Source organism: Streptomyces sp. NPDC016309, assembly GCF_043077235.1.
GTDB lineage: Bacteria > Actinomycetota > Actinomycetes > Streptomycetales > Streptomycetaceae > Streptomyces.
Genome location: NZ_JBIBSG010000011.1, coordinates 1 through 227,967 on the forward strand (window position 1 = coordinate 1; position 227,967 = coordinate 227,967).

Annotated in this window: 202 protein-coding genes, 16 tRNA genes, 1 other RNA gene and 2 riboswitches (1 of these 221 only partly in view); of the genes, 98 read left to right on the forward strand and 121 right to left on the reverse strand. The window is 72.0% G+C overall.

Annotation, left to right across the window (positions count from 1 at the left end):
* From ACF068_RS25820 to ACF068_RS25880, 13 genes are all read right to left on the reverse strand, one after another.
* On the reverse strand, positions 1–1,313 hold a 1,313-nt coding region (locus tag ACF068_RS25820), incomplete at its 3' end, for a CTP synthase (RefSeq protein WP_392276690.1).
* A gap of 55 nt (positions 1,314–1,368) precedes the next feature.
* Positions 1,369–2,721: a cation:proton antiporter gene (locus ACF068_RS25825; protein ID WP_392276691.1), complete on the reverse strand. Its 1,353-nt coding sequence runs from the start codon at positions 2,719–2,721 to the stop codon at positions 1,369–1,371.
* Entirely contained in the window at positions 2,708–3,235 is a 528-nt protein-coding gene (locus ACF068_RS25830; protein WP_392276692.1) for a deoxycytidine triphosphate deaminase, read from the reverse strand. The genes ACF068_RS25825 and ACF068_RS25830 overlap by 14 nt, the downstream gene beginning before the upstream one ends.
* Positions 3,232–3,792 (reverse strand): hypothetical protein, encoded by a 561-nt coding sequence (locus ACF068_RS25835; protein WP_392276693.1) that lies wholly within the window; start codon positions 3,790–3,792, stop codon positions 3,232–3,234. The genes ACF068_RS25830 and ACF068_RS25835 overlap by 4 nt, the downstream gene beginning before the upstream one ends.
* Positions 3,789–4,892 carry a hypothetical protein gene (locus ACF068_RS25840; RefSeq protein WP_392276694.1) on the reverse strand — a complete coding sequence of 368 codons (1,104 nt, stop codon included), beginning with the start codon at positions 4,890–4,892 and terminating at the stop codon, positions 3,789–3,791. Before ACF068_RS25840 ends, ACF068_RS25835 begins: the two co-directional genes overlap by 4 nt.
* 17 nt (positions 4,893–4,909) lie before the next feature.
* On the reverse strand, positions 4,910–5,344 hold the full coding sequence (locus tag ACF068_RS25845; RefSeq protein WP_392276695.1) for a type II toxin-antitoxin system RatA family toxin: 435 nt from the start codon (positions 5,342–5,344) through the stop codon (positions 4,910–4,912).
* Between the two features lie 39 nt (positions 5,345–5,383).
* Entirely contained in the window at positions 5,384–6,067 is a 684-nt protein-coding gene (locus ACF068_RS25850; RefSeq protein ID WP_392276696.1) for a DUF6031 family protein, read from the reverse strand.
* The gene (locus ACF068_RS25855; protein ID WP_392276697.1) at positions 6,067–7,182 is read right to left on the reverse strand and encodes a DUF6001 family protein; all 1,116 of its coding nucleotides are present in this window, start codon (positions 7,180–7,182) and stop codon (positions 6,067–6,069) included. The genes ACF068_RS25850 and ACF068_RS25855 overlap by 1 nt, the downstream gene beginning before the upstream one ends.
* Before the next feature lie 4 nt (positions 7,183–7,186).
* On the reverse strand, positions 7,187–8,890 hold the full coding sequence (locus tag ACF068_RS25860; protein WP_392276698.1) for an alkaline phosphatase family protein: 1,704 nt from the start codon (positions 8,888–8,890) through the stop codon (positions 7,187–7,189).
* Positions 8,887–9,669, reverse strand: coding sequence for an HAD-IIA family hydrolase (locus ACF068_RS25865; RefSeq protein ID WP_392276699.1), 783 nt, complete (start codon positions 9,667–9,669; stop codon positions 8,887–8,889). The genes ACF068_RS25860 and ACF068_RS25865 overlap by 4 nt, the downstream gene beginning before the upstream one ends.
* Positions 9,669–10,913 (reverse strand): hypothetical protein, encoded by a 1,245-nt coding sequence (locus ACF068_RS25870; protein WP_392276700.1) that lies wholly within the window; start codon positions 10,911–10,913, stop codon positions 9,669–9,671. The genes ACF068_RS25865 and ACF068_RS25870 overlap by 1 nt, the downstream gene beginning before the upstream one ends.
* 2 nt (positions 10,914–10,915) lie before the next feature.
* The gene (locus ACF068_RS25875; protein WP_392276701.1) at positions 10,916–13,414 is read right to left on the reverse strand and encodes a PEP/pyruvate-binding domain-containing protein; all 2,499 of its coding nucleotides are present in this window, start codon (positions 13,412–13,414) and stop codon (positions 10,916–10,918) included.
* Between the two features lie 263 nt (positions 13,415–13,677).
* Entirely contained in the window at positions 13,678–13,833 is a 156-nt protein-coding gene (locus tag ACF068_RS25880) for a hypothetical protein (RefSeq protein ID WP_392276702.1), read from the reverse strand.
* A gap of 231 nt (positions 13,834–14,064) precedes the next feature.
* On the opposite strand from ACF068_RS25880, the gene ACF068_RS25885 reads away from it, so the two are divergent.
* Complete coding sequence (locus ACF068_RS25885; RefSeq protein WP_392276703.1) at positions 14,065–15,012, forward strand: LuxR family transcriptional regulator; 948 nt, start codon at positions 14,065–14,067, stop codon at positions 15,010–15,012.
* 83 nt (positions 15,013–15,095) lie between these two features.
* Here the strand turns inward: ACF068_RS25885 and ACF068_RS25890 are convergent.
* Positions 15,096–15,168, reverse strand: a tRNA-Ala gene (locus ACF068_RS25890).
* 151 nt (positions 15,169–15,319) lie between these two features.
* On the opposite strand from ACF068_RS25890, the gene ACF068_RS25895 reads away from it, so the two are divergent.
* Both ACF068_RS25895 and ACF068_RS25900 read left to right on the forward strand, forming a co-directional pair.
* On the forward strand, positions 15,320–15,868 hold the full coding sequence (locus ACF068_RS25895; RefSeq protein ID WP_392276704.1) for a helix-turn-helix domain-containing protein: 549 nt from the start codon (positions 15,320–15,322) through the stop codon (positions 15,866–15,868).
* Between the two features lie 37 nt (positions 15,869–15,905).
* Positions 15,906–17,285 (forward strand): serine/threonine-protein kinase, encoded by a 1,380-nt coding sequence (locus tag ACF068_RS25900; RefSeq protein ID WP_392276705.1) that lies wholly within the window; start codon positions 15,906–15,908, stop codon positions 17,283–17,285.
* Between the two features lie 106 nt (positions 17,286–17,391).
* On the opposite strand, the gene ACF068_RS25905 is transcribed toward ACF068_RS25900, so the two are convergent.
* From ACF068_RS25905 to dnaA, 11 genes are all read right to left on the reverse strand, one after another.
* Positions 17,392–18,723, reverse strand: a complete 1,332-nt coding sequence (locus ACF068_RS25905; protein ID WP_392276706.1) for a hypothetical protein — start codon at positions 18,721–18,723, stop codon at positions 17,392–17,394.
* Positions 18,724–19,201: 478 nt separating this feature from the next.
* Positions 19,202–19,336 (reverse strand): DLW-39 family protein, encoded by a 135-nt coding sequence (locus ACF068_RS25910; RefSeq protein ID WP_003958712.1) that lies wholly within the window; start codon positions 19,334–19,336, stop codon positions 19,202–19,204.
* 157 nt (positions 19,337–19,493) lie between these two features.
* A tRNA-Ile gene (locus ACF068_RS25915) sits at positions 19,494–19,567 on the reverse strand.
* A gap of 70 nt (positions 19,568–19,637) precedes the next feature.
* Positions 19,638–20,276, reverse strand: coding sequence for a DUF3566 domain-containing protein (locus ACF068_RS25920; RefSeq protein ID WP_392276707.1), 639 nt, complete (start codon positions 20,274–20,276; stop codon positions 19,638–19,640).
* 3 nt (positions 20,277–20,279) lie between these two features.
* The gene (gene gyrA, locus ACF068_RS25925; protein ID WP_392276708.1) at positions 20,280–22,973 is read right to left on the reverse strand and encodes a DNA gyrase subunit A; all 2,694 of its coding nucleotides are present in this window, start codon (positions 22,971–22,973) and stop codon (positions 20,280–20,282) included.
* 41 nt (positions 22,974–23,014) lie between these two features.
* Entirely contained in the window at positions 23,015–25,087 is a 2,073-nt protein-coding gene (gyrB, locus tag ACF068_RS25930) for a DNA topoisomerase (ATP-hydrolyzing) subunit B (RefSeq protein WP_392276876.1), read from the reverse strand.
* A gap of 542 nt (positions 25,088–25,629) precedes the next feature.
* Positions 25,630–26,175, reverse strand: a complete 546-nt coding sequence (locus ACF068_RS25935; protein WP_392276877.1) for a DUF721 domain-containing protein — start codon at positions 26,173–26,175, stop codon at positions 25,630–25,632.
* Positions 26,157–27,275 (reverse strand): DNA replication/repair protein RecF, encoded by a 1,119-nt coding sequence (gene recF, locus ACF068_RS25940; RefSeq protein ID WP_392276709.1) that lies wholly within the window; start codon positions 27,273–27,275, stop codon positions 26,157–26,159. Before recF ends, ACF068_RS25935 begins: the two co-directional genes overlap by 19 nt.
* Positions 27,276–27,333: 58 nt before the next feature.
* Positions 27,334–28,212 (reverse strand): phosphogluconate dehydrogenase (NAD(+)-dependent, decarboxylating), encoded by an 879-nt coding sequence (gene gnd, locus ACF068_RS25945; protein ID WP_392276710.1) that lies wholly within the window; start codon positions 28,210–28,212, stop codon positions 27,334–27,336.
* A 139-nt stretch (positions 28,213–28,351) separates the two neighbouring features.
* Positions 28,352–29,482 carry a DNA polymerase III subunit beta gene (gene dnaN, locus ACF068_RS25950; protein ID WP_126884177.1) on the reverse strand — a complete coding sequence of 377 codons (1,131 nt, stop codon included), beginning with the start codon at positions 29,480–29,482 and terminating at the stop codon, positions 28,352–28,354.
* Positions 29,483–30,649: 1,167 nt separating this feature from the next.
* A complete protein-coding gene (dnaA, locus tag ACF068_RS25955) occupies positions 30,650–32,431 on the reverse strand; it encodes a chromosomal replication initiator protein DnaA (RefSeq protein WP_392276711.1) in 1,782 nt (593 codons plus the stop codon).
* A 361-nt stretch (positions 32,432–32,792) separates the two neighbouring features.
* Between dnaA and rpmH the strand changes: the two genes are divergently transcribed.
* The 9 genes from rpmH to ACF068_RS26000 all read left to right on the forward strand — a co-directional run bounded on the left by rpmH (position 32,793) and on the right by ACF068_RS26000 (position 39,637).
* The gene (gene rpmH, locus ACF068_RS25960; RefSeq protein ID WP_018846094.1) at positions 32,793–32,930 is read left to right on the forward strand and encodes a 50S ribosomal protein L34; all 138 of its coding nucleotides are present in this window, start codon (positions 32,793–32,795) and stop codon (positions 32,928–32,930) included.
* A gap of 20 nt (positions 32,931–32,950) precedes the next feature.
* Positions 32,951–33,322: a ribonuclease P protein component gene (rnpA, locus tag ACF068_RS25965; protein ID WP_392276712.1), complete on the forward strand. Its 372-nt coding sequence runs from the start codon at positions 32,951–32,953 to the stop codon at positions 33,320–33,322.
* Positions 33,319–33,645 carry a membrane protein insertion efficiency factor YidD gene (gene yidD / locus ACF068_RS25970; RefSeq protein WP_392276713.1) on the forward strand — a complete coding sequence of 109 codons (327 nt, stop codon included), beginning with the start codon at positions 33,319–33,321 and terminating at the stop codon, positions 33,643–33,645. The genes rnpA and yidD overlap by 4 nt, the downstream gene beginning before the upstream one ends.
* Positions 33,646–33,648: 3 nt before the next feature.
* The gene (yidC, locus tag ACF068_RS25975) at positions 33,649–34,887 is read left to right on the forward strand and encodes a membrane protein insertase YidC (RefSeq protein ID WP_392276714.1); all 1,239 of its coding nucleotides are present in this window, start codon (positions 33,649–33,651) and stop codon (positions 34,885–34,887) included.
* Between the two features lie 14 nt (positions 34,888–34,901).
* A complete protein-coding gene (locus ACF068_RS25980) occupies positions 34,902–35,411 on the forward strand; it encodes a protein jag (RefSeq protein WP_392276715.1) in 510 nt (169 codons plus the stop codon).
* Positions 35,412–35,569: 158 nt separating this feature from the next.
* Entirely contained in the window at positions 35,570–36,280 is a 711-nt protein-coding gene (gene rsmG / locus ACF068_RS25985; RefSeq protein WP_392276716.1) for a 16S rRNA (guanine(527)-N(7))-methyltransferase RsmG, read from the forward strand.
* Positions 36,281–36,513: 233 nt separating this feature from the next.
* Positions 36,514–37,599, forward strand: coding sequence for a ParA family protein (locus tag ACF068_RS25990; protein ID WP_392276878.1), 1,086 nt, complete (start codon positions 36,514–36,516; stop codon positions 37,597–37,599).
* The gene (locus ACF068_RS25995; protein ID WP_392276717.1) at positions 37,596–38,699 is read left to right on the forward strand and encodes a ParB/RepB/Spo0J family partition protein; all 1,104 of its coding nucleotides are present in this window, start codon (positions 37,596–37,598) and stop codon (positions 38,697–38,699) included. Before ACF068_RS25990 ends, ACF068_RS25995 begins: the two co-directional genes overlap by 4 nt.
* Before the next feature lie 320 nt (positions 38,700–39,019).
* Entirely contained in the window at positions 39,020–39,637 is a 618-nt protein-coding gene (locus ACF068_RS26000; RefSeq protein ID WP_392276718.1) for a GNAT family N-acetyltransferase, read from the forward strand.
* Positions 39,638–39,718: 81 nt separating this feature from the next.
* On the opposite strand, the gene trxA is transcribed toward ACF068_RS26000, so the two are convergent.
* The 7 genes from trxA to ACF068_RS26035 form a co-directional block, all read right to left on the reverse strand.
* A complete protein-coding gene (gene trxA / locus ACF068_RS26005) occupies positions 39,719–40,066 on the reverse strand; it encodes a thioredoxin (protein WP_392276719.1) in 348 nt (115 codons plus the stop codon).
* 43 nt (positions 40,067–40,109) lie between these two features.
* Positions 40,110–41,084: a thioredoxin-disulfide reductase gene (gene trxB, locus ACF068_RS26010; protein WP_392276720.1), complete on the reverse strand. Its 975-nt coding sequence runs from the start codon at positions 41,082–41,084 to the stop codon at positions 40,110–40,112.
* A gap of 123 nt (positions 41,085–41,207) precedes the next feature.
* The gene (locus ACF068_RS26015; protein ID WP_392276721.1) at positions 41,208–42,101 is read right to left on the reverse strand and encodes a hypothetical protein; all 894 of its coding nucleotides are present in this window, start codon (positions 42,099–42,101) and stop codon (positions 41,208–41,210) included.
* Positions 42,098–42,802, reverse strand: a complete 705-nt coding sequence (gene sigM, locus ACF068_RS26020; RefSeq protein WP_392276722.1) for an RNA polymerase sigma factor SigM — start codon at positions 42,800–42,802, stop codon at positions 42,098–42,100. The genes ACF068_RS26015 and sigM overlap by 4 nt, the downstream gene beginning before the upstream one ends.
* 53 nt (positions 42,803–42,855) lie before the next feature.
* Positions 42,856–44,577 carry a protein kinase family protein gene (locus tag ACF068_RS26025; protein WP_392276723.1) on the reverse strand — a complete coding sequence of 574 codons (1,722 nt, stop codon included), beginning with the start codon at positions 44,575–44,577 and terminating at the stop codon, positions 42,856–42,858.
* Positions 44,578–44,694: 117 nt separating this feature from the next.
* Positions 44,695–46,884: a murein biosynthesis integral membrane protein MurJ gene (gene murJ, locus ACF068_RS26030; protein WP_392276724.1), complete on the reverse strand. Its 2,190-nt coding sequence runs from the start codon at positions 46,882–46,884 to the stop codon at positions 44,695–44,697.
* A 46-nt stretch (positions 46,885–46,930) separates the two neighbouring features.
* Positions 46,931–49,315, reverse strand: a complete 2,385-nt coding sequence (locus ACF068_RS26035) for a DUF6049 family protein (protein WP_392276725.1) — start codon at positions 49,313–49,315, stop codon at positions 46,931–46,933.
* Between the two features lie 207 nt (positions 49,316–49,522).
* On the opposite strand from ACF068_RS26035, the gene ACF068_RS26040 reads away from it, so the two are divergent.
* Positions 49,523–50,989: a CCA tRNA nucleotidyltransferase gene (locus ACF068_RS26040; RefSeq protein ID WP_392276726.1), complete on the forward strand. Its 1,467-nt coding sequence runs from the start codon at positions 49,523–49,525 to the stop codon at positions 50,987–50,989.
* Positions 50,990–51,089: 100 nt separating this feature from the next.
* On the opposite strand, the gene ACF068_RS26045 is transcribed toward ACF068_RS26040, so the two are convergent.
* From ACF068_RS26045 to ACF068_RS26055, 3 genes are all read right to left on the reverse strand, one after another.
* Complete coding sequence (locus ACF068_RS26045; RefSeq protein ID WP_392276727.1) at positions 51,090–52,358, reverse strand: MFS transporter; 1,269 nt, start codon at positions 52,356–52,358, stop codon at positions 51,090–51,092.
* Positions 52,359–52,435: 77 nt separating this feature from the next.
* On the reverse strand, positions 52,436–53,518 hold the full coding sequence (locus tag ACF068_RS26050; RefSeq protein ID WP_392276728.1) for an inositol-3-phosphate synthase: 1,083 nt from the start codon (positions 53,516–53,518) through the stop codon (positions 52,436–52,438).
* 49 nt (positions 53,519–53,567) lie between these two features.
* A complete protein-coding gene (locus ACF068_RS26055) occupies positions 53,568–54,284 on the reverse strand; it encodes a helix-turn-helix transcriptional regulator (RefSeq protein ID WP_392276729.1) in 717 nt (238 codons plus the stop codon).
* 373 nt (positions 54,285–54,657) lie between these two features.
* On the opposite strand from ACF068_RS26055, the gene ACF068_RS26060 reads away from it, so the two are divergent.
* Together ACF068_RS26060 and ACF068_RS26065 are read left to right on the forward strand one after the other, a co-directional pair.
* Positions 54,658–57,387, forward strand: coding sequence for a transglycosylase domain-containing protein (locus ACF068_RS26060; protein ID WP_392276730.1), 2,730 nt, complete (start codon positions 54,658–54,660; stop codon positions 57,385–57,387).
* 176 nt (positions 57,388–57,563) lie between these two features.
* Positions 57,564–59,051, forward strand: a complete 1,488-nt coding sequence (locus ACF068_RS26065; protein WP_392276731.1) for a glycosyltransferase family 87 protein — start codon at positions 57,564–57,566, stop codon at positions 59,049–59,051.
* Positions 59,052–59,197: 146 nt separating this feature from the next.
* On the opposite strand, the gene ACF068_RS26070 is transcribed toward ACF068_RS26065, so the two are convergent.
* The 3 genes from ACF068_RS26070 to ACF068_RS26080 all read right to left on the reverse strand — a co-directional run bounded on the left by ACF068_RS26070 (position 59,198) and on the right by ACF068_RS26080 (position 61,834).
* Positions 59,198–60,229 carry an alanine racemase gene (locus tag ACF068_RS26070; protein WP_392276732.1) on the reverse strand — a complete coding sequence of 344 codons (1,032 nt, stop codon included), beginning with the start codon at positions 60,227–60,229 and terminating at the stop codon, positions 59,198–59,200.
* 62 nt (positions 60,230–60,291) lie between these two features.
* The gene (locus ACF068_RS26075) at positions 60,292–61,410 is read right to left on the reverse strand and encodes a lipid II:glycine glycyltransferase FemX (protein ID WP_392276733.1); all 1,119 of its coding nucleotides are present in this window, start codon (positions 61,408–61,410) and stop codon (positions 60,292–60,294) included.
* A gap of 109 nt (positions 61,411–61,519) precedes the next feature.
* Complete coding sequence (locus ACF068_RS26080) at positions 61,520–61,834, reverse strand: hypothetical protein (RefSeq protein WP_392276734.1); 315 nt, start codon at positions 61,832–61,834, stop codon at positions 61,520–61,522.
* 271 nt (positions 61,835–62,105) lie between these two features.
* Between ACF068_RS26080 and rpsF the strand changes: the two genes are divergently transcribed.
* From rpsF to rplI, 4 genes are all read left to right on the forward strand, one after another.
* Positions 62,106–62,396 (forward strand): 30S ribosomal protein S6, encoded by a 291-nt coding sequence (gene rpsF / locus ACF068_RS26085; protein ID WP_004950685.1) that lies wholly within the window; start codon positions 62,106–62,108, stop codon positions 62,394–62,396.
* 76 nt (positions 62,397–62,472) lie between these two features.
* On the forward strand, positions 62,473–63,054 hold the full coding sequence (locus ACF068_RS26090) for a single-stranded DNA-binding protein (RefSeq protein ID WP_392276735.1): 582 nt from the start codon (positions 62,473–62,475) through the stop codon (positions 63,052–63,054).
* A gap of 61 nt (positions 63,055–63,115) precedes the next feature.
* Positions 63,116–63,352, forward strand: coding sequence for a 30S ribosomal protein S18 (gene rpsR / locus ACF068_RS26095; protein WP_005315025.1), 237 nt, complete (start codon positions 63,116–63,118; stop codon positions 63,350–63,352).
* A gap of 17 nt (positions 63,353–63,369) precedes the next feature.
* On the forward strand, positions 63,370–63,816 hold the full coding sequence (gene rplI / locus ACF068_RS26100) for a 50S ribosomal protein L9 (protein WP_392276736.1): 447 nt from the start codon (positions 63,370–63,372) through the stop codon (positions 63,814–63,816).
* A 139-nt stretch (positions 63,817–63,955) separates the two neighbouring features.
* Here rplI and ACF068_RS26105 read toward each other — a convergent pair whose 3' ends face one another.
* Positions 63,956–65,293, reverse strand: coding sequence for an MATE family efflux transporter (locus tag ACF068_RS26105; protein ID WP_392276737.1), 1,338 nt, complete (start codon positions 65,291–65,293; stop codon positions 63,956–63,958).
* Between the two features lie 424 nt (positions 65,294–65,717).
* On the opposite strand from ACF068_RS26105, the gene dnaB reads away from it, so the two are divergent.
* Together dnaB and ACF068_RS26115 are read left to right on the forward strand one after the other, a co-directional pair.
* Positions 65,718–67,208 carry a replicative DNA helicase gene (dnaB, locus tag ACF068_RS26110; RefSeq protein WP_392276738.1) on the forward strand — a complete coding sequence of 497 codons (1,491 nt, stop codon included), beginning with the start codon at positions 65,718–65,720 and terminating at the stop codon, positions 67,206–67,208.
* A 270-nt stretch (positions 67,209–67,478) separates the two neighbouring features.
* Positions 67,479–68,783, forward strand: a complete 1,305-nt coding sequence (locus ACF068_RS26115; RefSeq protein WP_392276739.1) for a TnsA-like heteromeric transposase endonuclease subunit — start codon at positions 67,479–67,481, stop codon at positions 68,781–68,783.
* Between the two features lie 12 nt (positions 68,784–68,795).
* On the opposite strand, the gene ACF068_RS26120 is transcribed toward ACF068_RS26115, so the two are convergent.
* From ACF068_RS26120 to ACF068_RS26130, 3 genes are all read right to left on the reverse strand, one after another.
* Positions 68,796–69,197, reverse strand: a complete 402-nt coding sequence (locus ACF068_RS26120) for a hypothetical protein (RefSeq protein WP_392276740.1) — start codon at positions 69,195–69,197, stop codon at positions 68,796–68,798.
* Entirely contained in the window at positions 69,194–69,592 is a 399-nt protein-coding gene (locus ACF068_RS26125; protein WP_392276741.1) for a hypothetical protein, read from the reverse strand. The genes ACF068_RS26120 and ACF068_RS26125 overlap by 4 nt, the downstream gene beginning before the upstream one ends.
* Positions 69,593–69,917: 325 nt before the next feature.
* On the reverse strand, positions 69,918–71,159 hold the full coding sequence (locus tag ACF068_RS26130; RefSeq protein ID WP_392276742.1) for a hypothetical protein: 1,242 nt from the start codon (positions 71,157–71,159) through the stop codon (positions 69,918–69,920).
* A 199-nt stretch (positions 71,160–71,358) separates the two neighbouring features.
* Between ACF068_RS26130 and ACF068_RS26135 the strand changes: the two genes are divergently transcribed.
* Together ACF068_RS26135 and ACF068_RS26140 are read left to right on the forward strand one after the other, a co-directional pair.
* Positions 71,359–71,694, forward strand: coding sequence for a hypothetical protein (locus ACF068_RS26135; protein ID WP_392276743.1), 336 nt, complete (start codon positions 71,359–71,361; stop codon positions 71,692–71,694).
* A 443-nt stretch (positions 71,695–72,137) separates the two neighbouring features.
* On the forward strand, positions 72,138–72,533 hold the full coding sequence (locus ACF068_RS26140; RefSeq protein ID WP_392276744.1) for a hypothetical protein: 396 nt from the start codon (positions 72,138–72,140) through the stop codon (positions 72,531–72,533).
* Positions 72,534–72,788: 255 nt separating this feature from the next.
* Here the strand turns inward: ACF068_RS26140 and ACF068_RS26145 are convergent, their stop codons facing one another.
* On the reverse strand, positions 72,789–73,262 hold the full coding sequence (locus tag ACF068_RS26145) for a MarR family winged helix-turn-helix transcriptional regulator (protein ID WP_392276745.1): 474 nt from the start codon (positions 73,260–73,262) through the stop codon (positions 72,789–72,791).
* An 82-nt stretch (positions 73,263–73,344) separates the two neighbouring features.
* Here ACF068_RS26145 and ACF068_RS26150 point away from each other — a divergent pair, with 82 nt between their 5' ends.
* Entirely contained in the window at positions 73,345–74,283 is a 939-nt protein-coding gene (locus ACF068_RS26150) for a zinc-binding alcohol dehydrogenase family protein (RefSeq protein WP_392276746.1), read from the forward strand.
* Between the two features lie 160 nt (positions 74,284–74,443).
* Here ACF068_RS26150 and ACF068_RS26155 read toward each other — a convergent pair whose 3' ends face one another.
* Entirely contained in the window at positions 74,444–75,007 is a 564-nt protein-coding gene (locus ACF068_RS26155) for a dihydrofolate reductase family protein (RefSeq protein ID WP_392276747.1), read from the reverse strand.
* Between the two features lie 148 nt (positions 75,008–75,155).
* Between ACF068_RS26155 and ACF068_RS26160 the strand changes: the two genes are divergently transcribed.
* Complete coding sequence (locus tag ACF068_RS26160) at positions 75,156–76,532, forward strand: serine hydrolase domain-containing protein (protein WP_392276748.1); 1,377 nt, start codon at positions 75,156–75,158, stop codon at positions 76,530–76,532.
* 68 nt (positions 76,533–76,600) lie between these two features.
* Here the strand turns inward: ACF068_RS26160 and ACF068_RS26165 are convergent, their stop codons facing one another.
* Complete coding sequence (locus tag ACF068_RS26165; protein ID WP_392276749.1) at positions 76,601–77,053, reverse strand: GNAT family N-acetyltransferase; 453 nt, start codon at positions 77,051–77,053, stop codon at positions 76,601–76,603.
* A 35-nt stretch (positions 77,054–77,088) separates the two neighbouring features.
* Positions 77,089–77,550, reverse strand: coding sequence for a MarR family winged helix-turn-helix transcriptional regulator (locus ACF068_RS26170; protein WP_392276750.1), 462 nt, complete (start codon positions 77,548–77,550; stop codon positions 77,089–77,091).
* Between the two features lie 140 nt (positions 77,551–77,690).
* Between ACF068_RS26170 and ACF068_RS26175 the strand changes: the two genes are divergently transcribed.
* The 3 genes from ACF068_RS26175 to ACF068_RS26185 all read left to right on the forward strand — a co-directional run bounded on the left by ACF068_RS26175 (position 77,691) and on the right by ACF068_RS26185 (position 81,575).
* A complete protein-coding gene (locus ACF068_RS26175) occupies positions 77,691–78,908 on the forward strand; it encodes an MFS transporter (RefSeq protein WP_392276751.1) in 1,218 nt (405 codons plus the stop codon).
* A 41-nt stretch (positions 78,909–78,949) separates the two neighbouring features.
* Positions 78,950–79,372 (forward strand): heme-binding protein, encoded by a 423-nt coding sequence (locus ACF068_RS26180; RefSeq protein WP_392276752.1) that lies wholly within the window; start codon positions 78,950–78,952, stop codon positions 79,370–79,372.
* Positions 79,373–80,141: 769 nt separating this feature from the next.
* Positions 80,142–81,575, forward strand: a complete 1,434-nt coding sequence (locus tag ACF068_RS26185; protein ID WP_392276753.1) for a globin domain-containing protein — start codon at positions 80,142–80,144, stop codon at positions 81,573–81,575.
* Between the two features lie 101 nt (positions 81,576–81,676).
* Here the strand turns inward: ACF068_RS26185 and ACF068_RS26190 are convergent, their stop codons facing one another.
* The 4 genes from ACF068_RS26190 to ACF068_RS26205 all read right to left on the reverse strand — a co-directional run bounded on the left by ACF068_RS26190 (position 81,677) and on the right by ACF068_RS26205 (position 84,895).
* Complete coding sequence (locus tag ACF068_RS26190; protein WP_392276754.1) at positions 81,677–82,156, reverse strand: NUDIX domain-containing protein; 480 nt, start codon at positions 82,154–82,156, stop codon at positions 81,677–81,679.
* A gap of 61 nt (positions 82,157–82,217) precedes the next feature.
* On the reverse strand, positions 82,218–83,114 hold the full coding sequence (locus ACF068_RS26195) for a LysR family transcriptional regulator (RefSeq protein ID WP_392276755.1): 897 nt from the start codon (positions 83,112–83,114) through the stop codon (positions 82,218–82,220).
* 215 nt (positions 83,115–83,329) lie between these two features.
* Complete coding sequence (locus ACF068_RS26200) at positions 83,330–84,451, reverse strand: cystathionine gamma-lyase (RefSeq protein ID WP_392276756.1); 1,122 nt, start codon at positions 84,449–84,451, stop codon at positions 83,330–83,332.
* A gap of 63 nt (positions 84,452–84,514) precedes the next feature.
* The gene (locus ACF068_RS26205) at positions 84,515–84,895 is read right to left on the reverse strand and encodes a phage holin family protein (RefSeq protein ID WP_392276757.1); all 381 of its coding nucleotides are present in this window, start codon (positions 84,893–84,895) and stop codon (positions 84,515–84,517) included.
* A gap of 51 nt (positions 84,896–84,946) precedes the next feature.
* Here ACF068_RS26205 and ACF068_RS26210 point away from each other — a divergent pair, with 51 nt between their 5' ends.
* The 4 genes from ACF068_RS26210 (at position 84,947) to ACF068_RS26225 (ending at position 87,290) form a co-directional block, all read left to right on the forward strand.
* Complete coding sequence (locus ACF068_RS26210) at positions 84,947–85,264, forward strand: cupin domain-containing protein (protein WP_392276758.1); 318 nt, start codon at positions 84,947–84,949, stop codon at positions 85,262–85,264.
* Between the two features lie 142 nt (positions 85,265–85,406).
* Positions 85,407–85,628: a DUF5326 family protein gene (locus ACF068_RS26215; RefSeq protein WP_392276759.1), complete on the forward strand. Its 222-nt coding sequence runs from the start codon at positions 85,407–85,409 to the stop codon at positions 85,626–85,628.
* Between the two features lie 352 nt (positions 85,629–85,980).
* Positions 85,981–86,706 (forward strand): IclR family transcriptional regulator, encoded by a 726-nt coding sequence (locus tag ACF068_RS26220; RefSeq protein WP_392276760.1) that lies wholly within the window; start codon positions 85,981–85,983, stop codon positions 86,704–86,706.
* Positions 86,707–86,855: 149 nt separating this feature from the next.
* The gene (locus ACF068_RS26225) at positions 86,856–87,290 is read left to right on the forward strand and encodes an SsgA family sporulation/cell division regulator (RefSeq protein WP_392276879.1); all 435 of its coding nucleotides are present in this window, start codon (positions 86,856–86,858) and stop codon (positions 87,288–87,290) included.
* Positions 87,291–87,348: 58 nt separating this feature from the next.
* On the opposite strand, the gene ACF068_RS26230 is transcribed toward ACF068_RS26225, so the two are convergent.
* Complete coding sequence (locus ACF068_RS26230) at positions 87,349–88,683, reverse strand: YibE/F family protein (protein WP_392276761.1); 1,335 nt, start codon at positions 88,681–88,683, stop codon at positions 87,349–87,351.
* A 71-nt stretch (positions 88,684–88,754) separates the two neighbouring features.
* Positions 88,755–88,889, forward strand: a riboswitch (TPP riboswitch).
* Between ACF068_RS26230 and thiC the strand changes: the two genes are divergently transcribed.
* Positions 88,883–90,664, forward strand: coding sequence for a phosphomethylpyrimidine synthase ThiC (gene thiC / locus ACF068_RS26235; RefSeq protein ID WP_392276762.1), 1,782 nt, complete (start codon positions 88,883–88,885; stop codon positions 90,662–90,664). It overlaps the preceding riboswitch by 7 nt.
* A gap of 110 nt (positions 90,665–90,774) precedes the next feature.
* Here thiC and ACF068_RS26240 read toward each other — a convergent pair whose 3' ends face one another.
* From ACF068_RS26240 to ACF068_RS26250, 3 genes are all read right to left on the reverse strand, one after another.
* A complete protein-coding gene (locus ACF068_RS26240; RefSeq protein ID WP_392276763.1) occupies positions 90,775–91,599 on the reverse strand; it encodes a hypothetical protein in 825 nt (274 codons plus the stop codon).
* Positions 91,600–91,758: 159 nt separating this feature from the next.
* Positions 91,759–92,850, reverse strand: a complete 1,092-nt coding sequence (locus tag ACF068_RS26245) for a metallophosphoesterase (protein ID WP_392276764.1) — start codon at positions 92,848–92,850, stop codon at positions 91,759–91,761.
* A 240-nt stretch (positions 92,851–93,090) separates the two neighbouring features.
* Positions 93,091–94,197, reverse strand: a complete 1,107-nt coding sequence (locus ACF068_RS26250) for a LacI family DNA-binding transcriptional regulator (protein ID WP_392276765.1) — start codon at positions 94,195–94,197, stop codon at positions 93,091–93,093.
* 455 nt (positions 94,198–94,652) lie between these two features.
* On the opposite strand from ACF068_RS26250, the gene hisC reads away from it, so the two are divergent.
* Entirely contained in the window at positions 94,653–95,735 is a 1,083-nt protein-coding gene (gene hisC, locus ACF068_RS26255; RefSeq protein WP_392276766.1) for a histidinol-phosphate transaminase, read from the forward strand.
* Between the two features lie 94 nt (positions 95,736–95,829).
* Here the strand turns inward: hisC and ACF068_RS26260 are convergent, their stop codons facing one another.
* The gene (locus tag ACF068_RS26260) at positions 95,830–96,204 is read right to left on the reverse strand and encodes a cyclophilin-like fold protein (RefSeq protein WP_392276767.1); all 375 of its coding nucleotides are present in this window, start codon (positions 96,202–96,204) and stop codon (positions 95,830–95,832) included.
* Between the two features lie 195 nt (positions 96,205–96,399).
* On the opposite strand from ACF068_RS26260, the gene ACF068_RS26265 reads away from it, so the two are divergent.
* From ACF068_RS26265 to ACF068_RS26280, 4 genes are all read left to right on the forward strand, one after another.
* On the forward strand, positions 96,400–97,926 hold the full coding sequence (locus ACF068_RS26265) for a cytochrome ubiquinol oxidase subunit I (protein ID WP_392276768.1): 1,527 nt from the start codon (positions 96,400–96,402) through the stop codon (positions 97,924–97,926).
* A gap of 11 nt (positions 97,927–97,937) precedes the next feature.
* A complete protein-coding gene (gene cydB / locus ACF068_RS26270; protein ID WP_392276769.1) occupies positions 97,938–98,942 on the forward strand; it encodes a cytochrome d ubiquinol oxidase subunit II in 1,005 nt (334 codons plus the stop codon).
* 6 nt (positions 98,943–98,948) lie between these two features.
* Positions 98,949–102,623, forward strand: a complete 3,675-nt coding sequence (gene cydD, locus ACF068_RS26275; protein WP_392276770.1) for a thiol reductant ABC exporter subunit CydD — start codon at positions 98,949–98,951, stop codon at positions 102,621–102,623.
* Positions 102,624–102,747: 124 nt separating this feature from the next.
* Positions 102,748–103,944: a peptidoglycan DD-metalloendopeptidase family protein gene (locus ACF068_RS26280; RefSeq protein WP_392276771.1), complete on the forward strand. Its 1,197-nt coding sequence runs from the start codon at positions 102,748–102,750 to the stop codon at positions 103,942–103,944.
* Between the two features lie 9 nt (positions 103,945–103,953).
* On the opposite strand, the gene ACF068_RS26285 is transcribed toward ACF068_RS26280, so the two are convergent.
* The gene (locus ACF068_RS26285; RefSeq protein ID WP_392276772.1) at positions 103,954–104,814 is read right to left on the reverse strand and encodes a Cof-type HAD-IIB family hydrolase; all 861 of its coding nucleotides are present in this window, start codon (positions 104,812–104,814) and stop codon (positions 103,954–103,956) included.
* Between the two features lie 95 nt (positions 104,815–104,909).
* Between ACF068_RS26285 and ACF068_RS26290 the strand changes: the two genes are divergently transcribed.
* A complete protein-coding gene (locus ACF068_RS26290) occupies positions 104,910–105,815 on the forward strand; it encodes an LLM class flavin-dependent oxidoreductase (protein WP_392276773.1) in 906 nt (301 codons plus the stop codon).
* A gap of 2 nt (positions 105,816–105,817) precedes the next feature.
* Here the strand turns inward: ACF068_RS26290 and ACF068_RS26295 are convergent, their stop codons facing one another.
* The 4 genes from ACF068_RS26295 to ACF068_RS26310 all read right to left on the reverse strand — a co-directional run bounded on the left by ACF068_RS26295 (position 105,818) and on the right by ACF068_RS26310 (position 109,465).
* Positions 105,818–106,360 carry an RNA 2'-phosphotransferase gene (locus tag ACF068_RS26295; protein WP_392276774.1) on the reverse strand — a complete coding sequence of 181 codons (543 nt, stop codon included), beginning with the start codon at positions 106,358–106,360 and terminating at the stop codon, positions 105,818–105,820.
* A gap of 152 nt (positions 106,361–106,512) precedes the next feature.
* Positions 106,513–107,466, reverse strand: a complete 954-nt coding sequence (locus ACF068_RS26300; RefSeq protein ID WP_392276775.1) for a MerR family transcriptional regulator — start codon at positions 107,464–107,466, stop codon at positions 106,513–106,515.
* A 68-nt stretch (positions 107,467–107,534) separates the two neighbouring features.
* Entirely contained in the window at positions 107,535–109,310 is a 1,776-nt protein-coding gene (locus ACF068_RS26305) for an SDR family oxidoreductase (protein WP_392276776.1), read from the reverse strand.
* Positions 109,310–109,465 (reverse strand): hypothetical protein, encoded by a 156-nt coding sequence (locus ACF068_RS26310; protein WP_392276888.1) that lies wholly within the window; start codon positions 109,463–109,465, stop codon positions 109,310–109,312. Before ACF068_RS26310 ends, ACF068_RS26305 begins: the two co-directional genes overlap by 1 nt.
* Positions 109,466–109,691: 226 nt before the next feature.
* Here ACF068_RS26310 and ACF068_RS26315 point away from each other — a divergent pair, with 226 nt between their 5' ends.
* The 5 genes from ACF068_RS26315 (at position 109,692) to ACF068_RS26335 (ending at position 113,593) form a co-directional block, all read left to right on the forward strand.
* On the forward strand, positions 109,692–110,684 hold the full coding sequence (locus ACF068_RS26315; protein ID WP_392276880.1) for an ABC transporter ATP-binding protein: 993 nt from the start codon (positions 109,692–109,694) through the stop codon (positions 110,682–110,684).
* Positions 110,681–111,574 carry an ABC transporter permease gene (locus ACF068_RS26320; protein WP_392276777.1) on the forward strand — a complete coding sequence of 298 codons (894 nt, stop codon included), beginning with the start codon at positions 110,681–110,683 and terminating at the stop codon, positions 111,572–111,574. The genes ACF068_RS26315 and ACF068_RS26320 overlap by 4 nt, the downstream gene beginning before the upstream one ends.
* The gene (locus ACF068_RS26325; protein ID WP_392276778.1) at positions 111,571–112,482 is read left to right on the forward strand and encodes an ABC transporter ATP-binding protein; all 912 of its coding nucleotides are present in this window, start codon (positions 111,571–111,573) and stop codon (positions 112,480–112,482) included. The genes ACF068_RS26320 and ACF068_RS26325 overlap by 4 nt, the downstream gene beginning before the upstream one ends.
* Before the next feature lie 16 nt (positions 112,483–112,498).
* Complete coding sequence (locus tag ACF068_RS26330; RefSeq protein ID WP_392276779.1) at positions 112,499–113,218, forward strand: ABC transporter permease; 720 nt, start codon at positions 112,499–112,501, stop codon at positions 113,216–113,218.
* Between the two features lie 123 nt (positions 113,219–113,341).
* Positions 113,342–113,593, forward strand: coding sequence for a hypothetical protein (locus ACF068_RS26335; RefSeq protein WP_392276780.1), 252 nt, complete (start codon positions 113,342–113,344; stop codon positions 113,591–113,593).
* A 79-nt stretch (positions 113,594–113,672) separates the two neighbouring features.
* On the opposite strand, the gene ACF068_RS26340 is transcribed toward ACF068_RS26335, so the two are convergent.
* Together ACF068_RS26340 and ACF068_RS26345 are read right to left on the reverse strand one after the other, a co-directional pair.
* Positions 113,673–114,971, reverse strand: coding sequence for a CynX/NimT family MFS transporter (locus ACF068_RS26340; protein WP_392276781.1), 1,299 nt, complete (start codon positions 114,969–114,971; stop codon positions 113,673–113,675).
* Between the two features lie 45 nt (positions 114,972–115,016).
* The gene (locus ACF068_RS26345; protein ID WP_392276782.1) at positions 115,017–115,694 is read right to left on the reverse strand and encodes a FadR/GntR family transcriptional regulator; all 678 of its coding nucleotides are present in this window, start codon (positions 115,692–115,694) and stop codon (positions 115,017–115,019) included.
* A 110-nt stretch (positions 115,695–115,804) separates the two neighbouring features.
* On the opposite strand from ACF068_RS26345, the gene lpdA reads away from it, so the two are divergent.
* Complete coding sequence (gene lpdA / locus ACF068_RS26350) at positions 115,805–117,208, forward strand: dihydrolipoyl dehydrogenase (RefSeq protein ID WP_392276783.1); 1,404 nt, start codon at positions 115,805–115,807, stop codon at positions 117,206–117,208.
* Positions 117,209–117,637: 429 nt separating this feature from the next.
* Here lpdA and ACF068_RS26355 read toward each other — a convergent pair whose 3' ends face one another.
* The 9 genes from ACF068_RS26355 to ACF068_RS26395 form a co-directional block, all read right to left on the reverse strand.
* On the reverse strand, positions 117,638–118,444 hold the full coding sequence (locus ACF068_RS26355; protein WP_392276784.1) for an HAD family hydrolase: 807 nt from the start codon (positions 118,442–118,444) through the stop codon (positions 117,638–117,640).
* Positions 118,441–119,718 carry a serine--tRNA ligase gene (gene serS, locus ACF068_RS26360; protein ID WP_392276785.1) on the reverse strand — a complete coding sequence of 426 codons (1,278 nt, stop codon included), beginning with the start codon at positions 119,716–119,718 and terminating at the stop codon, positions 118,441–118,443. The genes ACF068_RS26355 and serS overlap by 4 nt, the downstream gene beginning before the upstream one ends.
* 478 nt (positions 119,719–120,196) lie before the next feature.
* Positions 120,197–121,132, reverse strand: a complete 936-nt coding sequence (pheA, locus tag ACF068_RS26365) for a prephenate dehydratase (RefSeq protein WP_392276786.1) — start codon at positions 121,130–121,132, stop codon at positions 120,197–120,199.
* A gap of 34 nt (positions 121,133–121,166) precedes the next feature.
* The gene (gene efeB / locus ACF068_RS26370; protein ID WP_392276881.1) at positions 121,167–122,426 is read right to left on the reverse strand and encodes an iron uptake transporter deferrochelatase/peroxidase subunit; all 1,260 of its coding nucleotides are present in this window, start codon (positions 122,424–122,426) and stop codon (positions 121,167–121,169) included.
* Positions 122,427–122,497: 71 nt separating this feature from the next.
* Positions 122,498–124,549, reverse strand: coding sequence for a copper resistance CopC/CopD family protein (locus ACF068_RS26375; protein WP_392276787.1), 2,052 nt, complete (start codon positions 124,547–124,549; stop codon positions 122,498–122,500).
* A 22-nt stretch (positions 124,550–124,571) separates the two neighbouring features.
* A complete protein-coding gene (locus ACF068_RS26380; RefSeq protein ID WP_392276788.1) occupies positions 124,572–125,027 on the reverse strand; it encodes a copper chaperone PCu(A)C in 456 nt (151 codons plus the stop codon).
* Positions 125,024–125,722, reverse strand: a complete 699-nt coding sequence (locus tag ACF068_RS26385) for an SCO family protein (RefSeq protein ID WP_392276789.1) — start codon at positions 125,720–125,722, stop codon at positions 125,024–125,026. The genes ACF068_RS26380 and ACF068_RS26385 overlap by 4 nt, the downstream gene beginning before the upstream one ends.
* A gap of 35 nt (positions 125,723–125,757) precedes the next feature.
* Complete coding sequence (locus ACF068_RS26390) at positions 125,758–126,507, reverse strand: YcnI family protein (protein WP_392276790.1); 750 nt, start codon at positions 126,505–126,507, stop codon at positions 125,758–125,760.
* Positions 126,508–126,593: 86 nt separating this feature from the next.
* Positions 126,594–127,400, reverse strand: a complete 807-nt coding sequence (locus tag ACF068_RS26395; protein ID WP_392276791.1) for a hypothetical protein — start codon at positions 127,398–127,400, stop codon at positions 126,594–126,596.
* A gap of 234 nt (positions 127,401–127,634) precedes the next feature.
* On the opposite strand from ACF068_RS26395, the gene ACF068_RS26400 reads away from it, so the two are divergent.
* The gene (locus ACF068_RS26400) at positions 127,635–128,087 is read left to right on the forward strand and encodes an ATP-binding protein (RefSeq protein ID WP_392276792.1); all 453 of its coding nucleotides are present in this window, start codon (positions 127,635–127,637) and stop codon (positions 128,085–128,087) included.
* 140 nt (positions 128,088–128,227) lie between these two features.
* On the opposite strand, the gene ACF068_RS26405 is transcribed toward ACF068_RS26400, so the two are convergent.
* Together ACF068_RS26405 and ACF068_RS26410 are read right to left on the reverse strand one after the other, a co-directional pair.
* Positions 128,228–129,718 (reverse strand): aminopeptidase P family protein, encoded by a 1,491-nt coding sequence (locus ACF068_RS26405; RefSeq protein WP_392276793.1) that lies wholly within the window; start codon positions 129,716–129,718, stop codon positions 128,228–128,230.
* 119 nt (positions 129,719–129,837) lie between these two features.
* Positions 129,838–131,343, reverse strand: coding sequence for a PP2C family protein-serine/threonine phosphatase (locus tag ACF068_RS26410; RefSeq protein ID WP_392276882.1), 1,506 nt, complete (start codon positions 131,341–131,343; stop codon positions 129,838–129,840).
* 546 nt (positions 131,344–131,889) lie between these two features.
* On the opposite strand from ACF068_RS26410, the gene ACF068_RS26415 reads away from it, so the two are divergent.
* Both ACF068_RS26415 and ACF068_RS26420 read left to right on the forward strand, forming a co-directional pair.
* Positions 131,890–132,606 carry a bifunctional DNA primase/polymerase gene (locus ACF068_RS26415; RefSeq protein WP_392276883.1) on the forward strand — a complete coding sequence of 239 codons (717 nt, stop codon included), beginning with the start codon at positions 131,890–131,892 and terminating at the stop codon, positions 132,604–132,606.
* A gap of 175 nt (positions 132,607–132,781) precedes the next feature.
* Positions 132,782–133,372 (forward strand): hypothetical protein, encoded by a 591-nt coding sequence (locus ACF068_RS26420; protein WP_392276794.1) that lies wholly within the window; start codon positions 132,782–132,784, stop codon positions 133,370–133,372.
* 211 nt (positions 133,373–133,583) lie between these two features.
* On the opposite strand, the gene ACF068_RS26425 is transcribed toward ACF068_RS26420, so the two are convergent.
* The 3 genes from ACF068_RS26425 to ACF068_RS26435 all read right to left on the reverse strand — a co-directional run bounded on the left by ACF068_RS26425 (position 133,584) and on the right by ACF068_RS26435 (position 136,187).
* On the reverse strand, positions 133,584–134,552 hold the full coding sequence (locus ACF068_RS26425) for a DUF5926 family protein (RefSeq protein ID WP_392276795.1): 969 nt from the start codon (positions 134,550–134,552) through the stop codon (positions 133,584–133,586).
* 160 nt (positions 134,553–134,712) lie between these two features.
* Positions 134,713–135,333 carry an ATP-binding protein gene (locus ACF068_RS26430; protein WP_392276796.1) on the reverse strand — a complete coding sequence of 207 codons (621 nt, stop codon included), beginning with the start codon at positions 135,331–135,333 and terminating at the stop codon, positions 134,713–134,715.
* 53 nt (positions 135,334–135,386) lie between these two features.
* Complete coding sequence (locus ACF068_RS26435) at positions 135,387–136,187, reverse strand: glycerophosphodiester phosphodiesterase (RefSeq protein WP_392276797.1); 801 nt, start codon at positions 136,185–136,187, stop codon at positions 135,387–135,389.
* A 175-nt stretch (positions 136,188–136,362) separates the two neighbouring features.
* Here ACF068_RS26435 and ACF068_RS26440 point away from each other — a divergent pair, with 175 nt between their 5' ends.
* From ACF068_RS26440 to ACF068_RS26455, 4 genes are all read left to right on the forward strand, one after another.
* Positions 136,363–137,796: a S1C family serine protease gene (locus tag ACF068_RS26440; RefSeq protein WP_392276798.1), complete on the forward strand. Its 1,434-nt coding sequence runs from the start codon at positions 136,363–136,365 to the stop codon at positions 137,794–137,796.
* Between the two features lie 141 nt (positions 137,797–137,937).
* Positions 137,938–138,162 (forward strand): hypothetical protein, encoded by a 225-nt coding sequence (locus ACF068_RS26445; RefSeq protein WP_392276799.1) that lies wholly within the window; start codon positions 137,938–137,940, stop codon positions 138,160–138,162.
* A gap of 66 nt (positions 138,163–138,228) precedes the next feature.
* A tRNA-Ser gene (locus ACF068_RS26450) sits at positions 138,229–138,313 on the forward strand.
* A 273-nt stretch (positions 138,314–138,586) separates the two neighbouring features.
* Positions 138,587–138,982, forward strand: a complete 396-nt coding sequence (locus ACF068_RS26455; RefSeq protein WP_392276800.1) for a hypothetical protein — start codon at positions 138,587–138,589, stop codon at positions 138,980–138,982.
* A gap of 204 nt (positions 138,983–139,186) precedes the next feature.
* Here the strand turns inward: ACF068_RS26455 and ACF068_RS26460 are convergent, their stop codons facing one another.
* Positions 139,187–139,492 (reverse strand): transcriptional regulator, encoded by a 306-nt coding sequence (locus ACF068_RS26460; RefSeq protein ID WP_392276801.1) that lies wholly within the window; start codon positions 139,490–139,492, stop codon positions 139,187–139,189.
* Entirely contained in the window at positions 139,489–139,986 is a 498-nt protein-coding gene (locus tag ACF068_RS26465; protein ID WP_392276802.1) for a hypothetical protein, read from the reverse strand. Before ACF068_RS26465 ends, ACF068_RS26460 begins: the two co-directional genes overlap by 4 nt.
* A 240-nt stretch (positions 139,987–140,226) precedes the next feature.
* On the opposite strand from ACF068_RS26465, the gene ACF068_RS26470 reads away from it, so the two are divergent.
* Positions 140,227–140,859 carry a LysE family transporter gene (locus tag ACF068_RS26470; RefSeq protein ID WP_392276803.1) on the forward strand — a complete coding sequence of 211 codons (633 nt, stop codon included), beginning with the start codon at positions 140,227–140,229 and terminating at the stop codon, positions 140,857–140,859.
* On the opposite strand, the gene ACF068_RS26475 is transcribed toward ACF068_RS26470, so the two are convergent.
* On the reverse strand, positions 140,819–141,775 hold the full coding sequence (locus ACF068_RS26475) for a bifunctional DNA primase/polymerase (RefSeq protein WP_392276804.1): 957 nt from the start codon (positions 141,773–141,775) through the stop codon (positions 140,819–140,821). The two genes, ACF068_RS26470 and ACF068_RS26475, sit on opposite strands and share 41 nt — an antisense overlap.
* Positions 141,776–142,319: 544 nt before the next feature.
* Here ACF068_RS26475 and ACF068_RS26480 point away from each other — a divergent pair.
* Both ACF068_RS26480 and ACF068_RS26485 read left to right on the forward strand, forming a co-directional pair.
* Positions 142,320–142,874: a SigE family RNA polymerase sigma factor gene (locus tag ACF068_RS26480; RefSeq protein ID WP_392276805.1), complete on the forward strand. Its 555-nt coding sequence runs from the start codon at positions 142,320–142,322 to the stop codon at positions 142,872–142,874.
* Between the two features lie 98 nt (positions 142,875–142,972).
* Positions 142,973–144,619, forward strand: a complete 1,647-nt coding sequence (locus tag ACF068_RS26485) for a long-chain fatty acid--CoA ligase (protein WP_392276884.1) — start codon at positions 142,973–142,975, stop codon at positions 144,617–144,619.
* Between the two features lie 98 nt (positions 144,620–144,717).
* On the opposite strand, the gene ACF068_RS26490 is transcribed toward ACF068_RS26485, so the two are convergent.
* Both ACF068_RS26490 and ACF068_RS26495 read right to left on the reverse strand, forming a co-directional pair.
* The gene (locus ACF068_RS26490) at positions 144,718–148,467 is read right to left on the reverse strand and encodes a PAS domain-containing protein (protein WP_392276806.1); all 3,750 of its coding nucleotides are present in this window, start codon (positions 148,465–148,467) and stop codon (positions 144,718–144,720) included.
* An 87-nt stretch (positions 148,468–148,554) separates the two neighbouring features.
* Entirely contained in the window at positions 148,555–149,001 is a 447-nt protein-coding gene (locus tag ACF068_RS26495) for an SSI family serine proteinase inhibitor (protein ID WP_392276807.1), read from the reverse strand.
* A gap of 245 nt (positions 149,002–149,246) precedes the next feature.
* Between ACF068_RS26495 and ACF068_RS26500 the strand changes: the two genes are divergently transcribed.
* The 11 genes from ACF068_RS26500 to ACF068_RS26550 all read left to right on the forward strand — a co-directional run bounded on the left by ACF068_RS26500 (position 149,247) and on the right by ACF068_RS26550 (position 160,240).
* Positions 149,247–149,337: transfer RNA gene (locus ACF068_RS26500), tRNA-Ser, on the forward strand.
* 229 nt (positions 149,338–149,566) lie between these two features.
* Positions 149,567–149,639, forward strand: a tRNA-Arg gene (locus ACF068_RS26505).
* Between the two features lie 195 nt (positions 149,640–149,834).
* Positions 149,835–150,695: a DUF2797 domain-containing protein gene (locus tag ACF068_RS26510; RefSeq protein WP_392276808.1), complete on the forward strand. Its 861-nt coding sequence runs from the start codon at positions 149,835–149,837 to the stop codon at positions 150,693–150,695.
* Positions 150,696–150,910: 215 nt separating this feature from the next.
* Positions 150,911–151,246 (forward strand): antibiotic biosynthesis monooxygenase family protein, encoded by a 336-nt coding sequence (locus tag ACF068_RS26515; protein ID WP_392276809.1) that lies wholly within the window; start codon positions 150,911–150,913, stop codon positions 151,244–151,246.
* A complete protein-coding gene (locus ACF068_RS26520) occupies positions 151,233–152,117 on the forward strand; it encodes an amidohydrolase family protein (protein WP_392276810.1) in 885 nt (294 codons plus the stop codon). The genes ACF068_RS26515 and ACF068_RS26520 overlap by 14 nt, the downstream gene beginning before the upstream one ends.
* 93 nt (positions 152,118–152,210) lie before the next feature.
* Positions 152,211–152,948: a response regulator transcription factor gene (locus ACF068_RS26525; protein WP_392276811.1), complete on the forward strand. Its 738-nt coding sequence runs from the start codon at positions 152,211–152,213 to the stop codon at positions 152,946–152,948.
* Entirely contained in the window at positions 152,948–154,405 is a 1,458-nt protein-coding gene (locus ACF068_RS26530; protein WP_392276812.1) for a sensor histidine kinase, read from the forward strand. Before ACF068_RS26525 ends, ACF068_RS26530 begins: the two co-directional genes overlap by 1 nt.
* A 26-nt stretch (positions 154,406–154,431) precedes the next feature.
* Positions 154,432–155,703, forward strand: coding sequence for a glycosyltransferase (locus tag ACF068_RS26535; RefSeq protein WP_392276813.1), 1,272 nt, complete (start codon positions 154,432–154,434; stop codon positions 155,701–155,703).
* Positions 155,700–157,832 (forward strand): ArnT family glycosyltransferase, encoded by a 2,133-nt coding sequence (locus ACF068_RS26540; protein WP_392276814.1) that lies wholly within the window; start codon positions 155,700–155,702, stop codon positions 157,830–157,832. The genes ACF068_RS26535 and ACF068_RS26540 overlap by 4 nt, the downstream gene beginning before the upstream one ends.
* A 103-nt stretch (positions 157,833–157,935) precedes the next feature.
* Positions 157,936–159,465, forward strand: a complete 1,530-nt coding sequence (locus ACF068_RS26545; protein ID WP_392276815.1) for an MFS transporter — start codon at positions 157,936–157,938, stop codon at positions 159,463–159,465.
* Positions 159,466–159,493: 28 nt separating this feature from the next.
* Positions 159,494–160,240: a TetR/AcrR family transcriptional regulator gene (locus ACF068_RS26550; RefSeq protein WP_392276816.1), complete on the forward strand. Its 747-nt coding sequence runs from the start codon at positions 159,494–159,496 to the stop codon at positions 160,238–160,240.
* Between the two features lie 12 nt (positions 160,241–160,252).
* Here the strand turns inward: ACF068_RS26550 and ACF068_RS26555 are convergent, their stop codons facing one another.
* The 3 genes from ACF068_RS26555 to ACF068_RS26565 all read right to left on the reverse strand — a co-directional run bounded on the left by ACF068_RS26555 (position 160,253) and on the right by ACF068_RS26565 (position 164,204).
* Positions 160,253–161,071 carry a YceI family protein gene (locus ACF068_RS26555; RefSeq protein ID WP_392276817.1) on the reverse strand — a complete coding sequence of 273 codons (819 nt, stop codon included), beginning with the start codon at positions 161,069–161,071 and terminating at the stop codon, positions 160,253–160,255.
* 130 nt (positions 161,072–161,201) lie between these two features.
* Positions 161,202–163,730 (reverse strand): MFS transporter, encoded by a 2,529-nt coding sequence (locus ACF068_RS26560; RefSeq protein WP_392276818.1) that lies wholly within the window; start codon positions 163,728–163,730, stop codon positions 161,202–161,204.
* 9 nt (positions 163,731–163,739) lie between these two features.
* Entirely contained in the window at positions 163,740–164,204 is a 465-nt protein-coding gene (locus ACF068_RS26565) for a MarR family winged helix-turn-helix transcriptional regulator (RefSeq protein ID WP_392276819.1), read from the reverse strand.
* A 147-nt stretch (positions 164,205–164,351) separates the two neighbouring features.
* Between ACF068_RS26565 and ACF068_RS26570 the strand changes: the two genes are divergently transcribed.
* Positions 164,352–164,552, forward strand: coding sequence for a hypothetical protein (locus ACF068_RS26570; protein ID WP_392276820.1), 201 nt, complete (start codon positions 164,352–164,354; stop codon positions 164,550–164,552).
* Between the two features lie 386 nt (positions 164,553–164,938).
* On the opposite strand, the gene ACF068_RS26575 is transcribed toward ACF068_RS26570, so the two are convergent.
* The 8 genes from ACF068_RS26575 to ACF068_RS26610 form a co-directional block, all read right to left on the reverse strand.
* On the reverse strand, positions 164,939–165,850 hold the full coding sequence (locus ACF068_RS26575; RefSeq protein WP_392276821.1) for an RNA polymerase sigma factor SigF: 912 nt from the start codon (positions 165,848–165,850) through the stop codon (positions 164,939–164,941).
* Positions 165,851–166,084: 234 nt separating this feature from the next.
* Positions 166,085–166,891, reverse strand: a complete 807-nt coding sequence (locus ACF068_RS26580) for an RNA polymerase sigma factor SigF (protein WP_392276822.1) — start codon at positions 166,889–166,891, stop codon at positions 166,085–166,087.
* 227 nt (positions 166,892–167,118) lie between these two features.
* Complete coding sequence (locus tag ACF068_RS26585) at positions 167,119–167,412, reverse strand: Dabb family protein (protein ID WP_392276823.1); 294 nt, start codon at positions 167,410–167,412, stop codon at positions 167,119–167,121.
* A gap of 8 nt (positions 167,413–167,420) precedes the next feature.
* Complete coding sequence (locus tag ACF068_RS26590) at positions 167,421–167,585, reverse strand: hypothetical protein (protein WP_167536386.1); 165 nt, start codon at positions 167,583–167,585, stop codon at positions 167,421–167,423.
* 161 nt (positions 167,586–167,746) lie between these two features.
* Positions 167,747–167,831 (reverse strand) — tRNA-Ser (locus ACF068_RS26595).
* Positions 167,832–167,898: 67 nt separating this feature from the next.
* Positions 167,899–168,327: a tRNA adenosine(34) deaminase TadA gene (gene tadA / locus ACF068_RS26600; RefSeq protein ID WP_392276824.1), complete on the reverse strand. Its 429-nt coding sequence runs from the start codon at positions 168,325–168,327 to the stop codon at positions 167,899–167,901.
* Positions 168,328–168,392: 65 nt separating this feature from the next.
* On the reverse strand, positions 168,393–168,923 hold the full coding sequence (locus ACF068_RS26605; RefSeq protein WP_392276825.1) for a hypothetical protein: 531 nt from the start codon (positions 168,921–168,923) through the stop codon (positions 168,393–168,395).
* Positions 168,924–169,129: 206 nt separating this feature from the next.
* Positions 169,130–169,333, reverse strand: a complete 204-nt coding sequence (locus ACF068_RS26610; RefSeq protein WP_392276885.1) for a hypothetical protein — start codon at positions 169,331–169,333, stop codon at positions 169,130–169,132.
* An 84-nt stretch (positions 169,334–169,417) separates the two neighbouring features.
* Here ACF068_RS26610 and upp point away from each other — a divergent pair, with 84 nt between their 5' ends.
* A complete protein-coding gene (gene upp / locus ACF068_RS26615) occupies positions 169,418–170,053 on the forward strand; it encodes a uracil phosphoribosyltransferase (RefSeq protein WP_392276826.1) in 636 nt (211 codons plus the stop codon).
* 28 nt (positions 170,054–170,081) lie between these two features.
* On the opposite strand, the gene ACF068_RS26620 is transcribed toward upp, so the two are convergent.
* From ACF068_RS26620 to ACF068_RS26640, 5 genes are all read right to left on the reverse strand, one after another.
* Positions 170,082–170,711 carry a LytR C-terminal domain-containing protein gene (locus tag ACF068_RS26620; RefSeq protein WP_392276827.1) on the reverse strand — a complete coding sequence of 210 codons (630 nt, stop codon included), beginning with the start codon at positions 170,709–170,711 and terminating at the stop codon, positions 170,082–170,084.
* Between the two features lie 108 nt (positions 170,712–170,819).
* Positions 170,820–171,116, reverse strand: a complete 297-nt coding sequence (locus ACF068_RS26625) for a type II toxin-antitoxin system VapB family antitoxin (protein WP_003999914.1) — start codon at positions 171,114–171,116, stop codon at positions 170,820–170,822.
* Positions 171,117–171,281: 165 nt separating this feature from the next.
* Entirely contained in the window at positions 171,282–172,850 is a 1,569-nt protein-coding gene (locus tag ACF068_RS26630; protein WP_392276828.1) for a M28 family metallopeptidase, read from the reverse strand.
* Positions 172,851–172,964: 114 nt separating this feature from the next.
* Complete coding sequence (locus ACF068_RS26635) at positions 172,965–173,624, reverse strand: HhH-GPD-type base excision DNA repair protein (protein ID WP_392276829.1); 660 nt, start codon at positions 173,622–173,624, stop codon at positions 172,965–172,967.
* Positions 173,625–173,752: 128 nt separating this feature from the next.
* Positions 173,753–174,178: a YciI family protein gene (locus ACF068_RS26640; RefSeq protein WP_392276830.1), complete on the reverse strand. Its 426-nt coding sequence runs from the start codon at positions 174,176–174,178 to the stop codon at positions 173,753–173,755.
* 218 nt (positions 174,179–174,396) lie between these two features.
* Here ACF068_RS26640 and ACF068_RS26645 point away from each other — a divergent pair, with 218 nt between their 5' ends.
* Both ACF068_RS26645 and ACF068_RS26650 read left to right on the forward strand, forming a co-directional pair.
* Positions 174,397–175,737: an LPXTG cell wall anchor domain-containing protein gene (locus ACF068_RS26645; protein ID WP_392276831.1), complete on the forward strand. Its 1,341-nt coding sequence runs from the start codon at positions 174,397–174,399 to the stop codon at positions 175,735–175,737.
* Between the two features lie 241 nt (positions 175,738–175,978).
* On the forward strand, positions 175,979–176,680 hold the full coding sequence (locus ACF068_RS26650) for a DUF4232 domain-containing protein (protein ID WP_392276832.1): 702 nt from the start codon (positions 175,979–175,981) through the stop codon (positions 176,678–176,680).
* 190 nt (positions 176,681–176,870) lie between these two features.
* Here the strand turns inward: ACF068_RS26650 and ACF068_RS26655 are convergent.
* Positions 176,871–176,958 (reverse strand) — tRNA-Ser (locus tag ACF068_RS26655).
* A gap of 108 nt (positions 176,959–177,066) precedes the next feature.
* Between ACF068_RS26655 and ffs the strand changes: the two genes are divergently transcribed.
* The 6 genes from ffs (at position 177,067) to ACF068_RS26685 (ending at position 185,565) form a co-directional block, all read left to right on the forward strand.
* An RNA gene (gene ffs / locus ACF068_RS26660) (signal recognition particle sRNA small type) lies at positions 177,067–177,165 on the forward strand.
* Between the two features lie 61 nt (positions 177,166–177,226).
* Positions 177,227–179,485 (forward strand): DNA polymerase III subunit gamma and tau, encoded by a 2,259-nt coding sequence (locus ACF068_RS26665; RefSeq protein WP_392276833.1) that lies wholly within the window; start codon positions 177,227–177,229, stop codon positions 179,483–179,485.
* 61 nt (positions 179,486–179,546) lie between these two features.
* Positions 179,547–180,797, forward strand: coding sequence for a phosphoribosylamine--glycine ligase (gene purD, locus ACF068_RS26670; RefSeq protein ID WP_392276834.1), 1,251 nt, complete (start codon positions 179,547–179,549; stop codon positions 180,795–180,797).
* A 252-nt stretch (positions 180,798–181,049) separates the two neighbouring features.
* Positions 181,050–182,921: a hypothetical protein gene (locus ACF068_RS26675; RefSeq protein ID WP_392276886.1), complete on the forward strand. Its 1,872-nt coding sequence runs from the start codon at positions 181,050–181,052 to the stop codon at positions 182,919–182,921.
* A gap of 144 nt (positions 182,922–183,065) precedes the next feature.
* Complete coding sequence (locus ACF068_RS26680; RefSeq protein ID WP_392276835.1) at positions 183,066–184,526, forward strand: N,N-dimethylformamidase beta subunit family domain-containing protein; 1,461 nt, start codon at positions 183,066–183,068, stop codon at positions 184,524–184,526.
* Between the two features lie 139 nt (positions 184,527–184,665).
* On the forward strand, positions 184,666–185,565 hold the full coding sequence (locus ACF068_RS26685) for a phosphoribosylaminoimidazolesuccinocarboxamide synthase (RefSeq protein WP_392276836.1): 900 nt from the start codon (positions 184,666–184,668) through the stop codon (positions 185,563–185,565).
* 41 nt (positions 185,566–185,606) lie between these two features.
* Here the strand turns inward: ACF068_RS26685 and ACF068_RS26690 are convergent.
* The 8 genes from ACF068_RS26690 to ACF068_RS26725 form a co-directional block, all read right to left on the reverse strand.
* A tRNA-Gly gene (locus tag ACF068_RS26690) sits at positions 185,607–185,682 on the reverse strand.
* Positions 185,683–185,703: 21 nt separating this feature from the next.
* A complete protein-coding gene (locus ACF068_RS26695) occupies positions 185,704–186,318 on the reverse strand; it encodes a response regulator (protein WP_392276837.1) in 615 nt (204 codons plus the stop codon).
* A complete protein-coding gene (locus tag ACF068_RS26700; RefSeq protein ID WP_392276838.1) occupies positions 186,315–187,667 on the reverse strand; it encodes a sensor histidine kinase in 1,353 nt (450 codons plus the stop codon). The genes ACF068_RS26695 and ACF068_RS26700 overlap by 4 nt, the downstream gene beginning before the upstream one ends.
* Before the next feature lie 131 nt (positions 187,668–187,798).
* On the reverse strand, positions 187,799–188,569 hold the full coding sequence (locus tag ACF068_RS26705; protein ID WP_392276839.1) for an ABC transporter permease: 771 nt from the start codon (positions 188,567–188,569) through the stop codon (positions 187,799–187,801).
* Between the two features lies 1 nt (position 188,570).
* A complete protein-coding gene (locus tag ACF068_RS26710; RefSeq protein ID WP_392276840.1) occupies positions 188,571–189,479 on the reverse strand; it encodes an ABC transporter ATP-binding protein in 909 nt (302 codons plus the stop codon).
* Between the two features lie 143 nt (positions 189,480–189,622).
* A tRNA-Gly gene (locus ACF068_RS26715) sits at positions 189,623–189,695 on the reverse strand.
* 79 nt (positions 189,696–189,774) lie between these two features.
* Positions 189,775–189,846: transfer RNA gene (locus tag ACF068_RS26720), tRNA-Gly, on the reverse strand.
* Between the two features lie 147 nt (positions 189,847–189,993).
* Entirely contained in the window at positions 189,994–190,344 is a 351-nt protein-coding gene (locus ACF068_RS26725) for an Lsr2 family protein (protein WP_392276841.1), read from the reverse strand.
* Positions 190,345–190,684: 340 nt separating this feature from the next.
* Here ACF068_RS26725 and purS point away from each other — a divergent pair, with 340 nt between their 5' ends.
* Genes purS through purL form a run of 3 tightly spaced genes read left to right on the forward strand, consistent with a single transcriptional unit; the run spans position 190,685 to position 193,856 of the window.
* A complete protein-coding gene (gene purS / locus ACF068_RS26730; RefSeq protein WP_073756364.1) occupies positions 190,685–190,930 on the forward strand; it encodes a phosphoribosylformylglycinamidine synthase subunit PurS in 246 nt (81 codons plus the stop codon).
* Positions 190,927–191,607: a phosphoribosylformylglycinamidine synthase subunit PurQ gene (gene purQ / locus ACF068_RS26735; protein ID WP_392276842.1), complete on the forward strand. Its 681-nt coding sequence runs from the start codon at positions 190,927–190,929 to the stop codon at positions 191,605–191,607. The genes purS and purQ overlap by 4 nt, the downstream gene beginning before the upstream one ends.
* Positions 191,607–193,856, forward strand: a complete 2,250-nt coding sequence (purL, locus tag ACF068_RS26740; RefSeq protein WP_392276843.1) for a phosphoribosylformylglycinamidine synthase subunit PurL — start codon at positions 191,607–191,609, stop codon at positions 193,854–193,856. Before purQ ends, purL begins: the two co-directional genes overlap by 1 nt.
* A 111-nt stretch (positions 193,857–193,967) precedes the next feature.
* Here the strand turns inward: purL and ACF068_RS26745 are convergent, their stop codons facing one another.
* The gene (locus ACF068_RS26745) at positions 193,968–194,372 is read right to left on the reverse strand and encodes a nuclear transport factor 2 family protein (protein WP_392276844.1); all 405 of its coding nucleotides are present in this window, start codon (positions 194,370–194,372) and stop codon (positions 193,968–193,970) included.
* A 97-nt stretch (positions 194,373–194,469) separates the two neighbouring features.
* On the opposite strand from ACF068_RS26745, the gene ACF068_RS26750 reads away from it, so the two are divergent.
* The 4 genes from ACF068_RS26750 (at position 194,470) to purM (ending at position 199,207) form a co-directional block, all read left to right on the forward strand.
* Complete coding sequence (locus ACF068_RS26750; protein ID WP_392276845.1) at positions 194,470–195,279, forward strand: sterol carrier family protein; 810 nt, start codon at positions 194,470–194,472, stop codon at positions 195,277–195,279.
* A gap of 65 nt (positions 195,280–195,344) precedes the next feature.
* Entirely contained in the window at positions 195,345–196,253 is a 909-nt protein-coding gene (locus ACF068_RS26755; protein WP_392276846.1) for an META domain-containing protein, read from the forward strand.
* Positions 196,254–196,555: 302 nt separating this feature from the next.
* Complete coding sequence (purF, locus tag ACF068_RS26760) at positions 196,556–198,082, forward strand: amidophosphoribosyltransferase (RefSeq protein ID WP_392276847.1); 1,527 nt, start codon at positions 196,556–196,558, stop codon at positions 198,080–198,082.
* 45 nt (positions 198,083–198,127) lie between these two features.
* Positions 198,128–199,207, forward strand: coding sequence for a phosphoribosylformylglycinamidine cyclo-ligase (gene purM, locus ACF068_RS26765; RefSeq protein ID WP_392276848.1), 1,080 nt, complete (start codon positions 198,128–198,130; stop codon positions 199,205–199,207).
* Positions 199,208–199,264: 57 nt separating this feature from the next.
* Here purM and ACF068_RS26770 read toward each other — a convergent pair whose 3' ends face one another.
* Together ACF068_RS26770 and ACF068_RS26775 are read right to left on the reverse strand one after the other, a co-directional pair.
* The gene (locus ACF068_RS26770) at positions 199,265–199,525 is read right to left on the reverse strand and encodes a DUF3073 domain-containing protein (RefSeq protein WP_126886811.1); all 261 of its coding nucleotides are present in this window, start codon (positions 199,523–199,525) and stop codon (positions 199,265–199,267) included.
* A gap of 324 nt (positions 199,526–199,849) precedes the next feature.
* Entirely contained in the window at positions 199,850–200,932 is a 1,083-nt protein-coding gene (locus ACF068_RS26775; protein ID WP_392276849.1) for a Leu/Phe/Val dehydrogenase, read from the reverse strand.
* A 153-nt stretch (positions 200,933–201,085) separates the two neighbouring features.
* Between ACF068_RS26775 and ACF068_RS26780 the strand changes: the two genes are divergently transcribed.
* Complete coding sequence (locus ACF068_RS26780; protein WP_392276850.1) at positions 201,086–201,931, forward strand: hypothetical protein; 846 nt, start codon at positions 201,086–201,088, stop codon at positions 201,929–201,931.
* A 562-nt stretch (positions 201,932–202,493) separates the two neighbouring features.
* Positions 202,494–202,700: a developmental transcriptional regulator BldC gene (gene bldC, locus ACF068_RS26785; protein ID WP_003949541.1), complete on the forward strand. Its 207-nt coding sequence runs from the start codon at positions 202,494–202,496 to the stop codon at positions 202,698–202,700.
* A 265-nt stretch (positions 202,701–202,965) separates the two neighbouring features.
* Here the strand turns inward: bldC and ACF068_RS26790 are convergent, their stop codons facing one another.
* The 3 genes from ACF068_RS26790 to hrpA form a co-directional block, all read right to left on the reverse strand.
* Positions 202,966–203,190 (reverse strand): DUF6274 family protein, encoded by a 225-nt coding sequence (locus ACF068_RS26790; RefSeq protein ID WP_392276851.1) that lies wholly within the window; start codon positions 203,188–203,190, stop codon positions 202,966–202,968.
* Positions 203,191–203,321: 131 nt separating this feature from the next.
* A tRNA-Asp gene (locus ACF068_RS26795) sits at positions 203,322–203,395 on the reverse strand.
* Positions 203,396–203,490: 95 nt separating this feature from the next.
* Complete coding sequence (gene hrpA / locus ACF068_RS26800; protein ID WP_392276852.1) at positions 203,491–207,453, reverse strand: ATP-dependent RNA helicase HrpA; 3,963 nt, start codon at positions 207,451–207,453, stop codon at positions 203,491–203,493.
* A 71-nt stretch (positions 207,454–207,524) separates the two neighbouring features.
* On the opposite strand from hrpA, the gene ACF068_RS26805 reads away from it, so the two are divergent.
* The 3 genes from ACF068_RS26805 to ACF068_RS26815 are packed head-to-tail and all read left to right on the forward strand — an operon-like array spanning position 207,525 to position 209,594.
* Entirely contained in the window at positions 207,525–208,007 is a 483-nt protein-coding gene (locus tag ACF068_RS26805; RefSeq protein WP_392276853.1) for a hypothetical protein, read from the forward strand.
* 58 nt (positions 208,008–208,065) lie between these two features.
* A complete protein-coding gene (locus ACF068_RS26810; protein ID WP_392276854.1) occupies positions 208,066–208,773 on the forward strand; it encodes a DsbA family protein in 708 nt (235 codons plus the stop codon).
* Positions 208,770–209,594 (forward strand): cytochrome c biogenesis CcdA family protein, encoded by an 825-nt coding sequence (locus ACF068_RS26815; protein ID WP_392276855.1) that lies wholly within the window; start codon positions 208,770–208,772, stop codon positions 209,592–209,594. The genes ACF068_RS26810 and ACF068_RS26815 overlap by 4 nt, the downstream gene beginning before the upstream one ends.
* Before the next feature lie 157 nt (positions 209,595–209,751).
* On the opposite strand, the gene ACF068_RS26820 is transcribed toward ACF068_RS26815, so the two are convergent.
* On the reverse strand, positions 209,752–210,399 hold the full coding sequence (locus tag ACF068_RS26820; protein ID WP_392276856.1) for a TetR/AcrR family transcriptional regulator: 648 nt from the start codon (positions 210,397–210,399) through the stop codon (positions 209,752–209,754).
* A gap of 167 nt (positions 210,400–210,566) precedes the next feature.
* Between ACF068_RS26820 and ACF068_RS26825 the strand changes: the two genes are divergently transcribed.
* The gene (locus ACF068_RS26825) at positions 210,567–210,956 is read left to right on the forward strand and encodes a VOC family protein (protein WP_392276857.1); all 390 of its coding nucleotides are present in this window, start codon (positions 210,567–210,569) and stop codon (positions 210,954–210,956) included.
* A gap of 107 nt (positions 210,957–211,063) precedes the next feature.
* Positions 211,064–211,654 carry a dihydrofolate reductase family protein gene (locus tag ACF068_RS26830; protein WP_392276858.1) on the forward strand — a complete coding sequence of 197 codons (591 nt, stop codon included), beginning with the start codon at positions 211,064–211,066 and terminating at the stop codon, positions 211,652–211,654.
* Between the two features lie 88 nt (positions 211,655–211,742).
* Here the strand turns inward: ACF068_RS26830 and ACF068_RS26835 are convergent.
* The 4 genes from ACF068_RS26835 to ACF068_RS26850 form a co-directional block, all read right to left on the reverse strand.
* A tRNA-Phe gene (locus tag ACF068_RS26835) sits at positions 211,743–211,816 on the reverse strand.
* Positions 211,817–211,838: 22 nt separating this feature from the next.
* A tRNA-Asp gene (locus ACF068_RS26840) sits at positions 211,839–211,913 on the reverse strand.
* A 39-nt stretch (positions 211,914–211,952) separates the two neighbouring features.
* A tRNA-Glu gene (locus tag ACF068_RS26845) sits at positions 211,953–212,025 on the reverse strand.
* Between the two features lie 81 nt (positions 212,026–212,106).
* Entirely contained in the window at positions 212,107–213,666 is a 1,560-nt protein-coding gene (locus ACF068_RS26850) for a metallophosphoesterase (RefSeq protein WP_392276859.1), read from the reverse strand.
* Positions 213,667–213,725: 59 nt separating this feature from the next.
* On the opposite strand from ACF068_RS26850, the gene ACF068_RS26855 reads away from it, so the two are divergent.
* The 5 genes from ACF068_RS26855 to ACF068_RS26875 all read left to right on the forward strand — a co-directional run bounded on the left by ACF068_RS26855 (position 213,726) and on the right by ACF068_RS26875 (position 220,882).
* Complete coding sequence (locus ACF068_RS26855) at positions 213,726–214,076, forward strand: metallopeptidase family protein (protein WP_064072095.1); 351 nt, start codon at positions 213,726–213,728, stop codon at positions 214,074–214,076.
* 177 nt (positions 214,077–214,253) lie between these two features.
* The gene (locus ACF068_RS26860; RefSeq protein ID WP_392276860.1) at positions 214,254–214,808 is read left to right on the forward strand and encodes a hypothetical protein; all 555 of its coding nucleotides are present in this window, start codon (positions 214,254–214,256) and stop codon (positions 214,806–214,808) included.
* 333 nt (positions 214,809–215,141) lie between these two features.
* Positions 215,142–217,319 (forward strand): DEAD/DEAH box helicase, encoded by a 2,178-nt coding sequence (locus ACF068_RS26865; RefSeq protein ID WP_392276861.1) that lies wholly within the window; start codon positions 215,142–215,144, stop codon positions 217,317–217,319.
* 224 nt (positions 217,320–217,543) lie between these two features.
* The gene (locus ACF068_RS26870; protein ID WP_392276862.1) at positions 217,544–220,624 is read left to right on the forward strand and encodes an FG-GAP-like repeat-containing protein; all 3,081 of its coding nucleotides are present in this window, start codon (positions 217,544–217,546) and stop codon (positions 220,622–220,624) included.
* A 185-nt stretch (positions 220,625–220,809) separates the two neighbouring features.
* A tRNA-Lys gene (locus ACF068_RS26875) sits at positions 220,810–220,882 on the forward strand.
* Between the two features lie 114 nt (positions 220,883–220,996).
* On the opposite strand, the gene ACF068_RS26880 is transcribed toward ACF068_RS26875, so the two are convergent.
* Positions 220,997–221,836, reverse strand: coding sequence for an alpha/beta fold hydrolase (locus ACF068_RS26880; protein ID WP_392276863.1), 840 nt, complete (start codon positions 221,834–221,836; stop codon positions 220,997–220,999).
* 144 nt (positions 221,837–221,980) lie between these two features.
* On the opposite strand from ACF068_RS26880, the gene ACF068_RS26885 reads away from it, so the two are divergent.
* The 3 genes from ACF068_RS26885 to ACF068_RS26895 all read left to right on the forward strand — a co-directional run bounded on the left by ACF068_RS26885 (position 221,981) and on the right by ACF068_RS26895 (position 224,724).
* A tRNA-Met gene (locus tag ACF068_RS26885) sits at positions 221,981–222,054 on the forward strand.
* Between the two features lie 340 nt (positions 222,055–222,394).
* A riboswitch (cyclic di-AMP (ydaO/yuaA leader) is annotated at positions 222,395–222,529 on the forward strand.
* A gap of 11 nt (positions 222,530–222,540) precedes the next feature.
* The gene (locus tag ACF068_RS26890) at positions 222,541–223,650 is read left to right on the forward strand and encodes a M23 family metallopeptidase (RefSeq protein WP_392276864.1); all 1,110 of its coding nucleotides are present in this window, start codon (positions 222,541–222,543) and stop codon (positions 223,648–223,650) included.
* Between the two features lie 129 nt (positions 223,651–223,779).
* Complete coding sequence (locus tag ACF068_RS26895; protein WP_392276865.1) at positions 223,780–224,724, forward strand: aldo/keto reductase; 945 nt, start codon at positions 223,780–223,782, stop codon at positions 224,722–224,724.
* 117 nt (positions 224,725–224,841) lie between these two features.
* On the opposite strand, the gene ACF068_RS26900 is transcribed toward ACF068_RS26895, so the two are convergent.
* From ACF068_RS26900 to lhgO, 3 genes are all read right to left on the reverse strand, one after another.
* Positions 224,842–226,167, reverse strand: coding sequence for a PrsW family intramembrane metalloprotease (locus ACF068_RS26900; RefSeq protein WP_392276866.1), 1,326 nt, complete (start codon positions 226,165–226,167; stop codon positions 224,842–224,844).
* A 120-nt stretch (positions 226,168–226,287) separates the two neighbouring features.
* On the reverse strand, positions 226,288–227,058 hold the full coding sequence (gene trmB, locus ACF068_RS26905) for a tRNA (guanosine(46)-N7)-methyltransferase TrmB (protein WP_392276867.1): 771 nt from the start codon (positions 227,056–227,058) through the stop codon (positions 226,288–226,290).
* A 69-nt stretch (positions 227,059–227,127) separates the two neighbouring features.
* Positions 227,128–227,967 carry the 3' portion of an L-2-hydroxyglutarate oxidase gene (gene lhgO, locus ACF068_RS26910; RefSeq protein WP_392276868.1) on the reverse strand. The gene runs 378 nt beyond the window's last position, so 840 of the gene's 1,218 nt are visible here — the last part of the coding sequence; its start codon lies beyond the right edge, outside the window — the gene reads right to left on this strand; its stop codon occupies positions 227,128–227,130.

The window sequence follows — 227,967 nt, forward strand, 5'->3', positions numbered from 1 at the left end:
TAGGCGAGCTGCTCCTCCATCGTGGAGATGACCGGGTGGGAGGTGGCCGGGTCGAACTCGGTGGAGTTGGCGTCCGCGATACCCGCCAGGTTCCGGGCGGCCTCGATGACGACGCACTGGAGGCCCAGGCAGATGCCGAGCAGCGGCACCTTGTGCTCGCGGGCGTACCGGATCGCGCCGACCTTGCCGCTCACACCGCGGTCGCCGAAGCCGCCGGGGATGAGGATGGCGTCGGCGTCGCCGAGCTGCTTCTCGGCGCCGGCGGGGGTCGCGCAGTCGTCGGAGGTGACCCATTTGACCTTGACCCGGGCCTTGTTGGCGAAGCCGCCGGCCCGCATGGCCTCGGTGACCGAGAGGTAGGCGTCGGGCAGGTCGATGTACTTGCCGACCAGCGCGACCGTCACCTCGTGGTCGGGATTGTGGACACGGTCCAGCAGGTCCTCCCAGACGGTCCAGTCCACGTCGCGGAACGGCAGGTCCAGCTTGCGCACCACATACGCGTCCAGACCCTCGGTGTGCAGCACCTTCGGAATGTCGTAGATCGACTTCGCGTCGATGGCGGCGACCACGGCGGCCTCGTCCACGTCGCACATCAGCGAGATCTTCCGCTTGATCGCGGTCGGCACGTCGCGGTCGGCGCGCAGCACGATCGCGTCGGGCTGGATGCCGATGTTGCGCAGGGCGGCGACCGAGTGCTGGGTCGGCTTGGTCTTCAGCTCGCCGGACGGGCCGATGTAGGGCAGCAGGGAGATGTGGACGACGAAGACGTTGTCGCGGCCGACCTCGTGGCGGACCTGGCGGACGGTCTCCAGGAACGGCAGCGACTCGATGTCGCCCACCGTGCCACCCACCTCGGTGATCACGACGTCGACGTCGTCGGTGGCCATGCGGCGGATGCGGGACTTGATCTCGTTGGTGATGTGCGGGATGACCTGCACGGTGTCACCGAGGTACTCGCCGCGCCGTTCCTTGGCGATGACCTGCGAGTAGACCTGGCCGGTGGTGACGTTGGCCGAGCCGTCCAGGTCGACGTCGAGGAACCGCTCGTAGTGACCGATGTCCAGATCGGTCTCGGCGCCGTCGTTCGTGACGAACACCTCACCGTGCTGGAACGGGTTCATCGTGCCCGGGTCGACGTTCAGGTACGGGTCGAGCTTCTGCATCGTGACCCGAAGACCCCGCGCCTTCAGGAGCGCACCCAGGCTGGAGGCCGTCAGGCCCTTCCCGAGGGAGGACGCGACACCCCCGGTGACGAAGATGTGCTTGGTCGTCGTGACGGTGCCGGTACGAGAAGCGGCGGGCGGCGTGGCCAAGTGGGGGCTCCCGTGGTCGCGAGGTGGAAGGGGTGGGTGGCGTCAGGCGGATCGTTCAGCCCGTGGCGGCGTCCAGGGGCTCCTTGGTGGGCCGGTCGGGCTGCGGCGGTACGGGATGGGGACCGTCCTGGACGGCGAAGGCACCCCGGCGTACGGCCCGTTCGAGCCACCAGCCGGCGATCTGCGAGGTGACGATGGCGGTGAGGATCAGCGTGGTGAAGAGCGAGGCGTTGACGATCCCGGCGTCGAACGAGACCGTCGCCAGCACGATGCCGGGCCCGCCCCGCGCGTTGAGCGCGACGGCGAGGTCGAGGGCCTCGGCCTTGGGCCGCTTCGTCAGCCGGGCCCCGGCGTACACGCTGGCCGCCTTCGCCACGCAGGCCACCAGGACGAACGACACGGTGAACACCGGGTCGAAGGAGTGGACGAGGTCGAGCTTGAGGCCGACGATCGCGAAGTAGACCGGGATGAAGAAGCCGGACGCGAAGCCCCGCATGTGGACCAGGGACTCGCTGGTCGCCGTCATCCCGGTCATCCCGGACAGCAGCCCCACCACGAACGCGCCGAACATGGGCGCGACCCCCAGGAACACGCAGGCCGCGGTCACCGCCAGCATCACGGCCATCCGTACGGCCACCCGGCCCGGGGGCCGGTCCGCCGTGCCGGCCCGGGTGCCCGGCCGGCGGCGCAGCACCGCGGCGGCGGCCACCATCAGGCCGAAGAACGCCACCGAGGCCACCGAGTGGTACGCGGCGGAGGCGTCGGACGAGGTGATCCCCAGCGTGTGGGCCAGCCCGAAGCCGCCCTCCTTGCCGCCGGCGACCATGCCCAGCGCCACCGAGATCAGCACGTTGAGGACGATGTCCTCCAGCACCGCCACGGACAGCACCACCCGGGCGAACCGGGTCCGCACGATCCCCAGGTCGAGCATGATCCTGGAGATCACCGGGATGCTGGTCACCGCGATCGCACAGGCGATGATCAGCGTGAGCGCCGTGACGTCGCCCGCCGGGCCCATGACGTCCGCGGTGTCGATGACCCTGACCACCAGCAGGCCGAGCGCGAACGGCACGGCCATGCCGGCCAGGGCGATCACCACGACGGTCCGGCCGTCCCGGCGGGAGAAGACCGTCCGCATCTCCACGCCCGCCGTGAACATCAGCAGCAGCATGCCCAACTGGTAGACCAGCGTCAGCCCGGAGGCCGCCGGGCCGGTGCCCGGGAACAGCCACTCCTGCGCCTCCGGCGCCAGCCGCCCGAGCACCGTCGGCCCGAGCAGCAGGCCGCCGAGGATCTCGCCGATCACCGGTGGCTGCCGCATCCTGGCGAAGAGCCGGCCGGTCCCGTGGGCGGCGGCCAGCAGCAGGGCGAGGGCCGCCAGCAGCCGGAAGAGGTCAGTCTGAGACACGGGCGTCCAGACTGAAGCGGGAAGCCACGGCCGAGGACGAGCCCGTGTACTTGCCGTCGTAGCCGACCGCCTCGCCCTGCATCGACCAGAAGGCCAGCTTGCCGATCATCATCCCGGGATAGACCCGCACCGAGTGGGCGACCTTCATCTCCAGGGTCCACGGGAAGACCGCTCCGCTGTGCCCCAGCGGGGCGGAGAACTGGATCCAGATGCCGAGGGTCGAGGCGGACCGGCAGGCGTAGAGGGTGGCCGCGTAGTGGGGGCTGCCCATCGCCTCCATGGTGCCGCCGAGGTAGAAGCGGCCCGGTTCGAGGACCATGCCCTCGGGGCCCATCTTCACGTGCGCCGCCTGCGGCGGCTCGAAGCAGTCGATGACGTCCTGCTCGTACCAGAGGATGTCGTCGGCGAGGCGGAAGCCGTAGCTGTTCGGCTCCAGGCGCTCGGCGTCGAAGTCGTCGATGTGGATCCGTCCGGCGCGTACCTCGGACAGGATCTCGGGTCCGCTCAGAATCACAGCCAGCTCCCCAGCAGCTCGTGGACGGCGGTCCGGTACTCGTCCAGGCCCGCCCCGTTGTCGATCACGGCGTCCGGGGTGATCAGGTCGATCTCCCGGGTGGAACGGTCGGCGCGGGACGGGTCGCCCCGGCCTTCCAGCCGCCGCTGCCGCAGCTCCTCGTCGCAGGTGATGCGCAGGACGCGGAAGCCGTGGCCGCGCAGGGCGGGGGCGTCCACGTGCGGGTCGCGCAGGTCGTCGTTGACGACGAGGTCGGCGTCGGTGTCGGCCAGGCGGGCGACGAAGTCCGCGGCCAGCGAGTCGGGGCGGATCCGTCTCATCGCGTCGGCGAGCGCCTCCATCAGGATCTGGTCCTGGGCGCCGTCGTGGAGCGTGCCGCCGGCGGTGCGGTACACCTCCGCCTGGAGGTCGTACAGCGGCTTGGCGAGCTTGATCCGGGCGTGGCTCAGGCCCTTGTCGCGGGCGAACTCCTCGATCAGGGAGGCGCAGGTGGACTTGCCCGCCCCGGCCAGTCCCACGACGGATATGCGCAGTGTGCGGCGTGCTTCGGTGGTCATCGTCCGTTCTCCTGCTCGGCGGTACGGGAAGGGCCGGCGGAGCCGGCGGGGGTGCGGCCGAGGACGGCGTCCGGGTCGACGTCGAGGGTGCCCCGCAGCCGCACCATGTCGACCGTGCCGAGGACCCGGCGCAGTTCGGCGAGGGAGCGGTAGAAGGCCGCGTAGTCGGGGACCAGGTAGGACTGCCAGGTGAAGAAGGTGGTGTCGACCTGACGGTCCACGATCTTGTTGAGGTGGGCCCAGCGCTCGTTGTCGTCCGTCAGGTGCCGTACGGTCAGCGGCTCCCCGGGCTTGACCTCGGGCAGCAGCAGTGCCGCCAGCCGCTTGGGCTCGGCCGTGAACTCGGCGCCCAGCCAGGACTCGAACACGTCGGGGTCCATCAGGATCTTGTGGCCGGGCTCGTGGTCGTCGATGCGGGGGTCGACGCCGTCGCGGACGAGCTGCTCCAGCCGGCTGTCGGCCCGGATGGTGCCGACGCCGACGTACGGGTAGTCGCGCCAGGGGTGGACGAGGATCTCGCCGTCCTCGACGGTGCAGAAAAGCTTGTCGCCGGTGAAGTACTGCCAGCCGGGCCGGCGCAGCGCGGACAGCAGCGTGGTGGTCTTCCCCGCGCCCTTGGGCCCGGCGATGATCACCGCCTCGCCGTCCCGGTGCAGGCCGGAGGCGTGCAGCACCACGGTGCCGAGGTTCTCCTCGTGCCGGATGACCAGGTCGCGGACGAAGTCGAGGACCTGGACCGTGGACCCCTCGGTGATCCGTACCAGGAAGGTGTTGTCCTTCGCGGTGTCGGCCGGGGCGTCGAGCAGCGTGGCCCGGTTGACGTACTGCTTGCGGGAGCCGGATTCGACGATGTGCGCGTCGAAGTTGAACTCGGCCGCGTTGCTGCGCCGGATGACCGACTGGGGCAGCTCCCACACCTCGGGGGCGACGTCCGCGTCCGGGTCGTAGGAGCGCACGTCGATGCGGAAGGTCGGCTCGTGGGCGGCGTCCGGCCCGATCAGGTGCCGGAAGAACCGCCGGACGGGCTCGAAGACCCCCTCCGCGTCCTCGGCCACGTCGAACCGCACCGTGGTGTGCAGGAAGTTCAGGTAGAGACGCATGTTCAGGTCACTCTCCGTTACGCGGCGACGGTCGTGAGGGCCCGCAGCAGCTCGTCCGCGTGGGCTTGGAACGACTGGGACCAGATGGGTTCGAGCAGGGGGGCGAGGCCGTCGACACCCAGCTCGAAGTCGATGGCGAGCGACACCCGGGTGCCGGTGCCGGCCTCGGTCACGGACCACTGGCCGGACAGCCGTTCCAGGTCGCCGTCGAGCTGCTCGAAGCGCAGCCGGAGGCCGGGGCCGGCGGCCTCCCGCTGGGTCCAGGTCACCTCGCTGCCGTTGAGCAGCAGGGTCCACTCGTTGATGCGGAAGGTCTTGTCCTGCTCCGACCGGGGGCGTACGGACACGACGTGCCGGGCGCGCGAGGCGACCAGGGGGCTGTCCTTCACGACCGCCCACACCTCGTCCGGGGTACGTCCCTCGACCAGTGCGTCCGCCTGGATCTTGGGCATATGCACCTCACTCTCTGTATCGGTTGCGGGCGACGGTTCTCAGGCGGCCTTCATGAACGGGGCGAGGAACCCGATGTCCAGCCCGGCGGCACGGGCCAGCCGCGCCCACACCCGCAGGGTCCGCAGCATGTCCCGCTGTCCTTCGGCGACCAGCCGGTCCGGCAGCTCGCCGGGGAAGGCGTCGAGGAGCCGCTCCCAGAGGACGTGGATCTCCCCGACGGCGCAGGCGTCGCCGCCGAACTCCTCGTGCAGGCCGAAGACGGCGGCCAGTTCGGGGCCGGTCGCGTCGACCACCTCGCGCATCCCGTACTCCAGCGCGAGCGCCAGGCAGTGGGCGTCGTCCACCGCGGCCCGGCCGGCCAGCCGCTGGTCGATGTCCAGGAGCTGCTCCAGGAAGCGGAGCTTCGCGGCCTGCTGCATCTGCGGCTGCTCGGTGCCGCCCTCCAGGTCCTCGACGTACGCCCGGCCCTCCGCCAGCATCAGCCAGGCGGCCTGCACCCAGGCCTCCACGGCGTGCGGGCCGGTCATGATGTGGCCGGCGCGCACCGAGGGGAAGGCGGTGAGGTCCGCCGCGCCGCGGGTGGTGCGCGGCACTCGGCCGCGGTCCTCGGTCATGTCCCGGTCGCCCCTGTCCGTGTCGGTGGTCGTGGAAGTGGTGGTGCGGGTGGTCCGGTCGGCCCGCGGGCCGGTGCCGGGGCCGGTCCGTGTGTCGTCGTACGTCATCACCGGCCGTCCTCCCCGGTCACGTAGCCGATCCGCAGGGTCGCCGCGCCCGCGCGCAGCGCCCGCAGCAGGGAGGCGGCCGCCGGGGCGTCGAGCGCGGCGGGAGCGTCCAGGCCGACCGCGCCGGTGGTGAACGGCAGGTCCGCCCCGGTGCCGACGCCGGGCAGGACGACACCGCTGCCCGCGCCCGCGCCGAGCAGCACGGAGGCACCCGGCAGGAACGGCTGGGGCTCGCCCGCGAGTTCGACGGCGACCGTGACGGTCGCGGCCGTGCCGGTGGCGCGTACCGCGTCCGCCACCAGCTCCGCGTACGTCCCGGCCAGCGGCTCGTGCGCGGCGGCCGGGTCCAGGTGGGCGCTGACGCCCTTGCGGAGCACCTCCAGGCCGGAGGCCACCGACTGGAGCCGGGCGTCGTGCCAGCCGCCCTCGGCCATGAGGCGGGTCCAGCGCAGCACGTACCACTTGCGGGTGGTGTACACGTCGCCGTGGTGCGACAGCAGGGCGTCCATCAGGTGGAGCAGCACGTTGTACGCGTAGCCGACCCGGCCCCGGGTCTCGCCGGCCGCCTCGGCCAGCGCGGTGTGCACGACCTGCTCGACGGCGGTGTGCAGGGCGGCCCGGCTCCAGACCGTGCTCAGGGCGGGCAGCCACGCCAGATAGGGCGCGGTGCCGTCCATCGCGATGCCGTTGACGATGCGTTCGGTCTGCTTGCGGCGCGGCTCGCGCTGCTTGTCCCAGGCCCGGAATCCGGCCACGGTCCGCTCGGCCGGCAGGCCGGCGAGCCGGGTCAGCTCGTCGAGGTTCGAGGCCAGTTCCGCCTCGCTGAAGGAGACGACCTCCAGGTGGTGCCCCTCGTCGAAGATCTTGGTGGAGATCCGGGGGCCGTCGATGGCGTCGCGCTGGATGCGGATGAAGTCCAGGTCACTGGTCGGGTTGGCCAGCCCGTGCACGGGGGAGCTGGTGAGCAGCAATCGGCCCTCGCCGACGCGTTCGCGCATCAGCGCGGACAGCCGGCCGGGGTCGAGGCCGCGCCCCGCCAGGAAGTCCGTCACATGGGCGTGGCGGCGGGCGGTCAGCTCGTCGGGGGTCAGGATGTGGGGAAAGCCGGACGGCATACCATCATCTTTCGTCGGTCGGTTCGTGGAGGCCGGTGCCCCGGGCGCCGGCGGCGTCCGGGCCCATGCCGAGCTGGCCCAGCACCAGCGCGGCCGGCCAGGTGTTGTCGACGACGCCCGCCGCGGCCCCGGCCGGGATGCCCGGCCCGACCGCCGCGTGGATCGCGTGGAGCCTGCTGTCGCCGGTGTTGACCACGTGGGCGCCGGTCTTGGGGACCCGCCGCACCACCGGGCCCTCGCCCAGGAGCTGGGCGGTGGGCTGGTAGTCGTCCGCCAGTGCCACGTAGGCCACCGCCGGGTCGGCGTCGGGGTCCGTGAGCGGCGCGCCGTCGCGGTCGAGGAAGCCGGTGAGCACGGGGCGGCCGGTGTCCGGATCGGTGATCGCGGACAGCGCCTCGCGGGCCTGTGCCATGGCCTTGCGGGCGTACGCCGGGTCCTTGGCCACGCGCTCGGCGGCCCACAGGGAGCCGTTGTTCGCCGGGTGGTAGAAGACCTGCGACCCGTCCGGGTCCAGCTCTCCGCCGGGGGTGCACACGGCGAGCCCGGCGAGCACCAACTGGTCGTTGAGGTGCACCAGGTGGCTGCTGCCGACCATGCCGTGGTCCGCCCCGAGCACCACCGTGTCCTCGGCGCCGGCCCGGTCCAGCACCCGGCCCAGGATCGCGTCCGACCAGCCGTAGCAGCGCCGGATGTAGGACCACACCCGGTCGGCGATGTCCGGCCGGTGGGCCGCGCTGGACTCGTCGCACCAGCCCAGCAGTTCGTGGCCCACGTCGTCGGTCATCGGCAGGTAGACGACGACCAGGTCGGCGTCGTGCGTGTCGAGCACCGCGTCGGCCGCCGCCCCGAAGGACCGGGCCACGCACCGTACCGAGGAGAGGAAGACCTCCTCGGCCGAGCCGTCCCCGCCCTCGGCGAGCCGGGGGCCGAACACCGCCTCGCGGTACAGCGGCCCGACGCCCTCACCGGCGAACGGGGGGCACTGCGCCAGCCGGCGCAGCGTCTCCCGGTTGCGCCCCGCGGTGCGGGCCCGCCACACACCGGTGTGGACCAGCATCAGCCGCTCCTCGGCCCGGACGCAGCGCACCCAGGTGCCGTGCTCCGGGTCCAGGGCGAGGGGCCGCCAGTCGTCGCCGGGCGTGAGCGTGAGCCGCTCGCCGGCCGCGGCCGGCACCCCGACGCGCACCGCGCGCGGGCCCGCCGGGCCGGCCTCGACGCGGGCCTCGACGTGGTGGCCGCCGATCTCCCAGTCCTGTAACCCCGGGCAGGGCTCCAGGGCGCGGACCGCGTGCCGGGTCAGCCGGTTGCTGTAGGCCTCCACGGCGCCGTCCACGTGCGGCCCGACCCGGTCCTCGGCGTCGAACACCCAGGGGGCGTGCACCAGGGCGCTGGTCAGGTCGTTCTCGGAGAGCGTCTCCCACACCGGCGGCACCGCCGGGAACCCGGGCGAGAAGCCGCTGACATGGCTGGCGACGCCCTGTCCGGCACCCGGCACGGTGTAGCCCGTGACCTGGTGCTCGGCCGGCCAGGTGCCGGTGAACAGGGTCGCCAGTGACGGCGGGGTCTGGCAGTTGGGGCGGGCGGGGCGCGCCGCCGCGAAGGCGCCGCGCTCCCGCATGCGGGTGACGGCGGGGAGCGCGCCCTCGCGTTCGAGCCGGTCCACGACCCAGTGCGCCCCGGCGTCCCAGACCACCCAGTACACCGTCATGCGCCGACCCACTCCCCGACGAGCCGGGGCAGGTCCGCCACCGAGTCCAGCTCGTGGTCGGCCCGGCCCGTCAGGCCCTCGGCCCGCTGGTCCGCGTACTTGCCGGTGCGCACCTGGACGGTGCGCAGCCCGGCGGCCAGGCCGCCCGCGACATCGGTCGTGGCGTCGTCGCCGACCACCACGCACGCGGTGACCGGCACCCCCAGGGAGAGGGCCGCGAGGGCGAAGAAGTCGGTGGCCGGCTTCCCCAGGACGCGGGCCTCGACGCCGGAGGCGTACGAGACGGCCGCCACCACGGCCCCGGTGTCCAGGTGGTCCCCGTCGGCCCGCTTGAAGTAGCGGCCCGTCTGGAGGGCCAGCAGCCGCGCCCCGTCCCGTACGGCCCGGAAGGCCCCGTCGAGGGCCGCGTAGTCCAGCGTGTCGCGGCAGTCCCCGATCAGCACGTGGCTGTACGGGGGCTCGTCGGCGAGCGTGGGCAGCGCCCCGCGCAGTTCGCGGGAGACCAGCGGATAGGTGCGGGCACCGGCGGCGGTGAGGAGCTGGGCGGCCGCGACCACCGGGGTGAACAGCTCGTCGGCCGCCACGTCCAGTCCGTAGCCCGCCAGTTCGGCGCGGATGGTCTCCGCCGGCTTGGAGTCGGTGTTGGTCAGGAAGCGCAGCCCGACCCCCAGCCGCCGCAGGGCGGCCACCGCCTCCACGGCACCGTCGATCACGGCGCCCCTGGCGTACAGCGTGCCCTCCAGGTCGAGCAGGACCGCCCGCACCCCGGTGCCCGGCATCAGCCCACCGCCCGTGCCAGCTCGGGCCGCGCCGCGACGGCGTCCTTGAGGAAGGTCCGCTTGGAGTAGAAGCCGCGCTGGTCGTTGAGGCCCCGCTCGCGCAGGAACCCCTCCAGCCAGGCGACGATCACCTCCATCTCGGCGAGCACCTCGGACTCGTCGGGCTCGACGGCGACACGGCTGCGCAGGTACTCCAGTTCGCACTGGTTGAGGGTCACGTCGCGGGCCTCGACCAGACTGCAGTGGTCGAAGAAGACGCCGTAGACGTGGCCGGTGCGCGCCGACTCGAAGTTGATGTCGTAGCGGACCCGCCGGAAGGACGGCAGCCGGACGGCCTGGACCCGGAGTTCCTCCGTGAGGTACCGCTCGAAGCCGCCGTCGTCGGCCAGGTCGAGCCCGTACGTGTGGCTCTCCCGGCGCTCGAAGGCGTCCTCGGCGTACCACTTGCGCTTGAGCAGGTGCTTGCCGTCGGTGGTGGGGATGAAGGAGGCGTAGCCGCGCTCGGCCTCGGTGGGGCCGGTGACCTCGAACAGGTGGTTGAGGTAGTCCCAGGCCTGGTACTCGTCCCGGTACTCCATGACGTAGCCGGGCAGGTCCCCGGCGAGGAGGCTGCGGTAGAGCTCGACGGTCAGCGTCCAGGTGTCGACCGGCGGGGCGAGCGTGTACTTGTACTCCAGCTCGTTGCCCTGGAAGCACTTGCGGTAGTAGCGCTGGTGGTTGTTGAGGAACAGGAACTGCTCGGCGTGCAGCCGTACGGCCTCGGGCAGCCACGCCAGGTCCTCGACGCCCGCCGTGTCCACGGCCTCGGACGTGATCCGGATGAAGCAGGCGTCCTCGGCCAGGAAGCGGATCTGGCTGTGCACATGGGCACGGTCGCCGTCCGCGGTGATGTAGAACAGCGGGACGAGCGGCCCGGCGGGCCCGCCGGTGACGGCGGTCACCGCCTCGGTCAGCGCCGTACCCGGCAGCATGCCGGGGAAGAGCTCCTCGCCGCGCGCCTTGGCCGTGTGCCGGGCGGTGCCGTCGACGGTACGGGCGGCCAGCTCCAGCGGGCCGAGCCGGTCCCAGTGGAGCACGACCGTGTTGCCGGGGAAGTCCCGCTCCACGGGGGCGTCGAGCTCCACGAGGACCACCGCGTCGCCGGCGGCGAGCGGGGCGGTGCCGTTGAGCAGGTGCAGGCCGCCGAGGGCCAGCCAGGCCCGCCGGCCCGGCGCCGGGGTGAGGGGTGCGTGGGTGTCGCTCACGGTCATTCTCCCTTGCGGCCGGTCGTGGCGACCGTGCCATCGCTGATCACTGCTTCGGCTCCGCTGATCCCGGCGGCGGTCACCGCGGGGACACCGGCCTCGCGCAGCAGGATCGCCAGGTGCCCGAGGGCCGAGCCCTTGTCGAAGACGAATCCCGCGACGTGCTCGATGAGGACGGAGAGCACCGCGTAGGGCCGGGATGCGCTGATCACGGGCTTTTCGTCGAAGGACCTGACCAGGTCGAGGATCCGGGCAAGTCCCTCGTGCTCGCTGACGTCCTGGGACTTGTCGATGCTCACGGCCGGGCCGATGGACAGCCTGCGCAGCAGCGCGTCGTCGTCCAAGCGCAGCAGCGGTCCGCGGGCGGTGCCGGGCGAGATGCAGACCTCGCCGTGGGAGACGGTGACGGCGTCACCGCCGCCGAGGACCGAGTAGTCGACGAAGTACAGCGTGCCCCGGTCGAAGACCCACTCCAGGGTGACCGGGCCGTGCTCGGCGTGCATGGCCGCCGTGAAGCGGGCGAGCTCGTCGAGGTGCGGCAGCAGGGCCGTACCGGTGTCCGGGCAGGTGACGTTGGACGGGTCGTCGTAGCCCGCGGCCAGGTCCTTGACGAGGATCGCCTCGCCGCCCGCGGTGCCGCGGTTGAGGGCCATCAGCCCTTCGTCGGTGTACTCGACGACGAGGCCGTCGTCGCCCGCCCGGCGGGAGATCACGCCGAGGTCGCCGCGGATGAAGTCGCGTACGACCACCGTGTGGAGGGCGGAGCCCTCGGGGGTGACGCCGGTGGTGACGGCGAGCTGGTGCGGCACCTCCTCCTTGGGCACCACGATCTGGCGGAGGGTGTCACCGAAGTCGAGCACGCACTCGTCGGTGCCGCCGGAGAGGGTGTCGCGCAAGGAGGCGCTGCCCTCGGCGCCGTGCAGACCGCGCCCGTTGAAGCGGATGACCCAGCCCGCGCCGGTGGAGACCCCGTGCGCGTGGGCCAGCCGGTGGGCGGGGCCGCGCTTGGCGGTGTAGCCGCTGTACACGGCGGCCACCGCGCCCAGGCCGAAGCCGGCGGGCAGGGTGTCGACGTACAGCCGGTGCGCCTCGGTGACCGGTTCGGTGGAGCTCTGCCGGACGTCGCGGGCCGCGGTGAGCGGGCGGACCTGGACGAGGTGCACGCCGTCGGCGTCGGCCGCCCACTCGACGTCCACGTCGTGGCCGCGGCTCTCCCGCAGTCGCCGCACCATGCCGACGACCTCGGTCAGGACGCCGTGGGCCGGGTCGTCCGGCGCCGCCGGTCCCCCGGCCAGCGCGGCCGAATCGGTGCGCTCGGGGTCGGCTACACCGGCGACGAGCTCGTCGGCGAGGCCCTCGACGTACTCGATGGTCACCCGGTCGTCGTCGGCGCCGTCCAGGCCGGTGAACGCGACGCCGGCGAGGGTGGGGCGGACGAGCCGCTGCACGATCACGGCGAGCCGCGGCACCGGGGAGAAGTCACCGGCCCGGATGCGGGCGGCGACGGCGGGCGCCTCGTAGTGCGAGCGCCAGCACCGCTCGACGGCGTCGACGACGGCGTCGGCGCCGCGGACCCCGAGGACGGTCTGGTGGATGCCGGCGAGGCTGGACTCACCGGTGTCCTCGTCGAGGCCCGACGACCGGACGGCGAGCTCGGCGTCGTCGCCGAACATCTCGTTCAGCCGCGCGGTCAGGAGCTTGCGGGCCTGCTCGGGGACGCGGATCTCGGCGCCGATCTTCTCGATCTTCGGCACGGAGTCCGTGAAGAAGGCCCCGACGGTCGCCTTGAGGTCGGCGAAGGCGTCGGCGAGCGCGGCGTTCTGCTCGTCGGTGAGCGCGTCGGTGAACTCACCGGCGGGCACGCAGAACGCGGGCGGTACGCGGAAGTCGTGGCTGGACGCGGCAAGTTGGGCGAACTTGGGGCCCACCTCGGCCGGGTCGAACGTCGCCCCGACCCCGGGGAAGCGCTGCCGTGCGAACTGCTTGTCGAAGTCGACGTGGATGTCGCTGGAGCGGGGACCGACGGAGCCCTGGTACTTGCCGTCGTAGAGGACGATCTCGCCCTGCGGCCGCCACCACATCATCTGGCCGATGTTGATGCCGGGGTACACCCGGACGCGGTTCATGCTGTAGAGCTGGAGCGTCCACTGGCCGGTGTAGCCGATGTCCCCCAGGCTGGCGGACAGGTTGATGAAGAGGCCGAGCCGGGCGACCGAGGAGCGCGCGGCGAAGGTGGGCGCGTAGTGCTCACTGCCCAGCACCTCGATGGTGTGGGCGAGGTAGAGCCGGCCGGGCTCCAGGACGTAGCCGTCGTCCGGGATCTCGATCTCTTCGAACTCGTTGGTGCGCCGGGCGTCCAGCGGGAGGTCCTGGTAGACCCGGAGGGTCTTGCCGAGGCGGAAGTTGTAGCTGTTGGGGTTGACCTGCTCCGGCGTGAAGGGCTCGATCGTGATACGACCGTTCGTCCGTTCCCGCTCGATTTCGGTCCCGGTAAGGATCATGGGGTCGACCTATTCGCTCGTTCTCGCATAAGGGTTTGGGGAACGCCTCGGCAGCCCGGCGCGGGCGGACGGCCCGGGAACCGGTGCCCGCCCCGGGGACGGCGACGGGGGCGGGTCGGGAGCGCGAGTGGCGAGGCGGGTGGAGACACCCGGCCGGTGGGGGGCACGGCGGGGCGGGGACACCCGGCCGGTGGGGGGCACGGCGGGGCGGAGAAGAGACGGAGGGTGCGTGGGGGCCCGGGATGTGGGGGGAGGGCGCCGGGTCAGCCCCAGCCGGTGTCGCCGTTGACGACGCCGGTCCGGCCGGAGCCGGCCTCGGCGTGCGAGGTGGCGTGCGAGGTGGCGTGCACGCCGCCCAGCGCGCCGGCTGCCACGGCGAGGGCCCATCCGAGGAGAACGGTCTTGCGCAACGTCTTCATGAGCTCGCCTTCACGTGCGTGTTGATCCCTGTTAACCGACCCACCACGGAAGCTCCCTTGCATCGATGGGGGCGAGATGAATCACCATGCCAGGATCCACAGGTGCATGAGGGTGCAAACTGGATCATCATGCTGCATGACAGCATGATGACGCCCCCGCATATGGGGAGATACAGGGGCAAGGTGACACGGATGGACACGACGGGCAGAAGCCGAGCGACACTGCGGCGGGTGTATGAATATGCACTCGACCACGCGGACGGGCCCGCTCCGACGGCGAGTTCCATCAGCGCGGCGACCGGCCTTTCCCCCGCGTACGTCACCACCGCGGTGCTCGGGCTGCTCGACATGGGACTGCTGCGCGGCGACCCCGCCGGCGAGCTGCGCGCGGTCTCCCCGGACGAGGCGGTGGCCGGCGTCGTCAGTCCCCTCGAACGCGACATACGGGCCCGCCGCGCGGTCGCGGAGGAGACCCGCGCGGCCATCATGTCGTTCCTGCCCGTCTTCGAGACGAACCGGCTCTCCCGGGAGAGGGAGAGCGGGCTGGAGGTCCTGGAGGACCTCGCCCAAGTCCGCGCGGCCATCGCCGACCTGACCGCGCGGACCCACAGCGAGATACTGACGGGCCAGCCGGGCGGCGGCCGGGACGAGGACATCCTCCAGGAGGCGGCCCCCCGCGACCAGGCGGCCCTGGCCCGGGGCGTGAAGATGCGCGTGCTCTACCAGCACACCGCCAGGTTCAGCCCGGGCACCGCCGCCTACGTCGACCGGATGTCCGGACTGGGCGCGCAGGTGCGAACACTGGACGACCACTTCAGCCGTCTGCTGGTCTTCGACGGGGAGACGGCCGTCATCTCCCTGCCCGGCAACCCGCTGGGCGCGGTCGTGGTCCGCGACCCCCACATGGTCGCCTTCATCACGGAGACCTACGAGCGGCTGTGGCTGGCGGCCGAGCCCTACGGCGTGGCCTTCGGCGCCCGGGGCGAGGTCACGGACAACGTCCGCCAGGCGATCGTCCGCCTCCTCATGGAGGGCATGACGGACGCCTCCATAGCCCTGCGCCTGGGCATGTCCGTGCGCACCTGCCGCCGGCACGTGGCGGACATCATGGTGGACCTGGGCGCCCAGAGCCGGTTCCAGGCCGGATATCTGCTGGCCGTACGGGCCCGGCGGGACTGACGCCACCGGGGCCCGCCCCGGGGCGGGCACGACAAGAGCCCCCGTCCCGTGTTCCCACGGGACGGGGGCTCGATCGTGCGATGTGGAGCCTAGGGGAGTCGAACCCCTGACATCTGCCATGCAAAGACAGCGCTCTACCAACTGAGCTAAGGCCCCGGGACGGCCGACGTGCGACGCGTGCCGCAGACCAGAGTACCGGGTGCCGGGGGGTGCCCCGCAAAAGGTTTGGGACTCCCGGTCGCCGACCACTCTCCGTAAGATGCTGGACGAGGTTCGCAGCAGCGAACCGAAGCGATGGGGAGACGCAATGGATGCAGCACAGCAGGAAGCGACCGCGAGAGCGAGAGAGCTCCAGCGCAGTTGGTACGGGGAGCCGTTGGGGGCGCTCTTCCGCAGGCTCATCGACGACCTGGGCCTCAACCAGGCCCGGCTCGCCGCGGTGCTCGGGCTGTCTGCTCCGATGCTGTCCCAGCTCATGAGCGGCCAGCGCGCCAAGATCGGCAACCCGGCCGTGGTGCAGCGCGTCCAGGCCCTCCAGGAGCTGGCGGGGCAGGTCGCCGACGGCAGCGTCAGCGCGGTGGAGGCCACCGACCGGATGGACGAGATCAAGAAGTCCCAGGGCGGCTCGGTCCTCACCGGCACCAGCCAGACGGCCAACAGCTCCGGGGCGCCGACGGTCCGCCGCGTGGTCCGCGAGATCCAGTCGCTGCTGCGCTCGGTGGCGGCGGCCGGCGACATCATCGACGCCGCCGACTCCCTCGCCGCCACCCATCCCGAACTGGCGGAGTTCCTCCGGGTGTACGGCGCCGGGCGCACCGCCGACGCGGTCGCCCACTACGAGTCGCACCAGGGCTGAGCCCAGGGGCCGGACGGACGGGGAGCGGCGCGGCACGATGGGTGAGGTCTTCGCCGGGCGGTACGAACTGGTCGATCCGATCGGGCGCGGGGGTGTCGGCGCCGTGTGGCGGGCCTGGGACCACCGGCGGCGCCGGTACGTGGCGGCCAAGGTCCTCCAGCAGAGCGACGCGCACACGCTGCTGCGCTTCGTGCGCGAGCAGGCGCTGCGGATCGACCACCCGCACGTCCTCGCGCCGGCGAGCTGGGCGGCCGACGACGACAAGGTGCTGTTCACCATGGACCTGGTGGCCGGCGGGTCGCTGGCGCACGTCATCGGCGACTACGGCCCCCTGCCGCCCCGGTTCGTCTGCACCCTGCTCGACCAGTTGCTGGCCGGACTGGCCGCGGTGCACGCCGAGGGGGTCGTGCACCGCGACATCAAACCGGCCAACATCCTGCTGGAGGCGACCGGAACCGGACGGCCGCACCTGCGGCTGTCCGACTTCGGCATCTCCCTCCGCAAAGGTGAGCCGCGGCTGACCGAGACCAACTACGTGGTGGGGACGCCCGGTTACTTCGCGCCCGAACAGATCATGGGCGCGGAACCCGACTTCCCCGCCGACCTGTTCGCGGTCGGCCTGGTCGCCCTGTACCTGCTCCAGGGCAGCAAGCCGGACGCGCGGGCGCTGGTCGAGTACTTCACCGAGCACGGCACGCCCCACGCCCCGCAGGGCGTTCCGGAGCCGCTGTGGCAAGTGCTGGCGGGCCTGCTCCAGCCCGATCCGCAGGCCCGGTTCCGTACGGCCACGGGCGCCCGCAAGGCACTCACGTCGGCGGCCGAGACGCTGCCCGACCCGGCGGCGGACGAGGAGCCGGTCGAGGTCTTCGACCAGATCGGCCCGCTCCCGGCCGGCTTCGGCCCCGACGGCCCGGTGCGCCCTCCGCGCCCGCACGCCGGGGTACCGGTCCCGTCGGAGACGGGCAGCTTCCACCTGGCCCCGCCGGCGCGGCAGCCCGCGTCCCCGCCCGAAGCGGCGGCACGGCCGGAACCGGCGGCCCCCGCGCCCGCGCACCCGTCCACCGGGCAGCCGCGCCCACCGGCCGCAGCCGCTCCCCCGGCGGCGGCCCACCCGGCCGGCCCCGCCGCTCCCGCCCCGGCGGCGGCCCACGCCCACCCCGGCTCCCACGTCCACGCCCACCCCGGCTCCCACCCCCACCCCTTCGCCGCGCACGAGGTCCCGCACCCCCCGACCGCCGGGGTGGCCCCCGCCTCCGGCGCCACCCGCCCGTACACCGCGCCCGTCCCCCAGCACCCCGCCGGATCCCTCCCACCCGCACGCCGGCGGCCGGGACCGCCCGCGCAGGTGGCGGTTCCGGTGCTGATCGTGGCGCTGGTCTGCTTCGCCATCGGGATCTGGGCCCTCATCCAGACCTGAGCGCCGCCATCTGTCGGCCACCGTCCGCAGGCCGGGCACCGCGCCGCCCGAGCGATGGCGGGCCCGGCGGACCGGCCACCGTCACCGGTCCGCGCCGACGCCCCGCTCACCATCCCGCGGGCGGTCCGTACCCCGGCGGCCCGGCGCCAGGCCCGTACCCCGGCGGCCCCGCCCCCGCCCCGGCCCGCGGCGTGCGGCGCCGGGCGAGCACCGTCCACGCCCCCAGGCCGAGCACCAGCACGGTGCCGGTGCCGATCCCGGCCGCGGCGACCAGCCGCATCGTGCCGCCCCGTTCCGCGGCCGCCTCCGCCGCCGCGGCGTTCCGGCCGTGCGCGGCCGCGTCCCGGTCCGCCTCCGTGACGTCGAAGATGCCGGGCGGGCCGTCGTAGGCCGGCCCCGCCTGGGGCGTGCCCTCCACGCCGATCCGCAGCGTCAGCCCGTACGGCTTCCGGCCGAACTTCTCGCCGACCTCGGGGCTCAGGCTGACCCGCAGGTAGTACCAGCCGGCGAACCGGGTGTTCACGTACTCGGCGGAGGAGTCGAACCGGTTCTCGTACCGCACCGGCGGCAGCGGCCCCAGGTCGGCCGACTTCTGCTTGCCGTCGTAACCGACCGCCTCGGAGCCGGCCACCACGCCCCGCGCGGGGTTGTACAGGGTCAGCGCGAGGGCACCGGCCACGAAGCCGCGGCCCGAGGAGCTGCCGAGGTCGGCGCCGGCGAAGATCTGCTGCCCCCAGTCCACCGGCACCCGGTAGAACAGCGACCGGCCCGGCTCGATCCGGTCGGTCCACTCGCCCTCGGTGAGACCGGTCGCGTCGGAGAAGCCGGCGCCGCCGGTCCGTTCCCCGGAGCCGCCGGCGGGTACGGGGGGCGTGGTACCGGCCCGGTCGCCGGAGGCCGCGGTCGGGCCCTCGGCCCTGAGCCCGGGCTCCCGCTCGTGGCGGATCTCCAGGTCCCAGGCCCCGGCGGAGGAAGGCGCCTTCGTGGTGCGCTCGACGACGGCGAAGTACGCGCCGGTCTGCCGGCAGGCGGACCGGTTCCGGTTCAGCGTCCGGTGGGCGTACGCCGCGAGCGGCCGGGGGAAGGCGGCCGAGCCGAACCGCGTCTCGTTGGAGCTGCAATCGAGGCCGTTGCGGTCCTGGAGGGAGACCTTCAGGCTGTCGAACAGCCCGACCTCACTGCCGGGAGGGGGTACGGCGACGGCGGAGACGTACGCGTTCGACCCGGCGTCCAGGTCGAGGCGGTAGATCCGCTTCCCACCGCCCTCGACCGCGTCCTTGTACGTCACGCCCGCCTTCAGCACAGGCGCGTCACTGCTGGTCTCCGCTCCCCGGACGGGCTCGATGCCCTCGGCGAAGGCGTACCCGCCGGGATCGGCCGCCCATGCCGGGCCCGGGCCTCCGGGCAGCGCCACCGTCAGGCCCAGGGCGGCGGCCATCGGTACCACCGCTCTCACGACCGCCCCAAGCCCCGCGGACCTCACCAGCCCCCGCAGCCCCCGTAGCCCCCGTAGCCCCGGAAACCCCGCCGGCCCCGCCGGCCCCGTTCCGTCACGCCGAGCGCCCCTCCGCCGCATACGCGCTTCCCCTCGCCGTCTCCCGGCCACCGTCTCCCGGCCACCGTCTCCCGGCCACCCGGACGCGCCCGGACGCCGCCCCGCCGCCCGGTGACCGCACTGCCGGTCCATCCTGCCCCGGCCGTCCCACCGGTGTCTGCGGGCCCGGCCGGATGCCGCACGTCCCGGACCGGTATTCGCGGGGGCGAAGCAAAAGGACTCTCCGTCACCACCCGATGACGGCGCTCACGGCCCCTGACCCTCCGGAAACAGCAACCGGAAAACAGCGACCGGAAAACAGCAATGGGCCCCGATCGCTCTCAGCGACCAGGGCCCATGTGCGGAACCGCGTGCTTGCGTCTCACACACCCGAACCTGCGGGCACGGAGTCGGTCGCCTCCGTCCACAGATCCTGCTCGGCGCGATCCGCCTGGATCTGGCGGTACACGAGGAGCCCGCCGATGGCGGCCAGTGCGACCAGGAGGAGCTTCTTCACCGCGCGACCTCGTCTTTCCTTGGCGTAGGGGACCTTCTGGCGCCCGACTATACACACGACCGATACCGATCGGTGACCTACGTCCCGCCCAACTGGGTCCTGGCACAAAGCGGTCGGCCCGGGCGGAGAGATTCTCCGTCCGGGCCGACCGTCACTGTGGGGCTAACAGGATTTGAACCTGTGGCCTCATCCTTATCAGGGATGCGCTCTAACCAACTGAGCTATAGCCCCTCCGCGTCGGGCTCGCCGCCCGCGCTGACCTCTGAAGATTAGCGCACGGAGCGGCGAGTACCCAAATCCGCTATTCGTCCTCGGCGAGGGTGAGCTCCACCCCGCCCACGAAGCCGGCCGACAGGTTGTAGATGAAGGCGCCCAGCGTGGCCAGCGCAGTCGCCAGGACGACGTCGATGACGGCGATCACCGAGGTGAACACCAGCACCCTCGGCAGCGACAGGAACGACTGGAGGTCGAAGCCGTTGCTCTCGTTGGAGCCCGTGGCCTCGCTGATCGTGCCGCCGACCGTCGAGAAGACGCCCATGGCGTCCATGACCATCCACAGCACCGCCGCCGCCACCACCGTGCAAATGCCCAGCGCGATGGAGAGCAGGAAGCTCACCTTCATCACCGACCACGGGTCGGCCTTGGCCACCCGCAGCCGTGCCTTGCGCGTACGCGGCGTCGTCTTCGCGCCCGTACGCGGCCGGCGCACGGTGCCGCCCGTACCGCCGGAGCCGCCGGTGGCACCCTTGCCGCCGCCCTGCGTGGCGTACGCCTGCGGCGGGTGGTACGGCTGCGCCGTCTGCTGCCCGGAAGAGGGCCGCTCTGCGGGCAGCGGGCCGTCGTCGTACGTGGTCACCGTAACCCCCTGGGAGTCCGTGGCAGGGCCACGGGCACCGCTCGTTCCGGAAGCGGCCGATCCGGCGCCCGTGGCCTTACTCACGCTCTACTCCTCGTGCTCCCCGGCCGAGGGCTCCGTGCCCCCGGCTGCGTCGGCCGCGGCTCCGCTCTCTGCGGCAGCCGTGGTGTCTACGACCTCTCCGGTCACGTCGGTCCCGTCGATGTCGTCAGGGCCCTCGATCCCGTCGGCCCCTTCGACCTCTTCGGCCTCGCGACCGGCCTCGGCGTTGCGGGCGATGCCGACGACGGCATCGCGCTTGCCCAGGTTGATCAGTTGGACGCCCATGGTGTCACGGCCCGTCTCCCTGACTTCGTTGACTCGCGTACGAATCACACCACCGGACAGCGTGATGGCGAGGATCTCGTCCGTCTCCTCGACCACCAGCGCGCCGACGAGCGAACCGCGGTCCTCCACGATCTTGGCAGCCTTGATGCCGAGGCCGCCACGTCCCTGGACGCGGTACTCGTCGACGGCGGTGCGCTTGGCGTACCCACCGTCCGTCGCGGTGAAGACGAACGTACCGGGCCGGACGACATTCATCGAGAGCAGCTCGTCGCCCTCGCGGAAACTCATACCCTTCACACCGGAGGTGGCACGGCCCATCGGGCGCAGCGCCTCGTCCGTCGCGGTGAACCGGATCGACTGGGCCTTCCGGCTGATGAGCAGCAGGTCGTCCTCGGCCGACACCAGCTCCGCGCCGATCAGCTCGTCGTCGCGGCCGTCCTCCGTCTCCCGGAGGTTGATCGCGATGACGCCGCCGGAGCGGGGCGAGTCGTAGTCCTTCAGCGAGGTCTTCTTCACCAGGCCGGCCTTGGTGGCGAGCACCAGGTAGGGCGCCGCCTCGTAGTCGCGGATCGCCAGGATCTCGGCGATCTGCTCGTCCGGCTGGAAGGCCAGCAGGTTGGCGACGTGCTGGCCGCGCGCGTCCCGGCCGGCGTCCGGCAGCTCGTACGCCTTGGCCCGGTAGACCCGGCCCTTGTTGGTGAAGAACAGCAGCCAGTGGTGCGTGGTGGAGACGAAGAAGTGGTCGACGATGTCGTCTTCCTTGAGCTTCGTCCCGCGCACGCCCTTGCCGCCGCGCTTCTGCGAGCGGTAGTCGTCCGTCTTCGTGCGCTTCACATAGCCGCCACGCGTGATGGTGACGACGATGTCCTCCTCGGCGATCAGGTCCTCCATGGACATGTCGCCGTCGAAGGGGATCAGCTTGGAGCGGCGGTCGTCGCCGAACTTCTCGACGAGCGCGGCGAGCTCCTCGCTGACGATCTGGCGCTGGCGGGACTCCGAGGCCAGGATCGCGTTGTACTCGTTGATCTTCGCCTGGAGCTCGTCGTGCTCGGCGACGATCTTCTGGCGCTCCAGGGCGGCCAGCCGGCGGAGCTGCATCTCCAGGATGGCGTTGGCCTGGATCTCGTCGATCTCCAGCAGGCCCATCAGGCCCTCGCGCGCGACCTCGACGGTGTCGCTGCGCCGGATCAGCGCGATGACCTCGTCGATCGCGTCCAGCGCCTTGAGCAGACCGCGCAGGATGTGCGCCCGCTCCTCCGCCTTGCGCAGCCGGAAGCGCGTACGGCGGACGATGACCTCGATCTGGTGCGTCACCCAGTGGCGGATGAACGCGTCCAGCGACAGCGTGCGCGGCACCCCGTCGACGAGCGCCAGCATGTTGGCGCCGAAGTTCGTCTGGAGGTCGGTGTGCTTGTAGAGGTTGTTGAGGACGACCTTGGCGACCGCGTCCCGCTTGAGGACGATCACCAGGCGCTGACCGGTGCGGGAGGAGGTCTCGTCGCGGACGTCCGCGATGCCGCCGATCTTGCCGTCCTTGACGAGGTCGGCGATCTTCTGGGCCAGGTTGTCCGGGTTGACCTGGTACGGAAGCTCCGTGACCACCAGGCACTGGCGGTTCTGGATCTCCTCGACCTCGACGACCGCGCGCATCGTGATGGAGCCACGGCCCGTGCGGTACGCCTCCTCGATGCCCTTGCGGCCGACGACCAGGGCGCCGGTCGGGAAGTCGGGGCCCTTGATGCGCTCGAGCAGCGCGTCCAGGAGCTCCTCGTGGGTGGCCTCCGGGTGCTCCAGCGCCCACTGGGCACCGGCGGCGACCTCGCGCAGGTTGTGCGGCGGGATGTTGGTCGCCATACCGACCGCGATACCGGCCGAGCCGTTGACCAGGAGGTTCGGGAAGCGCGCCGGCAGGACCGTCGGCTCCTGGTTGCGGCCGTCGTAGTTGTCCGTGAAGTCGACGGTCTCCTCGTCGATGTCCCGGAGCATCTCCATGGCCAGCGGCATCATCTTGCACTCGGTGTACCGCATGGCGGCGGCCGGGTCGTTGCCCGGGGAACCGAAGTTGCCGTTGGAGTCCACCAGCGGCATGCGCATCGACCAGTGCTGGGCCAGACGGACCAGGGCGTCGTAGATGGAGGAGTCGCCGTGCGGGTGGTACGTACCCATGACGTCGCCGACGACGCGGGCGCACTTGTAGAAGCCCTTCTCGGGCCGGTACCCGCCGTCGTACATCGCGTACAGCACACGGCGGTGGACGGGCTTGAGGCCGTCCCGGACGTCGGGCAGCGCGCGCGACACGATGACGGACATCGCGTAGTCGAGGTACGAGCGCTGCATCTCGGTCTCGAGCCCGACGGGCTCGACGCGGAGGCCCACGCCGGGGACCGGGGGCTCCGCCTCGGGCGTCACGACGACAGGGGTGTCGGGGGTGTCAGGGGTGTTCTCGTCGGCCATTGCTGGTCTTCAGTCCTTTCGTACGGTCAGCTGAGACCGACTCAGATGTCGAGGAAGCGGACGTCCTTGGCGTTGCGCTGGATGAACGAGCGCCGCGCCTCCACGTCCTCGCCCATCAGCACCGAGAACAGGTCGTCGGCCTGGGCCGCGTCGTCCAGCGTGACCTGGCCGAGCACCCGGTGGTCCTGGTCCATGGTGGTGATGCGCAGTTCCTCGGCGTTCATCTCGCCCAGGCCCTTGAAGCGCTGGATGGAGTCCTCGCGGATGCGCTTGCCGTTCTGCTTGCCGAGCTCGACGAGCGCGTCGCGCTCACGGTCCGAGTAGGCGTACTCGAAGTCGTCCCGGCCCCACTTGATCTTGTACAGCGGCGGGCGGGACAGGTAGACGTGCCCGGCCTCGACCAGCGGCCGCATGAAGCGGAAGAGGAAGGTCAGCAGCAGGGTGTTGATGTGCTGGCCGTCGACGTCGGCGTCCGCCATCAGGATGATCTTGTGATAGCGGAGCTTCTCGATGTCGAAGTCCTCGTGCACACCGGTGCCGAAGGCGGAGATCAGCGCCTGGACCTCGGTGTTCTGGAGGATCTTGTCGATCCGCGCCTTCTCGACGTTCAGGATCTTGCCGCGGATGGGCAGGATGGCCTGGAACTCGGGGTTCCGGCCGGACTTGGCCGAGCCGCCGGCGGAGTCGCCCTCGACGATGAAGATCTCGCACTTGGACGGGTCGTTCGACTGGCAGTCGGACAGCTTGCCCGGCAGCGAGGCGGACTCCAGCAGGCCCTTGCGGCGGGTGAGGTCGCGCGCCTTGCGGGCCGCGACCCGGGCCGTGGCGGCCTGGATCGCCTTACGGACGATGTCCGCGGCCTCGTTCGGGTTGCGGTCGAACCAGTCGGAGAGGTGCTCGTGGAGCACCTTCTGCACGAAGGTCTTGGCCTCGGTGTTGCCCAGCTTGGTCTTGGTCTGGCCCTCGAACTGCGGCTCGCCCAGCTTGACGGAGATGATCGCCGTCAGGCCCTCGCGGATGTCCTCGCCGGTGAGGTTGTCGTCCTTCTCGCGCAGCAGCTTCTTGTCGCGCGCGTACCGGTTGACCAGGCCCGTGAGCGCGGCGCGGAAGCCCTCTTCGTGCGTACCGCCCTCGTGGGTGTGGATCGTGTTCGCGAACGAGTACACGCCCTCGGTGTACTGCGAGTTCCACTGCATCGCGATCTCGACGGAGAGCAGCCGCTCCTTGTCCTCCGCCTCGACCGAGATGACCGTGGGGTGGATGAGCTCGCCCTTGCGCGAGTTCAGGTACTTGACGAAGTCGACGATGCCGCCTTCGTAGTGGTACGAGACCGTCCGCGCCGGCGCCTCCTCCACCGTCTCGGCGGCGTCGGGGTCGTCGGCGTTCATCGTCGCCTTGGCCGACTCGCGCTCGTCGGTCAGCGTGATGCGGAGGCCCTTGTTGAGGAAGGCCATCTCCTGGAAGCGGCGCGAGAGCGTCTCGAAGGAGTACTCGGTCGTCTCGAAGATGTCCGGGTCGGCCCAGAACGTGACGGTCGTGCCGGAGTCCTCGACCGCCTCGTGCTTGGCGAGCGGGGCGGTGGGCACGCCCAGCTTGTAGTCCTGGGTCCAGCGGAAGCCGTCCCGCTTGATCTCGACGGACACCCGGGTGGACAGGGCGTTCACGACGGAGACGCCCACGCCGTGCAGACCGCCGGAGACGGCGTAACCGCCGCCGCCGAACTTGCCGCCCGCGTGCAGGACGGTCAGCACGACCTCGACGGCTGGCTTCTTCTCGACGGGGTGCATGTCCACGGGGATACCGCGACCGTTGTCCACGACCCTGACGCCACCGTCCGCGAGGATGGTCACGTCGATGGTGTCCGCGTGCCCTGCCAGGGCCTCGTCGACGGAGTTGTCGACGACCTCTTGTACGAGGTGGTGGAGTCCACGCTCACCGGTCGAGCCGATGTACATGCCGGGACGCTTGCGAACCGCGTCCAGACCCTCGAGGACGGTGATCGCGCTGGCGTCGTACGACGAGGTGACCTCGCCGTTCTCGCCGGCGGCAGTGGACGGAATGTTCTCGTTGGGGTTGCCGGAATCGGCCACGAAGCGCCCTTTCTGGCACAGCACAAGCCGTCTCTCCGGGCATGCGGGAGCGGCTGCGTCGTTCGACATGTTCCGCAGTGGGCGGGATTACCTACCAGTCTACCGGTAGCACTGACATTAATGGGGGCTTGCCGGTGCCTGAGTCCGCATGTGCCGCCCTGAACCGGCGCCGACCGACTCCCCATATCCGGGAAGGGGCTCCAAGAGCCTCACGCCGCCACTCAGCGCTTCGGACTGTCAACCGCCGGCGACCGTGACGACCACCTCACCCGGAGCCGACCCCCGGCACCCCTCTCACCCCCCGGCACCCCCTCCGTGCGGCCCCCGGCCCCCCTTGTCCCGCACGCGTGCCCAGCGCGAGCGGGGCGGGGATGGGACGGGGGCGGAGCCGTACCGGCGCCCGGGACGAAGCGGGGTCGCGCCGCCAGGCAGCGGTGTATCGGTGTACGGGCGTACGGGTGTGCCGGTGCCCGGGCACCCGGCGCGGGCGGGCGGGGCCGGGCCGCGCGAACGGGCCCGCGGGGGCGGGCCGCGGGGACGGGCCCGCGGGGACGGGCCCGCGGGCGTCACCCGTAGGTGTCGCCCGGCCCCATGCTCCCCGGCGCCCGCAGCGGCCCCCCGTATCCGCGGCGGGGGGCGCCGGGGCCCAGCACCTTGATGACCCGTACCGTCCCGTGCCCCAGGTCCTCGTTCAGCCGGGCCACCAGCCGGGGCGCCAGCAGCCGGAGCTGGGTGGCCCACGCGGTGGAGTCGCACTGCACGGTCAGCACCCGCTCGTCGGGGTCCTCGTCGTACCGCAAGGGCACGCAGTGCTTCGCCAGGTCCTCACCGACGATCTGCGGCCACCGGCCCATCACGCCGCCCACCGCCGCCGGGGTCTCCCAGCCGCGTTCGGTGATCAGCCGGTTGATCGCGGCGCCCAGCGGCAGCGGATCGCGGCCGTCCGCGCGGGCACCGGACCGCAAGCCACCGCCCCGCCGGGCCTGCTTCTTCTGCTGCGCGGCCGCGCCCCGCGCCTTCGCCTGCTCCTTCGCCGCGCGCAAGGCGACCCGCGCCAGATCGACCCCGGACGGCTCCGGTACGTGCGCGTCCGTCACAGCCGTTCCACCGATCCCTCCGACACCCCGTACCGCACCCCTGCCAGCACTCCCGGTACGTCGTCGTCGACCGCCGCCGTCACCAGCACCTGCTCGCCCGGCGCGACCAGCTCCGCCAGCCGTTCGCGTCGCCGAGCGTCCAGTTCCGCGAAGACGTCGTCGAGGATCAGCACCGGCTCGTTGCCCTCGCCACGCAGCAGGTCGTACGAGGCCAGCCGCAGCGCCAGCGCGTACGACCAGGACTCGCCATGGCTCGCGTACCCCTTCGCCGGCAGTTCCCCCAGCTTCAGCACCAGGTCGTCGCGGTGCGGGCCCACCAGGGTGACGCCGCGCTCGATCTCCTGCTTGCGCACCTCCGCCAGCGCGGCGAGCAGCGCCTCGTACAGGGCCTCGCGCCCCTGCGCCCCGGCCACGGCCCCCTTGTACTCCAGGGCCACCGGCCCGCCGCCCGGCGCGAGCTGCTCGTACGCCTTGTCCGCCAGCGGCTGGAGGGTGGCGACCAGGTCGAGGCGCTGCGCCAGCAGCTCCGCCCCGGCCCGCGCCAGGTGCTGGTCCCACACGTCCAGCGTGGACAGGTCCATGGAGCGGCCGCCGTGCCGCCGGGCCATGGCGGCCGACTTCAGCAGGGTGTTGCGCTGCCGGAGCACCCGCTCGTAGTCCGACCGCACGCCCGCCATGCGCGGGGACCGGGCCGTGATCAGCTCGTCCAGGAAGCGCCGGCGCTCGCCCGGGTCGCCCTTGACCAGTGCCAGGTCCTCCGGCGCGAACAGCACCGTCCGGACGATCCCCAGCACGTCGCGCGGCCGGACCTGGGACGACCTGTTGATACGGGCCCGGTTCGCCCGCCCCGGGTTGAGCTCCAGCTCCACGAGCTGCGACCGCTCGCCCTGCCGTACGGCGGCCCGGATGATCGCCCGCTCGGCGCCCATCCGCACCAGGGGGGCGTCGGACGACACCCGATGGCTGCCGAGCGTCGCCAGATAGCCGACCGCCTCGACCAGGTTGGTCTTGCCCTGCCCGTTGGCGCCGACGAGAACGCTGACGCCCGGATCGAGAGGGACCTCGACCCGGGCGTACGAGCGGAAGTCGGCCAGCGACAGATGCGTGACGTGCATGGTGTGCGCCGACCTTCCCCCGGCATGCCGTGCACCGCCGGGTGCACAGCCTGTGGATCTACTTCTTGGACTCGACCGCGTGGCCGCCGAACTGGTTGCGCAGCGCGGCGATCATCTTCATCTGCGGGGAGTCGTCCTGCCGGGACGCGAACCGCGCGAACAGCGACGCGGTGATCGCCGGCAGCGGAACGGCGTTGTCGATGGCGGCCTCCACGGTCCACCGGCCCTCGCCGGAGTCCTGGGCGAAGCCGCGCAGCCGGTCCAGGTGCTCGTCCTCGTCCAGCGCGTTGACCGCCAGGTCCAGCAGCCAGGAACGGATGACCGTGCCCTCCTGCCAGGAGCGGAAGACCTCGCGCACGTCGGTGACGGAGTCGACCTTCTCCAGCAGCTCCCAGCCCTCGGCGTACGCCTGCATCATGGCGTACTCGATGCCGTTGTGGACCATCTTGGCGAAGTGGCCCGCGCCGACCTTGCCCGCGTGGACGGATCCGAACTCGCCCTCCGGCTTGAGCGCGTCGAAGACCGGCTGGACCTTCGCCACGTCCTCGGCGTCGCCGCCGTACATCAGCGCGTAGCCGTTCTCCAGGCCCCAGACGCCACCGGAGACACCGCAGTCGACGAACCCGATGCCCTTCTCGCGCAGCTCGGCGGCGTGCTTCTCGTCGTCCGTCCAGCGCGAGTTGCCGCCGTCGACGACGACGTCACCGGGGGAGAGCAGCTCGGACAGCTCGTCGATCGTGGACTGGGTCGCGGCTCCGGCCGGGACCATGACCCACACCACGCGCGGACCCTTGAGCTTGTCCACGAGCTCCTGGAGGCTGTGGACATCGGCGAGGTCAGGGTTGCGGTCGTATCCGATGACGGTGTGACCCGCGCGGCGGATGCGCTCGCGCATGTTGCCGCCCATCTTGCCGAGACCGACGAGACCGAGCTCCATCAGAGAATCCTCAATCGTTGTGTGCGGAGAGTTCGTACCCGCGTCCGAGCCTACGCCCGGACGCGGGCGCACACCTGTGGGGTCGGGCGCTCATCAGACGCATGATCAGCCACTCAGGCGCACCGCCCCCGGCGGCGGCTCAGCCGCTCAGCCGCACCGGCATGATCAGGTACTTGTAGGCCTCGTCCGCCTCCGCGTCCACCGCCGGCTTGCCGCTCAGCAGCGCCGGCTTGGTGGAGGTGGTGAAGGAGAGCTGGGCGACCGGCGAGTCGATCGCGCTCAGGCCGTCCAGCAGGAACGTCGGGTTGAAGGCGATCGAGATGTCGTCGCCCTCCAGCTGCGCGTCGACCCTCTCCACAGCCTGTGCGTCGTCGCTGGAACCCGCCTCCAGGATGAGGACGCCCTGCTCGAAGCTCAGCCGGACCGGCGTGTTCCGCTCGGCCACCAGCGCCACGCGCTTGACGGCCTCGACGAAGGGCGCCGTCTCGATCACCGCGACCGAGTTGAACTCGGTGGGGAAAAGTGTCCGGTACTTCGGGAGGTCGCCCTCGAGCAGCCGGGTGGTGGTGCGCCGCCCCGCGCCCTCGAAGCCGATCAGGCCCTCGCCCTTGCCCGAGCCGGACAGCGCCAGCGTGACCGTGTCGCCGCTCGTGAGCGCCTTGGCGGTGTCCAGGAGCGTCTTGGCGGGCACCAGGGCGACCGCGGAGGCGTCCGGGGACTCCGGCTTCCACAGGAACTCGCGGACCGCGAAGCGGTAGCGGTCGGTGGACGCCAGCGTCACCGTGTCGCCCTCGATCTCGATGCGCACACCGGTCAGGACGGGCAGCGTGTCGTCACGGCCGGCCGCGATGGCGACCTGGGCGGCTGCGGAGGCGAAGACCTCACCGGGGACGGTGCCGGTCGCGGTGGGCATCTCGGGCAGCGCCGGGTACTCCTCCACGGGCATGGTGTGGAGGGTGAAGCGGGAGGAGCCGCAGACCACGGTCGCCCGTACACCGTCTGTGGAAATCTCCACCGGACGGTTGGGGAGGGCGCGGCAGATGTCGGCGAGAAGGCGGCCGGAGACGAGGACCGTGCCGTCCTCCTCCACCTCCGCCTCGACCGAGACCCGCGCGGAGACCTCGTAGTCGAAGCTGGAGAAGCTCAGCGCGCCGTCCTCGGCCTTCAGCAGAAGGCCCGCGAGCACGGGCGCCGGCGGACGGGCCGGGAGGCTGCGGGCCACCCAGGCCACCGCCTCCGCGAGTACATCGCGCTCCACCCGGATCTTCACCGGAACCGCCTCCTGCTGTTGCTGGCTCTTTCGTCGACTGCGGGAACCAGTCTGACGCACGCCGCCGACAGTCGGTGCGGGTCGGGGTCAAGTCGCGACGAGGGGCACCCGGCGCTCCGGGGCCGAGTTGTGCACAGGCCCCGCTTCCAAGCGGATTCCCCGGTAACTCTGAGTGGGAGTAGTAGTAGGGCCTGTGGAAACCGTGGATAACGTCATCCACCCAGGTCACGGCACGTTTTTTGTCCACCGCGCCTGTGGGTGGCACCGGTGGACAACCGGCCCTTTCTGTGGACGCGGGAAAGTTCTGCACACCCGATGCACAGCGGGGGCCCACTTCTCCCCAGCGCCGTCCCCAGTTTTACCCAGCTTCCCCACAGGCCAACCGACCACCTTGGTGTGACCGCTTTCACTCGGCGCGGTGAGGCCGGGCGTTTCGTTGCCGAACAGTGGACAGCGGTGTGGAGAAGCTGTGGACCATGGACCGCCACCTGTGGGCCGCCGGTGGACAACGGCGAACGGGCCCTGTGGACGACGCGCGCGTCCACAGCCTGTGGAGCACGCTCGGCCACAAATCCACAAGCCGTTGACCTGCAAGGACGCAGTCCCCACAGCCCGCCCTGTGGATGCGATCTGGACAACTCGGCAGTCCCCAGGCTGTGGATTGAAGATCGTGCCCAGAGCTGTGGAGAACCCGGTGACCGACCGAACTATTCGAACAGTCCGGGCTCCGGCACCGGGGGTGGGCCACGGCGAGGAGCGCCCGCAGCCCTCTCCCGGAGCCTCCTCGGACCCCTCCTGGAGCCCTCCTGTGAACCGCCCTGAACCCCTCCTGGAATCGTTCTGTGAACCGTCCTGGAGTCCGGCCGGAGCCCCCCCCGGGCCCCCCCCGGGGGCCGCGGGGGGCCGGCGGGGGGGGCGGCGGGGGGCCCCCGCCCGCGGGGCGGCCCACCCCCCCCCCCCGCGGGGGGGTGGGGGACCGGGGCCCGGGGGGCGGGGTTTTGGTGGTCGGCGCGCCCGGGGGCCCCCCCCCCCCCCCCCCCCCGCCGGGGGGGGGGGGGGGGGGGGGGGGGGGGGGGGGGGGGCGCCCCCCCCGGGGGGGGCCCCCCCCCCCCCCCCCCCGGCGGGGGCTCCAGGGGTTCGTGGCCGGGAGTCGGCCGCCGGCCGTCCTCAGCCGTTCTTGATGCGGTTCGTGAGTTCGGTGACCTGGTTGTAGATCGAGCGGCGCTCCGCCATCAGCGCCCGGATCTTGCGGTCGGCGTGCATCACCGTCGTGTGGTCGCGCCCGCCGAACTGCGCGCCGATCTTCGGCAGCGACAGGTCGGTCAGCTCGCGGCACAGGTACATGGCGATCTGGCGGGCCGTCACCAGCACGCGGCTGCGCGACGATCCGCACAGGTCCTCGACCGTCAGCCCGAAGTAGTCGGCGGTGGCCGCCATGATCGCGCCGGCCGTGATCTCCGGGGCCGCGTCCTCGCCGCCGGGGATCAGGTCCTTCAGCACGCCCTCGGTCAGCACCAGGTCGACCGGCTGCCGGTTGAGGCTCGCGAACGCCGTCACCCGGATCAGCGCGCCCTCCAGCTCGCGGATGTTGCGCGAGATGCGGGACGCGATGAACTCCAGGACCTCCGGCGGGGCGTTGAGCTGCTCCTGGACCGCCTTCTTGCGGAGGATCGCGATCCGCGTCTCCAGCTCCGGCGGCTGCACATCGGTCGTCAGGCCCCACTCGAAGCGGTTGCGGAGCCGGTCCTCCAGGGTCATCAGCTGCTTGGGCGGCCGGTCCGAGGACAGCACGATCTGCTTGTTCGCGTTGTGGAGCGTGTTGAAGGTGTGGAAGAACTCCTCCTGCGTCGACTCCTTGCTCGCCAGGAACTGGATGTCGTCGACGAGCAGGATGTCCACGTCGCGGTACCGCTTGCGGAACGTGTCGCCCTTGCCGTCGCGGATGGAGTTGATGAACTCGTTGGTGAACTCCTCGGAGCTCACGTACCGCACCCGCGTACCGGGGTAGAGGCTGCGCGCGTAGTGGCCGATCGCGTGCAGCAGGTGGGTCTTGCCGAGCCCGGACTCCCCGTAGATGAAGAGGGGGTTGTACGCCTTCGCCGGCGCCTCCGCGACCGCCACGGCGGCGGCGTGCGCGAACCGGTTGGACGAGCCGATGACGAACGTGTCGAACAGGTACTTGGGGTTCAGCCGCGCGTGCGGCTCCCCGGGGCGGCCGCCCGTGGCACCCGCCCCGCCGCCGCCCGAGGGGCTTCCGGCACCGCCGGGACGCTGCTGCCCGGGGGTGTCCGCCAGGTGGTCGCGCCGGTCGCCGCGCTGCTGGTCGTACGCCGGGGGCTCGGACGTCTGCGGGCCCCGGTAGTCGTGGTGCGGCTGCTGGGGACGCGGCGTCGCGTACGGGTCGCGCTCCTGGAAGCCGCCGAGGCGCGGCTGCTGCCAGCCCAGGTCCTCCTGGGTGCGCGGCCAGGCGCCGGGCTCCGGGCGCTGCTGCTGGTACTCCGGGTAGGCGGGGCGCACGGTCGGCAGCCCGTCGTCGGGCATGGGCCGGTGTCCGTAGCCGTCGTACTTCTCGTACGGCTTGTCGTAGGGCTCGCCCTGCTGCCGCTCGTCGTAGCGGGACGGCTGCGGGGGCTGCTGCCGGGGGCCGGGGGCCGGGGGCGCGGGCGGCTGGTCACCGGCGGAGTCGTCGACGGTGATCGCGATCCGGATGGGGCGGCCGCACTCGCGGCTGAGCGTGTCACTGATCAGCGGGGCGAGCCGGCCCTCCAGCACGCGCTTGCCCCATTCGTTGGGGACGGCGAGCAGAGCGGTGTCCGCCACCAGGGCCAGGGGCTGGCAGCGCTCGATCCACTGCTTGTCCTTCGGCTCGATGCCCTGCTGGCCCTCGCCGAGGAGCTGCTCGAGCACTCGTGGCCACACTGCGGCAAGATCAGCAGGTACGTCAGCCACAAGGCACGCTCTCTCACAGGTCCCACGAATGTGTGGTTCTCGGGACGGGATGGAAGGACAGGCAGGAAAGGAATCCGAGTTCAGCCACGGTAGTCGCGGCGGCTCACGTGGTTCAAGTTGTTGTCCACAGCCTGTGCATAGTGGACCATGGCTCGACGCCGGTTTGACCGGATGGCGTAGCCGCGCGTACCGTAACCAGGTCGAGTTGTCGATGGCTGCTGCCGCCTGCCTCCGATGGGCAAAGATCACGGTCAGTGATCGTGAAAGCGGTGCACTCGGGCGTATTGCGAGCTACTCGTGGGCGCACGGTGACAGCCAGGCGATGTCCCGCCACCACCCAAATCATTTCTGGAGCCCCCGAGTGAGCAAGCGCACCTTCCAGCCGAACAACCGTCGTCGTGCGAAGACCCACGGTTTCCGTCTGCGCATGCGTACCCGCGCCGGCCGCGCCATCCTGGCGAACCGCCGCAGCAAGGGTCGCGCCAACCTGTCCGCCTGATCGCCTAAACAGGTCATGACGTGCTGCCTACCGAGAATCGGCTGAGGCGGCGCGAGGACTTCGCGACCGCGGTACGCCGAGGACGCCGGGCAGGCCGCCCGCTCCTCGTCGTCCACCTGAACAGCGGTGCAACGGACCCGCACGCGTCGGGGGAGAGCGCTCCCCCGGCACGTGCGGGTTTCGTCGTCAGCAAGGCCGTGGGCGGTGCCGTCGTCCGTAACCAGGTGAAGCGCAGGCTTCGCCATCTGATACGCGACCGGTTGCCTTCCCTGCCCCCCGGTAGCCTGGTGGTAGTACGGGCGCTGCCCGGCTCGGGTGACGCCGATCATGCACAGCTGGCCCAGGACCTGGATGCCGCCCTTCAGCGGTTGCTGGGAGGGGGCGCGCGATGAAGTACCCGCTGCTGGCTCTGATCAAGTTGTACCAGTGGACGATCAGCCCGTTGCTCGGCCCCGTCTGCCGGTACTACCCCTCGTGTTCCCACTACGGATACACGGCCATCGACCGGCACGGCGCGGTCAAGGGGACAGCTCTGACCGCCTGGCGCATTCTGCGGTGCAACCCGTGGTCGCCGGGCGGTGTGGACCATGTTCCCCCTCGTAAGCGCCCGCGCTGGCACGAAATGCTGCGCGACGCGCTGCGCGGCGGCAAGGGCGGGAACTCCGCCGAGACGAGCCCGGCCGCAGAGACCTCGCCCAATGCTCAAGGAGCCTGATTAGTGGACACGATTGCCAGTCTGTTCGCCTTCATCACCACACCTGTTTCGTGGGTCATCGTCCAGTTCCACAAGCTGTACGGGGCGATGTTCGGCCCTGACACCGGCTGGGCCTGGGGCTTGTCCATCGTGTCCCTCGTGGTGCTCATCCGGATCTGCCTGATCCCGCTCTTCGTGAAGCAGATCAAGTCGACCCGGAACATGCAGGCGCTCCAGCCCAAGATGAAGGCGATCCAGGAGCGCTACAAGAACGACAAGCAGCGTCAGTCCGAAGAGATGATGAAGCTGTACAAGGAGACGGGCACCAACCCGCTCTCCTCGTGCCTGCCCATCCTCGCGCAGTCGCCGTTCTTCTTCGCCCTGTACCACGTGCTCTCCAGCATCGCCTCGGGCAAGACGATCGGCGTCATCAACGAGCCGCTGCTCGACAGCGCTCGTGAGGCGCACATCTTCGGCGCCCCGCTGGCCGCCACCTTCACCGACAGCGCTGCCAAGGTCGCCTCGCTCAACGCCTCGATCACCGATGTCCGCGTGGTCACCGCGATCATGATCATCCTCATGTCGGCGTCGCAGTTCTTCACTCAGCGCCAGCTGATGCAGAAGAACGTCGACCTGACGGTGAAGACCCCGTACATGCAGCAGCAGAAGATGCTGATGTACATCTTCCCGGTCATCTTCGCCGTGATGGGCATCAACTTCCCGGTCGGTGTCCTCGTCTACTGGCTGACCACCAACGTGTGGACCATGGGCCAGCAGATGTACGTGATCAACCAGAACCCCACCCCGGGCAGCAAGGCGCAGGACCACTACCTCCAGCGACTGCTCAAGAGCGTCACCGCCCACGGGGAGGTGCGTGGCCGCCGTCGGCGCACCGTGGTCCAGTCCATCGTGGCCAAGGGTCCGGACCGCAACGACAACGAGCGCAAGTTCGTCACCGCTCTCGCCAAGGCCGGGTTCACCGCCCAGGCCGACGGTTCCGTGCAGAAGGCCGATCCCGCCACCGCCGAGGCGGAGGCCGCCGCCGCGAGCCGGCGCCAGCAGCCCAAGCGCCAGCCCAAGGCGAAGCGCCAGGCCGGGGCCACCCAGCAGTCCACGGCCAAGACGTCCCTGGAGAAGGCCGACGAGCCCGGGGACGCCACGCCGAAGCAGCCCGCCAAGCCCGCCGGCGGGTCCGCACGCCAAGCCAAGTCCGGACAGCGCAAGGGCCAGCAGCGGCCCAAGCACCCGTCGTCCAAGAAGTAAGAAGGAGTCCATCCGTGACGGAAGGCACCACCTCCGCCGCCCAGGGTGGCGACACCCTGACCCGCCTGGAGCAGGAGGGCGAGATCGCGGCCGACTACCTCGAGGGTCTGCTCGACATCGCCGATCTCGACGGCGACATCGACATGGACGTCGAGGCGGACCGCGCCGCGGTCTCGATCATCAGCGACTCGGACAGCCGTGACCTCCAGAAGCTGGTGGGCCGTGACGGCGAGGTGCTGGAGGCGCTCCAGGAGCTGACGCGTCTCGCCGTGCACCGGGAGACCGGCGACCGCAGCCGGCTGATGCTGGACATCGCGGGCTTCCGGGCCCAGAAGCGCACCGAGCTCGCCGAGCTGGGTGCCCAGGCCGCCGACGAGGTCAAGAGCACCGGCGAGCCGGTCAAGCTGAAGCCGATGACCCCGTTCGAGCGCAAGGTCGTGCACGACGCGGTGGCCGCCGCCGGTCTGCGCAGCGAGTCCGAGGGCGAGGAGCCCCAGCGCTTCGTCGTCGTCCTCCCTGCCTGACCACCCTCCGGTGGGAGTGCCCCCGGCTCGCACGCCAGTGAGAGCCCGGGGGAGTCGGCCCCGTCTGTTCGCAGGCGGGGCCGATCTTTGTCAGCCTGATAGTCACTGATCACTGGGCAGCTCCCAGTGCGGTAATGCGGTACGGAAGGACGGTTCCCGTGACGGAGGCAGAGCAGCTTCCCCATGCGCCTCAAGAGGCGCGGACGGTTTTCGGTGAGTTCTTCCCCGAGGCCGTGCGGTACGCGGAGCTCCTCGCGGACGCGGGCGTCAAGCGTGGCCTCATCGGCCCCCGCGAGGTGCCGAGGCTCTGGGAGCGGCACCTGCTGAACTGCGCGGTGCTCTCCGAGGTCGTGCCCGAGGGGGTCACCGTCTGCGATGTCGGCTCCGGAGCCGGCCTGCCGGGCATCCCGCTGGCGCTGGTCCGCCCGGACCTGAAGATCACCCTGCTGGAGCCCCTGCTGCGCCGTACGAACTTCCTCCAGGAAGTCGTGGAGCTGCTCGGCCTGGACCATGTGACCGTGGTGCGCGGACGGGCCGAGGAAGTGCTCGGCAAGCTGCCCCCCGTCCATGTCGTCACCGCACGTGCCGTTGCCCCGCTGGACCGGCTGGCCGGCTGGGGCGTGCCCCTGCTGCGCCCCTACGGCGAGATGCTGGCGCTCAAGGGGGACACGGCGGAGGAGGAGCTCCAGGGCGCCCGGGCCGCACTGAGCAAGCTCGGTGTCGTGGAGACCTCGGTGCTCCAGGTCGGCGAGGGCATCGTCGACCCGCTGTCCACGGTGGTCCGGGTCGAGGTGGGCGAGAGCCCCGGAGGCGTCCGGTTCGCCGCGAAGCGGGCCAAGGCCGCCAGGACCTCCCGTCGGCGCCGCTGACCCGGTTGATCCTCATACGTACGCATTTCGGAGTGTCGTGACACCCGGACCCTGCGGCGAGTGCATCAATGTTTCACGTGAAACGTCGCTCACTGCTGCAGGGAATCATCAGCCGCGGCCGCGCGGCTGCCACGCCGCGCGACCGTAAGCCACCCACCAGGGCTACGGGGTTGTCCACAGAGGTGGAGTTCTCCACAGAACCACGGGCCTCGCTGGTTCACGACCCCGAAAGCATGGCAGGCTCTGTTCATCGCGAGCCTGAAGCCGAGGAGAGTGAATCCTTGCGGTCCGACGCCAACATCGCGGGACCGATGACCGATCCGGTCCCCGGTCCCCGAACCGAATCGGCGGGGGAGGATGTTTCACGTGAAACACCGCCCCCGATGGACGACACCCCCATCGGCCGAGCTGCCCAACTGGCGGTGGAAGCATTGGGCCGTGCGGGTGAAGGACTCCCCCGGCCTGAACAGACCCGCATCATGGTGGTCGCCAACCAGAAGGGCGGGGTCGGCAAGACCACCACAACGGTCAACCTCGCCGCGTCCCTGGCCCTGCACGGTGCCCGGGTCCTGGTCATCGACCTCGACCCGCAGGGAAACGCCTCCACGGCACTCGGTATCGACCACCACGCCGAAGTGCCATCGATCTATGACGTCCTGGTGGAGAGTAAACCGCTTTCCGATGTGGTCCAGCCCGTCCCGGACGTCGAGGGACTCTTCTGCGCTCCGGCCACCATCGATCTCGCCGGTGCGGAGATCGAGCTGGTCTCGCTGGTGGCCAGGGAGAGCCGGCTTCAGCGAGCGATCCAGGCCTACGAGCAGCCGCTGGACTACATCCTCATCGACTGCCCGCCGTCACTCGGCCTGCTCACGGTCAATGCCCTGGTGGCCGGCGCCGAGGTACTGATCCCGATCCAGTGCGAGTACTACGCGCTGGAGGGCCTCGGCCAGCTCCTGCGGAACGTCGACCTGGTGCGGGGCCACCTCAACCCGGCACTGCACGTGTCGACCATCCTGCTGACCATGTACGACGGCCGGACCCGGCTGGCGTCGCAGGTGGCCGAGGAGGTCCGCAGCCACTTCGGTGACGAGGTGCTGAGGACCAGCATCCCGCGGTCCGTCCGTATCTCGGAGGCGCCGAGCTATGGACAGACGGTCCTGACGTACGACCCCGGTTCCAGTGGCTCGCTGTCCTACCTCGAAGCGGCCCGCGAGATCGCCCTGCGGGGAGTCGGCATCCGGTATGACGCCCAGCACACCCATGCGACCCAGATGGGCAACCAGAACAACCAGCACAGCATGTCGGAGGGGATCCAGTGAGCGAGCGACGTAGGGGGCTGGGGCGTGGGCTTGGTGCGCTGATCCCCGCCGCACCCCAGGAACGGCCGGCGGCGTCGGTCGGAGCAGGGTCCACCTCTCCGGGGGCGGTCCCGTCCCTGGCGACCGAGCGAGGGGTGGCGGCCGCGAAGGTGGCGAAGCTGCCGCAGAGCTCGGGCCCCGTGGACAGTGGCTTCCCCGTGGTGGAGCCCGACGTGGTCGTCGAGACCGAGGCGTCGGCCGGAGCGCACTTCGCCGAGCTGCCGGTGGACTCGATCACGCCCAACCCGCGCCAGCCGCGCGAGGTGTTCGACGAGGACGCCCTGGCCGAGCTGGTGACCTCCATCAAGGAGGTCGGGCTGCTCCAGCCCGTCGTCGTGCGCCAGCTCGGTCCGGACCGCTACGAACTCATCATGGGCGAGCGGCGCTGGAGGGCCTGCCGGGAGGCGGGCCTGGAGCGCATCCCCGCGATCGTCCGTGCGACCGACGACGAGAAGCTCCTGCTGGACGCCCTGCTGGAGAACCTGCACCGGGCGCAGCTGAACCCGCTGGAAGAGGCCGCGGCCTACGACCAGCTACTGAAGGACTTCAACTGCACGCACGACCAGTTGGCCGACCGTATCGGCCGGTCGCGTCCCCAGGTCTCCAACACCCTGCGTCTGCTCCGGCTGTCGCCGCCCGTCCAGCGCCGGGTCGCCGCCGGTGTGCTGTCGGCCGGTCATGCCCGGGCGCTGCTCTCGGTGGAGGACCCCGAGGCCCAGGACAAGCTGGCGTACCGCATCGTCGCCGAGGGTCTCTCGGTCCGGGCGGTGGAGGAGATCGTGACGCTGATGGGCTCCGAGCCCAGCGGCACCCCCAAGCCCAAGGGTCCGCGGGCCGGCGCCCGTGTCTCCCCCGCGCTCTCGGAACTCGCCACGCGGCTCTCCGACCGTTTCGAGACGCGCGTGAAGGTGGACCTGGGACAGAAGAAGGGCAAGATCGTCGTCGAGTTCGCGTCGATGGAGGATCTGGAGCGCATCCTGGGCACTCTCGCACCGGGCGAGGGGCGGGTCCTGGAAAAGGGACTGGCCGACGAGCACTCCGAGGACAGTGACGAGGGCTGAGACCGTAGCTCTCTCCCGCGCTCGCGCGGTGCGGTTCCAGGGCGGATCGTGTCCGGTGTTCACCGGTACGCGGTCCGCCCTTTGGCCTCTTCCCGTATGCGTGCCATCACCCGATCGATACGATGCGTTCTGGTATGCGCATCCGCCTGATCCACCTCGGAGGGAGAGCCAGGCATGCGAGAGGTGAGCCGCAGCCAACTGCTGACAGCAGGACTGGGACTCGGTGCGGTCGGCGGGTTCATCGGCAGCCTGCTCCGGGAACGGAGCGCGCTGACCGCCGCTCTGGGAGCGGCAGGCGAAGGAAGTGAGGAACAGCCTTCATGGGGCGTCGGCTCGTACCGCTCACGTTGGACAACCTTCCGGATCTCCCCCAACGGTGTCGCGCGTGCGTCTTCTGGGAGCTTGATCCGGTCAGTGGAGAAGCCGCGGTAAAGGCGGGCACTCCTGAGCTGGAGAAGGAAGCCTGGATCTCCGCCGTGCTGCTGGACTGGGGCTCCTGCGGCCGCGTGGTCTATGTGGACGACGTACCGGTCGGGTACGTCCTCTACGCACCGCCGGCCTATGTGCCGCGCTCGACCGCCTTCCCGACGAGCCCCGTGTCGCCCGATGCCGTGCAGCTCATCACGGCCTGGATCGCGCCCGGCTACCAAGGGCAGGGGCTGGGGCGCGTGATGGTGCAGACCGTGGCGAAGGACCTGCTGCGCCGGGGGTTCAAGGCGATCGAGGCGTTCGGTGATGCCCGATGGAAGGAACCGGCCTGTGTCCTGCCGGCCGACCATCTGCTGGCCGTCGGCTTCAAGACCGTGCGCCCTCACCCGGTGCACCCCAGGCTTCGGCTGGAGCTGCGCACCACGCTGTCCTGGAAGGAGGACGTGGAGCTCGCGCTCGACCGTCTCCTGGGAGCTGTCCAGAAGGAACCGGCACTGCGCCCCCTGTGACGGGCCGAGGAGCCTCTGTCATGCCGAACGGCCCATCCCGGGGCGGGATGGGCCGTTCATGTTTCACGTGAAACGTGGGCGTCAGGCCTTGGTGACCTGGTTGCCCAGGTACGGCTCCAGGTCGCGGAGGATCGCGGCCTTCGGCTTGGCGCCGACGATGGTCTTGTCGACCTCGCCGTTCTTGTAGACGTTCAGCGTCGGAATCGACATCACGCCGTACTTGGCGGCCGTGGCGGGGTTCTCGTCGATGTTCAGCTTGACGATCGTGATCTCGTCACCGTGCTCGGCGGCGATGGCCTCCAGCGACGGGGCGATCTGGCGGCACGGACCGCACCAGGCGGCCCAGAAGTCCACCAGCACGGGCTTGTCGCTCTTGAGGACGTCCTCTTCGAACGAGTCGTCGGTCACGTTCTTCAGGTCGCCGGCCACGGCGGCCTCCTTCGGTTTCGCGGGTGTGGGTGGGGAAGGGTGGTCAGACCGTGGCGGTCTTCTCGGGCTCGGCGGCCTTCTCGCCATCGGCGAGCGCCGCCAGGAAGCGCTCGGCGTCGAGCGCGGCGGAGCAGCCCGTGCCGGCGGCCGTGATCGCCTGGCGGTAGGTGTGGTCCACGACGTCACCGGCGCCGAAGACACCGGTGAGGTTGGTGCGCGTCGACGGCGCGTCCACCTTGAGGTAGCCCTCGTCGTCCAGCTCGAGCTGACCCTTGAAGAGCTCGGTGCGCGGGTCGTGGCCCACGGCGATGAACAGGCCCGTCACCGGAAGCTCGGAGGTCTCGCCGGTCTTGGTGTTGCGCAGCGTCAGGCCCGTGAGCTTCTGCTCGCCGTGGATCGCCGCGACCTCGCTGTCCCAGGCGAACTTGATCTTCGGGTCGGCGAACGCGCGCTCCTGCATGGCCTTGGAGGCACGCAGGGTGTCCCGGCGGTGGACGATGGTGACGGACTTGGCGAACCGGGAGAGGAAGGTCGCCTCCTCCATGGCGGTGTCCCCGCCGCCGACCACGGCGATGTCCTGGTCCTTGAAGAAGAACCCGTCGCAGGTGGCGCACCAGGAGACGCCACGGCCCGACAGCGCGTCCTCGTTGGGCAGACCCAGCTTGCGGTGCTGAGAGCCGGTCGTGACGATCACGGCCTTCGCGCGGTGCACCGTGCCGGCGGTGTCGGTCACGGTCTTGACGGCACCGGACAGGTCGACCGAGACGACGTCGTCCGGGATGAGCTCGGCGCCGAAGCGCTCGGCCTGGGCCCGCATGTTGTCCATCAGGTCGGGGCCCATGATCCCGTCACGGAAGCCGGGGAAGTTCTCCACGTCGGTCGTGTTCATGAGCGCACCACCGGCGGTGACGGCACCTTCGAAGACCAGCGGCTTCAGCGAGGCTCGCGCCGTATACAGCGCAGCCGTGTAGCCGGCGGGCCCGGAGCCGATGATGATCACGTTACGGACGTCGCTCACGGGTTTCTTCCTCGTCTCTGCAGACTGCCTACTGCCTACGTGGGCCGGGTCAAGGACTCTCACCCCACCCAACGGATCCTACGGGGCCTGCATTCCCGCGGTGTCCGAGCGGCACGGCATGGGTCACGGACGAGGGTAGGCGTGGGTCAGCAGCAGGTCCGCCTTGGCACTGCTCGGTGTGGCGGCGCAGGAGGCGTCGACGACGTACGCCTGGACCTTGGAGGGATCCGTGCTGTGTGGCAGGACCACCAGATACGCCTGCTTGCCCTCATACGTGCCCGGCTGGGCGGCGAGCGGCTGGTCGCTGCGGCCGGTGCCCGCCTGGACACAGGACGGCACCGCCACGGCGTCGTCCGCCGCCATCGTGGACGGGCTGTCCACCGAAGGGGGCTGCCGCTTGTCGGAGCGGGGCTGCTTGGTGTGCTCCTCGGCCGCCAGCAGCGCTTCCACCCGGTCCTCCACGGCCGTACCCGAGAAGGTGCCCTCCTGAGGGGCGCTGACCGCGCTGTCGGTCGTCTTCGACCCGGCGGGGTCGTCCTCCGACTGGACGGCCTGGAAGAGCAGGACGCTCACCCCCATCGCGGCGACGCCGAAGACCGCGCTGAGCACGGCGGTGCGGCGCCGGCGTCGCACCGGGCGGGCGCGACCGGGTCCGGTGGCGGCGCTGGGGCGGCCGGCCGGACGGTCGGCACGGACCGGTTCGGAGGTGAGGGGGGCGGGCGCTGTTTCACGTGAAACATCCCCGGTCGCGTCCGAGGGCGCCGTGGCGTTCAGCAGGGCTTCGGCGGCCAGGGCGGCGTCGATGCGTCCGGCGATGTCGGCCGGCATCCGGGAGGGTCCCGGGAGGGTGCCCAGCAGCCCGCGGATCTCCTCCAGGGAGGAGAGAACGTCCGCGCACAGCTCGCAGTCGTCCAGATGCGCCCGTACGTCCGCCGTACGGGACGGAGGGAGGAGCCCCTCGGTGAGGTCGGAGATCTCCGCGACGTCCGGGTGCTGAGTCGTGTCGGTCGTGGTCACGCGCGCCCACCTCCGCCCTTCACAGCAGCAGGATCACTTGGTCCTGCATCCCTTGGTCCCGACGCCGGTGGGACGGATGTCCCTGGCGTCCGGTTCCTTCCCCGGTCCAGGCCATCGTTATCCACGGAGTCACCGCGCAGATGAGTGAGGAGTGGAAGGAGCCGGGCCCTCCCCCGCGCACAGCGGCTTTTGATGGTGCCCGCCGGGACATCCAGAACACGTGCCGCCTCGGCGACCGGATAGCCCTGCATGTCCACGAGCACCAGAGCGGCGCGCTGGTCCGCGGGAAGCTTCGCCAGGGCGGCCAGGAGCTCGCGGTGGAGGTCCTGCCGCTCGGCCGGGGCCTCCGCCGACTCATGGGGCTCCAGGAGCTGCTCCAGCCGCTCGGTGTCGTCCACGGGCGACGTCCGGCGGGACGCGGCCTTGCGCGCCCGGTCGAGGCAGGCGTTCACCGTGATGCGGTGCAGCCAGGTCGTTACGGCGGACTGGCCGCGGAAGGTGTGGGCGGCCCGGAAGGCGGACACCAGGGCGTCCTGCACGGCGTCGGCCGCTTCCTCGCGGTCCCCCAGCGTCCGCACGGCGACGGCCCAGAGCCGGTCCCGGTGCCGGCGTACGAGCTCACCGAAGGCGTCCGGGTCCCCGGCGACATGCCGCGCCAGGAGCTCCTGGTCGCCGGGCTCGCCCGATACCCCGCTCGTCATGCCGCCACCTCCTCTTCCCCGCTCCTCGGCGGCACCGCGCCGGGTGGCAGCCGTCAGCCGAGCACCTTGATCTCGGAGATTCCACCACGGAACGCGCCCGGGCTTCCGTCCTGCGGGAGCTCGGTGATGCGGATCAGCACATAGCGTGTACGGACCGGCTTCTTCAGGCTGCTCGTCAGCGTGTCGCCCACCTTGGTGAGCTCGGACAGGGAGTGCGGGAAGTCGTCGAGCCCAGTGGGGTCGGTCGCGCCCTCGTCCGCCGCCAGCGCCTGTGCGGTCTGCCCCGAGCGGTACATGGTCACATCGACGCCGCGGACGGTCTGCACGCTGCCGAGGTCGACGATGATCCCGCTGCCGCGCTTGCGGAGGTTGCCGAAGTTGGCGTAACCGAGGTACTGGGGCGTGACCCACGCGGTGTCGGTGGCGTCGTCGACCGCGTTCGGTACCTCGCTGAGCTGTATCCCGTCCCCGTGCGGCATGTACTCGCGGGCGCCGGCGATCCGCAGCGGCTGCGGGGGCTTCGGCGGCTTCTTGACGCTCTGGCCGCCCGGAGTGGTCTGGGTCTCCGTCTCGCCGGTCTTGTCGTTGCTGTTCTGGTCGAGCAGTTTGTCGGCGATCTGCCAGCTACCCAGGCCCAGGGCCGCGATCAGGAGCGCCGAGACGGCCCACTTGAGGGCCTTGCCCGTGCGGCTCTGCAACGGGGGCGGCGGGACCGGCACGGCCATGGTGGCGGCCGACGCGGGGCGCTGCTGGGGACGGCCGTAGTTGCCCTGCTGGTACGTGGTGCGCTGGTACTCCAGCGGGGTGGGGAAGTCGGGCTCCGGCGGGCGGATGCGCGGCATGGCCGCGACCGCCTTGGCGAGCTCGTCCGGGGTGGTGCAGGGCGGCTCCTGGCGGGAGGCCGTCGCGCCGTCGTTGACCAGGGCGCGCATGGCGAGCTCGGAGAGCCCGCGGTGCACGCCCGCCCGGACCTGGTCCGGCGGGATCAGCCCGACGCCCTTGGGGAGGCCGGAAAGGCCGTAGGCGTCGTTCTCGTACGGCCAGCGCTTGGTCAGCGCGGCGTACAGCAGGGCGCCGATCGCCTCGGTGTCGGTGCGCTGCGGGCGGTCGGCGCTGATGCCGCGCAAGGCGGCGTTCACGGCGAGTCCCCGGATCCGGTACTGGCCGGTGGAGCTGCGCAGCACGGCGCTCGGGGTGAGCCGCAGATGGGCGAGGCCCTCGCGGTGGGCGGCGGCCATGGCCTGGGAGACCTGGCTGACGAGTTGATAGGCGTCGTGCGCCTCGAGCGGCCCGGCCGCGAGGAGCGCGGTGAGCTCGGTGGCGTCCGGCAGCCATTCGTGGACGACGTAGACGACGTCGTTCTCCTCGACCGCGTCCAGGACCTGGACGAACCGGGGGTCGCCGAGGAGTGCCGAGGAGCGTGCGGCGGCGAGCACCGAGCGGGCCCTCGGGTGGTCGGCGGGGAGGATGTGGACCCCGACGGCCCGGCGCAGTTTCTCGTCGACGGCCCGCCAGCTGCTGAATCCGTCCAGTCGGGTGACGCACTCCTCGAGCCGGTAGCGTCTGGCGAGTTTGTGCCCACTGTGGAGCTCGGGCGCCGTGATGGCCGGCTGCTCGCCGTCCCGACGTTCGCCGTCGCCGTCCTGGGCGGACCTGTCCGCCGCGTCCTGCTCTTCCGCCACCCCGTCGCTCGCGGCCGTGTCCGCCTTGGCGGTCAGCGGGTCGTCTCCGCTGTTGTCGGCCACGTCGACGGCAGCCGTGCTACGTTCCGCCACCGTCGTTCCTGCCTCCCCATCCGTTGCGCCACATCCAACAGCCATGCCAATTGTGCCCACAGTCCGGCGCTATGCACGACACGCGGTCGCCGACGATGGTTGTGCGGGCGCCCGTGCTTATCGTCCGAGACGGCCGCGAACCATGCCGACCATGGCGTTGAGCTCCGCGATCCTCATCTTGCGTGCGCCCAGGTAGAAGACGCCCATCAGTACGATCCCACCGCCGACGAGCGCCACGAGCGAGCCCAGGGCGCCGTCCCCGAGGACTTCGAGAATGCCGAAGCCCGCGGCACCGCCGAGGACCGCGGCGGGCACGGAGGCCATGCACAGCCGGGCGTAGGTGCGGACGACGTGCGCGCCGTCCAGGTCGCCGCCCAGCCGGTTGCGCAGCCGGCGCCAGGCCACGCCGACGCCGACGGCGTACGCGAGGCCGTAGGAGGCCGCCATGCCGACGACGGCCCACTGCGGGGGCAGCAGCGCGTAGCAGGTGGCCGAGGCGGCCGCGTTCACGGCGGCCACGATCACGGTGTTGTAGAAGGGCGTTCGGGTGTCCTCGTAGGCGTAGAAGCCGCGCAGGACGACGTACTGCACCGAGTAGGGGATCAGGCCCAGGCCGAAGGCCATCAGGATGAAGCCCATGCTGCGGGCGGCCTCGGTGCCGCTGGAGGCGTACAGCAGGGTGCACATCGGGACGCCGAGGGCCAGGAAGGTGAAGGCGACGGGGACGATGGCGACCGCCGAGTTGCGGAGGCCCTGCGAGATGTCGTCGCGGACGGCGCCCGGGTCGTTGTCATGGGCGGCGCGCGAGATGCGCGGCAGCAGCGCGGCCATCACCGAGACGGTGATGATGGCCTGGGGCATGCCCCAGATGAGCTGGGCGTTGGAGTACGCGAGGAAGCCCGCGCCGTCCTGCCCCGAGGCCTTGCCGGCCGCCGTGGCGAGCTGGGTCACGACGACGACACCGGCCTGGTTGGCGAGGACGAACAGGACGGTCCACTTGGCGAGTTTGACCGTCTTGCCGAGCCCGTGGCCCTTCCAGTCGAAGCGCGGGCGGAAGCGGAAACCGGCCTCGCGGAGGTACGGGATCATCGCCAGGGACTGGACCACCAGGCCGAGCAGCGTACCGATGCCCAGGAGCCGGATGCCCTCGTCCGGAATGGTCGTGACGCCCATCCGGGACTCGGCGGAGGAGCCGTAGACCCAGATGAACATGGCGAAGGTGAAGATGACGACGATGTTGTTGAGGACCGGGGTCCACATCATCGCGCCGAACCGGCCCCGCGCGTTGAGGATCTGACCCATCACCACGTGCACGCCCATGAAGAAGATGGTGGGCAGGCAGAAGCGGGCGAAGGTGACGGCCACGCTGTTCGCGGCCGCGTCACCGGCGATGGTGTCGGACATCGCCCGGATCAGCAGTGGTGCGCCGAACACGGCGAGTGTGACGATCACGCCGAGTGCGACCATGACGAGCGTCAGGAGCCGGTTGGCGTAGGCCTCGCCGCCGTCCTCGTCGTCCTTCATGGAACGGACGAGCTGGGGGACGAAGACCGAGTTGAGGCCGCCGCCGACGGTGAGAATGTAGATCATCGTCGGCAGCGTGGCCGCGACGGTGTAGGTGTCACCGAGCAGGGCGGCGCCCAGCGCGCCGGTGATGACCAGGCTGCGGACGAAACCGGTGAGTCGGGAGACGAGGGTGCCGGCCGCCATCACCGCGCTGGACTTCAGCAGGCCCGAGGCTCGGCCGCCGGACTTCTTCGGGGCGGGCGCGGGCGCGGGGGCCGGTTCGGGCTCCTGCGGGGCGGGCGACGGTCCCTGCCCCTGCTGGTCCCGGTAGAGGTGCGCGAACGCGTCCGGCTCGGGCTCGTCCTCGCTCGCGTGCGTGACGAGGTCGTCGACGCCGGTGAACTGAACGGTCCTGGCGTCGTCGCCGTAAGGAAGGTGACGGGACGGTCCCGCGGGCTCGGGCGGCGGGGTCTGTGCCCATACCCGGGGGTCCGGGGCGTACGGGGAGGCGGCGGGCTGCTGGTAGAGCGGCTGCGGCTCCTCGTAGGTGCCCGGTGGCGGGGGCGGGTGGGCGGCTCTGTCGTAGAGCGCCTCACCGACCGGGTCCTGGGCGGCGAGGTCCTGGCCGCCGTACGGATCCTGCTCGTAGGCGTGCTGGACGTACGGATCCGGGGTGTACGGATCCGGGACGGGCGGCGAAGCCGGGGACGGGACCTGGCCCGCCGCATGGGGCATCTCGCCGGAAGGCGCGCTGCCGCCGCCCGCGTTTTGACCGCGGTCACCGTCGTACGGCGCGTTCATGGTTTACCCCACCTCATCGTCCCCGGCCGACCGGCCACGACATCGCTCAACGGTCCACTTTCTCACCCTGGCCCGACGGGTCGGTGCTTTGCGCTCCGGTGTCCGGCGTCGGGTCACTCGGCTGCTCGGGATCGTCGCTCGGCGCGGCCGTCGTACCGGCCTCCGGATCCGTCCCCGTGCCGCTCGCGGCCTCCGTCCCGGCGGCGTCCGCCGGTTCCCTGGCCTCCACCGGCTCCGTGGCCTCCGCCGTGTCGGCCTCGCGGGCCGCGGCGCGCTTGCGGTGGGTGTACATCCGGATGCCGGCGAGGGCGAGCAGCAGGAAGCCGCCGGCGATGACCAGCATCACCGTGGGCGTGATCTCGGAGACCTTGACGGTGAAGTGCATCGGCTTGCCGTACGGCCTGCCGTCCTCCGTGTAGAGCTGGGCCGTCATGGGGACCGGACCGTTGGCGTTGGCGGAGGCGGTGAACTTCACCGACTGGCTGTGGCCGCCGTCGATCCTGACCGGCAGCTCGGAGACGGCGTCGCCCCCGTTGAGCTTCAGGCGGGTGGGCTTGGTCGACGTCAGCCGGAGCACCAGGTGGTCGACGCCCTGGAGCAGCTGGTTCTGGACCGTGACCGGGATGGTCGCACTGCGTCCCGACAGGGTCAGGTCGGACTTGTCGATCAGTTGCACTTCGGTGGTGAGGTCCTCGAGGTGCTCCTGCACGCTCCGCCGGTACGCGGTGGCCTCCTCGGCGCGGCCGCGCCAGGACGTGGACATCTCCCGGTTGATCGCGTTCCCGAAGGGCGTCACGACCCGGTAGGCGGCGGTCAGGATGACCTTGAAGTTGTCCAGGGTGTCCTGGGTCGTCTTCATGTCCAGGAAGGCCTGTACGGGCAGCTCCTGCTTGCGGAGCTGGGCGGGGTACTTCCGGGCGCCCGGGACCTTCGTCGTGGCGCGGTCGTCGGGCTTGGCCGCGGCGGCCGCGATCAGGTCGCTGGGCTGCGTCCAGCGCTGGGCGGACAGGGCGCGCAGCGCGGTGGCCATGGACTCGGCCTGCGCGGTGGTGGGCATCCGCTGGGGGGCGATCACGATGCTGCGGAGCTTGCCCGGCTGCTGCTGGGTGACGGCCAGCGTGTGGGCGAGGAATTGCTGGACGGCCTGCGTCGAGTCGCCCGCCCGGGTCATGTCGCCCTGGAAGGCGGTGGACAGGGAGGCGTCGGCGACCACGGCGGTGGTTCCGCCGCCGATGGGCCGGGCGGCGTTGGGCGTGTAGGGCAGCTCGTCGCGCATGCTGTCGTTGCGGGCGATCAGTTTGTCGGCGCCCGCCGAGGTGGCGATGTCGACGATCGACGGGTCCAGGGCCCCGTCGACCGGCCAGGCGAAGTCGACCGACGGCTTCACATGGAGGATCGTCTCGACCGTGGTCTCGGCGACCTCGGTGGCCGGCTGGAGGTGGCTGAGGGAGCCGGAGACGTCCTTGCCGCGGTGGGCGAGGGACGCCAGATCGGGGTCGCCGTACGGCAGCGCGATCACCTTGTCGTCCTGCACCGCCTTGTCGAGGCTGTTCAGCCACTGCTTGGCCACGGCCTGGTACCGGCCGGGGACGCGTTCCGTGCCGTCCTTCACCTGGTAGTTCCGGGTCATCGCGTCGACGGTGGCGAGCAGGTCCGGGTCGACGACCCAGGTGACGGGGAGCTCGGCGCCCAGGGACACGAGCCGCTCCAGGCGCCCGCCCGGGCCGAGCTCGGCGGCCAGGTCGTCGTTCTCGAAGACCGGCGTCTGCTGGTCGTCCGATCCGGTCTCCGCGGACAGGTGCGTCGAGGAGATCACCGGCCACAGGTAGGTGACCTGGGTCTTCTTGTCGGTGGCCTCGGGCTGCCAGGGCAGGAAGGTCCGCTCGATGCCCAGCACCTGGCTGTACGACGTGCTCGCCGTCCGGCCCGAGAGCGAGACACCGAGCTGGTAGACACCGTCGTCGTCGAGGTTCAGCTTGTCGACCGGCACGGCGATCGTGAAGTCCTTGCTCAGGCCGGCCGCGAGCTGGGGGATCTTGATGCTGTACGGGCCGCCGAGCGCCGCGCCGTCATTGCTCGGGGTGAAGCCGGTGCGCTTGGCCACGGCGTCGATCTCGCCCCGGCTGTCCATGCGTGACCCGACCCGCAGGTCGACCTGCGCGCCGCTGACCGTTTCCTTGCCCTTGTTGGTCACCGTGCCGCTGATCGTGAGGGTGTCCCCCTCCACCGGGGTGGTCGGCATGAATGTGTCGAGGGACACGTCGACCGTGCGGGACGGGGAGGCCTTCTCGGCGGCGGACGCGGGAGGCGCGGCGGGGACGTACAGCAGGCCGGCCAGGAGCGGCGCACCCACCATGGCGGAGGCCGCACGACGCAGCCATCGCCGGGCAGGAGAGCGACTCGTGCTCTGGAAGTCTGCCGCCTCGGCCACGCGCTCGCCCGTCCTCGTCGTCTGTTGCCGTTGGTGGTTCACCGGTTCCTGCGTCCACGCATGGTAACGAGGAGCGCTGGGGCTAAGTGCCGCGGACTGCTCCACATGATCGGGCCGGCCCGGGTCGGGGAGATCACGCACGCGGGGCGGGAGGGGTGGGGAAAAGCGGGGGGCTGCCCAGGGCCGGGGCACGTACCCTTTTCTGTTGTGCCGAACGCCAACGAAGACAACCCGACCGCACTGAGCCAGGTGCAACGCCGCGCGGTCAGTGAACTACTCCGTGTGTCCCCCGCCGCCGATGAGCTTGCCCGCCGCTTCCAGGAAGCCGGATTCCGTCTCGCTCTGGTCGGTGGCTCGGTACGCGACGCACTGCTCGGCCGGCTCGGCAACGACCTGGACTTCACCACCGACGCGCGCCCCGAGGACGTTCTGAAGATCGTCCGGCCCTGGGCCGACGCGGTGTGGGACGTCGGGATCGCCTTCGGCACGGTGGGCGCGCAGAAGACCGCCCGCGTCGGGGACGCCGACCAGCTCTTCCAGATCGAGGTCACGACGTACCGCTCCGAGGCGTACGACAGGACCTCGCGCAAGCCGGAGGTCTCCTACGGCGACTCCATCGAGGAGGACCTGGTCCGCCGCGACTTCACCGTCAACGCGATGGCCGTGGCCCTGCCGGAGAAGGAGTTCATCGACCCCCACGGCGGCCTGGAGGACCTGGCCCAGCGCGTCCTCCGGACCCCCGGGACGCCCGAGGAGTCCTTCTCCGACGACCCGCTGCGCATGATGCGCGCCGCGCGGTTCGCCGCGCAGCTCGACTTCGAGGTGGCTCCCGACGTCGTGGACGCCATGAAGCGGATGGCCGAGCGGATCGAGATCGTCTCCGCCGAGCGGGTGCGGGACGAGCTCAACAAGCTGCTCCTCTCCGCGCACCCCCGCAAGGGTCTGGGACTGCTGGTCGACAGCGGTCTCGCCCAGCGGGTGCTGCCGGAGCTGCCCGCACTGCGGCTGGAGAGCGACGAGCACCACCGGCACAAGGACGTCTACGACCACTCGCTGATCGTGCTGGAGCAGGCCATCGACCTCGAAGAGGACGGTCCGGACCTGGTGCTGCGGCTGGCGGCGCTGCTGCATGACATCGGGAAGCCGCGCACGCGACGCTTCGAGTCGGACGGCCGGGTCTCCTTCCACCACCACGAGGTGGTCGGCGCGAAGATGACCAAGAAGCGCATGACGGCGCTGAAGTACTCCAACGACATGATCAAGGACGTGTCGCGCCTGGTGGAGCTGCACCTGCGCTTCCATGGCTACGGCACCGGCGAGTGGACCGACTCCGCCGTGCGTCGCTATGTACGCGACGCCGGCCCGCTGCTGAGCCGCCTGCACAAGCTGACCCGCTCCGACTGCACCACCCGCAACAAGCGCAAGGCGGCCGCACTCTCCCGCGCGTACGACGGGCTGGAAGAGCGCATCGCCACGCTCCAGGAGCAGGAGGAGCTGGACGCCATCCGCCCCGACCTGGACGGCAATCAGATCCAGGAGATCCTCGGGATCCGGCCCGGCCCGGCCGTCGGCAAGGCGTACAAGTTCCTGCTGGAGCTGCGTCTGGAGAACGGCCCGATGGAGCACGACGCCGCCGTCGCCGCGCTCAAGGAGTGGTGGGCTACCCAAGGCTGAGCGGCATCCCGGGGCGGTCATGTTTCACGTGAAACATGACCCGCCCCTCGTGCGCGGACGATCGAGGGGCGATGTTTCACGTGAAACATCGCCCCCCGCTCTACAGTGCCGCGTCGGCACGTCTCCAGCGAGCCAGAGCGACGGCCACGGCTGCGTACAGCACGGCGACCATGACGACCAGGAGGACGGACCGGCCGTCGGACGGCAGTAGCAGCGCGGAGACAGCGGCCGCCGCGACGAAGGCGGCGTTGTAGAACACGTCGTACAGCGCGAAGACCCGCCCCCGGTACGCGTCGTCCACCGCCAGCTGGACCACCGTGTCCGTGGCGATCTTGGCCCCCTGGGTCACCAGGCCGAGCACGAAGGCGGCCACCAGTATCGGCGCGGGAGTGAAGAGCAGCCCCAGAGCGGGTGCCAGTACCGCGGCGGATGCCGCGCACAGCACCATCCAGCCGCCCTGCCCCAGCCGCTCCACCGCCCAGGGCGACACCACCGCGGCGGTGAAGAACCCCGCCCCCGAGACGGCGACGGCCAGCCCGAGCAGGGCGAGCCCCTCCGACTGCGTGGACGTCCAGGCGTACCGGCAGAGCATCAGCACCATCACGGTCAGGGCGCCGTAGCAGAACCGCATCACCGTCATCGCGGCGAGCGCCCGGCCCGCGGCCCGGCGCCGGGCCAGGTGCCGCACCCCACTCGCCAGCCCCCGGGCCGTCGAGGCCAGCGCCGCGCCCAGCCGGGGCGGTACGGCGTCCCGGTCGGGCCCGAGCAGTCCGCGTCCCATCCGCAGCGAGGCGAGCGCCGAGCACAGATAGAGCGCGGCGCCCAGCAACACCACCACGGCGTCGGAATCGGCGCCCAGCAGCCGTACGGCGAACGCCAGCCCGCCGCCCGCCGTGGCGGCGAGGGTGCCGGCGGTGGGCGACAGGGAGTTGGCCATCACCAGGCGGTCGTCGTCCACGACCCTCGGCAGAGCGGCCGAGAGCCCGGCCAGGACGAACCGGTTGACGGCCGTGACGGAGAGCGCCGAGGCGTAGAAGAGCCAGTCCGGCACGGAGGCGAGGATCAGGCACGCCGTACCGGCGGCGAGCAGGGCGCGCAGCAGGTTCCCGTACAGGAAGACCTGGCGGCGCTGCCAGCGGTCCAGGAGGACACCGGCGAACGGGCCGACGAACGAGTACGGCAGCAGCAGGACCGCCATGGCGGAGGCGATCGCGGCGGGCGAGGTCTGCTTCTCGGGGGAGAAGACGACGTACGTGGCGAGCGCGACCTGGTAGACCCCGTCGGCGCACTGGGAGAGCAGTCGTACGGCCAGCAGGCGGCGGAAGTCCGTCAGACGCACGAGTACGCGCAGATCACGTACGACAGGCATGGCAGCAAGGGTCACATACGGCGAAGGTCCCCGGGCAGATGCCACGGGGACCTTCCGAAGGCCGCGGGGGACGAGCTTTAGCGCTCGACCTCGCCCCGGATGAACTTCTCGACGTTCGCGTAGGCCTCGTCGTCGAAGTACTGGACCGGCGGGGACTTCATGAAGTACGAGGACGCGGAGAGGATCGGGCCACCGATGCCCCGGTCCTTGGCGATCTTCGCGGCGCGCAGCGCGTCGATGATGACACCGGCGGAGTTGGGGGAGTCCCACACCTCGAGCTTGTACTCCAGGTTCAGCGGGACGTCACCGAAGGCGCGGCCCTCGAGGCGGACGTACGCCCACTTGCGGTCGTCCAGCCAGGCCACGTAGTCCGACGGGCCGATGTGGACGTTCTTGTCGCCGAGGTCCCGGTCGGGGATCTGCGAGGTGACGGCCTGCGTCTTGGAGATCTTCTTCGACTCGAGGCGGTCGCGCTCGAGCATGTTCTTGAAGTCCATGTTGCCGCCGACGTTCAGCTGCATGGTGCGCTCGAGGCGGACACCGCGGTCCTCGAAGAGCTTCGCCATGACGCGGTGCGTGATGGTGGCACCGACCTGCGACTTGATGTCGTCACCGACGATCGGGACGCCGGCCTCGGTGAACTTGTCCGCCCACTCCTTGGTACCGGCGATGAAGACCGGGAGGGCGTTGACGAAGGCGACCTTGGCGTCGATGGCGCACTGGGCGTAGAACTTCGCCGCGTCCTCGGAGCCGACCGGCAGGTAGCAGACCAGGACGTCGACCTGCTTGTCCTTGAGGACCTGGACCACGTCGACCGGGGCCTCGGAGGACTCCTCGATGGTCTGGCGGTAGTACTTGCCCAGGCCGTCCAGGGTGTGGCCGCGCTGGACGGTCACGCCGGTCGACGGCACGTCGCAGATCTTGATGGTGTTGTTCTCGCTGGCGCCGATGGCGTCCGCGAGGTCAAGACCGACCTTCTTCGCGTCCACGTCGAAGGCGGCCACGAATTCGACGTCCCCGACGTGGTAGTCGCCGAACTGGACGTGCATCAGTCCCGGCACCTTGCCCGCCGGGTCGGCGTCCTTGTAGTACTCGACGCCCTGCACCAGCGAGGCGGCGCAGTTGCCCACGCCGACGATGGCTACGCGAACCGAACCCATTCCGGTTGCTCCCTGTGTTGATCTTCGAAGCCCTGCGGGTCGCAGGGCCTCACTTGGCGGTGTCGTCGGACGGATCCGGCCGGGTACTGCCCCCGTGCCGGGGCAGGCCGCCCGTCTCTCCAGATGTGTCGTCCTGCTGAGCGGCGGTGGAGCCCTCGGCGGCCTGGCCGGCCTCCGGGGCCTCGGAGCCGGACCGTCGCTGGTCCCGCCCCGCCCGCTCGCTCTCGATCAGCTCGTTCAGCCAGCGCACTTCGCGCTCCACGGACTCCATGCCGTGCCGCTGGAGCTCGAGCGTGTAGTCGTCCAGCCGCTCGCGCGTACGGGCCAGCGAGGCGCGCATCTTCTCCAGACGCTCCTCCAGGCGGCTGCGCCGGCCTTCCAGCACCCGCATCCGCACCTCGCGCTCCGTCTGGCCGAAGAAGGCGAAACGGGCGGCGAAGTGCTCGTCCTCCCAGGAATCCGGACCGGTGTGGGAGAGGAGCTCCTCGAAGTGCTCCTTACCTTCCGCCGTCAGCCGGTAGACGATCTTGGCGCGGCGTCCGGCGAGCGAGGCGGCCAGGGCGTCCTCGGGAGCGCTGCCCGGTTCCTCGATCAACCAGCCGTTTGCGACCAGCGTCTTGAGGCAGGGGTAGAGGGTGCCGTAACTGAAGGCCCGGAAGATCCCCAGCGAGGTGTTGAGCCGCTTGCGCAGCTCGTACCCGTGCATCGGGGCCTCGCGGAGCAGGCCGAGGACGGCGAACTCGAGGATGCCGGAGCGCCTGCTCATTCGTCGCCTCCTTCGCCCGTACCGGCGCCCGCGCCGTGACCTATGCCGTGCTGATGTATCGACTCGATACATCCTGACGATAGAACGGCCCGGCAGCCCCGACAAGGGCGGCTAGGGTGAGCGGCGTCACATAGTCAATTCGGAGTAAACGACTTGCCTGATTTGGGATGAACTTCGGTCCCCAGAGGTTTTTGACCGTGCGTAGTCTGTGCGGCATGCACACCAGTGGGAACCAAGCGACGCCCTTCGGCGTCCTCGGTCTGAGTGCATCGCGGATGAGCCCCAGCCAGGGCTGGTCCGTAACCATTTCGGGGGGACCGGAACTCAGCTGCCGCTTCCAGGCGTACTCGCCTGCCCGAGGAGTAGTCGTTCGATGAGCGAGCACCGTCGCAAACCGCCGCAGCCGCAGGGTGGCGGACGTGCCGCGGCCAGGCGAGCCGCCCAGCAGCCCTCAGGCCGCCGGGCGGCTCAGGCGCGAGGAACCAGTGCGGGATCTCCCGCCGAGCCGTACGGCGGCGGCGGCGAGGAGCGTGCCTACGGCAGCCGTGCCGAAGCCCGCCGTGCCGCCCAGCGCGGCGGACGCCGGCGCGGTGCCGAGGGTGCCGCCGGCGCCGCGGGGGGACGCGGCGCGGGTCGCACGCAGCCGGGAAAGAAGCGGCTGATCGACTACCCGCGCCACAACAAGTACGGATGGCGCCGCTGGGTGCCCTCCTGGAAGCTCGTCACGGGCGCCTTCCTGGGGTTCGCGGCGACGGTCCTGGGTGCCGCGACGGTGGTGTACTCCATGGTGGAGGTCCCGCAAGCGGTCAAGATCGCGACGGCCCAGAACAACGTCTACCTCTACGCCGACGGCTCGCAGATGGCCGCCACCGGTGGTGAGATCAACCGGCAGATCCTGGACTACGACCAGATCCCCATGGACATGCAGAACGCGGTGATCTCGGCCGAGAACAAGACGTTCTGGGAGGACAAGGGCGTCGACCCGAAGGGCATCGGCCGGGCCTTCTACAACATGGCCATGGGCGAGCAGACCCAGGGTGGTTCCACCATCACCCAGCAGTACGTGAAGAACGCGATGCTGGACGACCAGAGCCAGACCGTGAGCCGCAAGGCCAAGGAACTCTTCATCTCCCTCAAGGCCGGTATGGAGGGGGACAAGAGGGAGGTCATGGCGGGCTACCTGAACACCTCCTACTACGGGCGGGGCGCGTACGGCCTCCAGGCCGCGGCGCGTACGTACTACGAGAAGGACGCCGACAAGCTGACCGCCAGCGAGTGCGCCTTCCTCGCCGCGCTGCTGAAGGGCGCCACCTACTACGACCCGGCCGGTTCGGTGGACATCGACCCCCGGGCCACGCCCGAGGCCAATACGACGGCGGCCACCAAGCGGTGGAAGTGGATCCTCGACGAGATGGTCAAGGACGGCTACCTGGAAGCCGCCGAGCGGGCCACCTACAACAAGTTCCCGATGCCGAAGGCGCCGAAGAAGGAAGCACGGCTCAGCGGCCAGGTGGGCTACATGGTCGACCTGGCCAAGGCGTTCGTCATCAACAACAACGACGTGGGCATCACGGCCAAGAAGCTCGCCCAGGGCGGCTACGTGATCCGCACGACCTTCGAGAAGCCGAAGGTCGAGGCGCTCAGGAAGGCCGTCGAGAAGGTCGAGAAGGCCAACATCGACCCCAAGGCGCGCCCGGACACGGACAGCCATGTCCAGTTCGGCGGTGCCTCGGTCAACCCGAAGACCGGCGCGATCGTCGCCATCTACGGCGGCTCCGACGCGACCAAGCACTTCACCAACAACGCCGACCAGACCGGTGCCCAGGTCGGCTCGACGTTCAAGCCGTTCGTGCTGGCCGCGGCGATGGAGTACGGCGTGCGCGACCCCGGCGGCGAGCCCGTGCAGGGGGAGGACCAGCGCCGGACGGTCGACCCGGACAAGACGTACTACAACGGCGCGAACAAGCTCACGATCAAGAAGTACGACGGCAGCGTCTGGCACAACGAGGACGGCGAGGAGTGGCGCCAGCGCAACGACGGTGACCAGAGCTACGGGGACATCAACCTCCGCGAGGCGATGATCCACTCGGCCAACTCGCCGTTCGTGCAGCTCGGCATGGACGTCGGCATCGAAGAGGTCAGGGAGACGGCGATCGCGGCCGGCCTGCGCAAGGAGAGCCTGGTCGCGGCGAACGTGCCCTCCTTCTCGATCGGCATCTCCGACCCGAGCGCCATCCGCATGGCGGGTGCCTACGCCACCTTCGCGGCCAACGGCAAGCAGCGTGACCCGTTCTCCGTGACGGAGGTGAAGAAGCGCGGTGAGACGATCTTCAAGCACGAGGCCGTCACCGAGCAGGCCTTCTCCTCCGCCATCGCCAGCAACGTCACCGACGTCCTGAGGGACGTCGTCGAGGACCCCGAGGGCACCGGTAACAACGCGGCCATCCCCGGCCGCCAGGTGGCCGGCAAGACCGGTACCACCGACGGCAACAAGTCGGCCTGGTTCGTCGGCTACACGCCGCAGCTGGCCACCGCCATCGACATGTACCGGATGGACGACAACGCGGCGAACAAGAACCGCAAGTTCCTGGAGATGTACGGCACCGGCGGTCAGAAGAAGATCCACGGTTCGTCGTTCCCGTCCGAGATCTGGCAGAAGTACATGTCGACGGCGCTCAAGGGGCAGAAGTCGATCCCGTTCCCCGAGCCGGAGGAGCTGGAGGCCGACACCGTGTACGGCGGCGGCGCCAAGAGCCCCGAGCCCACGCCGTCCGACTCGCCTTCGCCGACCCCGTCCGAAACGCCGTCCAAGAGCGCCTCGCCGACGCCTTCCCCGTCGCAGAGCTCCAAGCCCGCGGAGCCGTCGTGCGGCCCGTTCGACTGGGACTGCAACGACGACAACGGCGGCCAGAACGGCGGCCAGGACGGCGGCGTGGACGGCGGCACCACCGATACCGGCGGGACCGACACGGGCGGTACGGACGACGGAGGCACCACCACAGGGGGCATCACGCCCAGCCCGTCGGAGCCCACCGGTGGCGGTGGCAACGGCAACGGGAACGGTGGCGCGAACGGGGGCTGGTTCGGCGGTACGGAGGGCTAGCGCCCGGCGTCCCCCCGCCGCCGCCGGAGAGCGGACCGAGGGCCGCCGCATCCGGTACGCACGTCACCGTGCGTACGCCGGGTGCGGCGGCCCTCGGCGTTGTCCGCGGAGCGTTGTTCCCGGAGCGTTGTCCACAGGCCGCACCGGTCCACAGCCGCGTGCGGCAGGATGTCCCCATGCCGAGCCCACACAAGACGACGAGCGCCCACCAGGACCGGCCCGTCGTGCCCCCGACCCGGCGGGACGAGGTCGCGGCCGCCGGGAGCGAGCTCATCGGGGGCCCCGTCGGCCGCTGGGCACGGCTCGGCGGCGGCACGCTCACCTCCGTCCGGGTGATCGCCCTCGTCGCGATCGGGATGTTCGCGCTGGGCATGGTGCAGAAGCTGCCCTGCTACAACTGGGCGTGGTTCCGCGGGACCAGCTCGCAGTACACCCATGCCTGCTACTCCGACATCCCGCACCTGTTCGTGGGACGCGGCTTCGCCGACGGGCTGGTCCCGTACTTCGACCGCCTCGGCGGTGACATGGAGTACCTCGAATACCCGGTGCTGACCGGCCTGTTCATGCAGGTGGCGTCCTGGCTGACGCTTCCCTTCGACGGTGACCTCCAGCACCGCGAGCAGATGTACTGGATGGTCAACGCGGGGATGCTGATGGTCTGCGTGGCCGTCCTCGCCGTCTGTGTCGCCCGTACGCACCGCGACCGCCCCTGGGACGGCCTGCTGGTCGCGCTGGCGCCCGCCTTCGCGCTCACCGCCACCATCAACTGGGACCTGCTCGCGGTGGCGCTGACCGCCGCCGCGATGCTGATGTGGTCGCGGGGGCGCGCGCTCGCCTTCGGGGTGCTGCTGGGGCTGGCCACCGCCGCGAAGTTCTATCCGTTCCTGCTGCTGTGGCCGCTGCTGTTGCTCTGCGGGCGGGCCGGGAAGTGGCGGGAGTTCGGGCTCGCCGTGGTGGGTACGGCCGGCTCATGGCTGGTGGTCAACCTGCCGGTGATGCTGCTGGCGCCCGAGGGCTGGCGGAAGTTCTACGCCTTCAGCAGCGAGCGGGGCATCGACTTCGGGTCCTTCTGGCTGGTCATCACCCAGCGCACGGGCCTGAGCATCGAGGCGGAGACCGTCAACACCTACGCCAGCGTGCTGATGGCGCTGGCCTGCGTCGGGGTCGCCGCGCTGGCGCTGACGGCTCCGCGCCGACCGCGTTTCGCCCAGCTGGCGTTCCTGGTGGTGGCCGCGTTCATCGTCACCAACAAGGTCTACTCGCCGCAGTACGTCCTGTGGCTGATCCCGCTCGCCGCCCTGGCCCGCCCCCGCTGGCGGGACTTCCTGGTCTGGCAGGCCTGCGAGGTCATGTACTTCACGGGGATCTGGATGTACCTCGCGTACACGACGAGCGGCGACAAGCAGGGGCTGCCGACGGAGGGCTACCAGTTCGCCATCGTCCTGCACCTGGCCGGGACGCTGTTCCTGTGCGCCATGGTCGTACGGGACATCCTGCTGCCCGAGCGGGACGGGGTCCGGCGCGACGGGACGGACGACCCGTCCGGAGGGGTGCTGGACCGCGCGGAGGACGTCTTCGTGCTCGGCCGTGCCGCGCACCCGCCCCAGCACGCCGCGCACGCGGTCCAGGGACCGCGCGTGGAGTGGGGTGTCGTACGGGAATGAGGCGGGCCGCCCGGGCGGCCCCGGCGCCCCCGGGCGCCCACCGGGGCCGGGCGGGCCGCTGAAGGCCCGGCGGCGGGCTGAGGGCCCCTGGGGAGCCCCGGGGCCGCCCCGGGGACCGGCGTGGCCCCAGGGCGGGCGTACGGGACCTAGCGCTCGACCAGGCGGTCGAACTGCGTCGTGGTGTGCCGCAGGTGGGCGACGAGCTCGTCACCGACCTTGGGCTCCTGGGCGTCCGACGGGACGAACAGGATGGACACCTGCATGTGCGGCGGCTCGGCGAACCAGCGCTGCTTGCCCGCCCACACGAACGGCGACAGGTTGCGGTTGACCGTCGCCAGGCCGGCCCGGGCCACGCCCTTGGCGCGCGGCATCACGCCGTGCATCGCCTTCGGGGCCTCCAGGCCCACTCCGTGCGAGGTGCCGCCGGCGACGACGACGAGCCAGCCGTCGGAGGCCGCCTTCTGCTGCCGGTAGCCGAAACGATCACCCTTGGCGACGCGCGTGACGTCCAGGACCGCGCCCCGGTACTCCGTCGCCTCGTGGTCGCCCAGCCACAGCCGCGTACCGATCCGCGCGCGGAACCGGGTCTGCGGGAACTGCTGCTGGAGCCGGGCCTGCTCGTCGGCCTTGAGGTGGCTGACGAACATGGTGTGCAGCGGCAGGCGGGCCGCGCGCAGCCGGTCCATCCAGCCGATGACCTCCTCGACGGCGTCGGTGCCGTCCGTGCGGTCCAGCGGCAGGTGCAGGGCGAAGCCCTCCAGGCGGACGTCCTCGATGGCCGCGTGGAGCTGGCCGAGCTCGTGCTCGCCGATGCCGTGCCGCTTCATCGAGCTCATGCACTCGATGACGACCCGGGCCCCGACGAGGGCGTGGACGCCGTCCACGGACGACACCGAACGGATCACCCGGTCCGGCAGCGGGACGGGCTCCTCGCCCCGGCGGAACGGCGTGAGGACCAGCAGGTCGCCACCGAACCAGTCCTTGATGCGGGCCGCCTCGTACGTCGTGCCGACCGCCAGCATGTCGGCGCCGAAGCGGGACGCCTCCTCCGACAGCCGCTCGTGGCCGAAGCCGTAGCCATTGCCCTTGCACACCGGGACCAGGCCCGGGAACCGGTCGATCACGGTCTTCTGGTGCGCCCGCCAGCGAGCGGTGTCGACGTAGAGGGAGAGCGCCATGGCCGGCCCGGAACCTTTCTGTGGCTGCGGTGATACGAAGGTGACTACAAGACTACGGAACGTCAGCGGCGGGACATGTACATGTCGAGCGCCTTGTGCAGCAGCTTGTTCAGCGGGAAGTCCCACTCGCCGATGTACTCGACGGCCTCGCCGCCCGTGCCCACCTTGAACTGGATGAGGCCGAAGAGGTGGTCCGTCTCGTCCAGCGAGTCGGAGATGCCGCGCAGGTCGTAGACGGTCGCGCCCATCGCGTACGCGTCGCGCAGCATGCGCCACTGCATCGCGTTCGAGGGCCGGACCTCGCGGCCGATGTTGTCGGAGGCGCCGTAGGAGTACCAGACGTGCCCACCGACGACGAGCATGGTGGCCGCCGACAGGTTCACGCCGTTGTGGCGGGCGAAATACAGCCGCATGCGGTTGGGGTCCTCGTTGTTGAGGACGGTCCACATGCGCTGGAAGTACGACAGGGGGCGGGGCCGGAACCGGTCGCGGACGGCCGTGATCTCGTACAGCCGCTGCCACTCGGCCAGGTCCTCGTAGCCGCCCTGGACCACCTCGACACCGGCCTTCTCGGCCTTCTTGATGTTGCGCCGCCACAGCTGGTTGAAGCCCTTGAGGACGTCGTCGAGCGAACGGTTCGCCAGCGGCACCTGGAAGACGTAGCGGGGCTGTACGTCGCCGAAGCCGGCGCCGCCGTCCTCGCCCTGCTGCCAGCCCATCTTGCGCAGCCGGTCGGACACCTCGAAGGCGCGCGGCTCGATGTACGAGGCCTCGACGTCCCGCAGCCGCTTGACCTCCGGGTCCTGGATGCCCGACTTGATCGCGGCCGCGTCCCAGCGGCGGATGACCACCGGCGGGCCCATCTTCACGGAGAAGGCGCCCTGGTTCTTCAGGTGCGCCAGCATCGGCTGGAGCCAGTCGTCCAGGTTGGGCGCGTACCAGTTGATCACCGGGCCCTCGGGCAGGTACGCGAGGTAGCGCTTGATCTTCGGGAGCTGGCGGTAGAGCACCAGGCCGGCGCCGACGAGCTGGCCGTCCTTGTCGAACCAGCCCAGGTTCTCCGAGCGCCACTCCGTCTTCACATCAGCCCATGCGGGGACCTGGCAGTGACTCGCCGCGGGCAGGGTCTGGATGTACGCCAGATGCTGCTCTCGGCTGATGGTCCTCAGGGTCAGGCTCATGCGGGGCGCTCCTCGGCAGGTGTGTCCCCATGGGTACAGGGGCTCCGGCTCTCGCGCCGAAGCCTACTGGCACCGAGGAGCGCCCCGACTGGCCGTACGCCAGGAGGGCCTAACCGAGCACGCCGCCGAACAGGCCGCCGTGTGCCATTCCCAGGCCCAGACCGATCGCCGAGGCGCCCATGCCGATGATCAGCAGGGTGCGCTCGCGTGTCGTCTCGGAGATGAACTGGCCGTACGCGCCGGTGACGATGCCGATCAGGCCCGTCCACGAGCTGATCAGGTGGAGGCTGTGGAACTGGGCCGTGATGAAGGCGACGGCGCCCAGCACCAGGGTCACCGCCATCAGCGTGTCCTGGAGCGGATGGGGTCTGCCGTCCGTGGCGAGCAGGGACGAGGTGGGGTGACGGTGGAATGCCTGGGCCATGAGGTACCTCCTGGCTGTGCCGGAAGGCGGCGCATCGTAGCGCCGCACGCACCCGATGTGTACAGATTGCGTCCCCTGACCACAGGATTTCAACCGGAAGCCGGTGTGCGGGTACTCTGTACGGTCTGCACCGGTGTCTGCCCATGTCCTGACCAGGGTCCCTCTTCGACGAGGGCGATTGTCAGTGGCGGCGGATACCGTTGCTCACGCATCACGACCCTCCTGCCACGGAACGACCGTGGCCGCTGAGTCCAAAGGAGGTGGGTTCCACATGCGTCACTACGAGGTGATGGTCATCCTCGACCCCGATCTCGAGGAGCGCGCTGTCTCCCCGCTGATCGAGAACTTCCTCTCCGTCGTCCGTGAGGGCAACGGAAAGGTCGAGAAGGTCGACACCTGGGGCCGTCGTCGTCTCGCTTACGAGATCAAGAAGAAGCCCGAGGGCATCTACTCGGTCATCGACCTGCAGGCCGAGCCTGCGGTCGTCAAGGAGCTCGACCGCCAGATGAACCTGAACGAGTCGGTCCTCCGGACCAAGGTCCTCCGTCCCGAGACCCACTGAGCCCTCTCGCTCAGAGGTCATCGGGTTCGAGTAGCAGCAGCAAGCAGCCAGAAGCAATCCCGCCGAGAGGTTCCCCATGGCAGGCGAGACCGTCATCACGGTCGTCGGCAATCTTGTCGACGACCCCGAGCTGCGCTTCACCCCGTCCGGTGCGGCGGTCGCGAAGTTCCGCGTCGCGTCCACTCCCCGCACCTTCGACCGCCAGACCAATGAGTGGAAGGACGGCGAAAGCCTGTTCCTGACCTGCTCGGTCTGGCGCCAGGCGGCGGAGAACGTCGCCGAGTCGCTCCAGCGAGGCATGCGCGTCGTCGTGCAGGGCCGGCTGAAGCAGCGGTCCTACGAGGACCGCGAGGGCGTCAAGCGCACGGTCTTCGAGCTGGATGTCGAGGAAGTCGGCCCCAGCCTCAAGAACGCCACGGCCAAGGTCACCAAGACCACCGGCCGCGGTGGCCAGGGCGGCTACGGCGGAGGCGGCCAGCAGGGCGGCGGCAACTGGGGCGGTGCCCCGGGTGGTGGCCAGCAGGGTGGCGGCGCTCCCGCCGACGACCCGTGGGCGACCAGCGCGCCGGCCGGCGGCCAGCAGCAGGGCGGTGGAGGCAGCTGGGGCGGAAGCTCCGGCGGTTCCGGCGGCGGCTACTCGGACGAGCCCCCCTTCTAGGCCCCCGGGCTTAGAAGCGCGGGCTCGTGCCCACACTTCTTGATCACACAGGAGATACACCATGGCGAAGCCGCCTGTGCGCAAGCCGAAGAAGAAGGTCTGCGCATTCTGCAAGGACAAGACCGCGTACGTGGACTACAAGGACACGAACATGCTGCGGAAGTTCATTTCCGACCGCGGCAAGATCCGTGCCCGCCGCGTCACCGGCAACTGCACGCAGCACCAGCGTGACGTCGCCACGGCCGTCAAGAACAGCCGTGAGATGGCGCTGCTGCCCTACACGTCCACCGCGCGATAAGAGAGGGTGACCGAAACATGAAGATCATCCTCAAGCACGAGGTCTCCGGCCTCGGCACCGCCGGCGACGTCGTCGACGTCAAGGACGGTTACGCCCGCAACTACCTGGTCCCGCGCGGTTTCGCGATCCGCTGGACCAAGGGTGGCGAGAAGGACGTGGCGCAGATCCGCCGCGCCCGCAAGATCCACGAGATCGCGACCATCGAGCAGGCCAACGAGATCAAGGCCCAGCTCGAGGGCACGAAGGTGCGCCTGGCCGTTCGCTCCGGCGACGCCGGCCGTCTCTTCGGCTCCGTGACCCCGGCGGACATCGCTTCGGCGATCACGTCCGCGGGTGGCCCCGAGGTCGACAAGCGTCGTGTGGAGCTCGGCTCGCCGATCAAGACCCTGGGTTCGCACCAGGTCTCCGTGCGTCTGCACGCCGAGGTCGTCGCGAAGCTCGGCGTCGAGATCGTCGCCGCCTGAGGCACTGAACTCAGCGGATCGCCCAGCGATCCTTGAGTGACACAGAAGGGCCGCACCTCCGGGTGCGGCCCTTCTGCGGTCCCGGAGCGCGTTGGTGCCTGCGCCGTGGGTCGCGTTTCACGTGAAACCACGGGTGGGGTCAGCGGGTGGCGCCGGTGACCACCCAGCGGCCGGATCGCATCCGCATCCACAACGTCAGCATCCGGACCGTCATCATCAGGCTCATGGCCCACCACAGCACGGTCAGGCCGCCGCCGAGGGCCGGTACCAGCAGGGCGACCGGTGCGAACACCGCGAGCGTCACCACCATGGCCCCCGCCAGATACGGGCCGTCGCCGGCGCCCATGAGGACACCGTCCAGCACGAAGACCACCCCGGCGATCGGCTGGGCGAGAGCCACGACCAGCAGGGCGGGCAGGAGCGTGTCCCGGACCGTCTGGTCACCGGTGAACAACGGGATGAAGAGGGGACGTGCCAGCACGATGAGCACGCCGAGGAGGACGCCCGAGGCCACGCCCCACTCGACCATGCGCCGGCAGGCCCGCCGGGCCCCCTCGGCGTCTCCGGCGCCCAGGTACCGGCCGATGATCGCCTGTCCCGCGATGGCGATGGCGTCCAGGGCGAAGGCCATGAGGCTCCACAGGGACAGGATGATCTGATGGGCGGCCACATCGGCGTCCCCGAGCCGGGCGGCCACGGCGGTGGCGATCATCAGGACCGCGCGCAGCGCGAGCGTACGGACCAGAAGGGGAACCCCCGCCTGGGCGCTCGCCCGTATCCCGGCGGCATCGGGCCGGAGCGAGGCGCCGTGCAGCCGGGCTCCCCGGACGACCACGATCAGATAGGCGGCCGCCATGCCGCACTGGGCGATCACCGTGCCCCAGGCGGAGCCGGCAATACCGAGCCCGGCCCCGTACACGAGCCCGACGTTCAGCATCGCGTTGGCGGCGAAGCCGGCGATGGCCACGTACAGGGGAGTCCTGGTGTCCTGGAGGCCACGGAGCACACCGGTTGCGGCCAGCACGATCAGCATCGCCGGTATGCCGAGGCTGGAGATGCGCAGGTAGGTGGTGGCGTACGGGGCGGCGGTGCCGGAGGCGCCGAAGAGGTCGACCAGCCAGGGCGCCCCGGGCAGGGTGACGGCGATGACACCCAGGCCGAGCAGCAGGGCCAGCCAGATGCCGTCCATGCCCTGGCGGATGGCCGAGGGAAGGTCGCCGGCGCCGACCCGGCGGGCGACGGCCGCGGTGGTCGCGTAGGCGAGGAAGACGAAGACGCTCACCGCGGTGGCGAGGAGGGCGGCCGCGATGCCCAGACCGGCGAGCTGGGGGGTGCCCAGATGGCCGACGACGGCGCTGTCGACCATGACGAAGAGCGGCTCGGCGACGAGTGCTCCGAAGGCCGGCACGGCGAGCGCGATGATCTCGCGGTCGTGGCGGCGGCGTTCGCTCTTCGGTCGTGAGGGGGCCTGGGTCATGGGGGCAATCTAATCTTCCACAGGTAAGAGATGCAAGGGGCTTTGGATCCTTACCGATCACGGAGTTGACGCTTCGGGTGTGCGCCGTTTGTTCTGATCTTGAGCCGACGGCGAAAGTTTTTCTCCCCCACAGCCGGTGGATGGAAGAACAGCAGGTCAGAGGCGTTGTGGAGGTGGGGCTATGAGTTTGTCCACACGGCTGTCCCCCGGTCCGTGCACAGGTTCTGCGGGGTTCTCCACAGCATCTGGGTCTTCACCCACAGGCCCTGTGGATAACCAGATTGGCTGACGGTGCCCGCGGGCCTACCGTGGTCCGGCGCTCGACGCGCCAAAAGCGGAGTTGAGCCTCTCGCTTTGTCAGTGTCGTGCCGTAGAAAGAGTGGCACGGCGAGGGTCCGCGGAGCGGACGGGAGGAGGTGGGCCGGTGAGCATTCCCGAGCCCTTGGACGACCCCTGGGCCGACACCGGTCCCAGTGACCGTCTGCCCGTCACCCGTCAGCGCGGGAGTGACAGCCGCGGCCGCGGCCAGGGCCGCGACGAGCAGCACGAGCGGGGCAGCGAGAGCGGGCCCTGGGACAGCGGTGCGGGCGGCTTCGAGCGGGTGCCGCCGCAGGACCTGGACGCCGAGCAGTCCGTGCTCGGCGGCATGCTGCTCTCCAAGGACGCCATCGCGGACGTCGTGGAGATCATCAAGGGCCATGACTTCTACAAGCCGGCCCACGAGACGATCTACACCGCGATCCTCGACCTCTACGCCAAGGGCGAGCCGGCCGACCCCATCACGGTGGGCGCCGAGCTGACCAAGCGCGGAGAGATCAACCGGGTCGGTGGCGCGTCCTACCTCCACACCCTGGTCCAGTCGGTCCCCACGGCGGCGAACGCCTCGTACTACGCGGAGATCGTCCACGAGCGGGCGGTCCTGCGCCGGCTCGTCCAGGCGGGCACCAAGATCACACAGATGGGATACGCCGCCGACGGCGACGTCGACGAGATCGTCAACTCGGCGCAGGCGGAGATCTACGCGGTCACCGAGCAGCGCACCAGCGAGGACTACCTCCCGCTCGGCGACATCATGGAGGGCGCTCTCGACGAGATCGAGGCGATCGGTTCGCGCAGCGGCGAGATGACCGGCGTGCCGACCGGTTTCACGGACTTCGACTCGCTGACGAACGGCCTGCACCCGGGCCAGATGATCGTCATCGCAGCCCGTCCCGCCATGGGTAAGTCCACCCTGGCGCTGGACTTCGCCCGCGCGGCCTCGATCAAGAACAACCTGCCGAGCGTCATTTTCTCCCTGGAGATGGGCCGCAACGAGATCGCGATGCGTCTGCTGTCGGCGGAGGCGCGGGTGGCTCTGCACCACATGCGCTCCGGCACGATGACGGACGAGGACTGGACGCGTCTGGCCCGCCGTATGCCGGACGTGTCGCAGGCGCCGCTCTACATCGACGACTCCCCCAACCTGTCGATGATGGAGATCCGCGCCAAGTGCCGGCGGCTCAAGCAGCGGAACAACCTCAAGCTGGTCGTCATCGACTACCTCCAGCTCATGCAGTCCGGCGGCTCCAAGCGCGCCGAGAGCCGTCAGCAGGAGGTTTCGGACATGTCCCGAAACCTGAAGCTGTTGGCCAAGGAGCTGGAGATCCCGGTGATCGCCCTGTCCCAGCTGAACCGTGGCCCCGAGCAGCGGACGGACAAGAAGCCGATGGTCTCGGACCTCCGCGAGTCCGGCTCCATCGAGCAGGACGCGGACATGGTGATCCTGCTGCACCGCGAGGACGCCTACGAGAAGGAGTCCCCCCGCGCGGGCGAGGCGGACCTGATCGTGGCCAAGCACCGTAACGGCCCGACAGCCACCATCACGGTCGCCTTCCAGGGCCACTACTCCCGTTTCGTGGACATGGCCCAGACCTGATCGCGCCTGTTGTAGGGTCTCAAATCCAGCTTCATAATCTCAGCATCAGCTGCATATGAATGGCATTTATGCAGCCACCATGAGACTCGCAGCTCGGAGCGTTCACTCTTCCGGGTGACGCAAGGGGCGACCTCTCCATGCGGGGAGCGAACGCTGACACCTTGGCTACACGGGCAGTCATTCGTGGGCTGGGGGTGCGGTGGACGTCGCACGACGGTGAGTATCCGTCATCAACGTGGTGCTCTCGTAGAGGACCGAGACTGGCATACGGTGCCTGCCGACCTCCTGCAGTCGGCTTGTCCGTGGCGGACGTTCCGCTGGCACAAGGGCCAGAAGCACTACTCAGGCACTTACTGGTCGGCGACGATGCGCGATCACGTGATCTACGAGTCGCGACTGGAGCTGTCGCGGTTGCTCTTCGCCGATTTCGATCCGGCCGTACGCGGCATCGTGGCCCAGCCCTTCTTGCTGAAGACCGTGCTGGAGGGGAAGGTCCGTCGGCATATACCGGACTATCTCCTCCTCACCGAGCAGGTACCGGTGGTCGTCGACGTCAAGCCGCTGCATCGGTTGTCCAAACCAGAGGTGGCGCTCACCTTCGATTGGACCCGGCAGGCGGTGGAGTCGCGGGGATGGAGGTATGAGGTCTGGAGCGAGCCTCCGGCCGTGGAGCTGGAGAACATCCGGTTCCTGGCGGGCTACCGACGGGACTGGCGCCACCCTGCCGGCCGGGCTCTCCCTGCCCGGCCCCGACCCGGCGCACGTCGACCTACCCCGCCTGCACCAGCTCGTCCGCGAACGCCAGCACCCTGTTCAGCACGCTGCCCAGGTCCTGGGCACGACCGTCGAGGCCATCCGGCACGTCCTGACGAACATCCAGCCCCTGCACCCCCGCTGACGAAGAGCACCGCCAAGGCCACCGGCCGCATCCGGCAACAGGCCCGGCAAGCCATTTCGGCAGAGCGCTTCACCCGGCTCTACCTTGACGAGCACCGGTCCCTCCAGCAGATCGCCACCCTCACCGGCTTCTCCCGCAGAGTGCTGACCGACCTTGCCAAGGAGTACGGCATCCCGCTCCGCGAGGGCCCCAAGGACTACAAGCGCCGCGGCACCGTCGAACGGGCCTGGCTCATCGAGCAGTACGTCCACCGCCGCCGGACGCTGCCGGACCTCGCCCGAGAAGCTGGCATGAGCACCGCGAACATGGCCCGCTGGGCCAAGACCCACAACGTTCCGCTGCGACCACGCGGAGGATCCAGTCACAGCCAGGTACTTCGGGCAATCGACCAGGCCAGCCGAGCACCAAGCATCCTCCGGCCGGCACTCGGCGGCCAGGGGGCCAGCGAACGGTTGAGCCGATTCGCGGCTGCATCTGCCTACCCCAGCCTCGGTGCCGCAGCGAGCGGCCTCGGCCTCAACACGTTCACCCTCGTCGCACAGATCAACCGGATCGAACGAGAACTCGGTGGACCACTCCTGGTCCGGGCGGAACGCGGTAGGCCCATGACGCTCACTCCCCTGGGGAAGAAGGTGCTCAAGGCCATTCGAAAGATGCAGGACAACACGATGCCCTGAGACGCGGCGTGATCATTCCGGGTCGGCAATGCGTCGAAACACCCCGTCGAACTCGCCGGATGCCACCAGCCCGGCAATCACGCGCACCATGCTGCCGATGCCGGGATTCCGCACGATCAGCCCGTCCGCGCAGAAGAAGCACTGCCCGGAGACCGCCTCTCCGCTCGCCTCCCAGCTCCGCATGAGCCGGTCCACCTCGGCGAGAGTGAAGATCGTGGAACTCCAGCGCGACCCGTCGGCAAGATGAACCTCGGCATCGACGTTGCAGACCTCTTCGATCGCCTCGTCCGGTTCCACGAGGAAGAGCACCTGGAAGCCGGCGGCCCGAACCCGGTAGTAGGGAGCCTCCCAGTCGGCATCAGAAGCCCGGCCCTCGGACGCCGGGCCCGCCTGTTGCGGCATCGACGTCGTCACTGAAGCTCCTCACCCGGCGGTATGAAGGCGTCGGCGCTGTCGGCGTCCTCCACATGCCCCTGAGCATTGACTGTGATGGCAGTCGCCCGGCCCTGCGAAGTGATCAACCAGGCCAGCACCTGCTCCGTGAGAGGTGATCCACCCGGCCCTTCATCCGTCCAGTGTGCCCGCCATCCCCCACCGGGTATCGCGGCGACCACCTGATCGGCCCGCTCCAAGTGGGAGAAGTCCACGTAGTCCGTGACCTGGCGCAGTGCCCCTCGCTGCGGGTCGACCACCAAGGCTGTCCCGGTTGCGGGATTCCATCCCTCCACGCGCACCATGCGACCGATCTCGGTCTCAGTGCCATTGAAGATCGCGGTCCATCCGGTCTGATTGAAGTATCGGAGTTGCATGGCGTCATGATCCCGGAGGTCCGGCGACCTGCTCGACCTCCGTGTCGTGGAAGCCGTGGTTATCAAGAAACCGGTAGGCCGGTGATACTGATGTCAAAGACCCGACGGACTGTGGAAGCGGACCCAGACATTCCTGTAGGGCTCACGGAGCTTGTGGCCGACCGGCGGGCAGCCGGGCCAGCGTTGCTGTCACAGATCCGTCAGAAGCACCCGCACATCTCCAGTCAGTGGAGCCGCGACTGGCTCCCCAAGCAGGGGACGCCGCCGAGTAGGCGGGAGAGAGCGCGGTCAGTGGATTGCTGCTTTTCTATGCTGGTGCACACATTCACTCGTTGGGGGACTCCGTTGCCAGCGGGATACCGCACCGCCAGCAGTCGTTCGCGTGGTCGTCCTGGCAGACGTAGCCGATGGCACCATCCACGCACCATTCGGCGGCCTCCTCGGACAGCAGGTCGGGCCCGGCAAGGAGCAGCCGACGAAATTCCGTGGTGTCCGCAATGTCGGTCGGCCGGTTGGTGAACCACTCGTCGAACCAAGGCTTGTCCCGGTGTATGTGCCAGTGCGCATTCTCCCGGTCGTCGACAGCCGTAAGAAACCGATCGACGATGCGCCCCCAACTCGGTGCTCCGAACCAGCCGTTGTCGGACGCACAGAAGGATTCGATCAGGGTTCGCAGGCCGAACTCCTTCTCGTGAAGGCAGTACCTTCGCCCCCATGAGATCGCGACCTGTGCCATCTCCGCGAGTTCTTCTCGCGGATCAACCTCGTGCGCCGGGTCGTCAGGGTTGTGGCAGGCCAGCCCGAGCTCGAGTACGGACTGCCCTGTCGGTAGAACCCGGGACGGGTTGACGATCGCGAGACCGAGACCGATCCAGTCGACATGGTCGAATGACAGCATCGAGCGCACGAGTCGGGTGGTTGCCGTGTTGATCCGCATCATTGTGCCGTCGTGGAGCGGACTCTTCCCGGCATGCCAGCTCTCGACGGGTGTGTTGCGCCACACGGCGAGCGTGATGCGGGTGGCAGCGAGCCACAGCAGGGCGTCGTCGTCGAGGTGCCCGAACCGCTTGGCACACTCCTGGGCGCCGTAGGTGATCAACTCTTCCGGTTTCGGCCACCTGTGGCTGTCGGGCCCTTCAGGCGCGTACTCATAGTCGTCGGCGTACTCGTCGAGGATCGCGCTCAACTCGGTCGCGCTGTAAGCCTCGCTGTACTCGGAGCTGTCCGGCTCCTCGACGGTGTACGTGTCGTGGTCCCAGGAGACGTACACGTCGCCCCAGAGCACGACGTCGTCGCACTCGCTGGCGTTGTCCGTCACAACCGGCCTGATGGTGATCGGGGCAGTACGCCCGTCGGTTCGCTCGCCGTCCTTCTCGGCGGCCCATGCGGTGATGATCTCGAGTGGCTTCGGAAGGAGAGGGCCGACCTCGGTGATGCTGAAGGGTTCGTCGTCGTCATCGGTGTCGAACCGGCTGTTGACGAACGCGACCGCCTCGGAGGGCGTGCTGACGATGGCCTGGGTACCGCTCTCGTTGTCAACCACTCGCCACAACGGGCTGTTCTTCACGGTGCTCTCCGATCGGTGAGTGCACCCGGGGTGGGTGCGATGCGCCGGGTCGCTCGGCACTGACACCAACTTATGGGCTGATCAACCCATCCGTAGTCCCGAAGGTGCTTGTCGGCGATGACGTTCGGTACGTTCGCGTGCAACCTGCATTTCGCGACCGCGGCGACACAGCAGAGTCCAAACAGTGGAGGAGGCGAAGATGGCGCTGAACAAGAAGGGTTCCCGGCGCATAACCGTTGACGGGATCGAGTACCGCTGGCGGATCCGCAGGAAGCCCTCCTACATGCAGGGACTCTGCTGGACACCGATGACCTATGCAGTTGAAGCGGCCAGCGGCAGCCAGCCGGGCGCGACCTTGATCGTCACCAGCGGCCAGGCCCATCCCAGTAACTGGGTGGGTGCCGAGGCAATGCCCATCCGCCCAACCCACGTTGCTTCCAGCATCCGAGAAGCACGGAACCGAGGCTGGGAACCAACGAGGGCCGGGTTTCCTTTTCAGCTCGACCGATCCTCAGGGTTCATCGCCCAGCCATGAGACAGAGCGAAGAGGGGCAACCCATCTCGGCCGAACTGCCGCAGAGGCTCCAGGCATGGTTCGCCGAGCATGAGGACCGCTTGCAGTCCTGCGGAATCACGGGTGCCATCCAGCAGTCGCCCGAGGACGGCCGAACCAAGACCAGCACCTGGATGACGCTCGAGAACGATGAGTACGTCGCGTGCTCATTGTCTGGAGCAGCGGGGAAGCCGAGCTTGAGTACGGGGACGTGGCAACAGGCCAGGTCCGACAACAAAGCACCGGGATCTCTGCACCGTCCAGGACCTCCTCGACGCCATCGAGACCATCCGTGAATGGATCCGCACGAGGGCGAGCCATCCCTAGAAGGGTGACCCCCGGCGAGTTTGAGAAGCCTGGGCAGATTGCAGCCCGACCCCCGCCGACCTCTCAGTGTTCCGAGGGCTTCTTGGCATCATCTCGGCATGGCCCCAGTTCTTCCCCGCACTGTCCGAGCCGTCGACACCGCTCAGCTCCTGGACCTGGCCCAGGAGGCCGCCATGCACAGCTTCAGCCAGCGTCTCCCGGTCGACTGGCTCCGCGAGCATCTCGCTGCGGAGGCGACGCACTACCTGTTCACGACGCTCGTGCAGCGGCTCACGCACCGCCCCGCGATGCCGCTGCAGTGGAGGTGTCAGCAACTGCTGGCCGTCAACACCGGCGAACAGATCTGGGGTCTGCTCGACGTCCTTCCCGACACGTTCGGCAAGATCCCGGAGACCCTGGACACGGCCTCCAAGAAGAACATCGTCAGCCGCATCGAGCGAGCAGTAACCGTGCGCGAGTGGATGGAACGGGTTGGCGCCGAAGCAGGTTCGTGACGCCCCTGGGCAGCGGTGCAGCCTGCTGGACAGTCTGAGGAAATGACACCGATCTGAGACAGACGCCGGCCGGCAGGTCGTGAGACTCAACAAGGACGTCCAGGTCACAGCGTCGGCAGATGACACCGAAAGCGAGAACCTACATCTGTTGTAGGTTCTCAAAACTTTCGGGTGATACGAGCCGTTTCTGCCCGCTCTCCTGACACTTGGGCGGGAAGGCTGCCTCGCTGTCTTCCCGGCATGCGTGGCGAGCTGCTATTCGCCACCTGGGCCGGTTTCGGCGCAGGGCTCATCCTGCTGGACTATGCGCGCGAGGAGACCCATGAGCTGGGTTCGCTCGGCAGGCGTCAAGCCGGCGGTCAGCTCATCGTTCGCCTCACGTCCCAGTTTCTCCGTCTGAAGCAGGCGGCGTTCCCCGCTCGGTGAAAGGGCGATGGCGTTCTTGCGGCGGTCCTTGGCGTCCGGCGTGCGGGTCACCAGGCCGTCGATCTGGAGGTCGTTGAGGATCGCGACCATGTCCTTGGGGTCGATGCTCAGGCTGCGGCCCAGCTCGGCCTGCGATACGGGTCCCAGTTCGGCGACGGCTGACAGCACGGCATGGTGCATCATCCGCATGCCCACCTGAGCGAGGGCCTCGGCGACGAGGCGGTGCCCCCGAGCTGCTGCGCGACCCAGGAGCCAGCTTGGAAGGGAGCGGATACGGGCGGGAGCGCTGGTGGTCTCGGACATAGGGCCAGACTAACCAGAAAATCATTGGGGCCACCTACGATTCTTTGCTATCGTTGGGTGACCCAATGATCTGGAGGTGTGCATGCGGCGGGTTCGTTTCTATGAGTACGGCGGTCCGGAAGTGCTCCGCGTCGAAGACGCGGAGGCTCCCAAGCCCGGCCCGGGGGAACTACTGGTTCGCACGGAAGCCATCGGCGTGACCCTTCCCTCCGTGCGCAAGGTTCGTGGAGACGGCGGCAGGACGCCGCTACCGGGGGTCCTTGGAGGTGAGATCGCCGGAACGGTGATCGCACTCGGCCCGGAGGTGACGGATTTCCAGGTCGGCGACCGCATCACGTCGCTCACTTTCAGCGGCGGCTCGTATTCCGAACTGGCAGTCGCCCCCGGCTTCATGGCGAGCCGCATACCGGACGGAGCGAGCGCCGTCCAGGCCGTCGCGCTGGTGCGCAGTGGACACGTCGCCTTCGCCGCCCTCGCCACGGCCCGCCCCCTCGTCAGCGAGTCGGTCCTGATCACGGGCGCCGCGAGCGGAGTGGGGCATCTCGCGGTCCAACTGGCCAAGCTTCAGGGCATCGAACGGGTCGTCGCGGCGGTGAGTTCGCACACCAAGGCGGAGTTCCTCCGCGGTCTCGGCGCCGACGAGATCGTGACCTACGACAGCGAACACTGGGGGGAGCCGGTCGACGTCGTCCTGGACGGAGTCGGCGGAGATCTACTCCCACGCGCCGTCTCCGCTCTTGCGCCCGGCGGGCGACTCGTCTTCTTCAACTCGGGCGGCGGCACCGTTCCCGCCTTCGACCTCCTGGCAGGATCGAAAACCATCACCGGGCTCAGCATGGCGAGGTTTGCCGGCACTCACCGCGAGCTGTATGACCAGCATGGCGAAGAGCTGTGGAAGCTGACCCTGTCCGGACAGTTGCAGCCGGTCGTCCACGCCCGAATTCCGCTGGCTGACGTGGCACGAGCGCACGAGATCATCGAAGCCCGTGCCAACCTCGGCAAGGTCGTCCTGCTGCCCTGACGGTGATGCTGAGCCGCATCGGGAAACGCGTGGCCTCTGCGGGCGGGAGGCCCCCGCAGAGGAAATGACAACGCGTGGCCGCTGCGGCCGGGAGAGCCGGCGGATGGACGGCAGCAATGCCACTGCCAGGAGACTCGCCGTTCGGGGGCCTCGCTCTTGCTCAGCGCCTCGTCTCGTACCTGGTCAGGATCACGCCGCAGGGAAGCGTCCGCGTCTCCACCAGGTTCAGGTTCACCCAGTTGTCCAGCGCGGTGAAGAACGGCGTGCCGCCGCCCACCAGGACCGGCGCGGTGGCCAGCACGTACTCGTCGATCAGCCCGGCCCGCATGGCCGCCCCGGCGAGCGTCGCGCCGCCGATGTCCATCGGGCCGCCGTCCCCGGCCTTGAGCCGGGTGATCTCGGTGACCGCGTCGCCGGTGACCAGGCGGGTGTTCCAGTCGACCTTGTCGATCGTCGAGGAGAACACCACCTTCGACATGTCCCGCCAGCGGCGCGCGAACTCGCGCTCCGCCGGGGTGGCGTTGGGCTGTTGGTCGCCGGTCGGCCAGTAGGAGCTCATCGTCCGCCACAGCTTGCGCCCGTACAGCGACAGGTCGTTCGCCTGCAACCGGTCGGACCAGAACTGGAACAGCTCGTCGCTTGGCACGCTCCAGCCGATGTCGTCGCCGGGCGCGGCGATGTAGCCGTCCAGGGACACGTTCATGCCGTAGATCAGTTTCCGCATGGCGCCAGCCTTCCGTGAGTCGGTCTCACACGTACGGACCGACGCGGCGCGGGAAATCCATCGGCGCAGAAGATCGACATGCCATCGGCGGCGAGACCCTACAGCCGCGTGTTCGACGGCACGGGGGCGGGGCGGATAGACCTGGGGCATGACGTCATCCTTCGAAGCACTTCTCCCCGGTACCGAGCGCGCCCTGCTGCACCGGGTGGCGACCGCGCAGGCAGAGGGGCGGACGCCCTCCCTCGTCGGCGCGGTGGCCCGGGACGGCCGCATGGTCTGGGAGGGCGGCCGTAGCTGTGTCGTCGGGCATGCGCCCGACGCGGACACCCAGTACCGGATCGGGTCCATCACCAAGCCGTTCACCGCCGTCCTGGTGATGCGACTTCGCGACGAAGGCTTGCTCGATCTGGGCGACCCGCTGGAGAGGCACCTGCCCGGGACGGGCGTGGGCGACGTGACGATCGCTCAACTCCTTTGTCACAGCTCCGGATTGGCGGCCGAGTCGCCCTCCCCGTGGTGGGAGCGGACCCCTGGGACGGGTCGCCCGGCCCTTGCCGACGTACTGGGTGAGCGGCCGGTGCTGCACCCGGCGGGGCGGCGTCACCACTACTCCAACACCGGGTACACCCTGCTGGGTTCTTTGGTCCAAGCGGTGCGGGGAGTGCCGTGGGAGGAGGCCCTGGCGGTCGAGGTCCTGGAGCCCCTGGGGCTGGAGCGTACGACCATCCGCCCCGTGACGCCGCACGCCGGTGGCTGGGCCGTGCACCCGTGGGCCGATGTGATGCTGCCCGAACCGTTGGAGGACCTCGGCTTGATGGCGCCCGCCGGGCAATTGTGGTCCACGGCGGCGGACCTCTGCCGGTTCGCCGCGTTCCTGGCGGAGGGGGACGAGCGGGTGCTCGGCGCGGAGACGCTGCGCGAGATGCGCACCCCTGCCGTGGCTCCCGAGGCGGGGGACTGGGACGGCGGCTACGGGCTCGGGTTGCAGCTGGTCCGGCGGGACGGGCGTGCCCTGGTGGGGCACAGCGGATCGCTGCCGGGTTTCGTCGCGGGTCTGTGGATGAGCGTCGAGGACGGGGTCGCCGCGGTGGTGCTGGCCAATGCCACCTCGGGTCCTCTGCCGGGGGTGGTCGCCGCCGACCTCGTACGGATCGTGGCGGAGGCGGAGCCGCGTATGCCGGCGCCCTGGCGGCCGCTGCCGGAGATCGATCCCACGCTGTTGGAGCTGACCGGGCCCTGGTACTGGGGTACCTACTCCTATGGGCTGCGCGTCCTTGCGGGCGGTGGCGTCGAGCTGTGCCCCTTGCGGGGTCCGGGGCGCGCCTCCCGTTTCCGCGCGGAGCCCGACGGGACCTGGACCGGCCTGGACGGCTACTACGCGGGGGAGACCTTGCGTGTGGTGCGGCGCGAGGACGGCTCGGTGAGTCACCTCGACGTCGGCTCGTTCGCCTTCACCCGCGAGCCGTACGGGCCGGAGGACGCGGTGCCGGGCGGTGTCGACCCGGACGGCTGGCGTGGTCTCTGAGCCGGAGATGTTTCACGTGAAACGGCGCCCCGGGCCCGGGGCGCCGTTTCACGCGTACGGCCTGGGTGTCACAGCGCCAGTTTGAAGCCCAGGTGCGAGGCCTCGAAGCCGAGGCGCTCGTAGAAGCGGTGGGCGTCGGTGCGGCTGGCGTCGGACGTCAGCTGCACCAACTGGCACTGCTCGCGCCGGGAGGCGGCGATGCCCCACTCGATGAGCTGGGTGCCGAGACCGCGACCGCGTTCATCGGCGTGTACCCGGACCCCCTCGATGATCGACCGGGTGGCGCCCCGCCGGGACAGTCCGGGGATGATCGTGAGCTGAAGGGTCCCGACGACGCGCTCTTCGCGCACGGCCACGACCAGGTGCTGGTTCGGGTCGTCCGCCAGCCGCTCGAACGCGGCGGTGTACGGGGCGAGGTCGTCGGGCGTCTCGCGCAGCGCCCCCAGGGGGTCGTCGGCGAGCATGGCGACGATCGCGGGGATGTCGGCGGGAACGGCCGGCCTGATCTCAAGATCGCTCATGGGTGCAGGCTACGGGGCTCATGAGCCCGCTCGGGTCAGCCCACCGGTACGTGCAGTTCCTCCACGGTCCTGACCAGGGGAGCCAGCTCCGGGTTCTTCGCGGCCTCGTCGAGCGCTTCCCGCAGCGCGGCGTCATTGGTGGGCCGGGCCTCGGCGAGCAAGGTCAGCCCGGCCTCGGTGACATCGGTGTAGATGCCGCGTCGGTCGGTGTCGCAGAGGTACCGCGTGAGCAGACCGCGGTCCTCGAGGCGGGTGACGAGCCGGGTGGTGGCGCTCTGGCTGAGGACCACCGCGTCCGCCACCTGCTTCATCTGGAGATGCCCCCCCGGCCCGTTGTGCTGCCGGCTCAGGACGTCGAGCAGAGAGAACTCGCGCACGCTCAGCCCGTGCTCCGACTCCAGCGCGCGCTCGATGTGTGCCTCGATCTTGCCGTGGAGCAGGGAGAGCGCACACCAGCCCTGGGAGAGGGCGGTCAGTGCCGGATCGGTGGCTGTCATGGGATCTCTCCTCGGTCCAGGAGCGGCTTGTCACCAGGATAGACGACGGACGCAATAGCCCGCGCTTGCAATTAACCCGCGTCTGCAATTATTGTGGACGCTCGTAAGGTGCAGACGCAATCTTCTGGAAGGTGTACTCCATGCCGCTCGCGCTACTCGCCCTCGCTATCGGGGCCTTCGGTATCGGGACCACCGAGTTCGTGATCATGGGCCTCCTCCCCCAGGTTGCGGCTGACTACCAGGTGTCGATCCCGACCGCCGGCTACCTCGTCACGGGCTATGCGCTGGGGGTCGTCCTCGGCGCCCCCCTGATGACCGTCCTCGGCACCCGGGTCTCCCGCAAGCGCATGCTGATGGTGCTGATGGGGCTGTTCATCGCGGGCAATGTCCTGTCCGCCGTAGCCCCTGTCTTCGGGCTCATGCTGGCCGGCCGCGTGGTCGCGTCCCTCGCGCACGGAGCGTTCTTCGGCATCGGGTCGGTCGTCGCCGCCGACCTCGTCGCTCCGGAGAAGAAGGCCGGCGCCATCGCGATGATGTTCACCGGGCTGACCGTCGCCAATGTGGTGGGCGTGCCCGCCGGGACCTTCATCGGCCAGACCGTCGGATGGCGCGTGACCTTCTTCGTCGTCGCCGCCCTCGGCGTCCTCGGCCTGCTGGGCGTCGCCAAGCTGGTGCCCGAGCAGCCCAGGCCCGAAGGCGTCCGCCTGCGCCACGAGCTCGCCGCGTTCCGCAACATCCAGGTGCTGTTGGGTATGGCGATGACCGTGCTGGGCTTCGGCGGTGTCTTCGCCGCGATCACCTATGTCACCCCGATGATGACCGAGGCCGCGGGCTTCGCCGAGTCGTCCGTCACCTGGCTGCTCGTCCTCTTCGGCCTCGGCATGGTCGGCGGCAACCTGATCGGGGGCAAGCTCGCCGACCGCGCGCTGATGCCGCTGCTCTACGTGTCGCTGGGCGCGCTCGCCCTGGTGCTGGCACTCTTCACCGTCACCGCGCACCACCGGATCGCGGCCGCGGTCACCATCTTCCTGATCGGTGCGCTCGGCTTCGCGACCGTGCCGCCCTTGCAGAAGCGGGTCCTCGACCAGGCCTCCGGCGCCCCCACCCTGGCGTCGGCGGTGAACATCGGCGCCTTCAACCTCGGCAACGCGCTGTCCGCCTGGCTCGGCGGCATCGTCATCGCGGCGGGCCTCGGTATCACCGCCCCGAACTGGGTCGGCGCCGCGCTGGCCGCCTCAGCCCTGGCGCTGGCCGTCCTCTCCAGCGCCCTGGAGCGCCGGGACGTGCGGCGTGGCAGCCGGATCGTCGCCGGGGCCGCCGCCCCCGAGGCGGTCGCCGTCCCCGTGACGCAGCACTGACCCGTTCCCCGCCCCACCCGTCACCAGCAAGGAGCCCCCTCATGAGCACCACCACTGCCGTCGCCCCTCTGACCACCCAGGACGCCGAGACCCTCGTGGACACGGCCCGTCGGGCCGCCGAAACGGCCGGGATCACCGTCGCCGTCAGCGTTCTGGACGCGGGCGGTCACCTGCTGGCCTTCCGCCGCGACGACCGCGCCGTCCTGATCGCCGGTGAGACCAGCACGCGTAAGGCGTTCACCGCTCTCCAGCTCGACGCCCCGACGGCCGACCTGGTCGAGGCCGTCCAGCCCGGCGGCCCGTTCCACACCCTTCCCACCGCACTGGACCGTCCCCTGCTGTTCATCGCGGGTGGCGTCCCCGTCCACCGCGACGGCCGGCTGATCGGCGCCATCGGCGTCGGCGGTGGCGCCCCCGAGCAGGACCACGGCTTCGCCACCACGGCGGTGGAGGCCCTGGCCTAGAGGGTGTCTCGCCGATCGTGCCGGGCGCTCGACGCCGAAGCGGTCTGATCGACACGCCCCCCCCTGGGGCGTTGGGGCGTCACCTACCGCTCCCCATACCCGTCCCACCGGCCCGCAGGAACCTCCGGCCGGGGGGACGGACTGTTTCCGGGCGCGCAGACGGCGGCCACGACGGGGTGTGACTCCAGGGCCTGGTGGCAAGAACCCGACGAGCGGGGCGCTTGCGTTGTTTCACGTGAAACACGGTCCACGGCACGGCTCGTGCAGGGTGCGGGTCTCGACGAAAGTGAAGAGCGCGAACCGACTCTGTGGAGGGTTGGGGGTGGAGCTGGACGCGTGCGTTGCCTACGGTGATTCCATGTCCGGCGCGGAGATCTCCGGGGCAGCCCCGATAGGGGAATCACCGCGGCCCCTCATCCGTCCGGGCTTTCCCCCTACCCATTGACGGGAGGCGATCTCCGCAAGGCCTACGAACCGGTACGAGCCGACTGTTAGTTGCAGGACACGGCGGTAACGCAGCCTAACGAAATCCGGGGACGAAAACCGGGCTTTCCGTACTCGCTCCGACGAGTCCGCACCTCCTGCCACGCTGCGACCACGCCCCTGCGGTCGATGTCACAGCGCCCCCTAGACATCCCGTTCGGCAATGCGGTTAAGGGCTACTGTGGGCGGCGGGCAGCGACTACGGCGATAACGGCGAATTGAGGCACCTTCCGTTGCTGACGGAAGTGCACAGACCGACCGAAAGATGTTCGAGGCGAGGCACTCTATGGACGCTCCGACCACCATGTCGGCCGACAACGGTACTTCCGATGACAACGGCGGGGGCGGTGGCTGGTTCACACCGCGCAAGCCGGTCGGCGACGCGCTCGCCGGATCCGGCACCGCGCGGGCAGATGAGCACCGGGTGTCCGAGGCGGCCGCAGGTCGGGTTCCGGAGGAAGACCAGGAGCGCATAGCCGGCGGGCGGCAACCGCTCACGTCCATACGCAGGGTCGGCTCCGCCGCCACACGCACCGACGAGTCGGAGACGACCGGGGCCGAGCGCGACTCACCCGCCGCTCCCGAGCCGCCCGCGGCGGTCACCGAGACGGGCTCGCCCGACGCGGTGCGGGTCCGGCGGACGCTGGCCGAGATCGCGCCCGTGGCCGACAAGGTCACCTCGTACTTCTACGCCCTGCTCTTCATCCGCAGCCCCGAGCTGCGCGCACTCTTCCCGGCCGCCATGGAGGCCCAGCGGGACCGGCTGCTCAGAGCGCTGCTGACCGCCGCCGAGCACATGGACGACCCGGGGGTGCTCACCGACTACCTCCAGCACCTGGGCCGCGGCCACCGCAAGTACGGCACCGACGCCTCGCACTACCCCGCTGTCGGCGAGGCGCTCATCGGGGCCCTGAGCCGGTACGCGACGACGACCTGGGACGAGGAGACCGAGGCCGCCTGGGTGCGGACGTACACCACCATCTCCCAGATCATGATCGACGCGGCCGCCGAGAACGAGCGGCACGCGCCCGCCTGGTGGCACGCCGAGGTCGTCTCGCACGACCTCAGGACACCCGACATCGCGGTCGTCACGGTCCGCCCCGACCAGCCGTACCCCTTCCTGGCCGGGCAGTACACCAGCCTGGAGACGCCCTGGTGGCCACGGATCTGGCGGCACTACTCGTTCGCCTCCGCGCCCCGCTCCGACGGCTTGCTGTCCTTCCACGTGAAGGCGGTGCCGGCCGGCTGGGTGTCCAACGCCCTGGTCCACCGTGCCCGGCCGGGTGACGTCCTGCGCCTGGGGCCGCCCGCCGGGTCCATGACCGTCGACCACAGCACCGACAACGGCCTGCTCTGCCTCGGCGGGGGAACCGGGATAGCGCCCATCAAGGCCCTGGTGGAGGACGTCGCGGAGCACGGCGCCCGGCGGCCGGTCGAGGTCTTCTACGGCGCCCGCACCGACCACGACCTGTACGACATCGACACCATGCTGCGGCTCCAGCAGTCCCACCCGTGGCTGGAGGTGCGCGCGATCATCGACGGCAGGACACAGCTACCGGACGCGGTGCGCGAATACGGGCCGTGGAACGAGTACGACGCCTACCTCTCGGGCCCGGTCGGCATGATCCGCAGCGGGGTCGACGCGCTGCGGGGCGTCGGAGTGCCGCACGACCGCATCCGCCACGACTCGCTGGAAGAGCTGGTGGCGGCGGCCGACTGACGTCCCCGGGGGCCGACTGACGTCCCTGGGGGACCGAATGACGTCCCTGGAGGACCGACTGACGTTCCCGGCGGTCACCACCCCGCCCCGGGAGCCGGTCCTCAGCCCAGGTCAGGGGCGTGCATCGCCCGCACGCCCTCGATGTTGCCGTCCAGGTAGTGCCGCAGCGACATCGGTACGAGGTGCACCGCGGCGATACCGACCCGGCTGAACGGCACCCGGACGATCTCGTACTCGCCCACGGGCTCGTCGACCTCCGGGCCGTGCCGCCGCCCGGGGTCCATGGACTCCAGCCGGCACACGAAGAAGTGCTGCACCTTCACGCCCGAGACGCCGCCGTCGACGATGTGTTCGACCGTGTCGACGAAGCACGGCACCACATCGGTGATCTTGGCGCCCAGTTCCTCGTCGACCTCCCGGTGGAGTGCGTCGACGACCGTCGCGTCCTCCGGCTCCACGCCGCCGCCCGGAGTGACCCAGTACGGATCCATACCGGGCTTGGTCCGCTTGATCAGGACGAGGTCGTCACCATCGAGCAGGATGGCGCGTGCGGTGCGCTTGACCACTGGACGTTCGGTCATGGCTTGAAAATGGCCCGAAGCGCCCCGTCTGAAACACTCCCGGCGCGCGGTCCACGGGCCGTCACCAGTCCGTCGCGGCCCGCAGCAGCGATTCATGGGCGCGCGCGATGTGCGGCAGGGCCAGCGTTCCGGTGCGGACCACCACGAAGTAGGTCCGCAGGGGAGGCACCGGCGGGTCCAGGAGCGCCACCAGCCGGCCACTGGCCAGGTCGTCCTCGCACAGGTAACGCGGCAGTACGGCGAGGCCGGCGCCCGAGGCGGCGGACTCCAGGACGGCCCGCAGATCCGGTACGACGACCGTGGCCGCGGCGGCCGGCTTGGACTCGAAGACCGCCGCCCAGTAGCGGGCGACGAACGGCAGCGACTCGTGCACCTCCACCACCGGTAACTGCTCCAGCACCACGGCGCCCTTGCGCAGCAGGACACCGGGGGCCAGCCGGGCGGCCCAGCGCGGTGAGGCGACCAGGACGTGCTCCTCGTCGCAGAGGGGGGTCGCGGTGAGCAGGCCGCCGCGCGGGCGGGCGGTGGCGATGGCCAGGTCGTGGTGGCCGGCGGCCAGCCCGTCCAGGACCTCGTCGGCGGCGGAGACCAGGGAGGTGCGTAACGCGAGCCCCTGGGAGACCAGCGGGGTGAGGGCGGGCAGGGCGCGTTCGGAGACGAACTCGGGCGGCCCGGCGAGGTGGAGGGTGCGTACCCCCGACTGGTCGTCCAGGCCCGTCTCGGTGATCTCCACGAGAGCGTCCAGGTGCGGGGCCGCGCGGTGGGCGAGTTCGTCGCCGATGGTGGTGGGGGTGACGCCACGCGCTTGGCGGAGGAACAGCGGGCGCCCCAGCTGCCGCTCCAGCGTGCGGATCTGGCTGGTCACAGCCGGTTGGGACAGGCCCAGCAGGGCGGCGGCCCGGGTGAACGAACCCGCCCGGTGCACCGTGACGAACGTCCGCAGCAACGCCAGATCCATGCGCCTCCCCCCTCCGCCTCGGCCACGTCCGGCTGACGGCGCCTCGGGGCCGACCGTCCAACTATAAATAAGTCGATAGGTCTCTGTCGCTACCGTGATTGGACACTGACACAGAGTCAACTAGCCTTGTTCTCGCGGTCATCCGCCGGAAAACGCGGACGGTCCGAGCCATGAGGGGGGAGGCTCGGACCGTCCGTCCGGCGTAGGCCGACCGCTCAGGCCGTCTCGTCGAGCGCGCGGAGCACGTCCGCCACCAGGTCATCGGCATCCTCGGCCCCGACCGAGAAGCGCACGAACCCCTCGGGCACCGCGTCCCCGCCCCATCGCCCGCGCCGCTCGGCCGTGGACCGCACCCCGCCGAAGCTGGTGGCGTCGTCCACCAGCCGCAGCGCGTCAAGGAAGCGTTCCGCCCGCTCCCGGCCGGGCAGGACGAAGGAGACGACCGACCCGAAGCGCCGCATCTGCCCGGCCGCGACCTCGTGCGACGGGTCGCCCGGCAGTCCCGGGTACCTGAGGCCGCTCACGTCCCGGTGGGCCGACAGCGCCTCGGCGAGCGCCAGCGCGGTCGCGCACTGGCGGTCGACGCGGAGCTGGAGCGTGGCCAGCGACCGGTGCGCGAGCCAGGCCTCCATCGGGCCCGGGATCGCCCCGGCGATCTTGCGCCAGCGTCGTACCGACGCCGTCAGCGAAGCGTCGCGGCAGGTCACATGACCGAGCAGGACGTCCCCGTGCCCGGTCAGGCCCTTGGTGTCGCTGGCGACGGAGAAGTCCGCGCCCAGCTCCAGCGGACGCTGACCGAGCGGGGTGGCGAGCGTGTTGTCGACGGCGACGAGCGCGCCCCCGGCGTGCGCGGCGGCCACCAGGCGCCGGACGTCGCACACGTCCAGGCCGGGGTTCGACGGCGTCTCGATCCACAGCAGGCGCGCCCCGTCGAGCACCGAAAGCTGGGCGTCCCCGCCCGTCGGCGCGGTACGCACCTCGATGCCGTACCCCTCGAGCTGCTCGCGCACCAGGGCCAGCGCCTGGTAGCCGTCGGCCGGCAGGACGACCGCGTCCCCGGCTTTGAGCCGCGAGAACAGCACGGCGGAGATCGCGGCCATGCCGGAAGCGAACACGACCGTCTCGACGTCCGGATCGCCCGGTGCCTCGAGCTCGCCGATGGCCCGCTCCAGGTGCGTCCAGGTCGGGTTCTCGTCCCGCCCGTAGGTGTACGGGCCGGTCGGCTCGCCGGGCAGGTGGTAGTGGGCGGCGAACACCGGGCCGGGAAGGGTCGGTTCGTACGCCTTCGGTTCGGGAAGGCCGGCTCGTACCGCCCTGGTTCCGTCACCCCATGTCATGCGGCACCCTCCTTCGGACCGTTCCTCGCGGCTGCCGGGCGGCGCCCTCCGGGCCCATCCGCCTCAGTCCCTGCTGTCGGGCAGGACCACGTTCATGGCCCACGACACGACGGAGATGATCAGGCCGCCGAGGACAGCCGTCCAGAAGCCCTCGACGTGGAAGTTCAGGTCGAGCACATCGGCCAGCCACGAGGTCAGCAGCAGCATCAGCGCGTTGACCACCAGCGTGAACAGGCCGAGCGTCAGGATGAACAGCGGCAGCGTGAGCAGCTTCACGACCGGCTTGACCAGCACGTTCACGACCCCGAAGACCAGGGCGACCAGCACCAGGGTCAGGGCCTTCTTCCCCGTGCTGTCACCTGTCAGGGTGATGTCGCTGAGCAGCCAGATCGCCGCCGCCAGCGCCGCCGCGTTGGCGATCGTCTTGACTAGGAAATTCATCATGTGTCTGATCGTGGCAGACGTGATCGGGACGACGGCAGGGGCGGACGGGCGATGAAGGCATTCCGGCTGGACGAGCTGGAGGCGGAGCGTGCCGCCAATGACGGCGCGTATCTGCAGTTCCTCCGGGAGCGCAACATGTCGGTGGGTCTCTACGCGCTCGACGCCGGGCAGCTCGATCCGCAGCAACCGCACAAGGAGGACGAGGTGTACCTCGTCGTCAGCGGGCGCGCCTCGATCACGGTGGGGACGGAGACGACGCAGGTGGGACGGGGCAGCGTGGTGTACGTGCCGGCCGGGGTGCCCCACAAGTTCCACCACATCACCGAGGACCTGCGCGTGATGGTGGTGTTCTCTCCACCGGAGAGCTGACCCCGCGGCCCGTCGGGGCCGGGGTTCCCTAGGGGGAGGATCAGGGGAGAGCGGGGGGCCGCGGCGGTCCGCGGCGGGTCCCCGGCACCTAGCATCGAAGGTGTCCAACGCATGGACGATCACCCGAGATGAGGTAGGCACAATGGCGTCGGTTCAGCAGGTTTTCGCGGGAATGCCCTGGTGGGTGAAGTGGATCGCCGTACCGGTCATCGCGCTGGTGGTCTTCGGCGGGCTGATCGGGACCGTGATCAGTGTGGTGATCGGGCTGCTGTTCAAGGTGCTCGTGTTCGCGGTGCTCGTGGGTGGACTCATCTACGTCGTACGGAAGTTCATGTCCTCCTCGACGTCCCGCGGGGACTGGTGAGAAAGACCTTCCGCACCGGTCCCTCCCTCGCTCGGGCGCCGTTCTGACACTGGCGTACGAAAGACGCGGCCACCCACCCCGACGGTCACCCGTCCATAAGCCCGGCCATTAGCCCGCGCGGGGGAACGGCCATGGCGAAACCTCACCCCGAACGGAGGCTGCCATTAGAGTGGCGAGTCTCCGCTGCCCTTGGAATCCAGGGGTTTACGAACGCCCTACCAGCGGTTTGTACGACTGAATGGGGCGAAACGCCTGGGGGTGACCTTTGGCCACGGCACCGCATTCCCCTGCCCCTACTCGAACCCCTCTCTCCGCACCTCCCCGCACCGCGCCGCCGACCCTGATCGGCTCCGTGCAGCGGGCGCTCAGGCTGCTGGAAGCCGTGGCCGGCCACGCCGCCGGTGCCCCCGCCAAACAACTGGCGCGGGAGACGGGCCTGCCGCTGCCCACCGCGTACCACCTGCTGCGCACCCTCACGCACGAGGGCTATCTGCGCCGGGAGGACGGGGTGTTCGTCCTCGGGGAGGCGGCGACCCGGCTGGCGAGCGGCGGAGCTCTGCAGAATCGTCGCAGCAAGATCGAGAATTCGCTGGCGCAGTGGCGCGACGCCATCGGCGTCCCGGTGTACTTCGCGCTCTACCGGGACGGCGAGATCGAGCTGGTCGCGGTCTCCGACACGCCCGCCGCGCCGGCCGTCGACGAGTGGGCCGACTTCCGCGAGACCGGCCACGCCCACGCCATCGGCCAGTGCCTGCTCGGCCAGCTGGACGAACCGGCCCGCAAGGACCACCTGGCCCGCCATCCCGTGCTGCCCATCACCCCGTACACCGTCCGTGACAGCCGGGCGATGCTGGACCGGCTGAGGTCCGCGCCGGGGGCGCAGCCGGTCATCGAGCGCCAGGAGTACGCCCTCGGCACGGTCTGTGCGGCCATCCCCATTTCGGCGGGTTCCACCGCCGCCACGATGGCCGTCTCCGTACCCTCCCACCAGGAGAAACGCCTGCTGCCCGCAGTCGACCGGCTGCGCGGGGAGGTGGGGAAGCTCTTCAGCTCGCTTGCTTTCTCTATCAGTATCTGAAAACTCACTCCTTGTGGTCCTGTAATGCTTACAGGACGATTACGTCAAGAGGCCGGCACGGATCATTCCCGGCCGTTTTTCCAGCCGCATTCCTCACCGATCTTCATCAGCTGTTGTTCACCACTGCTTCATCCATTGCGGGGTACATGATGCGCGAGTCGGTTCAGGCCGAAGTCCTGATGAGCTTCGTCGTCTCCGAGGAGCTCTCCTTCAGGATTCCGGTCGAGCTGGGGTACGAGACAAGGGATCCGTTCGCGGTCCGGATGACGTTCCACCTGCCCGGCGACGCGCCTGTGACCTGGGCGTTCGGCAGGGAGCTGCTGCTGGACGGCATCAACGGGCCGAGCGGTGAAGGCGATGTGCACATCAGACCGACCGGACCGGAGGACCTGTCCGACGTCAGCATCCGGCTTCAGGTCGGCGGCGACCGGGCGCTGTTCCGGTCCAGCGCCCCACCCCTGGTGGCCTTCCTCGACCGGACGGACAAGCTGGTGCCGCTGGGACAGGAACGCACGCTCGGTGACTTCGAGGACCACCTGGAGGAGGCCCTCGGCCGGATCCTCGCCGAGGAGAACGCCGGCTGATCGCCGCTGACCGCGACCGCCTCCACCGGCCGGCCCGCCGGCCGACCGGCCTGCCGGACTACCGCTTGCGCCGCCGGCCCCGGCCCCCACCGCGGGGCGCCGGCGCCGTCCCGGCGGCCGGCCGGTCGGCCGAGACGACCATGGCGGCCAGCGCGGTGGTGACCGGTACGGAGGCCACCAGACCGATCGAACCCACCAGAGTCCGCACGATTTCCACGGCGACCAGTTCGCTGTTGGCGACCGTCCCCACGCTGCTCTGGGCGATCGAGAAGAGCAGCAACAGGGGCAGCGCCGCCCCCGCGTACGCGAGCACCAGAGTGTTCACCACCGAGGCGATGTGGTCGCGGCCGATACGGATGGCGGCCCGGTACAGGGCGCGCGGCCCCATGCCCGGGTCCGCCTGGTGCAGTTCCCACACCGCCGACGTCTGGGTCACCGTCACGTCGTCGAGCACACCGAGCGAACCGATGATGACCCCGGCCAGCAGCAGCCCGGACATGTCGATGTCCGGGTAGAGGCCGTGGATCAGGCCCGTGTTGTCGTCGGTGTTCCCGGTCAGCGACGCCCAGTCGATGAACAGCGATCCCAGCAGACCGATCAGCAGCAGGGAGATCAGCGTTCCCAGCACCGCCACCGAGGTACGCGCGGTCAGGCCGTGACAGCTGTAGAGCGCGATCAGCATGATGGCGCTCGACCCGATCACCGCCACGACCAGCGGGTTGGAGCCCTGGAGGATGGCGGGCAGGATGAACATCGTGAGCACGGCGAAGCTCACCGCCAGGGCCACCAGCGCCATCACCCCGCGCATCCGGCCCACGACCACCACCACCAGCGCGAAGATGCCGGCCAGCAGCAGCATCGGCAGCTTGCGGTCCACATCGGTCACCGAATACTGCAGGTCGCGCGGGGCGTCGGGGGCGTAGGCCACCACCACGCCCTGTCCCTGCTCGAGTTGGCGCGAGGCGTCGGGCTGCACGACCTCGACGAACCGACGGCCCTTGTCCTTACCGGTGGTGACCTCGATGGTCGCCTTGGCGCACTGCCCCTGCTGGGAGTTGACCGCCTCACGCCCCTCGGGCGTGGTGGTGTCGCCGGTCGGCGGGACCTGCGCGGCGTTCACGTCCTTGCAGTCCACCCGGTCGACCCGGACCACCGTGCCCTGCTCGGTCTGCCGGTCGAAGCCGACACCCGTCCGCTCGTGCTCCGGGGCTCCGCCGGGCCACAGCACCGCGAGGCCCACCAGCACCGCCGTCGCGAAGGGGATGAGCACTGCCGCGATGACCTTGCGCAGGTGTAGCGAGACGGGCGCGGCGGGCCCGTGGGCGTGCGCGTGGCTGTGGGTATGCCCATGTGCCTGTCCGGTCGGTTCGGGGGACTGCTGCGAGGAAGTCACCGACCGATCATCGCAAGAACGACGGGGGCCCTCTGTTCAGCGTGGCCGGGAGGGCGCTAGCGTGGTGGCACCTTTGCACACGCGGGAGCTCGGAGCACCGGGCTGAGAGGGCGCTGACCTCCGTACGAGGAGTACGGGAACCGCTGCGTCGACCGCCGAACCTGTTACCGGGTAATGCCGGCGTAGGGAGTAGGTCACGATGACCGTTCAGGACGCACGCACGCCTGCCTCGAACCAGAACGACGAGGCTGGGAAGTCCATCGGCTGGCACAAGGGGTACATCGAGGGCAGCCGCCCCGACCTCCGGGTGCCGGTCCGCAAGGTGCACCTCACCAACGGCAAGGACGTCACGCTGTACGACACGTCCGGGCCGTACACCGATCCGAACGTCGAGACCGACGTCCGCCGCGGTCTGCCGCCGCTGCGCGAGAACTGGATCATCGGCCGCGGGGACACAGAGGAGTACGCCGGCCGGCCCGTCCGTCCCGAGGACGACGGGATCAAGCACACCGCGCCGCGCGGCGGGCTGCGCAACCTCGACGCCGTCTTCCCGGGCCGTCCGCGCCAGCCCCGCAGGGGCCGTGACGGCCAGGCGGTGACGCAGCTCGCGTACGCCCGCAGGGGCGAGATCACACCGGAGATGGAGTACGTCGCCCTGCGCGAGAACGTCTCCCCCGAGGTTGTCCGCGAGGAGATCGCGGCCGGGCGCGCGGTGCTGCCGGCCAACGTCAACCACCCGGAGATCGAGCCGATGATCATCGGCAAGCGGTTCCTGGTGAAGGTCAACGCCAACATCGGCAACTCGGCGGTCACCTCCTCCATCGAGGAGGAGGTGGAGAAGATGACCTGGGCCACCCGCTGGGGTGCCGACACGGTCATGGACCTCTCCACCGGCCGCAACATCCACACCACCCGCGAGTGGGTGCTGCGCAACTCGCCCGTGCCGATCGGCACCGTGCCGCTCTACCAGGCCCTGGAGAAGGTCGACGGCAAGGCCGAGGAGCTGACCTGGGAGATCTACAAGGACACGGTCATCGAGCAGGCCGAGCAGGGCGTCGACTACATGACCGTCCACGCCGGTGTGCTCCTGCGGTACGTGCCGCTGACCGCGCGCCGCAAGACCGGCATCGTCTCCCGCGGCGGCTCGATCATGGCCGCGTGGTGCCTGGCGCACCACAAGGAGTCGTTCCTGTACGAGAACTTCGAGGAGCTCTGCGAGATCCTCGCCGCCTACGACGTGACGTACTCGCTCGGCGACGGCCTGCGGCCCGGCTCGATCGCGGACGCCAACGACGAGGCGCAGTTCGCGGAGCTGCGCACGCTCGGCGAGCTGAACCGGATCGCCAAGCGGCACAACGTGCAGACGATGATCGAGGGCCCGGGACACGTCCCGATGCACAAGATCAAGGAGAACATCGACCTCCAGCAGGAGATCTGCGAGGAGGCGCCCTTCTACACGCTGGGCCCGCTGACCACCGATGTGGCGCCCGCCTACGACCACATCACCTCCGGCATCGGTGCGGCGATGATCGCCTGGTGGGGCACGGCGATGCTCTGCTACGTCACGCCCAAGGAGCACCTGGGCCTCCCCAACCGGGACGATGTGAAGACCGGCGTCATCACCTACAAGATCGCGGCTCACGCGGCGGACCTCGCCAAGGGGCACCCCGGAGCCCAGGAGTGGGACGACGCCCTGTCGGACGCCCGGTTCGAGTTCCGGTGGGAGGACCAGTTCAACCTGGCCCTCGACCCGGACACCGCCCGGGAGTTCCACGACGAGACGCTGCCGGCCGAACCGGCCAAGACCGCGCACTTCTGCTCCATGTGCGGACCGAAGTTCTGCTCGATGAAGATCTCGCAGGACATCCGCCGGGAGCACGGCGGCGACCTCAAGGAGCAGGAGATCGAGGCCGGAATGGCGGAGAAGTCCGCGGAGTTCGCCGCGGCCGGTAACCGCGTCTACCTGCCGCTGGCGGACTGACGACCGCCGGTGCCCCGGCACGTCCCGGTGGAGCGCCGGCCTGTTTCACGTGAAACGTCAGTTCGTTTCACGTGAAACAGGCGCCGGCGACCTCAGTCCGGCCGGCGACCTCAGTCCGGCTGGTGCTCCGGACCGCCGAAGTCCGGGCTGCTGAAGTCGGGGCTGGTGAAGGTGGGACGAGCGCCTCCGCCACCTTCGCTGGGACTGGAGAAGTCCGGCCCGCTGTAGCCCACCTTCGGAATCCGGTCGACATGGCGCGGGGGCACTTCCGACAGCGGATCGGCGCTGGGATCGGCCAGGGCGTTCCGCAGGAACGGCAGGATGCCCCGTTCGAGCAGCGCGTGCCGCCAGGCCTCTCTGGCACGGCCGACCTCGTCGGGCAGCTCCCCTTCCGGGTCCCGCGCCGGTACCTGGGTGGAGCTGTTGCGCAGTGCCGTGATCAGCAGACCGATCGCGGCCGCCAGGATGCCGGCGGCCGTCACCGCCCCGAAGAACCAGCCCGCGGTGAGCAGTGAATCGGCGAAGGCGGGTGCCGGGTCCAGCATCTTCAGGACGTAACCCACCAGCAGGAAGATGATCGCGGCGGTACCGGCCAGAACCGGTGCCAGCACGGTGACGATGACGCCGACCCCGGCGCCCGGACCTCCATCGGCCTCGTCGCCCGCCGAGGCCAGGACGGAGCCGAGGGCGGAGACCCCGCCGGGCGTGCGCGCGTCCTCGCGCACCTTGACGAAGTGGTCGTACTCCGCGGCGGCGGCCGCGGATATCAGCGCGGTGGCGTTCAGGGCCAGGGTGCGCAGTTGCTCGGTGTTGAGCCGCTGCCCGATCCCGGACAGATCCGGTCGGTCGTGCGCGGTGCGCAGCGCGTCGTCGAGGATGCGCTCGTATTCGGCGCGGTCCTCGGACAGCAGGTGCGGAGCGCTTTTCATGTGCATCCCCCGATGCTCCGTGAGCCCTGTTTGCCCGCGTAGAACGGGCGCCCGGGCAGAAACGGAGGAGAGCCTGCTACGGAAATACCGATGGTAGAGCCGTTACGGCGGGGGGTGACAGAGGATTTCCGGAAATCGCCTGGCCCGGTTGCGCTGCGTGATGTCTCAGTCGGGCAGCGGGAGTTGGACGACCAGTAGCTTTCCGGCCATGGTCACACCGCCGTCCATGGCGATCGCGAGCCCGTCCGCGTACACGTGCGGTCCCTCGACCGTCGGGCCGGAACCGTCCTCGCCGTCCTCGGAGCCCACTTCGCCCAGCAGATACGGAATGGGGCTGTGACCGTGGACGACGCGCCGGCCGCCGTAGGCCGCCAGCAGCTCCTGCACGGCCGTGGGGCCGCCCTCGTCGCGGAAGGCGAAGCGCTTGGTCATCTTGCGGAACAGGTCCCAGCACTCGTCCGCGTCGTTGCGGGTGAGGATCTCGTGGACGGTGTCGTTGACGTCCTCGATGGTCGATCCGTACTCCAGGTACGCGGTGGTGTCGGAGTGCAGCAGCAGATGGCCGTCCTCCTCCACCACGGCGTCGAGCCGGGACATCCACTGGAGGTGGACGTCCTGGAGCCGGTCCATGTCGCTCTTCTGGCCGCCGTTGAGCAGCCAGGCCGCCTGGAAGGTGGCGGTGCCCGCACCGGAGTTGACGGGGGTGTCCGCGAAGCGCTTGGCGCCGATCAGCAGCAGCTCGTGGTTGCCCATCAGGGCCTTGCAGTAGCCGCCGGCCGCGGCGGCCTCCGCGGAGAGCCGCATCACGAGGTCGATGACGCCGATGCCGTCGGGGCCGCGGTCGGTGAAGTCGCCCAGGAACCAGAGCCGGGCGTTGCCCGCGGACCAGTGCCCCTCCGTGTCGATGAGGCCCTGGTGGTGCAGGGCGGCGAGGAGCTCGTCGAGGTAGCCGTGGACGTCGCCCACCACGAACAGCGGACCGGGGCCGTTGTCGGCGGCGGGCGCCGGAGCCGCGGCCGGGACCGCCTCGGGGGCGACGGACACCTGCACGGTGTCGCCGCGGTTGATCACCGGAAGGTCGCGCTCGGTGGGCGTGTAGCCCTCCGGCAGCTCAACCTCGGGAAACCCGTTGCCCATGTGAGCGGCATGACCCTGCACGGGCACCTGGGCATACGGCGGTACGCGGAAGTCGCGCAACGTCGCCGTCCGCACCACGGGTCCCTGACCGGCCCCCTGAGTCATCGACCCCTCCACCACCGTCGCGACGCCCTACACCTGCCGGACCGGCCTGGTCGGGGCGGTCCGCGGTGTCGTCCGCCCATCATAGGAATGAGCCTTGTGCTCTGTGACGCACCAGGGGTGGTGAATCCGGGTGCACCGCGAGTTCACCGGTCGATTCACCCCTGATTGGGCAGGTTTGCCCACGGCTTTGACCGGAGACAGCCGGTGGCGGCCCCCGGTGGCCGCTTCGCGGTCACTCCGGGGACCGCTCCCCGGTCACTCCTGGGAGGGCGACCGGGGAGGGCTGACGGTCGTCCGCGGGGGGCGCCGCTGGGAAGACGTCCGGACGATGAGCTCGGTCGGTATCACCTGCTCGACCGGCCGGTCGGCGTCGATGCCCTCGATGGCGTCGATCAGCAGTTGCACAACAGCCGTACCGATCCGCCGGGGCTTGAGGGAAAGGGTGGTGATGGGCGGTTCCGTGGCGGCGTAGACGGTCGACTCGCTGCAGCACACCAGCAGCAGGTCGTCCGGCACCCGCAGCCCGTAGCGCCGTGCGGCCGCGAGCAGGTCGGTGCCGTTGGGGTCGAACAGGCCGTACACGGCGTCGGGGCGGTCCGGCCTGGCCAGCAGCCGGTCGGCGGCCACCGCGCCGGCGCACGGGTCGTGGGCCGGATAAGCCTCGTAGACCGGGTCCTGCCCGACCCGCTCGCACCAGTTCAGATACGCGGTGGTGGACAGACGGGTGTACGTGTCGGTGGTGGTGCCGGTGAGCAGGCCGATCCGGCGGGCGCCGGCGGCGGCGAGGTGGTCGAGCAGGTCGAGGACGGCGGCTTCGTGGTCGTTGTCGACCCAGGCGGTGACCGGGAGCGTGCCGGCCGGACGGCCGTCGGAGACGACGGGGAGGCCCTGGCGGACGAGCTCGGTGACGACCGGGTCGTGGTCGGAGGGGTCGATGACGACGGTGCCGTCGAGGGCGACGTTCGACCAGACGTCATGGCGGGAGGTGGCGGGGAGGATGACCAGGGCGTAGCCGCGGGCGAGCGCGGCGGAGGTGGCGGCCCTGGCCATCTCTGCGAAGTACGCGAATTCGGTGAAGGTGAAAGGTTCATCCCCGTAGGTCGTCACGGTCAGGCCGATGAGGCCGGACTTGCCGGTACGGAGCGTGCGGGCCGCGGCGGACGGGCGGTAGCCCAGCCGGTCGGCGACCTCGCGGACATGGCGGCGGGTGGCGTCCGGGAGCCGGCCCTTGCCGTTGAGCGCGTCGGAGACAGTCGTGATGGAGACCCCGGCTGCGGCGGCCACGTCCCGGATGCCCGCTCGCCCTTGCCGGCTTCCCCGGGTCTGTGCCCGGCTCACCTGGTGCTTCCCTGCTGCTGTCATGGCGAGCCGATAGTAGGGCGAGGGCGGGCGGTTGGGCCGTCCGCATATTCACTCGTTGACAGGCACGTTTCTGCACGGTCGCCACCCCCCAATAGCCTTTAAATGAAAGGCAGTTGGGGTGGTTTCCTTGGCTCCGCGACTTGTCGGTGCGTATGGGCCTGTCGAATGGGCGAGGTTTCGATGAGGTCTCAACTCACCTCTACGGGGGATGCGCGCCACGGCGCGAGCCATGGGCGCGCGGCTTTGGCGGGAGCGCTCCCCCGAGCCCCGCGCCGGTGGCGCGAGCAGTGCGCGGGGAGGTGCGCACGGGGAGCGTGCGGGGCGTGTGGCGGGAGCCTCGCGGGGGCGGGCGGGAAGCCCGTACGGGCCGGTCCGAAAAATCGGCCATTCGCAGCGGGGCCGAATCCTCATATGGTGAGCAGTATTGGTGGTACGTACGGTCGAGGAGGACCAGAGTGAGCGAGACGAGCCCGAAGCTGCGCGCCGTGCTGGGCGGCATCCCCACCTACCGGCCGGGCAAGCCCGCCGCCTCGGAGGGGCCGGTCGCGTACAAGCTGTCCTCCAACGAGAACCCCTATCCGCCGCTGCCGGGCGTGATGGAGAGCGCGCTGGCCGCCGCGTCCGCGTTCAACCGCTACCCGGACATGGCCTGCACGGGCCTGATGAACGAGCTCGCCGAGCGCTTCGGCGTGCCCGCCACGCACCTGGCCACCGGCACGGGGTCGGTCGGTGTGGCCCAGCAGCTCGTCCAGGCCACCTCCGGCCCCGGCGACGAGGTCATCTACGCCTGGCGGTCCTTCGAGGCGTACCCGATCATCACGCAGATCAGTGGTGCGACGCCGGTGCAGGTGCCGCTCACCCCCGGTGATGTCCACGACCTGGACGCGATGGCGGAGGCGATCACCGACCGGACGCGGCTGATTTTCGTCTGCAACCCCAACAACCCGACCGGCACCGTGGTGCGCAGGGCCGAGCTGGAGCGGTTCCTGGACCGGGTGCCGTCCGATGTGCTGGTTGTCCTGGACGAGGCGTACCGCGAGTTCATCCGGGACGCCGAGGTGCCGGACGGTGTGGAGATCTACCGCGAACGCCCCAACGTGGCGGTGCTGCGGACCTTCTCCAAGGCCTACGGGCTGGCCGGTCTGCGCGTCGGCTTCGCGGTCGCGCACGAGCCGGTGGCTGCCGCCCTGCGCAAGACGGCCGTCCCGTTCGGTGTGAGCCAGCTCGCGCAGGACGCGGCGGTGGCCTCCCTGCGGGCGGAGGACGAGCTGCTGGGACGTGTGGGCTCGCTGGTGTGCGAGCGGCAGCGGGTGTACGAGGGGCTCGTCGGCCAGGGCTGGACGGTGCCGGAGACGCAGGCCAACTTCGTCTGGCTGCGGCTGGGTGAGCTGACCGTGGACTTCGCGGCCGCGTGCGAGCAGGCGGGTGTGGTCGTGCGGGGCTTCCCGGGCGAGGGTGTGCGGGTCACCATCGGTGAGACCGAGGCCAACGACATCTTCCTGCGGGCGGCGGAGGCGTTCCGCAAGGAGCGCTACTGACGAGGACGCGGGCGCGCGCCCCCGGGTGTGCCCGGGGGCGTTTGCGCGTGCGGGGCCGGGCCTCGTGAGCCCGTCAAGACCGGCGAGATGCCCGTCAGGGGTGGGCCGGTTCCACGCGGATGGGGTCGCCCGGGCGGACCGTGGCGAGGGCGCGGGGGTCGCCGTCGACGCGGCCGAGGATGTTGCAGGGGCTCGCGAGGCGGCATTCGTCGCCGCGTGAGATCGGGGTGGGGCCGTACGGCAGGGCGAGTGCGTCGCCCTCGGTCCAGAAGGCGACCGTGCCGGGATCGACCACCTGGCGGGCGTCGGCCTCCAGGGCGAGGGAGGCGGGGGTGTCGAAGTAGACCTCCTCGCCCCAGGTGTGCGCCGTGGACGTGAGCGGGAGGACCGCCGCGAGCGCCTTGCTCGTGGGGGTGTCGCCGAGGGTCGCGGTGACCTGGCCGGCGGGCCAGGAGATTCGGATCTGCATGCGCGGAATTCAACAAGATGTTGAAGTTCTGCGGAAGGGACCCCCCGGCTTCCGGTACGGATTTCGTTTGAGTCATAATGGCTTGTGATTGTGAACGCATTCACAAGCGCGCCTGGTTCCTCCCAAGATCCCCCGGAATCGGCGAGGCGACGCAAGGACGTCCGGACCGTAGGACGTAGGCCGTAAGGAGAAGCTGTGGAGCTGGCTCTGGCGCCAGAGACGCTGGCGAGATGGCAGTTCGGTATCACGACCGTCTACCACTTCCTCTTCGTTCCCCTGACGATCTCCCTCGCCGCACTGACCGCCGGTCTCCAGACGGCGTGGGTGCGGACCGAGAAGGAGAAGTACCTCAGGGCCACGAACTTCTGGGGAAAGCTCTTCCTCATCAACATCGCGATGGGTGTGGTCACCGGCATCGTGCAGGAGTTCCAGTTCGGCATGAACTGGTCCGACTACTCGCGCTTCGTCGGTGATGTCTTCGGGGCGCCGCTCGCCTTCGAGGCGCTGATCGCCTTCTTCTTCGAGTCGACCTTCATCGGTCTGTGGATCTTCGGCTGGGACAAGCTGCCGAAGAAGATCCACCTGGCCTGCATATGGATGGTGTCGATCGGCACCGTCCTGTCGGCCTACTTCATCCTGGCGGCCAACTCCTGGATGCAGCACCCGGTCGGGTACAAGATCAACGAGAAGACGGGGCGCGCCGAGCTCACCGACTTCCTGGCCGTGCTCACCCAGAACACGACGCTCACGCAGGTCTTCCACACCATGTCCGCGGCCTTCCTCACCGGTGGCGCGTTCATGGTCGGCATCGCCGCCTTCCACCTGGCGCGCAGGAAGCACATCCCGGTGATGAAGACTTCGCTGCGACTGGGGCTGGTGACCGTGGTGGCCGGCGGGATGCTGACCGCGATCAGCGGTGACTTCCTCGGCAAGGTCATGTACGAGCAGCAGCCGATGAAGATGGCCGCCGCCGAGGCGCTCTGGGAGGGCGAGAAGCCGGCGCCCTTCTCGGTGTTCGCCGTGGGTGACGTGGACAAGGGCCACAACAAGGTCGCGGTCGAGATCCCCGGTCTGCTGTCCTTCCTCGCGCACAGCGACTTCGAGTCGTACGTCCCCGGCATCAACGACACCAACAAGGCGCTCCAGGAGAAGTTCGGTCCCGGCGACTACCGGCCCAACATCCCGGTGGCGTACTGGGGCTTCCGCTGGATGATCGGCTTCGGCATGGCGTCCTTCTCGCTGGGGCTGCTCGGTCTGTGGCTGACGCGGAAGCGGTTCATGCTGCCCGCGCGCCTGCGGGTGGGGGACGACGAGGTGCCCAACCTGGTGCTGTTCAAGAACCCGCTCAGCCCCAAGCTGACCAGGCTGTACTGGCTGGTGGCCCTCTGGACGCTGGCCTTCCCGCTGATCGCCAACTCCTGGGGCTGGATCTTCACGGAGATGGGCCGCCAGCCCTGGGTGGTCTACGGGGTCCTGCGCACCCGTGACGCGGTCTCGCCCGGCGTCTCGCAGGCCGAGGTGCTCACTTCCATGATCGTCTTCACGGCCCTCTACGCGGTGCTCGCCGTGGTCGAGGTGAAGCTGCTCGTGAAGTACGTCAAGGCCGGCCCGCCCGAACTGACGGAGTCCGACCTCAACCCGCCCACCAAGATCGGCGGCCACGACCGGGACCCGGAGAACCCCGAGCGTGAAGTCGACCGGCCGATGGCCTTTTCGTACTGAGGAGCTGAGGCATGGAACTTCACGACATCTGGTTCGTGCTCATCGCCGTCCTGTGGACCGGCTACTTCTTCCTGGAGGGCTTCGACTTCGGCGTCGGTGTCCTGACCAAGCTGCTGGCCCGTGACCGGGTGGAGAAGCGGGTGCTGATCAACACCATCGGGCCCGTCTGGGACGGCAACGAGGTGTGGCTGCTCACGGCGGGCGGCGCCACCTTCGCGGCCTTCCCCGACTGGTACGCCACCCTGTTCTCCGGTTTCTACCTGCCGCTGCTGGTCATCCTGGTGTGCCTGATCGTGCGGGGTGTCGCCTTCGAGTACCGGGCCAAGCGCCCGGAGGAGAAGTGGCAGCACAACTGGGAGCAGGCGATCTTCTGGACGTCGCTGATCCCCGCGTTCCTGTGGGGTGTCGCCTTCGCCAACATCGTGCGGGGCGTGCGGATCGACGCCACCAAGGAGTACGTGGGCTCGCTGGCCGACCTGCTCAACCCGTTCGCGCTGCTGGGTGGGCTGGTGACCCTCACGCTCTTCACCTTCCACGGGACGGTGTTCACCGCCCTGAAGACGGTCGGCGATATCCGGGTGCGGGCACGGAAGCTCGCACTGACGCTGGGGCTGCTCACCGTGGTGCTGTCCCTCGGCTTCCTCGGCCGGCTCCAGCTCTCCCGGGGCGACGGCACGAGCCTGGTCGCCATGGTGGTCGCCGCCGTGGCGCTGGTCGGCGCGGTCGGCGCGATCAAGGCGGGGCGCGAAGGGTGGTCGTTCGCGCTGTCGGGCATCACCATCGCGGCAGCGGTCGCGATGCTGTTCCTGACCCTCTTCCCGAACGTCATGCCGTCCTCGCTGGACCCCGCCTGGAGCCTGACCGTCAGCAACTCGGCCTCCAGCCCGTACACCCTGAGGATCATGACCTGGTGCGCGGCCATCGCCGCACCGCTGGTGATGCTGTACCAGGGCTGGACGTACTGGGTGTTCCGCAAGCGGATCGGCACGCAGCACATCGCCGACGCCGCGCACTAGTAGGGGATGTTTCACGTGAAACCGATCGACCCGCGTCTGCTCCGGTACGCCCGGGCCACCCGTCTGTTCCTTGCGGCGGTGGTGGCTCTGGGGGTCATCGGGGCGGCGCTGGTCGTCGCCCAGGCGATGCTCATCGCCGAGGTGGTGGTGGGCGCCTTCCAGCGGGAGCTGGACGCCGGCGGGCTCGGCACGCCCCTGGTCCTGCTGGCGGTCGTGGCGGTCGGGCGGGGCCTGGTGTCATGGCTGACCGAGCTGGCCGCCCACCGGGCGAGCGCCGCGGTCAAATCGGAGCTGCGCGGCCGGCTGCTGGAGCGGGCGGCCACGCTGGGGCCGGGGTGGCTGAGCGGGCAGAGGACCGGCTCACTGGTGGCACTGGCCACGCGCGGTGTGGACGCCCTGGACGACTACTTCTCGCGCTACCTGCCGCAGCTTGGGCTGGCGGTGGTGGTGCCGGTGGCGGTCCTGGCGCGGATCGTCACCGAGGACTGGGTGTCGGCGGCGATCATCGTCGGGACCCTGCCGCTGATCCCCGTCTTCATGGTCCTCATCGGATGGGCCACCCAGTCCCGGATGGACCGGCAGTGGACGCTGCTGTCCCGGCTGTCGGGGCACTTCCTGGACGTGGTGGCGGGGCTGCCGACGCTGAAGGTGTTCGGGAGGGCCAAGGCGCAGGCGCAGTCGATCCGGGCGATCACGTCCGAGTACCGGCAGGCCACGCTGCGGACGCTGCGGATCGCGTTCCTGTCGTCGTTCGCCCTGGAGCTGCTGTCCACCCTGTCGGTGGCCCTGGTGGCGGTCGGCGTCGGCATGCGTCTGGTGCACGGGGACCTGGACCTGTACACGGGCCTGGTGATCCTGATCCTGGCGCCGGAGGCGTACCTGCCGTTGCGGCAGGTCGGCGCCCAGTACCACGCGGCGGCGGAGGGGCTGTCGGCCGCCGAGGAAATCTTCGCCGTCCTGGAGACGCCGGTCCGGGCCGGCGGTGGGGGCGCGGTGCCCGGCTCGGTGCGGCTGGAGCTGGAGAACGTCACCGTGCGGCACGCGGGCCGTACGGAGCCGTCGCTGCGCGGCGCCTCGCTGGTCGTCGAACCGGGCGAGACGGTGGCCCTGGTCGGGCCGAGCGGGGTCGGCAAGTCGACGCTGCTCGACGTGGTGCTCGGGTTCGCGGAGCCCGCCGAGGACGAGGGCGCGGTACGTGTCGGCGGCGTCGACGTGCGGTCGGTGGACCTGGAGCGGTGGCGGGAACGGATCGCGTGGGTGCCGCAGCGGCCGTACCTGTTCGCGGGGACCATCGCGGAGAACGTACGTCTCGCCCGGCCGGACGCCGACGACGAGGCGGTCGCCCGGGCGTTGCGGGACGCGGGCGCGACCGCGTTCGTGGCCGCCCTGCCGGCGGGCGCGGCCACGGAGATCGGCGAGGACGGGGCGGGCCTGTCGGCGGGCCAGCGGCAACGCCTCGCCCTGGCGCGGGCGTTCCTGGCCGACCGGCCGCTGCTGCTGCTGGACGAGCCGACGGCGGCGCTCGACGGCGCCACGGAGGCGGCCGTGGTGGACGCGGTACGCCGCCTCGCGGCGGGGCGCACCGTGCTCCTCGTCGTCCACCGCCCGGCGCTCCTGGCCGTGGCCGACCGGGTCGTCACGCTGGGCGAGGCGGCTTCCGGGGGGACGTCCGCCGTGGAAGCGGCCGCACCACGCGGGCTCGACGCGCTCGACGCGGCGTTCGGGCTCGTCGGCGGGCGTCAGGACACCATGGGATCCGCGGTCGCCGACGCCGGCGCCGACGCGCAGGCCGACGCCGACGCGCTGGCCGACGCCGCGGCCAAGGCGGCCGGAGCAGGAGCCGGAGCCCGAGCCGGAGGCGGGCCCGCGGTCGCGGGGGCCCCGGACGCCGGGCCCGCGAACGCCGGGCCCGCGAACGCCCGGCGCGGCGGCGGGGTGCTCGCGCGGGTGCGCGGGACGGCCGGGGAGCTGCGCGGGCGCCTGGCCCTGGCGCTGCTGCTGGGCAGCCTCGCCCTGGGGTCGGCCGTGGGGCTCATGGCCGTGTCCGGCTGGCTGATCTCGCGGGCCTCGGAGCAGCCGCCCGTGCTGTACCTGATGGTGGCGGTGACGGCGACCCGCGCGTTCGGCATCGGGCGGGCGGTGTTCCGGTACGCCGAGCGGCTCGTGTCGCACGACACCGTGCTGCGGATGCTCGCCGAACTGCGGGTGGCCGTCTACCGGCGGCTGGAGCGGATCACGCCGGCCGGGTTGCGCACGGTGCGCAGGGGCGACCTGCTGTCGCGGCTCGTGTCCGATATGGACGCGCTCCAGGACTACTGGCTGCGGTGGCTGCTGCCCGCGGGGGCCGCCGCCGTCGTCGGAGCCGGGGCCGTCGGGTTCACCGCGTGGCTGCTGCCCGGCGCGGGGGCGGTCCTCGCGGTGGGCCTCCTCCTCGCGGGGATCGCCGTGCCGCTGCTCACCGGCGCCGTCGCCCGCCGCGCCGAGCACCGGCTCGCCCCGGCACGCGGGGTGCTGGCGGCCCGGGTCGTGGACCTGCTGCGCGGCTGCGCCGAGCTGACGGTGGCCGGCGGCCTGCCGGGGCGGGTCGCCCGCGCCCGCGAGGCGGACCGCGCGCTCACCCGGATCGCCACCCGGCAGGCCACCGCCACCGCCCTGGGCGGCGGGCTCTCGGCGCTGGTGACCGGCCTGACCGTGGCGGCGGCCGCACTCGTGGGCGTGCGGGCGGTGCACGACGGGCGCCTCGACGGCGTGACGCTGGCGGTGGTCGTCCTGACCCCGCTGGCCGCGTTCGAGGCGGTCATCGGTCTCCCCCTGGCCGTGCAGTACCGCCAGCGGGTCCGGCGGAGCGCGGAGCGGGTGTACGAGGTGCTCGACGCGCCCGTCCCCGTACACGAGCCGGCCGAGCCGCTGCCGGCGCCGGACGACCCCTTCCCGCTGGAGCTGCGCGGCCTCACCGCCCGGTACGCGGGCCAGGAGCGGGACGCCCTGGCCGGGTTCGACCTGCGGCTGGAGGCCGGCCGGCGGGTCGCCGTGGTGGGCGCGTCCGGGTCCGGCAAGACGACGCTCGCCCAGGTGCTGCTGCGCTTCCTGGACGCCCGGGACGGCACGTACCGGATGGGCGGGTTGGACGCGACCGCGCTCGACGGCGACGAGGTGCGCCGCCTGGTCGGACTGTGCGCCCAGGACGCGCACACCTTCGACAGCTCCTTGCGCGAGAACCTCCGGCTGGCCCGCCCGGGCGCGGGCGACGACGCCTTGCGCGCGGCGCTGGACCGGGCCCGTCTGCTGGACTGGGTGGACGGGCTGCCCGACGGCCTCGACACGCTCGTCGGCGAACACGGCGCCCGGCTCTCCGGCGGCCAGCGACAGCGGCTGGCGCTCGCCCGCGCGCTCCTCGCGGACTTCCCCGTCCTCGTGCTGGACGAGCCCGCCGAGCACCTGGACCTCGCCACGGCGGACGCGCTCACCGACGACCTGCTGCGGGTGACCGAGGGGCGCACCACCGTGCTGATCACCCACCGGCTGCACGGCCTCGACGCGGTCGACGAAGTCGTCGTCCTGGAGGAGGGGCGCACCGTGCAGCGCGGCCCGTACGCCGCGCTGGCCGCCTCCGACGGCCCGTTGCGCCGGATGCTGGAGCGGGAGCGGGCGGCCGACCGGCTGGTGCGCACGGGCGCCTGAGCCTTCCGGGCGCGGGCCTTCCGGGTGGGGGCGTAGGCCGGTCGGCGGAACCGGGATGGGCCGGTCGGCGGTACGACACCGCTGAGTGCCGGACATCGGGCGCGCCCGGCGCGACCATCCCAGGATGTTCCTCGTGGCGCTGGCCGTCCTGCTTGCCCTGCTTCCCCGGCCCGCGGCCGCCGCCGGGCCGGCCGCCGACGGGCCCGGCGGTGTCGCGGCCGACGTGGCGCGGCTCTTCGACGAGGCCGCGCGGGCCACGGAGGCGTACGAGCAGGGCCGGCGGGCCTCGGACGCGCAGCGCGCCCTGGCCGGGCGGCTCCAGGGGGAGCTGGTCCGCAAGCGGCGCGAGCTCGCGGTGCTCAACGACCGCATGGGTGAGATCGCCCGCGCCCAGTACCGGGGCGGCGGCTCCGCGGGCCTGACCGCGCGGCTGCTGCTGGGCGACGACGCCGACGAGGTGATGCGTGCGGAGCGGCTGGCCCGCCAGGCGGACCGGGTGGTCAACCGTCTGATGGCGCGCACCAGGGCGGCGGAGCGGCGGCTCGCGCTGGCCGAGGGGTCGGCCCGCGCGGCCTGGCACGACCTGGACGTCCGCCGCCGGCGGCTGGCCGCGGTCCGGCGGGGCATCGAGGCCCGGCTGGAGCGGGCCCAGTGGCGGCTCCAGGCGGAGGCGGAGCGGCGGGTGGCGTCGGGGCGGTGCGGGGGCGCCGGGCCGGGCGCGGGCCCCGGGGCTCCCGTGGGCCCCCTGCCTCCCGTGGGCCCCCTGCCTCCCGTGGGCCCCCTGCCTCCCGTGGGCCCCCTGCCTCCCGTGGGCCCCGTGGGTCCGGCGGGTCCGGTGGCGCCGGGTGCGGCTGCCGGTGCCGCTGCCCGTACGGGAGCCCGGGCGGCGGGGGCCGGGCGGGCGTGGGTGGCGCCCGTGGAGGGCTACGCCCTGTCCGCGGGGTTCCACCGGGCCGGCGCGCACTGGGCGCACCGGCACACGGGGCAGGACTTCGCGGTGCCCCTCGGCACCCCCGTGCGGTCGGTCGGCGCCGGGCGGGTGCGGTCGGTGTCCTGCGGCGGCGCGTTCGGGATCGAGGTGGTCGTACGGCACGCGGGCGGCTGGTACTCGCAGTACGCCCACCTCGCCGCGCCCGTGGTGTCCCCCGGGCAGCCGGTCGCGGCCGGCCAGGTCGTCGGGCGGTCCGGCAACACCGGCAATTCGACGGGACCGCATCTGCACTTCGAGGTGCGGCTCACCCCGTACATGGGCTCGGCGGTGGACCCGGTGCGCTGGCTGGGCGAGCACGGGGTCCGGCTGGGCGGGGGCGGGGCCGGGTGAGCGCCGCCGTCAGTGGGCCGCGCCGAGGATGTCCTCGATGATCCGGGCGACGCCGTCGTCGTTGTTGGCGACGGTCCGGCCGGAAGCGGCGGCGACCACGTCCGGGTGCGCGTTGCCCATCGCGTACGACCGGCCGGCCCAGGACAGCATCTCGATGTCGTTCGGCATGTCCCCGAACGCCACCACCTCGTCGGCGGAGATGCCGCGCTCGGCGCAGCACAGGGCCAGGGTGCTCGCCTTGGAGACGCCCAGGCCGCTGATCTCCAGCAGCGCGCTCGGGCTGGACCGGGTGATGCTGGTGCGGTCGCCGGCGGCCGTGCGCGCCAGCGCGAGGAAGCCGTCCGGGGTCAGGTCGGGGTGGTGGGCGAGCAGCTTGAGCATGGGCGCGCCGGTTCCGGGCTCCTCCTCGTGCAGCAGCTTCTCGGCGGGGGCGACGGTGGCGGACGGGTCGGGCCAGAAGGGCGGGTAGTCCGGTTCGTAGTGGAAGCCGGTGGTGAACTCGGTCGCGAACGCGGTGCCGGGCGCCTCCCGGCGGAGGGTGTGTACGACGTCGAGGGCGGTCTCCCGCTCCAGCGGCCGGACCTCCAGCAGCCTGCCCCCGGAGTGCAGGTCCACGACGGCCGCCCCGTTGGCGCAGATCGCCAGGCCGTGGCCGTGCACGTGGTCGCTGACGACCCCCATCCAGCGGGCCGGGCGGCCGGTGACGAAGAAGACCTCGATGCCGGCCTCCTCGGCCGCGGCGAGCGCCGAGACCGTCCGCTCGGACACCGATTTGTCGTCGCGCAGGAGCGTGCCGTCCAGATCGGTGGCGATGAGCCGGGGACGTCGCTGTGCCGTGGGCCGGGTACGGGGAGGGGTCGCTGAGGTCACGCGCCCATTCTCCCGTACGGGGGTGCACGGGCGTGCGGATAGCCGCACATCTGAGCCGTGCGGGGTTCGCCGAGGGGGCACCGTAGGCTCGTTCCATGCGTTTGAGCACCGTGATCCTCCCTTCCCGCCGCTGGCACGACGGCGGCCGCGACGCGTGGCTTCGCGCCGAGCGGCTCGGCTTCCACACCGCGTACACCTATGACCACCTGTCGTGGCGGGTGCCGTTCCGGGACGGTCCCTGGTTCGGCGCGATCCCGACGCTGACCGCGGCGGCCGCGGCGACGGAGCGGATGCGGCTCGGCACCCTGGTGACCTCGCCGAACTTCCGGCACCCGGTGACGCTCGCCAAGGAGCTGATCTCGCTGGACGACATCTCCGGCGGGCGGATCACGCTGGGCATCGGGGCGGGGGGCAACGGCTTCGACGCGACGGCGCTGGGGCAGGAGGCGTGGACGCCGCGGGAGCGGGCGGACCGGTTCGCGGAGTTCGTGGCGCTGCTGGACCGGCTGCTGACCGAGGGGACGGTGACCCACGAGGGAACCTTCTACTCGGCGGGCGAGGCCCAGAACGTCCCCGGGTGCGTGCAGCGGCCGCGGCTGCCGTTCGCCGTCGCCGCCACCGGCCCGCGGGGGCTGAAGCTGGCCGCGCGGCACGGACAGGCGTGGGTGACCACCGGGGACCCGAAGCTGTTCGAGTCGGGGACGCCGGAGCAGTCGCGCGAGGCGCTGGCGGCGCAGATGGACAAGCTCGGCAAGGCGTGCGCGGACATCGGGCGGGACGGCGCGGAGCTGGAGAAGGTCCTGCTGACGGGGTTCACGCCCGACCGGCCGCTGGAGTCCCTCGACGCCTTCGTCGACTTCGCGGGCCGCCACTTCGAGCTGGGCTTCACCGAGATCGTGGTCCACACGCCGATCGCGGACACGATGTTCGCCGCCGACGAGGCCGTCTTCGAGCGGATCGCGACGGAGGCCCTGGCGCAGCTGGGCGGACGGGGCCGCTGAGGTCAGCCGGGGAAGCGGAGGTAGGCGGGCGGTACGGCGTCGGTCAGCCACACGCCGTTGGCGCTGACGCGGAAGACGTGGCCGTCGCGGTGCATGGCCGCGGCGTCCACGGACAGCACGACGGGCCGCCCCCGCCGGGCGCCGACCCGGGTGGCGGTCTCGCGGTCGGGTGAGAGGTGGACGTGGTGGCGGGCCATCGGGCGCAGGCCCTCGGTCCGGATCGCGTCCAGGTTCCGGGCGACGGTGCCGTGGTACAGGTGCGCGGGCGGGGTGGCGGCCGGCAGGTCCAGGTCGACGCCGACGGTGTGGCCCTGGTTGGCGCGGATCCGGTCGCCGTCGATCGTGAAGCGCCGCTTGTCGTTGACGGCGACGACGTGCTCCAGCTCGGCGCGGGTGATCCGGACGCCGTGCCGGGCGGCCGCCCGCAGGAGGTCGTCGACGGCGACCCAGCCGTTCGGGTCGAGGACGAGCCCGATCCGCTCGGGCTGGTGGCGCAGGTGCTTCGCGAGGTACTTCGACACCTTCACCGTGCGTCGGTCGTCCATGCCGGTCGTGCTCTCCTCGGTGTCCACCCGGTCAGCGTGTCAGGCATCACGGTGTCATGACCACAGAAATTTCGCTTCGTAGGTTTGGTCCACAAACAACTCGCGTTATCCACAGGCAATTTGACGATTCTGTGGACAACTTCCCGAGAATTTCAGCCCTTTTGAGTAACATCGGCTGATTCTCGGTGACTTGCGGCAAGTGCGTCCATCGCCCGTGCCTGGAGCTCCCGTTCGGTCGCGGCGGTGATGAACGCGGCCGCGTTCTCCTCGCCAACGAGCCGGTGGACAGCGCGGATCATGGCGGCGGGCAGCGCCACCTGCCGGTCCGGATCGTCCGTGGCCGGCGGCCCCTCGGGCGACAGGTGCCGCTGGAGGTGCCGGGTCGCGAACACGCGCATGGCGCGGGCCAGTTCGGCGTCCACCGACTGCTGGGCGAGCGGCCGCAGCCGCCGCACCAGGGCCGCCGCCTCCGACGCCTCGGCGTCCGAGGGCGGCCGGTGGTCGAGGTACCGGGCGAAGACGTGCTCCGTGGTGAACTCCAGGAAACGGTGGGCGATGTGCTCCACCTGCCCCCGAAGTTCCCTCAGGTGCCCGGCGATCGCCATCAGCGGCACTCCGGCCGCGTACAACTCGGCGGCCACGGCCAGCTCTTGCGGGCTCGGCACCAGGAACTCGTCGTCCCGGCCCGGGATCCGCTCCAGCACCCCCAGCTCCACCGCCTCCCGCACCGCCCGTTCGTCCGGTGTCCCACCGAAGGCGGCGTCCAGCTCCGCCCGGGTGATCCGGTCGGCCTCCTCGTCGGTCCAGGGGCCGTGCACCTCGGCGACGAGGCCCAGGACACCGCCCAGGCCCCGGCCCGCGTCCCAGGCCTCCAGGAGCTCCTTGATCGAGGCCAGGGTGTACCCGCGCTCCAGCAGGTCGGCGATCTGCCGCAGCCGCGCCAGATGGGCCTCGCCGTACACGTTGGACCGGCCGCGCCGCTCCGGCTTCGGCAGCAGCCCCCGGTCCTGGTAGGCGCGGATGGTCCGGACCGTGGCGCCGCTGTGGTGCGCCAGGTCCTCGATCCGGTACTCGGCCGCCGGTGCCCGTCCCGTCCGCTCGTCCACGCCCGCTCCTCACCACCCCGTGCCGTGCTGCGAGGGATCGTACGGCCGGCGCCCGAGTCGCGCGGCGGTCACAGCCGGGGCTCCAGCCGGGCGAGGGCCCGCAGCGCCTTCGGCGCCAGCCGGGCCAGCAGCCGGGCGCCACGGGCCTCCGGGGTCACCGGCACCACCGCCTCGTTGCGCACGACCGCCCGGAGGATCGCGTCGGCCACCTTCTCCGGCGGGTAGTTGCGCAGGCCGTACAGCCGGGCGGTCCTCTTCCGCCGGCGCTCCTCCTCCTCGGCGGACACCCCGACGAAGCGGGCGGTGGCGGTGATTCCGGTGTTCACGATGCCAGGGCAGACGGCGGTCACGCCGATGCCCCGGCCGGCCAGTTCGGCCCGCAGGCATTCGCTGAGCATGAGCACCGCCGCCTTGGACGTGCTGTACGCGGGCAGCGCGCGGGACGGCTGGAACGCCGCGGCGGAGGCGGTGTTCACGATGTGGCCGCCCTGACCGCGCTCGGCCATCCGGCGGCCGAAGATCCGGCACCCGTGGATGACGCCCCACAGGTTGACGTCCAGGACCTTCCGCCAGTCCTCGCCGGTGGTGTCGAGGAAGGGCCCGGACAGGCCGATGCCGGCGTTGTTCACCAGCACGTCCACCGGCCCGTACTCACCGGTGACCTTGTCGGCGAGCTTCTCCATGGCCTGCTCGTCGCTGACGTCCACCGCCTCGCCCCAGGCGTCCGGCGCGCCGATCAGGCGGGCCATGCCGGCGGTGCGCGCGGCACCCTCCGCGTCCCGGTCCACCGCCACCACCCGCGCGCCCGCCTCGGCGAACGCGAAGGCCGGGGCCCGCCCGATGCCACTGGCCGCGCCCGTGACCAGGACGAGCTGTCCGCCGAACCGGTCCGCGTACCGCCGGCCGGACGCGACCGGCTCCGGCAGCCCGCCGCCCTGGTCCTCGTGCGCCGTCACGAACTCGGTGATCCACGCGGCGAGCCGGTCCGGCCGGGTGCGCGGCACCCAGTGCCGGGCCGGCAGCGTGCGGCGCACCACCCGCGGTGCCCAGGTGGCCAGGTCGTCGTAGAGCCGCTCCGACAGGAAGACGTCACCGGTGGGCGTGATGAGCTGTACGGGCGCGTGGGCGTACGCGTCCGGGCGCGGACGCCGCAGCCTGGCCCGGACGTTGTCGCGGTAGAGCCAGGCGCCGTGCGCCGCGTCCGTGGGCAGCGACGGGGTCGGGTAGCCGTCGGCCGGCACCTTCTCGACGCGCCGCATCAGCCCCGGCCACCGCTTGCCGAGCGGCCCGCGCCAGGCCAGCTCGGGCAGCACGGGCGTGTGCAGGAGGTACACGTACCAGGACCGCGCGCCCTGGCCGAGGAGCTGGCCGACCCGGCGCGGGGTGGGGCGGGTCACGCGCCGCTTGATCCAGTGGCCGAAGTGGTCCAGGGACGGGCCGGAGATCGAGGTGAAGGAGGCGATCCGCCCCTCGGTGCCCCCGACCGTGACGAACTCCCACCCCTGCACCGAGCCCCAGTCGTGCCCGACCAGGTGCACCGGCGCACCGGGGCTGACCGCGTCCACCACGGCCAGGAAGTCGTCCGTGAGCTTCTCCAGCGTGAACCCGCCGCGCAGCGGCCGGGGGGCCGTCGACCGGCCGTGCCCGCGCACGTCGTACAGCACCACGTGGAAACGCTCGGCGAGCCGCCCGGCGACCGCGGACCACACCTCCTTGGAGTCCGGGTAGCCGTGCACGAGCACGACCGTGGGCCGCTCCGGGTCGCCCAGCTCGGCGACGCACAACTCGACACCGCCCGTGCGGATCCGTCGCTCCCGCGCGTCCCGCAGCTCGTCCGCCACCATCAGACCGCCTCCCAGCGCCGCACGTGCGGCAGATCGTCGTCCGGCCGGAACGCGCTCCGCTCGGGATCCCTGGAGTCCGTGGCCACCATGAAGAACCGGAGCGGGGCCCGGAAGTCCACGAACGCCGTGTCCCGTCCGGTCGCCGAAGTCACCACCGAGGCCATGCCACCCGCCCGTCCAGGCCGTCGAGCCGTCCTCGTAACGTGCCACTGATGAATGTGACAATGCCCGGCGGCTGCGTCAAGGGCCGTGCCGAGCCTGGGGAAAACCCCGCCCCCGGTGCCATGCCCCTACGGGCCCGTACGCCTTGAGTCGGACACCGATCCAGCCGTCAGGTCTGACGCCCGGTGTGGCGTGCGCCACTACCGTCGTAGCGTGACTGTGATCGCGACCGAAAGCCTCAGCAAGCGGTTCCCCCGGGTGACCGCTCTCGACCGGCTCTCCCTGGACATCGGGCCCGGTGTGACCGGACTTGTGGGTGCCAACGGAGCCGGCAAGTCCACCATGATCAAAATCCTGCTCGGGCTGTCCCCCGCCACCGAGGGCCGGGCCGAGGTGCTCGGCCTCGACGTCGCCACCAGCGGCGCCGCCATCCGCGAGCGGGTCGGCTACATGCCGGAGCACGACTGCCTGCCGCCCGACGTCTCGGCCACCGAGTTCGTCGTCCACATGGCGCGCATGTCCGGTCTGCCGCCCACCGCCGCGCGGGAGCGCACCGCCGACACCCTGCGCCACGTCGGCCTGTACGAGGAGCGCTACCGTCCCATCGGCGGCTACTCGACCGGCATGAAGCAGCGGGTGAAGCTCGCCCAGGCGCTGGTGCACGACCCGCAGCTCGTGCTGCTCGACGAGCCGACCAACGGCCTCGACCCCGTCGGCCGCGACGAGATGCTCGGCCTGATCCGCCGGGTGTACACGGACTTCGGCATCTCGGTCCTGGTCACCTCCCACCTGCTGGGCGAGCTCGAACGCACCTGTGACCACGTCGTCGTCATCGACGGCGGCAAGCTGCTGCGCTCCAGTTCCACCAGCGACTTCACCCAGGTCACCGCGACCCTCGCCGTCGAGGTCACCGACACCGACACCCACCCCGACGGCACGGCCGCCCTCCGCGAGGCCCTCACGGCCGCCGGAATCACCCTCCACGGGACACCCGAGGGAACGGCGGACGGCCTGCCCGGCGCGGGCCACATCCTGCTGCTGGAGGCGACCGGCGAGGAGACGTACGACCTCGTGCGCGACACCGTCGCCGAGCTCGGTCTCGGCCTCGTACGGATGGAACAGCGCCGCCACCACATCGCCGAGGTCTTCCGGCCGGGGCCGGACGCGGCCGCCACCCACCCGCAGGAGGTCCAGGAGGTGAAGGCCCGATGAGCACCCCCGCCCCCCAGGCCGAGACCCGTATCCACAACATCGGCTACCGGGACTACGACGGCCCCCGCCTCGGCCGCGCCTACGCGCGCCGCTCGCTGTTCTCGCAGTCGCTGCGCGGCGCGTACGGACTGGGCCGCAGCGCCAAGTCCAAGGTGCTGCCGATGATCCTCTTCGCGGTGATGTGCGTCCCCGCGCTGATCGTCGTCGCGGTCGCGGTGGCCACCAAACTGAAGGACCTGCCGCTGGACTACACGCGGTACGCGATCTTCACCCAGGCGGTCATCGGACTGTACCTGGCCGCCCAGGCCCCCCAGTCGGTCTCGCGCGACCTGCGCTTCAAGACCGTGCCGCTGTACTTCTCCCGCCCCATCGAGCGCGTCGACTACGTCCTGGCCAAGTACGGCGCCATGGCGTCGGCGCTGTTCATCCTGACCGCCTCCCCGCTGCTCATCCTCTACATCGGGTCGCTGCTCGCGAAGATGGACTTCGCCCACCAGACGGCGGGCTTCGCCCAGGGACTGGTCTCCGTGGCCCTGCTCTCGCTGCTGTTCGGCGGCATCGGCCTGGTGCTGGCCGCGCTGACCCCCCGCCGGGGCTTCGGCGTCGCCGCGGTCATCGCCGCCCTCACCATCTCGTACGGGGCCGTGTCCACCCTCCAGGCCATCGCCTGGAGCACCGACTCCCTGGGCGCGGTGAAGTGGCTCGGCCTGTTCTCGCCCATCACGCTCGTCGACGGCGTGCAGACCGCCTTCCTGGGCGCCACGTCCTCCTTCCCCGCCGAGGCGGGGCCCGGCGCCGGGGTGGGCGTGGTCTACCTGCTGACCGCCCTCGCCCTCATCGCGGGCTCCTACGCCGTCCTGCTGCGCCGCTACCGGAAGGTCGGACTGTGACCACCATCGACATCGACCACGTCTCACGGTGGTTCGGGAACGTCGTGGCCGTCAACGACGTCACCATGACCATCGGCCCCGGAGTGACCGGGCTGCTCGGCCCCAACGGCGCCGGGAAGTCCACCCTGATCAACATGATGGGCGGCTTCCTCGCCCCCTCCACCGGATCGGTGACCCTCGACGGGCAGCAGATCTGGCGCAACGAGTCCGTCTACCGCAGCATCGGGGTCGTGCCCGAGCGCGAGGCGATGTACGACTTCCTCACCGGCCGTGAATTCGTGGTCGCCAACGCCGAGTTGCACGGCCTCGGTGCCACGGAGGCGCAGCGGGCGCTCGCCACGGTGGAGATGGAGTACGCGCAGGACCGCAAGATCGGCACGTACAGCAAGGGCATGCGGCAGCGCGTGAAGATGGCCTCCGCCCTCGTCCACGAGCCGTCCGTGCTGCTGCTGGACGAGCCGTTCAACGGCATGGACCCGCGCCAGCGCATGCAGTTGATGGACCTGCTGCGGCGGATGGGCGCGGAGGGCCGCACGGTCCTGTTCTCGTCGCACATCCTGGAGGAGGTGGAGCAACTCGCCTCCCACATCGAGGTGATCGTCGCCGGGCGCCACGCGGCCAGCGGCGACTTCCGCCGGATCCGCCGGCTGATGACCGACCGGCCGCACCGCTACCTCGTACGGTCCAGCGACGACCGGGCCCTGGCGGCCGCGCTGATCGCCGACCCGTCGACGGCCGGCATCGAGGTGGACGTGACGGAGGGCGCGCTGCGCGTCCAGGCGGTGGACTTCGCGCGCTTCACCGAACTGCTCCCGCGGGTCGCCCGCGCGCACTCCATCCGGCTGCTGACGGTCTCGCCCTCGGACGAGTCACTGGAATCGGTCTTCTCGTACCTCGTCACGGCCTGAAGGGAGCCTCACGACCATGTACAACCCCACCGTCGCCCGGCTCACGTACCGGGCCCTGCTCGGCCGCCGCCGGGCCGCGATCCTCTTCGTCCTGCCCGGTCTGCTGCTGCTCATCGCGGCCGCCGTCCGGGCCTTCAACGGCGCCGACGACCAGGTCGCCGCCGACGTCCTCGGCGGGTTCGCGCTCGCCACCATGGTGCCGCTGATCGGTGTCATCGCCGGGACCGGCGCGATCGGGCCGGAGATCGACGACGGCTCGATCGTCTACCTGCTCGCCAAGCCGGTGAAGCGGCCGACGATCATCTTCACCAAGCTGATCGTCGCCATCGCCGTGACCATGGTCTTCTCGGCCGTCCCCACCTTCCTCGCGGGGATGATCCTCAACGGCAACGGGCAGCAGGTGGCCGTGGCGTACACGGTCGCCGCGCTCGTCGCCTCGATCGCGTACAGCGCGCTCTTCCTGCTGCTCGGCACGGTCAGCCGCCACGCGGTCGTCATCGGGCTCGTGTACGCCCTGGTGTGGGAGGCCCTGTTCGGCACCCTCATCGAGGGCGCCAAGACCCTCAGCGTCCAGCAGTGGGCGCTGGCCGTCGCCGAGAAGGTCACCGGTGACGGGCTGGTCGCCTCCGACGTGGGCCTGCCGGTGGCGGTGGCGCTGCTGGCGGCGGTGACGGTGGCCGCGACCTGGTACGCCGGGCAGAAGCTGCGGACGCTGACGCTGGCGGGTGACGAGTAGGCCGGCGCCGTACCCCCACTCCCCGTGGGAAGGGCCCTCCACGCGCGCGTGGAGGGCCCTTCGCCGTCCCTCACACCGTTTTGACGGTCCGGTCGGCACACTTGGCGTACGGAGGAGGCACCCATGCCCGATGAGCACGAGCCCCGGGACGACTGGGACGACATCGAACTGGACACCGACTTCATCCGCTCCGCCGGGACCACCGAGCCGTCCGCCCGGGCCCGGATGCTCGCCGCGCGCTGGCGCGGCCGGCCGCCCGAACCGCAGCCCTGGCGCGCCGACGAGCCCCCGGCGGGCTGGTTCTTCGGCCGGACCCGCCGCCGCGAACGGCGCCGCCAGCGCAAGGACCGCGACCAGGGTGGCCAGGGCGGCTAGGGGGTGTCTCGCCGAGGGTGCGGGCACCCGGCGGGCCGTGCGCGCGCCCGGCGCCGCGGTCACACCTTCCGGTCGCGGGTCACACCTTCCGGTCACGCGCCGCGAACAGCCCCGTCACCAGGGCCGCCACGCACACGCACAGCACCAGGGCGATCGGCACCGTCCAGCCGCCCGTCGCCTCGTGGACCGCGCCCGCCGCCAGCGGACCGGCGGCCGCCAGCAGGTAGCCGACCGTCTGCGCCATCCCCGACAGCCGCGCCGCGGTCACCGCGTCCCCGCTGCGCAGCACGATCAGCGTCAGCGCCAGGCCCACCGCGCCGCCCTGGCCGACGCCGAGCACCGCCGCCCACAGCCACGCCCCCGAGACGGGGGCGACCATCAGCCCCACGTACCCGGCCGCGACCAGCGACGTCACCAGCGCGACCAGTGGCCGCTGGGAGCGCATCCGGCCGGCCATCAGCGGCACCAGGAACGCGCCCGCGACCTGGATGAGGTTGTTGAACGCGAAGACGACACCGGCGGTCGAGCGGCTCATGCCCTGGTCGGTGAAGATCGTCGGCATCCAGGCGATCAGGACGTACGACCACAGCGACTGGAGGCCCATGAAGAGGGTGACCTGCCAGGCCAGCGCCGAACGCCACACACTCCGCCGGGCGGTGTCCGGGGCAGGGCCCGCTGAGGCGGCCCCCCGCCCCTCACGCCCCGTCCACCCCGTCCACCCCGTCCGCCCCCGGACGATCAGCACCTGCGGCAGCCACGCCACCGCCGCCACCACCGCGAGCAGGGACCAGAACGCCAGCGACGCCTGCCAACTCCCCCCGAACGCCTTCTCCAGCGGCACGGACGCGGCCGCCACCACCGTCGCGCCCGCGATCATCGCGCCGGTGTAGACGGACGTCATGGACGCGGCCCGGTCGGGGAAGTCCCGCTTGATCAGCCCGGGCATCAGCACGTTGAGCAGCGCGATGGCCGTGCCCACCAGGACACCGCCGCCGTACAGCGCGTACACGGACGGCAGGACGCGTACGAGGATGCCGGCGCCCAGCAGCAACAGCGCACCGAACAGCACCGGTTCGGTTCCGAGCCGCCGCGCGAGCGGGGGCGCCACCAGCGCGCCCAGGCCGAGGAACAGCACCGGCACCGAGGTGACCAGGGAGCTCGCGGTGGACGACAGCCCGAAGCCCGCGCTGATCTCGCCGACCAGCGGGGACACGCTCGCCAGCGCCGCCCGCATGTTCAGCGAGGCCAGCACGATCCCGGCCATCAGGAGCGCCGGGTGGGCGAGCAACGCCCGCCGGGCGGCGGCCCCTCGGGGCGAGGGCGGCCGGGCACCGGCCTCCGCGTCGAGGAGCAGCGGGCCGGGTTCCGGACGTGCCACGTTCACAGCACCTTTCACGACGACGACGGATCTTGTGGGGGAGGTTCAGCGGGTGGCGACGATCGCCCTGACCGTCTCCAGCGGTACGCGCAGCAGCTCACGCACCGCCGCCCCCGCCGCGTCGGGGTCGCCCGCCTCGATCGCCGTGACCAGCGCCTCGTGCGCGTCCAGGTCGATCGCGGGCATCTCGTGGTCGCCGAGCGACTCGACGAGGCTCTCGTGCACCTGCGCGGAGAAGAACCGGTACACCCCGGTGAAGGCGGCGTTGTGGGTGGCCTCGACCACGGCCCGGTGGAAGGCCAGGTCGGCGTCCGCGTCCCGGTCGCCCTCCTCGCGCAGCGTCGTCAGGGCGGCGCGCAGCCGGAGCAGGTCGTGGGTGTCGCGCCGGGCGGCGGCGAGACGGGCCGCCTCGGTCTCCAGGGCGATCCGCAGCTCCAGGACGTCCAGGGCGCCGGCGGCCCGGACGGTGCGCAGCACGGCGGCGGGGTCGGCCGTGGAGCGTACGAAGGTGCCGTTGCCCTGCCGGGACTCCAGCAGGCCGGCGTGGACGAGGACGCGGACGGCCTCACGGACCGTGTTGCGGCCGACGCCGAGCTGCTCGGCGAGGTCGTGCTCGGTGGGGATGCGGTCGCCGACGGCCCATTCGCCGTCCGTGAGCTGGGCGCGGAGCTGCTCGACGACGGTGTCCACGAGGGAGGTCCGGCCCGCTGCCTTCAGCGCCATCGGTCACTGCTCCATTCCGCCTATTCGCCCGGTTGCCCAGTCATCCTACAACTTGCGGCCAGGATTACTGTGGGCTCAGCCGCACTCACTCACACCCTGGGGAGCAAGCCATGTCAGACCGCTTCGACGTCGTCGTACTCGGAGCAGGCCCCGGCGGATACGTCGCCGCCATCCGCGCCGCCCAGTTGGGCAAGCGCGTCGCGGTGGTCGAGGAGAAGTACTGGGGCGGTGTCTGCCTGAACGTCGGCTGCATCCCCACCAAGGCACTGCTGCGCAACGCGGAGCTGGCCCACCTCTTCACGCACGAGGCGAAGACGTACGGCATCAAGGTCGACGGCCAGGTCTCCTTCGACTACGGCGAGGCCTTCCGCCGCAGCCGCACGGTCGCGGACGGCCGCGTCAAGGGCGTCCACTTCCTGATGAAGAAGAACAAGATCACCGAGTTCACCGGTCGCGGCACCTTCCTGGACGCCAACACCCTCCAGGTCGCGCTGTCCGACGGCGGCTCGACCACCATCTCGTTCGACAACTGCATCATCGCCACCGGTGCCACGCCGCGCCTGCTCCCGGGCACGCGGCGCAGCGAGCGCGTGGTCACGTACGAGGAGCAGATCCTCGCCGGTGAGCTGCCGCACTCGATCGTGATCGCCGGCGCCGGCGCGATCGGCATCGAGTTCGCGTACGTCCTGCACAACTACGGCGTGAAGGTCACGATCGTCGAGTTCCTCGACCGGATCGCGCCGCTGGAGGACAAGGACGTCTCGGCGGAGCTGGCGAAGCAGTACCGCAAGCTCGGGATCGACGTGCTGACCTCGACCCGGGTGGAGTCGATCGACGAGTCCGGGCCGCAGGTGCGGGTCACCGTGACCGGCAAGGACGGCAAGCAGCAGGTGCTGGAGGCCGACAAGGTGCTCCAGGCGATCGGCTTCGCGCCGAACGTCGAGGGGTACGGCCTCGAGAACACGGGCGTGAAGCTCACCGAGCGCGGCGCCATCGACGTCGACGGCCGCTCGCGCACGTCGGTGCCGCACATCTACGCGATCGGTGACGTGACCGCGAAGCTGATGCTCGCGCACACGGCCGAGGCGATGGGCGTCGTCGCCGCCGAGACGCTGGCGGGTGCCGAGACGATGGAGCTCGACTACCCGATGATCCCGCGCGCCACCTACTGCCAGCCGCAGATCGCCAGCTTCGGCTGGACGGAGGAGCAGGCGCGGGAGAAGGGCTTCGACGTCAAGGTCGCGAAGTTCCCCTTCATGGCGAACGGCAAGGCGCACGGCCTGGGCGACACCACCGGCTTCGTGAAGCTGATCAGCGACGCGAAGTACGGCGAGATCATCGGCGCGCACCTGATCGGGCCGGACGTCACGGAGCTGCTGCCCGAGCTGACGCTGGCGCAGCAGTGGGACCTGACCGTGCACGAGGTGGCGCGGAACGTCCACGCGCACCCGACGCTGGGCGAGGCGGTCAAGGAGGCCGTGCACGGGCTCGCGGGCCACATGATCAACTTCTGACCGGACCGGCGGCGTGCCCGGGTGCGGGCGCGGGTGTGTGCTCGGGCACGTGAGGCCGTCGGCGCGGCGTCACCGGTAATCCGGTGGCGCCGCGCCGTGCGTGCGGGGCACATTGGCTGTGCAACGCCCACACGGGGGCACCACGGGGGTACCACGGGGGCAGGATGCCGGGGGCGGCCGCTTCGAGCGCGCGTTTTCCGTACGCGCGGGCCGGCCCCGGCCCTGTGACCGGCCGGCCGATCGTGAGCGGCCCCGGCCGTGACCGGAGCCGGGCCCGGAGGAGCCGGTGGGGGCGTCCACCCGGGTGCCGTTGTGCCCACCCGTGCCGCCCCGGCGGCACGATCGCCCACAACGGGCGACCCTCCGGCGGCACGATCGCCCACAACGGGCGACCGACCGGCGGCACCGGGGCCCCTGACCCCTTGGCGGTCAGGCGGTCAGGAGGCGTTCCAGTACGACGGCGATGCCGTCCTGGTCGTTCGAGGCCGTGACCTCGTGGGCGACGGCCTTCAGGTCGTCGTGGGCGTTGGCCATGGCGACGCCGTGGTGCGCCCAGGCGAACATGGGGATGTCGTTCGGCATGTCGCCGAACGCGATCGTGTCGCTCGCCTTCATGCCCAGCCTGCGGGCCGCCAGGGACAGCCCCGTGGCCTTGCTCAGGCCCAGCGGGAGGATCTCCACGACCCCCTGGCCCGCCATCACCACGTCCACCAAACCGCCGACCGTCTGCCGGGCGACGCGCGCCAGAGCGTCGTCGTCCAGCTCGGGGTGCTGGATGTAGACCTTGTTGAGCGGGGCCGACCACAGGTCGGCCGGGTCCTCGTAGGGGAGGTACGGCAGCGGGCCCTCCTGGACCCGGTAGCCGGGGCCCACCAGGACCTCGCCCTCCAGGCCGTCGCGGCTGGCGGCCAGGGCCAGCGGGCCGACCTCGGCCTCCAGCTTGGACAGCGCCAGGCCGGCGAGCTGCCGGTCCAGGGTGACGGACGTCAGCAGCCGGTGCTCGCCCGCGTGGTAGACCTGCGCGCCCTGGCCGCAGACGGCGAGGCCGTCGTAGCCGAGGTCGTCCAGGATGTGGCGGGTCCAGGGGACCGCGCGGCCGGTGACGACGATGTGCGCGGCGCCCGCCGCCGTCGCGGCGGCGAGCGCGTCACGCGTGCGCTGCGAGACCGTGTCGTCGGACCGCAGCAGCGTCCCGTCGAGGTCGGTCGCGACCAGCTTGTAGGGGAAGGGAGTCACGGGGAGACGGGCTCCAGGACTTCCCGGCCGCCGAGGTAGGGGCGGAGCACCGGGGGGACCCGCACGGAGCCGTCGGCCTGCTGGTGGTTCTCCAGGAGCGCGACGATCGTGCGCGGTACGGCGCACAGCGTGCCGTTCAGGGTGGCGAGCGGCTGGACCTTCTTGCCGTCGCGCATCCGCACCGACAGGCGCCGGGCCTGGAAGCTGTCGCAGTTGGAGGCGGACGTCAGCTCGCGGTACTTGCCCTGCGTCGGGATCCACGCCTCGCAGTCGTACTTGCGCGAGGCCGAGGCGCCCAGGTCACCGGTGGCCACGTCGATCACCTGGAACGGCAGCTCCAGGGAGGTCAGCCACTGCTTCTCCCAGTCCAGCAGCCGCTTGTGCTCCGCCTCGGCGTCCTCGGGGGCGACGTAGGAGAACATCTCGACCTTGTCGAACTGGTGCACCCGGAAGATGCCCCGGGTGTCCTTGCCGTACGTGCCGGCCTCGCGCCGGTAGCACGGGGAGAAACCGGCGTACCGCAGCGGCAGCTTCTCCGCGTCGAGGATCTCGTCCATGTGGTACGCGGCCAGCGGCACCTCGGAGGTGCCGACCAGGTAGTAGTCGTCCTTCTCCAGGTGGTAGACGTTCTCGGCGGCCTGGCCGAGGAAGCCGGTGCCCTCCATGGCGCGCGGGCGGACCAGGGTGGGGGTCAGCATCGGGATGAAGCCGGCCTCGGTCGCCTGGGCGATCGCCGCGTTGACGAGGGCGAGTTCCAGCAGGGCGCCGACGCCCGTCAGGTAGTAGAAGCGCGATCCGGAGACCTTGGCGGCGCGCTCGACGTCGATGGCGCCCAGCGCCTCGCCGAGCTCCAGGTGGTCCTTGGGCTCGAAGCCCTCGGCGGCGAAGTCCCGGACGGTGCCGTGCGTCTCCAGGACGACGAAGTCCTCCTCGCCGCCGACCGGCACGTCCCCGTGGACGATGTTCCCGAGCCGGAGCAGCAGCCGCTTGGTCTCCTCGTCCGCCTCGTTCTGGGCGGCGTCGGCGGCCTTGACCTCGGTCTTGAGCTGCTCGGCCTTCGCCAGCAGCTCCGCGCGCTCCTCCGGGGACGCTTTCGGGATCAGCTTGCCGAGCGCCTTCTGCTCGGAGCGGAGTTCGTCGAAGCGGACGCCGGACGACCTGCGCCGCTCATCGGCGGAGAGCAGGGCGTCGACGAGGTCGACGTCCTCTCCACGGGCGCGCTGGGAGGCGCGAACACGGTCGGGGTCCTCACGGAGCAGGCGAAGGTCAATCACCCCACCAGGCTACCGGTGCGGCCCGACGCCACCCCAGCCGATATGCCGTGCGGGCCTTGCGTGTCGACTTTGACCGAATTGCCGGAGTTTATCTGCGCAGAATGGTGCACGGAATTCCTCGCCCTGCCCCTTCCAGGCCCGTCGCCGGATGGTGTTCGAGTGTCGTTGTCCACAGACGCCGGTCGCTACGGGAAGTTATCCACAGGCTGTGCGAATCCGCTGTGGACTCAGCAATTGATCATTCCGATTGCCGAGACGTCACCCTGGATTCCCCTACCAAACCCGACGCCCACACTCATTCGGGTGGGAAATTCTCGCTCCAAGGAGGTGATCGGCGGAATTGAGGTGACACGGCCGCCGTGCCGCACTCTGTGATCACCTGCGCCACAGGAGCGATTTGTCGACCTCGCCCGGTTGTGATGTCGACTTGTCCCCAGGTCGAGAAGCAGGCCTGTGGATAACTTCTGTGGATGTCCGGTCAGGCCCGGCCGTCCTGGCAGCGGGCCAGCCAGTCCGAGGCCGCCGTGAAGTCCTCGTCCGACGTCCCGGGCCGCGGCGGGCTCACGTCCTCGGGCCCCGCCCCCGCCCGCGGGTACGACCCGAGGAAGCGGACGTGCGCGCAGATCCGCTTCAGGCCCATCAGCGCCTCGCCGACCCGCCGGTCGGAGATGTGGCCCTCGGCGTCGATGGCGAAGCAGTAGTTGCCGATCCCCGCGCCCGTCGGCCGGGACTGGAGCAGCATCAGGTTCACCCCGCGCGCCGCGAACTCCTGGAGCAGTTCCAGCAGCGCACCCGGATGGTCCTCGCGCTGCCAGATCACCACCGAGGTCTTGTCCGCACCGGTCGGCGCCGCCGGCCGCGCCGGCCGGCCCACCAGCACGAACCGGGTCTCCGCGTTCTCGGCGTCATGGATCTCGGTGACCAGCGCCTCCAGCCCGTACGTCGCCGCCGCGAACTCCCCCGCGAACGCCGCGTCGAACCGCCCCTCCCGCACCAGCCGCGCCCCGTCCGCGTTGGACGCGGCCGACTCCCACACCGCCTCCGGCAGGTGCGCCCGCAGCCAGTTGCGCACCTGCGGCTGGGCGACCGGGTGACCGGTGACCGTCTTGATGTCCGACAGCTTGGTGCCCGGCCGGACCAGCAGGGCGAACGCGATCGGCAGCAGCACCTCGCGGTAGATCATCAGGGGCTCGCCCGACGCCAGTTCGTCGAGGGTCGCCGTCACCCCGCCCTCCACCGAGTTCTCGATCGGTACGAGGGCGGCGGCGGCCTCCCCGTTGCGCACGGCGTCGAGCGCCGCGGGCACGGAGACCATCGGCACCAGCTCCCGCGTGGCGGCTTCCGGGAGCGTACGGAGGGCCGCTTCGGTGAAGGTGCCCTCGGGACCGAGATACGTATAGCGCGTGGCCGACATACCGGTCACCCTAATGCGCCGGGCATCCGCGCGGTCACGCCTCCAGCAACCGCTGCCCCACGTACTCGCCCGCGCCCGGACCGCCCGGCACGGCGAACAGGCCGCTCGCCTCGTGGCGGATGAACCGCGACAGCGCGTCCCCCCGGTCCAGCTTCCGCTGCACCGGCACGAAGCCCCGCCGCGGATCGGCCTGCCACGCGATGAACAGCAGCCCCGCGTCCGGCGTCCCGTCCGGCCCGATCCCGTCGTGGTACGAGAACGGGCGCCGCAGCATCGCCGCGCCACCGTTCTGCTCCGGGGCCGAGATGCGCGCGTGGGCGTCGGCGGGGACGACGGGCTTCCCGTCCGGTCCGGTCCGGTCCAGGTCGATCGCCGCCGTCTCGCCGCCGCCTGTCAGCGGCGCCCCGTCCGACTTCCGGCGGCCGATCACCCGCTCCTGCGCCTCCCGCGGCAGCTCCTCCCAGTCGTCCAGCAGCATCCGGATCCGGCGCACCACGGCGTACGACCCCCCCGCCATCCACGGCTGCTCCCCGCCCTCCGGGACGAACACCCGCTGCCGGAAGTCCGGCTCGGACGGCTTCGGGTTGCGGCTGCCGTCGACCTGCCCCATCAGGTTGCGGGCGGTCATGGGGTGCGCGGTGGCGCCCGGCGAGCGGTTGAAGCCGTTCATCTGCCAGCGCACCCGCGCGGCCGCGCCGGCCTCCTTCTGCACGGCGCGCAGCGCGTGGAAGGCGACGAGCGCGTCGTCCGCGCCGATCTGCACCCACAGGTCGCCGCCCGAGCGCCGGGGGTCCAGCCGGTCGGACGAGAACGCGGGCAGCGGGTCCAGCTCCGCCGGCCGCCGTGCCACCAGCCCCGTCCGGTCGAAGAACGAGGCCCCGAAGCCGAACGTGACGGTCAGGGACGACGGGCCCGCGTCCAGCGCCACCCCCGTGTCCCCGTCGCCGGCCGGCCCGCCCGCCATCAGCCGCTCGGCCACCGCCGACCAGCGGCGCATCAGCGCGGCGGCCTCCTTGCGCCCCGCCCCCGGCGCCAGGTCGAACGCCACCAGGTGGCCGCGCGCCTGCAACGGCTGGAGGATGCCCGCCTGGTGGTCGCCGCGGAACGGCACGGCGGTCGACCCGACGGTCGCCAGGGCCGTGCCGGGCTCCCCGGCCGCGGCGGCGTGGCCGGCGGCGCCGCCGGCCACGCCCAGCACCAGCCCGGTCGCGCCGGCCGCGCCGACGGTCCCGAGCAGCTTGCGCCGGGAGACCTGGAGGGTCTCGGCCTGCCGGGCCCCTCCGGTGTCCCGCATGGTGCCGGTCGCGTCGGACGTGTCGGTCCTGGCGGTCTTCTCGGTGGTGTCGGTGTTCTCGCCGCTCACGGTCAGCCGATCTTCACGTTCTTGTCGATGGTGGTCTGGTCGATGTCGGAGGTCCGCACGGTCACCTGGAGCTTCCACTCGCCCGGAATCGGGATCTGTACGGCCTCGGACGTCCAGTGCCCGGCCGTGACCCGGTCCGGTACGACGGGCAGCGGGCCGATCTGCTGGGACTCCAGGGTGAAGGAGACCTTCAGCTCGGGTACGTCCAGGGGCTTGCCGCCCGCCCCGTTCACGTACACGTGCATCGTGTTGCCGCCGGAGCGGCCGGGGTCGACGGTGAGCCGTACCGTCCCCTTCCCGTTCACCGCGCCGCCGGTGTCGAAGGGCAGCGTCAGGTCGAGGGGCCGGTCCGGCACGGCGGCCGGCGCCGACGCGCGGCTACGGCCCGCCGCCTCCTCGGTACGGCCCGGCTCGGTCGTCGTGAGGACGGTCGTCACCGCGAGGAGCAGCACCGCGACGCCCGCCTCGGCCAGCACGGAACGCCGCAGCCGGGCCCGCTCGGGGTCGGCCTCGCGGTCCCGCCGGGCACGGGCGGTCGCCATCGCGGCCCGCTGCCGCGCGAGCTGGGCGGCCCGCTCCCGGGGGACCTCCACGGTGCCACCGGCCGCGCCCGCGCCCGCCCCCGCGCCCGCCGCCCCGGCCCCGGCCCCGGCCCCGGTCCCGGCACCGCCGCCCGGCACCGCGAGCGGTTCGGCGACAGCCGCCTCGACCGCCTCGACCGCCTCCTCCGTCCCGTCGGCTTCGACCGCTTCCTCCGCCGTGTCCCCCTCCCGGGCGACCGCGGGCGTCTCCGGCAGCCGCCCGGTCCAGCGCCGGGAGAACCACGCCACCCCCACCAGGACGGCGACCAGCCCCACCTTGAGCAGCAGCAGCCGCCCGTACGCCGTGCCGGTCAGCGCCGACCAGGAGCCGACCTGCCGCCACGACTGGTAGGTCCCGGTCACGGCCAGCACGACCACCGAGCCGAACGCCACCCCGGAGAACCGCCGCACCGCCGTCCGCTCGATCGACGGCTCCTTGTGCAGGGCGACCAGCAGCGCGGCCAGCCCGCCCAGCCAGGCGGCCATGGCCAGCAGGTGCAGGATGTCGACGGGCATCGCGACGCCGGGCTGGGGCCCGGCCGAAGCGTGTTCGGACAGCGCCCACGTCCCCGCGATACCGGCCGCGACCACGGTGCCGCCGATCGCGAGCCCGAAGGCCAGGTCCTTCTTCCGGGCCTCGTCCCCGCCGGCCTCGTCCCCGCGGGCCTCGTCCCCGCGGGCCTCGTCCTCGCGCCTCGTATGGGCGCCGAAGAGCACCGCCACGAACAGCGCCGCCGCGCCCAGCAGCAGCAGCCGCGAGACGAGCGCCGCACCGGTCTTGCTCTCCAGGACCGGACCGAGCGAACCGAGCCCGAACTCCAGCCCGGTGTACGGCCCGCGCAGCAGCAGCAGCGCCAGCGTGGCCGCCGTCAGCGTCACCCACCCGCGCACCACGAGCCGTTGCAGCGGCCGCACCGCCGCGCCGCGCGGCCAGCAGGCCAGCACGAACGCGGCACCACCGGCCAGCAGGATGAAACCGGCGTACGAGATGAACCGGGCGATCTCGTACAAAATCCCTACGACTCCGCCGCCCACCTCCTCCTCCGGCAGCGCGACGGTGGTCTGCGACGGGGCGCCGATGGAGAAGGTGAACGCGCCGGAGATGGGGTGGCTGTCGGCGGATACCGCCCGCCAGGCGACGGTGTACGTGCCGTCCGGCAGCCCGGCGCGCAGGTCGACGCCGTACTTGACGACGGCGCCGGCGCACAGGTCGCGCAGCTCTCCCGTGTCGGCGCGCTTGCCGCTCGGTTCGAGCACGCGGATCGCGTCGTCCCCCAGGGCGACCTGCTCGGAGAAGGTGAGCGTGACGCCCTTGGGGGCGGTGGCGACCACCGCCCCGTCCTTCGGGTCGCTGCCGGTCAGCGCGGCGTGCGCGCTCGCCGTGCCCGAGAGCAGGGTGCCGAGCAGCGCCGCGGTGGCCAGCAGCAGCCACAGGACGCGGGTGACCGTGGGGCGCGGGGTGGTGGCCGTCATGGTGTGTCAGTCCCCCGGGTGCCTAGTGGTGCGACGGGTTGTGGGTGGCGGCTTCCACGGGGACGTCGACCGTGATCGGGCCGGACTTCTCGAAGTGCAGTTCCACGCGCACCTTCTCGCCCTGTTTCGGCTGCTTCTTGAGGCCCATGAACATGATGTGGCTGCCCCCGCGTTCGAGCTTCAGCTCCCCGTTCGCGGGGATGTCGAAGGACTGCACCCGCCGCATCTTCTGGTCCTTGGTCTCGTGGATCTGGACGTCGTCGGAGAGCGGGCTGGAGACGGAGGTGAGCCGGTCCGCCGCGTCGCCGTCGTTGGTGACGGTGAGGAAGGCGCCGGCCATGTCGCCGACGGGCTGCGGTATGAAAGCGCCGTCCACGGTGAGTTCGGGCCCGCCGGTGGAGGCGCAGCCGCCCAGCGCCATGGCCCCGGCGAGGGCCACGGCGGTGGACAGGGCGGTCAGGGTGGTGCGGCGGGTCACGGGTTCTCCCCCTTGATGATCTTCGGCAGGTCCTTCTCGTAGTCCTCGGCGGTGGTGTCGTCGTCGTAGACGACGTAGCCCTGGTCGGTCCGGGGCGAGAACGCGATCACCTGTGCGCCGTGCATGGAGACGACCGAGCCGTCCTTCTCCTTCTTCGGCGGGTCGATGCCGATGCCGATCTGGCGAGCGCCCGCCTGGATGGTCGGGAAGTCGCCGGTGAGGCCGATGAAGGACGGGTCACCGGCGCCGGGCAGCCACTTGGCGAGCTCGGCGGAGGTGTCCCGTTCGGGGTCGGTGGTGACGAAGACGACCTGGAGCTTGGCCCGGTCGGCCGGGGGGAGCTCCTTGTAGGCCACGGCGATGTTGCTCATCGTCAGCGGGCAGACGTCGGGGCAGTGCGTGTAGCCGAAGTAGATCAGCGTCGGCTTGCCCTTGGTCCGCTCGCGGAGGTCGTACGGGGCGCCCTTGGTGTCCTTCAGGACGAGGTTGGGCTTCTCGAAGGGCCGGTCGAGCACGGTCCCGGGCTTGTCCGGCGACGCGTCGGCGGACAGGCCAGCGGCGGAGCCGGCGGACGCGTCCTTCCCGTCGCCGGCGCAGGCCGACAGCGTCAGCGCCGACACGGCGGCGAGCACGGCCGCGAGCACGGGGGTACGACGGCGCGGCCGGGACCGCTCGCCGGTCTTCTGGAGGTGCATGGGTCTTCTCTTTCGGGGGTTCCGGGCAGCGGCCGTCAGGCCGAGCGGCGGCGTCCGGCCAGGACGCCGAAGGCGACACCGGCGGCGCCGACGAGGATGCCGGCGGCGCCGAGGACACGGGCGGTGGTGTCGGCGGAGCCGGCGGACGCGGCCTTCTCCTCCGTGTCCTTCTCGCCGTGGCCCTTGTCGCCGTGGCCCTTGTCGTCGGCGGCGGCGGGGGCGGCGGCGCCCCCGTGGTGGTCGTCCGCGGCGGCGGACAGCTTCAGCACGGGCGCCGGGGTCTGGGGCTCGGGAGCGCCGTCCTTGGGCTCCTCGATCCAGCGCACGACTTCCTTGTTGTCGTACGTCTGGAGGGCCTTGAAGACGAGGCGGTCGGTGTCCTCGGGGAGCCGGCCGAGGGAGACGGTGAACTGCTGGAACTCACCGGGGGCGATCTTCGAACCGGCCGCGGTCCACGTGATCTTCGTGGCCGCCTCGGTGATCTTCTTGCCGTGCACCTCCAGCGGCTTGGCCAGCTTGGCCTTGGTGACCTCGGCCTTCCAGCCCGGGATCGGCTGGGTGGAGACGGAGGCGAGCGGGTGGTCGGCCGGGAGGGTCACTTCGAGCTTCACCGTCGAGGCGTTGTCGCGCTCGTTGGGGACCTTGAAGTTCACGGTGGCGTACCCGCCCTTGGCGGCCTCGCCCTGCGGCTGCACGCTGACGTGCGCGAAGGCGGTGCCGGAGAGCAGGACGACGGAGGAGACGGCGAGGCCGCCGGCCAGGGCGACACGGGAAGAAACGTTCATGACGGAACACACTCCACGGAGAGCGGGAAAGGCGGACGCGTGCGCATGCGCGCACCACGGCGCCGCTCCTGCCGAGCGGGGCCGTGTCAGGCTGCGAGGACGCAGAGGGATACGGCCGGAGGGCCGCGCCTGATCACCGTGTGGAGAAGTGCGTCCGCCGCGGCGGACGGCGGAGTGTCGTCGTCGGTGCGCGGCGGCCCGGTCCGGCCCGCCGGCAGCGCGGGCAGTCCGGCCACCAGGGCGCGTACGAGGACGAAGGCGGCGCGCAGCGAACGGACGAGCGCCCCTTCGGCGACTTCCGTGGCGCCGTGCGCCGACAGCCGGCCCAGCTTCAGCAGGGCTAGGTCGCCGCGCCGCAGCAGCCAGCCGGTGACGACGGCGGCCAGCAGGTGCCCGAGGAGCATCGGCAGGCCGGGCCACAGACCGGCGGCGGGTTCCGCCAGCCGGCCCATCCGGCCCAGGTGACCCGCGTGTCCCGCGTGCGGCGCCGCGGCGGCCGGGTCCAGCCCGGCGCGGGTGACGATCCGGTGCGCGTCGGCCGGGCTCAGTGCCGAGCCGCCCGCCCCGCACACCAGTTTGGCCGCCATCCGGACCAGTGCTTCGTCCGCCCGGTCGCCGATATCCACGGTGAACTGCTGCCGCTGCCCGAGCCCGAACAGCGCGTGCAGGCCGAGCTGGCCGACGGCCAGCGCCGTGGTGATCACCGGGAGCGACCGCTCGCGCCCGGCGAACGGCACGGTGAGCGCGAGGACACCGAGGAACCCGAGGGCCAACGTCCACCAGGGGACGGTCTCGCAGGCGGCGAGTGCGTGCCCCAGCGCGGACAGCACGACGCAGACCGCGGCGAACACCGCGGCCCGCAGCAGCCGTGGACCAGCGGAAGGGGCAGACATGGCCGGGCCATCATCGCACTGCGCCCCCCGCCGCCACACGGCAGGTCCGGAAGGTCACCGTTTCACCGTCGGAGTCCGTAAGGCCCCGCCTCGATCCGGCACGGGACGACATACACCGGCGTACGGGCTACGCATATCCGCCGAACGGGGGCCGTGGCGTCAACGCGGCGCTTACGACCGACAGCGGGGGGCAATACGTATCGGTATGTCGAGCCGCAGCCAGGAGGCTGGAGCATGAGCATCTGGTGGTCTCTCCATTTGCGGCGCGAGGCCGCGAGCGTCCCGCTCGCCCGTCGCCTCCTCCTCGGCACGATGGAGACCGCGGGCGTCGACCCGGAGATCTCCTACGACCTGTCCCTCGCCCTCACCGAGGCGTGCGCCAACGCGGTGGAGCACGGCGGGCGGACGGGGACCGGGGACGTCTCGGCGGAGTACCGGGTGACGGCGTACCTGGACGGGGAGAAGTGCCGGATCGAAGTGGCGGACTCGGGCCCGGGTTTCCCGGCCGGCCCGGCGCCGACGGTCCGCCGGGCCGTCCCGGAGGCCGAGAACGGACGGGGCCTGCGCCTCATCGAAGAGCTGGCCGACCATGTCCACTTCGGCAACAGATCGGGCCGCGGCGGTGCGGTGGTGAGCTTCGACAAGATCGTCAAGTGGCGTACGGACGCCCCGCTGGTGGCCTCCTGACCCCGCTCGGCCCCTGCCCGCTCCTCCGGACGGCGGTTCACCGGCGGCGGCCCCCCGGCGGCACGCACGAGGCCCCCCGCCGGCGTACCGGCGGGGGGCCCGGCGCGAAGGCGCCGACACGACTCAGGGGGCGAGGCGCCCTAGCCCTTCAGGCTCGCCATCCAGGCCTCGACCTCGTCCGAGCGGCGCGGCAGCGCCGCCGACAGGTTCCGGTTGCCGTCCTCCGTGACCAGGATGTCGTCCTCGATCCGGACGCCGATGCCCCGGTACTCCTCCGGCACGGTCAGGTCGTCGGCCTGGAAGTACAGGCCCGGCTCGACGGTCAGGCACATGCCCGGCTCCAGCACGCCGTCCACGTACGTCTCGGTCCGCGCGGCCGCGCAGTCGTGGACGTCCATGCCCAGCATGTGACCGGTGCCGTGCAGGGTCCAGCGGCGCTGGAGGCCCAGCTCCAGGACCTTCTCGACGTCCATGTCGCCGAGCAGGCCCCACGACACCAGCCGCTCGGCGAGCACGCGCTGGGCGGCGTCGTGGAAGTCGCGGTAGTCCGCGCCCGGCCGCACCGCCGCGATGCCCGCCTCCTGGGCGTCGTACACCGCGTCGTAGATCTTGCGCTGGAGGTCGGTGAAGCGGCCGTTGACCGGCAGCGTCCGCGTCACGTCCGCCGTGTAGAGCGTCGTCGTCTCCACGCCCGCGTCCAGCAGCAGCAGGTCCCCGGAGCGGACGGGCCCGTCGTTGCGCACCCAGTGCAGCGTCGTGGCGTGCGGCCCGGCGGCGCAGATGGAGCCGTAGCCGATGTCGTTGCCCTCGACGCGGGCCCGCAGGAAGAAGGTGCCCTCGATGTACCGCTCGCTGGTCGCCTCCGCCTTGTCCAGGACCCGGACGACGTCCTCGAAGCCCCGGGCGGTGGAGTCGCAGGCGCGCTGGAGCTCGGCGATCTCGAAGGCGTCCTTCACCAGGCGCGCCTCGGAGAGGTACACCCGCAGTTCCTCGTCGCGCTCGGCGGTGACCTTGTCGGTCAGCGCCGCCTCGATGCCCGCGTCGTGGCCGCGGACGTTGCGCACCGGGCCGGTGGCCTCCTTGAGGGCGGCGGGCAGCTCGCGCACGTCCTTGGCGGGGATGCCGAGCCGCTGCTCCGCCTCGGCGAGGGAGTGCCGGCGGCCCACCCACAGCTCGCCCTGGCCGTCGAGCCAGAACTCGCCGTTCTCCCGGTCGGAGCGGGGCAGCAGGTAGACCGTGGCCTCGTGGCCGCCGCTCTTGACCGGCTCCAGCACCAGCACGCTGTCGTGGGTGTGGTCACCGGTGAGGTACGCGTACTCGGTGGACGGCCGGAAGGCGTACTCCGTGTCGTTGGAGCGGGTCTTCAGGTTGCCCGAGGGGATGACGAGCCGCTCGCCGGGGAAGCGCTCGGACAGCGCGGCACGGCGGGCGGCGGTGTGCGCCGCCTGCGGGATCGGCTCCAGGTCGTGGAGCTCGGTGTCGGCCCAGCCGGACTTCATGTTCTCGGCCAGCTCGTCGGACACGCCCGGGTACAGGCCGTTCTTGCGCTGCTTGATGGGCTCCTCGGGCTCTTCCGGGCCCGCCGCGGTAGCAGCAGAATCCGGATCAGCCGGGGTGAGCTCTTCGGCCACGGGTCCGCCTCCTGTTAGTACGACCATCGAACGGTCCCCGGCCTCCCGACGGTGGTCGGGCCGGCGAGGGGACCCCCACCATCGTACGGTCGTGCGGAAGACCGCACCGGGGCGTCGGGTCACTCGAAACGGGCGGCCAGCACCACCACGTCCTCGTCCCCGGAGCCGCCGTCCGGCAGTACCGTCCGCAGCACGTGGTCGGCGATCGCGCCGGGGTCGGTCCGGTCCGCCGCGGGCACGGCGGCCGCCGCCGCGTGCAGCCGCGCGAACGCCCTGTCCGTCGACTCCCCGGTACGGCGCAGCAGCCCGTCCGTGTAGAGGAGCACCGTCTCGCCGGGCTCGGGGGCGATCTCCACGCTCGGCGCCTCCCAGCAGGCCAGCATGCCCAGCGGCGCCGACAGCGAGGTCTCGACGTACTCGGTGCGCCGCTCGCCCACGACCAGCGGCGGGGTGTGCCCCGCGCCGGCCAGGACGATCTTCCGCCGGGCGGGCTCGGCGTAGGCGAAGAGCGCGGTGGCCGAGCGCGCCGGCTCCGTCAGCCGCAGCAGCAGCTCCAGGTCGGAGAGCACGGCGACGGGGTCCTCGCCCTCCATCACGGCGTAGGCCCGCAGGGAGGCCCGCAGCCGTCCCATCGCGGCCAGCGCGCTCGGGCCCGACCCGGACACCGAGCCCACGGCCAGGCCCAGCGCGCCCTCCGGCAGCGGCAGCGCGTCGTACCAGTCGCCGCCGCCCTGCGGGCCGGTGCGGTGCCGGGCGGCGAGCTGGACGCCGGGGACGCGGGGCAGCCGGCTCGGCAGCAGTTCCTCGGCGAGGGTGGCGAGCCGGGCGCGGCCCCGCTCCAGCTCCAGCAGCCGGGCCAGGTGCTCGGAGGCGTACCGCCCGTAGAGGCCGACGAGGTGGCGCCGCCCCTCGGCCGGCTCGGCGGGCTCGTCGTACAGCCAGACGGCGGCGCCCAGTCGCCCCGCCCCGTCGGTGACGAGCGGGACGGCGTAGCTGGCGGCGTAGCCGAGGCGGGCGGCGACCTCCCGGTGGCGGGGGTCGAGGCCCTCGTCGGCGAACAGGTCGGGGACGGCGACGGCGCCGGTGCGCCGGCCGGTGAGGGGGTCGCCGGGCGCGTCGTCGAGGATGCGGCCGTAGGAGGTGGCGCTGCGCGGCACGGTCTCGATGGTGCCGAGGTCGGCGTGGGCGAGGCCCAGCCCGGTGGTGGCGGTGGGACCGAGGCCGTCGGCGGGTTCGAGGACGGCCATGCCCCGGCGGGCGCCGACGAGCGCGGCGCCGGCGCGGAGCAGTTCCTGGAGGGCGTCGTCGAGGGTGCCCGTGCGGGAGAGGCGCTCGGTGAGTTCGTGCAGCGTGGTGAGGCCGGAGACCCAGCCCGCCAGCTTGTCCTGGATCATGGCGCCGGGTGCGACCGGTGGGGTCGGGAGGTTCGGAAGAGGCGCCGCAGTGTGCGCGGGCGCCGGAACGGTTGGATCGATTCCAGCCACTTTCGGCAGGTGAGGGGCGGTCATGGCAGCCGGCTCTTCGACGGGTGCGTGTCGCTGGATAGCATCGCAAACCCCCATGTCAATCTGCGCCGCTGTCACTGCCACCACATCTACACGCAGAAGTGAGGGGATGTCCAGCATTGTCACGGAGCGGGCACGCGGTATTTACCTGAGCCGCAACTTGGCTCAAAAATGCCCCCCATGGACAGTATTTGCGGTCGACTGAGCCCCGTTCGAAAAGGGGCACCCCCTCGGAAGCGGCGTCGCCAGGCGCGGTCCGGGAGTGCGTCGTTCCGAACGGGCTGGGTACGTAACCGGTGTCGGCCAGGGGCAGTTGGGGCGAGCCCGGAACCCCGCGGGGAGCCCTGGCGTCCTTGACCCCGAAGGCCACGCCCCATCCCCGAGTGGCGGGGAAAGAGAACAGCGGGACGAGCGCGACAGCCAGTGCGCGCCACGGGTGCGCCACCCCTCGCCACGCGTTTAATGGACGGACGGCCGCACCGGGCCGCGGCCCGGTCCACGCTCGGCGGCCCCTATGCGGTGTTCCTTGCCGCGGGCGAAGACAGGCCGGTCCCCACACCGGCACCGGCACGGGGCGGTGACGCGCCGGACCGTACGCACAGTGACGTGACCACACCTGTGGTGATGTGGATGACCTCGGCGTTCAACGGAAAGGAACGAGCGCTCATGCGCGAGATCCTCGGAAGGCGACGCAGGCTCCGGTTGCGGCGCAAGAGGGGGCCCGCCCATCTGGACGCGGCCCTCCTGTGCGCAACCGAGTGGCACTGGCCCGTCCTCCCCGGCGTGGGACTCGGGGCGGCCGGAGGCACCTCCCGGGGCGGCGCCCCGGGGCGGGGCCGCGGGGGCGACCGGCAGCGCGGCTGTGCCTGTCCCGACCCCGAGTGCGTCGTACCCGGCGCACACCCCTTCGACCCCGGCCTGCTGGCCGCGTCCACCGACGAGCGCCTGGTGCGCTGGTGGTGGACCAACCGCCCCGACGCCCCGGTCGTGCTCGCCACCGGGGGCCGCGCGCCGTGCGCGGTGAGCCTGCCCGCCGTCGCGGGGGCGCGGGCCCTGGCGGTGCTCGACCGGATGGACATGCGGCTGGGCCCGGTGGTGGCCACCCCCACCCGCTGGTCCCTGCTGGTCGCCCCGTACACCCTCGAACAGCTCGGCGAGCTGCTGTACGCCAAGGACTGCGTGCCCAGCTCGCTGCGCTTCCACGGCGAGGGCGGCTACCTGGTGCTGCCGCCGTCGGACACCGGGACGGGCCAGGTGCGCTGGGAACGCGCGCCGCTCACCGGGTCGGCGTCGCCCTGGCTGCCGGACGTGGAGGCGGTGGTCGACGCGCTCGTCGAGGCGAGCACCAGCGCGCCGGACGGCGGCAGCCGGCTGCGCTACTGACGCCCGGTCGCGACCCCGGCCCGGTTTCCGGCCCCGCCGTCACCCCTGCGTCACTCGTACGGGTGTGAGCGGGGCCGAGTTGTACGGGATTCGGGGGCACGGACCCCTGGACGACGGCGTTCCGTCGCTATCGTCGCCTCACCGTCAGCGATCCCGGGCAGTTGGGCAGGTCCCCATGAATCTCCGCGTGACCGGGCTCGGGGCCGCCGTGGTGCTGACCGCGCTGCTGCCGCTGGCCGCCTCCGCCGGACCGGCGTCCGGCCCCGGCACCCCCGCGCCGGACGGTGGAGGGGGAGTGGCGCCGGCACTTCTGGCCGGAACGCGTGCCCCGTCCGGCGCCACCGCCGCGGCCGTCCCCTCCGCGCCCGTCCCCGCCCCGTCCGGGCCGTCCGCGGCCGAGCCGTCCGCGCCGGGGCCGGGAACGCGTGCCGCGGAATGCGGTCCGGAGGTCGCCTCGCCGGACGGGGTCGAGGCGCAGACGTGCGTACTGACCGAGGGGCGCGACATCTGGGCGCGGACCTACTACCGCAATGTGACGGGCGGGGAGCTGGGGGCCGTCCTCACCTTCATGGGCCCCGGCGGGCGCACCGTACAAGCGCAATGCGACGTACCGGCGGAGGACGAGCCGGGCGTATGCGAGACACCCAGGGAGCGCTCGCGCGGGACTTCCGCCGAATACACGGCGGTGGCGGAGTTCGCGGAGAGCGGGGAAAGCGCGCTGCTGCTGCGGTCGGGGAGCAACTCACCCGGCCCGGCGGCCAGTTGAGGCCAGATCCGGAAGATCGCATTCCGAGGAAATTGAAGGGCCCGGTCGCTGGCGACGGGGGATGCACCAGCGACCGGGCTTCAAGCACCGTAACAAGAGATCGGCTGTTCGCAAATTCGATCTCAGTTATTCGGACAGCGATTTACGCCTCAGTACGGGTTCGTTGTGGCGGAAGTCACCGACCGGTCGGGATGTCGGGTCCTCGCGAAGATCAGCTCAGCGTCACCTGGCGGTTGGTGAGACCACCGCGCGCCCGCCGCTCCTCCGCCGTCAGCGGCGCGTCGACGGCGAGCGCGCCCGCCAGCCGCTCGGCGAACTCGGCGGCCGGCCGCTCGCACTCCTTGGCGCCCATGCCCGTCGGAAGGTCCCACACCGGGACCACCAGCCCGTGCGCCCGGAACGACCCGACGAGCCGGGTGCCCTCGCCGAGCGAGGACGTGCCGGCGGCGTGCAGCCGGGCCAGCGCGTCCAGCAGCCGCTCCTCGGCGTGCGGCATGACCCAGCGCAGGTGGTTCTTCTCGGGCGTCTCGCACCAGTAGGCGGCGTCCACGCCGGACAGCTTGACGGTCGGGATCGCGGCGGCGTTGGCCCGCTCCAGGGAGGCGGCCACCTCCGGCGAGGCGCTCTGCTCCGAGTCCGGCACCCAGAACTCGAAGCCCGCGTGGACCACCGGCTCGAAGGCGGCGTCCGCGTCCAGCAGGTCCTGGAGGCGCGGCCCGTCCGCCGGTACGCGGTCGGCGGTGACCGGCGTGCCCGGCCGGGCGTCCAGCGCCCGCTGGAGCGTGTCGGCCAGGTCGCGGCTCAGGTCGCCGGAGGAGGTGTCGTTCTGCAGCGCGAGCAGGACGGAGCCGTCGTCGCGGCGCAGCGCCGGCCACGCCATGGGCAGCACGGTCGCGAGCGTCACGGAGGGCACACCCTCGGGCAGGCCGCCCTTGAGGTGCAGCGGCGCGGTCGCGGCGGGCACCAGCTCGCGCAGGGCGACCCAGTCGCACTCGCCGGGCAGGCCCTCGAAGGGGCGCTGGACCAGCTCGGTCACCGCGTGCGCGGCCGCCCGCCCGTGACAGGCCTTGTAGCGGCGGCCCGAGCCGCACGGGCAGGGTTCGCGGGCCCCGACGACCGGGATCTCCACATCGGTCGCTCGCTGCTTCCCGGCCTTGGTCTGGGGACGCTTCTTGCCCATGGTTCTGACTTCTCCCGTGACGGCGGTGCGGCACTGCTGTACCGGCCGCGAGCCTAGCCGCCCGGCGGCGCGCTCCCCGTCATCGCGCGGCCCCCGCCGGGGCGCGCACCGGGAACGACCGCGCGGGGTCCGTCGTCCCCCGACTCCCCGGCGCCCGGGGTCAGTCGGCGTCCTCGTAGGCGTCGTACACCCCGTACACGTCCAGGAAGTCGAAGCCCGGAGCGGTGACGCGCGTAGCGAAGTCGTCGCGCCGGTGGCCCCCCGTGAGGACCACCCACACGGTCACCTCGCCGGCCGCGCCGTCCCGTACGCCCCAGTCCTGCGCCAGCGCGCTGATGATGTTGAGCCCCCGGCCGCCGCGCGCGGTCACCGAGGGCGTCGACGGAACCGGTCGGGTCGGACCACCGCCGTCCGTCACCTCGACGGTCAGCGCGCCGCGTTCGTCGACGCGCCAGGCGGCGCGGACGTCGCCGTCACCGACCTCCACCCCGTGGCCCAGCGGTCTGCCGTGCCGGCAGGAATTGCTGAGCAGTTCGGACAGGACCAGTACGGCATCGTCGACGACCGTGTCGGCCACACCGCCGCTGCGGAGCTGCTCCCGCATGCGGTGCCTCGCCTCACCCACGCCCGCAGGGCCATGGGGTACGGCCATGCTCGACGACGTGGGCACCTGCTGTGCCACCACCAACGCCACCCCCGAGACCTCCTTCGCCCCACGCCACGGTGTGAATGCCCCAATGGACTGGACCGGAAACCGGCCGACCGGTGTGTGGTGACGCACGCGGTACGGGTGGACACGGAGCGGACGCGCCGGAGCACTCCGGGTAACGGGAGTTACAGGCGGCCCAGTTGGGACAGGACCTGTTTGGGGCGGTTGGTGATGATCGCGTCCACACCGAGCCGGGCGCACAGCTCCACGTCCTCTGGCTCGTTGACCGTCCAGACGTGGACGCGGTGCCCGGCCCGGTGGAGCCGGGCGATGTAGCCGGGGTTGTTGCGGACGATCCGGATGGAGGGGCCGGCGATCCGCGACCCGGCGGGCAGCCGGCCGTCCCGCACCCGCGGGGTGACGAACTGCATCAGGTACACGGTCGGGACGGCGGGCGCCGCCGCGGTCACCCGGTGCAGGGAGCGGGCGGAGAAGCTCATGACCCGTACCGGCGTGGTGGTCCCGGTCCGCGGCCGGGCCAGCCCGTACCGCTCCAGCAGCTCCACCAGCCGCGCCTCGACCTGGCCGGCCCAGCGGGTGGGGTGCTTGGTCTCGATCGCCAGCTCGATGCGCCGTCCGGCGTCGGCCACGAGCGCGAGCAGCCGTTCCAGGGTCAGGACGGAGGTGTACTCGGGGTCGCCCCAGTCCGGGCTCTCGTTCGGGTCCTTCCAGGCGCCGAAGTCCAGCGCGGCCAGATCGGCCAGCTCCAGGGTGGAGACGGCGCCCCGGCCGTTGGAGGTGCGGTTGACGCGGCGGTCGTGGACGCAGACCAGGTGGCCGTCGGCGGTGAGGCGTACGTCGCATTCGAGGGCGTCGGCGCCGTCCTCGATCGCCTTCATGTACGCGGCCAGGGTGTGCTCGGGCGCGTCCTCGGAGGCGCCCCGGTGGGCGACGACCTGGATCGTGTGCTGCCGTGCGTGGGTCACCGCGTCATGGTGCCACCGCTGTTCGGCCCTCTTCGACAGGCATCCGATTTGTCGTGAATAAAGGATGACCCGAAGATGCACAGCTCCGGCTTACAGTGGCCTGACGGGCTGTGGGAAAGGCTGTCCGCAGACACGTGTGACCCCCGACGACGTGGAACCCAGAGGAGACCGAGCCGTGAGCACTGAGAACGAGGGAAACACGGACCCGTCCGTTCCCTCCGCCCCGTCCACACCTCCGGTGCCGCCCTCGTCGTCCGCGCCGGCGGAGAGCACCCGCGAGACGCCGGCAGCGGCGCCGGAACCGCCCCGCACGCCTCCGCCGGCTCCCGGGCACGCCCCGGCACCCGCGCACGCCCCGGCTCCCGGGCACGCCCCGGCTCCCGGGCCGTCCCCGGTCCCGCCGGCCGGTGCGGGCTGGGCGGCCCCGCCGCCTCCTCCGGTCTGGGACGCGCCTCTGCCGCCGGCCGCCGAGCCGCCGCACAAACGTTCCGGCGGCGGGCTGGTCGCCGCCGTCCTGGCCGCCGCCCTCGTCGCGGGCGGCATCGGCGGAGGCATCGGCTACTGGGCGGCCGAGCGGGGCGACGGCGCCGGCAGCTCGACGACCGTCGCCGCGGGCGAGGCCCCGGCCGACTTCAAGCGGGAACCGGGCACGGTCGCCGCGGTGGCGAACAAGGCCCTGCCGAGCGTCGTCACCATCGAGGCCAAGTCGGGCGGCTCCGCAGGTGAGGGCGGCACCGGCACCGGGTTCGTGTACGACGAGGAGGGCCACATCCTCACCAACAACCATGTGGTCGCCTCCGCGGCGGAGGGCGGCACCCTCTCCGCGACGTTCTCCAACGGCAAGAAGTACGACGCCGAGGTCGTCGGCCGCGCCGAGGGCTACGACGTCGCCGTGCTGAAGCTCAAGAACGCCCCCTCGGGGCTCGCCCCGCTCGCGCTGGGCAACTCCGACAAGGTGGCCGTCGGCGACTCGACGATCGCGATCGGCGCCCCGTTCGGGCTCTCCAACACCGTCACCACCGGCATCATCAGCGCCAAGAACCGCCCGGTCGCGTCCGGCGACGGCAGCGGCGCCGGCCGCAACTCGTACATGAGCGCCCTCCAGACGGACGCCTCGATCAACCCGGGCAACTCCGGCGGCCCGCTCCTGGACGCGCGCGGCGCGGTGATCGGCATCAACTCCGCGATCCAGTCGGCCGGGAGCGGCGGTCTCGGCCAGTCCCAGGCGGGCTCCATCGGCCTGGGCTTCGCCATCCCGGTCAACCAGGCCAAGAGCGTCGCCGACCAGCTCATCAAGACGGGCAAGCCGGTCTACCCGGTGATCGGCGCGACGGTGAACATGGCCGAGGAGGGCGAGGGCGCCCGTATCGCCGCCCAGGGCGAGGGCGGCACCCCGGCGGTCGTGCCGGACGGCCCCGCGGCGAAGGCGGGCCTCAAGCCGGGTGACGTGATCATCAAGTTCGGCAACCGCACGATCGACAGCGGCCCGACGCTGATCAGCGAGATCTGGACCCACAAGCCCGGCGACAAGGTCACCCTGACCTACGAGCGCGGCGGCAGGACGGCGACGGTCGACGTCACCCTCGGGCAGCGCAAGGGCGACGGCTGACGAACCCCCGGGGCCGCGACGTCTCGGCCCCGCGCCGGAGCCGGGCCGGAGCCGGTCCGGATCCGGAGCCCGGGCCCGCGCCCGTCACCCGCTTCCGGCCCCCGGCGTGCCGGGAGCCGGGCCCCGGGCCACAGTGAGTGCATGACCGCACAGCCGCCGCCCGTGACCGTCTCCCCGCCGAACCCCACCGGCGGCCGCAGCGTCCACGCCGAAGGCCGCCCCCTCGGCCTCGCCCACAGCGTCGCCGACCTGGTCGACCTGCTCGGTGCCGTGGGCCTGGAGCTGGGCGCGGACGACGTGGCCACCAGCGGTCTGATCCACTGGCAGGGCGGCGGCCCCGCCGTCTGGGCCGAGTCCCCTCCCTGACCGGCCCGTCACCCACCCCCAACCGGTAGGCTGTAGCCCGCTCCGCGGCAGGTGCCGCGGGGCGAGGGTGGGTTGCCCGAGCGGCCTAAGGGAACGGTCTTGAAAACCGTCGTGGCGCGAGTCACCGTGGGTTCAAATCCCACACCCACCGCAGCACGCCGGACCGCGTACCGGCCAGGAAGGGGCGCCCCTCACGAGGGGCGCCCCTTCTCGCATTCGGCGTGTCTCACTGTGCTCGCCCCTGTCGCGTTGGTGCCCAGTGATTGCGGACCGACCAAGATCTGGCTCACTGGAGTTGAGAAACCGCTACCTCGTCGACCCTTCGGGGTCGTATGCGGGACAGGAACTCGAACGACCCCGTAACCTCGGGCCCCGCGTTGTGCGCTGCGGGGCCCGTATGCATGGTAAGGAGACCCATTTGCGAGTGAAGAGGATCCTCCCGCTGATCCTGGTCCCTGTGCTGCTGTCTGGGTGCGGGCTTTGGGAAGAGGCGCCGAAAGGGGACAAGATCGCCCCGCCGCAGCTTCCCACTGTGCAGAACGAAGGCAGGGCGGTCTCTGAGGCTGAGTCGTTCACGGCCTGGGTGTCGGAGCGGGGCAATGAGGAACAGCGCAATGCGGTCATCGGTCATGTGTCCATGGTGTGGGGAGACTGGAACACTCCGGGCGAGCTCGGCTTCGTGGTGACCGATCACACCGAGAAGGCCCCGGCCCAGACGGTTGCCGAGACGTTCGCTGGATGGGAAGACAACGCTGAGACCACGGTGCGGGCTGCTGTCTACGGCAAAGGCGGAGAGCTCCTCTACGTCACCGGACCGTAGTCACTGCGGCGTTGTCGCCGCTGCCCGAGAGCTCCATCGTTCTGCTGCCTCGTTCCGACAGCGCAGCCAGGTCTCGATGACAAGGTGAAGGCGCCAGGCAACGAAGGGGCGCCCCTCACGAGGGGCGCCCCTTCGGCGTTCCGGTGTCTCGGCTTTCGGTGTCCGGCCGGTCGGGGTCGGTCCGCGGTCGGCCGTGCCGTCGGGTCAGGGGTCGACGATGGCGCGGAGGGCGGCGAGGTGGGCGTGGTAGGCGTCGCGGCCGGGGCGGGTGAGGCGGAGCCAGACGCGTTGGCGGGTGTCGCGCACGGCCTTGCGCTGCTCGACGTACCCGGCGTCGACCAGCACCGTGACGTGTTTGCTGAGGACGGAGGCGGAGACGCCGAGCCGGCCCTGCACGGTGGCGAACTCGGCCTCGCCGGCGGTGTCCAGGAGCGCGCAGATGCGCAGGCGGTTGGGGGCGTGGATGGTGGCGTCGAAGCCGTCCATGGGGTCGGCGGTGGCGTCGCTCATGAGGCCTTCCGGTGCAGGCGGACGAAGACGAGGTGGAAGGCGACCGACACCGTCGCGCCGATGACGGACGCAGCGAGGAGCCACAGCGGCTGGTGGGTCGCGCGGAAGACGAAGGCCGAGCCGATGAGGACGACGGGCAGGCCGGCCACCAGCGGCACGGTGGCTCGCTTGGGCAGGACGTCGAAGCGGAGCGCCACGCCGGTCCGGCGGCGCCAGGCGGAGGCCGCGACGGCGAACAGCGCCAGGAACACCGCCGTCATCACCGTCATGACGATGCTCCAGACGGACCGCGACAGCAGCCAGTCGTGGTCGGCCAGCGTGCCCCCGTAGACCGGTGGTATCGCGGCCACGTACAGCGTGAGCACGGCGACGAACCAGCGCGGCCACGGTGTGGCGGACACGGCCGCGGTGCTCGCGCTGACGCGCTCGGTTTCGGCCAGGGCGGCAAGGGCCTGCTCGGCGGTCGGTCGGACGACATCCCCGTTGGTTTCCATGTTGGAAACACTAGGGGTTGGTTTCCAACATGGCAAGTGGAGATTTTCCGGAGCGGAAAGAGGGGGCCGGGTGTCGCCGTACCGCGTGGCGTAAATGCGTTGCCCGGGCGGGCCGGGCGGCCTCAGCATCGGGGGCATGACTTCCCTGACGCGTCTCCTGCCGCCGCCCTCCACCGACCGACCGGTGCGCGAGCAGCAGCAGCGGCGCGGGCCCTGGCGGGAGCCGGCTTCCGTGCGCGCGTGATCGGGGCCCTGGTCGCGGGGGCGCTCGCCGGGTACGGGATCGCCGTACCGGTGGGGGCCGTCGGGGCTTATCTGGTGGCACTCACCGCGCGGACCTCGTTGCGGGTCGGGGTCGCCGCCGCGCTCGGGGTGGCGACCGCCGACGGGCTGTACGCGCTGGTCGCCACGGGCGGCGGGTCGGCACTGGCGCCACTCGTCGCACCGGTCGTCGTGCCCCTCCGGTGGGCGTCGGCCGTGGTGCTCGTGGTGCTGGCGGTACGGAGCGGCGCCGTCGCGCTCGGGCAGTACCGCGGCCGGCGGACGGCGGCGCGGGAGGACGAGGCGCCGGTCGGCCCGTGGCGGGCCTACCTGGCGCTCCTCGGGATCACGCTGCTCAACCCCATGACCGTGATCTACTTCGCCGCCCTGGTGCTCGGCAGCCGCGCCACCGGCTCCCCGGAACCGCTCGAACAGAGCGTGTTCGTGCTCGCCGCCTTCCTGGCGTCCGCGAGCTGGCAGGTGCTGCTGGCCGGTGGCGGAGCCCTGCTCGGCCGGGCGCTGACCGGCAGCCGGGGCCGGCTCGTCACCGCCCTCGCCTCCAGCGCGCTGATCATCGCGCTCGCGGTCCATCTGCTCCTCGCGGCGCCGTGAGGCGGGCCGCCGAGGCGATGGTGGCGCGCGCCTCCCGGGCGGTGAGCCCCGTGTGCGCGGCGGCATCGGTGAGGGCGTCCGCGAGGGCGTCGCCGATGCCGTCCTCGTACGCCCGGCAAGCCGCCCAGAACAGCCGGGCGTTGCGTTCGCCCTCGCGCGCGGCCGCCACGAAGTGGACCAGGGCCTCGCCGCGCGACGCCCCCGGGCGCCGGGCGCGGGCCGGCGGCGGTGAGGGTGACCGGGGCGGTGACGGTGACCGGGGCGGGGGCGTCAGGAGGCGGAGGAGGGCCGGCGGGCAGGGGGCCGGGCCGAGCGCCGCCGTGCCGGGGACCAGGCGGTAGGCGCCGCGCGCGGTGACCGAACCGGGGCCGGCCAGGTAGCCGCCGTGGCCGCGGATGTCGATGCCGGGGGCGAGGCGGCCGGCCGAGTTCGGCACCGTGACGCCGGGCGGGGCGGTCAGCCAGAGGTGGCGGCCGCCGCTCGGGGTGAGGACCGTGACGGTCTCCGGGACGGTGAAGCCGTGCGCCCGGGCGAGACGCCCGAGGACGGCCGGCTCGGTGTCGAGGTCGACGCCGATCAGGTGGTGGGGCGGGCACCCGCAGGCGATGCCGTAGCCGGTGGCCCAGGGTGCGAGGGCGAACAGGGCGCGGACGGCCGCGGGGTCGGTGGTCGCGTCGTGCACACCGTGCCCGGGCCGGCCGCACTCGCCGCGGCAGGGGCCCGCCCCGGGGGCCGGTGCGGAGGCGGGCACGGAGGCGGAGGCGGGCGCGGGCGTGGATGCGGGGGCGCCGCGGTGCGGGGACGGCAGGGCCGGGAGCTTGTGGGGGGACAGCGGGAAGACGGGCAGTCCGCGCTCGGCGGCGGACAGCGCGTGGGCCAGGGCCAGGGTGGCGGTGCGCCGGTAGGGAGCGGCCATGCACTCATTTTCGTACGTCCGTTCGAGTCTGGCCAGAGGGTGTCCCGCGGCGTCGCCCGTGCGCCGATGCCGCGGGACGTTTACCGGCCTCTCCTCACGCTTGCGGGGGAAAGATCCCTTCCGGGCGGGTTCGCCGGGGATCCGGTGGGCAGTTCTTGGGCCACGACGTCGAGAACAGGCCGCAGTCGGCGCCTGGTCGAGGGAGGACACATGACAGGCATCCGTACCGCTCCCGCCGTCCCGGCGGTGGGCTTCACCGTCTGGTAGGACCGGCCCGGGGGACAAGGGGACGAGGTGGGCGACGGCCCGCGCGGCGGTGCTCCGGTACCGGCGCGCGGGCCGTCGTCGTGCCCCGGTCCCGCCCGCGCCCTGCCGCCCGGCGGTGAACCGACGGTCGGCGCCGGGCCGGCCGACCCTGAGCCGGCGGGCCGCGCCTCCACCTCCAGGAGGTGCGGCGGCCCACCGCCCTACAACCTGAGGCGGACCCCCGGTCGGCACCTCTGGGCGATCCCCCGGGGCGGTACCCGCTCATAGCGTGGTTCCCATGACCGCGACCGCCGGCACCGTCTGCACCGGGGCCTCCACCGCCGCCACCGGACACGCCTCCTACCCGTCGTTCTCGTCGTACGTACGGGCCCGGGGGCCCGTGCTGCTGCGTACGGCCCGGTCGCTGACGGCCAACCCGTGCGACGCCGAGGACCTGTTGCAGACCGCCCTCGCCAAGACGTACGTCGCCTGGGGGCGCATCGAGGACCACCGGGCGCTCGACGGCTACGTACGCCGGGCGCTGCTGAACACCCGTACCTCGCAGTGGCGCAAGCGCAAGGTCGACGAGTTCGCGTGCGACGAGCCGCCCGAGCCGCTCGGGCCGGCCGGGCCCGACCCGGCGGAGCAGCAGGCGCTGCGCGACGCGATGTGGCGGGCGGTGACGCGGCTGCCCGACCGCCAGCGGGCCATGGTCGTGCTCCGGTACTACGAGGACCTCAGCGAGGCCCAGACGGCGGAGCTCCTCGGGGTGTCCGTCGGCACGGTCAAGAGCGCCGTCTCACGGGCGCTCGGCAAGCTCCGTGAGGACCCCGAGCTCGCCCCCGTCCGGTGATCGACCGAGGCGGATGTACTCCCGGGTAGTGACATACCGCGTGGTATGTGCGCAGAATCTGCACACCTTCGATGCCACGCGCCCAACGGGAGGACGCCGTGCTGAGCACCATGCAGGACGTACCGCTGACTGTGACCCGCATCCTCCGCCACGGGATGACGATCCACGGGCGGTCCCTGATCACCACCTGGACGGGCGAGCCCGAACCGCACCGCCGCACCTTCGCCGAGACCGGCGCCCGGGCCACCCGGCTCGCCGGAGCGCTCCGCGACGAACTGGGCGTCACCGGCGACGAACGGGTCGCCACCCTGATGTGGAACAACGCCGAGCACGTGGAGGCCTACCTGGCCATCCCGTCCATGGGCGCGGTCCTGCACACCCTGAACCTCCGCCTGCCCGCCGAGCAGCTCGTCTGGATCGTCAACCACGCCGCCGACCGGGTCGTCCTCGTCAACGGCAGCCTCCTCCCCCTCCTCGCCCCGCTGCTCCCGCACCTGCCGACGATCGAGCACATCGTGGTCTCCGGCCCCGGCGACCGGTCCCTCCTGGACGACGCGGCGGCCACCGTCCACGAGTACGAGGAGCTCATCGCCCGCCACCCGGCCACCTTCGACTGGCCCGAGCTGGACGAGCGCGCCGCCGCCGCCATGTGCTACACCTCCGGCACCACCGGCGACCCCAAGGGCGTCGTCTACTCCCACCGCTCCATCTACCTGCACTCCATGCAGGTGAACATGGCCGAGTCGATGGGCCTGACCGACAAGGACACCACCCTGGTGGTCGTCCCCCAGTTCCACGTGAACGCCTGGGGCCTGCCCCACGCCACGTTCATGACTGGCGTCAACATGCTGATGCCCGACCGCTTCCTCCAGCCCGCCCCGCTCGCCGAGATGATCGAGCGCGAGAGGCCCACCCACGCGGCGGCCGTCCCCACCATCTGGCAGGGTCTGCTCGCCGAGGTCACCGCCCACCCCCGCGACCTCTCCTCGATGGCCACCGTCACCATCGGCGGCGCCGCCTGTCCGCCCTCCCTCATGGAGGCCTACGACAAGCTCGGCGTACGCCTCTGCCACGCCTGGGGCATGACGGAGACGTCCCCGCTCGGCACCATGTCCAACCCGCCCGCCGGCCTCTCGGCCGAGGAGGAGTGGCCGTACCGCATCACCCAGGGCCGCTTCCCGGCCGGCGTCGAGGCTCGTCTCGCCGGGCCCGGTGGCGACTTCCTGCCCTGGGACGGCGAGTCGGCGGGCGAGCTGGAGGTCCGCGGTCCGTGGATCGCGGGCGCGTACTACGGCGGCGCGGCCGGCGAACCCCTCCGGCCCGGGGACAAGTTCACCGAGGACGGCTGGCTGAAGACCGGCGACGTCGGCGTGATCAGCCCGGACGGCTACCTCACCCTCACCGACCGGGCCAAGGACGTCATCAAGTCGGGCGGCGAGTGGATCTCCTCCGTGGAGCTGGAGAACGCCCTGATGGCCCACCCGGAGGTGGCCGAGGCGGCGGTCGTCGCCGTCCCCGACGACAAGTGGGGCGAACGGCCGCTGGCGACGGTGGTCCTCACCGAGGGCGCCACCGCCGACTACGGGACGCTGCGCGCCTTCCTCGCCGAGTCCATCGCCAAGTGGCAGCTCCCGGAGCGCTGGGCGATCGTCCCGGCGGTGCCGAAGACCAGCGTGGGCAAGTTCGACAAGAAGGTGATCCGCAAGCAGTACGCCAACGGCGAGCTGGACGTCACGGAGCTCTGACGGCGTGACGGAGCCCTGACGACGTGACGGAGCTCTGACGACGTCACACGCTACGCACGAGCGACGAGGGGCGCCCTTTCCGGGGCGCCCCTCCCGCGTCAGTTCGTACCGATCTTCGCCAGCAGGTCCACGATCCGCGACTGCACCTCGGCGCTCGTCGACCGCTCCGCCAGGAACAGCACCGTCTCGCCCGACGACAGCTTCGGCAACTCCGCCTGCTGGAGGCTCGCGGAGGTGTAGACGACCAGCGGCGTACGGTTCAGCTGCCCGTTCGCCCGCAGCCAGTCGATGATCCCGGCCCGCCGACGGCGCACCTGCATCAGGTCCATCACCACCAGGTTGGGCCGGGTCTGCGCGGCCAGCGTGACCGCCTCGCTGTCCGTGGCCGCCCGCGCCACCTGCATGCCGCGCCGCTCCAGCGTCGCCGTCAGGGCCAGCGCGATCTCCTCCTGCTCCTCGATCAGCAGGACCCGCGACGGGTGCTGTTCACTGTCCCGGGGCGCCAGGGCCTTGAGCAGTACGGCCGGATCGGCGCCGTACGCCGCCTCCCGCGTCGCCTGGCCCAGTCCCGCCGCCAGCAGCACCGGCACCTCGGCGGCCACCGCCGCCTGACGCAGCGACTGGAGCGCCGTGCGGGTGATCGGCCCGGTCAGCGGGTCGACGAACAGCGCCGCCGGGAACGCGGCGATCTGCGCGTCCACCTCCTCGCGGGAGTGCACGATCACGGGCCGGTAGCCCCGCTCGCTGAGCGCCTCCTGGGTGGAGACGTCCGGCGCGGGCCAGACCAGCAGGCGCCGCGGGTTGTCCAGCGGTTCGGGGGGCAGTTCGTCGTCCACGGGCAGCGGGGCGGGCTCGTTGGCCACCTCGACCGCACCGCCCGGCCCGTCCAGCGGCTCCGGGCCCTCGGCCGCGTCCTCGTCCGGTGCCCCTATCTCGTACGCCCGCCCCTGCGGCTGGGCGGCCGGGGCGGCGGGCGCCGGGGCCGGTGCCATGGGCGCGGGTGCCGTCGGGGCCGGGGTCGCCGGGGCCGGCGTGGCCGTGGCCGGCGGGACGACCGGCTCCTCCGCCGGGGGCGTGGCCAGCTTGCGGCGCCGCCCGGATCCGGAGGACTGCTGCTGGGCGACCTGCTGGGCGAACGGCACGCCCTGCCCCAGCGTGCGCACACTGAACGCCCGCCCCTGGGTGGACCCGTTGGCGGCCTCGTCACCGGCCGGCGCACCCGAAGGCACCTCCGGCGGCAGGGGTACGGACCCGGTGCCGGTGCCGGTCCCGGTGCCCGTGGCGGTCTCCTGGACCGCCCGGCGACGCCCCGTGGGCGCGGGCGCCGGGGGCTGGACCGGGTGCGGCTGCGCCGGGGTGTGGTCGGCGTCCGGCTCGATGGCCGCCGTGCCGTGGTGACCGTCGGGCGCCGGTGCGCCGGCGCGCTCCTCGGGGCGCCGGTCCGCCTCGGCGGGCGGGAGCGCGAACGCGGTACGGGCGCCCCCCTCGGGGGCCGGCGGAGTGCGGTCCTGTGCCGACCCGAGCGCACGGCGGGCCCGGCGGCCCCCGGCCGGTTCCCCGGCCCGCTCGTCGGTGGCGGGAGCGGCGGCCCCGGCGGCGGCCGCGGGAGCCGGGGCGGGCACCGCGCCGGGAGCACCGGCGGGCGTCGCGGCCGCCGGGAGCGCCGGCATGGCGCCGCCCTCGCCGGCCCGCCGTGCCCGCCGCCCGGCGGGCGGTACCGGCACCGCGTCCGCGGGCACGCCCTGCGGGGGCACCGTCTCGCCCAGCGCGGGGCGGCCCTGCGCGCTCTCGGCGGCCGTCACCACCGCGCCCTCGGCGGGGACGCCGGCCGGCAGGGCCATGGCCCCGGCCTCCGCCGGGCTCGGCCGGCCGCGCCGCCGCCCGGTCGGCCTGGCCGCCACCGGGTCCTCGGCCTGCACGGGGCTCGCGCCCGGCTCCAGGAAGGCGTCCGTCGAGGCGCGCCGCGCCCGTCGCCGCCCACCGCCCGAGGTGCTGCCACCGGATGTACCGCCCCCGGACGTACCGCCCCCGGAGGTGTCGCCCGATGTCTGCGCGGGCACCACCGGCGGGGCCACCGCGGGGGCCCCGGAGGGGGCCGCCCCGGACGGCACGCCCGGCGCGGGCGTACCCGCCGCCTGGGGGCCGGCCGGTGCCTCCGGCGCGCCCGTGCCGCGCGGCTCCGCCAACGCCACTTCCGCGGCCGGGGCCGGGTCCGCCGGCTTCACCGTCCCGGCACCGTCACCGAGCGGCACCTCCAGGACGTAGGCGCTGCCGGGCATCCCCGGCACCTCGTGCGTCTGGAGCACGCCCGCGTGCGCCCGGACGATTCCGCGCACGATCGGCTCGTGCACCGGGTCGCCCCCGGTGAACGGCCCGCGCACCTCGATCCGTACGACGTCCCCGCGCTGCGCCGCCGCCACGACGATCGTCGAGTCGACGTACCCGCCGCCCGGCACCAGCCGCGCCTTGCCGGTCGAGTCGACCCCGGCGACGTCCGCGATCAGATGGGCGAGCGCGGTCGAGATCCGCACCCCGTCCACCTCGGCCTCGATCGGCGGGGCGTGCACCGCGAACTGCACCCGCCCCGGGCCGATCAGCTCCACCGCGCCCTCGACACCGGCGGCGACCACCGCGTCGAGCAGCACCTTCGTCTTGTGCAGCGGCTCCTCGCCGACGTCGAGCCGCTGGTAGCCCAGCACGTTGTCCACGAGCGTCGTCATCCGGGCGTACCCGGCGGCCAGGTGGTGCAGCACCTGGTTGGCCTCGGGCCAGAGCTGGCCGGCCGGGTCGGCGGCCAGCGTGCCCAGCTCGCCGCGCAGCTCCTCCAGCGGCCCGCGCAACGACCCGCCCAGTACGGCGGTGAGCTGGGCGTGCCGCGCGGCGAGGGCCGCGTACCGCTCCTCGTGCCGCTCGATCTCCACGGAGAGCCGCTCGCTGAGATCGGCCATCTCGGTGGCGTGCTGCTCGGTGAGGTCGGCGACCTCGGCCGTGTGCCGCTCGGTCAGCCCGGTCACCTCGGCGGCGTGCCGGGTCTCCTGCTCCTCGTACGGGCGCCGGTCGGTGAAGGTCATCACCGCGCCGACGAGCTGGTCCCCGTCCCGTACCGGCGCGGTCGTCAGGTCGACCGGCACCGCCGAACCGTCCTTGGCCCACACCACCTGCCCGCGCACCCGGTGCTTGCGCCCGGACCGCAAGGTGTCGGCCAGCGGCGACTCCTCGAACGGGAAGGCCTCCCCGTCCGCCCGCGAGTGCAGCATCAGCGGGTGGAGTTCCTTGCCGCCCAGGTCGCTGGCGCGCCAGCCCAGTATCTGGGCGGCGGCCGGGTTGACCAGCACGATCCGCCCGTCGGTGTCCGTGCCCACGACGCCCTCGGAGGCGGCGCGCAGGATCATCTCGGTCTGCCGCTGGGAGCGGGCGAGCTCCGCCTCGGTGTCGATCGTCCCGGAGAGGTCCCGCACCACGAGCATCAGCAGCTCGTCACCCGTATAGGCACTGCCGTACGAGTCGTACGCCTCGCGTCCGTCCTCCAGGCTCGCGCTGGTCACCTCGACCGGGAACTCGCTCCCGTCGGTGCGCCGCGCGACCATCCGCGCCGGCTTGGTTCGGCCCCGCGCGTCGGCGGCCTCGGGGCGGCGCATCGAGCCGGGGATCAGCCGGGAGTCGAACGCGGGGAGGAGGTCCAGCAGCCCGCGCCCGACCAGTGCCGTACCGGGCGTCTCGAACATCTCGAGGGCGATGGTGTTGGCGTTGACGACCGTGCCGTTGCAATTGACGAGTACGAGCCCGTCCGGCAGCGCGTCGAGTATGGCTGCGAGGCGAGCAGCGCCTCGGGATGGCCTGCTGCTCACGACGACGCTTCCTCCCACTCGGCCTGTCACTGGAGGGAGTCTAAAGGCAGGGGGTGTGGGCCCGACGGCGGTTGTGTGCGGGTTCCTCTACGACCGGGCCATCGGAAGCACCGGCTTCAGGGCGTCCCACCTGGCGATCTCGCAGCCGTCGGTCCGCTTGAAGTGGGCGTCGACGTCCTGGCCCTGCCAGGTGCCGGTGATGTGGGCGGTGGCGGCGCCGCCGTGCTGCATGGTGCACATCCGGTCCTTGCCCACGGGTGCGAACGGGTCCTTGCCCTCCTCGGCCAGCTCGTCGAGCCGGTCGCACGCGCCCTGCACGCGCGGGTGGTTCCCCTCGGCGGTCCGCAGCCCGCACTTCAGCTCGAAGGTGCCGTCCGCCATCGGGTTGCCCGAGTTCTTCACGGTGACGGTCAGCGAGTCGGTCCCGGCCAGCAGCGGCAGCGGCAGGGGCCCGCCACCGGCCATGGCGGCGGGCGCGGCGGCACCGAGCGCGGCGAGGGAGGCGGCGGAGGTGAGAACGAGACGGCGCAGCATACGAACTCCTGGGGGTACGGATCCGTCGGGATGCCCGGCATCCCTCACCCCACTAACGCTCCAGCCCCCGCCGCGTTGCGCAACCCGGCCGCCCCGCCCCCGTCCCGCCCGCACCGCCCGCCCGGAACGCCTTTGCCCTGCGCCCCGCCCGCCTAGTACCGTGGGGACCGATTGGTGACACCCCCTTGGGCTGTGTCATCATCTGCACGCACCACTCGCGCCCGCGCGGGTGCGGGCAAACAACTGGAGGCGTCGCCTAGTCCGGTCTATGGCGCCGCACTGCTAATGCGGTTTGGGTCTTAAAGCCCATCGAGGGTTCAAATCCCTCCGCCTCCGCCGCACCACCCGAAGCCCCGGCCCCACGGCCGGGGCTTCGGTCGTTCCCGGCCCGGAAATCCCCCCGCCGCACCCGCACGGGTGATCCCCCGCCGCACCCCCGGACAGCGCCCGTATGGGCGTTTTCCCAGGTCAGAGGGGGTGTGGTTAACGGATTTCGCGTCACGGCGCAGGTCATGTAATGTTGTTCCCGCAACGCCGACCGGGCAGAAAAGCCCGGGAAGCACAAGCACTCGTAGCTTAACGGATAGAGCATCTGACTACGGATCAGAAGGTTGCAGGTTCGAATCCTGCCGAGTGCACACAGACAGAAGGCCCCCGGGATTGTTCCGGGGGCCTTCTGGCGTATCCGGGTCGACATCACCGTCCACGGCCGGTCCCTCGGCAAGGACGAGCCCGCGTCACCGGGTTGGCGCTCCGGCCAGAGCCCGCGGCCCGGCCCCGCTGCCGGGGCGGAGGTCGGGGGCGTTCGGGCGTGGGGTCGTACCGTTGCGCGCATGGGCTGGCGATGTGAGGGGCTGCGGTGGCGGGGCGGGGTGCCGGTCCTGGTGTGGGAGGGCGGGCGGGTCAGTTCGCCGGGGGTCGGGCGGGAGATCGCCTTCTGGGCGGTGGGGGAGCGGCGGTGCGTGGGGGCGCGGGGGAACCGGTGTCCTCTCGGGGCGGTCGTGGCGGGGCGGGGGACCGGGGCGCGGTGCGGGGAGTGCGCGCGGCTGGAGCGGGCGCACTCCGTGGCGGCGGACACCGTGGCGGACGACCCCCGGACGTACCGCGTGTATCTCGCCTGGTTCGGGGCGGGCATGGTGAAGGTGGGGATCACGGCCGAGGAGCGCGGTGACGCCCGGCTGCTGGAACAGGGTGCCGTGGCGTACGGCTGGCTGGGGCGCGGGCCGCTGATGGCGGCGCGGCGGACCGAGGAGGTGCTCGGGACGGCGCTGGGGGTGCCCGACCGGATCCCGTACGCGGCGAAGCGGGCGGCACGGGTGGGGCTGCCCGGCCGGGCGGAGCGGGCGGCGGAGGTGGCGGAGCTGTACCGGCGGGCCGTGGCGGTGCCCGGGTGGGCGGACACGCTGGAGCCGGTGGAGCTGCGGGTGGCCGACCACGCGGAGGTGTTCGGGCTGGACCGGGTCGGCCGGATCGACGGGGTGGTGCGGGAGCTGGTGGACGGGGGCCGCGTGGCGGGCACGCTCGTCGCCGCCGCGGGGCCCGACCTGCACCTGGAGGCGCCCGACGGGCGGGCGCTGGTGCTGGACACGCGGCTGGTCACCGGGTGGGAACTGGTCGCGGCCGGGCGCGGGGAGGGGACGACCGTGCCGGTCGCCGGACCGCCGTCGCCGGGGGAGCAGGGCGGGCTGTTCTGACCGGGTGCGGGCGCGGGCGCGGGCGCCGGTGCGGGGCGCTGGATGCGGGTGCCTGGCGGCATGTCGGGGGCGGACGCGTCCGGTGGGGCGGCACCGGGGCCGGCGCCGGGGCACCACGGCGCGGGCGGGGGCCGGGCGCGGGCCGGGTAAAGACTCGGATCCCGTTCGCCGGGAGACCTGGACACCCCGCCGGGCCGCGACGGAGGGTGAGCCGCATGAGTGATCACCTTGTGAGCGGTCTCGAACCGCCTTACTACACCGTCGTCTTCACCTCCGTCCGCGCCTCCGACGACCAGGGCTACGCGGAGACCGCCCGGCGCATGGAGGAGCTGGTGCGGGACGTCCCCGGCTTCCTCGGGTACGAGTCGGCCCGGACGCCCGGCGGTCTGGGCATCACCGTCGGGTACTTCAGGGACGAGGAGGCCATCGCCGCCTGGCGGGCGAGCGAGGAGCACCAGGCCGCCATGCGGCGCGGCCGCGCCGACTGGTACGAGCGGTACGCCGTGCACGTCGGCCGGGTCGAGCGGAGCTACGGCTTTGAGCGGGGATGACGAGGCGCCGCGCGTCCGGGCGTTCTGGGAGCGGCTGGGGCTGCCCGGGCTCGTCGACGTGCACACGCACTTCATGCCGGAGCGGGTGCTGCGGAAGGTGTGGGCGTACTTCGACGACGTGGGGCCGCTGACCGGGACGCCGTGGCCGATCACCTACCGCGAGGAGGAGGACCGGCGGGTCGGGCTGCTGCGGGAGTTCGGGGTGGTGGCCTTCACGTCGATGGTCTACCCGCACAAGCCGGGCATGGCGGAGTGGCTCAACGACTGGGCGGCCGGCTTCGCCGGGCGGGTGGACGGGTGCCTGCGGACCGCGACGCTGTTCCCGGAGGAGGGCGTCGAGCGGTACGTGGCCGAGGCGGTCGACGGGGGCGCGCGGGTGTTCAAGGCGCATGTCCAGGTCGGCGCGTACGACCCCAACGACCCGTCGCTGGACGGCGCCTGGGGGCTGCTCGCCGAGGCCGGCGTACCGATCGTGATCCACTGCGGTTCGGGCCCCGCCCCGGGCGAGCACACCGGGCCCGGGCCGGTCGCTCGGCTGCTGGCCCGGCACCCCCGGCTGCGGCTGGTCGTGGCGCACATGGGCCTGCCCGAGTACGCCGACTTCCTCGGCCTCGCCGAGCGGTACGAGGAGGTGCGGCTGGACACGACGATGGCGTTCACCGACTTCGGCGAGCGCCTGGCGCCTTTCCCGAAGGGCGAGCGGGGGCGGCTGCTGGAGTTGGGGGACCGGATCCTGCTCGGCAGCGACTTCCCCAACATCCCGTACGCCTACCTCCACCAGCTCCGGGCGCTGGAGGCGCTCGGGCTGGGCGACGACTGGCTGCGGGCGGTCTGCCACGGCAACGCGGCGCGGCTGTTCGCGCTCCCCTAGACGGTCCCGGGGCCCGGCCCCGCCCCCCCTTTTCTCAGCCTTTTCACAGAAAGGGGAAAGGGACCTCTCAGGGACGCGCGGGAGCGTCGGACCATGACCGTCTCCTCGCCCCAGGGGCGCACCGAACTGCTCAGGCCCGACGGAAGCGCCGTACGGGTGCTCGTCGTGGACGACGAGGACCCGCTCGCCGAGCTGCTGTCCATGGCCCTGCGGTACGAGGGGTGGGAGGTGCGCAGTGCCGGGGACGGCGCCGGGGCGCTGCGCTCGGCGCGGGACTTCCGGCCGGACGCCGTCGTCCTGGACGTGATGCTGCCGGACATGGACGGGCTGACGGTGCTCGGCCGGCTGCGGCGCGAGGCGCCCGACGTGCCCGTGCTGTTCCTCACCGCGAGGGACGCGGTGGAGGACCGGATCGCGGGGCTGACGGCGGGCGGGGACGACTACGTCACCAAGCCGTTCAGCCTGGAGGAGGTCGTGGCCCGGCTGCGCGGGCTGATCCGCAGGTCCGGTACCGCGCCGGCGCGGGGCGAGTCCGTCCTGGTGGTGGGTGACCTGGTGCTGGACGAGGACAGTCACGAGGTGACGCGCGGCGGGCAGGGGATCCACCTGACCGCCACCGAGTTCGAGCTCCTGCGGTTCCTCATGCGCAATCCGCGCAGGGTGCTCAGCAAGGCGCAGATCCTGGACCGGGTGTGGAGCTACGACTTCGGGGGCCAGGCCAACGTGGTCGAGCTCTACATCTCGTACCTGCGGAAGAAGATCGACGCGGGTCGCTCGCCGATGATCCACACCCGGCGGGGCGCGGGGTACCTCCTCAAGCCGGGCGAGTGATGCGGCGCCGGTCGCTGCGGACGCGGCTGGTGGTGTCGGCGGTGGCGCTGATCGCGGTCGTCGCCGCCGTGATCGGCACGGTCACCACGGTCGCGTTGCGCTCGTACCTGACGGGCCAGAAGGACGAGCAGCTCACGGAGGCCGTCAGGAGGGCGGCCGGGCCCCGGTGGGACGACCTCCGGTTCGTCACGGCACCCGGGCAGGACCTCGGCACCGTCGGCGGGCGCGCGGACGGGCCCGAAGCGCCGCTGAGCACGGCCGGCCGGTCCGTGGGCGAGCGGCCCGACGACCCGCCCGGCCCGCTGGACCGGGCGCAGACCGCCGCGCTGTCCGCCGTCCCCCGGGACGGCCGGGTCCACCCGGCCTCCCTGCCCGGGCTGGGCGACTACCGGGTGCTGGCGTCCCCCGACGGCACGCTGGTGCTGGGCTTCCCCGTCGGCGACGTCCAGGACACCGTCGGCACCCTGATCCTGGTCGAGGTGTGCGTGACGGGGGCCGGCCTGGTCGCCGCCGGCCTCGCGGGCGGCGCCCTGGTCTCCGTGGCACTGCGCCCGCTGCGGCGGGTGGCCGCCACCGCCCGGCGGGTCGGGGAACTGCCCCTGCACAGCGGCGAGCCGGCGCTGTACGAGCGCGTCCCGGCCGCCGAGGCCGACCCGCGCACCGAGGTCGGCCAGGTCGGCGCGGCCCTCAACCGGATGCTCGACCATGTGCACGCGGCCCTGCACGCGCGTCAGGAGAGCGAGACCCGGGTACGCCGGTTCGTCGCGGACGCCAGCCACGAGCTCCGGACGCCGCTGGCGTCGATCCGGGGGTACGCCGAGCTGACCCGGCGGGGCCGGGAGAGGCCCGGGCCGGACACGGCGCACGCGCTGGGGCGGATCGAGGCGGAGGCCACCCGGATGACCGGGCTGGTGGAGGATCTGCTGCTGCTGGCCCGGCTGGACGCCGGCCGCCCGCTCTCGTACGGCAGCGCCGATCTCGCGCCGCTCGTCGTGGACGCGGTGAGCGACGCCCGCGCCGCCGGGCCGGACCACCACTGGCGCCTGGAGCTGCCGGACGCGCCCGTCACCGTCCGGGCGGACGCCGCGCGGCTGCACCAGGTGCTGGTCAACCTGCTCGGCAACGCCCGCACCCACACCCCGCCGGGCACCACCGTCACCGCGCGGGTCCGCTCCGAGGGGCCGTGGTCGGTCGTGGAGGTCGAGGACGACGGGCCGGGCGTCCCGGACGGGCTCCTGCCGCACGTCTTCGAGCGCTTCGCGCGCGGGGACACCTCCCGTTCCCGGCACGCCGGCTCCACCGGCCTGGGGCTGGCCATCGTCCAGGCGGTGGTCGTCGCGCACGGGGGCGAGGTGGGCGTGCGGAGCGTCCCGGGCCGGACCGTGTTCGCCGTACGCCTGCCGGGCCCGGACCGGCAGGACTCACAGGCGGACCACAGGGTCGTCACACCGGTGTGACAGCGCCCGTCGCGACGGTCGACGGCATGGCAACCGAATGCATTGCCGGGGCCCTGCCCGCCCGGGAACACCTTCCCGTGGACGGCGCCGGGCGGCCCGTACTCGACGTCGTCGTACCCGTGTACAACGAGGAGAAGGGCCTCGAACCGTGCGTGCTGCGGCTGCGCGAGCACCTGGCCCGCACCTTCCCCTACGGCTTCCGCATCACGGTCGCCGACAACGCCAGCACCGACCGCACGCCGGAGGTGGCCGCCCGGCTGGCGGCCCTGCTGCCGGAGGTGCGGTCGGTGCGGCTGGAGCGGAAGGGGCGTGGCCGGGCGCTGCGGACCGTCTGGTCGCACTCCGACGCGCCCGTCCTCGCCTACATGGACGCCGACCTGTCCACCGACCTCAACGCCCTGCTGCCGCTGATCGCTCCGCTGATCTCGGGCCACTCGGACCTGGCGATCGGCTCCCGGCTGGCGGGCGGTTCACGGGTGGTGCGGGGGCCGAAGCGGGAGCTGGTCTCCCGTACGTACAACCTCATCCTGCGCGGCTCGCTCGCCGCCCGGTTCAGCGACGCCCAGTGCGGGTTCAAGGCGATACGGCGGGAGGTCGCCGAGCGGCTGCTGCCGATGGTCGAGGACACCGGCTGGTTCTTCGACACCGAGATGCTGGTGCTGGCCGAGCGGGCCGGGCTGCGCATCCACGAGGTGCCGGTCGACTGGGTCGACGACCCCGACTCGACCGTCCACATCGTGCGGACGGCGGTGGAGGACCTGAGGGGCGTGTGGCGGGTCGGGCGCGCCCTCGCGAAGGGGACGCTGCCGCTGGACCGGCTGGCACGGCCGTTCGGCGACGACCCGCGCGACCGGACGATCGGCGGCGTACCGGGCGGGCTGGCCCGGCAGCTCGTCGGGTTCTGCGTGGTCGGTGCCCTGTCGACGCTCCTCTATCTGGCGCTGTACGCGGCCCTCCGGGCCGGGACCGGGGCGCAGGCGGCGAACGGGGCGGCCCTGCTGCTGTCGGCCGTCGCCAACACGGCCGCCAACCGGCGGCTCACCTTCGGCGTACGGGGCCGGGACCGGGCCGTGCGCCACCAGGCTCAGGGGCTGGTGGTGTTCGGCATCGGGCTGGCGCTCACCAGCGGCTCGCTGACCGCGCTGGACGCGGCGGCCGGGAACGCCTCGCGGAGCGCCGAGTACGCGGTGCTGATCGCCGCGAACCTGGCGGCGACGGTGCTGCGCTTCCTGCTCTTCCGCACGTGGGTCTTCCCCGACCGGCGCGCCCACGACGACACGGCGGAGGACGCCCGATGACGACGACACCCCGGCCGGCGACGGCGACGGCGACGGCGACGACGACAGGGCCGGGCGGCGCGGCCCGGCGGGTGTGGCGGGGGCGGGGCGAGGACGCCCCGTGGGCACGGCCCGCGTTCCTCGCGCTGCTGCTGGCCACCGGTCTGCTGTACCTGTGGAACCTGGACGCCTCCGGCTACGCCAACTCCTTCTACTCGGCGGCGGTCCAGGCCGGCGGCGAGAGCTGGAAGGCCTTCTTCTTCGGTTCGTCCGACGCCGCGAACTCCATCACCGTCGACAAGCCCCCGGCCGCCCTGTGGCCGATGGCCCTGTCCGTACGGCTCTTCGGGCTCGGCTCGTGGCAGATCCTGGTGCCCGAGGTGCTGATGGGGGTGGGGACGGTCGCCGTGGTGTACGCGGCGGTGCGGCGGCGGTTCAGCCCGGCCGCCGGGCTCCTCGCGGGTGCCGTGCTGGCGCTCACGCCCGTCGCCGCGCTGATGTTCCGGTTCAACAACCCCGACGCGCTGCTGGCCCTGCTGATGTCGGTCACCGTGTACGGCGTGCTGCGCGCGCTGGAGGGTGCCCGGACGCGGTGGCTGGCGGGGGCGGGGGTCGCGGTCGGCCTCGCGTTCCTGACCAAGACGCTCCAGGCGCTCCTGATCCTGCCGCCGCTGGCGGTGGTGTACGCCGTGTGCGCGCCGGCCCGGCCGCTCCGCCGGCTCGGTCAACTGGCCCTGGCCGGGCTGGCGATGGTCGTCTCGGGCGGCTGGTGGGTCGCGGTGGTGGAGCTGTGGCCGGCGTCGTCCCGGCCGTACGTCGGCGGGTCGCGGACCAACAGCTTCCTGGAGCTGACCTTCGGCTACAACGGGCTCGGCCGCCTCAACGGCGACGAGACCGGGAGCGTCGGCGGTGGCGGCGCGGGCGGGGCCGGTGGCGGTGGCCGTGGTGGCGGCGGCTGGGGCGAGACCGGCGCGGGGCGGATGTTCGGCGACGCCGTGGGCGGCCAGATCTCCTGGCTGCTGCCGGCCGCGCTGGTGCTGCTGGTCGCCGGGCTGGTCGTCACCCGGCGGGCCGCGCGGACCGACACGGCCCGGGCCGCGTTCCTGGTGTGGGGCGGCTCGCTGCTGACGACCCTGGCGGTCTTCAGCTTCATGGCCGGCATCTTCCACGAGTACTACACGGTCGCCCTCGCCCCGTACATCGCCGCCCTGGTGGGCATGGGCGTGACGGTGCTGTGGGAGGAGCGGTCGCGAGCGGCCGCCTCGGTGACGCTGGCGGTGGTGGTGACCGGGACGGCCGGGTGGGCGTACGTGCTGCTCGGCCGGACGCCCGACCACCTGCCGTGGCTGCGGTGGGCGGTGCTGGTGGCGGGCGCGGTGGCCGGAGCGGGGCTGGCGGCGGGCGCGCGGCTGGGGCGGCGGGTGGCTGTCGGGGCGGCCGGCCTCGGGCTGCTGGCCGCGCTCGCCGGGCCGGCGGCGTACACGTGGTCGACCCTCGGGACGGGGCACACCGGCTCCATCGTCACGGCCGGCCCGGCCTCCGCGCGGGGCGGCGGACCGGGCGGCTTCCGCCCGGGCGCCGACGGGCCCGGCGGGGCGGGCCCGGGCGGCCTGGGCCCGGGGGCCCCGGGCGGCCAGGTCCCGGATGGCCGGCTCCCGGGCGGCGAGGGCCAGGCGCCCGGTGGCCGGGCCCCCGTCCCGGGCCGAGTCCCGGCGCAGGGCCAGGCCCCGGAGGGCCGGCCGCCGGGCGGTGGACGTCCCGGCGGCATGGGCGGCCTCCTGGACGGTGCCGACGTCGGCTCCGCCGTGAAGGCGAGGCTCGGCCGCGACGCCGGGGACTACACCTGGGTCGCCGCCGCGATCGGCTCCCAGAACGCCGCGAGCCACCAACTCGCCACCGGGAAGCCCGTGATGGCCATCGGCGGCTTCAACGGCAGTGATCCGTCCCCCACGCTCGCCCGGTTCCAGCGGTACGTGGCCGACGGCCGGATCCACTGGTTCATCGGCGGCGCGGGCGGCGGCGCGAGCGGCGCCATGGGCGGCGGTCCCGGCGGGGGCACCGGCGCCGCGATCACGGCGTGGGTGACCTCCACCTTCACCGCCGTGACCGTGGAGGGCGTCACCCTCTACGACCTGACCGACCCCGCGTAACCCCGTCCCCCGCCATCACCACGAAAAAACGTTATACAGCGTAAGGGTGACCTTGTACGGTGTACGAGACCGAGTCCCGTACACCGTACAAGGAGCCTTCCGTATGACGGCGACCGCCGCCGGGAAACCCCCGACTCCCGCCCCCACACCCGGTGGTGGCCACCCGCAGCGCTGGCTGATCCTCGGCGTGATCTGCCTCGCCCAGCTCACCGTGCTGCTCGACAACACCGTCCTCAGCGTCGCGATCCCCTCCCTCACCAAGGAGCTCGACGCCTCCACCGCCGACATCCAGTGGATGATCAACGCCTACTCGCTGGTCCAGTCCGGACTGCTCCTGACCGCCGGCAACGCCGCCGACCGCTACGGCCGCAAGAGGATGCTGCTCTCGGGCCTCGCGCTGTTCGGTATCGGCTCGCTGGCCGCCGGACTCGCCCAGACCTCCGCCCAGTTGATCGCCGCCCGCGCGGGCATGGGCGTCGGCGGCGCGCTGCTGATGACCACGACCCTCGCGGTCGTCGTCCAGGTCTTCGACGACACCGAGCGCGTCAAGGCCATCGCCCTGTGGTCGACCGTCAGCTCGCTCGGCTTCGCGGCCGGACCGCTGCTCGGCGGGTTCGTGCTCGACCACTTCTGGTGGGGCGCGATCTTCCTGATCAACATCCCCGTCGCCGGCATCGGACTGGGCGCCGTCGCCGCCCTCGTACCGGAGTCCAGGCACAAGCAGGGCGACCGGCCCGACCTCGTCGGCGCCGTGCTGTCCACCCTCGGCATGACGGCGGTCGTGTTCGCGATCATCTCCGGTCCCGACCACGGCTGGACGTCCGGCCGGGTACTGCTCTCCGCCGCGCTCGGCGTGGTCGTCCTCGCCCTCTTCGCGCTGTGGGAGCTGCGCGTCCCGCACCCCATGCTGGACATGCACTTCTTCCGCGACCAGCGGTTCGTGGGCGCGGTCGCGGGCGCCGTCCTGGTCGCCTTCGGCATGACCGGCTCGCTGTTCCTGCTCACCCAGCACCTCCAGTTCGTCCTGGGGTACGGGCCGCTCGACGCGGGCCTGCGCACCGCGCCGCTCGCCCTCACCGTCGTCGTACTGAACCTCGCCGGCGTCGGCGCGCGGCTGCTGCCCCGGCTCGGCACGCCGGCGACCATCGCCACCGGCATGGCCCTGGTCGCCGCCGGGCTCGCCGCGATCGCCGTCCTCGGCGGGGAGCACGGGTACGGCGGCATGCTGCTCGGGCTGGTCGTCATGGGCGCGGGCGTGGCTCTGTCCATGCCCGCCATGGCCAACGCCATCATGAGCGCGATCCCGCCGGAGAAGGCGGGCGTGGGCGCCGGGATCAACGGCACGCTCGCGGAGTTCGGCAACGGGCTGGGCGTCGCCGTCCTGGGCGCGGTGCTCAACGCCCGGTTCGCCGCGCTCGTCGCCGTCCCGGCCGCGTCCCTGCCCGCCGCGCTCGCGGCGGCCGGCGGGCCGGCCGAGAAGGCCCGTATCGCCGACGCGTTCGCCACCGGGCTGGAGACCAGCCAGCTTGTCGGCGCGGCGGCGGTCTTGGCGGGCGGTCTCCTGGCGGCCGTGCTCCTGCGGCGGGCCGAGCGCGCCGGAGCCGCCCCCTCCGAAGTCGCGTCCGGGACATAGCATCGGGCCAGGAACGAGGAGGAGAGCCATGGTGTCGGCGCGACGGACGAGCGTGTGGCTGGAGGGCAGGCCGTCCCGGGCCCGGAAGGCCGACCAGCCGTCCGGGCTCGACCGGGAGAAGATCACCGAGGTGGCGGTCCGGCTGCTGGACGCCGAGGGCCTCGGCAAGTTCTCGATGCGCAAACTCGCGGCCGAGCTGAACGTGACGGCGATGTCGGTCTACTGGTACGTCGACACCAAGGACGACCTCCTGGAGCTGGCGCTCGACCGGGTGGTCGGCGAGCTGACCCTCCCCGCCTCCGGGCCCGGGGCGGACTGGCGCGAGCGGCTCCGGGAGCTGGCCGGCTCCTACCGGGCGCTGTTCGTCGCCCACCCCTGGGCGTCCTCGCTGGTCGGCCGCTTCCTCAACATGGGGCCCCACTCGATGGAGTTCGCGCGCACGGCCCAGCAGGTGATCGCCGACACCGGGCTGCCGCTGGGGCTCCAGACCGGAGCGCTGGCCTCGGTGTTCCAGTTCGTCTACGGCTTCGGCACCGTGGAGGGGCAGTTCCGCGTGCGGTGCGAGGAGGCCGGGACGACCCAGGACGAGTACTTCCGGGACGCCATGGGGTCCGTACGCGAACAGCCCGCCTACAGCGAGCACTTCGCGCAGGCCGAGCGGATGATGGAGGCCCGTGGCGGGGACACCGTGGCGGAGATGCGCGACCGGGACTTCCGGTTCGCGCTGGACCTCCAGATCGCGGGCATCGAGGCCATGGTGGCCAGGGGCGCCTGAGGGCGCTCCCGCTCAGCCCTGGGGCAGCGCGTCCCCCTGCACGGCCTGGATGTCCAGCTCCACCCGCAGGGTGGTGCCGATCGCCGAGATCCCCGCCTGGACCACCTGGTTGTAGTTCATGGCGAAGTCCTCCCGGCGCAGCTCGGCGGTCGCCCGGAAGGCGGCCCGCACCCCGCCCCACGGGTCGGGGCCCGTGCCCAGGTACGTGAGGTCCAGGTCGACGTCCCGGACCACGCCGTGCAGGGTCAGCGCGCCGTGCACGGTCCAGCGGTCCGGGCCGGCGGGGCTGATGCCGCGGCCGCGGTAGGTGATCTCGGGGTGGGCCTCGACGTCCAGGAAGTCGGGCGACTTCAGGTGCTTGTCCCGCAGCGCGTTGCCCGTGTCGATGGACGCGGCCGAGATCACGGCGTCCACGCGCGAGGCGGTGAGGTCCGTGGCGATCTCGATCCGCCCGCCGAAGTCCGTGAAGCGGCCGTGCACGCTGGAGATGCCCAGGTGCTGCGCGACCGCGCCGACGGTCGAGTGCGCCGGGTCGAGCGTCCAGGCACCCGGCGGCGGGAGCTCGACGCCGCCCGCCCGGGCCAGGACGACGGTGCCGACCTCGGCCCGGCCGCTCGCCGTCACCAGCGCGGTGGACGCCGCCGGGGCGTAGCCGACCGCCGTCACGATCACCGTGTACGGGCCGGGGGCCAGGGGCGCGTCGGCGACCACCGCCCCCTCCGTGTCCGCCTCGGCCCGCAGCACCTGCGCGCCGGTGGTGTCGGTGACCGTCACCACGGCGTGCTGGACGGCCCAGCCGTCCCGCGTCCGTACCTGTGCGCGAAGTCCCATTCCCGTTTTCTCTCCTCGTACCGCGGCACCGGAGCGCCGAAAAAAGAAGGGGGCGGCAGGCCGTCCCCTGCCTGCCGCCCCACCCGGCCGCGCCTCCGCTCGACGTGCGGCCGGGGGTCTCGTGTCCCGGCTACGCGCCGGGGTGGGCCAGCTCGACGTCGTGGTCGTCGGCCCCGTGGCCGGCCACCGTCAGGGCGGCGGCCACCGGCGGGTAACCGGTCGCGATGACCGTGTACTCGCCCGTGTCGAGGTCGGCGAACGCGTACGCGCCGTCCTCGCCGGTGGTCGCCGTCGCCACCACGTTCCCGGCCGCGTCGACGAGCGTCACCCGCGCGTCCGCGAGCGGCCGGCGGGCCGCCCCGGCGCGCACCGTGCCGCGCAGCCGCGCGCCGGACCGGAGCAGGGCCTCCACCCGGGTCACGCCCTGGCCGCCGATCTCGACCGGCAGGGCGAGCGGCCGGTGGCCCTCGGCGGTGACCGCGACGGTCACCGTGCCCGGCACCAGCTCCGCGAAGGCGAAGGTGCCGTCCTGGGTGGACGCACCGGTGGCGAGGACGTCCCCGCGCACGTCCGTCACGATCACCATCGCGCCCTCGACGGGCTCCCCGCTGTCGGCGGCCCTCACGGCACCGACGAGTCCGCTCGTACCGGACAGCAGGACGTCGTAGGCCAGGGCCTCCCCGTCCACCACGACGGTGGACGCCTGCGGCTGGAAGCCGTCGGCCGAGGCGATCAGGACGTACGAACCGGGTCCGGGCGCGTCCAGCGCGTAGGCGCCGTCGGCCTGGGCGACCGAGCGGCCGAGCTGCCGTCCGCCGAGGGAGATCAGGGTGACCGCGGCGCGGGCGACGGGCGTGCCCTCGGCGGTGCGGACGGTGCCGTGGACGGGCGTGCCGTTCCCGGCGGGGGCCGCGGCGGCCCGGACCTCCGGCGCGCCGGCCGTGTCCGGTGCGAGGGCCGTGTCCGGCGCCAGGGCCGCGGAGGCGGCCGTGGCGGTGGCGCGCCGCGCGGCGGTTTCCACCGGGGCGCCAGGGGTGCCCGTGGTTCCCGTCGTTCCCGGGGCCGCCGTGGCGTCCGTGCCGGGCTCGGGCTTCGCGTGGCTCTTCAACGCGACCTCCTTGATGAACAGCGTCACCAGGAAGGCGATCAGGGCGAAGGGGGCGGAGTAGAGGAAGACGTCCGCCACACCGTGCCCGTACGCCGTCTCCATGACCGTGCGGAGCGGGGCGGGCAGCGCGTCCAGGTCGGGGATGCCCCCGCCGGCCGTACCGCCGTGGCCCAGTGCCGCGCCCTTCGGGCCCAGGTCGGCGAGGCCGTCCTGGACGTAGTGGGTGACCCGGTTGGCCATGACCGCGCCCAGCGCCGAGACGCCGATGGCACCGCCGAGGGACCGGAAGAAGGTGACCACGGACGAGGCGGCGCCGAGGTCCGAGGGGTCGACCTGGTTCTGGGTGCAGAGCACCAGGTTCTGCATCATCATGCCCAGGCCCAGGCCCAGGACGGCCATGAAGACCGCGATGTGCCAGTACTCCGTGTCGTACCGGATGGTGCCCAGCAGACCGAGGCCCGCCGTCACCAGCACACCGCCGCTGACCAGCCACGCCTTCCAGCGGCCCGTCTTGGTGATGACCTGGCCGCTGACCGTGGAGGACAGGAACAGACCACCGATCATCGGGATCGTCATGACGCCGGACATCGTCGGCGACTTGTCCCGGGCGAGCTGGAAGTACTGGCTGAAGAAGACCGTGCCGGCGAACATCGCGACACCGACGAAGAGCGAGGCCAGCGAGGCCAGCGTGATCGTGCGGTTGCGGAACAGCCGCAGCGGGATGATCGGCTCGCTCGCCCGCGACTCGACGAGCAGGAACAGCGCACCGAGGACGATCGAGCCGCCCACCATGGTGTACGTCTGCCACGACAGCCAGTCGTACTTGTCACCGGCGAAGGTCACCCACACCAGCAGCAGCGAGACCGCGGCGCTGATGAAGAAGGCGCCGGACCAGTCGACCTTGACCTGGCGCTTGACCACCGGGAGCTTGAGGGTCTTCTGGAGCACGATCAGCGCGATGACGGCGAAGGGGACGCCGACGTAGAAGCACCAGCGCCAGCCGAGCCAGTCGGTGTCGGTGATGACGCCGCCGAGCAGCGGGCCGCCAACGGTGGCGACGGCGAAGGTGGCGCCGAGGTAGCCGCTGTAGCGGCCGCGCTCGCGCGGGGAGATCATCGCGGCCATCACGATCTGCGCGAGGGCGGACAGACCGCCGACGCCGATGCCCTGGACGACGCGGCAGGCGATGAGCATGCCGGAGTTCTGGGACAGGCCGGCGACGACCGAGCCCAGGACGTAGATGACCAGGGAGATCTGGACCAGCAGCTTCTTGGAGAAGAGGTCCGACAGCTTGCCCCACAGCGGGGTGGTAGCCGTCATCGCGAGCAGCGAGGCGGTCACGACCCAGGTGTAGGCGCTCTGGCCGCCGCCGAGGTCGGAGATGATCTCGGGGAGGGCGTTGGAGACGATCGTCGACGACAGGATGGCGACGAACATCCCGAGCAGCAGCCCGGAGAGCGCCTCCATGATCTGTCGGTGCGTCATCGGCGCGCCATCGTCACGGGTCTTGGCGTGGCCGCCCCGCACACCGGCCGGTGTGGTCGTAGCCATGGACTTCCTTTACGTCGTTGATGCGGGTGTACGGGTGGGGTGCGCCCGGCAGTCTCCGAAGGAGTCCCGGAGGCGGGCGAGCAGCGCGGTCAGCCGTCCGACGTCGTCGTCGGACCAGTCCTTGAGGGTGCGGGCGAACATGTCCGTGGTACGGCGCCCGAGGTCGTCGAGCATGTCCTGGCCCGCGGGGGTGAGCCGCAGGATGCGGGAGCGCCGGTCGTCCGGGTCGGGCAGCCGCTCGATCCAGCCCCGGTCCACCACGTGCGCGACATGGCGGCTGGTGACCGACGTGTCGACGGCGAGCAGCTCGGCGAGCCGGCTCATCCGCATGTCCCCGTGGTGGGCGAGGAGGGACAGCACCGCCGCCGATCCGCCCGGGCACTCGGCGGGCAGGGCCCGCGTGAGTCCGCGCTTCACGGCGCCGATGGCGCTGAGCTGCCGGGCCAGTTCCTCGTACTGACTCCGCTCGGCCATGGCACCCCCACGCATCTTGTTGCTTAGGGCAACCATAGAAGCTGTTGGTTGCTACAGGCAAACTAAAAAGGGGCGAAGGTGCCTAAAGTCCTGGCAAAGGAAGGCGGAGGTTGGGCGGCAGGGTGAGGTTCGCTAGGGTCCTGCTCCATGGCACACAACCCCCAGGGCCCCGACGGCAACTACGACCCGGCGGGCAGCACGCAGATGTTCCGCGCCTTCGTCGACGAGGGCACCCCGCGGCAGCCGCAGCAGGTCGCCGCCCAGTCCGGCTCGCGGGTCGGCCTGATCGCGGGCATCATCGCGGCCGTCGTCATCGTCGCCGCGGTCGCCTGGCTCGCGCTGGGCTGATCTGCTTTTCCGAAGGCTCGGTTCGCCTCCGGGGCGCCTTCAGTCGGCACCGACGGTCGATCGTGCTCGGCCCTCTTTTTCAGGCCCGGTTCGCCTCCGGGGCGCCCTCAGCCGGCACCGACGGTCGATCGTGCTCGGTTCCTCGTTCCTCGGAACCTCCGCGCGTTCTCCCTTTTGGCACCGCCGGCGCCCCTTCGGCTCACTCGCCCTTGATCCCAGGCGGCGGTGACGCGGCGGGGCGCGGGTGGTGGCGGGCCGGGCACGTCGAGGGCCGGAGGACGGCCGGCGCCCCGCGCAGGCGGAGCGCCACCGCCACCCGGCCGTACCGGCGCGTCATCGCGCCAGCGTGGCTGACGGCCCGTCAGCCATGAAGTCCGCGACCGGGCTCAGTCCGAGATGAGTCCTTCGCGGAGCTGCGCGAGCGTACGGGTCAGCAGCCGCGAGACGTGCATCTGGGAGATGCCGACCTCCTCGCCGATCTGCGACTGCGTCATGTTGGCGAAGAACCGCAGCATGATGATCTGCCGTTCGCGGGGCGGGAGTTTGGCCAGCAGCGGCTTGAGGGACTCCCGGTACTCCACGCCCTCCAGGGCGCTGTCCTCGTACCCGAGCCGGTCGGCCAGGGAGCCCTCGCCGCCGTCGTCCTCGGGGGAGGGCGAGTCGAGCGAGGACGCCGTGTAGGCGTTGCCGACCGCGAGGCCGTCGACCACGTCGTCCTCGGACACGCCCAGCACGGCGGCGAGTTCGGGGACGGTCGGCGACCGGTCGAGCTTCTGTGCCAGCTCGTCGCTCGCCTTGGTCAGGGCCAGCCGCAGCTCCTGGAGCCGGCGCGGCACGCGCACCGACCACGAGGTGTCGCGGAAGAACCGCTTGATCTCACCGACGACCGTCGGCATCGCGAACGTCGGGAACTCCACGCCCCGTTCGCAGTCGAACCGGTCGATCGCCTTGATCAGCCCGATGGTGCCGACCTGGACGATGTCCTCCATCGGCTCGTTGCGCGAGCGGAAGCGGGCCGCCGCGTACCGCACGAGGGGCAGGTTGAGCTCGATGAGCGTGTCGCGCACGTAGGTGCGCTCCGGGCCTTCCACGCCTTCGGCGTCCAGGGCCGCGAGCCGCAGGAACAGGGAGCGGGACAGCGTGCGGGTGTCGAGGGGCTCCGAGGTGGTGTCGGGAGCCGTAGCGGGTCCGCTCTGCGCGGGTACGGGCACGGGCGCCGGGACGGACTCCGGCGCGGGCACGGACTCCGGCACGGGCGTGAGCGTGAGCACCTTCGAGCTGCCCTGTTCTGCGGACATGCCACCCCCTTGAGGTCGCGGACGGTCGCGTGGGCCGCGACCATCGGAGGAACGCAGCCTCCACCTGAATACCGGAGCCGAGACTGCGGCAAACGCGGTTCCAGCAGAATGTCACATGTCGGCAACACGCTGTAGTGACTTGTCGACAAGAATGCGGCAAGTATGCGCTGGAAACAGGGGGTGTGGGGCCTTTTGGCCACCCGTTAAGGGGCTGAACGGGTCTACCTGATCAGGTTACGCGTCGATTCGATTTGCGGATCTGAGCCGGGCGAAACTGCGGGCCAGGAGTCTTGACACGTGCATCTGGGAGACGCCCAGCTCCTGGCTGATCTGGGACTGCGTCAGGTTGCTGTAGTAGCGCAGCATCAGGATCCGCTGCTCCCGCTCGGGGAGTTGGACGAGGAGGTGCCGCACCAGGTCCCGGTGCTCGACGCCGGCCAGTGCCGGGTCCTCGTAGCCGAGCCGGTCCAGCAGCCCCGGCATGCCGTCGCCCTCCTGGGCGGCCTCCAGGGACGTCGCGTGGTACGACCGGCCCGCCTCGATGCAGGAGAGCACCTCGTCCTCGGAGATCTTCAGCCGCTCGGCGATCTCGGCGGTCGTGGGCGACCGTCCGTGGGCCGTCGTCAGGTCCTCGGTCGCGCCGTTGACCTGCACCCACAGTTCGTGCAGCCGGCGCGGTACGTGGACGGTGCGGACGTTGTCGCGGAAGTACCGCTTGATCTCGCCGACCACGGTGGGCATCGCGAACGTCGGGAACTGCACGCCGCGGTCCGGGTCGAAGCGGTCGATCGCGTTGATCAGGCCGATCGTGCCGACCTGGACCACGTCCTCCATCGGCTCGTTGCGGGAGCGGAAGCGGGCGGCCGCGTACCGCACCAGGGGCAGGTTCGCCTCGATGAGGGCCCCGCGCACCCGGTTGTGCTCCGGGGTGCCCGGCTCCAGCGTTTTGAGCTGGCCGAACAGCACCTGGGTGAGGGCTCGGGTGTCGGCGGCCCGCCCCTGTGCCGCGGTGCGGGCCTCCGGCTCGTTCTGGGGCGGCACCTGTTGAGGCGTCGTACTGGCCGGCACGTTCACGCCACCCCTTCGCGGTCGATCTCGCGGTCAATTACGTCAACTCATCCGTCAAAAGCGGTCATAGCATCACAAGACATGTGCACTGTGTGCAAGCACCTGATAACGTCGTGTTGTCGGCGTACGGGTAGCGAAAAGCCCCGCACCGGCGGGGTGCGGGGCTCGCGTCAGGGACCGGCCGGAGGCGGCGGGCGGGGTCAGAACTCGTAGTCGGCGATCACCCATGTGGCGAACTCTCGCCACTGACCGGCGGCGGCCTGGTGGGCCGGGTGCTCGATGTACCGCTTCAGGGCGTCCTTGTCCGCGACCGCCGAGTTGATGGCGTAGTCGTAGGCGATGTCCCGGTCGGTGATGTTCCAGGCGCACTCCCAGAACTCCAGCTCCGGGACGATCCCGCCGAGCTCCTCGAACGCCCTCACGGCCGCGGTGACGCGCGGCTCGTCGCGCCGCACTCCGTCGTTGAGCTTGAAGAGGACCAGGTGGCGGATCACGGGGACTCCTAGTTGACGAGTTCGGTCATGAAGTCGCCGACGCCCTGCGCGGCGCTCGAAATGCCCTCGAACCCTACCTGCACCAGGTCGGCCGCCCGGGCGGGGGAGTTGATGATCGTGTACAGCACGAAGACGACGACCACGTACAGCGTGATCTTCTTGGCCTGCACCATCGCCCCGGCTCCCCGTCTCTCCCCTGTGATCCCCTCGGCGGTCGGGTGAGTCTAACCGAGCCTCCCAGGTCCAAGGCCCCGCCCGCCGGGGCCTCTTGCCGGCCGCGGGCGGCAACGCGAAGGGCCCCGACGCCGATGCGCCGGGGCCCTTCACACAAGAGCGGTAGCGGAGGGATTTGAACCCTCGGTGACTTGCGCCACACTCGCTTTCGAGGCGAGCTCCTTCGGCCGCTCGGACACGCTACCGAGAGAGAGCTTAGCCCAAAGGTGCCGCTTCACAGAAATCCATGGTCGACACGGATCCGCGGCCGCCTCAGCGGTCCCGGAAGAAGCGGGTGAGGAGCGCCGCGCACTCCTCCGCCAGCACCCCCTGCACCACCTCGGGCCGGTGGTTGAGCCGCCGGTCCCGTACGAGATCCCACAGCGAACCGACCGCTCCCGCCTTCTCGTCCAGGGCCCCGAACACCAGCCGGTCCACCCGGGACTGCACCAGGGCGCCCGCGCACATCACGCACGGCTCCAGCGTGACGACCAGCGTGCAGCCGGTCAGCCGCCACTCGCCGTACGCCGCGGCGGCCCGGCGCAGCGCCAGCACCTCGGCGTGCGCGGTCGGATCGCCCGTCACCTCGCGTTCGTTGTGGCCGGTGGCGAGGACCGTGCCGTCCGGGGACAGTACGACCGCGCCGACCGGTACGTCACCGGCCCGCGCGGCACGCCCGGCCTCCTCCAGCGCGCGCCCCATCGGCGCGCGCCAGGGGTCCCGGACGGGATCGGTCGTAGTGGGCGGGAACATCGGGGCCGGGCGCACTAGCGGACGGCCTCCAGCACCTCCGCGGCGCCCAGCGCGTCCGCGATCTCGGACAGGGCGTCGGTGTCGAGGCCCAGCAGTTCCTTCTCGGACAGGCCGAGGTCGGCCAGGATCAGCCGGTCGCCGACCGGCTCCGCGGGCACGGCCTCGGCCGCCACCGCCGATTCCTCCTCGTCGTCGTCCTCGACCGGCTCTCCGTCCTCGGTGCCGTCGAGGTCCAGCGCGTCCAGGTCGGGGCCGTCGTCGTCCTGGTCGTCGCCCAGCAGTTCCTTGGTGAGGATCTCCCCGTACGAGGAGCGGGCGGCGGCCGCTCCGTCGGACACGTAGATACGAGGGTCGTCCTCACCCTCCACGCGGACGATGCCGAACCATGCGTCCTCCTGCTCGATGAAGACGATCACCGTGTCGTCGTCCACCGAGGCATCACGGGCCAGCTCGGTCAGATCCGACAAGGTCTCCACATCGTCGAGCTCTGTGTCGCTCGCTTCCCACCCGTCTTCGGTGCGCGCGAGCAGTGCGGCGAAGTACACCGTGACTCTCCCACTGATCAGAGGTGTGACGATCGGGCGGCACGCTCCTTCGATGCCCCGCCCACTCGGCATCGTGGCAGATCCGGGGCCCTCAGGAGAGGTGTTCCGCTCTTGCGTCGTGCACCAGTCTGAGTCCGATGCCCGGTCCGTGTCACCAGCGAATCACCGGCGACCGCCCACGGAACGGGCCCGAGGTCCCGGGCGGATCACCAGCGGAACGTACGCATCCGCATCTGCTGGCGCATCCTCGCGGCCCGGGCCCGGCGCGGCTGGACGCGGTCGCGCAGCGCCTTGGCCTCGTTCAGTTCCCGCAGGAACTGGGCCCGGCGCCGCCGGCGCTCGGCGTCGGCCTCCTGACGGTCCGGCGCCCGGCCGTCCTGCTTCCGCTCCGGCTCTTGCGGGTCCGGCATCACGACCACCCCCAGGCTGGGTCCGTCCACCCCACCTTCCCTCCGCGGCGGGGGTTGATGCCAGTGCGGGCTACTGTTGAGGGCATGCGGATCCACGTCGTCGACCACCCGCTGGTGGCGCACAAACTCACCACGCTGCGCGACAGGCGCACCGACTCCCCGACCTTCCGGCGGCTCGCCGACGAGCTGGTCACCCTGCTCGCGTACGAGGCCACCCGGGACGTGCGCACCGAGCAGGTCGACATCGAGACCCCGGTGACCCGGACGACCGGTGTGAAGCTGACGAGCCCCAAGCCCCTGGTGGTGCCGATCCTGCGGGCCGGGCTGGGCATGCTCGACGGCATGGTGCGGCTGCTGCCGACCGCCGAGGTGGGCTTCCTGGGCATGATCCGCAACGAGGAGACGCTGGAGGCCTCCACGTACGCCACCCGTATGCCGGAGGACCTCTCCGGGCGCCAGGTGTACGTACTGGACCCGATGCTCGCCACGGGCGGCACGCTGGTCGCGGCGATCCAGGAGCTGATCAAGCGCGGCGCGGACGACGTCACGGCGGTCGTGCTGCTGGCGGCGCCCGAGGGCGTCGAGGTCATGGAGCGCGAGCTGGCGGGCACGCCGGTCACCGTCGTCACGGCCTCGGTCGACGAGCGCCTCAACGAGCACGGCTACATCGTCCCGGGCCTCGGCGACGCGGGCGACCGGATGTACGGGACGGCCGACTAGGACACGGCCTGCCGGGCGGCGGTACCGCTCAGCACTTTCCGGAGGGCGCGGGTGCGGGCCTGGCCAGGGCGGTCAGGGCCGCGGTCGCGTCCTTCGGCGGTGTGAGGGCCTTGAAGGCCGTGCCGATGACGAGGTCCACGTCCGCCGTCGCGCGGGTGTCCACCTTGACCGCGGCGCCCTTGAGCTGCGTACGGAGGACGGGGAAGGCGTTGTCGCGGGCGCCGGTGGCACCCAGCAGCATCCCGGGGCCCGGCACCTTCTTGTCGTACGCGGCGGGGGCGTTGCCCACCTTGCCGATGGCGAAGCCCCGCTTCCTCAGCTCGTCGGCGGTCGTCTTGGCCAGGCCCGCGCGGGGCGTCGCGTTGTAGACGTTGACCGTGATCTGCGCCGGTTTGAGCGGTACGTGGACCGGGGTGACGGCGTTCTTGCGGGGCTTGCAGCCGGGCCCGGCGGTGGTGCGGGCGCGGCCGTCGGCACCCCGTCCCCCGAAGACGTCGATGAGCTGCAGGGTTCCCCAGCCGGCCAGGCCGAGGGCGACCACTGCGGCGAGGGCCGCGACCACGATCCGGCGACGGCGTCGGGGGCGGCGCATGCGGGGGTAGGCATCACCCGTGATGCGGTATTTTCCGCCCATACCGGGGGGAGTGAGCATGCTCATGGGCGCAGCGTAATGCCGCCCGGGGACTATGCCTACTAAACGATCAGCCCATGGGGGCCGGACGGGTGGGAATGGGCCCGAAAGGCTGACAGCGCCGGGTGCGGCGGCTCAGTCCAGTTCGAGCACGCGGGCGTGCAGCACCTGGCGCTGCTGGAGGGCCGCGCGCACGGCGCGGTGCAGTCCGTCCTCGAGGTAGAGATCGCCCTGCCACTTCACGACGTGCGCGAAGAGGTCGCCGTAGAACGTCGAGTCCTCGGCGAGGAGCGTCTCCAGGTCCAGCTGGCCCTTGGTGGTCACGAGCTGATCGAGGCGGACCGGGCGCGGCGCGACATCCGCCCACTGCCGGGTGCTTTCCCGGCCGTGGTCGGGATACGGCCGCCCGTTACCGATGCGCTTGAAGATCACACGGAAAGCCTACCGGGCGAGCGGCTCCCGGCGCAGCCACGCGACGCCGGTGCGATGCGAATGAAATGTGAGCGAACCGGGACGGGCGGGGGCCGGGAGGCGGGAAGGGCGAACGCCGGAGCGGCGCGCCGCGGACGTGACCCGTGGCGCGCCGCCCGGAAGGTGTTACTCGGTCACGTCGTGATCGTGACCGTCGTGCAGGCCGCCGCCGCTGCCCGCGTCGCCGTCCGTGGGGACGGTGACGACCGGCTTGCGCAGCGAGCTGAGGTCGTGGGCGTAGGTGCCCACGGCGTTGGCGATGACGTCGACGTTGACGTCGAACGCCGTCATGTCGATGTTCTTCAGGTCGTCGCACTTGGCGTGGTAGCACGCGTCGTACGCGACGCCCGCCGTGCCGCCGAACTTCTCGGCCTGCCTGGCCGTCTTCAGGCCCTCGGCGCCGGTGAAGGTGCCGCCGGACGGGATGCCGACCTCGATGAACGGGCCGTAGTCGGAGCGCCCGGTGAAGTCGGTGCCCTCGTGCGGCCGGCCCTGCTTGTCCATGAACGCGTTGATGTCACGCTCGATCTGCGCGGACCCGGCCGGGCCGGCGGGCGAGCCGACGCCGTCGGAGTTGTCCCCGTCGTACACGAACAAGCCGTAGTTCGGCGAGGCGATCATGTCGAAGTTCAGGTAGAGCTTGATCTCCTTGCGGTCCAGGTCGCTGAGGTTCGCGACGTAGTGCTCGGAGCCGAGCAGGCCGTTCTCCTCGGCGGACCACCAGGCGAAGCGCACCTTGTTGGCGGGCTTCTCCTTGGACTTGGCGAGCTCCAGGGCGACCTCGAGCAGACCGGCCGAGCCGGAGCCGTTGTCGTTGATGCCGGGGCCGGCGGTCACCGAGTCGAGGTGTGAGCCGAGCATCACGGTGTTGGCGGCATTGCCGCGGGCGGTCTCCGCGATGACGTTGTTGGTGGACCGCTTCTCCTGGAGCTGGCGGATCTCGAAGCTGACCTCGACCGGGCCCTTGGCCAGGTCGGCGGCGAGCTTCTCGCCGTCGGCCTGGGAGACACCGCCGGTCGGGATCTTGCCGGCGGCCGGGTCGCCCAGGGTGCCGCCGAGCGCGCCCGGGACGTTGTTGTAGATGATGGCGCCGGTCGCGCCCGCCGCGGCGGCCTGGGCCTGCTTGTCGGCGAAGGTGCAGCCGCCGCGCTTGATCAGGGCGATCTTGCCGGTGAAGGTGCCGGACGCGTAGTCGGCGGCCTCGCAGCCGGGCGTCGTGTCCTCCGCGGGGGCCGGGACGGCGGCGAGGCCTGCCTTGATGCCGCCGACGGGGGTCGACTTGGTGTACGTCATCGCCCCGATGGTGATGTCACGCGGCGCCGGTGAGACGACCGAGAGCTTCTCCGCCTGGGTCTGGGTGTAGATGAAGTCGAACTTCTGGTACGAGACCTGGTAACCGGCCTTTTTGAGCTGCTGGTACACGTACGCCGCCGAGGCGTCGTGTCCGAGCGAGCCGGCCGCCCGGTGGCCGCCGGCGGAGTCGGCTATCTGCTGGAACTTCTCCAGGTGCTTGTAGGCGTCCTTGGCGGACGCCTCCCGGACCAGCTTCTTGGAAAGTTTCGCGGCGTCCTTGGCCGTCGCCTTACCGGGGTCGTGCCGGTCGGCGGAGGCGGGGGACGCGGAAGCCAGCAGGAGCGGGGTCGCGAGTGCGGCTGCGGCCAGGGTGGCCGCGGCTCTGCGATGGGATGCGTTCACAGAGGTCCTTCCCGGTGCGAACGAGGTTGAAGGGAAGCTAGCGATCTCCCAGGCTCCTGTGAACAGATGTGCCTCAACTCACGTGATTTTCCGTACGTTTGGCCACGGAACGTGTCACTCCGCCGCCGAAGGTCCCGTGTTCCGGGCCGATTTGGCTCCCTTGGTGCCACCGGTGTCCGTCGAGGCCCCGGCCTTCCCGGCGGCCTTGGCGGCGCGCTTGGCCTCCTGCTTGTACGCGCGGACCCGGGCGAGCGACTCCGGCCCGGTGATGTCGGCGGCCGAGCGGTACGCGCCCTCCTCGCCGTACGCGCCCGCCGCCTCCCGCCAGCCCTCCGGCCGCACGCCGTACTGCTTGCCCAGCAGGGCCAGGAAGATCTGCGCCTTCTGCTTGCCGAACCCGGGCAGCGCGAGGAGCCGGGCGAGCAGCTCCCCACCGGTGGCGGCGTCCGACCAGACGGCGCTCGCGTCACCGCCGTACTCGTCCACGAGGTACTGGCAGAGCTGCTGCACCCGCTTGGCCATCGAGCCCGGGTAGCGGTGCACGGCGGGCTTCTCGGACAGCAGGGCGGCGAAGGCCTCGGGGTCCCGCGCCGCGATCGCGTGTGCGTCCAGGTCGTCGGAGCCCATGCGCCGGGCGATCGTGTACGGGCCGGAGAACGCCCACTCCATGGGGACCTGCTGGTCCAGCAGCATCCCCACGAGTGCGGCGAGCGGACTGCGGCCCAGCAGTTCGTCGGCCTCGGGTTGCTGGGCGAGGTGGATCGTGGTCGTCATGTGTCGATGATCGCGCCGGTGGGGGCGGGCCGCACGACGGGCACCGGGGCGGGGCGGCTCCCGTCGGCCGCGCACGGCCGGGTGCCCGGGACGGGGGGCGGTGCCGCCGCCGCCCCGCCGGGTCCGCCTCACCCGGCGAGCAGTTCCTCCTCCCCGCCCTCCATGACCGGGCGGATGACGACCGGGTGGTCGGGGGCGCCGGCCGGCTGCGGGGACCGGGCGATGCGGGTGGCGATCTCGGTGACCCGCTCCAGGCTCGCGCAGTCGAGCACCCAGTACCCGGCCATCAGCACGTCGGCCGGCCCGTACGGGTCGTCCGTGATCACCGGCCGGCCGTCCTCGTCCAGGCCGACCAGCCGGGTCAGGCGCGGTGCGGCGAGGCCCTGGGCGTCGAGGAGCTCACCGGTCCGGGCGAGCTCGTCGTTCAGGCCCTGCATGAAGGCGAACATCGCCCGGATGTCCTCCTCGCTCCAGGCCGGGCCGCCGGCGGAGGCCCCGCCGCCCATCGCGTCGTAGTCGGCCTGGGTGCCCTGCACCATCACCAGGTACTTCATGCTGCGGCTCCTCGTCCTCGGGGCTCGGCCCCCTCACCTCTGACGGTCATGAGCCTCACAAGAACCCGCGCGGAGCGCCGGGCGAGTGCGCCCGTTGGCGGTGTCCGTCGCCCTCCCGGCAGCGGGGGCACGGCCGTTCGGGCGAAATCGCTCCTCCGTCCACCGCCCCGGTCATACGATCATCGTCGGCTTCCCGACCTTCCGACCAAAGGGCTCCTGTGAAGATCCGCCGTATCCTCGCGACGGCCGCCGTCGCCGCCGTGACCGCCCCCGCCGCACTGCTCTGCGCCCCGCCCGCGTTCGCGGAGACGGCTCCGGCGGCGCCGCCGGCCCAGGAACCGCCCCTCGGCCGGCCGGTCGCGGACAAGGCCGCCGGGGCCGCCACGGCCGACCGGGGCGCCGCAGCGGTCAAGGCCGCCAAGGCCGCCACGCCCTCCCTCGCGGAGCTGGAGAAGGCGGCCGCCGCGGCACAGAAGGCGTACGACGCCGCCGTCGCCGCCGAGGAGGCCGCCGCCCGGGCGCTCGCCGACGCGCTGTCGGAGACCGCTCCGCTCGCCTTGGCCGCCGACAAGGCGGCCGAGGAGGCCGCCACGGCCGCCACCGACCAGCGGGCCGCCGACGCGGAACTGGCCGCGGCCCGGGCCGCCCTCGCCGCGCTGCCGGAGACCGCCACGCAGGCGGAAAGGGCCCGGGCGGAGAAGGACGTCGCCGACGCGGTCACCGCCGCCGAGGCCGCCGCCACCGCCCGGGACGCCGCCGACGCCGCGGCGCGGAAGGCAGGCAAGGACCGGGACGACGCCCGGGTGGCCGCCGCCCGGCGCGTCCACCTGGCGCGGGAGGAGAAGGCGAAGGCCCTCACCGCCAAGGAGGCCGCCGACAAGGCGCTCGCCGACGCCAGGAAGGAGGCCGAGGCGGGCGCCTGCGTCCCCGAGGACCGGCTCACGGTCACCGCCACCGGACTCCCCGCGAAGGTCACCGCCGGGACGACGGTCGACTTCACCGTCCGCGTCACCAACGGCACCGGCCGGACCCTGGACGAGGTCTGGCCGTACGTGGAGGTCGAGGCCGCAGACGACCTGCTCGACGTCGAGTGGTCCACGGCCGGCTCCCCGGACTGGCAGGACGTGGACGCCGACCACTACGCGGGCGCGGTCGAGACGCTGGCGGCCGGCGCCCACGCCGACGTCCGACTGCGCATGAAGGTCGGCGCCAAGACCCCGGCCGGCGCCGGAGTCGCCTCCATCGCCGCGGACTACCTCAACGACGACCGGTCGTGCGGCGGGACGCCCGAGTACCACGAGTACCCCTTCGACGTCGTCGCCGCGGCCCCCCGGCCCGGCGCCACCGCCACCCCGGCGGTCACCCCCGCCCCGCGGGCGCAGGGTGCGGTCTCCACGGTGCCCGTCACCACGGGAACCGTCACCACCGCCGGCACCCTCGCCGCCACCGGCTCCTCCTCCGCCATGCCGGAGGTCGCCCTCGCCGGCGCGGCCGCCGTGCTCCTGGGCGGCGGCGCGGTACTGGCCGTACGCCGCCGCGCGACCGACGCGGTCGACTGACCACCCGCCCGCGGGCCGCACCGGACCCACCGGTTCCGGCCCGTCGGGCCCCGTCCCCGGCGACCGCTGATGCGGTCCGGCCCTCTGAGCCGGCGCCGGAGCGGTTCCACCACCCCGTCCCGGATGTGTCACCGCAGTGTCACGACGGCGGGGTCCGGGCAACCGCCGCGCGGTTCCGCCTGTGTACCTGGGGGAGTGCGGGCGCTGGACCGGCACGGTAACCACATCCTTGGGGGGCTTCATGCGGTACAGGAACGGCATCGGCAGAGGGGCGGCGGCGTTGGCCCTCGTCTCGGCGGCCACCCTGCTGGCGGCGGCATGCCAGCCGGCCGGCGAGGAGACGGTTTCCGCCACGCCGTCCGTGACCGGGAAGCCCTCGGGTGCGCCCGGCCCCGCCGCCTCCGAGGGCGGCGGGACGAGCGTGCCGCCGGCCGACCCTGCGGGAGGTTCCTCGTCCGGGGGCTCCGGCGGCAGCGATGCCGGTTCCGGTGGTGCGGCCCCCACCTGTGCCGACAAGGACCTCAAGGGGGAGACGCAGCAGGCGTCGACCTACCCGCCCGGCACGGGGACGGGAGCCGTGGTGGTCGGGTTCACCAACACCTCCGGCCGTCCCTGCACCGTCCAGGGATTCCCCACGGTGGCCGCAGCGGGAATGACGCGGCCGGACATGAACCGGCCGCTGGCGGTGACGCGAACTGGCTCCGCCTCGACGGTGCGTCTGGCACCCGGTGGCAAGGCATGGGTGAAGCTCACCTTCGTCCAGGTCCAGGGCGAGGCCGACGGCTACTGCGAGTCCGGCGCCGAGCCGGCCTCCTACCCCTCGTTGATCGTCGGCCTGCCCGGATCGGGCAAGCACCAGGTCCAGATGGACGACGCCCGGGCGATCGTGATGTGCGACGACAAGGCGACCGTCACCTCGGTGTCCGAGTCCAAGCCGTCCTGAGTCAGGCCGTTCGTCCCGGTGGGCCGGCGGCACGTCGCCGGCCCGGCGCTCTCGGCGCGCACGGCGCCCCGCGATACGCAGCCCCCGGGACGACCGCTGTGGACGAAGACCCGGACAACGAGGCCTGAGACACGTCGAAGGGCCCCACCGCGAACGGTGGGGCCCTTCGACATCGTGCCCGGTGAGGCACTGGCGGAGGATACGAGATTCGAACTCGTGAGGGGTTGCCCCCAACACGCTTTCCAAGCGTGCGCCCTAGGCCTCTAGGCGAATCCTCCGCCGCAAACAATACAAGACGTTGAGGAGTGCTCGCGAACCCTCTTCCCCGGCCGCCTCCCGAGGTGACCCGGGGTGCCCCCGGGCCGTCGTGGATCAGGTAGTCTGGGCGCAGCCCCTCACGTGGCGCTATCTGACTGAACTCCCCCAGGGCCGGAAGGCAGCAAGGGTAGGTCGGCTCTGGCGGGTGCGTGGGGGGCGCTTGCGTTGCCGGGGGAGCGGTCCGGTGGGCCGGGTCGATTGTCGGTGGGGCCCGATATCGTCGTAAGGGTGTCGTCCCTTGCGCTGTACCGCCGCTATCGTCCCGAGTCCTTCGCCGAGGTCATCGGGCAGGAGCATGTCACCGACCCGTTGCAGCAGGCCCTGCGGAACAACCGGGTCAATCACGCGTACCTGTTCAGCGGGCCGCGCGGATGCGGCAAGACGACCAGCGCGCGCATCCTCGCCCGCTGTCTGAACTGTGAGCAAGGTCCCACGCCGACGCCCTGCGGCGAGTGCCAGTCCTGCCAGGACCTGGCCAGGAACGGGCCGGGGTCGATCGACGTCATCGAGATCGACGCCGCATCGCACGGAGGCGTGGACGACGCCCGTGACCTGCGGGAGAAGGCCTTCTTCGGCCCGGCGAGCAGCCGGTACAAGATCTACATCATCGACGAGGCCCACATGGTCACCTCGGCGGGCTTCAACGCCCTGCTGAAGGTGGTCGAGGAGCCGCCGGAGCACCTGAAGTTCATCTTCGCCACGACCGAGCCCGAGAAGGTCATCGGGACCATCCGGTCGCGCACGCACCACTACCCGTTCCGGCTGGTGCCGCCCGGCACGCTGCGGGAGTACCTGGGCGAGGTGTGCGGCAAGGAGCGGATCCCCGTCGAGGACGGGGTGCTGCCGCTGGTCGTGCGCGCCGGCGCGGGCTCGGTGCGTGACTCGATGTCCGTCATGGACCAGTTGCTGGCCGGTGCCGCCGAGGACGGTGTGACGTACGCCATGGCGACGGCCCTCCTCGGTTACACGGACGGCTCGCTGCTCGACTCGGTGGTGGACGCCTTCGCCGCCGGGGACGGGGCCGCCGCGTTCGAGGTCGTCGACCGGGTCGTCGAGGGCGGTAACGACCCGCGGCGGTTCGTGGCCGACCTGCTGGAGCGGCTGCGCGACCTGGTGATCCTGGCCGCGGTGCCGGACGCCGCGGAGAAGGGCCTCATCGACGCTCCCGCCGACGTGGTCGAGCGGATGGCGGCCCAGGCGTCCGTCTTCGGCGCCGCCGAGCTCAGCCGGGCGGCCGACATCGTGAACACCGGGCTCACCGAGATGCGCGGTGCCACCTCGCCGCGGCTCCAGCTTGAGCTGATCTGCGCGCGGGTGCTGCTGCCCGCCGCCTTCACCGACGAGCGGTCGCTGCTGGCCCGGCTGGACCGGCTGGAGCGCGGCTCGGCGGTCCGTGGCGCCGCCTTCCAGGCGACGGGCCCCGGCCCCGCCATGGGGTACGTCCCCGGGCCCGAGGCCCACGACCAGGTGGCGCCGGCCGTCCCGGGCGGGGGACCCGCGGCGGCCCGTGCGGCGGTACGGGGACCGGGCGAGGCCCCGGCTCCGGGACCCGTGCCCGCGCCCGCCACCCCGCCCGTGACCGGCGCGCCGGCCGCCGCGGCGCCGCCCGCACTCGCGCCCGAAGCCCCCGCGCCGGCTCCCGCGGCCGGGCCGGAGCCGGGCCCCGCGCCCGCCGCCCCGCCCGCCGCGTCCCGGCCCGGGGCCTGGCCCTCCGCCGCCGCGCCCGGGTCCCAGGAGTCCGGCGGCCGGCCGGGCGCCTGGCCCACCGCGTCCGCCACCCCCGCCGCCCGGCCCGAGCCTCCGGCGCCCGCGCCCGGCCCCGCGGCGGCCGCGCCGGCGCCCGCCGCCCCGCCTGCAGGCGGTCCCGGGATGGCGCAGGGCGCCGCCCAGGTGCGGAACATGTGGCCGGACATCCTGGAGGCGGTCAAGAACCGCCGCCGCTTCACCTGGATCCTGCTCAGCCAGAACGCCCAGGTGGCCGGCTTCGACGGCACCACCCTCCAGCTCGGCTTCCTCAACGCCGGGGCCCGCGACAACTTCGCGAGCAGCGGCAGCGAGGACGTCCTCAAGCAGGCGCTCGCCGAGCAGTTCAACGTCCAGTGGAAGATCGAGGCCATCGTCGACCCGTCGGGCGGCTCCGCGCCCCCGCCCGCCCCGGGCGGCGGAAGCGGCGGATACGGCGGCGGTGGGTACGGCGGTGGCGGCGGCTACGGCGGCCGCCCCCAGGCGCCCGCGCCCGCGCCGCAGGCCGCCCCCGGGCCCGTACCGCGGGCGCCGGAGGCCTCGGCGCCCCGGCCCCCCGCCCAGGCCCCCGGCGGGAGCGCGCCGGAACCCCCGCGGACCCCGCCCGCCCGCCCGCCGGTCAGACCCGAGGACGACATGCCGGAGGACGACGACCCCGACCTCGTCGACTCGGCGCTCTCCGGCCACGAGCTGATCGTGCGCGAGCTCGGGGCGACGGTGGTGGAGGAATATACGAACGAGTAGCGGGGCCCTCCTCGGTGGCCCGCACAAAAACCGCGCCGCCCCGCGGGCTACCCTGGCTGGCGTGAAGGTCCTCGTCATCGGCGGCGGCGCCCGCGAACACGCCCTGTGCCGCTCTCTCTCCCTCGATCCCGACGTCACCGCTCTGCACTGCGCGCCCGGCAACGCCGGAATCGCGGAGGTCGCCGAGCTGCACCCGGTCGACGCCCTCGACGGGGCGGCCGTGGCCCGCCTCGCCACCGACCTGGAGGCCGGCCTCGTGGTGGTCGGCCCGGAGGCCCCGCTCGTCGCGGGTGTCGCCGACGCCGTACGGGCCGCCGGCATCCCGTGCTTCGGCCCCTCGAAGGAGGCCGCGCGGCTGGAGGGCTCCAAGGCGTTCGCCAAGGACGTGATGGCCGCCGCCGGCGTCCCCACCGCCCGCTCGTACGTCTGCACCACCCACGAGGAGATCGACGGGGCGCTCGACGCCTTCGGTGCCCCGTACGTGGTCAAGGACGACGGCCTCGCGGCCGGCAAGGGCGTCGTCGTCACCGAGGACGTCGAGCAGGCCCGCGCCCACGCGCGCTCCTGCGACCGGGTGGTCATCGAGGAGTACCTGGACGGCCCCGAGGTCTCCCTCTTCGCGATCACCGACGGCACCACCGTGCTGCCGCTCACCCCCGCCCAGGACTTCAAGCGCGCCCTCGACGGCGACGAGGGCCCCAACACCGGCGGCATGGGCGCCTACTCGCCCCTCCCCTGGGCCGACCCCAAGCTGGTCGACGAGGTCATGGCGAGCGTCCTCCAGCCGACCGTGGACGAGCTGCGCCGCCGCGGCACGCCCTTCCAGGGCCTGCTGTACGCGGGCCTCGCGATCACCTCGCGCGGCGTGCGGGTCATCGAGTTCAACGCCCGCTTCGGCGACCCCGAGACCCAGGTGGTCCTCGCCCGCCTCCGGACGCCGCTCGCCCGGGTGCTGCTGCACGCCGCCAACGGCACCCTCGACAGCGAGCCGCCGCTGACCTGGCGCGACGAGGCCGCCGTCACCGTGGTCGTCGCCTCGCACAACTACCCCGGCACGCCCCGCACCGGTGACCCGATCGAGGGCCTGGACGAGGTCGCCGCCGAGGACGCCCCGCACGCGTACGTCCTGCACGCCGGGACCCGGCGGGACGGCGACGCGATCGTCAGCGCCGGTGGCCGCGTGCTGTCGGTCACCGCGACCGGCAAGGACCTCGCGGAGGCCCGCGAGCGGGCGTACGCGGCGGTCGGACGCATCCGGCTCGACGGCTCGCAGCACCGGACGGACATCGCGCGCAAGGCGGCGGGGGAGTGAACCGCCCCGGACGCTGAACCGTCTGCACCTTTGCCCAAAGCCATTCCATCGAGTGACGGCTGGCCCATCCGGATGACGCCTGCCGGTGCCCCAACTAGGGTGCCGCGCAAGCGTTCCGGCACTTGGCCCACCGGCATTGCGATGTCAGTGGCGGGTGCCACAGTGGGGGAGTGACCAACACCGCGAGGCAGTCCGCCGCAGGGCAGAAGGGGGTGACGTACGGCCGTGTCCGATTCCGGTGCTCGTTTCGGGATGGGTGAGGAGCTCGGCGCCCGGGCCGCGCGCGTCCGCGCCCTGGCGGTGCTGCGGATCCGCAGCCGGGCGCTCGCCGTGGCGCTGCTGCCCGCGGCCCTCGCCGTCGTGCTGCTGGCCGGCGGTGCCACGGGCCGTATGACCGGCGCCGGCTGGGACGCCGCGCGCTGGGCGGTGTCGGTGCTCGCCGTGCTCGTGCTGGTGGCCGCGGTGGCGGTCGGCGCCCTGATCGCGCGGGCCAGACCGGCACTCACGCCGACGGTGGAGATCCCCCGCGAGTCGGCCCCCGACCTGTACCGGCTGGTGCAGGACCTGGCCGGGCGGCTGGACGTGCCGGCGCCGTCCGGGATAGCGCTCACCCCGGACTGCGACAGCTGGCTGGAGGACCGCACCCACCCGGCGCACGGCCGGGCGGGCATACCGGGCGTCCACCGTTCCGGCACCCCTCCCGTCCTGGTCATAGGGTCGCCGTTCCTGTGGTGGATGCGGGTCGCCGAGCTGCGGGCGGTGCTGGCCCCCGTCGTGGCCGGCACCGGGCCGTCCGCCCACCCCGACATAGCGGCGGCCCGCCGCTTCGTCCGGGGCCTGGACGCGGCGGTCGCGGTGGCGGACCGGCCGGGGCTCGATCCGGTACGGCGCCTGGGCGCCCGCTGCACCGGCGGGGTGGTGCGGGTGCTGCTGCGCGGCTGCCGGGTGCACGCCGCCGAGATGGAGCGGGGCGTGGCGGCGGCCGCCTCGGAGCGCGCGCAGGCGGTGGACTACGGCCTGCGGATCGCCGCCCAGGAGCAGGTCGGCCTGGCGTACGCGGGCTGGGACCGGCTGCTGACCCGGGTGGCGCTGCCCGCCTGGCGCATGGGCCGGTGGCCCTCCCGGCTGGACGCGGGCGTCGTCTCGGCCCTGACCGAGCTGTCGCGGCGCGACCGGCTGGCGGAGGGATTCGCCTCCCGGCTGGGCGAGCGCCCGGCCTGTGACCTGCTGGAGGAGCCGGGCCTGGTGGACGAGGCCACCTCGCTGCTCGCCGCCCGCCTCTTCCACGGCGGGCCCCCGCAGGCGGGCCCGGACTGGGCCCCGGTGGACTGGCAGCAGTATCCGGACGAGGTCGTCGACCGCAAGTGGCGTACGGAGGCGGCCCGTCTGCACCGGGTCCTCGACCGTCTAGGGGTCGACCGGGACGCGGAGGCGACGCTGACCCGGGTGATGGACCACCTCGCCGCGGGCCCGGCCGGCGAGACGCTCGCCGCCGCGATCACCGCCGAGATGTCCCGCGAGGCCGTCACCGGACCCGCCACCCCGAGCACCGCCCCGGCCCCCGGCGCCGTGACCGCCGGCCCCGCACCCACGGACGCCGCCCCGGCCGCCGAAGCCCCGCCCACCCCCGGCACCGAAGCCGCCGACACCCCCCACGCCCCGGCCCCCGACGCCCCGGCCGCCGACACCCCCCACGCCCCGGCCCCCGACGCCCCGGAGCCCGCCACGGACGCCCCGGAGCCCGCCCCCCACGGCCCGGACGCCCCGGACGATCCGGACGGCCCCGCGCCGGCCCCGATCTCCGTCCCCGGCGACCTGGACCACGCCGCGTGGGGCCCGGGCGGGGACGAGCTGCCGCTGTTCCCGTTGCAGCCGCCCCGCAGCGGGCGTGAGCTGCTGGCCGACCACGTCACGGCCATGGTGTGCTGCTCCGCCGTGGACACCGCCGGTGCCGCACCCGGCCTGGACTGGCTCGACGGACCGACGCTCCTCGTCGGCGGCAAGCGCCATCCCGACCTCTCCGCCCGGGTCCTGAGCCTCATAGAGGAGGCCGATCCGGAGCCGCTGCGTTCCTGGCTGGCGACCGTCGGGGTCCGCCCCGAGAAGCCCGTCCGTCTCGTCTGACCGCCGGACGACCGGCGCACCCGAAGCGGAATGCCACCCTCCGTTCTTGCCGATTAACGACGAACGGTGACGGAGTGCGTGCGGTATGTGATGTGCTGGAGACCGGCACTGACAGTCGCGGGGGAGTCGAGGGAGGGGCGCAGCATGGGGGCGGAACAGACGCGGCGGTGGGAATCGGGAGCCCTCGCCCATGCCGTGACGGACCCGTTCGGCCAGGGGCCGCTGCCCTGGCTCCGCGGCAGCGAGCAGTACTTCGGCGACACCGGGCAGGTGGTCCCCTGGTACGTGGATCCCGGCCTCGCCCGCGGCGGTCACGGCGGCCCGCGCTCGGCCGACGACGTACGCCGCCAGATCAAGGGCTTCTCCTCCGCCGGCGCGGTCGCCCCCGGGGAGGCGATCGATTTCCACATCACCGTGGACCCACCCCAGCAGTTCTCGGTCGACGTCTACCGGATCGGTCACTACGCGGGGGACGGCGCCGCCAAGATCACCACCAGCCCCCGTCTCTCCGGGATCGTCCAGCCGCCCCCGCTCACCGCCGACCGGACCGTCTCCTGCCACCACTGGTGGCTCTCCTGGCGGCTCCAGGTGCCGTCGTACTGGTCGATCGGGGCGTACGTGGCGGTCCTCACCACCGCCGACGGCTACCGCTCCCACATCCCCTTCACCGTCCGCGACAGCCACCCCGCCGACCTGCTCCTGCTCCTCCCCGACGTCACCTGGCAGGCCTACAACCTCTATCCGGAGGACGGGCACACCGGCGCCAGCCTCTACCACGCCTGGGACGAGGACGGCCGGCTGCTCGGCGAGGAGGGCGCCGCCACCACGGTCTCCTTCGACCGTCCGTACGCGGGCGCCGGCCTCCCGCTGCACGTGGGCCACGCCTACGACTTCATCCGCTGGGCCGAGCGGTACGGCTACGACCTGGCGTACGCCGACGCCCGTGACCTCCACGCCGGCCGCATCGACCCGACGAAGTACCGGGGCCTGGTCTTCCCCGGCCACGACGAGTACTGGTCGGTCCCGATGCGGCGCACGGTGGAGCAGGCCCGGGACCAGGGCACCTCGCTGGTGTTCCTGTCCGCCAACACCATGTACTGGCAGGTCGAGCTGTCGCCGTCCCCCTCCGGCGTCCCCGACCGCCTCCTCACCTGCCGAAAACGACGCGGGCCGGGCAAGCCCGCCCTGTGGCGCGAGGTCGACCGGCCCGAGCAGCAGCTCCTCGGCATCCAGTACGCGGGCCGGGTGCCCGAACCGCACCCGATGGTCGTCCGCAACGCCGAGCACTGGCTCTGGGACGCCACCGGCGCCGGTGAGGGCGACGAACTGCCCGGCCTGGTCGCGGGCGAGGCCGACCGGTACTTCCCGCGCACCGCCCTTCCCGAGCACCGGCGCCGCATCCTGCTGGCCCACTCGCCCTACCGGGACGGCGACGGCAACGTACGCCATCAGGAGACGTCCCTCTACCGGGCCCCCTCGGGCGCCCTGGTCTTCGCCTCCGGCACCTTCGCCTGGTCACCCGCCCTGGACCGGCCGGGTCATGTCGACCTCCGTATCCAGCGCGCCACGGCCAACCTCCTGGACCGCATCTGCAAACGGGACTAGAACGCAACCGGGAGTCCGGTCCCGTCCCGGGCGAAGATCCTTCCCGACCCTCCCGCGCGGTTCGCGAGACCCCTGGCCGAAGCCCGGCCCCGCATGCGGGAGAATCGGAGCCGATTGGACAGAACCACGGGGAGGAACCGTGTCCGGATTCGTCGTAAAGCCCGAGCCCGTCCAGGTGCCGGGTCTGGTGCATCTGCACACCGGCAAGGTGCGCGACCTGTACCAGAACGAGGCGGGCGACCTCGTGATGGTCGCCAGTGACCGCATGTCCGCCTATGACTGGGTGCTGCCCACCGAGATCCCGGACAAGGGCCGTGTCCTCACGCAGCTCTCGCTCTGGTGGTTCGACCGGCTCGCCGACCTCATCCCCAACCACGTCATCTCCACCGAGCTCCCCGCCGGCGCCCCCGCCGACTGGGCGGGCCGCACCCTGATCTGCCGGTCGCTGCGCATGGTCCCGGTCGAGTGCGTGGCCCGCGGCTACCTCACCGGCTCGGGCCTCGCCGAGTACGAGGAGTCCCGTACGGTCTGCGGCCTGGCGCTCCCCGAGGGCCTCACCGACGGCTCCGAGCTGCCCGCGCCGATCTTCACCCCCGCCACCAAGGCGGCCGTCGGCGAGCACGACGAGAACGTGTCGTACGAGGAGGTCGCCCGCCAGGTCGGCGCGGAGACCGCCGCCCAGCTCCGCCAGTCGACCCTGGCGATCTACTCCCGCGCCCGTGAGATCGCCCGGGACCGCGGGATCATCCTCGCCGACACCAAGTTCGAGTTCGGCCGGGAAGGCGACGGTCTGGTCCTCGCCGACGAGGTGCTGACCCCGGACTCCTCCCGCTTCTGGCCGGCCGGTGCCTGGGAGCCGGGCCACGCGCAGCCCTCGTACGACAAGCAGTACGTCCGCGACTGGCTGACCTCGCCCGCCTCGGGCTGGGACCGCAAGAGCGAGCAGCCGCCCCCGCCCCTGCCGGAGCAGGTCGTGGCGGCGACCCGGGCGAAGTACCTGGAGGCGTACGAGCTGCTGACCGGCACGAGCTGGAGCTAGCGACGACGAAGCCCCCCGGCCGACCGGCCGGGGGGCTTCCATGGAGCGGACGACGAGGCTCGAACTCGCGACCTCAACCTTGGCAAGGTTGCGCTCTACCAACTGAGCTACGTCCGCATGCGCCGTAGCGCGAGACCACTATACCCAACCTCGCTCGCGGGCGAGACGCGCCGCCGTATGACGGTTCTCCGCCCCCAGCTTCGCGGCTGCGGACGACAGGTAGTTCCGTACCGTCCCCGGGGACAGGGAGGCCCGCTGGGCGATCTCCGCGACGGGCGCCCCGTCCAGCGCCAGCTCCAGCACCTCCGCCTCCCGGGCGGTCAGCGGCGAGTCCCCGGCCGAGATCGCGTCGGCGGCCAACTCGGGGTCCACGTAACGGTTCCCGGCGTGGACGGTACGGATGATCTCGGCGAGCCGCTGGGCGCTGACGGTCTTCGGCACGAAGCCCCGCACCCCGGCCGCGAGGGCCCGCTTCAGGTGACCGGGACGCCCGTGGCCGGTGACGATCATGGTGCGGCAGCCGGGCAGTTCGGTCCGCAGTGATGTGGCGACCTTCACACCGTCGGCGCCGGGCATCTGGAGGTCCAGCACGGCCACGTCCGGCCGGTGGGCCCGCGCCATGGCGAGCGCCTCGGGACCGGACGCCGCCTCGGCGACGACCACGAGGTCGTCCTCCAGTCCGAGGAGGGCGGCCAGGGCGCCCCGGATCAGGTGCTCGTCGTCGGCCAGCAGGACGCGTACGGGGGCGCTCACCGCACCGCCTCCGCGACGGCCGCCGCGCCCGGCGCCCGTACCGGCACCCGCGCCGTGACCCGGAACCGCCCGCCGCCCACCGGGCCGGCCTCCAGCGTGCCGTCCAGCGCGGCCAGCCGCTCCCGCAGCCCGGCCAGTCCCGATCCGCCGCCCGAAACCCCGCCAGACACCCCGCCGGGCACGCCCCTCGGCCCGGCGCCCGGCCCGCGACCCGAACCGGAGGACCCGGGACCGGAACCCGCCCCGGCGTCCCCGTCGGCCCCGTCGTTCTCCACCACCAGCACCGCGCACCCCTCCTCCGCGCCCACCGGCACGGACACCGACACCGACACCGAGCACCGCCGCGCGTCCCCGTGCCGCAGCACGTTCGTCGTGCCCTCCCGCACCACCCACGCGAGCGCCGACTGCACCCGCGCCGGCAGCGCCGGGCCCGCCGCGTCCTCCGGTCCCGCCACGTCCACCGCGCAGGCGATCCCGGCGGCCGCCAACACGGCCCTGGCGCCCTCCAGTTCCGTGTGCAGGTCCGCCTCCCGGTAACCGCGCACCACGTCACGCACCTCCCGCTGGGACTCCTGTGCCAGCCGCTGCACCTCGGCCATCTGCTCCACCGCCGCCTCCGCCCTGCCCCGCCGGGCGAGCTGCACCGCCAGCTCGCTCTTGAGCGCGATCACCGACAGGTTGCGGCCCATCACGTCGTGCAGGTCGCGCCCGAACCGCAGCCGCTCCTCGGCGACCGCGAGCCGCGCCTGGAGCTCCCGCGCCGCGTCCAGCTCCCACACCGCCCGCAGCAGCCAGCCGGAGAACCCGCTGGTCGCCGCGAGGAACACCCCGGCCACCAGGACGCCGAGCGTGAACCCGCCGACCTCCGCGGGCCTCAGCCCCAGGGCCCCGCAGAGCAGCGCGGTACCGGCCGCCGCCGCCAGCACCAGGCAGAGCATGTGCCTTGTCCGGGGCAGGCCCAGTACCAGCCCGCCGATCCCGAAGCCCAGGACGCCGACCACCATGGTGGGCACGACCTCGCCCGCGTCCGCGCCGCCGAACCGGTACACCACCAGTGCCGCCGCCGCGAGCGCGCAGGACGTGACGCCGTGCGCCACCATCAGCCGGACGGGGCGGGCCCGCCGCCCCACCGTCCAGTCCAGCGCCCGGGAGGCCAGCACCCCGCCCAGCACGGCGTGCGCGACCACCAGCAGGAACAGCCAGCCGCCCAGGGGCGGCGCCATCCGGCCCAGCATCCCCAGGCCGATCGAGGCCACCTCGATCAGGGTGAACGAGTGGTACGACCAGCGGGTGTAGAGCTCGACCTTCTCCGGATCGCTCCGCCGGTTCCACCAGCCCGTCAGCCTCACGTCCCGCTCCCCCTCACGTCCGTACGCACCGGGCTCCCCCGCCCGGCCGACCCCACGGGCCCGCCCGGGGGCCGGCCGGCCCCCGGGTACCGCCCGCGTCCGGTCGCGTTGCGCCCGTCCCGCGCCGGCCCTCAGCGCCGTGGCTCCCAGCGGAACCACCGCTGCACAGCAAACACCGAGATCACCGTCCAGGCCACTGCCGTCAGCGCCGCCCCGGCCAGTTCCCCGGCGCCGCTCCCGCCGCCCAGCCAGCCGGCCCGTACGAGGGTCATCACACCCGTCAGCGGCAGCAGTTCGCACACCGAGGACACCGTGTCGGGGAGGATCTCCAGCGGGACGAACAGCCCGGAGCCCATCGCCGAGACCAGGAACAGCGGCATGGTGGTGATCTGCGCGCTCTCCACGGTGCGGGTGAGGGCCGCCGTCGCGCCGGCCAGCGCGATCAGCATCACCACCCCCGCGAGCACGCCCCCGACGAGCAGTTCGGGCCGCCGCGGCGCCCCCATGCCGAGGAACGCCACCCCCGCCACCACGATCAGGACGCTCTGCGCCACCGCCAGCACCACCGCGGGCAGCGCGGTCCCGAGGAGGACCTCCCGGTCGGAGGCCTCGCCCGTGCGCAGCCGCTTGAGCACCAGCTCCTCGCGCCGCGCCACGTACGCCGAGACGAGGTTGAGGTAGACGACGAGGATCAGCATCATCACGATGCCGCCGCTCATGGCCGCCTCCAGGGCGCTCATCCCGGCCTCGTCGAGGTCCACCTGGTTGAGGGAGGACCGCAGCACGCCCACCATCAGCAAGGGCATCAGCAGCGCCGTGAACAGCGCGTACCGGTTACGGACCAGGAGCGTCAGTTCGGCCCGGCCCAGCGCGGCCAGACGGTCCGTCGTCGTGGTCGCCATGTCACACACCCACCGTTTCGTCACGCGCGATGTCGAGGAAGGCCTCTTCCAGGGAGGCGGACCGGGCGTCGAGCCCTTCGAGCCGTACGCCCGTATCGCGGGCCCACAGCAGCAGTTCACCGAGCGTGTCCTGGAGCTCGTGCGTACGGATCTCGACGTCCCGTCCCGTCGCGGCGGCCCGCAGCGACAGCGGCAGCCGGCCGGCCGGGACCCCTTCGGGCAGGGTGAAGCGGATGCGCGCGGGCCGGGCGGCCGTCACCTCGCCGGGCGTCCCGGCGGTGACGATCCGCCCCCGGTGCATGATCGCCAGCCGGTCGGCGAGCGTCTCGGCCTCCTCCAGGTAGTGCGTGGTGAGCAGCACCGTGGTGCCGCCGTCCCGCAGCCGGCGCACCAATTCCCAGGTGTCGCGCCGCCCTTCGGCGTCCAGCCCGGTCGACGGCTCGTCCAGGAACAGCACCTCGGGGCGGCCGAGGAGGGCCAGGGCCAGGTCCAGCCGCCGCTTCTCGCCGCCGGAGAGCTGCTTGACGCGCACCCGGGACCGGCCGCCGAGCCCGACCATCTCCAGCGCCTCGGGCACCGGCCGGGCACCGGTGGTGCAGCCGGCCCACATGCGTACGGTCTCGGTGACGGTGAGGTCGGCCGGGAAGCCGCCCTCCTGGAGCATCACGCCGATCCGGGGCCGGACGGCGGAGCGTTCGGTGTACGGGTCGTGCCCGAGGACCCGCACGGTGCCGCCGCTCGGCCGGGCGAGGCCCTCCAGCAGTTCGACCGTGGAGGTCTTGCCGGCGCCGTTGGTGCCCAGCAGGGCGAAGACCTCGCCGGGTGCCACGGAGAAGGTGATCCCGCTCACGGCTTCGAACCCGCCCGCGTAGCCGCGCCGGACGTCCTCCGCCTCAATCACGTTGGTCATGTCCCCAGGCTCGTACCGCCCGGACGGCGAGGGCAGGTCGCGCCGTCACCGGTCCGCGATGACAAATGTCATCGGGCGGGCCGCCGGAGGGCTCGGGGAACGCCGAAGGCCCCGGTCGGGATGACCGGGGCCTTCGCACTCTGAGCGGACGACGAGATTCGAACTCGCGACCCTCACCTTGGCAAGGTGATGCTCTACCAACTGAGCCACGTCCGCAGTGCTCCCGACCGGCTTTCACCGGGCGGTGCGAACACCACTGTACCTGATCCACAAGAGTGGGAGGTAAGCGATGCAGAGCGGGTGACAGGGATCGCACACTGCGCCTTCCCCCTGGAAGGGGGATGTTCTACTACTGAACTACACCCGCACGCTCCGTGAGGTTCGGGCCTTTCGGCCTTGCCCCTCGGCGTGATCCAGACTCTAGCGGATCACCAGGGGTGGTGCGCAACTCGGCGTCCGGGAAGCCGGCCGGGGGGAGGCGCCGGGGTCTCGGTCCGGGGGCGTTCCCCCGGTGTCAGCTCGCCTCGCGGAAGGCCTCGTAGACCCGCTTGGGGATCCGGCCGCGGGCGGGGACGTCCATCTTGTTGGACTGCGCCCAGGCGCGGACGGCCGCCGGGTCGGGTTCGAGCGAGGTGCGGGTGTAGTCGGCGCGGGACGTGCCCGCGCCGCCGCGGCCGCCGTCGCCCCGGGCGGAGCGTCTGCGGCCGGCCGCCAGGTACGGCGCGAGGGCCGTGCGCAGTTTCTTTGCATTGGCGGGATTGAGGTCGATCTCGTACGTCTTACCGTCGAGGCCGAAGGTGACCGTTTCCGCCGCTTCCCCTCCGTCGATGTCGTCGAAGAGCGTGACCACTACGCGCTGCGCCACGGATATCGGTCCTTTCCCGCGGTGTGCCGCCCAGGCCTGTCCGGCGCGGTGGTTTCCCCGTCGGACGTGCGGCGATACCGGATTTACGGCTGTTGAGGGGCAATGCTGCTTTCCTCTGTATTCCTTTGTACAGCGGAACGCGTGACATTGTGAAGCCCAGCCAATTGCATCAGCGTGTCCGGCGGCAATGGCCGGGGTCATTTTTTTCCGGGATTTTTCCCGGCGGTTCCGGGTCGGTTCTCCGGGGCATTTGTAGGGACCTCCAGATGTCTACTCGCGTAGATTTTGGAGACAGGTACGCTGAGGGAACCGCCCACGCAACACACCACCGGGAGTGCCAGTGGCACGCGTCGTAGTCGACGTCATGCTCAAGCCGGAGATCCTCGACCCGCAGGGCCAGGCGGTGCAGCGCGCACTGCCCCGCCTCGGTTTCGAGGGGATCGCCGACGTCCGTCAGGGAAAGCGTTTCGAGCTCGATGTGGAGGGGCCGGTCGATGACGCCGCCCTCGCCCGCATCCACGAGATGGCCGAGACGTTCCTCGCCAACACCGTCATCGAGGACTTCGTCGTGAAGGTGGAGTCGTGACCGCTCGTATCGGGGTCGTCACCTTCCCCGGGACGCTCGACGACCGGGACGCGCTGCGCGCGGTCCGGCTCGCGGGCGCGGAGCCCGTCTCGCTCTGGCACCGCGACAAGGACCTCAAGCAGGTCGACGCGGTCGTCCTGGCGGGCGGCTTCTCCTACGGCGACTACCTGCGCGCCGGAGCCATCTCCCGGTTCTCGCCGGTGATGGACACGATCATCGAGCAGGCCAGGGCGGGTATGCCGGTCCTGGGCATCTGCAACGGCTTCCAGGTGCTGACCGAGTCGCACCTGCTGCCCGGCGCGATGCTGCGCAACAACCACCTGCACTTCATCTGCCGCGACCAGAAGCTGCGGGTGGAGAACGCGGGGACCGCCTGGACCGCCGACTACGAGCAGGGCCAGGAGATCGAGGTCCCGCTCAAGAACATGGACGGCCGGTACGTCGCCGACGAGCGCGTGCTCGACGAGCTGGAGGCCGAGGGGCGGGTCGCCTTCCGCTACCTGGACGTCAACCCCAACGGCTCGCTGCGCGACATCGCGGGCATCACCAACGCCGCCGGCAACGTGGTCGGCCTCATGCCGCACCCCGAGCACGCCGTCGAGCCGCTGGTCGGCACCGGCAAGACGGACGGCCTCGGTTTCTTCACCTCGATCCTCAAGAAGCTGGTCGACGCCTGATGACCCTCGACACCGTCAAGCACGCCACCGAGACGCCGGACAGCGAGCAGCCCTGGAAGGAGCTCGGCCTCAAGGAGGACGAGTACGCGCGCATCCGCGAGATCCTCGGCCGCCGTCCCACCGGTGCCGAGCTCGCCATGTACTCCGTCATGTGGTCCGAGCACTGCTCGTACAAGAGCAGCAAGGTCCACCTGAAGCAGTTCGGCGAGAAGGCCCCCGAGAACGACGCGATGCTCGTCGGCATCGGCGAGAACGCGGGCGTCGTCGACGTCGGCCAGGGGTACGCGGTGACCTTCAAGGTCGAGTCGCACAACCACCCCTCGTACATCGAGCCCTACCAGGGCGCGGCCACCGGCGTCGGCGGCATCGTGCGCGACATCCTGGCCATGGGCGCCCGCCCGGTCGCGGTCGTCGACCCGCTGCGGTTCGGCGCGGCCGACCACCCCGACACCAAGCGCGTCCTGCCCGGCGTCGTCGCGGGCATCGGCGGCTACGGCAACTGCCTGGGCCTGCCCAACATCGGCGGCGAGGTCGTCTTCGACTCCTGCTACCAGGGCAACCCGCTGGTCAACGCCGGCTGCATCGGCGTGATGAAGCACGAGGACATCCACCTCGCCAAGGCCTCCGGCCCCGGCAACAAGGTCATCCTGTACGGCGCCCGCACGGGCGGCGACGGCATCGGCGGCGTCTCGGTCCTCGCCTCGGAGACGTTCGACGACACCAAGCCGACCAAGCGGCCGGCGGTGCAGGTCGGCGACCCGTTCCAGGAGAAGCTCCTCATCGAGTGCACCCTGGAGATCTTCCGGGAGAAGCTCGTCGCGGGCATCCAGGACCTCGGTGGCGCGGGCCTGTCCTGCGCGACCAGCGAGCTCGCCTCCGCCGGCACCGGCGGCATGCGCGTCGAGCTGGACACCGTGCCGCTGCGCGACGCGTCGCTCTCGCCCGAGGAGATCCTCATGAGCGAGTCGCAGGAGCGCATGTGCGCGATCGTCGAGCCGCAGCACGTCGACCGCTTCATGGAGATCTGCGAGAAGTGGGACGTCATCGCCACCGTGATCGGTGAGGTGACCGACGGCGACCGCCTGGAGATCTTCTGGCACGGCGAGCAGATCGTGGACGTGCCCCCGGGCACCGTCGCCCACGAGGGCCCGACCTACCACCGCCCCTACGCCCGCCCGGAGTGGCAGGACGCGCTCCAGGCGGACGACGCGGGCGCGCTGCCCCGGCCCGCCTCCGGCGCGGAGCTGCGCGAGCAGGTCCTCCGGCTGGTCGCCCACCCCAACCAGGCCTCCAAGGCGTGGATCACCGACCAGTACGACCGGTTCGTGCAGGGCAACACCGTTCTCGCCCAGCCCGAGGACGCCGGCATGATCCGCATCGACGAGGCGACGAACCTCGGCGTGGCGATCGCCACGGACGGCAACGGCCGGTACGCCAAGCTCGACCCGTACACCGGGGCGCAGCTCGCGCTGGCGGAGTCGTACCGCAATGTGGCCGCCTCCGGTGCCAAGCCGCTGGCCGTCTCGGACTGCCTGAACTTCGGTTCGCCCGAGGACCCGGCGGTCATGTGGCAGTTCGCCGAGGCCACCCGCGGCCTGGCGGACGGCTGCCAGAAGCTGGGCACGCCGGTCACGGGCGGCAACGTCTCGCTGTACAACCAGACCGGTGACGTGGCGATCCACCCGACGCCGGTCGTCGCCGTCCTCGGTGTGATCGACGACGTGAACCGCCGTACGCCCATCGCCTTCGCGGAGGAGGGCCAGCTCCTCTACCTGCTGGGCGACACGCGTGAGGAGTTCGGCGGCTCGGCCTGGTCCGAGGTCGTCCACGGACACCTCGGCGGCCTGCCGCCCCAGGTGGACCTGGACCGCGAGAAGCTGCTCGGCGAGATCCTGATCGCCGCCTCCCGTGACGGCATGATCGACGCCGCCCACGACCTGTCGGACGGCGGCCTCGTCCAGGCGGTCGTCGAGTCCTGCCTGCGCGGGGGCAAGGGTGCGCGCCTGGTCGTCCCCGACGGGCTGGACGCGTTCACGTTCCTGTTCAGCGAGTCGGCCGGCCGCGCGGTCGTGGCCGCCCCGCGCAGCGAGGAGCTCCGCTTCACCGACATGTGCGGTGCGCGCGGTCTGCCCGCGACCCGCATCGGTGTCGTGGACGGCGACGAGCTCGACGTCCAGGGCGAGTTCGCCGTCACGCTGGGTGAGCTGCGCACGGCGTACGAGGCGACCATCCCGGGCCTGCTGGCCTGACGCGTCCGCTCCCGGAGCCCCCGCTCCGGCCGCCCGGCCGGGACGGGGGCTCCCGCCGTCCCGGCCCGGCGGGGCCGCCGTGCCGTGAGCCCGTCGTGCGGGCGGGCACCGTCAGGCGGGCGTGTCCCAGAAGGCGTCCGTCTCGTCGATGTCCTCGACGCACTCGTCGATGTCGGTGAACTTCCCGCCGACGATCGTGAAGACGAGCCCGCCCCTCATCTCGATCCCGCGGTCCCCGCGCTCGGCGAACCACTTGTGGGACGTGACGGCGTGCCCGCGCCCGTCCACGAAGACGCCGCCGAGCTCGACGCGCAGTGACCCACCGGTCAGTTCGAAGAGCCTGCCGAACAGGGCCAGGACGTTGTCACGGCCCTTGGCGTGGCCGGACACCTGGCTCGACCCCGGCAGGTGGTAGGCGCAGTCGGACATCATCAGGGAGCCGAGGGTCGCCATGTCGCCCTTGGTGAAGGCGTCGTATCCCTGGCGCACCAGGGCACTGTCCGGGTGTTCGCTCATGGTCGTTTCCCGCCTTTCGTACCCGTCGTTGCCGTCCTCTCCCATCGTCCGCCCGCACCCACTGCCGTGTCATGCGGCGGAGGGCTAACCTCACCCCATGCCACCGGCCAAGCGCACCCAGCGAACCCGTAGTTACGACCCGGCGAAGACCCGGGCCGCCGTGCTCGCGCAGTTCGACCACGTCCACCGGGGGGTCCTGTCCCTCACGCCCGAGCAGCTCGGGCGGCCGACCAGGCTGGGGGAGTGGACGGTCCGTGAACTGGCCGCGCACGTCACCATGGCGATGCGGTCGCTCATCCGCGGGGTGGAGGCGCCCCCGCCGCCCACCCGCGACCTGACCCTGCTGGAGTGGCCGCTCGCCACCCGCCGGTTCGCCGGGGACGTCGACCACGACACCCGGGAGATCGCCGAGGCGGGCGCGCGGGACCCGGCCGCCCTCGCCGCGCTGTACGAGGAGACCGCGCGGGGGCTCGCCGCCGCCCTGGAGGCCCCGGACGACCGGCTGGTCGTCACCCGCTTCGGGGGCGTGCGCCTGGCCGACTTCGTGGTCACCCGGACCGTCGAACTGATCGTCCACACCGACGACCTGAACGACGCGACCGGGCTCGACGTCCCGTACGACCGCGGTGCGCTCGCCACCTGCACCCGGCTGCTCGCCGACGCGCTGGCGGGGAAGGCGCCGGGTGCCTCGGTGGAGGTACGGGTGCCGCCGCACGCGGTGGTGCAGTGCGTCGAGGGGCCCCGGCACACGCGCGGGACGCCGCCCAACGTCGTCGAGACCGACCCGCTGACCTGGATCCGGCTCGCCACGGGACGTACGGCCTGGGCGGACGCCCTGTCCGCGGCCCGGGTCCACGCGAGCGGCGAACGGGCGGACATCTCCGCCCATCTGCCCGTGCTCGGCTGAGCGCCCCGCACCCCCCGTACGGCCCCGCGACGGAACCGGGCCCGCGCCCGGTCCGTCCCATCACCATGCCGACGAAGACGACCATGCCGACCCAGCCGAAGAAGCAGCAGCGCCCCGCCCGGGCCGCCGCGGCCGCGCTCGTCCCGCTCCTCGCCCTCGCGGTCACCGCCTGCGGCGAGGGCGGGCGCGCGGGCGCGGGCGACGGCAGCGGCTCCGTACGCCCCGACGTCCCGGTCACCGGCGTGCACTGGACGGTCGAGAGCGTCACCGTGGACGGCAGGCGGACCGATGCCCCGGCCGGCGCGCACCTCGCGATCGACGGCAGCGGCCGGGCCAAGGGCAACCTCGGCTGCAACCACTTCACCGCGAAGGCCACCGTCGAGGGCGACACCGTCACCCTCAGCGACACCGGGATCACCGAGATCGGCTGCCCCGAGCCCCTCCAGAGCTTCGAGGACGCCCTCGGCGCCACCCTCACCGGGCGCCTCACGGCCGAACTGACCGACGGGCGGCTGACGCTGACCACCGCCGGGGGCGACACGGTCCGGCTGAGCGAGCAGCCCCCGGCGCCGCTCACCGGCACCAGGTGGACGGTGGACTCGCTGATCGCCGGCAAGGCCGCCACCTCCCTGCCGCCCGGCACCGAGGGCAAGGCGTCCCTGGTGTTCGGCAAGGACCACTCCGTACGCGGGAACCTCGGCTGCAACCAGTTCAGCGCCTCCGTCACCAGCGACCGCGGGACGCTGACGTTCGGCCGCGTCGTCACCACCCGCAAGCTCTGCGCGGGCCCGGCGATGGAGCTGGAGCAGGCCCTGCTCAAGGTGATGAAGGGCAAGGTCGGGTACGTGATCGACCACCGCTCCCTCACGGTCACCGCCCCGGGCGGGACCGGCTTCGCGGCGGGTGCCGACGGCGCGGACGGGCACACGGGCGGCGCGGAAAAGCGGGCGACAGGCGCCCCCACCGCCCGGTAACATCCGGCCCCGCTGCGAGGTCCGTCACACCCGGTGGGCCCCGTGGCGGCGGGCACCGGTCCGCGGCGGCCGCGGACCGCCCGCCGGGCCGCCCCCGGATGCCCCGGGCGAACCCGCCATGGACCCGCTCAAGGCCTGGTCAGCGCTTGATCGGCGCCCGTCCGGCCGGGGAACGGCGGCTGACCAGCGGTGGGTCCGGGAGCCACCCGTCGGCGGGCCGGGCGGAATCCTCGCCTCAGCGCCTCGGCCCCGGGTCCGTCCCCAATTCGGACCAGTGGTCGATCTCGCCTACACTCGGTGGCGTGCCACGTGGTGACGGTCGACTCAATCACGATCTGCTTCCCGGCGAAAAGGGCCCCCAGGACGCTTGCGGCGTCTTCGGTGTCTGGGCTCCGGGTGAAGAGGTCGCAAAGCTCACGTACTTCGGGCTCTACGCCCTCCAGCATCGGGGTCAGGAATCCGCGGGAATCGCGGTCAGCAACGGCTCCCAGATCCTCGTCTTCAAGGACATGGGCCTGGTTTCCCAGGTCTTCGACGAAACCTCCCTCGGTTCCCTCCAGGGTCATATCGCGGTCGGTCACGCCCGCTACTCGACCACCGGTGCCTCCGTGTGGGAGAACGCGCAGCCGACGTTCCGGGCCACCGCCCACGGCTCCATCGCGCTCGGCCACAACGGCAACCTGGTCAACACGGCCCAGCTCGCCGAGATGGTCGCCGACCTCCCCAAGAAGGACGGGCGTGCCACGCAGGTGGCGGCCACCAACGACACCGACCTCGTCACCGCGCTCCTCGCGGGCCAGGTCGACGACGACGGCAAGCCGCTGACCATCGAGGAGGCGGCCGCCAAGGTCCTTCCCGAGGTCCGGGGCGCCTTCTCGCTGGTCTTCATGGACGAGCACACCCTCTACGCCGCCCGTGACCCGCAGGGCATCCGCCCGCTGGTCCTCGGCCGGCTGGAGCGCGGCTGGGTGGTCGCCTCCGAGTCCGCCGCCCTCGACATCTGCGGTGCCGCCTACGTCCGCGAGGTCGAGCCGGGCGAGATGATCGCGATCGACGAGAACGGCATCCGCACCTCGCGATTCGCGGAAGCGAAGCCCAAGGGCTGTGTCTTCGAGTACGTGTACCTGGCCCGCCCGGACACCGACATCGCCGGCCGGAACGTGTACCTCTCCCGGGTGGAGATGGGCCGCAAGCTGGCCGCCGAGGCGCCCGTCGACGCCGATCTGGTCATAGCGACACCGGAGTCCGGCACGCCCGCCGCGATCGGCTATGCGGAGGCCAGCGGCATCCCGTTCGGCGCCGGCCTGGTGAAGAACGCGTACGTCGGCCGGACCTTCATCCAGCCGTCCCAGACCATCCGCCAGCTCGGCATCCGCCTGAAGCTGAACCCGCTGAAGGAAGTCATCAAGGGCAAGCGCCTGGTGGTCGTCGACGACTCGATCGTCCGCGGCAACACCCAGCGCGCGCTCGTCCGGATGCTCCGCGAGGCCGGGGCCGCCGAGGTCCACATCCGGATCTCCTCCCCGCCGGTAAAGTGGCCGTGCTTCTTCGGCATCGACTTCGCCACCCGGGCCGAGCTGATCGCCAACGGCATGACGGTCGAGGAGATCGGCAAGTCCCTCGGCGCCGACTCCCTCTCCTACATCTCCATCGACGGCATGATCGCGGCCACCACCATCGAGAAGCAGAAGCTGTGCCGCGCCTGCTTCGACGGTGAGTACCCGATGGAACTGCCGGACCCCGAGCTGCTCGGCAAGCAGCTCCTGGAGACCGAGCTGGCCGCCGGTCCGGCCGCCACGGCCGCGGCCGACGCCCTCCGCCGCCCGTAGGACCACCCGCAATCCCTGCAGTACGACACGAAAGTTCTCACAGTCATGTCTGAGACTGAGACCACCGGTGCCAGCTACGCAGCCGCGGGCGTCGACATCGAAGCGGGCGACCGCGCCGTCGAGCTGATGAAGGAGTGGGTGAAGAAGACGCAGCGCCCCGAGGTCGCCGGCCTCGGCGGCCTGGGCGGCTTCGCCGGCCTCTTCGACGCCTCCGCGTTTCTGCGCTACGAGCGCCCGCTGCTGGCCTCCGCCACCGACGGTGTCGGTACGAAGGTCGACATCGCCCGCCGGATGGGCGTCTACGACACGATCGGCCACGACCTGGTCGCGATGGTCATGGACGACATCGTCGTGTGCGGCGCCGAGCCGCTGTTCATGACGGACTACATCTGCGTCGGCAAGGTCCACCCCGAGCGGGTCGCCGCCATCGTGAAGGGCATCGCCGAGGGCTGCGTCCTGGCCGGCTGCGCCCTCGTCGGCGGCGAGACCGCCGAGCACCCCGGCCTGCTGGGCCCGGACGACTTCGACGTCGCCGGTGCCGGTACGGGCGTGGTGGAGGCGGACCGCCTGCTGGGCGCCGATCGCATCCGTACGGGGGACGTGGTCATCGCCATGGAGTCCTCCGGCCTTCACTCCAACGGGTACTCGCTCGTCCGCCATGTGCTGTTCGACCGGGCGGGCATGCGCCTGGACCAGCAGGTCGAGGAGTTCGGCCGGACGCTCGGCGAGGAACTGCTGGAGCCCACCAAGATCTACTCGCTGGACTGTCTGGCGCTCACCCGGACCACCGACGTGCACGCGTTCAGCCACATCACCGGCGGCGGCCTGGCCGCGAACCTCGCCCGGGTGATCCCGGACGGGCTGCACGCCACGGTCGACCGGTCGACCTGGGCGCCCGGCGCGGTGTTCGACCTGGTCGGCCGGGCCGGCCGGGTGGAGCGGCTGGAGCTGGAGAAGACCCTGAACATGGGCGTCGGCATGATGGCGGTCGTCCCCGCCGAGTCGGCCGAGGTGGCCCTGACCACGCTGGCGGACCGGGGCGTCGACGCCTGGGTCGCCGGTGAGATCACCGAGCGCGGCGAGCACACCACCGGTGCCGAGCTGGTCGGGGACTACTCCGCCTGAGCAGCACAGAACCCGGTCCGGGGCGGGCCCCGGACCGGGTCGAGTGGAAATCAGGCGTCAAGCACCGCGACGCTGTGACGACGGACCGGACTCCTCGTCCTCGTCATCGTCGTCGTTGTACAGCTCCGCGTAGCGGGCGTACGGGTCGTCTTCCTCGTCGTCGTCCTCGAAAGGCTCGCCGTTCGGCGGCTGCGAGAGCGGTTGCGGAGTAGAAGCGCCCAGCTCGCTGGCCAGACGCGACAGGTCAGTCCCGCCGCTGTTGTACTTCAGCTGGCGGGCGACCTTCGTCTGCTTGGCCTTGGCCCGGCCGCGCCCCATGGCTCGACCCCCTCGGTGACGGGGCTCGACGGCCCCAGAGTCTTGACACGCGTTCATGAGTCGGAACGGACTCTCCGCGGAGAGACCGGCCCGTAGGGCTTCAACGGTACCTGCTTCCGCGGCCATACGGTACGCCGCCCGCATGACGCGCCTCGGAGCAGGACCGACGAGGAGCCCCGTCCTCGCTGGTCAGCTGCGATTTTAACCCCTTCTCGCGGGTCGACCCGCCGACCGGCGTGAGCCATGTCTCCCTGCGGGGGGACATGGTCGAGCCGGCCGGCGGGTCGTCGCCGTCGACCACGGCTCACCGCGACTCACCGGGAGCTACCCCCGGCGGGCCTCCGCCATGCGCTGCTCGGCGATCCGGTCGGCCGCGGCGGCCGGCGGAATGCCGTCTTCCTTCGCACGTGCGAATATCGCCAGCGTGGTGTCGAAGATCTTCGCGGCCTTCGTCTTGCACCGGTCGAAGTCGAACCCGTGGAGCTCGTCGGCCACCTGGATCACGCCACCGGCGTTGACGACGTAGTCGGGCGCGTAGAGGATGCCGCGGTCCGCGACGTCCTTCTCGACGCCGGGGTGCGCGAGCTGGTTGTTGGCCGCGCCGCACACCACCTTCGCCGTCAGTACGGCAACGGTGTCGTCGTTCAGCGCGCCGCCGAGCGCACACGGGGCGTAGACGTCCAGGCCCTCGGTGCGGATCAGCGCGTCGGTGTCCGCGACCACCGTGACCTGCGGGAACTTCTCCGTGATCCGGCGAACCGATTCCTCGCGCACGTCCGTGATGACGACCTCGGCGCCGTCCTCCAGCAGGTGCTCCACCAGGTAGTGGCCCACCTTGCCGACACCGGCGACGCCGACCTTGCGGCCGCGCAGCGTCGGGTCGCCCCAGGCGTGCTGGGCGGAGGCGCGCATGCCCTGGAAGACGCCGTAGGCGGTCAGGACGGAGGAGTCGCCGGCGCCGCCGTTCTCGGGGGAGCGGCCGGTGGTCCAGCGGTTCTCCCGGGCGACGACGTCCATGTCGGCGACGTAGGTGCCGACGTCGCAGGCCGTCACGTACCGGCCGCCGAGGGAGGCGACGAACCGGCCGTAGGCCAGCAGCAGTTCCTCGGTCTTGATCAGTTCCGGGTCACCGATGATCACGGCCTTGCCGCCACCGTGCTCCAGACCGGCCATGGCGTTCTTGTACGACATGCCCCGGGACAGGTTCAGCGCGTCGGCGACGGCGTCTTCCTCGGAGGCGTACGGGTAGAAGCGGGTACCGCCGAGGGCGGGGCCCAGAGCGGTGGAGTGGATGGCGATGACGGCCTTGAGGCCGGAGGCGCGGTCCTGGCACAGCACGACTTGTTCGTGGCCCCCCTGCTCCGAGCGGAACAGGGTGTGCAGGACGCCGTCGGTCACATCGGTCACGGTGGTGACTCCCAAGTACGAAGCGGCGGATGAGGCCCTCCTGCGGGTGGGGGAGGACCTTGACGGCAAGAGAGTAAGTCCTACCTGCGCGTAGATGAGAGCGAGTGCGGCGGATCACCCCCTCGCGGAGTACGGGCGTGGAAGGATTCGGGCATGCCCGCCCTCTCCTCGGTCCTCGTCCCCTACGCGTCGTACCTGCGCGTGTACGAGCCGCTGGCGGCCTTCCCCGAGCCGGAGCGCGGCCATTGGGCCCGCTACGCGCGCCGCGGGACCGCCCCGACCGCCCAGGACGAGCTGCGCCGCTCGCTCGCCGGCCTGCTGGCCACCCCGCCCGTGGTGGTGCCCGTGCGGGAGAGCGCCGACGCGTTCGTCGCGGAGGTGGACGGGGTGGTGTGCGTGTGTCCGTGGCGGACCCGGCTGCGCGGGTGGCTGGCCCTGGAGGAGCTGCCCGGGCTGCTGCCGCCGTCGGTGCTGGACGCGGCGGTGCCGCCGGTGGTGCGGGGCCAGGCGGAGGCGGACCACGAGCGGTGGCGGGAGCGGAACCCGGACGCCCGGCCGTGGATCCGCTCGGAGCTCTGGCAGGTCCCGGTGCGGTGGTTCGCGCTGTTCGCGGACGAGGAGCGGGAGTACGTCGCCCCCGGCGGCCCGGGCAAGGCGCCGGGGCTGCGGTACCGGACGCCGATGGTGCAGGCGCGGCGGCGGGTGGCGCGGGCGCTGAAGACGCTGCGGGACGCGCTGGAGGAGGGTCCGCTGACGGAGGGTCTGGTCGACGTGGGGCGGTGGCTGGAGGAGTTCCACCCGCGCTCGCTGGTCGAGCTGGACTACGGGGGCCTGGTGCACGCGCTGCCGGAGGAGTTCCTGGCCGACGACCGGTCGGCGGCGGACGTGGCGGCCGGGCTGGCGGCGTTGCGCGCCGGTGACGGCGCGGGGGCCGGGGAGGCCTACGAGCGGCTGACGGAGCGCTGGCGTTCGGTACGGAACCGGCAGCACGCCAACTGACATGATGTCGCCGGCCGGGGTCGCGCCGGCGGTCCGGGGTCCCGGCTGTGGACCCGGCGGCCGATCTCCCGCATGATCTCGCTGCGGGGTGCAGCCGGCCCGCGGCGACGTCCGGTCGGGCCCTTGGTCCCGATCCGGGCCTTTGTGTCAAGCGTGATGGATAGCACTAACTGGGCTCTTGCGCCCATCGCCCAACCTCATGCCAAAATAGGACAAGGAGTCCGGGGAGGGCTCCTTCCGTCCACCTATGGGCGGAAGGCTCAGCATTGCACGCTATGGGGGGTCTGGTGGCTCCTGATCGCTCTGTGACTGATCGTCACTGTGACGTGACTGTCCGCTATGGCATGGTCCATCGGCTTCCGCCGCTGATGGACACCTGAGAGGGCAATTCCATCGGTTTGGCCGAACGTGGCTGGACAGATGGTGTAGTTGTAGTGCCGAGGACAAGCCGTTCGTCCTATAACCGACTCGGCTCGCGTCCGCCATTTCGGGCAACGCGGGTCAAGGTGCAGAATTTAGAGGAAAGAACCGAGAAGGTTCGGTTCTCCCGAGGAGGCCGCTCATGACCGCTCGCACCCCTGATGCCGAGCCGCTGCTGACCCCCGCTGAGGTTGCCACGATGTTCCGCGTGGACCCGAAGACGGTGACCCGCTGGGCAAAGGCGGGCAAGCTCACGTCCATCCGCACGCTTGGTGGACACCGCCGGTACCGCGAGGCAGAGGTCCGCGCCCTGCTGGCGGGCATTCCGCAGCAGCGCAGCGAGGCCTGAACACCCTGTATGAACCGGGCATTTCCGGGTCCCCCAACCCGGGCCGCCCACCCCTAGCTCCACCGATGGGAGCCCGCCCCAACGGGCCCCGTCACCGATCGCGCTGGACTCCGCCGGGTCCAGCGCGATCTTTTTTGTGTCGAGGGCCGCCCCATGGGCACTCCGACGGAGGTCCTCCCGGAAGGTGCAATTGCACATATTAAATCGGGCTGTTGTAGGGAGGGTGTAAGTTGAGCGGTTTTCAAAACGTATTTCGTGACTCGCGTCACACCCGTCCGGCCTCGTCCTCCGGCTCGGCCGGCTCCTCCTCGACCGCCCGTTCGGCGCCCTCCCGCTCCTCCTCGGACGCGTCCGGGTACTCCATGGCCAGTCTCAGGAGGCGGTGGCAGACGGGGCAGTGGCGGGTGATGTGGCGGTAGCCGGAAGCGGCCGCCAGATGGGCGCGGAGCAGTGCGCGTGTCTCGTGCCTGGCTGTGGATGCCGCCGCCATGCGCGTCACCTCCGGTGAAGGGCCCCCGATTCCCTGTTGCTTGGGTACCGGTGGCGGATGACCGCGTCAAGGCGCACGACAGAAGGGCCCGCATCCCTGGGGGATACGGGCCCTTCTGTCACTGCTCTCTGCGATCCTGACGGGACTTGAACCCGCGACCTCCACCTTGACAGGGTGGCGAGCTAACCAACTGCTCCACAGGACCTTGGTTTGCGGCCGTCGTGCGGCTGCGAACCAAACTGTACAGCAGGTCAGAGGGTCCGGTCGACCTCACTCCCGGCGACCGTCCCCTCACGCCCGTCAGGGCGCCGCCGCGTCGATCGCCTTGATGATGCGCTTGTCCGAGACGGGGTACGCCGTCCCCAGGGCGTGCGCGAAGTAGCTGACGCGCAGCTCCTCGATCATCCAGCGGATGTCCAGGACCTCCTGCGGCACCGGGCGGCCCTTGGGGAGCTGCTCCAGCAGCCAGGCGTACTCGTCCCGCATCTCGTGGACCTTCTCCATGCGCGTGGTGTCGCGCTGGACGGAGGTGGGCATCTGCTGGAGCCGCCGGTCCACCGCCACCAGGTAGCGCATCAGGTCCGGCAGGCGCCGCAGCCCGGTCGCGGTCACGAAACCGGGCGGCACGAGGGCCGCGAGCTGCTCGCGCACGTCCTGGACGTTGTTCACCAGCACCAGGCTGTTCGTGGCCTTCAGACGGCGCTCACAGGCCTGCCAGGCCGCCAGGACCTGCTGCACCTGGTCCACCGTGCGGATCGTCAGCTCGACCAGGTCGGCGCGGACCCTGTCGTACAGCTTCCTGAAGGACTCCTCGTCCCACGCCGGGCCGCCGTGCTCGGCGATCAGCCGGTCGGCGGCGGCGGTCGCGCAGTCGTCGAACAGCGCCTGCACGGAGCCGTGCGGATTGCGGGAGAGGGCGAGCTTCTGCTGGTTCGTCAGCCGGTCGGAGGCGAACTTGGCCGGGTTCACCGGGATGTTCAGCATGATCAGCTTGCGGGTGCCGCGCCACATCGCCCGCGCCTGCTCGGCCTCCGTGTCGAAGAGCCGTACGGACACGGTCTCACCGGCGTCGACGAGGGCGGGGTACGCCTTGACGGGCTGGCCGGCCCGGCGGGTCTCGAAGACCTTGGTGAGCGTGCCGATCGTCCAGTCCGTCAGCCCCGTGCGCTCCAGGGACTGCCCCGAGCCCGAGGGGCCCGCCGTGGCGGCCTGGGCGGCCTTGGAGAGCGCCTGCCGGGCCTTGGGCCGCAACCGGAGCTTCAGCGCCTCCAGGTCCTTGTCCTCGGCCAGTTTGCGGCGCCGCTCGTCGACGATCCGGAAAGTGATCTTCAGGTGGTCGGGGACCCGGGAGAGGTCGAAGTCGTCCGCGTCCACCGGGACGCCGACCATCCGCTGGAGCTCGCGGGCGAGCGTCACGGTCAGCGGCTCCTGGAGCGGCACCGCCCGCTCCAGGAACTTCTTGGCGTAGTTGGGCGCCGGGACGTAGTGGCGGCGCACCGGCTTGGGCAGCGAGCGGATCAGCTCGGTGACGACCTCTTCGCGCAGGCCCGGGATCTGCCAGTCGAAGCCCTCGTCGGTGACCTGGTTCAGCACCTGGAGCGGGACGTGCACGGTGACGCCGTCCGCGTCCGCGCCCGGCTCGAACTGGTACGTCACCCGGAACGTGAGCGCGCCCTGCCGCCACGAGTCGGGGTAGTCGGCCTTGGTGACCGCGCCCGCCTTCTCGTTGATGAGCATCTCGCGCTCGAAGTCGAGCAGGTCCGGCTCCTCCTGGCGCTTGTGCTTCCACCAGGAGTCGAAGTGCGCGCCCGACACGACGTGTTCGGGCACCCGCTGGTCGTAGAAGTCGAACAGCGTCTCGTCGTCCACGAGGATGTCGCGGCGCCGTGCCCGGTGCTCCAGCTCCTCTACCTCGGTCAGCAGCTTGCGGTTGTCCGCGAAGAACTTGTGGTGGGTGCGCCAGTCGCCCTCCACCAGGGCGTTGCGGATGAACAGCTCCCGGCTGACCTCCGGGTCGATGCGCCCGTAGTTCACCTTGCGCTGGGCGACGATCGGCACGCCGTACAGGGTGACCTTCTCGTACGCCATCACCGCCGCCTGGTCCTTCTCCCAGTGCGGCTCGCTGTACGTGCGCTTCAGGAGGTGGCCGGCCAGCGGCTCGATCCACTCGGGCTCGATCTTCGCGTTGACCCGCGCCCACAGCCGGGAGGTCTCCACCAGCTCGGCGGACATGATGAAGCGGGGCGGCTTCTTGAAGAGCGCGGAACCGGGGAAGACCGCGAACTTGGCGCTGCGAGCGCCCAGGTACTCGTTCTTCGCCGTGTTCTTCCCGCCCTCCCCCCCGGCGGTCTTCACGTCCTTCATCCCGATGTGGGAGAGCAGACCGGCGAGCAGCGAGACGTGCACGCGGTCCTCGGGAGCGTCCTCGTCGTTGAGATGGATGCCCATCTGCTTGGCGACCGTACGCAACTGCGTATAGATGTCCTGCCATTCGCGGATGCGCAGGTAGTTGAGGTACTCCGACTTGCACATCCGGCGGAACGCGGACGACGACAGCGCCTTCTGCTGCTCGCGGATGTACCGCCAGAGGTTCAGGAACGCCAGGAAGTCGGACGTCTCGTCCTTGAAGCGGGCGTGCTGCTGGTCGGCCTGCGCCTGCTTCTCGGCCGGCCGCTCGCGCGGGTCCTGGATCGACAGGGCCGCCGCGATGACCATGACCTCGCGGACGCAGCCGTTCTTGTCGGCCTCCAGCACCATCCGGGCCAGCCGCGGGTCGACGGGGAGCTGGGCGAGCTTGCGGCCCGCTGGCGTGAGCCGCTTCTTGGGGTCCTTCTGCGCCGGGTCGATCGCCCCCAGCTCCTGGAGGAGCTGCACGCCGTCGCGGATGTTGCGGTGGTCCGGCGGGTCGATGAAGGGGAACTTCTCGATGTCGCCCAGCCCGGCGGCCGTCATCTGGAGGATGACCGACGCCAGGTTCGTCCGGAGGATCTCGGCGTCCGTGAACTCCGGACGGGCGAGGAAGTCCTCCTCGTCGTACAGCCGGATGCAGATGCCGTCCGACGTACGGCCGCAGCGGCCCTTGCGCTGGTTGGCGCTGGCCTGGCTGATCCGCTCGATCGGCAGGCGCTGCACCTTGGTGCGGTGGCTGTAGCGGGAGATGCGGGCGGTGCCGGGGTCGATGACGTACTTGATGCCGGGGACCGTCAGCGAGGTCTCGGCCACGTTCGTCGCGAGGACGATCCGGCGGCCGGAGTGCGCCTGGAAGACCCGGTGCTGCTCGGCGTGCGAGAGGCGCGCGTAGAGGGGGAGGACCTCGGTGTTCCGCAGCTTCTTCTTGACCAGCGCGTCCGCCGTGTCGCGGATCTCGCGCTCACCGGAGAGGAAGACCAGGATGTCGCCCGGGCCCTCGGCCTGGAGCTCGTCGACCGCGTCGCAGATGGCGGTGATCTGGTCGCGGTCGGACTCCTCGGAGTCGTCCTCCAGGAGCGGGCGGTAGCGCACCTCGACCGGGTACGTACGGCCGGAGACCTCGACGATCGGCGCGTCGCCGAAGTGGCGGGAGAAGCGCTCGGGGTCGATGGTCGCGGAGGTGATCACGACCTTGAGGTCGGGCCGCTTGGGGAGGAGCTGGGCCAGGTAGCCGAGCAGGAAGTCGATGTTGAGGCTGCGCTCGTGCGCCTCGTCGATGATGATCGTGTCGTAGGCGCGCAGCTCGCGGTCCGTCTGGATCTCGGCGAGCAGGATGCCGTCGGTCATGAGCTTGATGAAGGTCGCGTCCTGGTTCACCTGGTCGGTGAAGCGGACCTTCCAGCCGACGGCCTCGCCCAGGGGCGCCCTCAGTTCGTCCGCGACCCGCTCGGCGACCGTGCGGGCGGCGAGCCTCCTCGGCTGCGTGTGGCCGATCATGCCGCGCACCCCGCGGCCCAGCTCCAGGCAGATCTTGGGGATCTGGGTCGTCTTGCCGGACCCCGTCTCACCGGCGACGATCACGACCTGGTGGTCGCGTATCGCCTCCAGGATGGCGTCCTTCTTCTGGCTGACCGGAAGCTGTTCGGGGTACGAGACCTCCGGCACGCGCGCCGCGCGCTCGGCGGTACGGGTGGCCGCCTTCCCGGCCTCGGCGGCGATCTCGTCCAGCACGGCCTGCCGGGCTTCGGGCTTGCGGATGCGGCGGGCGCCTTCGAGACGGCGGCCGAGCCGGTGCGCGTCGCGCAGCGAGACCTCGGCCAGCAGGGTCTGGAGGTCGGCGAAGGAAGTAGACATACCTGGTCCAGGATCTCACCCGCGGCGACGGAGTGGCGAACCGATTTCCCCGTACCATTTCCGGCGAGTCGATGACCCCCGGACGACCCTGGAAGGCGGTGCCCATGCGCTGTGCCGGCGACCGGTGGAGCCGCGCCGCGGCCGCCGTGCTGGTGCTGCTGGGCACCCTGCTGCTCGCGGGCCCGGGCCCCGGCGCCGGTCCGTGGCCGGGGTACGAGGCCGGCGGGGCGGCGCCCCGTGCGGTGGGTGCGGTACACGCCGTGCCCGCGGTGCCCGCCGTGCCCGCGGTGCCCGCGGTGCGTGGCAGGGACGCGGCCGGTGCTCCGGGGCGGCCGCCCGGGTGCGATCCCTTCGACGACCGGGGCGGTCTGACGCCCGCCGTGCCGCCCCGCCCCGGTCCCCGGGGCGAGCCGCTGTCCGCCCCGCACGTGGCGCGCGCGGCGGACGGGGCGGCGTGGGACGCGGCCGCCGCGGTCCCGGACGTCCGGCCGGAGCGGGGGCCGCCCCCGCTCGCGCCGCCCTCCCCCCAGGACCTGTCGATCCTGCGCGTATAGCCGGCGTGCCGTCCCCTCGTCCCGCCGGTCATTTCCCCATGCGTACAGGAGTTCCCCCATGCCCACGTCCAAGCCGTACCTCCTCGGCGCGGGTGTCGTCGTCGCGGCCGCGCTGCTCGGCCTCGTCTCGTACACCGCCACCAAGCCGGCCGAGCGGTCCCCCGCCGTCGTCGCCGAGGCTTCCGAGGGGGCGCCGGCCGGCGTTCATCCGGAACTGGAGCGGTACGCCCGGCGCGACGCCGGGGACCCGCTGGCCGTCGGACGCGCCGACGCCCCCGTCGTCCTGATCGAATACGCCGACTTCAAGTGCGGCTACTGCGGGAAGTACGCCCGCGAGACCGAGCCCGAGCTGATCGAGAAGTACGTCGACGGGGGCGTCCTGCGCATCGAGTGGCGCAACTTCCCCATCTTCGGCGAGGAGTCCGAGCGCGCGGCGCGCGCCGCCTGGGCCGCCGGCCGGCAGGGACGGTTCCGTCAGTTCCACCGGGCCGCCTTCGCGGAGGGCGCCAAGGAGCAGGGCTTCGGCCCCGAGCGGGTGACCGCCCTCGCCCGGGCGGCGGGCGTCCCCGACCTCGGCCGCTTCGCCCGCGACCTCGACAGCGCGGCGGCGCGCGAGGCCGTCGCCGACGACCGGGAGCAGGCGTACGCCCTGGGCGCCACGTCCACCCCGTCGTTCCTCGTGAACGGCCGGCCGATCGCGGGCGCACAGCCCATGGAAACGTTCACAAGTGCGATCGAGGCCGCCGCGCGGGAGGCCGGACGGTGACGGACATCGGCTACCTGGCTGCCTTCCTCGGCGGGCTGCTGGCGCTGCTGAGCCCGTGCAGCGCACTGCTCCTGCCGGCGTTCTTCGCGTACTCGATCGACGGCCGGGCCCGGCTCCTCGCCCGTACCGGGATCTTCTATGCCGGTCTCGCCACCACGCTCGTCCCGCTCGGCGCGGCCGGCTCCTTCGCGGGGCGGCTCTTCTACGGCCACCGGGACCTGCTGGTCGCCACCGGCGGCTGGACGATCATCGCGCTGGGCCTGGCGCAGGCCGCCGGCCTGGGGTTCGCCCCGCGCCGGATCACCGAGGTGAGCGGACGGATCCGGCCCGTGTCGGCGCTTCCGGTGTACGCCCTGGGCCTGGTGTACGGGCTGGCCGGGTTCTGCGCGGGCCCGATCCTGGGGAGCGTCCTGACGGTCGCGGCGCTCAGCGGCAGCCCGGCGTACGGGGGCCTGCTGCTGGCGGTGTACGCGCTCGGTATGGCGGTGCCCCTGTTCGTGCTGGCCCTGCTCTGGAACCGCTACGACCTGGGGCGGCGCGGCTGGCTGCGGGGGCGTGCGCTGCGGGTGGGCCGCTGGGAGGCGCACAGCACGTCGCTGCTGTCGGGCCTGTTCTTCGTCACCCTGGGCGTGCTGTTCCTCGTCTTCGACGGTACGACCGCGCTGCCGGGCCTGCTGTCGGTCGACGACTCGTACGCGGCGGAGGAGTGGGCGTCCCGCGTGGGACGCGTGGTGCCGGACTGGGCGCTGCTGCTGGGGGTCGTCGCGGTGGTCGCGGTCACCCTCGGCGTACGCGGCTGGCGCGGCCGCGAGCGGGCCTGACACCGCTCCGGGGGGCCGGCTCCGGCCGGGCCCCCCGGGGCGGTGCGCTCCTCCGTGTACCGCGTCGAGCGGACCCGGGACGCCGTCCTAGGGAGTGTCCGGAAAGTATCGGCGTCCGCCCGGAGGGCGGGCCAGGCGAGACTTTCCGGACACGACCTTAAGCGGTGGCGTAGTCGGACAGGGCGGGTTCCAGGAGGCCGAAGGCCCGGTCGGCTTCGGCGGTGATGGTCCGGGCGATCCGGTCGCCGGGGTGTCCGGCGAGGGTGAGCTCCTGGATGCGGTGGAACAGCATGCGGTGCACCGTGCCCAGCAGTTCGGCGGCGGTCCGGACGGTGATGTCGTCGGGCCGGGCACCGGTGGCCTCGGCGAGCGCCTGAGCGAGGTGGTGCGCGCGCCGGTCGTGGAGGCCGCGCACGCAAGTGCTCAGGGTGGGGCTGTCGGCGATCATGCGGGCGAACTCCTGGCCGGAGAACCCGGCGACCGGGTCCTGGGAGGCGACGGACTCGGCGAAGGCGCGGCGCAGCGCGGCCAGCGCCGATTCGCCCGGCTGCCGGGCCTCGACGGCCCGGGCCAGCGAGGTGGCGAACTGCTCCTGGTGGTCCAGTGCCAGGTCTTCCTTGCGCGGGAAGTAGTTGGTGACGGTCTTCTTGGCGACGCGGGCGGCGGCGGCGATCTCGGCGATGGTCGTTCGCTCGAATCCCTGGTCGATGAACAGCCGTGTCGCGTGGTCGGAGATGAGCTGCCGTGTCTCCTGCTTCTTCGTCTCGCGAAGTCCGGCCCCCGGGGCCGGCGTCTGGGTATCCATGACGCAATCTTACCCTCGTAGCATTTTTATGTTGACAGTAACGGTGGCTCGGGCTAACTTTGCCATCGTCGTAAATTTACGCCGGTCGACGGCGGGCATGCCCAGGCGTGCGCCGCCGTGGCCGCGGAGTCCGTCCGTACCGTCCCGCACCGCATCCAGGGAGTCCCGTGCAGTTCACCGCCTCCACCGTTTCGCTCACCGTCGGCGACGTCACCCGTTCGCAGGACTTCTTCACCACCCACCTGGGCTACTCCGTCCGGCAGGCCGCCGACGGCTTCGTCGCCCTGTCGCACGACGACGCCTTCGACGTCATCCTGCTCGCCCGCGGCACCGAGGTGCTGCCGCCCGAGCAGCGGGATCAGCGCGTCGGTGGTCTGATCCTCGCCTTCACCGTCGCCTCGGGTCTGCGGGAGCAGGAGGAGCGGCTGCGTGAGGCGGGGGTTCCTATCACCCTGCCGTTGCGCGAGGAGCCCTGGGGCGAGCGCCTGTTCCAGGTCACCGATCCGAGCGGGGTGATCGTCCAGTTCGTCGAGTGGGCCGCTCCCGAGCACGGCTGACCCTTCCGGCGCGCGGAGATCCCGGGCCCTCGCCCGATCCGCCCCGTACGCACCGCCACCCGTTACCCCCCACCGCCACCCGGCCACCGATCCTCCAGGGAGTCTCCGTGCGCAAGCTCGTCTACTACATCGCCGCCACCGTCGACGGTTTCATCGCCGGGCCCGACGGCGCCGACCCCACGGGTCCGGACGGCTTCTGGCCGGTCCCCGCCGACTACGTGCGGTACCTGGCCGCGGAGTACCCCGAGACCCTGCCCGCCCCGGCCAGGCAGGCCCTGTCCATCACCGCGGCGGGCACCCACTTCGACACCGTCCTGGAGGGACGCAAGACGTACGAGATCGGCCTCCGGGCCGGCCTCACCGACGCCTATCCGCACCTGCGGCACCTGGTGTTCTCCACCACTCTCACCGAGAGCCCCGACCCGGCCGTGGAACTGGTCGCGACCGACCCGCTGGCGAAGGTCCGGGAGCTGAAGCAGGAGGACGGCAAGGACCTCTGGCTGATCGGCGGCGGCGAACTGGCGGGCGCCCTCTACCCCGAGATCGACCGGCTGATCGTCAAGCTGGGCCCCTTGACCATCGGCACCGGCATCCCCCTCTTCGGCCGCACGGCAGCGTTCGATCCGCGCGTCTGGGACCTGACGGCCCACACCGTCCTGGAGAGCGGGGCGGCGTTCCTCACCTACACCCGCGGCTAGGTCGTGTCTCGCCGACCGTCGGCGCGCGGACATGAGAACGGCCCCACCGATGATCATCGGTGGGGCCGTTCGCCCTGATGGGCTGCGGTGGCTGGGGCCGGGGTCGAACCGGCGACCTTCCGCTTTTCAGGCGGACGCTCGTACCAACTGAGCTACCCAGCCACGCGGCTCTTGCGAGCCGCAGCGGTCCTGACGGGATTTGAACCCGCGGCCTCCACCTTGACAGGGTGGCGAGCACTCCAAACTGCTCCACAGGACCAAGCGATGCGCGAGAACAAGTCTCGCACACGGTGATGCGTGCCCCCAACGGGATTCGAACCCGTGCTACCGCCTTGAAAGGGCGGCGTCCTGGGCCACTAGACGATGAGGGCTAATTGGCCCGCCTGGGCGCTTCGTCAGCGCGTCGGGGACGTGAGAAGCATATGGGATGCGGCGACCGTTCGCCAAAACGGTTAAGGGGAACGGGTGGCGGAGGGGGTCCTGGCAGGGCCGGTCGAGTGGTCCCCGGCGGGGCCGGCCGGGGTGTTCTCCTCCGGGACGTGGCGGCTGACCTCGGCCGTCGTGAGGCCCAGGCCGCCCAGCGTGATCTCGTCCCAGGCCTGGAGCCGGCGGGTGTCCCGGTCCAGGTAGAGGACCGAGGCGTGGACCTTCTCCGGTTCCTCCTTCTCCAGGGCGCGCAGGCCGCCGCCGCCGGTGGAGCCCTCGATCTTGAGGCGGGTGCCGCCCGGCAGCAGCTTGTTCACGCGGCGGTGCACATGGCCGGCCAGCACCAGGGGGACCCGGCCGTCGGTCTCCTGGGCGGCCACCGGGTTGTGGGCCACCGCGATGTCGACGGGCGTGCCCGCCGCGGCCTGGGCGCGCAGCGCGGCCGCCAGCCGGGCCCCGGCCGCCCGCTCGGCGTCGTCGCCGGCCGCCAGCACCGAGCGGTCCGGGGTGAACTGCGGGTCGCCGGTGCCGGCCACCCGCAGGCCGGCGACGGTGACGGCGCGGCCCCCGTCGAGGACGTGGACGTTCCGCAGGCCGGACATGTACCGCTGGGTGACCTGCGAGTCATGGTTGCCGCGCACCCAGACGTAGGGCGCGCCGAGGTCGGGGACGGCGTCGAGGAAGCCGTTCTCGGCGGCGGTGCCGTGGTCCATGGTGTCGCCCGAGTCGATGATCACGTCCACCCGGTACTGCTCGACCAGCGAGCGGACGATCTCCCACGCGGCCGGGTTCAGATGGATGTCCGAGACGTGCAGCACCCGCATGGTGCCCGGGTCGGGCTGGTACGTCGGGAGGGTGGAGGCGGCGTCGTACAGCTTCGTCACATTGGTGACCAGGCGGGCCAGTTCCTTCTGGTAGACGTCGAACTCGCTGACGATCGAGCGGGCGTTGCCGACCACCGAGGGGGCGGAGGACAGCAGCCCGGAGAAGCGGGGCTCCAGCACGGACTTGGGGTTCCACGTGGCGTACGCGGACACGCCGGCCGCCCCCAGCAGCGCGAGCGCCAGCCCGCCCGCCGCGAGGGCGCGGCGCGGGCGGCGGTAGACGGCCAGGCCGAGTGCGGTGGCGCCGGACACGACGGCGACGCAGGAGCGCAGCGCCAGCTCGCGGGTGCCGTCGGCGACGTCCTGGGTGATCTCGTCCTGGAGGCCGGTGATCCGCTCGGGGTGCTCCACCAGGGCCTGGGCGCGGACCGGGTCGAGCTGGTCGACGTCCACGTCGAGGCGGACGGGCGCGATGTGCGAGTCGAGCTCCAGCGCGCCCAGCGGCGAAACGTTGATCTTCGTTCCGCCGTTCAGGGAGGGCCGCAGGGTCATGCTCGTGTCCATCGGCCCCACCGGGGTGCGGACGCTGCCGACGATCAGGAGGCCCAGCCAGGCGCCCAGCAGGACCACGGTGAGCAGCCCCAGGGCCCGGACGTACGGGTGCGGGGTGTGGACCAGGGTGAGGGTGGGGCTGACGCGACGGGAGCGGTAGTGGCGCAGAAGGCGGGCGTGGGTGGTGCGGAGGGCAGCTCGGGCGGCCATGGGCGCCGTATGCCCATGTGGACGGGCCACTATGCCCGGCCATCCGTGACAATGGCCCCGTGCTGGAGATGACGCGCGAGGAGTTCGAGGAACTGGTCGCCGAGGCGCTGGACAGGATCCCGCCGGAGCTGACGCGGCTGATGGACAACGTCGCGGTGTTCGTGGAGGACGAGCCGTCGCCCGACGACCCGGACCTGCTGGGGCTGTACGAGGGGACTCCGCTGACCGACCGGGGTGAGTGGTACGCGGGGGTGCTGCCGGACCGGATCACCATCTACCGGGGGCCGACGCTGCGGATGTGCGACTCGCGGGAGGACGTGGTGGCCGAAACCGAGGTGACGGTGGTGCACGAGATCGCCCACCACTTCGGGATCGACGACGAGCGGCTGCACGAGCTCGGCTACGGCTGACGGGCCCGCCGATACCGGGCCGGAGGCGGGCGTGTCCTTGTGGGGCCTGGGGAGTTGGGCAGGGAAACCCGGTCCCGCACCCATGGAGGTGCCCTCGTGCGCCATCTGCCCGCCCCCGTCCGATGGGCCGTCACCGCGTTGGCGGTAGCGGCCTCCGCAGGCTCCGTCAGCGGCTGCATGAGCGTCTCCGACGCGGGCGCCGGGCCGGGGCCCGCCCGGTCCGCCGGGCCGTCCGGTGCCGCGGCGGCCGAGCCGGACGTGGTCGCCGACGCGCCGGGCGGCGGGCACGACGTCCGTACGGCGCACGGGGCGGACGGCCAGGCCGGCGCGCCCGGCGAGGAGGACGGGGCATCGCCGGAGCCGAGCGGCCCGGCCGGGGCGGCAAAGCCGTCCGCGGCGCCCTCGGGCAAGCCGCCGACGGACGGGAAGCCCGGGGCGCGGCCCGCGCGGCCGCCGGCGCCCTCGCCGTCCGGGGACGGGGGCGGTGGCGGCGGAGAGGCGGGCGGCGGCGGTTCCTCGCCGAGCCAGCCGCCCGCGCCGCCGGAGCCCACGCCGCCCCCGGCGTCGTCGCCCCCCGCGACGCCGCCGGCAGAGCCGAGCCCGGACCCGTCCGACCCGCCGTCCGCCTCGCCGGCCGCCGACATCCGTACCCAGACGCTGCGGGTCCCGGAGCGACGCTGGGACGGCCCGGGAGCGGAACCGGCGGCATCCCCGCAGGTCGCCCCCGCGTGAGGGACCGGGGGGCGGACCGGGCGGGGGCCGGCGGGCGGGCGGTGGGCGGCCCGTCGAGGCGGGCCGGGCGGGGCCGGTGGGCGGCCCGTGGGCGGCCCGTTGAGGCGGACGTCACACGCGGGGGGACGTGGACCGGTTTGCGCTGAGTGGGGGAGAGTGCGTATGGTGGTAGATCGTTTGATCCCATGTTCCCCTTTGCCCGGCGCCACTACCGAGAGCGCCGCGTGTGGCGCGTACTCTCCCTTGCCGTGGCTGACCGCATCGAGGCGGTCGTTTTGCGAAACACGGAGTTGACGGGCGCGTGCCGAGACTCCGGAAGGTTTCGCATTTCGCATGTCCATTTTCAGTCCTGACCACGCCGTCATGCCCGAGAACACCGACCTCGACGAGACCGTCGTCGTGGGCGCCGACCTCGAGGCCGACGAGACCGCCGACACCGCCGGGGCCCCCGAGGCCCCCGAGCAGGAGGCGGCGGACGAGGCGCAGGTCACCTTCGGCGACCTGGGCCTGCCCGAGGGCATCGTCCGCAAGCTCGCCCAGAACGGCGTGACCGCCCCCTTCCCGATCCAGGCCGCGACCATCCCGGACGCCCTGGCCGGCAAGGACATCCTCGGCCGCGGCCGCACCGGCTCCGGCAAGACCCTCTCCTTCGGCCTGCCGCTGCTCGCCACCCTGGCCGGCGGCCACACCGAGAAGAAGAAGCCCCGCGGCGTCATCCTCACCCCGACCCGTGAGCTCGCGATGCAGGTCGCGGACGCCCTCCAGCCGTACGGCGACGTCCTCGGCCTCAAGATGAAGGTCGTCTGCGGCGGTACGTCGATGGGCAACCAGATCTACGCCCTGGAGCGCGGCGTCGACATCCTCGTCGCCACCCCGGGCCGGCTGCGCGACATCATCAACCGCGGCGCCTGCTCGCTGGAGGCCGTGCAGATCGCGGTCCTCGACGAGGCCGACCAGATGGCCGACCTGGGCTTCATGCCCGAGGTCACCGAGCTGCTCGACCAGATCCCCGAGGGCGGCCAGCGCCTGCTCTTCTCCGCCACGCTGGAGAACGAGATCGACAGCCTGGTCAAGCGCTACCTGGTCGACCCGGTCACGCACGAGGTCGACCCGTCCGCCGGTGCCGTCACCACGATGACCCACCACGTCCTGGTCGTGAAGCCCAAGGACAAGGCGCCGGTCACCGCCGCCATCGCCGCCCGCAAGGGCCGCACCATCATCTTCGTCCGCACCCAGCTTGGCGCCGACCGCATCGCGGAGCAGCTCCAGGACACTGGCGTCAAGGCCGACGCCCTGCACGGCGGCATGACGCAGGGCGCCCGTACCCGCGTCCTGGAGGACTTCAAGAAGGGCTACGTCAACGCCCTGGTCGCCACCGACGTCGCCGCCCGCGGCATCCACGTCGACGGCATCGACCTGGTCCTGAACGTGGACCCGGCCGGTGACCACAAGGACTACCTGCACCGTTCCGGCCGTACGGCCCGCGCGGGCAAGTCCGGCGTGGTCGTCTCGCTGGCCCTGCCGCACCAGCGCCGCCAGATCTTCCGCCTCATGGAGGACGCGGGCGTCGACGCCACGCGCCACATCGTGGGCGGTGCCGGGGCCTTCGACCCGGAGGTCGCCGAGATCACCGGCGCCCGGTCGCTGACCGAGGTGCAGGCCGACTCCGCCAACAACGCCGCCAAGCAGGCCGAGCGCGAGGTCGCCGACCTCACCAAGCAGCTTGAGCGGCTCCAGCGCCGGGCCGTCGAGCTCCGCGAGGAGGCCGACCGCCTGGTCGCCCGTGCCGCCCGCGAGCGCGGCGACGACCCCGAGACCGCCGTCGCCGAGGTGACGGAGGCCGCGGAGGCCGAGGTCCAGGCCGCGGTCGCGTCCGTGCCGGAGCAGCCGGCGCGCGAGTCCCGGGACGACCGTCCGTCGTACGACCGTTCGTCCTCGTACGAGCGCCGTGACCGCCGCGACGACCGCGGCAACTACGAGCGCCGTGACCGCCGGGACGACCGGGGCGGCTACGAGCGCCGTGACCGCGACGACCGCGGTGGCCGCTCCTTCGAGCGCCGTGACGACCGTGGCGGCTTCCGTCGCGACGACCGCCGCGACAACGACCGTCCGTCCGGTGGGTTCCGCCGTGACAACGACCGTCCGGCCGGTGGCTTCCGCCGTGACAACGACCGTCCGGCCGGCGGGTTCCGCCGTGACAACGACCGTCCGGCCGGCGGGTTCCGCCGTGACAACGACCGTCCCGCCGGTGGCTTCCGCCGCGACAACGACCGTCCCGCCGGTGGCTTCCGCCGCGACGAGCGCCGTGACGACCGCCCCACCGGCGGCCACCGCGGCAGCGACCGTCCGTTCAACCGCGACCGTCGTGACGACCGTCCCGCGGGCGGCGGCTTCCGCTCCGGCGGCCACGAGCGTCCTTACGGCCGCCGTGACGACCACCGCGGTGGCTCGAACTCCGGCTCCTCCTTCGGGCGCCGCGACGACAAGCCGCGCTGGAAGCGCAACGGCTGACGCGTAGTCCACCGAGCAGGGCCCGTTCCTCCCACGAGGGGGACGGGCCCTGCGCCGTTGTCGCCGGGCGCTGTTACGATCCGTCCACCTCGCAGTGGGGGGCACTGGGGGCGGGGCCGGGGGGCTCTGGTTCATCTCGACGCGTACGCGGCATGTCACTTGCCGCGCCAAGAGCCGCGCACCGGTGAGCGCCACCCCGTGGGCCCGATCGATCCGATCGAGAAGTGCGGAGTTCCGTGTACGGCAAGCAACCCTTGCGAGTCATCGCCGCCGCCGTCGTCCTGGCGTCGGCCGCGATCGCCGGTCCGGCGGTGTCCACCGCCCAGGCGGCACCCACGACGGACGTGGTGATCCCGGCCACCACCAGCGCCCTGCCCGTGCGCGGCGCGCTGCTCGACACCGGGCCCCACGGCTTCCTGCGCCACGAGCAGGGGCGCGGCACCCTGTGGCGGGCCTACGGCGCGGGGACCGACGTCCAGGTCGACAGCGTCCAGGAGTACGACGGCGGCAACTTCCAGCGCGGCACGGGCTCGGACGTCGTCGCCCGGCTCCTGGAGTCGCCGCAGCGGGTCGAGCTGCGCGACATGGTCGCGGGCGGGACCGTCACCGTGCCCCTGCCGGCCGGGCACACCTACGTGGGGGCGTTCGGCCGGAACGTGCTCACCTACGACTCGCCCGGCGACGGCATGCGCTTCCACGTGCTCGACACGGAGACCGGGCAGGTGCGCGACCGGCTCGTCGAGGGCGTGCCGACGGGCGTCCACAGGTACGCCGTCCTGCCGGGCCTGGGGGACGCGGGCGGTCTGGTGATCGACCTGCCGGGGGCCGGCACGGTGTGGATGGACGTGACCCAGCGGCGGATCGTGCCGATCAGGACCGACGCCGAGCTGGCGACGAAACGTTACGCCCTCACCCCGGACCGGCTGCTGGTCTGGTCGGGCGGCCAGGTGTCCGTCTTCGGGCGGGGGAACCTCACCACGCCGGAGCGCGTGGTGCCGCTGCCCGAGAGCGCCGCCGTGCGGCTGCTGGGCCTGGTGGGCGGCGAGCTCGTCGTCGCCCGGCACGACCCGGCGCTCGGCCGGCTCGACGAGGACCTGCCGGTGTGGCGGGTCGAGGCCCGCCCGCTGGACGGGAGCGCCGCGCGCACCCTGCTGGCCCGGTCCAGCGGCAGGGCGTCCTTCACCCCCGACGGCGGGGTGCTGGTCCTGGGCGGCGCGAGCATGGCCGAGTGGGGCGTCCAGGCGCTGCGGGCCGACGCGGCGGGACGGGCCGTGGTGTCCCGCGAGGCGGCGGTCCCGGTGAAGGCCGTACCGAACGCGATCCACCAGCTGTCGTTCCAGCACGGGCGGCTGACCAGCGTGGAGGCGGTCGCGGCGGCCGGCCAGGCCGGTCTGTACAGCCGTACCGCCGGGCAGTCCGGCGGCGTACCCGTCCATGGCGAGCGCATGGACCGCGGCTGGGTGCCCGACCAGCCCGAGGCCTGCTTCCAGGGCTACTGCCCCACCTTCGTGGACACCGGCGACGGGCGCGTCGCGTACGGCGGGACCATGCGCATCTGGGGCGAGCCCGTCGTGCCCCTGCACCGGCTGGACGACGGCGCCCGGCTCCCGGCCACCCGGATCGACACCGGAGCCGGCTACGCGGGCTTCATCGGCAGCTCCGGCCGCTGGGCGGCGGTCCGCGCGACCGTGGACGGGGCGGGTGTCACGCGGATCGTCGACCTCGACACCGGCAAGGTGACCAGGACGCTCCCGGTGTACGGGCTCTCCCTGTCGGGGACCACCCTGTGGACCGCCGCGAGCAAGGACGAGGTCGTGGGGTACGACGTCAGGACGGGTGCCCGGACGAAGGAGGTGTTCCTGCCCGGGTGCTTCCTCGGCGGCGTCGAGGTGGTCGGCCGCTGGCTGCACTGGAACTGCACCGGGTCGAGGAACGACGAGGGCGTGTACGACCTCGAGACCCGCACCGACACCCCGCTCGGCATCGGTCCCGGGGCGGGCGCCCGGCTCGGCGACGGGTTCGTCGTCTACCCGGCCGGCAGCGCCCTGAAGCTGAAGGACCTGCGGGACGGCGGCACGGTGCACACCCTCACCGAGGGACGCCGCTCCTACGACCCGTGGGCGGTCGACCCGGCCACCGGCTCCGTCGCCTGGGCGGACACCGGGAGCGCCGTCCACCTGGTCGGCAGCGGCGTGGCGCCGTCCGCGCCGGCGGTCGTCGACTCCGACGTGTCCGCGACGCAGGCGGTGAACGGCGGCGCGGCGCCCTGGCGGCCCCGCTGGTGGCTGTCCACGCCGAGCACCTCGTGGCAGCTCACCCTCAGGAGCGCGACCACCGGCACCGTCGTGCGCACCCTGAGCGGCGGTCCGGCGCGGGCCGTGGTCGCCCCCGCCTGGGACGCCAAGGACGCCGCCGGCCGGCTGGTGGCGAACGGCGGGTACGCGTGGACGCTGACCGCGCAGCCGGTGGACGGCCGGGGAGGCGCCCTGACCACGTCCGGCACGGTGAACCTGACCGGTGCCGCCGCCGTGCGGCGCGACCACGCCGGCCCGGCCGGCCCGGACGCCGTGGGCGACCTGGTGTCGCTGAGCGGGACCGGTTCCCTCGCCTTCCGGCACGGCAGCGGGACGGGCACCCTGGCGGGTGCGACGACCGCCACCGGCTGGTCGACGTCCGCGCTGGTGGTGCCCTTCGGGGACCTGAGCGGCGACCGGTGCAACGACCTGCTGGTGCGGCTGGGCGGCGAACTGCGCGCCTACCGGCCGGGCTGCGGCAAGGCGCCGGCCACGACGACCCCGTACACCTCGCTGGGCACGACCTGGGCGCAGTTCAACGTGCTGACGTCACCCGGCGACCTGACCGGCGACGGCCGGGCGGACCTGGTGGCGCGTCAGACGACCACGGGTGACCTGTACCTGTACGCGGACGACGGCGCCGGCAAGCTCAAGGCGCGGGGCCGGATCGCGACGAACTGGAAGGGCTACCGGGCCGTGTTCGGCGCCGGCGACCTGAACGGCGACGGGGCCGGCGACCTGCTGGCGGTGGACGGCGCCAACTCCCTCTGGCGGTTCGACGGCACCGCGGCCGGCACGGTGAAGGCGCGCGTCCTGGTGTTCGGCGGCAACTGGGCCACCGGCCGTAACGCCTTCGTGGGCGTCGGCGACCTGAACAAGGATGGCAAGCCGGACCTGGTCTCCCGCAACGCCGCCGGTGACCTGCTGCGCAACAGCGGCAACGGGGCCGGGTCGTTCGGCTCCACGGTCAGGATCGGTACCGGCTGGCAGGGCTACAAGGGCCTGTTCTAGGTCGTGTCCGGCAGGGCCCGTACGGCGCGTGTTCTCCGTGCCGTACGGGCCCTGCCGTGTCGTACGGGGCGGGGCGCGGGGCGGTGGGGCGGGAGGGCCGCCGGGGCGGCGCGACGGCGCCGGTTCCCCCGATACCCGATCGGACGGCGGGCGCCATGGGGCTATGCTCAGGGGTGACTCGTCGAGGGCCGTTAGCTCAATTGGCAGAGCAGCGGACTTTTAATCCGTTGGTTGTGGGTTCGAGTCCCACACGGCCTACGCACTCGGCCCCGGTCCGGAGATCCTCCGGACCGGGGCCGTCGTCGTTCCCGGGCCGGTGCGTGTCCGGGCGGGCGCACCGGCCGGGCGGCTCGTCCGCGGTGCCCCGGCCGGTCAGGACAGGAACGCCGCCGCCGTCGCGGTGAATTGGGCGGGGTCGTCGAGCCAGGGGAAGTGCCCGGCTCCCGGCTGGACGCGGAGGTCGGCGTCCGGGAACAGGGCGGCGTAGGCGGCCATGGCGCCGGGCGGGGCGGCCACGTCGAACTCGCCGGCGAGGACCAGCACCGGTGAGGTCCGGCGGGCGAACGCGGCACGGACGGTGTCCGGGGCGAAGGCGCCTTCGGAGGCGTGGACCCGCGCGGCCTCGTCGTTGCGCTGTTCGTCACCGGCGGCGTGGTGGGCCCGCGCGGCCGCGTCCCAGCGGCCGTAGGTGAACGGCGCCATGGCCCGCCACGAGTCGGCGGTCCCCCTTCCGGCGACGATCGCCTCCAGCGCCGCGTACGCCGCCGGGAACCACGGCTCGTCCCGGCGCCGTGCCGCCGTGGCGAGACGCGCGTCGCCGGTGATGGGGACGTCCACGGCCAGCACGCTCGGCGTGACCAGCGCGAGCCTGCCGACGCGCCCGGGGTGGCGGGTCAGGTACAGCGCCGCCAGGTTGGCCCCGGCCGAGTGGGCGAGCAGGTCCATCCGCTCCAGGCCGAGGTGGCGCCGGAGGGCCTCCACGTCGTCGACGAGCCGGTCGCACCGGTAGGAGCCGGGGTCGGCGGGCACGTCCGAGCGCCCGGTGCCCCGGAGGTCCGGCATGACCAGCCGGCGGTGGGCGGTGAGGCCGCCGAGGTCACCGAGGTAGGCGGAGGCCTGCATCGGGCCGCCGGGCAGGCAGATCAGTGGGGTGCCGGCTCCGGACACGCGGTAGGCCAGCGTGGTGCCGTCGTCGGCGGTGAAGGAAGACATGGACGTGACCATGTCACCCCTGTCGGAGGGCGGCAACGAGGTTCCGGTGGGAGGGCGCCCGAGGGTGTTTCGTCCTCTCCGGGCGGCTACCAGCGATATTGGTTAGGGATCGTGCGCCGGATGGCGTAAGGTGGTGTTCACCGACGCGGGGTGGAGCAGCTCGGTAGCTCGCTGGGCTCATAACCCAGAGGTCGCAGGTTCAAATCCTGTCCCCGCTACTGAAGGCGAAGGCCCGGTGCATTGCGCACCGGGCCTTCGTCGTGCCCGGCCCTTTCCCGTGGCGCCTTTCCCGGGACGTGTGCACCCCTTCGCTCCGTGGGCACGCTGCGTAGTCGGTGGGTGTCGCAGCGCGGATGACGTGACGGTCCGTCAGTATCAGTGTGGTCGGTGCATGTTTCTGAGGCATGGTCAACTCGCCCGTATGTGCCCGGTTGTCGTCCGGTATATCCGGGGGCCGGGCGGTTAATGATCAGTAGGAACAGCTTGGAATCCGGAGCCCCCGTCTATTAACGTTCGATAACGCAGCGCGGTCGTCCCAGTCGTCGCAAGAGACGGCACCGCGCGCGTGCGCCGAATTCCGCAAGGGAACCGGGGAACCACCACCTTGGGGTGAATCGGGCCGAAGTGGGCCCGTAGGAGACCTTCCTGCTCCGAACCCGTCAGCTAACCCGGTAGGCGAGAAGGAAGGAAAGGAGTGCGCCTCCGTGGCGTCCAACAGGCCTGCCCCCGAAGCTCCATACGGCTCTCCCGCCTCGTTCCAGTCTTCGGGTATCCCGGACGCCGCACCCGTAAACGGGCAGTGGGAGGAATGGAACCCCACCGAGGAGACCGTCCGCCCCGTCCGGGGCCGGCACCGGGTGGCCAAGCAGCGCGGCGGACTCGCCCGTAGCTCCACCGTCCTCGGTGTCGGCGTGATCGCGGCGGTCGGCGCGGGCGGCATGGCCACCGCGCAGGACAAGCCGGCGGTCTCCATATCCCTGCCGGACGTCATCACCGACCACCTGCCGGACGCCGAGTCCCTGCCCGGCATCGGCTCGCTGATGTCCGACGACTCCGGATCCGGCGAGGACCGCCACGACGACGGGGCGCTCACCACCGCCTCCCTCACCACCCCCGCCGCCGACGCGGACGGGAGCGGCGGCGCGGACGCCGGCGAGGCGCTGCGCGCCCGCATCCTCCAGCAGGCCGAGCAGCAGCAGGCCACCGCCGACGCCGAGGCGAAGGCCGCCGCCGAGGCCGCCGCGGCCGAGCAGGCGGCCGCCGAGGCGAAGGCGCAGCAGACCGCCGCCGAGAAGCAGGCCGCCGAGGAGAAGGCGAAGGCAGAGGCCGAGGCGGAGGCCGAGGCGGAGGCCGCCGCGAAGGCGAAGGCGGCCGAGGCGGCCGCGGAGGCGGCCCGGCTGGCCGAGCAGGCCGCGAGCTGGTCCCTGCCGACCTCCTCGTACACCATCACCTCGACCTTCGGTCAGGCCGGCAGCATGTGGTCCTCCGGCTACCACACGGGCCTCGACCTCGCCGCTCCCACCGGCACGCCCGCCAAGGCCGTCCACAGCGGCACCGTGAAGTCGGCCGGCTGGTCGGGCTCGTACGGCTACCGCATCGTCCTGGAGCTGGAGGACGGCACGGAGGTCTGGTACTGCCACCTGTCGTCGATGACGGTCGGCGCCGGGCAGCAGGTCGGCACCGGCGAGACCATCGGCCGGGTCGGCGCCACCGGCAACGTGACCGGACCGCACCTGCACCTGGAGGTGCACACCGCGGGCGGCGAGGGCATCGACCCCATGGCGTGGCTGCGGGACAAGGGCCTCACCGTCTGACCCGTCCGAGCGCTCGCTCCGGACCACCCGTCCCCGGCAGCCCTGGCGGCGACCCCCCGACGCCAGGGCTGCCGGTTTCGTGGCCGAACACCCGGAATATCCCGTCCGGCCGCCGCGTTGATCCACGCCATGACCTCTCTGCGCACCCTGGGCACGTCCGACCTCCACGTCTTCCCCCTCGCCCTCGGCGGCAACGTCTTCGGCTGGACCGCCGACGAGGCGCAGTCCTTCGCCGTCCTCGACGCGTACGCGGCGGCGGGCGGCAACTTCGTCGACACGGCCGACAGCTACTCGGCGTGGGCCGCGGGCAACGAGGGCGGCGAGTCCGAGGCCGTCATCGGCAGGTGGATGGCCGCGCGCGGCAACAGGTCCGACATCGTCGTCGCCACCAAGGTCGGCGCCCACCCGGACTTCAAGGGACTCGGCGCCACGAACATCAAGGCCGCGGCCGAGGAGTCGCTGCGCCGCCTCGGCACGGACCACATCGACCTGTACTACACGCACTTCGACGACCCGTCCGTGCCGGTCGAGGAGATCGTCACCGCCCTCGACCAACTGGTGCGGGACGGCAAGGTGCGCGCCGTCGGCGCCTCCAACATCTCCGCCGAGCGCCTCCGGGCCTCGCTGGACTTCGCCGAGCGCGAGGGCCTGGCGAAGTACGTCGCGCTCCAGCCGCACTACAACCTGGTCTCCCGCGACACCTACGAGGGCGCTCTCCAGGACACCGCCGAGCGCGCCGGCCTCGGTGCCGTGCCGTACTTCGCGCTCGCCTCCGGCTTCCTCACCGGCAAGTACCGGCCGGGCGCCCGGGTGGACAGCGCGCGGGCGGGCAGCGCGGCCAAGCACCTGGACGGCGAGCGCGGGCGCGAAGTCCTCGCCGCGCTGGACGCCGTCGCGGCGGCCCGGGGCGCCGAGATCGCCACCGTCGCCCTGGCGTGGCTCGCCGCCCGCCCGACCGTCACCGCGCCGCTCGCCTCGGCCCGTACGGTCGAGCAGCTACCCGCCCTGCTGGCGGTCGCCGAGCTGGAGCTCACCCCCGACGAGCTGGCGACGCTGACCGCCGCTTCGGCTTGACGGCCGCCTCGGCCTGACGGGCCGCGCCCCGCCGCCGCGCCTCGGCCTGACCGCCGCCTCGGCCTGACGGCCGCCTCGGCCTGACGGCCGCCTCGGCCTGACGGCCGGCGGGCGGGGTCAGAAGCGGTACGGGTTGTAGCCGCCGTAGTCGAGGTGCGGGGGTGGCGTCCACACCCGGCCGGTGGCCTGCGCGGCGTACGTGAGCGCCGGTCCGGCGACCTCCTTGCGCTGCCACAGGTGGTGCAGCAGCTCCTGCTCCCGGGCCGCGAAGTCCGCGCCCACCGCGCCCCGGCGGGCCCGGTGGCGGAGGAACGCCAGGGATGTGGCGAACGCCTCGTACTCGCCGACCGCGCGGGCCGCCGCCGGGCCGAAGCAGCGCGCCGCGTACCCGCGCGCCAGCCCGCGCGCCCGCATCGAGGAGAGCGCGAGCGGTTCGGCGGGGGAGAGCCAGCCCGCCGCCGCGTACGCCGGGAGCTCGCCGGACACCGTGCGCAGTTCGCGCTGGCGCGACCAGATCGCCAGCCACGTCAGCAGTCCGAACGCGGGCAGCATGAACGCCCCGTACACCGCGTAGAACCCCCACGGCCCGTACGCCGCCGACCCGTTCCACAGCGCGTGCATGCCCATCGCCAGGGCCAGCCCCAGCAGCGGCAGCGCCACGCGGCGGATCCTCCGGCGGCGCGCGGTGAGCGCGGCGATGCCGAAACCGATGCCGGTGAGCACGGTGAACAGCGGGTGGGCGAACGGGGACATCACGATCCGCACGAAGAAGGTCGCGGCCGTGACCGACGCGAAGCCGGACGTCCCGAACTCCTGGTCCTCGCCGAAGGCGTTGCCGAGGTACAGGATGTTCTCGGTGAAGGCGAAGCCGGTGGCGGTGAACCCGGCGATGACCACGCCGTCGACGATCCCGGTGAAGTCCCGTCTGCGGAAGACGAAGACCAGCAGCACGGCGGCGGCCTTCGCGCTCTCCTCCACGACCGGCGCTATGACGGTCGCGCCGAGCGTGTCGGCGGAGGCGGGGTCGGCGGTGGCGGTGGCTATCCAGCGGGTCGCGAAGGTGTTGGCGACGATGGCGACGAGTGCCGCGGCGCACGCCCCCCACGCGAAGGAGAACAGCAGGTTCTTCCACGGACCCGGCTCGACCCGGTCGAGCCAGCGGAACGCGGCCATGAGGAGCGGAACGGGCAGCAGGGCGAGGCCGAGCCCGACCAGGAAGCCCTCCGTGCCGGTCTGCTCCCGGACCAGCGCGAGGATCACCAGCCCGCACAGGGCGAGCACGATGACCACCGCGGAAGCCCGCACCACCTTGCTGCGCCAGAACGCGCGGCGGGGCTTGTAGCGCCAGCGGGCACGCTCCGGCACGGCGTCGAACGACGGTCGTGGTTCGTACGCCGGGACGGCCGGATACGGCGAGTGGGCTTGCGCAGGCGAAGGGGACACGTGATCGACCCTAACGACCGCCACCGACAGTCCGCGACGACATCGGCCACGGCCTGGACGCCACACCGTCCGGGCGTCAGGCCCGGGTGCTCGCGCCGTCCGGTGCGGCGCGGCGCGCGGTCAGGTTTGCGCCCGGGCGAACAGCAGGTCGTGCACCACGTGCCCCTTGTCCAGGCCCTGGCCCTCGAAACGGGTCAGCGGCCGGAAGGCGGGGCGCGGCGCGTACCCCCCGTCGGGCATGGTGTTCTCGAAGTCGGGGTGGGCCGTCAGCACGTCCAGCATCTGCTCGGCGTACGGCTCCCAGTCGGTGGCGCAGTGCAGTACGGCACCGGGCTTCATCCGGGTGGCGACCAGGCCGAGGAACTCGGGCTGGATCAGCCGGCGCTTGTGGTGCCGCTTCTTGGGCCAGGGGTCGGGGAAGTAGACGCGTACGCCGTCGAGGGCGTCCGGAACCAGCATCTCGCGCAGCAGGATGATCGCGTCGCCGTTGGCCACCCGTACGTTCGTCAGGCCCGCCTTCTCGGCGAGGGACAGCAGGTTGCCCTGGCCGGGCGTGTGCACGTCCACCGCGAGGATGCCGGTCGACGGATCGTCGGCGGCCATCTGCGCGGTGGCCTCACCCATGCCGAAGCCGATCTCCAGCACGACCGGGAGCCCGCCGAACATCTCGTCCAGGTCGAGCGTGCGCTGCCCGTCGATGTCCAGCCCCCAGGCGCCCCACAGCCGCCGCAGCGCGTCGCCCTGCCCGGGCGTGACGCGGCTGCGCCGAGGCTGGAAGCTGCGGATCCGCCGCTCGAAGTGCGACCCGGCGGGGTCGGGCGCGGGGCCCTCGGGGAAGCGGGGCTCGCCCTTGGGTCGGCGGGGGACGGCGGTTTCACGGGACTCAGACACAATGCCCCGATTCTACGGCGCCCCCGGGGCGCGCCGCCCCGGCCGGCGGCCCACCGGCGGCCGCCGGGGTCACCCCAGGTGCGTCAGGGCCCGCCGGGCGACCTCGCGGCCGATCGGCAGGGACGCCGTCGCCGCGGGGGACGGGGCGTTCAGCACGTGGACCGTCCGCGGGGCCTCGCGGATCAGGAAGTCGTCGACCAGGGTCCCGTCCCGCAGCACCGCCTGGGCGCGGACGCCCGCCGGGGCGCGGTGGAGGTCCCCGGGCTCGACCGCCGGGAGCAGCCGCCGCACCGCCGTCGTGAACGCCCGCTTGGACACCGACCGGTGCACCTCCCCCGCCCCGTACCGCCAGTGGCGGCGGGCGATCCGCCAGGAGCCCGGCCACGCCAGGGTCCCGGCCAGCTCGCCCGGCCGGACGACGGACCAGCGGTACCCCTCGCGGGCCGACGCGGGCACCGCGTTCGGCCCGACGTGGACGCCCCCGTCGATCCCGCGCGTCAGGTGCACGCCCAGGAACGGGAACGCCGGGTCCGGCACCGGGTACACCAGGCCCCGGACCAGCTCCGGCCGGGCCAGCTCGTAGTACTCGCCCCGGAAGGGGACGATCCGCATGCCCGGGTCGTCACCCGCCAGCCGGGCCACCCGGTCGCAGTGCAGGCCCGCGCAGTTCACCAGGACCCGGCTGCGCACGATCGCCCCGCCGGCCGTCCGCACGGCGACGCCCCAGGGGCGCCGGTCCACGGCGGTGACCTCCGCCCCGTACCGGACCTCGGCACCGGAGGACTCCGCGAGCTGGGCGGCCACCGCCCCGTAGTCGCACACCCCGGTCGTACCGACGTGGATCGCCGCCAGGCCCCGCACCCGCGGCTCGTACTCGGTGATCTGGGCCGGGCCCAGCTCGCGCACCGG

Excerpts from the sequence above, each read along its gene's own strand:
- ACF068_RS25835 (WP_392276693.1), bottom strand. The coding sequence starts at position 3,792 with ATGACCACCGAAGCACGCCGCACACTGCGCATATCCGTCGTGGGACTG.
- ACF068_RS25840 (WP_392276694.1), bottom strand. The coding sequence starts at position 4,892 with ATGCGTCTCTACCTGAACTTCCTGCACACCACGGTGCGGTTCGACGTG.
- ACF068_RS25845 (WP_392276695.1), bottom strand. The coding sequence starts at position 5,344 with ATGCCCAAGATCCAGGCGGACGCACTGGTCGAGGGACGTACCCCGGAC.
- ACF068_RS25850 (WP_392276696.1), bottom strand. The coding sequence starts at position 6,067 with ATGACGTACGACGACACACGGACCGGCCCCGGCACCGGCCCGCGGGCC.
- ACF068_RS25855 (WP_392276697.1), bottom strand. The coding sequence starts at position 7,182 with ATGCCGTCCGGCTTTCCCCACATCCTGACCCCCGACGAGCTGACCGCC.
- ACF068_RS25860 (WP_392276698.1), bottom strand. The coding sequence starts at position 8,890 with ATGACGGTGTACTGGGTGGTCTGGGACGCCGGGGCGCACTGGGTCGTG.
- ACF068_RS25865 (WP_392276699.1), bottom strand. The coding sequence starts at position 9,669 with ATGCCGGGCACCGGGGTGCGGGCGGTCCTGCTCGACCTGGAGGGCACG.
- ACF068_RS25875 (WP_392276701.1), bottom strand. The coding sequence starts at position 13,414 with ATGATCCTTACCGGGACCGAAATCGAGCGGGAACGGACGAACGGTCGT.
- ACF068_RS25880 (WP_392276702.1), bottom strand. The coding sequence starts at position 13,833 with ATGAAGACGTTGCGCAAGACCGTTCTCCTCGGATGGGCCCTCGCCGTG.
- ACF068_RS25895 (WP_392276704.1), top strand. The coding sequence starts at position 15,320 with ATGGATGCAGCACAGCAGGAAGCGACCGCGAGAGCGAGAGAGCTCCAG.
- ACF068_RS25900 (WP_392276705.1), top strand. The coding sequence starts at position 15,906 with ATGGGTGAGGTCTTCGCCGGGCGGTACGAACTGGTCGATCCGATCGGG.
- ACF068_RS25905 (WP_392276706.1), bottom strand. The coding sequence starts at position 18,723 with ATGGCCGCCGCCCTGGGCCTGACGGTGGCGCTGCCCGGAGGCCCGGGC.
- gyrA (WP_392276708.1), bottom strand. The coding sequence starts at position 22,973 with ATGGCCGACGAGAACACCCCTGACACCCCCGACACCCCTGTCGTCGTG.
- recF (WP_392276709.1), bottom strand. The coding sequence starts at position 27,275 with ATGCACGTCACGCATCTGTCGCTGGCCGACTTCCGCTCGTACGCCCGG.
- gnd (WP_392276710.1), bottom strand. The coding sequence starts at position 28,212 with ATGGAGCTCGGTCTCGTCGGTCTCGGCAAGATGGGCGGCAACATGCGC.
- yidD (WP_392276713.1), top strand. The coding sequence starts at position 33,319 with ATGAAGTACCCGCTGCTGGCTCTGATCAAGTTGTACCAGTGGACGATC.
- ACF068_RS25990 (WP_392276878.1), top strand. The coding sequence starts at position 36,514 with ATGGCAGGCTCTGTTCATCGCGAGCCTGAAGCCGAGGAGAGTGAATCC.
- ACF068_RS26000 (WP_392276718.1), top strand. The coding sequence starts at position 39,020 with ATGGGGCGTCGGCTCGTACCGCTCACGTTGGACAACCTTCCGGATCTC.
- sigM (WP_392276722.1), bottom strand. The coding sequence starts at position 42,802 with ATGACGAGCGGGGTATCGGGCGAGCCCGGCGACCAGGAGCTCCTGGCG.
- murJ (WP_392276724.1), bottom strand. The coding sequence starts at position 46,884 with ATGAACGCGCCGTACGACGGTGACCGCGGTCAAAACGCGGGCGGCGGC.
- ACF068_RS26045 (WP_392276727.1), bottom strand. The coding sequence starts at position 52,358 with ATGCCTGTCGTACGTGATCTGCGCGTACTCGTGCGTCTGACGGACTTC.
- ACF068_RS26050 (WP_392276728.1), bottom strand. The coding sequence starts at position 53,518 with ATGGGTTCGGTTCGCGTAGCCATCGTCGGCGTGGGCAACTGCGCCGCC.
- ACF068_RS26055 (WP_392276729.1), bottom strand. The coding sequence starts at position 54,284 with ATGAGCAGGCGCTCCGGCATCCTCGAGTTCGCCGTCCTCGGCCTGCTC.
- ACF068_RS26060 (WP_392276730.1), top strand. The coding sequence starts at position 54,658 with ATGAGCGAGCACCGTCGCAAACCGCCGCAGCCGCAGGGTGGCGGACGT.
- ACF068_RS26065 (WP_392276731.1), top strand. The coding sequence starts at position 57,564 with ATGCCGAGCCCACACAAGACGACGAGCGCCCACCAGGACCGGCCCGTC.
- ACF068_RS26070 (WP_392276732.1), bottom strand. The coding sequence starts at position 60,229 with ATGGCGCTCTCCCTCTACGTCGACACCGCTCGCTGGCGGGCGCACCAG.
- ACF068_RS26075 (WP_392276733.1), bottom strand. The coding sequence starts at position 61,410 with ATGAGCCTGACCCTGAGGACCATCAGCCGAGAGCAGCATCTGGCGTAC.
- ACF068_RS26080 (WP_392276734.1), bottom strand. The coding sequence starts at position 61,834 with ATGGCCCAGGCATTCCACCGTCACCCCACCTCGTCCCTGCTCGCCACG.
- rpsF (WP_004950685.1), top strand. The coding sequence starts at position 62,106 with ATGCGTCACTACGAGGTGATGGTCATCCTCGACCCCGATCTCGAGGAG.
- ACF068_RS26090 (WP_392276735.1), top strand. The coding sequence starts at position 62,473 with ATGGCAGGCGAGACCGTCATCACGGTCGTCGGCAATCTTGTCGACGAC.
- rpsR (WP_005315025.1), top strand. The coding sequence starts at position 63,116 with ATGGCGAAGCCGCCTGTGCGCAAGCCGAAGAAGAAGGTCTGCGCATTC.
- rplI (WP_392276736.1), top strand. The coding sequence starts at position 63,370 with ATGAAGATCATCCTCAAGCACGAGGTCTCCGGCCTCGGCACCGCCGGC.
- ACF068_RS26105 (WP_392276737.1), bottom strand. The coding sequence starts at position 65,293 with ATGACCCAGGCCCCCTCACGACCGAAGAGCGAACGCCGCCGCCACGAC.
- ACF068_RS26125 (WP_392276741.1), bottom strand. The coding sequence starts at position 69,592 with ATGCAACTCCGATACTTCAATCAGACCGGATGGACCGCGATCTTCAAT.
- ACF068_RS26135 (WP_392276743.1), top strand. The coding sequence starts at position 71,359 with ATGGCGCTGAACAAGAAGGGTTCCCGGCGCATAACCGTTGACGGGATC.
- ACF068_RS26140 (WP_392276744.1), top strand. The coding sequence starts at position 72,138 with ATGGCCCCAGTTCTTCCCCGCACTGTCCGAGCCGTCGACACCGCTCAG.
- ACF068_RS26145 (WP_392276745.1), bottom strand. The coding sequence starts at position 73,262 with ATGTCCGAGACCACCAGCGCTCCCGCCCGTATCCGCTCCCTTCCAAGC.
- ACF068_RS26150 (WP_392276746.1), top strand. The coding sequence starts at position 73,345 with ATGCGGCGGGTTCGTTTCTATGAGTACGGCGGTCCGGAAGTGCTCCGC.
- ACF068_RS26155 (WP_392276747.1), bottom strand. The coding sequence starts at position 75,007 with ATGCGGAAACTGATCTACGGCATGAACGTGTCCCTGGACGGCTACATC.
- ACF068_RS26160 (WP_392276748.1), top strand. The coding sequence starts at position 75,156 with ATGACGTCATCCTTCGAAGCACTTCTCCCCGGTACCGAGCGCGCCCTG.
- ACF068_RS26165 (WP_392276749.1), bottom strand. The coding sequence starts at position 77,053 with ATGAGCGATCTTGAGATCAGGCCGGCCGTTCCCGCCGACATCCCCGCG.
- ACF068_RS26170 (WP_392276750.1), bottom strand. The coding sequence starts at position 77,550 with ATGACAGCCACCGATCCGGCACTGACCGCCCTCTCCCAGGGCTGGTGT.
- ACF068_RS26175 (WP_392276751.1), top strand. The coding sequence starts at position 77,691 with ATGCCGCTCGCGCTACTCGCCCTCGCTATCGGGGCCTTCGGTATCGGG.
- ACF068_RS26180 (WP_392276752.1), top strand. The coding sequence starts at position 78,950 with ATGAGCACCACCACTGCCGTCGCCCCTCTGACCACCCAGGACGCCGAG.
- ACF068_RS26185 (WP_392276753.1), top strand. The coding sequence starts at position 80,142 with ATGGACGCTCCGACCACCATGTCGGCCGACAACGGTACTTCCGATGAC.
- ACF068_RS26190 (WP_392276754.1), bottom strand. The coding sequence starts at position 82,156 with ATGACCGAACGTCCAGTGGTCAAGCGCACCGCACGCGCCATCCTGCTC.
- ACF068_RS26195 (WP_392276755.1), bottom strand. The coding sequence starts at position 83,114 with ATGGATCTGGCGTTGCTGCGGACGTTCGTCACGGTGCACCGGGCGGGT.
- ACF068_RS26200 (WP_392276756.1), bottom strand. The coding sequence starts at position 84,451 with ATGACATGGGGTGACGGAACCAGGGCGGTACGAGCCGGCCTTCCCGAA.
- ACF068_RS26205 (WP_392276757.1), bottom strand. The coding sequence starts at position 84,895 with ATGATGAATTTCCTAGTCAAGACGATCGCCAACGCGGCGGCGCTGGCG.
- ACF068_RS26210 (WP_392276758.1), top strand. The coding sequence starts at position 84,947 with ATGAAGGCATTCCGGCTGGACGAGCTGGAGGCGGAGCGTGCCGCCAAT.
- ACF068_RS26215 (WP_392276759.1), top strand. The coding sequence starts at position 85,407 with ATGGCGTCGGTTCAGCAGGTTTTCGCGGGAATGCCCTGGTGGGTGAAG.
- ACF068_RS26225 (WP_392276879.1), top strand. The coding sequence starts at position 86,856 with ATGCGCGAGTCGGTTCAGGCCGAAGTCCTGATGAGCTTCGTCGTCTCC.
- thiC (WP_392276762.1), top strand. The coding sequence starts at position 88,883 with ATGACCGTTCAGGACGCACGCACGCCTGCCTCGAACCAGAACGACGAG.
- ACF068_RS26240 (WP_392276763.1), bottom strand. The coding sequence starts at position 91,599 with ATGCACATGAAAAGCGCTCCGCACCTGCTGTCCGAGGACCGCGCCGAA.
- ACF068_RS26250 (WP_392276765.1), bottom strand. The coding sequence starts at position 94,197 with ATGACAGCAGCAGGGAAGCACCAGGTGAGCCGGGCACAGACCCGGGGA.
- ACF068_RS26260 (WP_392276767.1), bottom strand. The coding sequence starts at position 96,204 with ATGCAGATCCGAATCTCCTGGCCCGCCGGCCAGGTCACCGCGACCCTC.
- cydB (WP_392276769.1), top strand. The coding sequence starts at position 97,938 with ATGGAACTTCACGACATCTGGTTCGTGCTCATCGCCGTCCTGTGGACC.
- cydD (WP_392276770.1), top strand. The coding sequence starts at position 98,949 with ATGTTTCACGTGAAACCGATCGACCCGCGTCTGCTCCGGTACGCCCGG.
- ACF068_RS26280 (WP_392276771.1), top strand. The coding sequence starts at position 102,748 with ATGTTCCTCGTGGCGCTGGCCGTCCTGCTTGCCCTGCTTCCCCGGCCC.
- ACF068_RS26290 (WP_392276773.1), top strand. The coding sequence starts at position 104,910 with ATGCGTTTGAGCACCGTGATCCTCCCTTCCCGCCGCTGGCACGACGGC.
- ACF068_RS26295 (WP_392276774.1), bottom strand. The coding sequence starts at position 106,360 with ATGGACGACCGACGCACGGTGAAGGTGTCGAAGTACCTCGCGAAGCAC.
- ACF068_RS26305 (WP_392276776.1), bottom strand. The coding sequence starts at position 109,310 with ATGGTGGCGGACGAGCTGCGGGACGCGCGGGAGCGACGGATCCGCACG.
- ACF068_RS26320 (WP_392276777.1), top strand. The coding sequence starts at position 110,681 with ATGAGCACCCCCGCCCCCCAGGCCGAGACCCGTATCCACAACATCGGC.
- ACF068_RS26330 (WP_392276779.1), top strand. The coding sequence starts at position 112,499 with ATGTACAACCCCACCGTCGCCCGGCTCACGTACCGGGCCCTGCTCGGC.
- ACF068_RS26335 (WP_392276780.1), top strand. The coding sequence starts at position 113,342 with ATGCCCGATGAGCACGAGCCCCGGGACGACTGGGACGACATCGAACTG.
- ACF068_RS26345 (WP_392276782.1), bottom strand. The coding sequence starts at position 115,694 with ATGGCGCTGAAGGCAGCGGGCCGGACCTCCCTCGTGGACACCGTCGTC.
- lpdA (WP_392276783.1), top strand. The coding sequence starts at position 115,805 with ATGTCAGACCGCTTCGACGTCGTCGTACTCGGAGCAGGCCCCGGCGGA.
- pheA (WP_392276786.1), bottom strand. The coding sequence starts at position 121,132 with ATGTCGGCCACGCGCTATACGTATCTCGGTCCCGAGGGCACCTTCACC.
- efeB (WP_392276881.1), bottom strand. The coding sequence starts at position 122,426 with ATGCGGGACACCGGAGGGGCCCGGCAGGCCGAGACCCTCCAGGTCTCC.
- ACF068_RS26375 (WP_392276787.1), bottom strand. The coding sequence starts at position 124,549 with ATGACGGCCACCACCCCGCGCCCCACGGTCACCCGCGTCCTGTGGCTG.
- ACF068_RS26385 (WP_392276789.1), bottom strand. The coding sequence starts at position 125,722 with ATGCACCTCCAGAAGACCGGCGAGCGGTCCCGGCCGCGCCGTCGTACC.
- ACF068_RS26390 (WP_392276790.1), bottom strand. The coding sequence starts at position 126,507 with ATGAACGTTTCTTCCCGTGTCGCCCTGGCCGGCGGCCTCGCCGTCTCC.
- ACF068_RS26395 (WP_392276791.1), bottom strand. The coding sequence starts at position 127,400 with ATGTCTGCCCCTTCCGCTGGTCCACGGCTGCTGCGGGCCGCGGTGTTC.
- ACF068_RS26400 (WP_392276792.1), top strand. The coding sequence starts at position 127,635 with ATGAGCATCTGGTGGTCTCTCCATTTGCGGCGCGAGGCCGCGAGCGTC.
- ACF068_RS26410 (WP_392276882.1), bottom strand. The coding sequence starts at position 131,343 with ATGCTGGACATCCCCTCACTTCTGCGTGTAGATGTGGTGGCAGTGACA.
- ACF068_RS26415 (WP_392276883.1), top strand. The coding sequence starts at position 131,890 with ATGCGCGAGATCCTCGGAAGGCGACGCAGGCTCCGGTTGCGGCGCAAG.
- ACF068_RS26420 (WP_392276794.1), top strand. The coding sequence starts at position 132,782 with ATGAATCTCCGCGTGACCGGGCTCGGGGCCGCCGTGGTGCTGACCGCG.
- ACF068_RS26425 (WP_392276795.1), bottom strand. The coding sequence starts at position 134,552 with ATGGGCAAGAAGCGTCCCCAGACCAAGGCCGGGAAGCAGCGAGCGACC.
- ACF068_RS26445 (WP_392276799.1), top strand. The coding sequence starts at position 137,938 with ATGACCGCACAGCCGCCGCCCGTGACCGTCTCCCCGCCGAACCCCACC.
- ACF068_RS26460 (WP_392276801.1), bottom strand. The coding sequence starts at position 139,492 with ATGAGCGACGCCACCGCCGACCCCATGGACGGCTTCGACGCCACCATC.
- ACF068_RS26465 (WP_392276802.1), bottom strand. The coding sequence starts at position 139,986 with ATGGAAACCAACGGGGATGTCGTCCGACCGACCGCCGAGCAGGCCCTT.
- ACF068_RS26475 (WP_392276804.1), bottom strand. The coding sequence starts at position 141,775 with ATGGCCGCTCCCTACCGGCGCACCGCCACCCTGGCCCTGGCCCACGCG.
- ACF068_RS26480 (WP_392276805.1), top strand. The coding sequence starts at position 142,320 with ATGACCGCGACCGCCGGCACCGTCTGCACCGGGGCCTCCACCGCCGCC.
- ACF068_RS26495 (WP_392276807.1), bottom strand. The coding sequence starts at position 149,001 with ATGCTGCGCCGTCTCGTTCTCACCTCCGCCGCCTCCCTCGCCGCGCTC.
- ACF068_RS26510 (WP_392276808.1), top strand. The coding sequence starts at position 149,835 with ATGGGCTGGCGATGTGAGGGGCTGCGGTGGCGGGGCGGGGTGCCGGTC.
- ACF068_RS26515 (WP_392276809.1), top strand. The coding sequence starts at position 150,911 with ATGAGTGATCACCTTGTGAGCGGTCTCGAACCGCCTTACTACACCGTC.
- ACF068_RS26525 (WP_392276811.1), top strand. The coding sequence starts at position 152,211 with ATGACCGTCTCCTCGCCCCAGGGGCGCACCGAACTGCTCAGGCCCGAC.
- ACF068_RS26530 (WP_392276812.1), top strand. The coding sequence starts at position 152,948 with ATGCGGCGCCGGTCGCTGCGGACGCGGCTGGTGGTGTCGGCGGTGGCG.
- ACF068_RS26535 (WP_392276813.1), top strand. The coding sequence starts at position 154,432 with ATGGCAACCGAATGCATTGCCGGGGCCCTGCCCGCCCGGGAACACCTT.
- ACF068_RS26540 (WP_392276814.1), top strand. The coding sequence starts at position 155,700 with ATGACGACGACACCCCGGCCGGCGACGGCGACGGCGACGGCGACGACG.
- ACF068_RS26545 (WP_392276815.1), top strand. The coding sequence starts at position 157,936 with ATGACGGCGACCGCCGCCGGGAAACCCCCGACTCCCGCCCCCACACCC.
- ACF068_RS26550 (WP_392276816.1), top strand. The coding sequence starts at position 159,494 with ATGGTGTCGGCGCGACGGACGAGCGTGTGGCTGGAGGGCAGGCCGTCC.
- ACF068_RS26555 (WP_392276817.1), bottom strand. The coding sequence starts at position 161,071 with ATGGGACTTCGCGCACAGGTACGGACGCGGGACGGCTGGGCCGTCCAG.
- ACF068_RS26560 (WP_392276818.1), bottom strand. The coding sequence starts at position 163,730 with ATGGCTACGACCACACCGGCCGGTGTGCGGGGCGGCCACGCCAAGACC.
- ACF068_RS26565 (WP_392276819.1), bottom strand. The coding sequence starts at position 164,204 with ATGGCCGAGCGGAGTCAGTACGAGGAACTGGCCCGGCAGCTCAGCGCC.
- ACF068_RS26570 (WP_392276820.1), top strand. The coding sequence starts at position 164,352 with ATGGCACACAACCCCCAGGGCCCCGACGGCAACTACGACCCGGCGGGC.
- ACF068_RS26575 (WP_392276821.1), bottom strand. The coding sequence starts at position 165,850 with ATGTCCGCAGAACAGGGCAGCTCGAAGGTGCTCACGCTCACGCCCGTG.
- ACF068_RS26590 (WP_167536386.1), bottom strand. The coding sequence starts at position 167,585 with ATGGTGCAGGCCAAGAAGATCACGCTGTACGTGGTCGTCGTCTTCGTG.
- tadA (WP_392276824.1), bottom strand. The coding sequence starts at position 168,327 with ATGGGGCGCGCGCTGGAGGAGGCCGGGCGTGCCGCGCGGGCCGGTGAC.
- ACF068_RS26610 (WP_392276885.1), bottom strand. The coding sequence starts at position 169,333 with ATGCCGGACCCGCAAGAGCCGGAGCGGAAGCAGGACGGCCGGGCGCCG.
- upp (WP_392276826.1), top strand. The coding sequence starts at position 169,418 with ATGCGGATCCACGTCGTCGACCACCCGCTGGTGGCGCACAAACTCACC.
- ACF068_RS26620 (WP_392276827.1), bottom strand. The coding sequence starts at position 170,711 with ATGAGCATGCTCACTCCCCCCGGTATGGGCGGAAAATACCGCATCACG.
- ACF068_RS26635 (WP_392276829.1), bottom strand. The coding sequence starts at position 173,624 with ATGACGACCACGATCCACCTCGCCCAGCAACCCGAGGCCGACGAACTG.
- ACF068_RS26640 (WP_392276830.1), bottom strand. The coding sequence starts at position 174,178 with ATGAAGTACCTGGTGATGGTGCAGGGCACCCAGGCCGACTACGACGCG.
- ACF068_RS26650 (WP_392276832.1), top strand. The coding sequence starts at position 175,979 with ATGCGGTACAGGAACGGCATCGGCAGAGGGGCGGCGGCGTTGGCCCTC.
- ACF068_RS26675 (WP_392276886.1), top strand. The coding sequence starts at position 181,050 with ATGGGTGAGGAGCTCGGCGCCCGGGCCGCGCGCGTCCGCGCCCTGGCG.
- ACF068_RS26680 (WP_392276835.1), top strand. The coding sequence starts at position 183,066 with ATGGGGGCGGAACAGACGCGGCGGTGGGAATCGGGAGCCCTCGCCCAT.
- ACF068_RS26705 (WP_392276839.1), bottom strand. The coding sequence starts at position 188,569 with ATGGCGACCACGACGACGGACCGTCTGGCCGCGCTGGGCCGGGCCGAA.
- ACF068_RS26710 (WP_392276840.1), bottom strand. The coding sequence starts at position 189,479 with ATGACCAACGTGATTGAGGCGGAGGACGTCCGGCGCGGCTACGCGGGC.
- purL (WP_392276843.1), top strand. The coding sequence starts at position 191,607 with ATGACCCTCGACACCGTCAAGCACGCCACCGAGACGCCGGACAGCGAG.
- ACF068_RS26745 (WP_392276844.1), bottom strand. The coding sequence starts at position 194,372 with ATGAGCGAACACCCGGACAGTGCCCTGGTGCGCCAGGGATACGACGCC.
- ACF068_RS26750 (WP_392276845.1), top strand. The coding sequence starts at position 194,470 with ATGCCACCGGCCAAGCGCACCCAGCGAACCCGTAGTTACGACCCGGCG.
- ACF068_RS26755 (WP_392276846.1), top strand. The coding sequence starts at position 195,345 with ATGCCGACGAAGACGACCATGCCGACCCAGCCGAAGAAGCAGCAGCGC.
- purM (WP_392276848.1), top strand. The coding sequence starts at position 198,128 with ATGTCTGAGACTGAGACCACCGGTGCCAGCTACGCAGCCGCGGGCGTC.
- ACF068_RS26770 (WP_126886811.1), bottom strand. The coding sequence starts at position 199,525 with ATGGGGCGCGGCCGGGCCAAGGCCAAGCAGACGAAGGTCGCCCGCCAG.
- ACF068_RS26780 (WP_392276850.1), top strand. The coding sequence starts at position 201,086 with ATGCCCGCCCTCTCCTCGGTCCTCGTCCCCTACGCGTCGTACCTGCGC.
- bldC (WP_003949541.1), top strand. The coding sequence starts at position 202,494 with ATGACCGCTCGCACCCCTGATGCCGAGCCGCTGCTGACCCCCGCTGAG.
- ACF068_RS26790 (WP_392276851.1), bottom strand. The coding sequence starts at position 203,190 with ATGGCGGCGGCATCCACAGCCAGGCACGAGACACGCGCACTGCTCCGC.
- hrpA (WP_392276852.1), bottom strand. The coding sequence starts at position 207,453 with ATGTCTACTTCCTTCGCCGACCTCCAGACCCTGCTGGCCGAGGTCTCG.
- ACF068_RS26805 (WP_392276853.1), top strand. The coding sequence starts at position 207,525 with ATGACCCCCGGACGACCCTGGAAGGCGGTGCCCATGCGCTGTGCCGGC.
- ACF068_RS26810 (WP_392276854.1), top strand. The coding sequence starts at position 208,066 with ATGCCCACGTCCAAGCCGTACCTCCTCGGCGCGGGTGTCGTCGTCGCG.
- ACF068_RS26820 (WP_392276856.1), bottom strand. The coding sequence starts at position 210,399 with ATGGATACCCAGACGCCGGCCCCGGGGGCCGGACTTCGCGAGACGAAG.
- ACF068_RS26850 (WP_392276859.1), bottom strand. The coding sequence starts at position 213,666 with ATGGCCGCCCGAGCTGCCCTCCGCACCACCCACGCCCGCCTTCTGCGC.
- ACF068_RS26860 (WP_392276860.1), top strand. The coding sequence starts at position 214,254 with ATGAGCGTCTCCGACGCGGGCGCCGGGCCGGGGCCCGCCCGGTCCGCC.
- ACF068_RS26865 (WP_392276861.1), top strand. The coding sequence starts at position 215,142 with ATGTCCATTTTCAGTCCTGACCACGCCGTCATGCCCGAGAACACCGAC.
- ACF068_RS26880 (WP_392276863.1), bottom strand. The coding sequence starts at position 221,836 with ATGTCTTCCTTCACCGCCGACGACGGCACCACGCTGGCCTACCGCGTG.
- ACF068_RS26895 (WP_392276865.1), top strand. The coding sequence starts at position 223,780 with ATGACCTCTCTGCGCACCCTGGGCACGTCCGACCTCCACGTCTTCCCC.